Source organism: Bradyrhizobium barranii subsp. barranii, from assembly GCF_017565645.3.
Lineage (GTDB): Bacteria > Pseudomonadota > Alphaproteobacteria > Rhizobiales > Xanthobacteraceae > Bradyrhizobium > Bradyrhizobium barranii.
In genome coordinates, this window is record NZ_CP086136.1 from 6,039,621 (window position 1) to 6,260,704 (window position 221,084).

General features: G+C 63.8%; 223 protein-coding genes, 4 tRNA genes and 4 pseudogenes (1 of these 231 only partly in view). 66 read left to right on the forward strand and 165 right to left on the reverse strand.

Annotated elements, in window-relative coordinates:
• Positions 1-233: 233 nt before the first annotated feature.
• Complete coding sequence (locus J4G43_RS29180; protein ID WP_208087089.1) at positions 234-557, forward strand: KTSC domain-containing protein; 324 nt, start codon at positions 234-236, stop codon at positions 555-557.
• 24 nt (positions 558-581) lie between these two features.
• Here J4G43_RS29180 and fabZ read toward each other — a convergent pair whose 3' ends face one another.
• The 15 genes from fabZ to J4G43_RS29255 all read right to left on the reverse strand — a co-directional run bounded on the left by fabZ (position 582) and on the right by J4G43_RS29255 (position 21,208).
• A complete protein-coding gene (gene fabZ, locus J4G43_RS29185) occupies positions 582-1,043 on the reverse strand; it encodes a 3-hydroxyacyl-ACP dehydratase FabZ (protein WP_028151691.1) in 462 nt (153 codons plus the stop codon).
• Complete coding sequence (lpxD, locus tag J4G43_RS29190; protein WP_085404573.1) at positions 1,040-2,107, reverse strand: UDP-3-O-(3-hydroxymyristoyl)glucosamine N-acyltransferase; 1,068 nt, start codon at positions 2,105-2,107, stop codon at positions 1,040-1,042. Before lpxD ends, fabZ begins: the two co-directional genes overlap by 4 nt.
• Before the next feature lie 128 nt (positions 2,108-2,235).
• The gene (bamA, locus tag J4G43_RS29195; RefSeq protein ID WP_208087090.1) at positions 2,236-4,776 is read right to left on the reverse strand and encodes an outer membrane protein assembly factor BamA; all 2,541 of its coding nucleotides are present in this window, start codon (positions 4,774-4,776) and stop codon (positions 2,236-2,238) included.
• A gap of 174 nt (positions 4,777-4,950) precedes the next feature.
• A complete protein-coding gene (gene rseP, locus J4G43_RS29200) occupies positions 4,951-6,102 on the reverse strand; it encodes an RIP metalloprotease RseP (protein WP_208087091.1) in 1,152 nt (383 codons plus the stop codon).
• Positions 6,103-6,146: 44 nt separating this feature from the next.
• Positions 6,147-7,370: a 1-deoxy-D-xylulose-5-phosphate reductoisomerase gene (gene dxr, locus J4G43_RS29205; RefSeq protein WP_208087092.1), complete on the reverse strand. Its 1,224-nt coding sequence runs from the start codon at positions 7,368-7,370 to the stop codon at positions 6,147-6,149.
• A gap of 4 nt (positions 7,371-7,374) precedes the next feature.
• Positions 7,375-8,217, reverse strand: a complete 843-nt coding sequence (locus J4G43_RS29210; protein WP_135213815.1) for a phosphatidate cytidylyltransferase — start codon at positions 8,215-8,217, stop codon at positions 7,375-7,377.
• Positions 8,214-8,972: an isoprenyl transferase gene (locus J4G43_RS29215; RefSeq protein ID WP_014494938.1), complete on the reverse strand. Its 759-nt coding sequence runs from the start codon at positions 8,970-8,972 to the stop codon at positions 8,214-8,216. Before J4G43_RS29215 ends, J4G43_RS29210 begins: the two co-directional genes overlap by 4 nt.
• Before the next feature lie 94 nt (positions 8,973-9,066).
• Positions 9,067-9,630, reverse strand: coding sequence for a ribosome recycling factor (frr, locus tag J4G43_RS29220; protein WP_014494937.1), 564 nt, complete (start codon positions 9,628-9,630; stop codon positions 9,067-9,069).
• Between the two features lie 63 nt (positions 9,631-9,693).
• The gene (gene pyrH / locus J4G43_RS29225) at positions 9,694-10,410 is read right to left on the reverse strand and encodes a UMP kinase (RefSeq protein WP_028151698.1); all 717 of its coding nucleotides are present in this window, start codon (positions 10,408-10,410) and stop codon (positions 9,694-9,696) included.
• Between the two features lie 60 nt (positions 10,411-10,470).
• The gene (tsf, locus tag J4G43_RS29230) at positions 10,471-11,394 is read right to left on the reverse strand and encodes a translation elongation factor Ts (RefSeq protein WP_028169462.1); all 924 of its coding nucleotides are present in this window, start codon (positions 11,392-11,394) and stop codon (positions 10,471-10,473) included.
• 134 nt (positions 11,395-11,528) lie between these two features.
• Positions 11,529-12,524: a 30S ribosomal protein S2 gene (locus tag J4G43_RS29235; protein ID WP_208087093.1), complete on the reverse strand. Its 996-nt coding sequence runs from the start codon at positions 12,522-12,524 to the stop codon at positions 11,529-11,531.
• Positions 12,525-12,743: 219 nt separating this feature from the next.
• Positions 12,744-15,257, reverse strand: coding sequence for a caspase family protein (locus J4G43_RS29240; RefSeq protein WP_208087094.1), 2,514 nt, complete (start codon positions 15,255-15,257; stop codon positions 12,744-12,746).
• 174 nt (positions 15,258-15,431) lie between these two features.
• Entirely contained in the window at positions 15,432-16,187 is a 756-nt protein-coding gene (locus tag J4G43_RS29245; RefSeq protein WP_208087095.1) for a carbonic anhydrase, read from the reverse strand.
• Between the two features lie 325 nt (positions 16,188-16,512).
• Positions 16,513-20,016 (reverse strand): DNA polymerase III subunit alpha, encoded by a 3,504-nt coding sequence (gene dnaE, locus J4G43_RS29250; RefSeq protein ID WP_063983029.1) that lies wholly within the window; start codon positions 20,014-20,016, stop codon positions 16,513-16,515.
• 472 nt (positions 20,017-20,488) lie between these two features.
• Positions 20,489-21,208, reverse strand: coding sequence for an outer membrane protein (locus J4G43_RS29255; RefSeq protein ID WP_063983028.1), 720 nt, complete (start codon positions 21,206-21,208; stop codon positions 20,489-20,491).
• A 254-nt stretch (positions 21,209-21,462) separates the two neighbouring features.
• Here J4G43_RS29255 and J4G43_RS29260 point away from each other — a divergent pair, with 254 nt between their 5' ends.
• Positions 21,463-21,783: a DUF3551 domain-containing protein gene (locus tag J4G43_RS29260; RefSeq protein ID WP_208087096.1), complete on the forward strand. Its 321-nt coding sequence runs from the start codon at positions 21,463-21,465 to the stop codon at positions 21,781-21,783.
• A 1-nt stretch (position 21,784) separates the two neighbouring features.
• A complete protein-coding gene (locus J4G43_RS29265; protein ID WP_071913454.1) occupies positions 21,785-22,039 on the forward strand; it encodes a DUF3551 domain-containing protein in 255 nt (84 codons plus the stop codon).
• Between the two features lie 89 nt (positions 22,040-22,128).
• On the opposite strand, the gene J4G43_RS29270 is transcribed toward J4G43_RS29265, so the two are convergent.
• The 4 genes from J4G43_RS29270 to J4G43_RS29285 form a co-directional block, all read right to left on the reverse strand.
• Complete coding sequence (locus J4G43_RS29270; protein WP_208087097.1) at positions 22,129-22,782, reverse strand: hypothetical protein; 654 nt, start codon at positions 22,780-22,782, stop codon at positions 22,129-22,131.
• Positions 22,783-22,811: 29 nt separating this feature from the next.
• Positions 22,812-23,372 (reverse strand): papain-like cysteine protease family protein, encoded by a 561-nt coding sequence (locus tag J4G43_RS29275; protein ID WP_208087098.1) that lies wholly within the window; start codon positions 23,370-23,372, stop codon positions 22,812-22,814.
• A gap of 114 nt (positions 23,373-23,486) precedes the next feature.
• Complete coding sequence (locus J4G43_RS29280; protein WP_208087099.1) at positions 23,487-24,320, reverse strand: phosphatase PAP2 family protein; 834 nt, start codon at positions 24,318-24,320, stop codon at positions 23,487-23,489.
• 49 nt (positions 24,321-24,369) lie between these two features.
• Positions 24,370-26,247, reverse strand: a complete 1,878-nt coding sequence (locus J4G43_RS29285) for an adenylate/guanylate cyclase domain-containing protein (protein ID WP_084795119.1) — start codon at positions 26,245-26,247, stop codon at positions 24,370-24,372.
• 665 nt (positions 26,248-26,912) lie between these two features.
• Here J4G43_RS29285 and J4G43_RS29290 point away from each other — a divergent pair.
• The gene (locus tag J4G43_RS29290) at positions 26,913-28,220 is read left to right on the forward strand and encodes an MFS transporter (protein WP_208087100.1); all 1,308 of its coding nucleotides are present in this window, start codon (positions 26,913-26,915) and stop codon (positions 28,218-28,220) included.
• Between the two features lie 7 nt (positions 28,221-28,227).
• Here the strand turns inward: J4G43_RS29290 and J4G43_RS29295 are convergent, their stop codons facing one another.
• Together J4G43_RS29295 and J4G43_RS29300 are read right to left on the reverse strand one after the other, a co-directional pair.
• On the reverse strand, positions 28,228-28,866 hold the full coding sequence (locus J4G43_RS29295; RefSeq protein WP_166341989.1) for an HD domain-containing protein: 639 nt from the start codon (positions 28,864-28,866) through the stop codon (positions 28,228-28,230).
• 50 nt (positions 28,867-28,916) lie between these two features.
• Positions 28,917-29,378, reverse strand: coding sequence for a carboxymuconolactone decarboxylase family protein (locus tag J4G43_RS29300; RefSeq protein WP_208087101.1), 462 nt, complete (start codon positions 29,376-29,378; stop codon positions 28,917-28,919).
• Positions 29,379-29,487: 109 nt separating this feature from the next.
• Between J4G43_RS29300 and pdxR the strand changes: the two genes are divergently transcribed.
• Positions 29,488-30,897, forward strand: coding sequence for a MocR-like pyridoxine biosynthesis transcription factor PdxR (gene pdxR, locus J4G43_RS29305; RefSeq protein ID WP_208087102.1), 1,410 nt, complete (start codon positions 29,488-29,490; stop codon positions 30,895-30,897).
• Between the two features lie 138 nt (positions 30,898-31,035).
• Positions 31,036-32,469 (forward strand): hypothetical protein, encoded by a 1,434-nt coding sequence (locus J4G43_RS29310; RefSeq protein WP_225005181.1) that lies wholly within the window; start codon positions 31,036-31,038, stop codon positions 32,467-32,469.
• On the opposite strand, the gene J4G43_RS29315 is transcribed toward J4G43_RS29310, so the two are convergent.
• Positions 32,360-33,973 (reverse strand): winged helix-turn-helix domain-containing tetratricopeptide repeat protein, encoded by a 1,614-nt coding sequence (locus J4G43_RS29315; RefSeq protein ID WP_208087103.1) that lies wholly within the window; start codon positions 33,971-33,973, stop codon positions 32,360-32,362. The genes J4G43_RS29310 and J4G43_RS29315 overlap by 110 nt on opposite strands.
• A gap of 287 nt (positions 33,974-34,260) precedes the next feature.
• Here J4G43_RS29315 and J4G43_RS29320 point away from each other — a divergent pair, with 287 nt between their 5' ends.
• A complete protein-coding gene (locus tag J4G43_RS29320) occupies positions 34,261-35,262 on the forward strand; it encodes a Bug family tripartite tricarboxylate transporter substrate binding protein (RefSeq protein ID WP_225005183.1) in 1,002 nt (333 codons plus the stop codon).
• A gap of 330 nt (positions 35,263-35,592) precedes the next feature.
• Here the strand turns inward: J4G43_RS29320 and J4G43_RS29325 are convergent, their stop codons facing one another.
• From J4G43_RS29325 to J4G43_RS29340, 4 genes are all read right to left on the reverse strand, one after another.
• Positions 35,593-36,186 carry a DUF6647 family protein gene (locus J4G43_RS29325; RefSeq protein WP_208087104.1) on the reverse strand — a complete coding sequence of 198 codons (594 nt, stop codon included), beginning with the start codon at positions 36,184-36,186 and terminating at the stop codon, positions 35,593-35,595.
• 338 nt (positions 36,187-36,524) lie between these two features.
• Positions 36,525-37,040 (reverse strand): hypothetical protein, encoded by a 516-nt coding sequence (locus J4G43_RS29330; RefSeq protein ID WP_208087105.1) that lies wholly within the window; start codon positions 37,038-37,040, stop codon positions 36,525-36,527.
• Between the two features lie 61 nt (positions 37,041-37,101).
• Positions 37,102-37,761, reverse strand: a complete 660-nt coding sequence (locus tag J4G43_RS29335) for a YybH family protein (RefSeq protein ID WP_225005185.1) — start codon at positions 37,759-37,761, stop codon at positions 37,102-37,104.
• A complete protein-coding gene (locus tag J4G43_RS29340) occupies positions 37,758-38,303 on the reverse strand; it encodes a hypothetical protein (RefSeq protein ID WP_408581368.1) in 546 nt (181 codons plus the stop codon). The genes J4G43_RS29335 and J4G43_RS29340 overlap by 4 nt, the downstream gene beginning before the upstream one ends.
• A 1,102-nt stretch (positions 38,304-39,405) precedes the next feature.
• On the opposite strand from J4G43_RS29340, the gene J4G43_RS29345 reads away from it, so the two are divergent.
• Together J4G43_RS29345 and J4G43_RS29350 are read left to right on the forward strand one after the other, a co-directional pair.
• Complete coding sequence (locus J4G43_RS29345) at positions 39,406-40,839, forward strand: DUF1254 domain-containing protein (protein WP_208087106.1); 1,434 nt, start codon at positions 39,406-39,408, stop codon at positions 40,837-40,839.
• 206 nt (positions 40,840-41,045) lie between these two features.
• On the forward strand, positions 41,046-41,345 hold the full coding sequence (locus J4G43_RS29350) for a hypothetical protein (RefSeq protein WP_063983013.1): 300 nt from the start codon (positions 41,046-41,048) through the stop codon (positions 41,343-41,345).
• An 82-nt stretch (positions 41,346-41,427) separates the two neighbouring features.
• Here the strand turns inward: J4G43_RS29350 and J4G43_RS29355 are convergent, their stop codons facing one another.
• On the reverse strand, positions 41,428-42,207 hold the full coding sequence (locus tag J4G43_RS29355; RefSeq protein WP_208087107.1) for a helix-turn-helix transcriptional regulator: 780 nt from the start codon (positions 42,205-42,207) through the stop codon (positions 41,428-41,430).
• A 109-nt stretch (positions 42,208-42,316) separates the two neighbouring features.
• Here J4G43_RS29355 and J4G43_RS29360 point away from each other — a divergent pair, with 109 nt between their 5' ends.
• The gene (locus J4G43_RS29360; RefSeq protein WP_208087108.1) at positions 42,317-43,396 is read left to right on the forward strand and encodes a zinc-binding dehydrogenase; all 1,080 of its coding nucleotides are present in this window, start codon (positions 42,317-42,319) and stop codon (positions 43,394-43,396) included.
• 130 nt (positions 43,397-43,526) lie between these two features.
• Here the strand turns inward: J4G43_RS29360 and J4G43_RS29365 are convergent, their stop codons facing one another.
• The 11 genes from J4G43_RS29365 to J4G43_RS29415 form a co-directional block, all read right to left on the reverse strand.
• Positions 43,527-44,231: an ABC transporter ATP-binding protein gene (locus tag J4G43_RS29365; RefSeq protein ID WP_028153958.1), complete on the reverse strand. Its 705-nt coding sequence runs from the start codon at positions 44,229-44,231 to the stop codon at positions 43,527-43,529.
• A gap of 7 nt (positions 44,232-44,238) precedes the next feature.
• The gene (locus tag J4G43_RS29370; RefSeq protein WP_014494909.1) at positions 44,239-45,519 is read right to left on the reverse strand and encodes a lipoprotein-releasing ABC transporter permease subunit; all 1,281 of its coding nucleotides are present in this window, start codon (positions 45,517-45,519) and stop codon (positions 44,239-44,241) included.
• A gap of 73 nt (positions 45,520-45,592) precedes the next feature.
• Positions 45,593-46,912 carry a proline--tRNA ligase gene (gene proS / locus J4G43_RS29375; protein ID WP_208087109.1) on the reverse strand — a complete coding sequence of 440 codons (1,320 nt, stop codon included), beginning with the start codon at positions 46,910-46,912 and terminating at the stop codon, positions 45,593-45,595.
• A 151-nt stretch (positions 46,913-47,063) separates the two neighbouring features.
• Positions 47,064-48,626, reverse strand: a complete 1,563-nt coding sequence (locus tag J4G43_RS29380; RefSeq protein ID WP_208087110.1) for a copper resistance CopC/CopD family protein — start codon at positions 48,624-48,626, stop codon at positions 47,064-47,066.
• The gene (locus J4G43_RS29385) at positions 48,626-49,144 is read right to left on the reverse strand and encodes a YcnI family copper-binding membrane protein (RefSeq protein ID WP_208087111.1); all 519 of its coding nucleotides are present in this window, start codon (positions 49,142-49,144) and stop codon (positions 48,626-48,628) included. The genes J4G43_RS29380 and J4G43_RS29385 overlap by 1 nt, the downstream gene beginning before the upstream one ends.
• Positions 49,145-49,165: 21 nt before the next feature.
• Complete coding sequence (locus tag J4G43_RS29390; RefSeq protein ID WP_208087112.1) at positions 49,166-49,600, reverse strand: hypothetical protein; 435 nt, start codon at positions 49,598-49,600, stop codon at positions 49,166-49,168.
• Positions 49,600-50,121 carry a copper chaperone PCu(A)C gene (locus J4G43_RS29395; protein ID WP_063983006.1) on the reverse strand — a complete coding sequence of 174 codons (522 nt, stop codon included), beginning with the start codon at positions 50,119-50,121 and terminating at the stop codon, positions 49,600-49,602. The genes J4G43_RS29390 and J4G43_RS29395 overlap by 1 nt, the downstream gene beginning before the upstream one ends.
• Positions 50,122-50,149: 28 nt before the next feature.
• Complete coding sequence (locus J4G43_RS29400) at positions 50,150-50,647, reverse strand: TlpA family protein disulfide reductase (RefSeq protein WP_208087113.1); 498 nt, start codon at positions 50,645-50,647, stop codon at positions 50,150-50,152.
• Entirely contained in the window at positions 50,644-51,855 is a 1,212-nt protein-coding gene (locus tag J4G43_RS29405) for a sialidase family protein (RefSeq protein ID WP_208087114.1), read from the reverse strand. Before J4G43_RS29405 ends, J4G43_RS29400 begins: the two co-directional genes overlap by 4 nt.
• A 26-nt stretch (positions 51,856-51,881) precedes the next feature.
• A complete protein-coding gene (locus J4G43_RS29410) occupies positions 51,882-54,287 on the reverse strand; it encodes a TonB-dependent receptor family protein (protein ID WP_208087115.1) in 2,406 nt (801 codons plus the stop codon).
• An 84-nt stretch (positions 54,288-54,371) separates the two neighbouring features.
• Positions 54,372-54,758 carry a DUF2946 domain-containing protein gene (locus J4G43_RS29415; protein ID WP_225005187.1) on the reverse strand — a complete coding sequence of 129 codons (387 nt, stop codon included), beginning with the start codon at positions 54,756-54,758 and terminating at the stop codon, positions 54,372-54,374.
• Positions 54,759-55,244: 486 nt separating this feature from the next.
• Between J4G43_RS29415 and J4G43_RS29420 the strand changes: the two genes are divergently transcribed.
• The 4 genes from J4G43_RS29420 to J4G43_RS29435 all read left to right on the forward strand — a co-directional run bounded on the left by J4G43_RS29420 (position 55,245) and on the right by J4G43_RS29435 (position 59,361).
• Positions 55,245-55,649, forward strand: a complete 405-nt coding sequence (locus J4G43_RS29420) for a globin (RefSeq protein WP_208087116.1) — start codon at positions 55,245-55,247, stop codon at positions 55,647-55,649.
• A 139-nt stretch (positions 55,650-55,788) separates the two neighbouring features.
• On the forward strand, positions 55,789-56,811 hold the full coding sequence (locus J4G43_RS29425) for a sugar ABC transporter substrate-binding protein (protein ID WP_028155964.1): 1,023 nt from the start codon (positions 55,789-55,791) through the stop codon (positions 56,809-56,811).
• Positions 56,812-56,817: 6 nt separating this feature from the next.
• Positions 56,818-58,320: a sugar ABC transporter ATP-binding protein gene (locus tag J4G43_RS29430; RefSeq protein ID WP_208087117.1), complete on the forward strand. Its 1,503-nt coding sequence runs from the start codon at positions 56,818-56,820 to the stop codon at positions 58,318-58,320.
• Positions 58,321-58,332: 12 nt separating this feature from the next.
• Positions 58,333-59,361, forward strand: a complete 1,029-nt coding sequence (locus J4G43_RS29435) for an ABC transporter permease (RefSeq protein ID WP_208087118.1) — start codon at positions 58,333-58,335, stop codon at positions 59,359-59,361.
• A 249-nt stretch (positions 59,362-59,610) separates the two neighbouring features.
• On the opposite strand, the gene J4G43_RS29440 is transcribed toward J4G43_RS29435, so the two are convergent.
• The 4 genes from J4G43_RS29440 to J4G43_RS29455 form a co-directional block, all read right to left on the reverse strand.
• On the reverse strand, positions 59,611-60,654 hold the full coding sequence (locus tag J4G43_RS29440) for a medium chain dehydrogenase/reductase family protein (RefSeq protein WP_208087119.1): 1,044 nt from the start codon (positions 60,652-60,654) through the stop codon (positions 59,611-59,613).
• A 212-nt stretch (positions 60,655-60,866) separates the two neighbouring features.
• Positions 60,867-61,556 carry an L-2-amino-thiazoline-4-carboxylic acid hydrolase gene (locus tag J4G43_RS29445; protein WP_208087120.1) on the reverse strand — a complete coding sequence of 230 codons (690 nt, stop codon included), beginning with the start codon at positions 61,554-61,556 and terminating at the stop codon, positions 60,867-60,869.
• Between the two features lie 41 nt (positions 61,557-61,597).
• On the reverse strand, positions 61,598-61,984 hold the full coding sequence (locus J4G43_RS29450; RefSeq protein ID WP_063982996.1) for a RidA family protein: 387 nt from the start codon (positions 61,982-61,984) through the stop codon (positions 61,598-61,600).
• Between the two features lies 1 nt (position 61,985).
• The gene (locus J4G43_RS29455; protein ID WP_208087121.1) at positions 61,986-62,855 is read right to left on the reverse strand and encodes a VOC family protein; all 870 of its coding nucleotides are present in this window, start codon (positions 62,853-62,855) and stop codon (positions 61,986-61,988) included.
• 130 nt (positions 62,856-62,985) lie between these two features.
• Between J4G43_RS29455 and J4G43_RS29460 the strand changes: the two genes are divergently transcribed.
• Positions 62,986-63,612, forward strand: a complete 627-nt coding sequence (locus J4G43_RS29460) for a LysR family transcriptional regulator (protein WP_208087122.1) — start codon at positions 62,986-62,988, stop codon at positions 63,610-63,612.
• Between the two features lie 108 nt (positions 63,613-63,720).
• On the opposite strand, the gene J4G43_RS29465 is transcribed toward J4G43_RS29460, so the two are convergent.
• Positions 63,721-63,996, reverse strand: a complete 276-nt coding sequence (locus J4G43_RS29465) for a hypothetical protein (RefSeq protein WP_167767920.1) — start codon at positions 63,994-63,996, stop codon at positions 63,721-63,723.
• Between the two features lie 258 nt (positions 63,997-64,254).
• Here J4G43_RS29465 and J4G43_RS29470 point away from each other — a divergent pair, with 258 nt between their 5' ends.
• Complete coding sequence (locus tag J4G43_RS29470; RefSeq protein ID WP_135217340.1) at positions 64,255-64,761, forward strand: methyltransferase family protein; 507 nt, start codon at positions 64,255-64,257, stop codon at positions 64,759-64,761.
• A gap of 1,058 nt (positions 64,762-65,819) precedes the next feature.
• Here J4G43_RS29470 and J4G43_RS29475 read toward each other — a convergent pair.
• The 6 genes from J4G43_RS29475 to J4G43_RS29500 form a co-directional block, all read right to left on the reverse strand.
• Positions 65,820-66,038, reverse strand: a complete 219-nt coding sequence (locus J4G43_RS29475) for a hypothetical protein (protein WP_063982993.1) — start codon at positions 66,036-66,038, stop codon at positions 65,820-65,822.
• 201 nt (positions 66,039-66,239) lie between these two features.
• Positions 66,240-67,292, reverse strand: coding sequence for an ABC transporter ATP-binding protein (locus J4G43_RS29480; RefSeq protein WP_208087123.1), 1,053 nt, complete (start codon positions 67,290-67,292; stop codon positions 66,240-66,242).
• Positions 67,285-68,265, reverse strand: a complete 981-nt coding sequence (locus J4G43_RS29485; RefSeq protein WP_208087124.1) for an ABC transporter ATP-binding protein — start codon at positions 68,263-68,265, stop codon at positions 67,285-67,287. Before J4G43_RS29485 ends, J4G43_RS29480 begins: the two co-directional genes overlap by 8 nt.
• Positions 68,262-69,011 carry an ABC transporter permease gene (locus J4G43_RS29490; RefSeq protein WP_208087125.1) on the reverse strand — a complete coding sequence of 250 codons (750 nt, stop codon included), beginning with the start codon at positions 69,009-69,011 and terminating at the stop codon, positions 68,262-68,264. Before J4G43_RS29490 ends, J4G43_RS29485 begins: the two co-directional genes overlap by 4 nt.
• Positions 69,008-69,931: an ABC transporter permease gene (locus tag J4G43_RS29495; RefSeq protein WP_063982990.1), complete on the reverse strand. Its 924-nt coding sequence runs from the start codon at positions 69,929-69,931 to the stop codon at positions 69,008-69,010. The genes J4G43_RS29490 and J4G43_RS29495 overlap by 4 nt, the downstream gene beginning before the upstream one ends.
• 60 nt (positions 69,932-69,991) lie before the next feature.
• Complete coding sequence (locus tag J4G43_RS29500; RefSeq protein WP_208087126.1) at positions 69,992-71,581, reverse strand: ABC transporter substrate-binding protein; 1,590 nt, start codon at positions 71,579-71,581, stop codon at positions 69,992-69,994.
• Between the two features lie 256 nt (positions 71,582-71,837).
• On the opposite strand from J4G43_RS29500, the gene J4G43_RS29505 reads away from it, so the two are divergent.
• Positions 71,838-72,713, forward strand: coding sequence for a hypothetical protein (locus tag J4G43_RS29505; protein ID WP_208087127.1), 876 nt, complete (start codon positions 71,838-71,840; stop codon positions 72,711-72,713).
• Between the two features lie 13 nt (positions 72,714-72,726).
• Here the strand turns inward: J4G43_RS29505 and mtnK are convergent, their stop codons facing one another.
• From mtnK to J4G43_RS29635, 26 genes are all read right to left on the reverse strand, one after another.
• Complete coding sequence (mtnK, locus tag J4G43_RS29510) at positions 72,727-74,013, reverse strand: S-methyl-5-thioribose kinase (RefSeq protein ID WP_208087128.1); 1,287 nt, start codon at positions 74,011-74,013, stop codon at positions 72,727-72,729.
• 89 nt (positions 74,014-74,102) lie between these two features.
• Complete coding sequence (locus J4G43_RS29515; protein ID WP_135216790.1) at positions 74,103-74,450, reverse strand: hypothetical protein; 348 nt, start codon at positions 74,448-74,450, stop codon at positions 74,103-74,105.
• A 36-nt stretch (positions 74,451-74,486) separates the two neighbouring features.
• Positions 74,487-74,762 (reverse strand): DUF1467 family protein, encoded by a 276-nt coding sequence (locus tag J4G43_RS29520; RefSeq protein WP_038943027.1) that lies wholly within the window; start codon positions 74,760-74,762, stop codon positions 74,487-74,489.
• A gap of 11 nt (positions 74,763-74,773) precedes the next feature.
• Positions 74,774-75,178 (reverse strand): methylmalonyl-CoA epimerase, encoded by a 405-nt coding sequence (gene mce / locus J4G43_RS29525; protein ID WP_028149063.1) that lies wholly within the window; start codon positions 75,176-75,178, stop codon positions 74,774-74,776.
• Between the two features lie 41 nt (positions 75,179-75,219).
• Positions 75,220-76,890: a ribonuclease J gene (locus J4G43_RS29530; RefSeq protein ID WP_135216789.1), complete on the reverse strand. Its 1,671-nt coding sequence runs from the start codon at positions 76,888-76,890 to the stop codon at positions 75,220-75,222.
• Positions 76,890-77,696 (reverse strand): biotin--[acetyl-CoA-carboxylase] ligase, encoded by an 807-nt coding sequence (locus J4G43_RS29535; protein WP_208087129.1) that lies wholly within the window; start codon positions 77,694-77,696, stop codon positions 76,890-76,892. Before J4G43_RS29535 ends, J4G43_RS29530 begins: the two co-directional genes overlap by 1 nt.
• A gap of 1 nt (position 77,697) precedes the next feature.
• Positions 77,698-79,134, reverse strand: coding sequence for an NADH-quinone oxidoreductase subunit NuoN (gene nuoN / locus J4G43_RS29540; RefSeq protein WP_085400356.1), 1,437 nt, complete (start codon positions 79,132-79,134; stop codon positions 77,698-77,700).
• Between the two features lie 22 nt (positions 79,135-79,156).
• Complete coding sequence (locus tag J4G43_RS29545) at positions 79,157-80,665, reverse strand: NADH-quinone oxidoreductase subunit M (RefSeq protein WP_135216787.1); 1,509 nt, start codon at positions 80,663-80,665, stop codon at positions 79,157-79,159.
• Positions 80,666-82,744, reverse strand: coding sequence for an NADH-quinone oxidoreductase subunit L (gene nuoL / locus J4G43_RS29550; RefSeq protein WP_208087130.1), 2,079 nt, complete (start codon positions 82,742-82,744; stop codon positions 80,666-80,668). It abuts the gene before it with no gap.
• Between the two features lie 8 nt (positions 82,745-82,752).
• Entirely contained in the window at positions 82,753-83,061 is a 309-nt protein-coding gene (nuoK, locus tag J4G43_RS29555; RefSeq protein WP_008547737.1) for an NADH-quinone oxidoreductase subunit NuoK, read from the reverse strand.
• Positions 83,058-83,696 (reverse strand): NADH-quinone oxidoreductase subunit J, encoded by a 639-nt coding sequence (locus J4G43_RS29560; RefSeq protein ID WP_028149057.1) that lies wholly within the window; start codon positions 83,694-83,696, stop codon positions 83,058-83,060. The genes nuoK and J4G43_RS29560 overlap by 4 nt, the downstream gene beginning before the upstream one ends.
• 9 nt (positions 83,697-83,705) lie before the next feature.
• A complete protein-coding gene (gene nuoI, locus J4G43_RS29565; protein ID WP_014494864.1) occupies positions 83,706-84,200 on the reverse strand; it encodes an NADH-quinone oxidoreductase subunit NuoI in 495 nt (164 codons plus the stop codon).
• A gap of 8 nt (positions 84,201-84,208) precedes the next feature.
• Positions 84,209-85,276: an NADH-quinone oxidoreductase subunit NuoH gene (gene nuoH / locus J4G43_RS29570; protein ID WP_063982981.1), complete on the reverse strand. Its 1,068-nt coding sequence runs from the start codon at positions 85,274-85,276 to the stop codon at positions 84,209-84,211.
• 4 nt (positions 85,277-85,280) lie between these two features.
• Positions 85,281-87,356: an NADH-quinone oxidoreductase subunit NuoG gene (nuoG, locus tag J4G43_RS29575; protein ID WP_208087131.1), complete on the reverse strand. Its 2,076-nt coding sequence runs from the start codon at positions 87,354-87,356 to the stop codon at positions 85,281-85,283.
• A gap of 5 nt (positions 87,357-87,361) precedes the next feature.
• A complete protein-coding gene (gene nuoF / locus J4G43_RS29580; protein ID WP_014494861.1) occupies positions 87,362-88,687 on the reverse strand; it encodes an NADH-quinone oxidoreductase subunit NuoF in 1,326 nt (441 codons plus the stop codon).
• Positions 88,688-88,702: 15 nt separating this feature from the next.
• Positions 88,703-88,903 (reverse strand): hypothetical protein, encoded by a 201-nt coding sequence (locus J4G43_RS29585; RefSeq protein ID WP_028149053.1) that lies wholly within the window; start codon positions 88,901-88,903, stop codon positions 88,703-88,705.
• Positions 88,903-89,514, reverse strand: coding sequence for an NADH-quinone oxidoreductase subunit NuoE (gene nuoE, locus J4G43_RS29590; protein ID WP_028149052.1), 612 nt, complete (start codon positions 89,512-89,514; stop codon positions 88,903-88,905). Before nuoE ends, J4G43_RS29585 begins: the two co-directional genes overlap by 1 nt.
• A gap of 10 nt (positions 89,515-89,524) precedes the next feature.
• A complete protein-coding gene (locus tag J4G43_RS29595) occupies positions 89,525-90,487 on the reverse strand; it encodes an FkbM family methyltransferase (protein ID WP_208087132.1) in 963 nt (320 codons plus the stop codon).
• Positions 90,487-91,683, reverse strand: a complete 1,197-nt coding sequence (locus J4G43_RS29600; protein ID WP_135216783.1) for an NADH-quinone oxidoreductase subunit D — start codon at positions 91,681-91,683, stop codon at positions 90,487-90,489. The genes J4G43_RS29595 and J4G43_RS29600 overlap by 1 nt, the downstream gene beginning before the upstream one ends.
• 2 nt (positions 91,684-91,685) lie before the next feature.
• Positions 91,686-92,297 (reverse strand): NADH-quinone oxidoreductase subunit C, encoded by a 612-nt coding sequence (locus J4G43_RS29605; protein WP_166342015.1) that lies wholly within the window; start codon positions 92,295-92,297, stop codon positions 91,686-91,688.
• Between the two features lie 11 nt (positions 92,298-92,308).
• Positions 92,309-92,896, reverse strand: a complete 588-nt coding sequence (locus J4G43_RS29610) for a NuoB/complex I 20 kDa subunit family protein (RefSeq protein ID WP_038943028.1) — start codon at positions 92,894-92,896, stop codon at positions 92,309-92,311.
• On the reverse strand, positions 92,887-93,252 hold the full coding sequence (locus J4G43_RS29615) for an NADH-quinone oxidoreductase subunit A (RefSeq protein ID WP_007603535.1): 366 nt from the start codon (positions 93,250-93,252) through the stop codon (positions 92,887-92,889). Before J4G43_RS29615 ends, J4G43_RS29610 begins: the two co-directional genes overlap by 10 nt.
• 248 nt (positions 93,253-93,500) lie before the next feature.
• Positions 93,501-93,731: a hypothetical protein gene (locus J4G43_RS29620; RefSeq protein WP_208087133.1), complete on the reverse strand. Its 231-nt coding sequence runs from the start codon at positions 93,729-93,731 to the stop codon at positions 93,501-93,503.
• On the reverse strand, positions 93,731-94,867 hold the full coding sequence (locus tag J4G43_RS29625) for a PepSY-associated TM helix domain-containing protein (protein ID WP_208087134.1): 1,137 nt from the start codon (positions 94,865-94,867) through the stop codon (positions 93,731-93,733). The genes J4G43_RS29620 and J4G43_RS29625 overlap by 1 nt, the downstream gene beginning before the upstream one ends.
• Positions 94,868-94,889: 22 nt before the next feature.
• On the reverse strand, positions 94,890-97,142 hold the full coding sequence (locus tag J4G43_RS29630; RefSeq protein ID WP_208089450.1) for a TonB-dependent siderophore receptor: 2,253 nt from the start codon (positions 97,140-97,142) through the stop codon (positions 94,890-94,892).
• Between the two features lie 175 nt (positions 97,143-97,317).
• Positions 97,318-97,833, reverse strand: coding sequence for a MarR family winged helix-turn-helix transcriptional regulator (locus J4G43_RS29635; protein WP_071913358.1), 516 nt, complete (start codon positions 97,831-97,833; stop codon positions 97,318-97,320).
• A gap of 227 nt (positions 97,834-98,060) precedes the next feature.
• On the opposite strand from J4G43_RS29635, the gene J4G43_RS29640 reads away from it, so the two are divergent.
• From J4G43_RS29640 to pepT, 6 genes are all read left to right on the forward strand, one after another.
• Positions 98,061-99,206: an aromatic ring-hydroxylating dioxygenase subunit alpha gene (locus J4G43_RS29640; protein ID WP_208087135.1), complete on the forward strand. Its 1,146-nt coding sequence runs from the start codon at positions 98,061-98,063 to the stop codon at positions 99,204-99,206.
• A 120-nt stretch (positions 99,207-99,326) separates the two neighbouring features.
• Entirely contained in the window at positions 99,327-100,622 is a 1,296-nt protein-coding gene (locus J4G43_RS29645; protein WP_208087136.1) for a spinster family MFS transporter, read from the forward strand.
• Between the two features lie 142 nt (positions 100,623-100,764).
• Positions 100,765-100,968: a hypothetical protein gene (locus tag J4G43_RS29650; RefSeq protein WP_166097000.1), complete on the forward strand. Its 204-nt coding sequence runs from the start codon at positions 100,765-100,767 to the stop codon at positions 100,966-100,968.
• 159 nt (positions 100,969-101,127) lie between these two features.
• Positions 101,128-101,204: transfer RNA gene (locus tag J4G43_RS29655), tRNA-Asp, on the forward strand.
• Positions 101,205-101,389: 185 nt separating this feature from the next.
• Positions 101,390-101,719, forward strand: coding sequence for an HU family DNA-binding protein (locus tag J4G43_RS29660; RefSeq protein WP_028155929.1), 330 nt, complete (start codon positions 101,390-101,392; stop codon positions 101,717-101,719).
• 118 nt (positions 101,720-101,837) lie between these two features.
• Entirely contained in the window at positions 101,838-103,088 is a 1,251-nt protein-coding gene (gene pepT / locus J4G43_RS29665) for a peptidase T (RefSeq protein WP_208087137.1), read from the forward strand.
• Between the two features lie 175 nt (positions 103,089-103,263).
• Here the strand turns inward: pepT and J4G43_RS29670 are convergent.
• Positions 103,264-103,979, reverse strand: a pseudogene (locus J4G43_RS29670) (cation transporter).
• Between the two features lie 186 nt (positions 103,980-104,165).
• Between J4G43_RS29670 and J4G43_RS29675 the strand changes: the two are divergent.
• Genes J4G43_RS29675 through J4G43_RS29695 form a run of 5 tightly spaced genes read left to right on the forward strand, consistent with a single transcriptional unit; the run spans position 104,166 to position 111,020 of the window.
• A complete protein-coding gene (locus tag J4G43_RS29675; protein WP_208087138.1) occupies positions 104,166-104,528 on the forward strand; it encodes a hypothetical protein in 363 nt (120 codons plus the stop codon).
• Between the two features lie 55 nt (positions 104,529-104,583).
• Positions 104,584-105,858, forward strand: a complete 1,275-nt coding sequence (gene ihpA / locus J4G43_RS29680) for a divalent metal ion exporter subunit IhpA (RefSeq protein WP_208087139.1) — start codon at positions 104,584-104,586, stop codon at positions 105,856-105,858.
• Positions 105,855-106,832, forward strand: coding sequence for a divalent metal ion exporter adaptor subunit IhpB (gene ihpB / locus J4G43_RS29685; protein WP_208087140.1), 978 nt, complete (start codon positions 105,855-105,857; stop codon positions 106,830-106,832). The genes ihpA and ihpB overlap by 4 nt, the downstream gene beginning before the upstream one ends.
• A complete protein-coding gene (locus J4G43_RS29690) occupies positions 106,825-110,043 on the forward strand; it encodes an efflux RND transporter permease subunit (protein WP_208087141.1) in 3,219 nt (1,072 codons plus the stop codon). Before ihpB ends, J4G43_RS29690 begins: the two co-directional genes overlap by 8 nt.
• Before the next feature lie 2 nt (positions 110,044-110,045).
• Positions 110,046-111,020 carry a cation diffusion facilitator family transporter gene (locus J4G43_RS29695; protein WP_208087142.1) on the forward strand — a complete coding sequence of 325 codons (975 nt, stop codon included), beginning with the start codon at positions 110,046-110,048 and terminating at the stop codon, positions 111,018-111,020.
• A gap of 123 nt (positions 111,021-111,143) precedes the next feature.
• On the opposite strand, the gene J4G43_RS29700 is transcribed toward J4G43_RS29695, so the two are convergent.
• On the reverse strand, positions 111,144-112,004 hold the full coding sequence (locus tag J4G43_RS29700; RefSeq protein WP_208087143.1) for a class I SAM-dependent methyltransferase: 861 nt from the start codon (positions 112,002-112,004) through the stop codon (positions 111,144-111,146).
• A 179-nt stretch (positions 112,005-112,183) separates the two neighbouring features.
• Positions 112,184-112,375: a hypothetical protein gene (locus J4G43_RS29705; RefSeq protein ID WP_014494837.1), complete on the reverse strand. Its 192-nt coding sequence runs from the start codon at positions 112,373-112,375 to the stop codon at positions 112,184-112,186.
• 433 nt (positions 112,376-112,808) lie between these two features.
• Here J4G43_RS29705 and J4G43_RS29710 point away from each other — a divergent pair.
• Positions 112,809-112,885, forward strand: a tRNA-Val gene (locus J4G43_RS29710).
• A 93-nt stretch (positions 112,886-112,978) separates the two neighbouring features.
• Here J4G43_RS29710 and J4G43_RS29715 read toward each other — a convergent pair.
• The 6 genes from J4G43_RS29715 to J4G43_RS29740 all read right to left on the reverse strand — a co-directional run bounded on the left by J4G43_RS29715 (position 112,979) and on the right by J4G43_RS29740 (position 120,577).
• Entirely contained in the window at positions 112,979-113,383 is a 405-nt protein-coding gene (locus J4G43_RS29715) for a GFA family protein (RefSeq protein ID WP_208087144.1), read from the reverse strand.
• Positions 113,384-113,453: 70 nt separating this feature from the next.
• Positions 113,454-115,877: an endopeptidase La gene (gene lon, locus J4G43_RS29720; RefSeq protein WP_208087145.1), complete on the reverse strand. Its 2,424-nt coding sequence runs from the start codon at positions 115,875-115,877 to the stop codon at positions 113,454-113,456.
• A 324-nt stretch (positions 115,878-116,201) separates the two neighbouring features.
• Positions 116,202-117,461 carry an ATP-dependent Clp protease ATP-binding subunit ClpX gene (gene clpX / locus J4G43_RS29725; protein ID WP_208087146.1) on the reverse strand — a complete coding sequence of 420 codons (1,260 nt, stop codon included), beginning with the start codon at positions 117,459-117,461 and terminating at the stop codon, positions 116,202-116,204.
• A 461-nt stretch (positions 117,462-117,922) separates the two neighbouring features.
• Positions 117,923-118,555: an ATP-dependent Clp protease proteolytic subunit gene (locus J4G43_RS29730; protein ID WP_063982958.1), complete on the reverse strand. Its 633-nt coding sequence runs from the start codon at positions 118,553-118,555 to the stop codon at positions 117,923-117,925.
• A 401-nt stretch (positions 118,556-118,956) separates the two neighbouring features.
• Complete coding sequence (tig, locus tag J4G43_RS29735; RefSeq protein WP_208087147.1) at positions 118,957-120,318, reverse strand: trigger factor; 1,362 nt, start codon at positions 120,316-120,318, stop codon at positions 118,957-118,959.
• Positions 120,319-120,492: 174 nt separating this feature from the next.
• A tRNA-Leu gene (locus tag J4G43_RS29740) sits at positions 120,493-120,577 on the reverse strand.
• 154 nt (positions 120,578-120,731) lie between these two features.
• Between J4G43_RS29740 and J4G43_RS29745 the strand changes: the two genes are divergently transcribed.
• The gene (locus J4G43_RS29745) at positions 120,732-122,060 is read left to right on the forward strand and encodes a multicopper oxidase family protein (protein WP_208087148.1); all 1,329 of its coding nucleotides are present in this window, start codon (positions 120,732-120,734) and stop codon (positions 122,058-122,060) included.
• A gap of 5 nt (positions 122,061-122,065) precedes the next feature.
• Here the strand turns inward: J4G43_RS29745 and J4G43_RS29750 are convergent, their stop codons facing one another.
• Both J4G43_RS29750 and J4G43_RS29755 read right to left on the reverse strand, forming a co-directional pair.
• Positions 122,066-122,503, reverse strand: a complete 438-nt coding sequence (locus tag J4G43_RS29750) for a GNAT family N-acetyltransferase (protein WP_208087149.1) — start codon at positions 122,501-122,503, stop codon at positions 122,066-122,068.
• Positions 122,503-124,002, reverse strand: coding sequence for a bifunctional ADP-dependent NAD(P)H-hydrate dehydratase/NAD(P)H-hydrate epimerase (locus J4G43_RS29755; RefSeq protein ID WP_063982954.1), 1,500 nt, complete (start codon positions 124,000-124,002; stop codon positions 122,503-122,505). The genes J4G43_RS29750 and J4G43_RS29755 overlap by 1 nt, the downstream gene beginning before the upstream one ends.
• Positions 124,003-124,385: 383 nt before the next feature.
• On the opposite strand from J4G43_RS29755, the gene J4G43_RS29760 reads away from it, so the two are divergent.
• Both J4G43_RS29760 and glnA read left to right on the forward strand, forming a co-directional pair.
• A complete protein-coding gene (locus tag J4G43_RS29760; RefSeq protein ID WP_007603495.1) occupies positions 124,386-124,724 on the forward strand; it encodes a P-II family nitrogen regulator in 339 nt (112 codons plus the stop codon).
• A 152-nt stretch (positions 124,725-124,876) separates the two neighbouring features.
• On the forward strand, positions 124,877-126,286 hold the full coding sequence (glnA, locus tag J4G43_RS29765) for a type I glutamate--ammonia ligase (RefSeq protein WP_208087150.1): 1,410 nt from the start codon (positions 124,877-124,879) through the stop codon (positions 126,284-126,286).
• Positions 126,287-126,400: 114 nt separating this feature from the next.
• On the opposite strand, the gene J4G43_RS29770 is transcribed toward glnA, so the two are convergent.
• The 4 genes from J4G43_RS29770 to J4G43_RS29785 all read right to left on the reverse strand — a co-directional run bounded on the left by J4G43_RS29770 (position 126,401) and on the right by J4G43_RS29785 (position 130,208).
• Positions 126,401-127,537 carry an asparaginase gene (locus J4G43_RS29770; protein ID WP_208087151.1) on the reverse strand — a complete coding sequence of 379 codons (1,137 nt, stop codon included), beginning with the start codon at positions 127,535-127,537 and terminating at the stop codon, positions 126,401-126,403.
• A gap of 81 nt (positions 127,538-127,618) precedes the next feature.
• Entirely contained in the window at positions 127,619-128,380 is a 762-nt protein-coding gene (locus J4G43_RS29775) for a slipin family protein (protein ID WP_063982951.1), read from the reverse strand.
• On the reverse strand, positions 128,377-129,780 hold the full coding sequence (locus tag J4G43_RS29780; protein ID WP_208087152.1) for an NfeD family protein: 1,404 nt from the start codon (positions 129,778-129,780) through the stop codon (positions 128,377-128,379). Before J4G43_RS29780 ends, J4G43_RS29775 begins: the two co-directional genes overlap by 4 nt.
• A gap of 170 nt (positions 129,781-129,950) precedes the next feature.
• A complete protein-coding gene (locus tag J4G43_RS29785; RefSeq protein ID WP_014494824.1) occupies positions 129,951-130,208 on the reverse strand; it encodes a tautomerase family protein in 258 nt (85 codons plus the stop codon).
• Between the two features lie 151 nt (positions 130,209-130,359).
• Between J4G43_RS29785 and J4G43_RS29790 the strand changes: the two genes are divergently transcribed.
• Positions 130,360-131,337, forward strand: coding sequence for a GlxA family transcriptional regulator (locus J4G43_RS29790; RefSeq protein WP_208087153.1), 978 nt, complete (start codon positions 130,360-130,362; stop codon positions 131,335-131,337).
• 50 nt (positions 131,338-131,387) lie between these two features.
• On the opposite strand, the gene J4G43_RS29795 is transcribed toward J4G43_RS29790, so the two are convergent.
• Together J4G43_RS29795 and J4G43_RS29800 are read right to left on the reverse strand one after the other, a co-directional pair.
• On the reverse strand, positions 131,388-132,161 hold the full coding sequence (locus J4G43_RS29795) for a gamma-glutamyl-gamma-aminobutyrate hydrolase family protein (RefSeq protein ID WP_071913319.1): 774 nt from the start codon (positions 132,159-132,161) through the stop codon (positions 131,388-131,390).
• 90 nt (positions 132,162-132,251) lie between these two features.
• Entirely contained in the window at positions 132,252-132,968 is a 717-nt protein-coding gene (locus tag J4G43_RS29800) for a hypothetical protein (RefSeq protein ID WP_208087154.1), read from the reverse strand.
• A gap of 137 nt (positions 132,969-133,105) precedes the next feature.
• Here J4G43_RS29800 and J4G43_RS29805 point away from each other — a divergent pair, with 137 nt between their 5' ends.
• Positions 133,106-134,239, forward strand: a complete 1,134-nt coding sequence (locus J4G43_RS29805) for an AI-2E family transporter (RefSeq protein ID WP_208087155.1) — start codon at positions 133,106-133,108, stop codon at positions 134,237-134,239.
• A gap of 76 nt (positions 134,240-134,315) precedes the next feature.
• Here the strand turns inward: J4G43_RS29805 and J4G43_RS29810 are convergent, their stop codons facing one another.
• The 6 genes from J4G43_RS29810 to J4G43_RS29835 all read right to left on the reverse strand — a co-directional run bounded on the left by J4G43_RS29810 (position 134,316) and on the right by J4G43_RS29835 (position 138,002).
• The gene (locus tag J4G43_RS29810; RefSeq protein ID WP_028155908.1) at positions 134,316-134,612 is read right to left on the reverse strand and encodes an antibiotic biosynthesis monooxygenase family protein; all 297 of its coding nucleotides are present in this window, start codon (positions 134,610-134,612) and stop codon (positions 134,316-134,318) included.
• A gap of 99 nt (positions 134,613-134,711) precedes the next feature.
• The gene (locus tag J4G43_RS29815) at positions 134,712-134,948 is read right to left on the reverse strand and encodes a hypothetical protein (RefSeq protein ID WP_028149020.1); all 237 of its coding nucleotides are present in this window, start codon (positions 134,946-134,948) and stop codon (positions 134,712-134,714) included.
• A gap of 70 nt (positions 134,949-135,018) precedes the next feature.
• Positions 135,019-136,239, reverse strand: a complete 1,221-nt coding sequence (locus J4G43_RS29820; RefSeq protein ID WP_028149019.1) for a GGDEF domain-containing protein — start codon at positions 136,237-136,239, stop codon at positions 135,019-135,021.
• A gap of 230 nt (positions 136,240-136,469) precedes the next feature.
• On the reverse strand, positions 136,470-136,949 hold the full coding sequence (gene rpsI / locus J4G43_RS29825; RefSeq protein WP_007611021.1) for a 30S ribosomal protein S9: 480 nt from the start codon (positions 136,947-136,949) through the stop codon (positions 136,470-136,472).
• Position 136,950: 1 nt separating this feature from the next.
• On the reverse strand, positions 136,951-137,415 hold the full coding sequence (gene rplM, locus J4G43_RS29830) for a 50S ribosomal protein L13 (protein WP_008137961.1): 465 nt from the start codon (positions 137,413-137,415) through the stop codon (positions 136,951-136,953).
• A gap of 158 nt (positions 137,416-137,573) precedes the next feature.
• Entirely contained in the window at positions 137,574-138,002 is a 429-nt protein-coding gene (locus J4G43_RS29835) for a PaaI family thioesterase (RefSeq protein ID WP_039147848.1), read from the reverse strand.
• Positions 138,003-138,088: 86 nt separating this feature from the next.
• Between J4G43_RS29835 and J4G43_RS29840 the strand changes: the two genes are divergently transcribed.
• From J4G43_RS29840 to J4G43_RS29855, 4 genes are all read left to right on the forward strand, one after another.
• Entirely contained in the window at positions 138,089-138,913 is an 825-nt protein-coding gene (locus tag J4G43_RS29840; RefSeq protein ID WP_208087156.1) for an enoyl-CoA hydratase, read from the forward strand.
• 123 nt (positions 138,914-139,036) lie between these two features.
• Positions 139,037-139,621: a CoA-binding protein gene (locus J4G43_RS29845; protein ID WP_208087157.1), complete on the forward strand. Its 585-nt coding sequence runs from the start codon at positions 139,037-139,039 to the stop codon at positions 139,619-139,621.
• A 139-nt stretch (positions 139,622-139,760) separates the two neighbouring features.
• Positions 139,761-141,041: an O-acetylhomoserine aminocarboxypropyltransferase gene (locus J4G43_RS29850; RefSeq protein WP_028149015.1), complete on the forward strand. Its 1,281-nt coding sequence runs from the start codon at positions 139,761-139,763 to the stop codon at positions 141,039-141,041.
• Between the two features lie 201 nt (positions 141,042-141,242).
• Positions 141,243-141,587, forward strand: coding sequence for a hypothetical protein (locus J4G43_RS29855; RefSeq protein ID WP_063982941.1), 345 nt, complete (start codon positions 141,243-141,245; stop codon positions 141,585-141,587).
• 5 nt (positions 141,588-141,592) lie between these two features.
• Here J4G43_RS29855 and J4G43_RS29860 read toward each other — a convergent pair whose 3' ends face one another.
• On the reverse strand, positions 141,593-142,669 hold the full coding sequence (locus J4G43_RS29860; protein ID WP_208087158.1) for a COX15/CtaA family protein: 1,077 nt from the start codon (positions 142,667-142,669) through the stop codon (positions 141,593-141,595).
• Positions 142,670-142,779: 110 nt separating this feature from the next.
• On the opposite strand from J4G43_RS29860, the gene J4G43_RS29865 reads away from it, so the two are divergent.
• The gene (locus J4G43_RS29865; protein WP_208087159.1) at positions 142,780-143,001 is read left to right on the forward strand and encodes a DUF2842 domain-containing protein; all 222 of its coding nucleotides are present in this window, start codon (positions 142,780-142,782) and stop codon (positions 142,999-143,001) included.
• Here J4G43_RS29865 and J4G43_RS29870 read toward each other — a convergent pair.
• Positions 142,991-144,034 (reverse strand): polysaccharide deacetylase family protein, encoded by a 1,044-nt coding sequence (locus J4G43_RS29870; RefSeq protein WP_208087160.1) that lies wholly within the window; start codon positions 144,032-144,034, stop codon positions 142,991-142,993. The two genes, J4G43_RS29865 and J4G43_RS29870, sit on opposite strands and share 11 nt — an antisense overlap.
• A gap of 112 nt (positions 144,035-144,146) precedes the next feature.
• On the opposite strand from J4G43_RS29870, the gene J4G43_RS29875 reads away from it, so the two are divergent.
• Complete coding sequence (locus J4G43_RS29875) at positions 144,147-145,328, forward strand: GNAT family N-acetyltransferase (RefSeq protein WP_208087161.1); 1,182 nt, start codon at positions 144,147-144,149, stop codon at positions 145,326-145,328.
• 195 nt (positions 145,329-145,523) lie between these two features.
• Here J4G43_RS29875 and J4G43_RS29880 read toward each other — a convergent pair whose 3' ends face one another.
• Positions 145,524-147,794, reverse strand: coding sequence for a GumC family protein (locus tag J4G43_RS29880; RefSeq protein WP_208087162.1), 2,271 nt, complete (start codon positions 147,792-147,794; stop codon positions 145,524-145,526).
• 201 nt (positions 147,795-147,995) lie between these two features.
• Between J4G43_RS29880 and J4G43_RS29885 the strand changes: the two genes are divergently transcribed.
• The 3 genes from J4G43_RS29885 to J4G43_RS29895 all read left to right on the forward strand — a co-directional run bounded on the left by J4G43_RS29885 (position 147,996) and on the right by J4G43_RS29895 (position 152,227).
• Entirely contained in the window at positions 147,996-149,129 is a 1,134-nt protein-coding gene (locus J4G43_RS29885; protein WP_208087163.1) for a glycosyltransferase family 4 protein, read from the forward strand.
• 120 nt (positions 149,130-149,249) lie between these two features.
• Positions 149,250-150,800 carry an undecaprenyl-phosphate glucose phosphotransferase gene (locus J4G43_RS29890; RefSeq protein WP_166097028.1) on the forward strand — a complete coding sequence of 517 codons (1,551 nt, stop codon included), beginning with the start codon at positions 149,250-149,252 and terminating at the stop codon, positions 150,798-150,800.
• Positions 150,801-150,964: 164 nt separating this feature from the next.
• Positions 150,965-152,227 (forward strand): O-antigen ligase family protein, encoded by a 1,263-nt coding sequence (locus tag J4G43_RS29895; protein ID WP_208087164.1) that lies wholly within the window; start codon positions 150,965-150,967, stop codon positions 152,225-152,227.
• Positions 152,228-152,292: 65 nt separating this feature from the next.
• On the opposite strand, the gene J4G43_RS29900 is transcribed toward J4G43_RS29895, so the two are convergent.
• Positions 152,293-152,763, reverse strand: coding sequence for a MarR family transcriptional regulator (locus J4G43_RS29900; protein WP_063986329.1), 471 nt, complete (start codon positions 152,761-152,763; stop codon positions 152,293-152,295).
• 147 nt (positions 152,764-152,910) lie between these two features.
• Here J4G43_RS29900 and J4G43_RS55665 point away from each other — a divergent pair.
• Positions 152,911-154,106 (forward strand): annotated as a pseudogene (locus J4G43_RS55665) (FAD-dependent monooxygenase).
• Between the two features lie 140 nt (positions 154,107-154,246).
• On the opposite strand, the pseudogene J4G43_RS29915 reads toward J4G43_RS55665, so the two are convergent.
• The 4 genes and pseudogenes from J4G43_RS29915 to J4G43_RS29930 all read right to left on the reverse strand — a co-directional run bounded on the left by J4G43_RS29915 (position 154,247) and on the right by J4G43_RS29930 (position 158,226).
• Positions 154,247-155,422: pseudogene (locus tag J4G43_RS29915) on the reverse strand (saccharopine dehydrogenase family protein).
• Between the two features lie 5 nt (positions 155,423-155,427).
• A complete protein-coding gene (locus J4G43_RS29920; protein ID WP_208087165.1) occupies positions 155,428-156,606 on the reverse strand; it encodes a saccharopine dehydrogenase family protein in 1,179 nt (392 codons plus the stop codon).
• Positions 156,607-156,615: 9 nt separating this feature from the next.
• The gene (locus tag J4G43_RS29925) at positions 156,616-157,398 is read right to left on the reverse strand and encodes a DUF169 domain-containing protein (protein WP_166342045.1); all 783 of its coding nucleotides are present in this window, start codon (positions 157,396-157,398) and stop codon (positions 156,616-156,618) included.
• 60 nt (positions 157,399-157,458) lie between these two features.
• Positions 157,459-158,226 (reverse strand): YdcF family protein, encoded by a 768-nt coding sequence (locus J4G43_RS29930; RefSeq protein ID WP_085400754.1) that lies wholly within the window; start codon positions 158,224-158,226, stop codon positions 157,459-157,461.
• A 180-nt stretch (positions 158,227-158,406) separates the two neighbouring features.
• On the opposite strand from J4G43_RS29930, the gene J4G43_RS29935 reads away from it, so the two are divergent.
• The 3 genes from J4G43_RS29935 to J4G43_RS29945 all read left to right on the forward strand — a co-directional run bounded on the left by J4G43_RS29935 (position 158,407) and on the right by J4G43_RS29945 (position 160,322).
• A complete protein-coding gene (locus J4G43_RS29935; protein WP_208087166.1) occupies positions 158,407-159,348 on the forward strand; it encodes an acetamidase/formamidase family protein in 942 nt (313 codons plus the stop codon).
• Positions 159,349-159,548: 200 nt separating this feature from the next.
• Complete coding sequence (locus J4G43_RS29940) at positions 159,549-159,746, forward strand: hypothetical protein (RefSeq protein WP_007603456.1); 198 nt, start codon at positions 159,549-159,551, stop codon at positions 159,744-159,746.
• A gap of 72 nt (positions 159,747-159,818) precedes the next feature.
• Positions 159,819-160,322: a GcrA family cell cycle regulator gene (locus J4G43_RS29945; protein ID WP_208087167.1), complete on the forward strand. Its 504-nt coding sequence runs from the start codon at positions 159,819-159,821 to the stop codon at positions 160,320-160,322.
• A gap of 268 nt (positions 160,323-160,590) precedes the next feature.
• On the opposite strand, the gene J4G43_RS29950 is transcribed toward J4G43_RS29945, so the two are convergent.
• Positions 160,591-162,120, reverse strand: coding sequence for a porin (locus tag J4G43_RS29950; protein ID WP_208087168.1), 1,530 nt, complete (start codon positions 162,118-162,120; stop codon positions 160,591-160,593).
• Positions 162,121-162,527: 407 nt separating this feature from the next.
• Between J4G43_RS29950 and J4G43_RS29955 the strand changes: the two genes are divergently transcribed.
• Positions 162,528-163,034, forward strand: coding sequence for a MarR family winged helix-turn-helix transcriptional regulator (locus tag J4G43_RS29955; protein ID WP_028152624.1), 507 nt, complete (start codon positions 162,528-162,530; stop codon positions 163,032-163,034).
• 116 nt (positions 163,035-163,150) lie between these two features.
• Here the strand turns inward: J4G43_RS29955 and J4G43_RS29960 are convergent.
• The 3 genes and pseudogenes from J4G43_RS29960 to J4G43_RS29970 form a co-directional block, all read right to left on the reverse strand.
• Positions 163,151-164,268, reverse strand: a pseudogene (locus tag J4G43_RS29960) (alpha/beta hydrolase family protein).
• Positions 164,269-164,577: 309 nt separating this feature from the next.
• Positions 164,578-165,549 (reverse strand): SDR family NAD(P)-dependent oxidoreductase, encoded by a 972-nt coding sequence (locus J4G43_RS29965; protein WP_208087169.1) that lies wholly within the window; start codon positions 165,547-165,549, stop codon positions 164,578-164,580.
• Between the two features lie 145 nt (positions 165,550-165,694).
• Positions 165,695-166,603: a dihydrodipicolinate synthase family protein gene (locus J4G43_RS29970; protein WP_208070759.1), complete on the reverse strand. Its 909-nt coding sequence runs from the start codon at positions 166,601-166,603 to the stop codon at positions 165,695-165,697.
• 341 nt (positions 166,604-166,944) lie between these two features.
• Between J4G43_RS29970 and J4G43_RS29975 the strand changes: the two genes are divergently transcribed.
• Entirely contained in the window at positions 166,945-167,184 is a 240-nt protein-coding gene (locus J4G43_RS29975; RefSeq protein WP_028152628.1) for a hypothetical protein, read from the forward strand.
• A gap of 122 nt (positions 167,185-167,306) precedes the next feature.
• On the opposite strand, the gene J4G43_RS29980 is transcribed toward J4G43_RS29975, so the two are convergent.
• A complete protein-coding gene (locus tag J4G43_RS29980; RefSeq protein WP_208087170.1) occupies positions 167,307-168,281 on the reverse strand; it encodes an alpha/beta fold hydrolase in 975 nt (324 codons plus the stop codon).
• A 164-nt stretch (positions 168,282-168,445) separates the two neighbouring features.
• Here J4G43_RS29980 and J4G43_RS29985 point away from each other — a divergent pair, with 164 nt between their 5' ends.
• Positions 168,446-169,030, forward strand: coding sequence for a TetR/AcrR family transcriptional regulator (locus tag J4G43_RS29985; RefSeq protein WP_225005199.1), 585 nt, complete (start codon positions 168,446-168,448; stop codon positions 169,028-169,030).
• A gap of 94 nt (positions 169,031-169,124) precedes the next feature.
• A complete protein-coding gene (locus J4G43_RS29990; RefSeq protein ID WP_223154006.1) occupies positions 169,125-169,400 on the forward strand; it encodes a hypothetical protein in 276 nt (91 codons plus the stop codon).
• 643 nt (positions 169,401-170,043) lie between these two features.
• Here the strand turns inward: J4G43_RS29990 and J4G43_RS29995 are convergent.
• Positions 170,044-171,173, reverse strand: a protein-coding gene (locus J4G43_RS29995; RefSeq protein WP_129557670.1) for an IS3-like element ISRj2 family transposase whose coding sequence is annotated in 2 segments (ribosomal slippage) — positions 170,044-170,921 and positions 170,921-171,173 — 1,131 coding nt in all. Because the reading frame shifts where the segments join, the coding sequence is not laid out codon by codon here.
• 175 nt (positions 171,174-171,348) lie between these two features.
• On the opposite strand from J4G43_RS29995, the gene J4G43_RS55150 reads away from it, so the two are divergent.
• From J4G43_RS55150 to J4G43_RS30010, 3 genes are all read left to right on the forward strand, one after another.
• Positions 171,349-171,543: a hypothetical protein gene (locus J4G43_RS55150; protein ID WP_249814658.1), complete on the forward strand. Its 195-nt coding sequence runs from the start codon at positions 171,349-171,351 to the stop codon at positions 171,541-171,543.
• A gap of 70 nt (positions 171,544-171,613) precedes the next feature.
• Entirely contained in the window at positions 171,614-171,814 is a 201-nt protein-coding gene (locus tag J4G43_RS30005; RefSeq protein ID WP_208087172.1) for a hypothetical protein, read from the forward strand.
• 225 nt (positions 171,815-172,039) lie between these two features.
• Positions 172,040-172,264, forward strand: coding sequence for a hypothetical protein (locus J4G43_RS30010; protein ID WP_208087173.1), 225 nt, complete (start codon positions 172,040-172,042; stop codon positions 172,262-172,264).
• On the opposite strand, the gene J4G43_RS30015 is transcribed toward J4G43_RS30010, so the two are convergent.
• On the reverse strand, positions 172,234-172,560 hold the full coding sequence (locus J4G43_RS30015) for a hypothetical protein (protein WP_208087174.1): 327 nt from the start codon (positions 172,558-172,560) through the stop codon (positions 172,234-172,236). The two genes, J4G43_RS30010 and J4G43_RS30015, sit on opposite strands and share 31 nt — an antisense overlap.
• 4 nt (positions 172,561-172,564) lie before the next feature.
• Entirely contained in the window at positions 172,565-172,711 is a 147-nt protein-coding gene (locus tag J4G43_RS30020) for a hypothetical protein (protein WP_208087175.1), read from the reverse strand.
• A gap of 711 nt (positions 172,712-173,422) precedes the next feature.
• On the opposite strand from J4G43_RS30020, the gene J4G43_RS30025 reads away from it, so the two are divergent.
• The 3 genes from J4G43_RS30025 to J4G43_RS30035 are packed head-to-tail and all read left to right on the forward strand — an operon-like array spanning position 173,423 to position 174,188.
• Positions 173,423-173,749: a hypothetical protein gene (locus tag J4G43_RS30025; RefSeq protein ID WP_208087176.1), complete on the forward strand. Its 327-nt coding sequence runs from the start codon at positions 173,423-173,425 to the stop codon at positions 173,747-173,749.
• Positions 173,746-174,045 (forward strand): hypothetical protein, encoded by a 300-nt coding sequence (locus J4G43_RS30030; protein ID WP_208089451.1) that lies wholly within the window; start codon positions 173,746-173,748, stop codon positions 174,043-174,045. The genes J4G43_RS30025 and J4G43_RS30030 overlap by 4 nt, the downstream gene beginning before the upstream one ends.
• Positions 174,042-174,188, forward strand: coding sequence for a hypothetical protein (locus tag J4G43_RS30035; RefSeq protein WP_208087177.1), 147 nt, complete (start codon positions 174,042-174,044; stop codon positions 174,186-174,188). The genes J4G43_RS30030 and J4G43_RS30035 overlap by 4 nt, the downstream gene beginning before the upstream one ends.
• A gap of 243 nt (positions 174,189-174,431) precedes the next feature.
• Here J4G43_RS30035 and J4G43_RS30040 read toward each other — a convergent pair whose 3' ends face one another.
• From J4G43_RS30040 to J4G43_RS30080, 9 genes are all read right to left on the reverse strand, one after another.
• Positions 174,432-174,953 (reverse strand): hypothetical protein, encoded by a 522-nt coding sequence (locus J4G43_RS30040; RefSeq protein ID WP_208087178.1) that lies wholly within the window; start codon positions 174,951-174,953, stop codon positions 174,432-174,434.
• Positions 174,954-175,247: 294 nt separating this feature from the next.
• Entirely contained in the window at positions 175,248-175,541 is a 294-nt protein-coding gene (locus J4G43_RS30045) for a hypothetical protein (protein ID WP_208087179.1), read from the reverse strand.
• Between the two features lie 694 nt (positions 175,542-176,235).
• Entirely contained in the window at positions 176,236-176,517 is a 282-nt protein-coding gene (locus J4G43_RS30050) for a hypothetical protein (protein ID WP_208087180.1), read from the reverse strand.
• The gene (locus J4G43_RS30055) at positions 176,514-176,681 is read right to left on the reverse strand and encodes a hypothetical protein (protein ID WP_208087181.1); all 168 of its coding nucleotides are present in this window, start codon (positions 176,679-176,681) and stop codon (positions 176,514-176,516) included. Before J4G43_RS30055 ends, J4G43_RS30050 begins: the two co-directional genes overlap by 4 nt.
• Positions 176,682-176,694: 13 nt before the next feature.
• Positions 176,695-177,036, reverse strand: coding sequence for a hypothetical protein (locus J4G43_RS30060; RefSeq protein ID WP_208087182.1), 342 nt, complete (start codon positions 177,034-177,036; stop codon positions 176,695-176,697).
• Positions 177,020-177,442, reverse strand: a complete 423-nt coding sequence (locus J4G43_RS30065; RefSeq protein WP_208087183.1) for a hypothetical protein — start codon at positions 177,440-177,442, stop codon at positions 177,020-177,022. The genes J4G43_RS30060 and J4G43_RS30065 overlap by 17 nt, the downstream gene beginning before the upstream one ends.
• Positions 177,443-177,447: 5 nt before the next feature.
• Entirely contained in the window at positions 177,448-177,876 is a 429-nt protein-coding gene (locus tag J4G43_RS30070) for a hypothetical protein (RefSeq protein ID WP_208087184.1), read from the reverse strand.
• A 3-nt stretch (positions 177,877-177,879) separates the two neighbouring features.
• Positions 177,880-178,299: a hypothetical protein gene (locus J4G43_RS30075; RefSeq protein WP_208087185.1), complete on the reverse strand. Its 420-nt coding sequence runs from the start codon at positions 178,297-178,299 to the stop codon at positions 177,880-177,882.
• 40 nt (positions 178,300-178,339) lie between these two features.
• A complete protein-coding gene (locus tag J4G43_RS30080) occupies positions 178,340-179,080 on the reverse strand; it encodes a hypothetical protein (RefSeq protein ID WP_208087186.1) in 741 nt (246 codons plus the stop codon).
• A gap of 155 nt (positions 179,081-179,235) precedes the next feature.
• Between J4G43_RS30080 and J4G43_RS30085 the strand changes: the two genes are divergently transcribed.
• Both J4G43_RS30085 and J4G43_RS30090 read left to right on the forward strand, forming a co-directional pair.
• Complete coding sequence (locus J4G43_RS30085; protein WP_208087187.1) at positions 179,236-180,666, forward strand: MBOAT family O-acyltransferase; 1,431 nt, start codon at positions 179,236-179,238, stop codon at positions 180,664-180,666.
• Positions 180,667-180,829: 163 nt separating this feature from the next.
• The gene (locus J4G43_RS30090; RefSeq protein WP_228411333.1) at positions 180,830-181,615 is read left to right on the forward strand and encodes an SGNH/GDSL hydrolase family protein; all 786 of its coding nucleotides are present in this window, start codon (positions 180,830-180,832) and stop codon (positions 181,613-181,615) included.
• Here the strand turns inward: J4G43_RS30090 and J4G43_RS30095 are convergent.
• From J4G43_RS30095 to J4G43_RS30165, 16 genes are read right to left on the reverse strand one after another with little or no spacing between them, the layout of a single operon-like run.
• Positions 181,612-183,312: a hypothetical protein gene (locus tag J4G43_RS30095; RefSeq protein WP_208087189.1), complete on the reverse strand. Its 1,701-nt coding sequence runs from the start codon at positions 183,310-183,312 to the stop codon at positions 181,612-181,614. The two genes, J4G43_RS30090 and J4G43_RS30095, sit on opposite strands and share 4 nt — an antisense overlap.
• A gap of 12 nt (positions 183,313-183,324) precedes the next feature.
• A complete protein-coding gene (locus tag J4G43_RS30100; RefSeq protein ID WP_208087190.1) occupies positions 183,325-184,305 on the reverse strand; it encodes a hypothetical protein in 981 nt (326 codons plus the stop codon).
• Between the two features lie 10 nt (positions 184,306-184,315).
• On the reverse strand, positions 184,316-185,857 hold the full coding sequence (locus J4G43_RS30105) for a phage tail protein (RefSeq protein ID WP_208087191.1): 1,542 nt from the start codon (positions 185,855-185,857) through the stop codon (positions 184,316-184,318).
• Positions 185,850-186,278, reverse strand: a complete 429-nt coding sequence (locus tag J4G43_RS30110; protein ID WP_208087192.1) for a DUF6950 family protein — start codon at positions 186,276-186,278, stop codon at positions 185,850-185,852. Before J4G43_RS30110 ends, J4G43_RS30105 begins: the two co-directional genes overlap by 8 nt.
• Positions 186,275-186,883: a hypothetical protein gene (locus J4G43_RS30115; RefSeq protein ID WP_225005209.1), complete on the reverse strand. Its 609-nt coding sequence runs from the start codon at positions 186,881-186,883 to the stop codon at positions 186,275-186,277. Before J4G43_RS30115 ends, J4G43_RS30110 begins: the two co-directional genes overlap by 4 nt.
• A 7-nt stretch (positions 186,884-186,890) precedes the next feature.
• Positions 186,891-187,619, reverse strand: a complete 729-nt coding sequence (locus J4G43_RS30120; protein ID WP_208087193.1) for a hypothetical protein — start codon at positions 187,617-187,619, stop codon at positions 186,891-186,893.
• Positions 187,619-189,514: a hypothetical protein gene (locus J4G43_RS30125; RefSeq protein ID WP_208087194.1), complete on the reverse strand. Its 1,896-nt coding sequence runs from the start codon at positions 189,512-189,514 to the stop codon at positions 187,619-187,621. The genes J4G43_RS30120 and J4G43_RS30125 overlap by 1 nt, the downstream gene beginning before the upstream one ends.
• Positions 189,514-189,924 (reverse strand): HK97-gp10 family putative phage morphogenesis protein, encoded by a 411-nt coding sequence (locus tag J4G43_RS30130; protein WP_208087195.1) that lies wholly within the window; start codon positions 189,922-189,924, stop codon positions 189,514-189,516. The genes J4G43_RS30125 and J4G43_RS30130 overlap by 1 nt, the downstream gene beginning before the upstream one ends.
• Positions 189,924-190,052: a hypothetical protein gene (locus J4G43_RS55380; RefSeq protein WP_256461298.1), complete on the reverse strand. Its 129-nt coding sequence runs from the start codon at positions 190,050-190,052 to the stop codon at positions 189,924-189,926. The genes J4G43_RS30130 and J4G43_RS55380 overlap by 1 nt, the downstream gene beginning before the upstream one ends.
• A gap of 14 nt (positions 190,053-190,066) precedes the next feature.
• Positions 190,067-190,468, reverse strand: coding sequence for a gene transfer agent family protein (locus J4G43_RS30135; protein WP_208087196.1), 402 nt, complete (start codon positions 190,466-190,468; stop codon positions 190,067-190,069).
• Positions 190,465-190,902: a phage tail tube protein gene (locus tag J4G43_RS30140; RefSeq protein WP_208070264.1), complete on the reverse strand. Its 438-nt coding sequence runs from the start codon at positions 190,900-190,902 to the stop codon at positions 190,465-190,467. The genes J4G43_RS30135 and J4G43_RS30140 overlap by 4 nt, the downstream gene beginning before the upstream one ends.
• A 10-nt stretch (positions 190,903-190,912) precedes the next feature.
• Positions 190,913-191,317 carry a DUF3168 domain-containing protein gene (locus tag J4G43_RS30145; protein ID WP_208087197.1) on the reverse strand — a complete coding sequence of 135 codons (405 nt, stop codon included), beginning with the start codon at positions 191,315-191,317 and terminating at the stop codon, positions 190,913-190,915.
• On the reverse strand, positions 191,314-191,466 hold the full coding sequence (locus tag J4G43_RS30150; RefSeq protein ID WP_208087198.1) for a hypothetical protein: 153 nt from the start codon (positions 191,464-191,466) through the stop codon (positions 191,314-191,316). The genes J4G43_RS30145 and J4G43_RS30150 overlap by 4 nt, the downstream gene beginning before the upstream one ends.
• A gap of 11 nt (positions 191,467-191,477) precedes the next feature.
• Complete coding sequence (locus tag J4G43_RS30155; RefSeq protein WP_208087199.1) at positions 191,478-191,819, reverse strand: head-tail adaptor protein; 342 nt, start codon at positions 191,817-191,819, stop codon at positions 191,478-191,480.
• A 3-nt stretch (positions 191,820-191,822) separates the two neighbouring features.
• A complete protein-coding gene (locus tag J4G43_RS30160) occupies positions 191,823-192,233 on the reverse strand; it encodes a hypothetical protein (protein ID WP_208087200.1) in 411 nt (136 codons plus the stop codon).
• Between the two features lie 17 nt (positions 192,234-192,250).
• Complete coding sequence (locus tag J4G43_RS30165) at positions 192,251-192,904, reverse strand: head-tail connector protein (protein ID WP_208087201.1); 654 nt, start codon at positions 192,902-192,904, stop codon at positions 192,251-192,253.
• Positions 192,905-193,094: 190 nt separating this feature from the next.
• Here J4G43_RS30165 and J4G43_RS30170 point away from each other — a divergent pair, with 190 nt between their 5' ends.
• Complete coding sequence (locus J4G43_RS30170; RefSeq protein ID WP_208087202.1) at positions 193,095-193,325, forward strand: hypothetical protein; 231 nt, start codon at positions 193,095-193,097, stop codon at positions 193,323-193,325.
• A 677-nt stretch (positions 193,326-194,002) separates the two neighbouring features.
• The gene (gene nhaA / locus J4G43_RS30175; RefSeq protein ID WP_208087203.1) at positions 194,003-195,244 is read left to right on the forward strand and encodes a Na+/H+ antiporter NhaA; all 1,242 of its coding nucleotides are present in this window, start codon (positions 194,003-194,005) and stop codon (positions 195,242-195,244) included.
• Between the two features lie 252 nt (positions 195,245-195,496).
• Here the strand turns inward: nhaA and J4G43_RS30180 are convergent, their stop codons facing one another.
• The 20 genes from J4G43_RS30180 to J4G43_RS30275 all read right to left on the reverse strand — a co-directional run bounded on the left by J4G43_RS30180 (position 195,497) and on the right by J4G43_RS30275 (position 213,631).
• Positions 195,497-195,868 (reverse strand): hypothetical protein, encoded by a 372-nt coding sequence (locus tag J4G43_RS30180; protein ID WP_208087204.1) that lies wholly within the window; start codon positions 195,866-195,868, stop codon positions 195,497-195,499.
• An 87-nt stretch (positions 195,869-195,955) separates the two neighbouring features.
• Complete coding sequence (locus J4G43_RS30185; RefSeq protein ID WP_208087205.1) at positions 195,956-196,147, reverse strand: hypothetical protein; 192 nt, start codon at positions 196,145-196,147, stop codon at positions 195,956-195,958.
• Between the two features lie 99 nt (positions 196,148-196,246).
• Positions 196,247-197,593 carry a phage major capsid protein gene (locus tag J4G43_RS30190; protein WP_208087206.1) on the reverse strand — a complete coding sequence of 449 codons (1,347 nt, stop codon included), beginning with the start codon at positions 197,591-197,593 and terminating at the stop codon, positions 196,247-196,249.
• Positions 197,594-197,603: 10 nt separating this feature from the next.
• Complete coding sequence (locus J4G43_RS30195) at positions 197,604-198,326, reverse strand: HK97 family phage prohead protease (protein WP_208087207.1); 723 nt, start codon at positions 198,324-198,326, stop codon at positions 197,604-197,606.
• Positions 198,323-199,579, reverse strand: a complete 1,257-nt coding sequence (locus J4G43_RS30200; RefSeq protein WP_208087208.1) for a phage portal protein — start codon at positions 199,577-199,579, stop codon at positions 198,323-198,325. The genes J4G43_RS30195 and J4G43_RS30200 overlap by 4 nt, the downstream gene beginning before the upstream one ends.
• A gap of 4 nt (positions 199,580-199,583) precedes the next feature.
• On the reverse strand, positions 199,584-201,284 hold the full coding sequence (locus J4G43_RS30205) for a terminase large subunit domain-containing protein (protein ID WP_208087209.1): 1,701 nt from the start codon (positions 201,282-201,284) through the stop codon (positions 199,584-199,586).
• Positions 201,271-201,744, reverse strand: a complete 474-nt coding sequence (locus tag J4G43_RS30210; protein ID WP_208087210.1) for a helix-turn-helix domain-containing protein — start codon at positions 201,742-201,744, stop codon at positions 201,271-201,273. Before J4G43_RS30210 ends, J4G43_RS30205 begins: the two co-directional genes overlap by 14 nt.
• A 1,287-nt stretch (positions 201,745-203,031) precedes the next feature.
• Entirely contained in the window at positions 203,032-203,313 is a 282-nt protein-coding gene (locus J4G43_RS30215) for an HNH endonuclease (RefSeq protein ID WP_208087211.1), read from the reverse strand.
• A gap of 224 nt (positions 203,314-203,537) precedes the next feature.
• Positions 203,538-204,134, reverse strand: a complete 597-nt coding sequence (gene nusG, locus J4G43_RS30220) for a transcription termination/antitermination protein NusG (protein ID WP_208087212.1) — start codon at positions 204,132-204,134, stop codon at positions 203,538-203,540.
• A gap of 350 nt (positions 204,135-204,484) precedes the next feature.
• Complete coding sequence (locus J4G43_RS30225) at positions 204,485-207,280, reverse strand: phage/plasmid primase, P4 family (protein WP_208087213.1); 2,796 nt, start codon at positions 207,278-207,280, stop codon at positions 204,485-204,487.
• Positions 207,277-207,576, reverse strand: a complete 300-nt coding sequence (locus J4G43_RS30230) for a hypothetical protein (RefSeq protein ID WP_208087214.1) — start codon at positions 207,574-207,576, stop codon at positions 207,277-207,279. The genes J4G43_RS30225 and J4G43_RS30230 overlap by 4 nt, the downstream gene beginning before the upstream one ends.
• Before the next feature lie 132 nt (positions 207,577-207,708).
• Positions 207,709-207,885: a hypothetical protein gene (locus J4G43_RS30235; protein ID WP_225005211.1), complete on the reverse strand. Its 177-nt coding sequence runs from the start codon at positions 207,883-207,885 to the stop codon at positions 207,709-207,711.
• Between the two features lie 101 nt (positions 207,886-207,986).
• Entirely contained in the window at positions 207,987-209,918 is a 1,932-nt protein-coding gene (locus J4G43_RS30240) for a ParB/RepB/Spo0J family partition protein (RefSeq protein WP_208087215.1), read from the reverse strand.
• Between the two features lie 12 nt (positions 209,919-209,930).
• The gene (locus J4G43_RS30245; RefSeq protein WP_208087216.1) at positions 209,931-210,746 is read right to left on the reverse strand and encodes a hypothetical protein; all 816 of its coding nucleotides are present in this window, start codon (positions 210,744-210,746) and stop codon (positions 209,931-209,933) included.
• The gene (locus tag J4G43_RS30250; RefSeq protein ID WP_208087217.1) at positions 210,743-211,825 is read right to left on the reverse strand and encodes a hypothetical protein; all 1,083 of its coding nucleotides are present in this window, start codon (positions 211,823-211,825) and stop codon (positions 210,743-210,745) included. Before J4G43_RS30250 ends, J4G43_RS30245 begins: the two co-directional genes overlap by 4 nt.
• Entirely contained in the window at positions 211,822-212,157 is a 336-nt protein-coding gene (locus J4G43_RS30255; protein WP_208087218.1) for a hypothetical protein, read from the reverse strand. The genes J4G43_RS30250 and J4G43_RS30255 overlap by 4 nt, the downstream gene beginning before the upstream one ends.
• Positions 212,154-212,510 (reverse strand): hypothetical protein, encoded by a 357-nt coding sequence (locus tag J4G43_RS30260; protein WP_208087219.1) that lies wholly within the window; start codon positions 212,508-212,510, stop codon positions 212,154-212,156. Before J4G43_RS30260 ends, J4G43_RS30255 begins: the two co-directional genes overlap by 4 nt.
• Positions 212,503-212,817, reverse strand: a complete 315-nt coding sequence (locus J4G43_RS30265) for a hypothetical protein (protein WP_208087220.1) — start codon at positions 212,815-212,817, stop codon at positions 212,503-212,505. The genes J4G43_RS30260 and J4G43_RS30265 overlap by 8 nt, the downstream gene beginning before the upstream one ends.
• A gap of 125 nt (positions 212,818-212,942) precedes the next feature.
• Positions 212,943-213,356 carry a hypothetical protein gene (locus J4G43_RS30270; RefSeq protein WP_208087221.1) on the reverse strand — a complete coding sequence of 138 codons (414 nt, stop codon included), beginning with the start codon at positions 213,354-213,356 and terminating at the stop codon, positions 212,943-212,945.
• Positions 213,353-213,631: a hypothetical protein gene (locus J4G43_RS30275; protein ID WP_208087222.1), complete on the reverse strand. Its 279-nt coding sequence runs from the start codon at positions 213,629-213,631 to the stop codon at positions 213,353-213,355. The genes J4G43_RS30270 and J4G43_RS30275 overlap by 4 nt, the downstream gene beginning before the upstream one ends.
• Positions 213,632-213,676: 45 nt before the next feature.
• Here J4G43_RS30275 and J4G43_RS30280 point away from each other — a divergent pair, with 45 nt between their 5' ends.
• The 5 genes from J4G43_RS30280 to J4G43_RS30300 all read left to right on the forward strand — a co-directional run bounded on the left by J4G43_RS30280 (position 213,677) and on the right by J4G43_RS30300 (position 216,633).
• A complete protein-coding gene (locus J4G43_RS30280) occupies positions 213,677-214,285 on the forward strand; it encodes a S24 family peptidase (protein ID WP_208087223.1) in 609 nt (202 codons plus the stop codon).
• A 120-nt stretch (positions 214,286-214,405) separates the two neighbouring features.
• A complete protein-coding gene (locus tag J4G43_RS30285) occupies positions 214,406-214,903 on the forward strand; it encodes a phospholipase (RefSeq protein WP_208087224.1) in 498 nt (165 codons plus the stop codon).
• A complete protein-coding gene (locus J4G43_RS30290) occupies positions 214,900-215,292 on the forward strand; it encodes a BTB/POZ domain-containing protein (RefSeq protein WP_208087225.1) in 393 nt (130 codons plus the stop codon). Before J4G43_RS30285 ends, J4G43_RS30290 begins: the two co-directional genes overlap by 4 nt.
• On the forward strand, positions 215,289-215,540 hold the full coding sequence (locus J4G43_RS30295) for a hypothetical protein (protein ID WP_208087226.1): 252 nt from the start codon (positions 215,289-215,291) through the stop codon (positions 215,538-215,540). Before J4G43_RS30290 ends, J4G43_RS30295 begins: the two co-directional genes overlap by 4 nt.
• Positions 215,515-216,633 carry a site-specific integrase gene (locus tag J4G43_RS30300; RefSeq protein ID WP_208087227.1) on the forward strand — a complete coding sequence of 373 codons (1,119 nt, stop codon included), beginning with the start codon at positions 215,515-215,517 and terminating at the stop codon, positions 216,631-216,633. The genes J4G43_RS30295 and J4G43_RS30300 overlap by 26 nt, the downstream gene beginning before the upstream one ends.
• 13 nt (positions 216,634-216,646) lie before the next feature.
• Here J4G43_RS30300 and J4G43_RS30305 read toward each other — a convergent pair whose 3' ends face one another.
• From J4G43_RS30305 to plsX, 6 genes are all read right to left on the reverse strand, one after another.
• Positions 216,647-218,251, reverse strand: a complete 1,605-nt coding sequence (locus J4G43_RS30305) for a DUF262 domain-containing protein (RefSeq protein WP_208087228.1) — start codon at positions 218,249-218,251, stop codon at positions 216,647-216,649.
• Positions 218,252-218,458: 207 nt separating this feature from the next.
• A tRNA-Pro gene (locus tag J4G43_RS30310) sits at positions 218,459-218,536 on the reverse strand.
• A 110-nt stretch (positions 218,537-218,646) separates the two neighbouring features.
• Positions 218,647-219,231, reverse strand: a complete 585-nt coding sequence (locus J4G43_RS30315; protein WP_071913245.1) for a MerR family transcriptional regulator — start codon at positions 219,229-219,231, stop codon at positions 218,647-218,649.
• 24 nt (positions 219,232-219,255) lie between these two features.
• Positions 219,256-219,597, reverse strand: coding sequence for an integration host factor subunit alpha (locus tag J4G43_RS30320; RefSeq protein WP_028152484.1), 342 nt, complete (start codon positions 219,595-219,597; stop codon positions 219,256-219,258).
• A 134-nt stretch (positions 219,598-219,731) separates the two neighbouring features.
• The gene (locus tag J4G43_RS30325) at positions 219,732-220,712 is read right to left on the reverse strand and encodes a beta-ketoacyl-ACP synthase III (RefSeq protein WP_071913243.1); all 981 of its coding nucleotides are present in this window, start codon (positions 220,710-220,712) and stop codon (positions 219,732-219,734) included.
• Positions 220,709-221,084: the 3' end of a phosphate acyltransferase PlsX gene (gene plsX / locus J4G43_RS30330; RefSeq protein ID WP_063982863.1), read on the reverse strand. Its footprint extends 686 nt past the window's final position; 376 of the gene's 1,062 nt are visible here — the last part of the coding sequence; its start codon lies off the right edge, out of view; it ends in the stop codon at positions 220,709-220,711. The genes J4G43_RS30325 and plsX overlap by 4 nt, the downstream gene beginning before the upstream one ends.

A 221,084-nucleotide genomic window follows, 5' to 3' on the forward strand; every position in this document is an offset into this window, starting at 1 on the left:
AGTCGCTCGGTTTTCCGGTGGTTAGCGCGACTATGCCCGATCTGTCCAGTGACGTATCATCTCGGCCTGTTTCAGGCGCCGGATGAGCCGGCCGTCCTAAAGCACGATGAGATCGGGATGAATCGTCATCGCGCTTCAGGCTATTGTTTGAGCATGATCCTTTCGGAAAACCGCACACTTTTCCGGATCATGCTCTAGCCCTTCAACGCCTTCATGTGGAGCTTGAAGTCATCGTGGTCAGGGCCCTGGCAGTTTTGCTTGCACAGCTCGCGGCCGCCCCGATCGTCTCCGAGACGGTCGAGACCGGCGAACGCCATTTCGTCGATCTCGGGACGTTCGAGTGCCGCGACATCACCCGCAGCACGGTGCTTCAGCGGGTCTGCTACGACCGCACGCAGCAGGACCTCATCGTCGCGATCGACGGCCAGTATGACCGCTATTGCAGGGTTGCGGCCGAGACGGTCGACAGCCTGCTCGGCGCGCCGTCCATGGGCCAGTTCTTCAACCGGAATATCAGGCGCGAGACGGCCGGCAGCCGTTACGGTTGCGGCGCATAATCCATTTCCGCCGGCTTGAGCCGCTCAGTCCGTCAGCATGGCGCCGACGTCGGCTTCGGCAACGATCTGGCCGTTGACCTTGGCGTCGCCGTGAAACCACCACATCGCCTTGCGGCGGCCGATCGAACGCATGTGATATTCGATGGTGTCGCCGGGCAGCACCGGCTTCCGGAACTTGCACTTGTCGATGGTGAGGAAATACACCGCGCGCGGCTTCTCGGTGCCCTCGACCGAGGTGATGCCGATCACGCCCGCGGTCTGCGCCATCGCTTCGATCATCATCACCCCGGGATAGACCGGGCGCTCCGGGAAATGTCCCTGGAAGGCCGGCTCGTTGAAGGTGACGTTCTTGATGCCAATGCCGCTGTAATCGGCGCGGATATTGATCACACGGTCGATCAGCAGCATCGGGAAACGGTGCGGCAGCGTCCGGAGGATCGCGTTGATATCCACCAGCTCGAATTTGATCGGTGATTCCTCCGTCATTCCCGTCCCTCGTTCTTCGGATCGGCCCTGCTGTCGCGTACCAGGCGCTCCACCGCGATAATTTCCTTGAACCACTGCTTGGTCGGCTTGGCGAAAAAGCCGCCCCAGCGTCCGTTCGGCGGGATGTCGTCCTTGACGCCGCTCATCGCGGTGACCTGGGCCCCATCGCCGATCTTGAGGTGATTGTTGATGCCAACCTTTGCTCCCAGCGCCACGTTGTCGCCGATCGTCAGGCTGCCCGCGAGCCCGATCTGGGCCGCCAGCAGGCAGTTCCGACCGATAGTCACATTGTGGCCGATCTGGACCTGGTTGTCGATTTTGGTGCCCTCCCCGATCACGGTGTCGCGCAGGGAGCCGCGATCGATGGTCGTTCCGGCGCCGACTTCCACATTGTTCTGGATCAGCACGCGGCCGGTCTGGGGCACCTTGAGATGGCCCTCGGGGCCGAAGAAGATGAAGCCATAGCCGTCCTGGCCGATCGAGCAGCCGGGATGGATCAGCACGTTGTTGCCGATCAGCGCGCACTGGATGGCCGTGCGGGCGCCGACATTGCAGTCGCGGCCAATCTTGACGCCGGGACCGATGACCACGCCGGCCCCGATCACGGTGCCGCTGCCGATCTCGACGTCAGGGCCGATGACGGTCAGGGGATCGACGATGACGTCGTCCTCCAGCCGGGCCGAGGGATCGATGATGGCCGACGGGGCGATGCCGTCATTGCCGACCCAGGACTGCGGGCGCAGCGCATCGCCGTGCCATTCCCGGGCGAGCCCGACAAAGGCGCGGAACGGCTGCGCCACCCGCAACACGGCCACATGCGCGGGCACCTGGGCCTCGAAGCGCGGACTCACCAGGCAAGCCCCGGCCTTGGTCGCCTTGAGCTCGTCGGCATATTTGAGGTTATCGAAGAACGCCAGATGCATCGGGCCGGCTTCGTCGAGCGAAGCAAGACCGGTAATGACGTGACCGCCCCTGGCAGGGTCGACGAGTTGCGCCTTGGTCAGCGCGGCAATGTCAGCCAGCGCTGAGGCCGGCGGCTTTTTGAAGAAGGTCGGCTGCGCCATTCCACCCCATCGCGGTCCGGCTTCGGCATGAAGCGGTCAGGCCGCATCATGCCTTATCTCACGGATTGAGCACGATCTTTTTGGAAACCGGCCCCAACAAGGGGCCGGCTCATGCCCTGCTGATCGAACTAGAACGAGGTGCCGCCGCCGAACCTGAACTGCTGCACGCGATCGAACTGGCCCTTGGTGAGCGGCACGGCGTAGTCGAACCGCAGCGGACCGAACGGCGACTGCCAGATCAGGCCAATACCAACCGACGAACGGACGACATTGCCGTTGTCATACACCAGGCCGGTACAGGTTCCAGCCGAGGGCGGGTTGATGGTCGACGGCGTACAGTTCGAGTTCCTGGTCGTGGTCATTTCGTTCGTCAGCGACCACGTCGTCGGGCCCTGATAGTCGAAGAGGCCGCCGGCGTCGGCGTAGACCGCGCCCTTCAGACCCACTTCCTTCGGCAGGAACCAGAACGGCATCTGCAATTCGAACGAAGCGCCCCAATATTTGGTGCCGCCAAGCGCGTCTTGCGTGCCAAAGGGATTCAAATCGCGCGGACCGATGCCGTTCGGAGCAAAGCCGCGGACCAAGTTCGGGCCCATCTGGAACTGATCCAGCATGCGGATATCGTTGTTGCCGATCTTGTTCAGCATGCCGCCTTGAAGGTGAACGAGGCCGACGATGTCGGACACCAGCGGAGCGTAGTACTTCGCGTCGACGACGGACTTCAGGTAGGTGACGTCGCCGCCCACGCCGGCGAAATCCTGACGGAAGTCGACAAGCAGACCGTCGGTGGGGTTCTTGTTGTTGTCCAGCGTGTTGTAGGTCAGCGTGTAGCCGAGCGCCGAGGTCAGGGTCTTGCCGCCGGCAAGCTCCTTGCGGACCGGCAGCGAGGCTTCGCCGTCGGAGTAGCAGCCGAGACCGCCGGTCGAGGTCAGATCGATCGGCGGCGTTTGCGATGCGGCAAAGGCCGGGCTCGGGTTGAAGGCCGACGAACCGAGGACGTTGTTACAGTTCGCCAGGTAGGACGGCAGCGTGATTTCCTGCTGGTAGATCGAGTAGCGCAGCTGGAGCGACAGATCTTCACGCAGGCTGAAGCCGAGGCGCGGGCTGAAGCCCAGCGTCTTCGTACCGTAGGAGATGTAGCTGTTGGAGAGCTGCTGACGCTGATAGAGGTCGAGACCGAGCGCGACGCGGTAGTCGAGCAGATACGGCTCGACGAACGACAGCGAATAGCCGCGCGCATACTGGCCGTAGGTCACCGACGCCTTGGCGAACAGGCCGCGGCCGAGCAAATTGCGCTCGGAGATCGAGACTTCGGCGAGCGCGCCGTCGGTCGTGGAGTAGCCGCCCGAGACCGAGAAGTCGCCGGTCGATTTCTCTTCGAGATCGACGATCAGGACCACGCGGTCGCTGGAGGAGCCCGGCTCCGTCGTGATCTTCACGCTCTTGAAGTAGTCGAGGTTCTTCAGGCGGCGCTCGGCACGGTCGACCAGCGCGCGGTTGTAGGCATCGCCCTCGGCGATGTCGAACTCACGGCGGATCACGTAGTCGCGCGTGCGGGTGTTGCCGCGGACGTTGATGCGCTCGATATAGGTGCGCGGGCCCTCGTCGATGTTGAACACGACGGCGACGGTGTGCGCCTCGAAATTGCGGTCGCCGCCGGGACGGACCACGGCGAAGGCATAGCCGCGACGCGACGCCTCGATCTGCATTTCCTCGACCGACTTCTCGACCGATTCGACGTTGTAGAGCGCGCCGACATTGACGCGCGAATAGTTGCGCATCGTGGTCGGATCGAAGTTCGGAATGGAGGAGCGGAAGTCGACGGTGCCGACGCGGTACTGCGAGCCTTCCTCGATCTTGAAGGTGACGTTGAAGCCCTTCTTCTCCGGATCGTATTCGGTGAGCGCGGCGACCAGCTGGACGTCGGCGAAACCGTTCTTGAGATAGAAACGGCGAATCAGGTCACGGTCGGCCTCGACGCGATCGGGATCGTAGAGGTCGTTGCTGGCGAGGAAGCTCAGCAGGTTCGATTCGTGCGTCTTGATGACGTCGCGCAGGCGGTAGGACGAGAACGCGTTATTGCCGACGAACTCGATCGACTTGACGCCGGTCTTGGCGCCCTCCTCGACCGTGAAGATCAGGTCGACGCGGTTGTTCGGCTGCTCGATGATCTCGGGCGTGACGCGGACGTCATAGCGACCCGAGCGGCGGTAGATTTCGGCGATTCGCAGGGTGTCGGACTGCACCATGGCGCGGGAGAAGGTGCCGCGCGCCTTGGACTGGACTTCAGCGGTGAGCTGCTCGTCCTTGACCTTCTTATTACCTTCGAACGCGATGCGGCCGATCACCGGGTTTTCCACCACGGAGACGATGATCTGGCCACCGGAACCGCGATTGATTCGCACGTCCTGGAACAGGCCGGTCTCGATCAGGGCCTTCAGGCCGTCATCGATGGCGCCCTGATCCAGGCGGCCACCCGGGCCCGGCTTGAAATAGGAGCGGATCGTCTCCACCTCGACACGGCGATTTCCTTCGACGGAAATCGACTGGACGGTCTGAGCAAGCGCAGACGAAGACACAAAAGCAGCCCCAACCGGGGCAAGCACCGGCGCGCCGAACAAGATCAGGGATGCGAGCAAGCCCCCCCGGAGTCGCAGTCCAAACTTCATTGCGCAACGCGCCCTTATCAGTACCAGACCCAACCCCAACGCCGGTCCGGGAGATTCCCCAAGTTCGAAGCCGCTTGTAGCCAATTTCCCCGATGTCGCAAACGGCCGCTGACACCGTAATTTCAATTTCATTCCAAGACGTTGCTCATGAGCAACGCCACAAAAAAGCCCGTATCAGGAAGCTGCCATCCGCAAGATGTCGTTATAGGTGGCAAACACCATCAGCATCAGCACCAAACCGAGCCCGATTCGGAACCCCATCTCCTGAGTCCGCTCGGACAGGGGGCGGCCCCGGACCACCTCCGCCGCGTAGAACATCAGGTGACCGCCATCGAGCAGCGGGATCGGGAACAGGTTCAACAGCCCGATCGACACCGACAGCACCGCGCACAGATTGATCACGAACTGGAACCCGGCGCTGGCCGCCTGCCCCGACATCTTGGCGATGCCGAGCACGCCGCTGACCTCGTTGGGATTGCCTTGTCCGACAAACAGCGAGCCAAGGAACTTGAAGGTGCTGGTGATGATGAACCAGACCTGCTCGACCCCGATCTTGAGCGCTTCGCCGACGCCGACCGGCGTGGTCGAGGCCTCGCCGGTCTGGGACTTGTGCTCGACGCCGAGCACGCCGAGGCGGTGGCTGTTGCCGAACGGATCCTTGCGCTCGAGCAGCGCCGGCGTCGCGGTCAGGGAGACGATGGCGCCGTCCCGCTTGACCTGGAAGGCAAGCGCCGAACCCGCATTCATCGCAACGATTCGCTGCATGTCGGCAAAGCTCTCGATCGGCTTGCCGTCGATCTGCACGACGACGTCGCCGATCTTGAAGCCGGCCGTGGCCGCAGCGCCGTCGGCGACGACGCCGTCGACGCGGGCGATCGTGCTCGGCTTGCCGTAATAGAGCGCCATGGCGGCGAAGATCAGCGCGCCCAGAATGAAATTGGCGATCGGTCCGGCCGCCACGATGGCGGCGCGCGGGCCGACCTTCTTGTGATGGAAGCTGCCGGCGCGCTCCTCGGCCGTCATGGCCGCGAGCGCCTCGGCCGACGGGGTCGAAGCCTCGCTCTCGTCGCCGAAGAACTTGACGTAGCCGCCGAGCGGAATCGCCGAGATCTTCCAGCGAGTGCCATGGCGGTCGTTGAAGCCGACCAGCTCCGGTCCGAAACCGAGCGAGAAGGTCAGCACCCGAACGCCCGCCCAGCGCGCGACCAGGAAATGGCCGAGCTCATGGAAGAACACGACGATCGTCAGGACGAACAGGAAGGGAACCGCGTAGCCGAGGAGCCCATGGCTCAACGTATTGAAACTATGGACGAAAAAGTCGATCATCGAATTCCCTCATCCAGCGCCGCAAGGCCCTGGCCCCGTGCCATCTAGGATGCCTTTAAGGCAATTTGAGGCAATAGGGCGGCAGCTCTATTTCGCGCAACATGGTCAACAGAGATTGCATCGTCGGCGGACGTCAGGGGAGCCTGGTTCCCGCCGCGAATCCAGTCGTCCAGCGTCGCCTCGACCAGCCGCGCGATCGCGCCAAACCGGATCTTGCCGGCAATGAAAGCGGCGACCGCAACCTCGTTGGCGGCGTTGTAGACGGTGGTCGCCCCCTTCCCGGTCCGGAGCGAATCGAAGGCCAGCCGAAGCCCAGGGAAGCGCTCGAAGTCCGGCGCCTCGAAGGTCAGCTGGCCGATCTTGGCCAGATCGAGCTTGGCCGCCGGCCCCTTGATGCGATCGGGCCAGCCGAGGCAGTGCGCGATCGGCGTGCGCATGTCGGGAGAACCGAGCTGGGCCACCACCGAACGGTCGGAGAACTCGACCATGCCGTGGATGATCGACTGCGGATGCACGAGGACGTCGATCTCGTCGGGCGAGAGCGCGAACAGATAGGATGCCTCGATCACCTCGAGGCCCTTGTTCATCATCGAGGCGGAATCGATCGTGATCTTTTGGCCCATGCTCCAGTTCGGATGCTTCAGGGCCTGCTCGAGGGTCGCCTGCTCGATGTCGGCGGGCTTCCAGGTCCGGAACGGCCCACCCGAGGCGGTGATGATGACGCGGACGAGCTCGTCGCGGTTGCCTGAGCCGAGCGCCTGGAACAGCGCATTGTGCTCGGAATCGGCCGGCAGGATGCAGGCGCCCGCTTTCGCCGCGCGCTGCATGAAGAAATCGCCGGCGCAGACGAGACATTCCTTGTTGGCGAGCGCGACATGCGCGCCGCGATCGACCGCGGCCAGGGCCGGCTTCAGTCCGGCGGCGCCGCTCACGGCGGCCATCACCCAATCGGCCGGACGCGCGCCGGCTTCGATCAGCGCGCTTTCGCCCGCGCCGCATTCCGTGCTCGTTCCCGCGAGCGCAGTCTTGAGCTCGGCGAACTTGGACGTGTCGGCGATCGCGACGTAGCGCGCGGAAAACTCCTTGGCGAGCTTGGCCAGCGCTTCGACATTGCCGTTCGCCGTCAAGGCTTCGACGCGATAGCGCTCGGGAGAGGCGCGCAGCAGATCCATCGTGCTATCGCCGATCGAGCCGGTGGCGCCGAGAACCGTGACACTGCGGACGGTCGACGCCGCAGCCTTGTTGTTACGCAATGGGACCGCGCTCATATCCTCACCAAACCATAAGACCGCTTCCGGCGCTATGCACACCATGGCGGAGAAAGCCGATAATCCATGCCATCAGGATGGCGGCAACAAAACCGTCCAGACGGTCCAGTAGCCCGCCATGGCCGGGAATCAAGTGACTGGAATCCTTGACGCCGAAGCGCCGCTTCACCGCGGATTCGAACAGATCGCCCGCCTGCGATACCACCGACAGGATGGCGCTGACGAGCAGCAGTGGAACCGCCTTTCCGATCCCGCACGCCGCAAAGCCGGCCGCAACCAAAAGGCTCGCCGCAAAGCCGCCGAGCGCCCCGGACCAGGTCTTCTTCGGGCTCACGCGCGGCCATAGTTTCGGTCCGCCAATGCTGCGTCCGGCGAAATAGCCGCCGATATCGGTTGCCCACACCACGAGCAGCACGAACATCAGCGCGGCGAAGCCGTTGACGAGATCCTGCCGCACCAGGATCGAGGCCAGCAGCGCCGCCGATGCGTAGGCGAAGCCGGTGGCCGCCCAGATGAACTTGGCCCGCGCGATCAGCGTCACGATCGCGCCGCCGATGAGCCCGGTGATGATTGCGGTCTTGAGCGCGCCGAAGGCGACGCAGGCCCCCATCATGGCAATGACGATGGTCCCCGCCCCGGTCAGTGCGGCAGACCCCGCGCCCACCACCATCAGCCATTCCGCGAACAGCCCGATCGACACCAGGGTGACGAGAAGCGCCCACAGCCAGCCGCCGGCATAAGCGAGTGCAATAGCGAGCGGCGCCAGCACCAGCGCTGCGAGGACTCGCATCACGAGATTGCTCGGGGCAGGCTTCTCGCCCGCCGATGCGGCGTCGGGTTCGCTCACGAGGCGTTTTTCGCGACCAGACCGCCGAAACGGCGCTCGCGTCTGGCGAATTCGGCGATCGCGCCTTCCAGCGCCGCCTTGTCGAAATCGGGCCAGTGGATCGGCACGAAGACCAGCTCGCTGTAGGCGGCCTGCCACATCAGGAAATTCGACAGCCGCTGCTCGCCGCTGGTGCGGATGATGAGATCGGGATCGGGGATGTCGGGCGCATCGAGATGAGCCCCGATCGTCTCGGCGTCGATCGTTTCAGGGGCGCGCTTGCCGTCTGCGACTTCTCGCGCGAGCTTCTGCGCGGCTTTCGCGATTTCCTGCCGCGAACCGTAATTGAAGGCGACGACCAGCGTCAGGCGCGTGTTGTCGCGCGTCAGCTCCTCGGCCTCGTTGAGGAGTGCGCAGATGTCGCTATCGAGTCCATCGCGCTCGCCGATGATGCGGACCTTGACGCCGTCGCGATGCAGGCTCGCGAGATCGTTGCGGATGAAGCGACGCAGGAGACCAAACAGATCGCCGATCTCGCTCGCCGGGCGCGACCAGTTCTCCGAAGAGAAGGAGAAGATGGTGAGATAGCGGATGCCGAGCTCGTGCGAGGCACGCACCACCCGGCGCAACGCCTCGACGCCGCGGCGATGCCCTTCGGCCCGCGGCAGGCCGCGCGCGGCGGCCCAACGCCCGTTGCCATCCATGATGATGGCGACATGCGCAGGCGCGTCGGACCGGTCGGGTCCTTCGGTTGCTGGCGCGGCGGCGTTGGACATGAAGGCGGCCCCAAAAGCATGATCCGGACAAGTGCGACGCGGTTTTCCGAAAAGACCATGCGCGAACAATAACCTAAAGCGCGATGATCGCGCTTTAGACGGTGAGGATTTCTTTTTCCTTGGCAGCCAGCAACTGGTCGATCTCGGAGATGGTGCCGTCGGTCGCCTTCTGCACCTCGTCGGCGTGACGCTTCTGATCGTCTTCCGACATCTCGTGATTCTTCTCGAGCTTCTTGAGGACGTCGAGGCCATCGCGGCGGACGTGACGCGCGGCGACCTTGGCCGCTTCCGCGTATTTGTGCGCGACCTTGACGAGCTCCTTGCGACGCTCCTCGTTGAGCTCGGGGATGCGCAGGCGCAGCACCTGGCCTTCGGTCGCGGGCGACAGGCCGAGATTCGAATCGACGATCGCCTTCTCGACCGGCTTGACCATCGACTTGTCCCAGACCTGCACCGAGATCAGCCGCGGCTCCGGCACGCTGACGGTGGCAAGCTGGTTGAGCGGCATGTGGCTGCCGTAAGCCTCGACCTGCACCGGGTCGAGCATCGAGGCCGACGCGCGCCCCGTGCGCAGGCCGCCAAGCTCGTGCTTGAGGGCCTGGACGGCGCCCTGCATGCGACGCTTCACTTCGTTGAGGTCGAAATTACCCGTGGCCATCACGTTTCTCCTTCAAAATCCCGGCGACCCACTCCGCGCCCCTCAGGCGCGACCGGCGAGCCGTCAGCCGGCGACGACGGTTCCGTGGCCGCCGCCACGCAGCACAGCGCCGATCGAACCCGGCTCCGCGATCGAGAACACGATGATAGGCAGCAACGTCTCGCGGGCAAGCGCGAAGGCGGTCGCATCCATCACCTTGTAGCCGCCCTCGATCGCCTGCGAATGCGTCAGCCGGTCGAATCGCGTGGCGGTCGGATCCTTTTTCGGGTCGGCCGAGTAGACGCCGTCGACATTGGTTGCCTTCAGCACAGCCTCGGCTCCGATCTCGGCGGCCCGCAGCACCGCGGTCGTGTCGGTGGTGAAGAACGGATTGCCGGTTCCGCCCCCGAGCAGCACGATCCGGCCCTCCGCGAGGTATTTGTGCGCCGCGGTGCGGGTGAACAGCTCGGAAATCTCGGGCATGACGAAGGCCGACAGCGTACGTGCCGGCGTGCCCTTGCGCTCGATCGTCGCCTCCAGCGCGAGGCAGTTCATCATGGTGGCGAGCATGCCCATGGTGTCGCCGGTGGTGCGCGACACCCCTTGCGAGGACACTTCAACGCCGCGCACGATGTTGCCGCCGCCGATCACCACCGCAACCTCGGTGCCGAGCTGGCGGGCGGCGATCAGATCGTCCGCAACCCGGTCGAGGGTCGGCTGATCGATGCCAAAACCCTGCTGCCCCGCGAGATACTCGCCGGACAGCTTGATCACGACGCGACGATAGACCGGATCAGTCATGAGCACTTTCCCCGTCCGGGCGCCGCTTCCGGCGGCAAGCCGGAAGGAACGTACCGGCGCTTACTTCTTGCCGCTGGCCGCTGCGACCTCGGCCGCGAAGTCGCTTTCCTGCTTCTCGATTCCCTCACCGAGAGCATAGCGCACAAAGCCCGCGATCTTCACCGCGCCGCCGACCTTGCCTTCGGCTTCCTTCACCGCCTGCGCCACCGACTTGCCGGTGTCGTGGATAAAGGCCTGCTCGAGCAGGCAGACTTCCTTGTAATAGGTCTTGAGGCCGGACTCGACGATCTTCTCGATCACGTTCTCGGGCTTGCCCTGCTGGCGATATTTGTCGGCGAGCACGTCCTTCTCGCGCTTCACGACCGCCGGATCGAGGCCGGACGGCTCGAGCGCGAGCGGGTTCGTGGCCGCGACATGCATCGCGATCTGGCGACCGAGGGCCGCGAGCTCGTCGGCCTTGCCGGGCGATTCGAGCGCGACGATCACGCCCATCTTGCCGGCGCCTTCGACGACGGCGCCGTGGACGTAGCTCGACACGACGCCCTGCGTCACTTCGAGCGAAGCTGCGCGACGCAGCGTCATGTTCTCGCCGATGGTGGCGATCGCGTCGTTGATCGCGGCTTCGATCGTGACGTCACCGACCTTGGCGGCCTTGATCTTCTCGACATCGGCGCCGACGTCGAATGCGACCTGCGCGACCATCTTGACGAGGCCCTGGAACTGACCGTTGCGCGCGACGAAGTCGGTCTCGGAGTTGACCTCGACCACGACGCCCTTGGTGCCCTTGGTGAGCGCGCCGATCAGGCCTTCCGCGGCGACGCGACCGGACTTCTTGGCGGCCTTCGACAGGCCCTTCTTGCGCAGCCAGTCCTGCGCCGCTTCCATGTTGCCGTCGTTTTCGGTGAGCGCGGCCTTGCAGTCCATCATGCCTGCGCCGGTGGACTCGCGCAGATCCTTGACCATCGCAGCTGTGATCGTTGCCATCGTTGAAAATCCTTCTTGCCTGCCGGTTTGCCGCGGCGTGGCATCAAACAGCCCCGCCGCGGTCCATCTCAGGAATTCGCGTCAACTGAAATGGTGGCCGGACTTATATCCGGCCAACCCATCGCTCTTTTTGACTATTCCGCTTCCGCGGTCAGCGCCTTGGCCTTGGCCACCCAGGCATCCGCACGGCTCGGCAGACCGACTTCTTCGCCGATCTTGTGCGCGGTGTCGTGATCGAGCTCGGCGAGCTGCCAGAAGTGGAAGATGCCGAGGTCGTTGAACTTCTTCTCGATCGCGCCCGACACGCCCGGGAGCTTCTTGAGGTCGTCGGCGGTGCCGCGCGGACCGGCAAGGCCCTGGAAGCCGCTCGAGGAAGCGGCCGGCAGCTCTTCGGCGACCGGACGAGCCGAGGCGCCGATGTCGATGCCCGAATCGCCCTGGGCGCGCGAGATGCCGTCGATCGCCGCACGTGCGATCAGGTCGCAATACAGCGCGATCGCGCGGCCGGCGTCGTCATTGCCCGGGACCACATAGGTGATGCCCTTGGGATCCGAATTGGTGTCGACGATCGCGGCGACCGGGATGTTGAGCCGCTGGGCTTCCTGGATCGCGATGTCTTCCTTGTTGGTGTCGATCACGAAGATCAGGTCGGGCAGACCGCCCATGTCCTTGATGCCGCCGAGCGAGCGATCGAGCTTGTCGCGCTCGCGCTGAAGCGTCAGGCGCTCCTTCTTGGTGTAGGAGCTGGCGTCGCCGCCGGACAGCACGTCATCGAGATGACGCAGGCGCTTGATCGAGGCCGAGATCGTCTTCCAGTTGGTCAGCGTGCCGCCGAGCCAGCGCGAATTGACGAAATACTGCGCGCAGCGCTTGGCAGCGTCCGCGACGCCGTCCTGCGCCTGGCGCTTGGTGCCGACGAACAGGACGCGGCCGCCCTTGGCGACGGTGTCGCTGACCGCCTGCAAGGCGGTGTGCAGCAACGGTACGGTCTGCGCGAGGTCGACGATGTGGATGTTGTTGCGGGCGCCGAAAATGAACGGTGCCATTTTCGGATTCCAGCGGTGAGACTGGTGACCAAAGTGCACGCCAGCTTCGAGGAGCTGACGCATGGTGAAATCGGGTAGCGCCATAGTTTCAATTCTCCGGTTGGTTCCTCCGGAAACGTGTGAGCAAAACGGAGCGTTCTCGCCCCGGTTGCCACCGGACGGCCTTGTGAGCCATGTTTCCGTGTGAGATGGGGCGCTATATAGCGCCATTTCGGCCAGAAGCAAGGAAATAAGGGCCTTTCGGGGGTGGTTTTCGTCCCCCGAAGGCCCTCTTCCGTAAAGACCACGCTGGTCCGTAAAGACCTAGCACTTGGGCTGGTTCGGCGGGCACTTTTTCGCCGCCGGCGCCGCTGGGCGCGGCGGAGGTGCCGCTGGACGCGGCGGGGGCGCGACGGCCATCCGCGGCGGCGGCGGTGGTGCCGGCCGGGCGACCGGCGGTGGCGGCGCGGGCCGCGCCACGGGTGGAGGTGCAGGCCGGGCCATGGGCGGAGGCGCCGGCCGTGCAACGGCCACGGGCGGAGCCGCGCGGGCTGGCGGAGGCGATGCGACATACGGCGGCGGTGCCGGGCGAGCGGCGGGCGGTGGCGGCGTCGGCCTCGCCACGGCCTGCGGCCGCGATGCTGGAGCTGACGGCGACGGCCGGGCGGCCTGCGCTGGAGGGGTCGCGGGCAAGTTCTGCGGTTTGACCGGCTCGCGCGCGGCCGAGGGCGGCGGCGAGACCGGCTTGGCCGTGGCGCCCGAGGGCGTGCCGGGCGGTGTGCCCGCAGCAGTTGGCGGCGCGACAGCCGGCTCGCGGGTTGCAGACTTGCCGCCAGCGGACGCGCCGCCGGCCGGGGTCTGAGCAACCGGCGGCTTCGGCGGTTGGCCGGGCGCAGCCGGGTTCGCGGTGGGCGCAACGGTCGTCGGAGTGCCGGCCGTTGGCGCGCCAGGATGGGACGGCAGCGTTGTGCCGGGCGCAGCCGTGGTCGGCGCCCCCGGATGCGTCGGCGGGGGCGCACCGGGTGCATTTGCCGTCGGCGCCAAGGGCCTGCCGCCCTGCGGCGTCCCTGCCCCGGCTGGCGGCGCAGGCGGCCCGCCTTGGGCGCCGGGAACCGGCAGCGTGTTGGTCTGTGGCAGCCTGGTCGGCGGTGCGGCGGGGGGCGTGCCGGTCGGCGCGACATTGGCCGGCGTCCCCGGAGGTATCCCCGGCCTCGCCGTCGGCTGGACCGTCGCGCTCGGCGGCATCGGCGCCTTGCCCTGCTGGATCAGCGCGGCGCGCTGCGTAGCGGCCTGCGGCAACATTGGCGTTACCGGGTTGGCGCGGTCGGCAATCGCCGGCCTCAGATTGCCAGGCCCGGTCCCTCCTCCCGCTCCCACGGGCGGGGCGGGCGGCCGGTTGATCACGGTGTTGATGACCGTGGTGTTATGGATGTTGTTGAAGACGATGTTGTTTGGCGGCGGCGCGACATAGACCGGCGGCCTGACGAACACCGGGATCGGCACGAACATCGGCTGCGGCAGCACGAACAGGCCGACCACGGGCAGCGGTGGCTCGAGCACGATGAAATCCGGCGGCGGAGGCGGCAGATAATAAACCGGCGGCGGCGGTGGCGGCGCGAAGCCAAAATCAGGGTCGCTGAAGTACAGCACGGGACGGTCGACATAGACCACCTCCTCCGGCGGCGGGGGCGGCACGTCATAGTCGATCATCGCGAAGGTCGGCGGTGGCTCGGGCGGCGCGGTGAGAATCGCCAGACGCCGGCGCGCATCGGCCGCGTGCGGCCCGCGCGGATAGCGCCGCAGATAGGACCAATAGGCCTCCGGCGTATCGTTCCGGTAGGTCCGCCGCCAGGTGATCGCCTCGCGGCGCGCTGCGACGATCGCCATCACGCGCTTCGACATCGGATCACCGGGATAGGCCGCGAGAAATTCTTCATAGGCCGGCAACGTGTCGCGCTCGAGCGCGGCCGCATAGGCGTCCTGCACGCCGAGATCGCGGATCGGCTTGTTGCGGATCGCGGCAACCTGGTCGGGCGCGGCCTCCGGCGGCGGCGCATCGGGCCCGCGCTCGAAGAACGAGAAGGGCGCCGATATCTTCGCCTCGTTCCACGGCACCTGCGCGCCCTTGCTGGCCTCGTTGACGCGCAGACGGACGCGGTCGAACACCTCGGCGAGCGGCAGGCCGCCGGTACGGATCATCTCCGCCAGCGATTGCGCATAAATGCCGTACGGGCCGGGCTCTTCCGGCGCGACCGTGCCGGGCGCGGCGTTGAAGGCGATCAGCATGTTCGGATCCGGCTCGACCAGCGCCAGTCCGCTCGCGATCTGCTGGCCGCCCTCGATGAAGGGCTGCGCGCGCGCCGCGTCGAGCACGACGATGTTGGCCTTGAGCGGAACAGAAGCGAGCTGGCGGGCGTAGTCGCTGATGCGCAGGCCTTCGGTCGGAATGTCGGTGTCGCGGGTGATGTTGGAATCGACCGGGATGAAATAGTTCTCGCCCGCAAGCTGGACGCCATAGCCGGCAAGATAGATCATCGCGACGGTGCCGGGACCCGAGGCCTGCGCCTTCTGGATGAAATCGCGAAGACTCTTGCGCAGCGTGTCGCCGTCGAGATCGCGCGCGCCGACCACGTCGAAGCCCGCCGCTTGCAGCGTCTGCGCGATCAGGCCGGCATCGTTCGCGGTCGTCGCCAGCGGCGACTTGGCGTAGGCGCCGTTGCCGACCACGAGCGCGATGCGCTTTTCCTGCTGCTGCGCGCGCGCCGGACCGGGCGCGGCCGCAGCGAACGCCAGGATCGGCAAGAGAAAACAGATGAAGGCCTTGTAGGTCCCACGCATGGCTTGCTTGCCCGCTATCGTTGTTGAGCTGCCACCGTACATGAGACGCGCGGCCGGCTGAATGGCTCTTGAACGAAATGCGCGGATTGAGGCGGCGGCATGGCGCCCCGCCCCATCAAGTCCCTGCGTCAGGCCCGCGTAAGCCTCGCGACCGCGCTGTAGCGCGAACCTCGCTCAGCCCTGCGCGATCAGATCGACTGTTCCCGTGGTGAGCCGGTAGATGCCACCGACGACCTTCAGCTTGCCCTGCTCCACGGCCGCATTGAGGATCGGCGCGGCCGATCTCAGCTTCGCGACGTTGTCGATCACGTTCTGCCGGATCGCCTTGTTGAGCACGTCCCCGCCCTGCTGCATCGCAGCCTTTGCGGCGGGCGCGATCGCATCGACCAGCGAGGGAATGTGTCCCGGCGGCGACGTGTTGTCCTTGATTGCCTTCAGCGTCGCATCGACCGCGCCGCAGGCATCATGGCCAAGCACCAGGATCAGCGGTGCGTTGAGCACGGCCACCGCATATTCCATGCTGGCAATGGTTTCGGTGCCGGCAAAATTTCCGGCGACGCGGCAGACGAAGAGATCGCCGCGGCCGCTGTCGAAGGCATATTCCGGCGCGATGCGTGAATCGGCGCAGCTCAGAACCGCCGCGAACGGATTCTGTCCACCGGCCAGCGCCTCGCGCTCGTGCTTGAAATCGTGGCGCCGCGCCACACCGTCGACATAGCGCGCATTGCCCTCCATCAGCCGCTTCAGCGATGCGTCGGGCGACAACACGTTCTGCGGCTTGGGTGGCTGCTTGGCCTCCTTTGCCAAGGCGCCGCTCGCGAAAGCTCCGCCGGCGAAGGCCATGCCGAACGCGGCGGCGCCAAACAGCATCGCGGACCGCCGCGACGGCGCGATGTCTCGATGCAGAGATTCAGAGCACTTGTCGCACATGTGACGTTTCCCCAGGTACAGTGGACGAATGGAAGCGTCGCGATGATAGGTGCATCGATGTGAAGAAATCACCAATGATAAATGATGCAACTGATGATTGCTGCAACGCGAACCATGTTGCAAAGCCGAAGCGATCGCTCGCCTCACGCGCAACGACCGCACAGAGCTGCGCCCATCTGCATATATTCGAGATCGGCTGCTAAAGCATGATCCGGAAAAGGGCAGCAATTCTCACTCACCACAAACGCGGCACGCGTTTGTGGCGAGATCATACGCTAACGCCGATCCCAAGCGCGAAGACGATTCTTCCGGATATCATCGCGCTTTAGAGCTGCTGCACGTCCACCACGCCCGCGACCGCCTTGATCGCGCCGGCGATCTGCGGCGAGACCTTGAAGCGGCCGGGCAGCTTCATCTCGACCTCGGTCTCGAGGTCGAGCATCATCACCAGCGAGACCTCGCCGTCGCCGTTCGAGCGCGGCGCGATGCCGGGACTGCCGACTTTTGGCGCGGCGCCGTTCGAGGCCGCCATGTCGGGTCCGGCCAATCGCTTGGCGATCGACTCCAGCGGCTTGGTGTCGCGCACGAAGATGCGCAGGCCCTTCTGCGTCTTGGCGGCGGCGTCATCGAGCGGCTCGGCATGCAGCACGCGGGCACGAACGTCCTCGCCCTGCAATTCCGCGCCCAACTGGAGCAGCACGGCGGCGCCCGGCTCGAGCACATCGCGGTATTGCGCGAGGCCCTCGGAGAACAGCACCGCCTCGAAATGGCCCGTGGGATCAGACAGCCCCATGATGCCCATCTTGTTGCCGGTCTTGGTGCGCCGCTCCATGCGCGACACCACGGTGGCCGCGACCTTGCCGGCGGTGGCGCCGGTCTTCACCGCACGCGAGAACTCGGCCCAGCTCTGCACCCGCAGGCGCTTCAGGACCATCGCGTAATCGTCGAGCGGATGGCCCGACAGGAAGAATCCGATCGCGTCATATTCGCGGCGCAGCCGCTCGGCCGGCAGCCAGGGCTCGATCTGCGGCAGCATGATGGTCGGCGCATCCGCCGACATGCCGAACATGTCGTTCTGGCCGATGGTCTCGGCCTGATGCGCACGCTGGCAGGCGGCCAGGATCGAGTCCGCGCCGGCAAAAACCCGCGCCCTGTTCGGCTCCAGCGTGTCGAAGGCGCCGGCAGCGGCGAGGCTTTCGATGATGCGCTTGTTGATCGCGCGCGGATTGACCCGCGCGGCGAAGTCGGCGAGCGAGGTGAACAGCCCGCGCCTGGTCCGCTCCTCGATGATCTGCTCGATCGCCTGGATGCCGACGCCCTTGAGCGCGGCGAGCGCGTAGTAGATCGTCTTCTCGCCGACCTCGAAGGTCGGGCCTGAGCGATTGATGTTCGGCGGCTCGACCTTGATGCCGAGGCGCTGCGCCTCGGAACGGAATTCGGAGAGCTTGTCGGTGTTGTTGAGATCGAGCGTCATCGACGCCGCGATGAACTCCACCGGGTAATGCGCCTTCATATAGGCGGTGTGGTAGGACACCAGCGCGTAGGCCGCCGCGTGGCTCTTGTTGAAGCCGTAGTCGGCGAACTTTGCGAGCAGCTCGAAGATGGTCTCGGCCTGCCCCTTCGGCACGCCGTTCTTGACCGCGCCGGCGACGAAGATGTCGCGCTGCTTGTCCATCTCGGCGCGGATCTTCTTGCCCATGGCGCGGCGCAGCAGGTCGGCGTCGCCGAGCGAATAGCCCGACATGACCTGCGCGATCTGCATCACCTGTTCCTGGTAGATGATGACGCCGAAGGTCTCCTTCAGGATCGGCTCCAGCACCGGATGCAGATATTCCGGCTCCTCGTCGCCGTGCTTGCGCGAGCAATAGGTCGGGATGTTCGCCATCGGGCCCGGGCGATAGAGCGCGACCAGCGCGATGATGTCCTCGAAACGGTCGGGGCGCATGTCGACCAGCGCGCGCCGCATGCCCTGGCTTTCAACCTGGAACACGCCGACCACCTCGCCCCGCGCCAGCATCTGGTAGCTTTCGGCATCGTCGATCGGCAGCGTCGCGAGATCGATGTCGATGTTGCGCGGCTTCAAGAGCTTCACCGCGACGTCGAGCACGGTCAGCGTCTTCAGGCCGAGGAAGTCGAACTTTACCAGCCCGGCCGGCTCGACCCATTTCATGTTGAACTGGGTCACCGGCATGTCCGACTTGGGATCGCGGTACATCGGCACGAGTTCGCTCAAGGGGCGATCGCCGATCACGATGCCGGCCGCGTGCGTCGAGGCGTGGCGGGTCAGGCCTTCGAGGCGCTGCGCGATGTCGAAGGCGCGCGCCACCACCGGGTCTTCATCGCGGAACGCCTGAAGCTTCGGCTCGCTCTCGATCGCGGCGGCCAACGTCACCGGCGCGGCCGGATTCTGCGGCACCAGCTTGGTCAGCTTGTCGACCTGGCCATAGGGCATTTGCAGCACCCGGCCGACGTCGCGCAGCACGCCGCGCGCCTGCAGCGTACCGAAGGTGATGATTTGCGCGACCTGGTCGCGACCGTAGCGCTCCTGGACGTACCTGATCACCTCGCCGCGGCGGTCCTGGCAGAAATCGATGTCGAAGTCCGGCATCGAGACGCGTTCCGGATTGAGGAAGCGCTCGAACAGCAGGCCGAACTTGATCGGGTCGAGGTCGGTGATGGTCAGCGCCCAGGCGACCAGAGAGCCGGCGCCCGAACCGCGCCCCGGTCCGACCGGAATCCCCTGGCCCTTCGCCCATTTGATGAAGTCCGAGACGATCAGGAAGTAGCCCGCGTATTTCATCCGCATGATGACGTCGAGCTCGAACGCCAGGCGCTTGTCGTAGTCCTCTTCCGTAGTGCCCTGCGAAAGGCCGTGCACGCGCAGGCGGTTGGCGAGCCCCTCCTCCGCCTGGCGCTTCAGCTCGGCCGCCTCGACCGACGCGGCGTCGGAGCTTGCGGCGGCGCCGACCGTGAAGAACGGCAGGATCGGCTTGCGCGTCATCGGGCGGAACGAGCAGCGCTCGGCGATCTCCACCGTCGAGGCCAGCGCCTCCGGAATGTCGGCGAACAGCACCGCCATCTCGGCGCGGGTCTTGAAGCGGTGATCGGGCGTGAGCTGAAGGCGATCGGTCTCGGCGATCAGCCGCCCGCCGGCGATGCAGAGCAGCGCATCGTGCGCCTCGTAATCGTCGTTCGAAGCGAAATACGGCTCGTTGGTCGCAACCAGCGGCAGGCCTTTTGCGTAGGCAATGTCGATCAGCCCGCTTTCGACGCGGCGCTCCTTGTCGATGTTGTGGCGCTGCAATTCAACATAGAGGCGGTCGCCGAACAGGCCGGCGAGACGCTCGCAGCGCGTCGCCGCAATTTCGGCCTGCCCGCTGGCAAGCGCGAGCGAGATCGGCCCGTCAGGGCCGCCCGTGAGTGCGATCAAGCCTTCGGTCTCACCGTCGAGCCAATCGAACTTGATGAACGGCGCGTGGCTGTCAGGCGATTCGAGGAACGCGCGCGAGTTCAGCCGCATCAGGCTGCGATAGCCGCGCTCCTGGGCCGCCAGCAGCACCACACGCGACGGCAGCAGCGCATTGCGCGCGTTGGGATCCTGGTCGCCGAAATCGATCGCGAGCTCGCAGCCGACGATCGGCTGGATGCCGGAGCCCGCCATCTTGTCGGAGAACTCCAGCGCGCCGAACATGTTGTCGGTGTCGGTCAGCGCCAGTGCGGGCTGGTGGTCTTTCTTCGCAAGCTCGGCGAGCTTGGCGATCTTGATCGAGCCCTTGAGCAGCGAATAGGCCGAGTGAACGTGAAGGTGGACAAATCCGGCGCTCGGCATGGTCGCGTGACGGCCTCTTGCAGTGAGATGGAGCGGTCGCCGGCTCCAGGGGGATCATGAGGACATTTTCCGCCCACCCAGCCGACTCGCCTCACAATGGTGGGGCGTCACCGCTTCAGAGTCCACGCCGGAGCCACGAAACGGCCGCGTCGTCCCGCTTTTCCCCAAGGGCATGACCAAGGGGTCTGGCCAGCTGCGGCCTAGAGCTGCGGAATCACCTGCGCCCAGATTGCGATCATCCCGACGAACAGCGAGATCGAGGCGAGTGCGGCGGCTTCTTCCACGAAAATCCTGAACATGGCTTGCTCCATCACCAGAACGTATGAAGAACATTGTTCTCATTTCGTTCTTGAGAGTCAAGCCGTGTGAGCTCTCTCGAAAAGTGATGGTTAACTCGCTGAATTCACGCAACAAAAAAGCCCCGGCGCAAGGCCGGGGCTTTTCGACGATCGTTCGAAATGAGCGACCAGTCTCAGTAGCGACCGATCATCGGGCCGCCGAACTTGTAGTTCAGGCGGACGAGACCCATGTCGACGTCCTGGCGGATGCGCTCCGAGCCGGCGAAGCCAGCGAAGGTCACGTCCTTGTCGGACAGGAAGATGTGGTTGTACTCGACGCCAACCGACCAGTTCGGCGCGAAGCCGTACTCGAGGCCGGCACCGACCGTGCCACCCCAGCGGCTGTCGCTGGACGAGGAGAGCAGCGCGCCCGCCGTGCTGGAGATCTCGTACTTGTTGCTGACCACAGCCGCACCGCCCTTGACGTAGACCAGGACGTTGTTCCAGGCGTAGCCAACCTGACCGGTGATCAGACCGAACGCATCGATCTTGGTGCGGTTGCGGGTGGCGAACAGCGCGCTGGTGTTGTCGCCCGAGAAGTCAGCCCAGTTGCCCTGGCCTTCCACACCGAACACCCACTGGCCGGACTGCCAGCGATAGCCGATCTGACCACCGACCGTGCCGCCGGTCGCATCGTGCGAGCCTTCGCGGCCCACGCCAACGAAATCCCAGGTCGCGTGCGACGAACCGCCGCCGCCGTTGATGCCGATGTAGAAGCCGCTCCAGTCATAGACGGTCGCGATCATCGCGGGCGCCTTGGTGTAAGGCCGCGCAGCGAGGTCAGCAGCCAGCGCCGGCGCAGTCGCGCTCAGCGCGACAAGGCTCACAGCAGCAAGCAACAGATTCTTGTTCATTTGATTCCCGTTCCAGTTTCGTCGTTAGGCCCCCGGGCCGTAGGGCCGTCATATCAGCGCTCGACGGAATTGCTGTAACCCCGACGCAACAGTCGGGGCCAAAGGGCTGTGCTGCGTTAATGAATGTTTAGCAGCGCGCGCGGGAAACCCTTTGAAACAAGGGTTTTCATGAGTTCCAATGTCGACTACACGACGTATGTTGCATCTGTGCCTGGACACCTGATGCACGCACGATTGTGTGATTGGAGATTGAGATGCGCAGACAGATTGCCCTCCCCATTGTCGCCACATTTTCGCTCGCAATCGCCACATTCGCGCTCACGCTGAGTGCAAGCACGCCCGCACGCACATTCGGCACGCATCACGCGTTCTGCCTGACCGGCCAGGAATGGCCGGGGCTGAGCAATTGCACGTTCGACAGTTACGCACAGTGTCAGGCAAGCTCGTCGGGCCGCGCGCTGACCTGCATCGCGAATCCGTATTTCACTGGCCAGAGCGACGATCCCTACGCCTATCAGAATCGTCCGCGCGCCCAGACACCGGGCTATTCACCCGGCTACTACCCACCGCGCTGAGATGCGCCGCGCCCGCTTCGCGCTCGTCGCCACCGGCCTGCTCTTCTCGGGCGTGCCGGCGCACGCCCAGACCTACGATCCCAGCTATCCCGTCTGCATGCAGATCTACGGCCCGGTCGGCTATTTCGACTGCCGCTACACTTCGCTCGAACAGTGCAGATTTCTCGCCGTCGGCCGCTCCGCGAGCTGCGCCGTGAACCCCTACTTTCCGCAGAAGAGGTCAAAGGCTCCCCGGCGGCCGAAGCAGGCCGACTAGGCGTGCTCCCATGCCGGGACTTGCCAACTTTGACGCCCTTGCGAGCTTAACGCACTTGCGAGCTTTTCCATCGCGCCGACATTGCCCGCTCACCCTCTCGTCGCGTATTCGGAAGTTACTTTCCGAGCGAGGTCTTGCACGACAGCCAAGAACGCAGCCGACGCCATCGGCCGATACGGCTCCAAGGCCTGGTCCGAGGGCGGTAACGTCAGCAGCAGGTCCGCATCGCCATGACAATCTTGATAATCTTGTAGCCAGAGCGCCGTCACATGGACCGCCGGCACGGTGAGCAGGAAAGCCTCGAAGCGTCCTTCCCGAACTTCAGGAAGCTTCTCGGCACGACGGATCGCCTCCGACGTCGCCGCCACAAACGGCCCTTCGTTCAGGTCACCCAGTTCATACGTCGTCTCATACATCGTCGCTGCCGACTTCACGATTGTCGCAGCAGCGATCGGCTCCTGTTCCTCCCCTCCTCCCCCATCATCAGCGGCGGTGCGCCGCTTCGCTTCAATCACAAGAAATCTCCAATTGCCTAGCTTCGCAGCCGCTCTGAGTTTGTCTGCGCGACGGATCTTGCCAAAAGCCAGATAGGCAATGCGATGCGGCAGGGAAATGAAGACCGCGTCGCGGTTGGCAGTGGAAAGCCTTGATCGCGGGAATTTCGGGTTGCCCACCCGGCTGGCCACCGCTCGCTTCACAGCTACGACCGCAGCCGCCGGAGGATCGCTGGGATGAATTGCCATCTTTTCTCTCCTTTCACGGTGGCGAGGTTCTAGACCGGGGCCTTGGTGAAGTAAGTGTCCGTCCAGACACCTTTGGCGTCCTGATAGTTTGAGCAAAATCGATCAAACTGGATCTCCGGTGTTAGGCCGAAAAGGGGATCCTCAATGACCAGGCTGTCGGTATCCTCCAGATATCCGACGATCGCGACGAAGTGCGCCGGTCCCTCCTCATCTTCGTCTCCCGACCAGACCGTGCGAACACAAATGGGGCGCCCTGCACTGATCTCCTGCTGCACCTCCATTCGTGTCGCTCGTTGGTCGAGGGCCAACACGGCGAGACAGCGGACTCGGTTGAGCGGTGATCCGAGAGAATGCGTCACATCGAATTCCAGGCCCGGCGTGCCGCAAGGGAAATCACAGCAATCATGCCGGTTCAATTCAAGGTCGGCGATGCGGCACTGCGTGAAAGTACTGGTCTCGTCGTAATAGCGCGAGATGCTGTAAGCGACGGCTGCCCAGCACCAATTGATGTGACACTGATGTTGCATCGTGAAATCTGGCGCCAACTGAATCCGTGTCCTTTCGATGACGGAAATTTCTTCCACACCCATTGCAATACCTCGTGGTTGAGATCGATTGGTCCAACTTCAATTCCTTGTGGCCGTGCGGAGCGCATCCTTGCAAAATCCAAGGATGCGATCTCGGCTGCGGCATTAGGCACTGTTCTAATGCTCTTGTTTTGCCGCCTCGGTCACCGCATGGAAGGTGCTGCATTGCTGGAGGTACGGAAACACGGCTTCAGCAATGGCCTTCCCGGCAGCCGTGTCACTCGGGTAGTGGACGCCAGCGATCTCGCGATTCTTCCCGATCCGCGCGGCCAGCGCCCTCAGTGCACTCTTGGCACCGGGGATAATCTCTCCCAGCGCCAGTGCCATCAGATGACTCTCCAGCGAATGTCCGCTCGGATAGGAGGCGTGCCAGGGCGACGCGACCATTGGGAAAAGCGCCGGACACACCTGTTGCGGCCGCCCGCGATTGAACCTGAGCTTGTAGTAGACGGCGACCATCAGCCCAACATGATCGGCCATCTCCAGAATCTTGATCGTATTTGGATGCGCAGACGGCGAAAGCATGAGGACCTGCGCAAAATAGCCGACAAGCCTCACGTCCTGATCGACGATCTCATCTGCCAACCTCTTGCGACGATCCATCGACGCCCCAAGCAGTTCATCGATCTCGCCGAAAATCACATCGTGATCCGTTGGCGGGCCGGCGACAGTGATGGTTTGCCAATCGGTCTTGGCAAATTCGAGCAATGCGATCTGGGCAAAAAAGTCAGGGCGCCAGGCAGACAGCGGGAATGTCGCCCCGTAATTCAAGCTACCGGGCAGGACTCCGACGAAACTCTCGAAGATCGGGAAAGGACGCGGGGGAATTCCACCACCAACGTAACCGCCGCTGACTGCGCCGTTTCCGCCACCACCGCCGCCGCCGCCGCCGCCTCCGCCGCCGCCACCACCACCGCCACCACCACCGCCTCCTCCTGCAACACCAGGCATTGTGCTCTCCATCGAGGGGCTAATAATTTGAACCGGGCTCCTGGCCCCATCAATCCGGCAACCCAGCTGCTCCTAATCGCTCGACATACAAAGACCCCTGGGGCTCCTTGAACGGACAACGGCGCGCATAGTCCGATACCCTGAAGCCGGGCAGGATGTTCTTATGGTGCTGCGAAACCTGCCGCGCTTCCTCCAGGCGACCAACCGCGACGAGGCTTGCGGCGAGGACGCGCGCGGCGTTTCCAAAACGCGGGCTGAGGGTCAAAGACTTCTTCGACCAGCGAATGGCATCGTCAAACGTTCCGTTCAGATAATGATTTTGGCCGAGCAGGCAGAAATTGAAAAAGGCCTGTTGGCCAAGTGGTGAAAGCCGGATGGCGCGCTCCGCACGGGCGATTCCGGTTGAAGCATCGCCGATGAACCCGGGGGTCCCGCTCCCGAACACCCATGCCCACGAATTGCTGGGGGATATGGCAAGAGCCCGCTCACACAGGTCCAATCCGCTGTCGTAGTCACGAAAGAACATGCTCTTGCCGTGCCCCTGTATCGCGAGCGCGAGAGCATTTTGCGGGTCTCTTTCGATGGCACAATTGGACAGTCGGATCACGTCGGCCGAATCCGCATCGAAATCCGACGACCACCCCTCCGCGATCTTGAAATTGTGCCACTTCGCAGCGAACGCGTACGGCGCCGCGTATTCGGGGTCTTCCTCGCTGGCTTTCTCGAGCAGCCCTTTGGCGCGCGAGAAGCTCGCGAAATCGAATTTGTAGAGCAGCTCAAGCGCCCGCAGGAGATAGTCATACGCATTGAGGCTCTTCGGCGGCTTTCGCAGCGCCCGCTTGATCTCTGCGCGACGCACATAGGCGGCGATCTTCTCAACGACACCAATGGCGATCTCGTCCTGGACTTCGAAAACGTCCGCAAGGTCCGTGTCGTATTTCTCGGCCCACACCACGGAGCCAGTCGCAACATCGACCAACTCGACCGAAAACCGGAATCGCTTGCCCGATCGACGAACGTGACCGCTGACGTAATAGCGAACGCCAAGCTTCTCGCCGATTTCGACGGGATCGATCTCGCGCTGACGAAACGGCATCGTCGACCCGCGAGACACCACCAGGAGCTCCTGAATATTACTCAGGCTGACAATGATGTCTTCGACGAAGCCTTCGGCAAAATAGCTGTCGTCGACCTCCGAAGAGCTGTTCGCAAACGGAAGAACGGCGATCGAGGGCAGTTTGGTTCGTCTCGAGGATTTGGTGGAAGCGCCGATCACCGTGCGGCGGTCCACTCCCGGCGAGAGCAGGAGAAAGGCATGAACCGGCCGCGACAGGTTCTTGAGATGAAGCTCACCCAGGTCGTCAAACTTGAATTCGCTCAGATCGGCGACTACTCGCAAAAGGGCCGACGACACCACAACGCCGCCCGCGGGAGCGACAGATTGCAAGCGTGCTGCGATATTGACGCCATGGCCGTAGACATCGTTCAGATCAAAGATGACAGGCTCCCAATGGACGCCGATGCGAAAGGCTATGCGGCGCTCGGGAGGTTGCAAGGTTTCAAGCCCGGTGACTTCACGCTGCAACTCGGAGGCACAGCGAAGGGCATCGAGCGGGCTCTCGAACACCGCGACGAAGCCGTCGCCGGTGTTCTTCACAATCTCGCCTCGTCGACCGATCAAAGCAGGATCGATGACGCTCACGCGAAGAGCCCGATAGCGACTATGCGTCTCGACCTCAGCAGCTTCCATAAGTCTGGTATAGCTGACGACGTCCGCCACGAGGACGGCGCGGAAAGGTCTTTCGAATTCGAGGATCTTACCTACTTGGGAATTAAAGTCCTGTTCGGCAGCACCAACCAACCTCGCACCACTGTCGTTGGCGGTGTTCGGCGACGACGGGGGGTCGCTCGTAGGCTCCGACTTCATTGATCCCTCAGCGGCGAATAAAGCCTCTTGCCGAGCAGAGTCTCGTCCTTGAACCAGTCTGCAACACGCTAAACGCAATTCGGTTGAGGCGCTACCAAAATCACCCGAATGGCTCGGAGCGGCAGCGCCACAACAAGTGGCGGCGGAGAGTAAAAGGGCTTCTTCGGATTACCTCATCTTGGCGATCAGCGGCTCGCGCTGGAATAAGGCGCCCGATCAACGCACTCTACCTTTCGAATTCCTTTTGAATTCCTTATGAATTCCTTCTGAATTTCGACAGCATTCGCGAATTCCCACTTGCACCGGGCCCCGAAGTGGAAGCCCTCGCGCCGGGCGCGATGGCAAAAGGTCGCGCCGACCGCCTCAACCGCCAATACGCTTTGCTGCAGACTTGCAACTGTTTTGCCCTCAAGCGAGTCGACCCCGTCTGTAGAGTGGATAGCGAAAGTCGCGGGAAGGCCGAAGCGCACCGATGAAGCCACAGGCTGGTGCGCGACGAGTCCGGATGGCCCCACACTTAAATCGGGACGCTGATATGCGGCATGCCTTGCATCGCGCCTCCGATGTTGACGTGAGCTGGTGCGGGTTTAAGTACGGCAACAAATCTTGCAGGGGTGGCGACGTTCGCTGGGCTGGTTCCCGTTGACGCCACCAATGCAGGACACATGACGACCTCGCCTCACGCGACCTCGCCCCGCGCCTCAGCGCCGCCTCACCTCGCCATCGTCCTGTTCTCGCTCGCGATGGGTGGCTTTGCGATCGGAACCACCGAATTCGCATCGATGAGCTTGCTGCCGTTCTTCGCTGCCGACCTCGGGATCGACGAGCCGACCGCGGGGCACGCGATCAGTGCCTACGCGCTCGGCGTGGTGCTGGGCGCGCCGCTGATCGCCGTGCTTGGCGCGCGGTTCGCCCGGCGCACCCAGTTGCTGGCCCTGATGGCCGTGTTCGCGCTCGGCAACGCGCTCACCGCGCTCGCGCCGGGCTTCGGCTGGATGATCGCGGCTCGATTTCTGTCGGGATTGCCGCATGGCGCCTATTTCGGCATCGCCGCGCTGGTCGCGGCCTCGCTCGTTCCGCAACAACGCCGTTCGCAGGCGATCGGCCAGGTGATGCTCGGCCTGACCACTGCCACGATCATCGGCGTGCCCCTGGCCAATCTGATCGGCCAGGCGGTCGGCTGGCGCGCGAGTTTTGGCTTCGTGTCGGTGCTGGCGTTGATCACGGTCCTGCTGTGCGCGCTGTTCGCGCCGCGCGATGCGGCCGGCCGGTCCGATCCGCTGCGCGAGCTCGGTGCGCTCAGAAGCGGCCGCGTCTGGATCACGCTGGCGATCGGCGCCATCGGCTTTGGCGGCATGTTCGCCGTCTACACTTATCTGGCGACGACCCTGATCGAGGTCACCAAGGTCAGCACCGCGGTCATCCCGTTCTTCCTCGCCGTGTTCGGCATCGGCGCCACGCTCGGCAATCTGTTCGTGCCGCGCTTTGCCGACCGCGCCTTGATGCCGACGGCGGGCGTCATCCTGCTGTTTGCTGCAGTCGCGCTCCTGGTGTTTCCGCTCGCCGCGGGCAATCCCTGGCTGCTCGCGGCCGACGTCTTCGCGATCGGCGCCAGCGTCTCGCTCGGCGCCGTCCTGCAGACGCGGCTCATGGACGTCGCGGGAGACGCACAAGCGCTCGCTGCTGCGCTCAATCATTCGGCGTTCAACACCGCCAACGCGCTCGGCCCGTTCCTGGGCGGCCTTGCCATTCGCGAGGGGCTGGGCTGGACCTCCACCGGTCCCGTCGGAGCCGCGCTCGCGCTTCTTGGCTTCCTGATCTGGATCGTCGCCGCGCGCGAGGCCCGAGCCGCGCCGGTCGAGGACGCCTCGAGCGACGCTGCCTTGCTGAAGGACGCTCCCGCGCGGCCGGCGCCACCGCTGGCGCCGGATGACCGAAGCCGTTCGGATGCCGTCAGGGATCCGGTGGCTTAGCGGCAGCTCAGCTTTGCCAGGGCGTGTTGCGGATGCGCGTACACACGTTCGGCTTGTGGAAGCTGGGATCGTGATCCTGGATATAGTCGAAATTGACGGTCCCGAATGTCGTCTGCGGCTTCTTCAGCGCTGAGCAGGTCTGCACCTTCAGAAACTCGTTCTTGAAATCGCCGCGCGGGAACGCAGCGATCACCTGATCGCGCTGCTCCGGCGTGTACTCGTCATATCCAACGGCCCCGACGTCCACCACAACTCCTGCCCTCGTGAGGGCGATTTCCGGTCTCATATATTCCGGAATGCCGGGTGTGGTGTGCAGCGCAATCGCCTCCCAGACCAGATCGGCCTGCGGCTCGGCGATGCCGCGTGCCCGGAGAAAGTCCCGCGCGGCGTCGGCACCGTCGACCTCAAATCGCTTTGTTTCGGTGTGGTAGTGATCGACCAGGCCGAGGTCGTGAAACAGCGCCGCGACATAAAGCAACTCGGAATCGAATTTCAGCTTCTGACGCAGCCCCTTCATCGCGCCGAACACGTAGACGCGGACCGAATGGTTGAACAGCATCTCGTCTTCGTAGCTGCGCACCAACTCGGCGGCCTCGCGCGCCAGCTTGCTGTCGGGAATTTTCACGCCGGAAATCACGCTCGTCATTTTCTAGCTCCTGCCTTGCATTGACGTCGGCCGATGCCGTTCGTGGCCCGTCAGGCTGTCTTCTCGACGGCGGCCTGCGGCGTCTTACGGAAGCTGATCGCCATGCGATTATACGTGTTCATCAGACCGATCGCGATGGTGAGGTCGACGAGCTCGCGCTCCTCGAAGACCCCGCGCGCGGCTTCATAGGCCTGATCCGGCACGCCGGTATCCGCGACGCGGGTCACCGTTTCGGCCCATGCGAGGGCGGCGCGCTCGCGCGCGTCGAACAGATTGCCGGCTTCCTCCCACGCCTGCAGCAGAGCGAGCTTTTCGATCTTCACCCCGTTCTTGAGCAGATCGCGCATATGCATGTCGAGGCAGTAGGCGCAGTTGTTGATCTGGGATACGCGCAGATAGACGAGGTTGATCAGCGCCGCTGGAAGATTGCTCTGCATGATGTAGCCGTACACGCCGCCCAGCGCTTTCACACCCGCCGGCGCGATACGGTCGTAGTCGAGACGCCCTGTCATTTTCCTGCTCCTTGATGATCGATGCCCGGCCCTTGTCTCCGCCTTAAATGCCCCTGCCCTGGTCCATAGAAAAGGACCAAGAACGCATGAAAATCGTGTACCATGAGGCATGACCAAACCGCTGCGGCTGGAACTGGATCGCTCTGCGAAGACGCCGCTGGCCGAGCAGATCCATGGGGGCATCAGGGCCGCCATCGAGAACGGCGTGCTCGCACCCGGAGCGCGCCTGCCCTCCTGGCAGGACTTGGCAGCCCAGCTTGGCGTCGCGCGGGGCACCGTGCGCGCGGCATATGAAAAGCTGTCCTCTGCCCAACTGATCGTCGCGTCACGCGCGACCGGCACGCATGTCGCGGATCGGCCGTCCTTTCCCGTTCGCAAGGACAAAGCCCCGGCGCCCGGCTCGTTCATGGAGATGTACCAGGAGCTCACGGCGGGGCCGGCAATCTTCCAGATGGGCGTGCCCGCGCAAGAGACCTTTCCTGCCAAATTGCTGGCGCGCATGCGCGCGCAGGCGGTTCGCGCCGAAATGAGCGCGCCGGCGATCTATCCGGATCCGCGCGGCGAGCTCGACTTGCGACGCGAGATCGCAGCCTACCTCGCGCTGGCGCGCGGGATCGCGTGCACGCCGTCGCAGATCATCATCACCAGCGGTTTCAGCGGCGGCCTCGGATTGGCGCTCCGTGTCCTCGGCCTCGAGCCAAAGAAGAAGGTCTGGGTGGAGAATCCGGGCTTTCCCTTCACGCGGCACGGTCTCGCGCTTGCAAGACTGTCGATCGCGCCGATCCCGGTCGACGCTGACGGCATCGATGTCGAGTACGGCGTGAAACATGCTCCCGACGCAGCGCTCGTTGTCGTGACGCCCGGGCAGCAGGCGCCACTCGGATCCACGTTGTCGCTGGCAAGGCGTTCGCGCCTGCTCGACTGGGCCGCCCGACGCAAGGCGTGGGTGATCGAGGATGACTATCTCAGCGAGCTTCAGCTCAAGGGCCGGGCCACGCCGGCGCTCGCCTCGCTCGATCGCGCGGGCCGCGTCATCCACATCGGCTCTTTCAGCAAGACCGTGACCCCTGCCCTGCGGCTCGGCCTTGTCGTTGCGCCGGCCGCTCTGGCGTCGCGATTTGCCGAAGCCGCGGCGTGCCTCGCGCCGGCGCCCGGGCCCGCAGCGCAGCTCGCCACCGCCGATTTCATGCGCGATGGCCATTATCTGCGGCATCTCCGGCGCACGAAGCGGGTCTACGCCGCGCAAGGCGATGCATTGCTGAAACAGCTTCGGACGCGCACCGCCAATGTTGCGCTTGCCGGATTGGCAGCGGTCCTGCGGCTGCCGGATGGAGCGCCCGATCTCGCCATCGCCAGGGAAGCGGCATCGTTCGGGCTGGCGCCTACACCGCTGTCGCTCTGGTATGCGTCCACGGCTTCGGCGCGCCCCGGTCTGTTGCTGGGTATCGCCACATCGCCGCAAAAGCGGATCGAGGCGTCCTGCGACAGGCTCTTCGAAATCATCGATCGTCTGACGTGACGAACGCTGTATTTCGAGACAGCACGATGTGCTGCCCGGCGCAATAAACGCGCACATGCATGCCACCGAAAGTTGTAGGCGCGCCGATTATCATGTAACGTCGGCGCCTATCTTCACCGCGCGTGGCCCAGTCGTTACATGCTTGCCCGTATTTTGTTTCTCGTGGCCATGCTGCTTCCATGCGCACTGCACGCCGAGGAAACGCCTGCCGAAAATCCCGGATTTGCGCGCAGGCTGACGATCTATCTTGCCAAGGGGGCACCGGACGCGTGCGGGCCCGGCTGCGACCGCTGGATCGCCATCGAGGGCGAGATCGATGGAGACGCTGCGCCGCGCATTCGCCGCTTCCTGGCCGGCGTCAAGGACACCCAGCGTCCGATCTACCTTCATTCGCCCGGCGGGAACGTGGAGCAGTCCTACGTCATCGGCCGGCTGCTGCACAGTCGCAAGGCGGTCGCGCGGGTCGGCCGGACGATCGCGACGGCGTGCGCCGCCGGCACACAGGTGGACGCCGCCTGCCTGAGGACCAAGGCCGTCGGCGGCGAGGTCGAGGCGGAGCTCACGACCTACCATGCGATGTGCAACTCGGCCTGCGGTTACCTGTTTCTCGGCGCGACATCACGCGAGGTCGCTCCCGACGCCGCCCTGGCGGTCCATAACTCCAGGCTGGTCCTCGTCTTTCACGGGCATCCGGCGCCGCAGGCGGTCGCGGAATACAGGCAGCGCCGGATCGCGAACGCCGACCGCGACCGCGCTGCGTTCATCGCGGCGATGGGGATCAGCCGCGGGCTCGACGATCTCATCCGTACCGTGAAGTTCGAAAATCTGCACATGCTGACGCGAGCCGAGCTCTATCGTTTCGGAATCGACACGCGACCGTTTGCCGAAGGGATGTGGAGGCTGGAGAAGGCAACGCGGCCGTTCATCGGCAAGATCGCGGTGATGAAGAAGGAAAGCGGCTCTTCGTTCCGGACGATGGAGTGGCGCATGTTTTGCGAAACCAGGGATCGCGTGCCGCTGCTGTTCGCGGGCGAGATCGACGAGGCGAGCGTCGGCAAAAGTATGATCATGATGACGGCGGACGCCGACAAGGACCAGGAAGCCGGAGGGTTTCCAGTGCGAGCCGCGAAGTACGAGATGTGGAGCGGCAGCATCGACCCTGACATGGTCAAGGCGATCATGGCGTCCCGCTCCCTCCATGTCCGGCGGACCACGCCGATGCCGGACGAAAAGGTGGACGTCGCGACATTCGACATCGACCTGACGGGCCTGGCGTCGATGCGAACTCAGCTTGCGGCGGCGTGCTCGTCGGTCGACGCCAAGCCGAAAGGTCCCTCGGCCGGCAAGCCCTTGGCCAGCAACTCCGCTGCCGAACGTCACCGCGCCGCCCTCGGCCGTGCCGTCGCCGTAAGCGCAAGAGCGCCCGATCCTTGTTGGGCGCGCACCGGCAACCTCCTGCCGTTCATCCCTCCGGCACCCCGGCCATGCGCATGCCCTCATACACACGCTCGCGCCCGGCGAGATAAGCCGGATGGTCGCTCGTCACGCGGGCCCGGTAGCGGCGGAGAGTGAAGGTCGGATTGAGCACAAGGCCGGCCTGTGCGGCGGCCCGCGCCTCGTCCGGTGAGCCGAGCAGCGACAGCGCAGCGGCGAGATAATAATGCGGGAGGGGATGATTTCGGTTGGCCTCGATGCTCCGGCGCAGCCAGGCAACCGCTTCCACGTCGGCGCCGAGAAACAATTTGGCGAGACCGACAAACATGAACCACCGGTAGGCGTAGGAATCGCGAGGAGAGAGGCGAAGCGCCTCGCGGATATGGGCCTCGGTCTCGCTACTGCGACCGAGAAAAAACTTGGCGAGACCGATGAAGGCATGAGCGTCGGCCAAATTGTGATCCAGTGCCAACGCCCGCTCGCATTCAGCGATGGCCCGGGCCGGGTTGCCAAATGATTGGACCAGACCCAGGATGCTACGGGCCCGAGCATGGTTTGGCGCAAGGGACAGAGCCTTGGTTGAGGCTGCCTCGGCCGCCGCCAAGTGCGCTTTCCAGTCGTCGGTGACAAGATTGGCCCCAAGCGCCGCTTCAACCCGCGCCGAGCCGACCAGCGCCTCGATATTGTCGGGATCGAGTGCCAGGGCGCGGTCGAAAAAGGCCTGCGCTTGCGTCATGTATTGCGGGGTCGTCCCATTGTTCTCGTAAGCCCAGCCCTGGAAATACAGGTCCATTGCATCGGGATGGGTTGAACGTTCCGCTCGCCGCGCTTCAACCTGAATGAGCTGGGCATTTAGCGTGTTTGCGAGCCGCGATACGATCTCGTCCTGCATGTCGAACAGGTCGGCGACGGGTTTCTCGAACCTCTCGGCCCATAGGTGATTGCCGGTTTCGGCATCGATCAGCTGAACATTCACCCGAAGCCGATTGCCGCCTCGTTGCACGGAACCTTCGAGCACATAGCGGACGTTCAACTCGCGTCCGACTTGCTTTACATCGACGGCTTTGCCTTTGAAGGTGAAAGCGGTGTTACGCGCGATCACGAATGAGCCACTGATGCGCGAAAGGTCCGTGGTCAGGCTGTCGGTCACGCCATCAACGAAATAGTCCTGCTCGGGATCGCCTCCGAAGTTCGCGAACGGCAGTACGACGATGGAAAGGCGTGGCGCAGGAATCGACATCGCAACTGTTGCGGCATCGGACCGATCTGGATCAGCGGTACCCTGAAACTGTTCACCAGAATCGGCTGTGGCCGCCGCGTCTGCGGGCCTCTGCACTTCCTGCACCGTTCCAACGAAACGGAAGCCCTTGCGCTGCAGGGTTTTGATGAGACGCTGTTTTTCACCGGAATCGCCAATCACACTCCGAGCGACGTTCAGCCGCGTCGTCAGTGCCGCATCGGACACGACACGGCCGTTCCAGATGGTCTTGATGAGGTCGTCCTTGCTTACGACCCGTTCCCTGTTGCGGATCAGGTAGTCGAGCAGGTCGAACACCTGCGGCGCAACCGAGACCACGTGCGCCCCGCGGTAAAGCTCGCGAAGGTCGGTGTCGAATGCGTACTCGTCGAAGAGATACCGCAAGCTGGCAATTCCCTGGGTGGCTTTCCCCCGTCGGTCTCTCGCGCCGGTTGCAGCGCAAGAATAAGCCGGCGGTGAAGAGAATGTAAGCAGAATGTCAAGAGCGCCCGCCCATGGCCTGCTACCATCCTCGGGACGGCACAATTTGCTCAGGAAGCAATCCATGAGCACGACCAACGGCTTGCCGTACCGCGCAGCAGTGCCCCGAGCAGCGGCTCAGGATTCAACGTAGGGCCGTCCGCTTGAAGGACTGGCAGTAACGCCACAACGCGCGTCCTCGGAATACAAACATGATGGAGACCGTGATGGCATTGAAGATCACGCGCCGCGCCTTCATCGCAACCGGCGCAGCCACCATCGCTTTGTCGTATCATGATAGCGGGTGGACGCAGACCTGGCCCTCCCGGCCGATCAAGATTGTTTGCGCCTATCCCGCCGGCGGACTTGCGGACACCCTCGCGCGCGTCTACGGCGAATACCTCTCCCAGAAGCTCGGCCAGCCGGTGATAGTTGAGAATAAGGCGGGTGCCAGCGGTTCGATCGCTGCAGCAGCCGTGAAGCAATCGCCACCGGACGGTTACACGTTACTCCTCGCCATCACCGCAACTCTGGTGCAAAGCCGCGTGCTATTTAAGACTTTGCCATACGACGCCGACAGGGACTTCGCGCTCATTTCCAGCATGTCGGCAGGATATCTGCCATTGGTCGCCTATAAGGCGACCAATGCCACCAATTTAAAGGAGTTCGTCGAATACGCCCGCAGGAACGTGACCAACGTCGGGACCTTCGGCGCAGGCTCCTACCCTCATATCGTCGTTGCAGAGCTCAACAAGCAGTACGGGCTGCAGATGAAAGCCGTGCACTACCGCGGCGAAGCGCCGATGTGGCAGGACCTCGCGGCCGGCGTGCTCCAGGCGGCGATGGGGAGCTACGCCAATGCCGTCAACGCGCTGGAATCCGGAGTTGGGAGGGCAATCGCCGTGCAGACGAGGACGCGGAGCAGAAAGCTTCCCGACGTTCCCACATTTTTCGAGCAGGGTGCCGACTCCGAGCTCTTTGCTATGACCGGTTACGTCTTTCTCGCCGGTCCCATCGGCATGCCGCAGGACATCGTGGAGCGCCTTTCCGGCCTGATGGTGGAGGCAGGCAAGACCGACAAGATACAGAAGCTGCTCGACTCGTACGGCATCGATGAGTCCGCTCAAGGACATATCGCGTTCAGAAAGCTGTACGACAGCGAAACGCCTCCCTTGGTGGCTGCCGTGAAGGCATTGGGGCTGACGCCTGAATAGAGTGCGGATGCCGGCGCCCGTCCGCCTTGCAGATCGCCGTGGGGCCACGAGCGGATCTGTGCGCCATCGACTGAATGGATGAAACCGTCACCTCAGCAGAACTCAGGGAACAAGCAACCGCTGGCATTAGTCCCGTTGGCAGCGGTACAAACTGATTCTGCTGCCCCGGAGCCATCGCCAGGATCGCCAATGCAATTGCGAGGATCGCCAAGAGTCTGGCCATCAATCAAATCCGCTGAAGATCTTGCTGGTACGTACGAGATGATCTTGGCTCTGCGCTCCTTTTGGAAAGGCAATCGTTCGACAGCGACTGGGATCGACCGGTCACAATCAATACATGCATGCCGAAGTTATCAGCACCGTGAACATGTCGACGTCGAACTCGTTCTCCAGGCTAAGTCCGAACCGCTCCAGCCATTTATCCTGAGCCAGGTAGGCCAACTTCTCTCGCGCCTGTGGGCAGACAAATTTGAGCCCTCCAACATTCTGAAGGTGATGGACCATTTCGTGTACCAGGACCGATTGGTCGGTCGGCGAAGTGCCGCCCCAATCATCAGGAAGCAGGATCGTTCTCGTCTCGTTGTCGTAAAGTGCAACGACCTCGCGCTGAGCTAGTTGCCCATCGCTTTCCATGAAGCCTTGCGAAGAAGTACGGTCCCTTGCACGCAACCTCGCAAGCTCCATCTTCGACGCAAATTCAACGACGGGACGCTGCTTGATGGCAGGCAGGTCGAAATTCGATGAGAGCCAAGTCACAACGTCATCCAACAGGGCTTCCGCAAGTTGAGCTGCATCAGAATGCAACGAAACCGAACGCGACTCGGCGGACGCGCTGCGCTCCAAAGCATATTCGCAATCGGCTTTAGAGGATGTGGCTAACGTCAGGGAGGCTATCGCCGCGACCAAGAGGAATTGCTTGAACATGACCCTCTCCTCAGAGGCTGTCCGAAAAAGACACTCTTCAAAAAATCAGTCGGCAATTGAATGGCTGGAACATAGCATTCGCCTGGCCACGTCGTTGTGAACCCATTCACACCCAAAGAACTCACAACGCCGCCGGTCACCGAACATGCGGGCGAGCGGCGTGCCTCGTACTTCACCGGGACACCGGCCGCCCGTTCAGCAGACGACGGAACCACGTCGCTAGGGCGTGGTAGCGGACGTGAGCGCCGGGGCAAACCGTTTGGAAGACGTTGCTGCCTTGGCATCCCGAACTGCAGCAATCGAGGCCGTCCGCCGTTGCTGGAATTCAGCGGACGAGCCTAGTTCGTCTTGACGAACTTGTACGTCCCCTTCTTGTGGCCAATGACCTGACTGATGCCATCGAAGTTGCTCTTGAGAGGGTCGATGGTGACGACGAGCGCGGCCTGGAGACCCTCGAATTTGCCGGTCCCACCCGTTATGTTGCAATTGTTGGGGGATGCGGGCAACCAATCGCATTGCTCGATCAACTGGTCGCCGTCCTTGTCGACGTAAGTACAGAACCCGTGAAGCTCGGCGGTCTTCGCCGAAGGATCCGTCAGGCGGCTGAGCTGACAACGTCCACCCATGTTGTTGAGTACAGGATTTCCCGCCTCGTTTGAGGCTGCCATGGCCTGGTTCATGAGAACAAACTCTCTACCGCCGCCGATCGGCATCGGCTTGAGAGCAGGAATCGGCGTCGCGGTGAATATGACCGAGACGGGGCCCTCCGGCGGCATGCTCTGAGCCTGGACACTCGTCGTTGCCAGAACTGATGCGACTGAAAGCAATGCGAGGTTTGCGCGCAAAATGGCCATCGCTGACTCCCTTTGAGGTGGTGCAGAGAACGATTGCGGGCGGAGAAGGCTATGCCTTGAGTTACTTTGCGGCCTGCTGCGGCTGGGGCGGCGGCGGTTTGGGGACCGACGTGAGCATGCGAATCTTCCATTGCCCATCCTCACGAACATCGAGAGCGGTCCAAACAACGGTGAAGTCTATGGGAGCGCCTGTCTCGCTGTTGCCGGTAACGCGAGACTCGCCGGTGACCAGAGCCATGCTTTCTGACAATGACTGAACCTCGGTCATCTTGACCTCGAGGCGACTAACTCCCGCCTTGAAAGCGTTCTCATAGTACCTGGTATTGTCCACTACGCCGTCTTCAGTCACTCGCATATAGTTCTTGGTATAGAGCGAAGTAATCCCAGCGGGATCCTTGTTGCTGAAGTACCGCTCGTATGCTGAACCTATCTTTCCAATTTCCTCCTTGAGATTTTGATCTGACGCAGTCGCAGGAATTGCCGATAGTAACAGCGAGATACATACAGCTCCAAATCCGCGCATAATGTCACTCCCTACTGTTGACGCCGCTCCAGACGAGACTTGAGACCAGGCTTGCCTCCATCCCCCTTGAACTCCCGATGCCGCTGCATTTGAGCCCGCAGCCTCGTTGTTCTCCACGGACAGGAAGTCTCTCTTGATCTGACGCAAGGATTTTTCTCCGCTGTCAGCGCTGCTCGAAACTTGGTTGTTCGTCTTCATGGTGGCAGCAGAGCGGCCGCGATTCCGCCGCTAAGGTCAGGCGCCCGCACGAAGAGAAAACGGGAGGTCGCCGGTATTTCAGCGTCATCTCGGCCGTCCTGGCCGATCAGGATCAATCCGGCTCCGCCATTTGCCACGTTGAGAACCACGGGCTCTCCGCTCCACGTCTTGATCGGCTGCATTCCCACGATGAGGAATTCACCCATGGGCTGATCGAGATACTGAAGACGCAATTGCGGACCGACCTCCGCTGCCGCAAGTTCAAAGCCGAGTTGTCGGGCCCGTGCGTAAATGACGGCCAGAGGCACGCTATCGGTCTTGAAGCCGAGCTGGACCGCGGATACCGCCACAAGCTCCACGTCCATCTTGTTGGAACTGACCGTAAAGGCCGGTCGAGCGAGAACTTCCGCGGCCAGCCCGCCGATGTTGCAGCCGACCGCATCCAATGCATCGCGCAACGCAACGGAGTTGCCAAAAGTGCCGACCGCAATCGTCTTCCATGTCGGAACGTCGCGGACGGACGCGATGAGTTTTTGCGGCAAATCAACTGCACGAACCTTGCCGAGTTTCAGTTAATTCTGTAGCACGTCGCGCGCCGAGCATTGTCCCCACGCCCTGGGCGCGAACTGAAACAAGGAAGCGGCACAGAGCAACGCAACCATCAAGCAATGGCTGCCCCATCTCGCGTTCGGATGGTGATGTGGTGCGGCGCGATCCGCTTGGCTTGTCAGAATGCACATGTCGAATATCGACTTGTTGCAAAATTCAACTGAAAAGAACCCGCCTCCGAGTCAATGGGAAGAACGGAGGCCAATGAAAAACATCGCCCGACCGAACTCAAAAGGGGGGCCGGAGGCGGGGAGCTATTGGCTCAACTATTACAATTTCAAATGAACGGGCGGCGGTCCGTAAGCCCGATCGCCCGTCGCATCAAACCGAAAACGGAATGACGTGTTCAAACGTAGCACCACGAGTCCCTCGGTACAATCAGCAACTCCGCCCACCAGCGTGCATTGCGATCACTCGATCGCGCTTCGCCGCGAACACCACTCCGAGGCCGCAGACGTTTGTCATGGGTCACAAGCCGCGACTGTTCGCCGCAAGCTCATCGACGACAATCGCCCGATCGCGCCGTCGCGCGTCCGTCGGCCGCGCCCTCGCCCGCATCGCCACTCCGTACTTAACCGGGCAACGTGACGACCCCTGTGCCTATCACAATCGGCCGCGCGCAGACGCCGGAGCATTCATCGAGCTATTCTCGGCAGATGGGCTCACATCATCAGCGTCCGACCTCAAGACGATGAATCATCGGATGAAGGGCTGCTCCATTTCGAGCACACGAGGTTGCAATCCAATGACGATCCGGCGCTGAAGCTCGTCATCTAAACGCCGGTCTCGGACGTCGGTTCACGATCGCCTGGCGTCAGCTTTTGAGGGCCAAGCGGAGCGCAGCGATCCGTCAGAGCAACGCCGCTCGTGACCCGTCGGCGGACTCCCTTGATCTAGATCAACCAGAACGCGGCGCTTCGCCGCTTAGCTGGCTCATCCTCCTTTGCCTGAGTTGGAGGGAAATAGGAAAACACCCGCAGTGGCGGCACTACATCGCCCCACTCGGCCAATGCAGCGAATTTCAGGAGAACCCTTATGCAAAAGCATCTGTTGTCGCTTGCTGCGATCCTGTCGGGTTTGAGTCTCATCGTGTCGACATCGACCCCGAGCGCCGCTCAAGCGATTTCTGCGGAAGAGGCACAAGCGATCGCTGCGGAGGCCTATGTTTACTTCTATCCGCTCGTGACGATGGACCTGACGCGCAAGCAGCTCATCAATTCCGATCCCAAAACTGCGGCAATAGGCGGCCCTCCCAACACGTTCGACAATATCCAGGCCTACCCGACCGCAGACATGAAGGCGGTGGTGCGGCCCAATTTCGACACGCTGTATTCGAGCGCCTGGCTCGACCTGACCCGCGAACCCATGGTCGTTTCGGTTCCTGATACCGGTGGCCGCTACTACCTGCTGCCGATGCTCGACATGTGGACGGATGTGTTCGCGTCGCCGGGATGGCGTACGACAGGCACCAAGGCAGCGAATTTCCTGGTCGTGCCGCCGGGCTGGAACGGAAACGTGCCGGCGGGCTTCGCACGTATCGACGCGCCGACGCCTTATGTCTGGATCATCGGCCGCACCAAGACCGATGGTCCTGCCGACTATGCTCCGGTTCACGAGGTGCAGAAGGGGTACAAGATCACACCGCTATCTGGGTGGGGTAAGCCCCCGGTCGTCGTGACACAGACCATCGATCCCAACGTTGACCTCAAGACGCCGCCGAAGCTGCAAGTCGACACGATGGCAGGCGATAAGTTTTTTGCCTATGCGGCGGAGCTATCCAAGGTCCACCCGCCACACATCACAGATGAGCCGATCATCGCGCGCATGGCGCGGATAGGGCTCGAACCGGGCAAGAACTTCGATATGACCAAAGCCGATGCGACGGTACGGAAAGCTATCGAGGATGCGCCGGCTCAGGCGCAAAAACTGATGGCATGGAAAATCCCAACGCTGGCGCGCGTCGCAAATCACTGGTCCATGAACACGGACACGATGGGCGTTTACGGGAACTACTACTTGAAGCGCGCGATCGTCGCGCAGCTCGGACTCGGCGCGAATCTGCCGGAGGACGCGATCTACCCGAACAGTGTTGGCGATGAAAACGGCAAGCCGCTCGACGGCGCAAACAAATACATCGTCCGCTTTGCCAAGGACGCGGTCCCGCCGGTCGAGGCATTCTGGTCAATCACCCTGTATGACGATGAAGGCTTCCAGGTTGCCAATCCACTCAATCGCTTTGCGGTGAGCAGCTGGATGCCGTTCAAGCGCGACGCCGACGGATCGCTCACGCTCTACGTCCAGAATGACAATCCGGGCGGCGATCGCGAAGCCAACTGGCTGCCCGCGCCCAAAAGCCCGTTCAACCTCACCATGCGTCTTTATGCGCCAAAGTCGGAGGCATTGACCGGCGTGTGGAATCCACCCGCCATCAAGCGGGTCGATAGTGAAACCGTTGGCCGGCAGCAATGACAATGCCAAGGGAGCCCGGCCGGGCAAGGCACGCGCGGCGAATTTAAAGCGCCCAAGAAAGGGCAGAGATGATTCCGCTTGCGAAACCTGAACCAGGATGACGCCGCCGAAGACGAACCTTCATCGAGATCGAACGGGAGGTTCGCTCCTCAAACGTCGCTCGATACATGCCTCTTGGACAGTTTACACAGCTAAGGAGGTAGCCCATGCCGATCGTTCAATTTACTCGCTTCAAAACCGACAAGGTCGAGGAAACGGTCCAGATCATCCGGCAGGCGAAGAAAATCTTTGAAAAACACGGTGCCGAGTTTCTTCGGCTCTCCCGTTTCCACACCGGTCACTGGGCAGGAGAGTTGCTGGTTACGACGCGCTACTCCAATTGGGAAGTCTACGGCAAGGTGCAGGAGGCCGTGGCAAAGGACCCGGAGTTCGCGCAGCTGCAGGCTGATGGAATGAAGATTGCCGAACTGCAGGGCCGTAATATCGCCGTCAGCATCGATCTCTAGTCGGGGCGCCGCCCCGCAAACCACAATAAGCGCGGAGGCCGCCGGACATATGCCGGTGGCCTTCCCGATCTGGGACGGCGTTCTACGCCCCGACCGGCGTATAGATCACGAGCTTCAGCGCGGGATCGTCGTTGGCCTGAAAACTCGTGTGCTCGAAATGGAGCACGCCCAGAGTTGGATGAGACATCGTCTTGAGGCCCGAGGCGGTGCTGGGTATCTCGTGGGCTTCCCACCATTTGACGAATTCCGGGCTGCCCTGCCGCAGCCGTGTCAGCAACTCCGCAAAGGCGGGATCGCCGGCCCAGACGTCGTGGGTGGCGCGAAACATCGCGACCATGCGCTTGGCGACCTCCGCCCAGCCCGCGCCGTAAGCCTTGCGCGTCTGCTTGTTGGTCATCATCAGGAGCATCGTGTTGCGATCCTCCTCCGGCAACCGGCCGAACGCAAAGACCTGCTCGGCGGCCTCGTTCCAGGCCAGCACGTCCCAGCGCCGCCCGGTGATATAGGCCGGATGCGGCAGGCTCTCGATCAGCCGCAGGATCGGCGGCGGCACGATCTCGCGCGTGAAGGTGCGCCTGTCGCCGTCGCGCGCCAGGGCCTTCAGGTGCGCGTGCTCGGTCTTGCTGAGGCGAAGTGCGCGCGCCAACGCATCGACGGTGGTGATCGAGGGGCTGACGGTGCGGCCCTGCTCGAGGCGGATGTACCAGTCGACACCGATGCCGGCGAGCAGGGCGACCTCCTCGCGGCGCAGGCCCGCGGTGCGCCGGCGGCTGCCCGCCGGAAGCCCGACCGTCTTCGGCGTCAGCTTTTCGCGGCGGGACCGCAGGAAGTCGCCGAATTCGATGCGGCGCGGATCGGCCATGATGTTGCGCTCCGATGGAGGGCCTTCGTGATACTAGGATAATACCAGGCCTTCCTGGCCCTTCCAAGGCGGCGCATATGCCCTTTCACCAGACTTTGAGGTGAACATCATGAAAGCTGCCGTACTCAAATCCTTCGGATCGCCGCTGGTGATCGAGAATGTGCCGGAGCCGGTGCTCGGCACCGGCGAGGTCATCGTCGACGTCGTCGCCACGCGCGTCCTGTCCTACATGAACGAGGTTTTCAGCGGCGAACGAAACTACGCGCTCGACCTGCCGATCATCCCGGGTCCCGGCGGCATCGGCCGGGTGCGCGCGATCGGCCCGGACGCGACCAAGCTCGCCGTTGGCGACTGGTTGTTCTGCGACCCGACGGTGCGTTCGCGCGATGACATCGTGGCGCCCGATATCGCCCTGCAAGGGCTCACGGCCGCCGGCCCCGGCGGTATGCGCCTGCAACGGCATTTTCGCCACGGCTCCTATGCCGAGCGGATGCGCGTGCCGACCGAGAATGTGAAGCGGCTTGGCGCGATCACGTCCGCGGAAGCCTCGCAATGGTGCGCGCTGGGGACGGCGCTGGTGCCCTATGGCGGCTTTCTCGCCGCCAACCTTCAACCCGGCGAGACCGTGCTGGTGAGCGGCGCCACCGGCAATTTCGGCAGCGCCGCCGTCTCCGTCGCGCTCGCGATGGGCGCGGCCTGCGTGGTCGCGCCGGGTCGCAACGACAGGATTTTGGCCGACCTCGTCCGCCGCTTCGGCGATCGGGTGAAGCCGGTGAAACTCACCGGCAACGAGAGCGACGACTGCGAAAGCATGAAGCGCGCCGCACCGGGACCGATCGACTGCGTGTTCGACATCATGCCACCCTCGGTCAGCACGACCGTCGTACGCGCGGCGATCATGACGGTGCGCGCTTACGGCCGCGTCGTGCTGATGGGCGGCGTCGGCATGGCGGGCGGCGCGGGCCTCGATCTGCCCTACCCCTGGATCATGCGCAACTGCATCAGCATCCACGGCGTCTGGATGTATCCGCCGGATGCGGCGAGCCGCCTGATCGCCCTGGCGCGCGCGGGATTGTTACGGCTGGACGAGTACGAGGCGACGGCGTTCGACCTCGACCACGTCAACGAGGCGGTGGAACACGCCGCAGCCAATGCGGGACCGTTCAAATTGACGGTGATCAGGCCGTAACGGCCCCTCCGCTGCGGCGATGCGCCGTCGCAGCCGATAGGCCCGACATGCCAAATGGTTGGAAGGCGTCACCCCGATCGTAGCCGGCCAAGGCCGGCTACTGTGCATGGGGTTGTTTTCGCAGTTTTTATTATTCGAGCTCGACGACCTGGCCGTTCGACAGCGACACGCGCCGGTCCATGCGGCCGGCAAGCTCCATGTTGTGGGTCGCGATCAGCATGGAGACCTTGGTCGCCTTGACCAGCTGCATCAACGCCTGGAAGACGTGGTCGGCCGTGTGCGGATCGAGGTTGCCGGTCGGCTCGTCCGCGAACAGCACGCGCGGCGCGTTGGCGACCGCGCGCGCAATCGCGACGCGCTGCTGCTCGCCGCCCGACAGTTCCGCGGGCCGATGGGTGATGCGGTCGCCGAGGCCGAGATAGCCAAGGATCTCCTTGGCGCGCTTGACGCTCTCCGACTTCTTCAGGCCGCGGATCATCTGCGGCATCATCACGTTCTCGAGCGCCGAGAACTCCGGCAGCAGCCGGTGCGACTGGTAGACGAAGCCGATATCGGTGCGGCGGAGCTGGGTACGCTCGATGTCGGGGAGCTGCGAGGTCGGCGCGCCGTTGACGTAGACCTCGCCGGAATCGGGCGCTTCAAGCAGCCCCGCGATGTGCAGCAACGTCGATTTGCCCGAGCCCGACGGTGCGACCAGCGCGACCGATTGCCCGGCCCACAGCGCGAGCTTGGCGTTGTCGAGGATCGTCAGCGGCACCTCGCCCTGCAAGTACTGCCGCTTTATCTCGTGGAGATAAATGACCGGTACATCTTCCGCCCCCTGCTGGCTCTCCATCAGCCCCTCACTCGTACCGCAGCGCTTCGACGGGATCGAGGCGCGCGGCGCGCCACGACGGGTACAGCGTCGCAAGGAACGACAGCGTCAGCGCCATGATGACGACCGCCGTGGTCTCGCCGACGTCGATCTCGGCGGGCAGCTTCGACAGGAAGTAGAGCTCCGGCGAGAACAGCTCGGTGCTGGTCAGCCAGGACAGGAATTGCCTGATGGACTCGATGTTGAGGCAGATGACGAGGCCGACGAAGAAGCCGACCAAGGTGCCGACCACGCCGATCGAGGCGCCCGTGATCAGGAAGACGCGCATGATCGAGCCTTGCGAGGCGCCCATCGTGCGCAGGATCGCGATGTCGCTGCCCTTGTCCTTCACCAGCATGATCAGGCCGGAGACGATGTTGAGCGCGGCGACCAGCACGATCATGGTCAGGATCAGGAACATCACGTTGCGCTCGACCTGGAGCGCGTTGAAGAAGGTCGAGTTACGCTGCCGCCAGTCGACCAGGAACACCGGCCGGCCCGCAGCCTCCGTCACCGCCTTGCGGAAGGCGTCGATCTTGTCGGGGTTGGTGGTGAACACCTCGATCGAGGTGACGTCGTTGCTGCGGTTGAAATAGGCCTGAGCTTCAGCCAGTGGCATGAACACGAAGCCGAGATCGTATTCGGACATGCCGATCTCGAACACCGCCACGATCTTGTAGGGCTTGATGCGCGGCGTCGTGCCCATCGGGGTGACTGCGCCCTTCGGCGCCACCAACGTCACGCTGTCACCGGCATGCAACGACAGCTGGTCGGCGAGGCGGCGGCCGATCGCGACCCCCTGCCCGTCGTCAAAGCCCTCGAGCGAGCCTTGCTTGATGTTCTTGGCGATCGAGGTGAGGTTGTTGAGGTCATCGGAGCGGATGCCGCGCACCAGGACGCCCGAGGCGTTCCACGGCGAGGACGCCAACGCCTGGCCGTCGACCACGGGCGCTGCGAGCCGGATGCCCTGGACCTGGCTGAGGCGGTCGGCGACGTCCTTCCAATCGGTCAGCGGCGATTCCAGCGGCTGCACCAGGATGTGGCCGTTGAGGCCCAAAATCTTGTCGAGCAGCTCCTTGCGGAAGCCGTTCATGACCGCCATGACGATGATCAGCGTCGCCACGCCGAGCATGATGCCGAGGAAGGAGAACCCGGCGATGACCGAGATGAATCCCTCCTTGCGGCGCGCCCGCAGATAGCGCGCCGACAGCATCCACTCGAATGGCGCAAAAGGCGCGGTTTGCTTGGTCTCGGTCATGGTCTCATCCATCGCTCGATAATCCCATAATTCGGGGTCAATTGTGGCCGGATTGGCGGCCGCGATATCGCGCGATGAACAATATTCAGCCGACCAGCCGGGCGACCGCGTCCGCAGGCGACATCGTCTCGCGCGAGCCGTCACTGCGCTTCTTGATCTCGACCTTGCCCTCGGCGAGGCTCTTCGGCCCGATCATGATCTGCCAGGGGATGCCGATCAGGTCGGCGGCGGCGAATTTGGCGCCGGCGCGCTGGTCGGTGTCGTCGTAGAGCACGTCGACGCCCTTGGCGGTGAGCTCGGCGTAGAGCTTCTCGCAGGCCGCATCGACCGCGGCATCGCCCTGCTTGAGGTTGAGAATCGACACGCGGAAGGGGGCCACCGCCTCCGGCCATTTGATGCCGGCATCGTCATGGCAGGCCTCGATGATGGCGCCCAGCAGGCGCGAGACGCCGACGCCGTAGGAGCCGCCATGGATCGGCACATCGACACCGTCGGGGCCCGCAACCAGTGCCTTCATCGCGTCGGAATACTTCGTGCCGAAATAGAAGATCTGCCCGACCTCGATGCCGCGGGTGTTCACCCGCTTGTCCGCAGGCACTTCCTGCTCGAAGCGCGCGGCGTCGTGCACGTCTTCCGTCGCCGCATAGACCGAGGTCCATTGCTTGATGATCGGCGTCAGGTCGCTGTCATAGTCGACGTCCTCGCCCGGCACCGGCAGGTCCAGCACGTCGCGATTGATGAAAACGCCGGATTCACCGGTCTCTGCAAGTACGATGAACTCGTGGCTGAGATCGCCGCCGATCGGGCCGGTCTCGGCGCGCATCGGGATCGCCTTCAGCCCCATTCGCGCGAAGGTGCGCAGATAGGCGACGAACATCTTGTTGTAGGCGACGCGCGCTGCGGCCTCGTTGAGGTCGAAGGAGTAAGCGTCCTTCATCAGGAATTCGCGGCCGCGCATCACGCCGAAACGCGGACGCTGCTCGTCGCGGAATTTCCATTGGATATGATAGAGATTCAGCGGCAGGTTCTTGTAGGACTTGACGTAGGCGCGGAAGATCTCGGTGATCATTTCCTCGTTGGTCGGCCCGTACAGGAGCTCGCGCTTGTGGCGGTCGGCGATGCGCAGCATTTCCGGGCCGTAGGCGTCGTAACGGCCGCTCTCGCGCCAGAGGTCGGCGAGCTGGAGCGTCGGCATCAACAGTTCCAGCGCGCCGGAGCGGTCCTGCTCCTCGCGCACGATCTGCTCGATCTTCTTCAGCACGCGGAAGCCGAGCGGCAGCCAGGCATAGATGCCGGCCGCCTCCTGCCGGATCATGCCGGCGCGCAGCATCAGCCGATGCGAGACGATCTCCGCCTCTTTCGGATTTTCCTTCAGAATGGGCAGAAAGAATCGCGACAACCGCATGGCAATACTCTGGGAATCAGTGATCGCCTGCAGTGAAAGCGGATTGGGAGCGAAAACACAAGACCGGGAATGAGGAAAAGCCGCTAAGGCGGCGGAATTCCTGTCATTTTTCCGTTGCCTTCAGGTTCAGCATGAACCGTACCGGCGCGCTTTAAGGCAGCCCCAGATCGAGTTCGTCCTCCAGCGTGACCTTCTCGAAATCGGTCACCAGCGCGTCGATCCGCACATGCCACCGCCCCGCAAAGGGAAGCTCGACCTTGCGCACATGCCAGTAGCCGTCCGGCTCGAGCGAGGCGCCCCGTTCCATCGGCTCGATACCACGTTCAGGCAGGCTCAGGGTCAGCGTCACCTCCTTCGCGATCAGCGGCGTGGCCTCGCCGGTCATGAGCTGAAGCACGAAATCGTCGAGCCCGGCCTTGCCCGGCGAGACCAGCACCTGGAACATCGCCTTGTCGCTGTGGATGTGGATCGCTAGCGGCGTCTCGGGAATGATCGTCCGCGGCGGTGGGGTGAAGCGCCAGCCGGCGACGACGGCAAGGATGGCGAGTGCGATCGCGCCTTCCAGCAGGATCGAGCGCTTGAGCGCGGGCGTCCCATTCTCGTCGCGGGCCAGGGCCGGTGTCAGCCTGAACCGATTGAGCGCGGCGAGCGCCAGTAATCCCGTGACCAATGCAAGCTTGATCGAGAGGATGAGTCCGTAGCGGGTCTCGACCAGCGCGACCGGCTTTTCGAGCTGAACGATCGCGAGTGCGAGGCCGGTCAAGGCCAGCACGCCGACCGCCAGCGCAGCGATGCGGGAAAAGCGGTTCACGACGGGGAGCGTCGCAGTCGTCGGCTTCGACACCAGCGCGACCAGCGGCGCGAGAGCACCGATCCAGATGGTGACGCCGAGGCCGTGGAGAAAGATCGCCGGCCGGGTCAAAGCCTCCGGCGGGGCCGTTGCGGCGTGCCCGGTCATGGCAAGCGACAGGCCGACGCCGACCAGCGCGATGATCGCAAGAGCGCGCGCGTACCATGCGCTGCGCAGCGCCATCAACGCGAACAGCATCGCAGCAATCGCAACCAGCAGCGCGGGGCCGGCACTGGTCGCGAACGCGACTTTCCAGGGGGCGGCCGTCGCGAGAGCCGCTGGCGGCAGCCCGAGAAGATCCAGGCCTAACACCCCGAGAGAGACAGCGGCGCTCGGAATGCCGATGGCGAGCGCTACGCGTGGAACGGTCATGCCCGTCGTCGACCACGCAACCCAGCGCGCAAAGAACACGCCTCCGACACCGACGAACAGCCCGAGATACAGACCGACGCGCGCCAACCAGATCAGCACGTTCAACCCGCGATCCGCATTGGCGGGAGGTTGCGTCCCCGTCGGCATGCCGATCGAGAAGATCACCGATCCCGCGACGGGATGGCCGTCCTGCGAGATCACGCGATAGCTGACGACCGCAGTGCCCTGCGGCAGGTCTGGCGGCATCGAGACCGAGATCGTTTCGCCAGACGCGCTGACGTGCGCATCGTCCCTCGCCCTGCCGGCGCCGTCGATCAATTGGATTGCGCCCGGCGTTACCGCCTCGTTGAAGCGCAGCTCCACCGCCTTCGGCGCGCTCGCAAGCATGCTGCCGCTTGCCGGCTCGACTGCGACGAGCGCCGCATGTGCAGACGCGCCAGTCGTGAATCCGACAACGCAGAAGAGTGTTGCGAGCGCGGCGAGCAGACGCATCAGGGCTTTGGCAGGAGCTTCACGCCCGGTGCTGGCGATTTGCCCTCATGCGAATGCCCTTCCCCGTCCGCCGGGATCTCGATCCAGCGGCTGACGCCGGTCTCGCACTCCTGGACGACAGGGAAATACAGCGTCGTGTTCGGCTTCAGGCTGTTGGTCAGGAAGCTACTGATGACGAACTCGTCGTAATTGTGATCCGGCAGCTTGCCGCCGGACCAGGCCACCTCCCTGACGCCGGAGGCAAGCTTGTTGCCGTGATAGTCGTATTCATTGGCGTACTTGCCTTCGACGACATCGACGCTCCAGCCCGCCTTCGGCATCGGCTTCACCGCAATCACGCCTTCCGGAATCTGCACCCTGATCTTCACCGTGGGCGAACCCGCGCAGCCGTGCGGCACGGCGAAGACGGCCTTATAGTAGGAACCAACCGTCGCCTGCTTGGTCTCGAGCGTGATATGCGCCGATGCAGGCGACGCGGCCAGCGCGGCGATCAGGAACAGGCAGGATTTCTTCGACATGTTAGTGCCCCTTCGACATCGTCATTTAATCAGGATCGGCGATTCCACGCTGACATGATCGGCCTCGGAGATCGAAATTCCGAGGCCTAGCATCCAGCGTCCGGGCGTCAATTGCGCGACCTTCACGTGCCAGCTGTCCTCGCCGTCGCGCGAAGCCTCGACCGGCGCGAGCTTCCGCCCGGACTGCGTGTCCACGAGCGTCACCGACACGGCTCTCGCCGCGAGCGGCGTCTCGTCCGTGGTTTCGAGCTGGATGGCGATCTCGACCGGGCCGGCGCGCCCCGGCGAGACCGTGACGTTGGCCATCGCCTTCTCGGTGTGCAGGTGCGTGAAGAAGCTGTCGTCGTCCGTCGCCGCCGCAAGCGGTGTCGCGGCAACCGACAGCAACGCAGCCATTGCGAGCGCGAGGCCTGTGAGGGATCGACGCGAGGTCATCGGAGACTTGATCTGTTTCATCACATCTTCATTCCCGAATGATCCGGCATTTTCTTCATCATGTGCCCGCCGTCGCCGGGCGCCTGCGCACCGACGCCCTGGACGTCGAGGGAGACGGCGACCTTGCCGGCCTTCTCGAACTCCAGCGTCACCGGTACCTTGTCACCCTGCTTGAACGGCCCCTTCAGCTCCTGGAGCATCAGATGATTGCCGCCGGGCGCGAGCTTCACCGTCTTGCCGGCATCGATCACGAGCCCCTTGTCGAGCGGACGCATCTTCATCACACCGTTGTCCATCGCCATCTCATGGACCTCGGTCTTCCCCGCGATGTCGGCGGAAACGCTGACCAGCCTGTCCGCCGTTGTCCCCTTGTTCTCGATGGTGAGATAGCCGCCGGCGACCTTGGCGCCGCCCGGCGTCGCCCGGCTCCAGGCCTGCGAGATGACGAGATCGCCGGCCTTGACGTCCTCGGCCGCCGCTGGTGCTGCACAGAGCGCGAGAGCGAACGCTGCGAGCAGCACATCTTTCAACATGGTCTTCATATCGGTATTCCCGTTTGCAGATTGAATTTCAGTGTGTGGCGAGCTGTTGGCCCGACCATTTTTCGAGATCGGCCATCTGGGCCGAGCCTTCGATCGTCGTGATTGTCCCGTCCCGGGAGATGAGCATGGTCCGGGGAATGTCGCCCTGCCAGGCGGGGTCGATCTCGAACCTCAAACGCTCGACAAAACCGTCATTGAAGATGAAGTTCTCGGTCGACGACAGCCCCGCCTTGTCAAGCATCGACTGCGTTGCCGCCGGCAGATTCGGCACGAGATCGGCGCTGATCGTGACCACGTCGATCCCGGGATGGTCCTTCGCAAACTGCCCGAGCAACGGCAGCTCGACCTTGCAGGGCCCGCAGGTCACGCCCCAGAAATGCACGAGCGTCGGGCGGCCCGCATGACCCCTAAGGACGCCTTGCCAGGTGCCGCGCTCGAACGGTTTCAGGGCCGGCGCTGCTCCCAGCATAGCCGTTGACGCGATCAGGAGACCCAGACCCAGAATGCCTGCAAATCGACGTCTCATGGCTGGTCCTCGATTGCTGTGAGCCGATAGCCGTCCGCTTTCGTCATCCATGACAAATAGACCTGTTCGCCATTGGAAACGAGCAAGGGATGATCGGATGTGTCGGTCGTGCTCGATATCGTCTTCGGCGGCGACCAGCTCTCGCCATCGTCGCGGGAAATCATCATCTGGACCGAGGTCTTCTCGCCGTCGAACTCCTTCCAGACCATCACCGTTCCCACAGCACTTGCGAGCACGTAAGGACGCGTCGGATTGCGGCCCGGCTGCCCCAGCGCCATGGGCGCAGAGAAGGTGCGGCCTTCGTCGCGCGAGTGGGCGTAGAACAGTCCCTTGCGCGCCTTGCCGTTCGTGTACCAGGCGACGTGATAGGTCCCGTTCGGCGCAACGGTGAGGCTCGGTCCGTGATGCGGGCAGGCGTTGATCTGCCAGTCGTCATTGCTGACCCGATGGATTTCCCCCGGCGTCGAGACGTCGGCGAAGGTCATGACCGCGTGATCACGCACGCCGCCCTCGAAGATATTTCTGAAGATCACGGCCGGACGCCCGGGCGCCGCGAATGTCAGCCCCAACCGGCAGCATTCGCAGGTGTTGTCACGCGCAAGCTTCGCCTCCGCGTAGGTGCGGCCGCCATCGCGCGACGAGGCGAAGAACAGCCCCGCTCCCTCGTACTTCCGTCCCGCCTCCTTCGCGGGAACGCGATTGCGCTTGTCCAGCCATGCCGCAAAGACCGTTCCGTCCTGATCGAGCGCCAGCGCCTCAAAGCGCTGGCTCTCATTGTTGGCGGTGATGGGCCTCAGCTCCGCAAAGCTCTTTCCGCCATCGGCCGAGCGTGTGTAGAGCACTTGGCCGTTGAAAGCCTCATCCCTGAAGATCGAGAATGCGAGCGCGATGCCGCCCTTGCGGTCGACCACTATCTTGGGCCGGGCGTCCGGCCCCCAATCAAGGTTCAGCCGCTTCGTCGTGACCTGGGTGGGCGCCGAGAAGCTGCGACCCGCATCCGGTGAACTCGCAACCGAGACCTGCCCGCCCGCCATCCAGACCAGCCACAGCGTTCCGTCCGGTCCGAATGCGGGCGTCACCTTGGTTGCGCAGCGCAACGTCAGCTCCTCACACGCCGCTTCGGAGGCATGCTGACCGTGCATTTGCGCGAGCGCCGCACCTTGCAGGAATGCAAGAGCGATTATCCCAAGCAAGCCACTTCGGACCATGGCCCTATTCCCTTCGAGAGCCCGGATCATCTGAATGCCACCTTCATACCCGCAACGAACAGGCGCGGCGAGCCCGCGTAGATCGATCCCGTCGTGTTTGCGAGCACGCTCGCAGGATTTTGAAGGCCGGCCGCCGTCACCGTATTGGCGATGTTGTTTGCCGACGCGACGTAGGTACGGTCGAAAACATTCCTGACTTCGAGGAACAGGTTCACGGATCTGAACGTGTCGGACACCAGATCGGTCTTGTAGTGGACGTTCAAATTGACCAGCTCATAACCCGGCGCCTTCAACAGATTTGCATTGTCCATGTAGAAGGAGTCCTTCCACTGGACTTCCACGAAGCCACCGAGACCTGCCAGTGGCCCGGCAAACTCGTCGTAGCCGACCCGGGCTGTCAGCTCGTTGGGCGAGATGCCGGGGATCTTGTTGCCGGCCCGGTTGAAGCTGAAGACCGCACCATTGGTGATGTTCTCGACATACTCCGTGTAGACCTCGTCGAGGTAGGTGTAGGCCGCCATGAACCGCCAGCCCGGATAGAACTTCCAATCGGCCGCAAGCTCGATGCCGCGATGCTCCGAGCGCGGCGCGTTGAACGTGTAGCTCGCGTTAGGTGAATTGACAGGTGTTGCCTGCGATACAAGTTCGTCGCGGAAGAACTCGTAGAAGCCCGTCGCGCTGACTTTGAGCGTGTTGTTCGGTGTCCAGTCGAAACCGAGGTCGTAGCCCAGATTTTTCTGAGCCTGGAGCTGGGTATTGTTGCCCGACAGCCCACTCGGCAGGACAAACAGGTTCGAAACCTGCGGAGTGCCGTACCCCGTAGCAACCCGCCCCCTGAGCACCCACTCGTTGTTCACCGTATAGAGCAACGCTAGTTCAGGCGCAGTGTTCTGGAATTGCCTGTCCGCGGTCGTCAGCGTCGTCGTGGTAATGCCGGTGGGGCCAGCGTACGCATACGCAGTGTTGATCCCCTTGAGAACGGTAGTTTCCCAGCCGATGCCTGCGACAGCCGTCAAGGATGTCGTCAGCTTGAGCTCTTCCCGCGCGCGAACGCCGTAATTGGTCGTCTGGCTATAAAGATTGCTCGACAGACTGCCGAGCGTCGCGTTTCCTCCCGGCATGACGTTCCGCGTGTCGCTCGAGGCCGTCAGGGTGTTGTAGAAGGCACCGAAGAACGTGGTCGATTCCAGGCCGAGAATCTCGCCCCGCTTGGTGACGTCGCTCATGAAATTGTACGAGGGAAAATCTCCGATCGCGCTGGTCGTGCCGGTCGGCTGATTGATGTTCCTGTCGTCGAACACGAACTGGTTGCGCCAGGTCGTGGTGTTGTCGAAATCGTGCTCCCAGCGGCCGCCGACGATGGTGCGGCGGTCGTTGCGGCCAAGCCCGGCCTGCACGGCCGTCTCCTTGTCGGTTCCAGCGGTTGCATTGAAGCCGTTGTTGAACAGTGTGACCGTGCCGCATCCGGCAGCGGCCGAGACGCCGGTCGCACAGCCCTGCTGGAAAGGGTTTTGATAGTACTGGTTCAGCGACTGCCGGATCGGCAACCGCGCGCTGAGGTCGTTGTTGATGATCTTGACCGTGAAACGATCGTCCGGCGTCGCCTTGAGCGTTCCGAGGAAGTTGACGGTCTGCGTGTTGAACCAGCTATTGCCGATATAGCCGTCGCCTCGCGTGTCGCTTGCGAACAGCGAGCCCTCGAAGTTCCCGACCTTTTTGCCGGCCGCGAGATAATTGTTGAGATAGCCGTAGCTGCCGCCGTCGACGCCATATTCGACGCCGTCGATCGTGCCGCCGGGCCGTGTCCGGAAATTGAGCGCGCCGCCGGTCGCGTAGTTCCCGTAGAGCGCCGACGAAGGGCCGCGAATGACGTCGATCGCCGCATAGGCGCGCGGATCGATCAGGTCACTGCGGGACAGCCCGTCCGGTTGCGTGACCGGGAAGCCGTCGTCGAAGATCACGAGATTGCGGATGCCGAAGCCGTTGCGGGCGTTGGAGCCGCGGATCGAGATACCGATATCGCGGGGTCCGTTGCCCTGCTTCACCGATATGCCGGGGCTCTCGCGCAGCACGTCGGCCACGGTAACCGCCGGCCGGTTGTCGAACTGGCTGCGATAGATGGTCGTCTCGGTCTGGCCGGTTGGCGCCTGATTGAGACCGGCTCGCGCAGCGCTGGCCGTCACGGCCCGGTTTGGGGCCGACGCGCCGACGCTCGCACGCGGCGTAACGGGCCTCGCTGCGCGGCCGGCCGAAGCGGATCGCGGCCGCGAAGGCCGGGTGACTGGTTTGGCACGGCCAGTCTGCGGCGCCTCAACGGTAACCGCCGGCAGCTCCGTGTTCGTGCTTTGGGCAAAGACTCCGCTCAACGACGCAAGCAGCGCGGCCTGAACCGCGACGGCGCTCACGCCACGGCGGACATGACAACGTAACATGGGGCATTCCTGACGCCGGCTTTCTCTCCGGCCATTCGACAGCATCGATCGCCAGCGGACGGACCGCGGCAATCACGAGGGTCGTCAGGAAAATTGAGGTGGTGCGCGCGCCTGGGCGCTTGTGCCCTTATGGATCGCGACGGCGGATACATCCGCCGCATGCCACACCACGCGCGCGGCGTGGCGGAAGGGAATGGCGAGTGCAACGTGCGGCGGCGAATCGAGCGATGCGCCTGCCTGCGCCAGGCAGCACAGCGCGCACGCGGCGCCATGTGCGGTCGGCGCGCCGGTCTGGTCGTTCAGACCGCCCTGCTCGCTGGCGCTGTGGCAGATGACGCCGGCAGACAACGGATCGGCCACGGCCTGGCCGGCCGCCAGACAGGCGGCAATCGGCGCCAGCACCTGCATCGCCAAAGCGAGCAGGACCAGGGGTAGGAATTTTTGCAGCCGTGCGCGCATCCGCTGAGCCATTCGTTTGCCTACGAACTAAACACCTCGCCAAGACCTGAGTCGAGGTCAGTTCCGCCGGCTTCTTGGCGCAGCGCAAATTTCTCGAAAACTGTGCTCCTGCCGCCCCACGGGATGGGACGTCCGGCATTTGAGGCAGTCCGGCAACCCGCCTCGTCCACAGATTTCTTATATTTGTCATATGCTTACGGGGCAAACAGCCCGATCATTTCGTCAGCTGCTCTAATTTTGAACAATCGTTGCCGAAAATGATGACAAGTGAGAAAAGTTGATCTAGCATCCCTCTTGCTCAGGCTGGCCGCGAGGTCGAAGTCTGGTGGTCCAAGTCTCGGGAGGAGCCCCTGGCGCGCAAAACGCAGCGTCGCCCCGTCAATCAAGAGCAAATCTTAGAATCGGGGATAATAGGGTCGACACAATTTTCGAGCGGGGCTAGGGCCCCGCTCTTTTTTTGCCCGCAAGGCTTCTTTTGCCCGCATGGCTTCGATGCCGATGAGCGCTCCCTCTAATCCAATCGAAAACAGCTTCGAACTCGCAGCCTCGCGTTGCGCGGATCTCACGCCACTCGTCTACCAACGGCTGTTCGAACAGCATCCCGAAACGCAGACCATGTTCCGCTCGCAGGGCAGCGAGCTGGTGATGGGATCGATGCTTGCGCTGACGATCGAGGCGATCCTCGACTTCGCCGGTGAGCGTCGGGGCCATTTCAGGCTGATCGCCTGCGAGGTCGCCTCGCACGATGGCTACGGCACCCCGCGCGAGCTGTTCATCGCGTTCTTCGCCGTCATGAGGGATGCGCTGCACGACCTCCTCGGCGACGAATGGTCGCCGGAAATCGCACAGGCCTGGGACCAGCTGCTCGTCGAGATCGACGCCTTCGCCACTATTCCGGCCTGACGCTTTGCGCTGCACCAACACGAGCTGCGGCGATCTCGCGATCGATTGCAGATTGAGTGGCAGGAACTCTTGTGAGAGACTTTCGAACATCGGTCGCGCAATCAATGACGCGCCGACGAAAATTTTATGGGAGCGAGCGATGTCCGGGACGAAAGATTTCTCGACGACGAGGCGCGATCTTCTTCAGGCGGCGGCGACCGCCGGCGCCGCGACTGCCCTTCTCGGCAGCATGGGCATAAACCCCGCCCTTGCAGCCGAGGTCGGACGATCCGAGAAGCCGCTGAAGGCGGCCTTCTCCAATGCGGGCCTCCAGGCCACCTGGTGCGCCCAGGGCAAGCAGGCGGCGGAATTCTGGGGCAAGCTGTTCAATGTCGAGGTGACCTGGTTCGATGGCCAGCTCGATGCGGTGAAGCAGCGCGCGGCGATCGACAACATGGCCTCGCAAAAGTGGGACTTCGTCGCGATCCAGGCCTTCGGTATCGGCACCCTCACCCAGCCCGTGCAGAAGATGATCGATGCCGGCACGCCGGTGATCGACATGGACACGCTGATTGCCCCGCTCGACCAGATCAACGTCCACTCTTTCCTTGCCCCCGACAACGAGTTCATGGGCGCCTCGGTGACGCAGGCGCTGTGCAACGCCATGGGCGGCAAAGGCAAGATCATCATGACGCAAGGCGCGCTCGGCCATACGGGGGCGCAAGGCCGGGCGAAGGGCTTCAACACCGTCGTCAAGCAGTTCCCGAACATCGAGGTGCTCGACACCCAGCCTGCCGACTGGGACGTGTCGAAAACCGCGCGCCTCTGGGAAACCTATCTGACCAAATATCCGCAGATCGACGCGGCGTTCTTCCACAATGACGACATGGCGCTCGCCGCCGCCAACATCATGAAGGCGCGCAATCGCACCAACATCCTGATCGGCGGCGTCGACGCGATGCCACCGGCGATCCAGGCGGTGAGCGAGGGCCGTATGTTCGCGACCGTGCGCAATCCGTCCTGCCGCATCCATGGCGGCGCGATCATCGCGGGCGTTTCCGCCGTGGTCGGCGGCGAGAAGAGCGGACAGGGCATTCCCAAGAACGTCGTCACCGACGGCCCGGTCGTGACCAAGGCCAACGCCGCTGGGATGCAGTGGATGCAGGATCACTTCCTGATCTGAGCCTCCATGCCTGAGGTTCGTTCGCCCATCCTGGAACTGCAAGGCATCACGAAGAGCTTCGGCGGCGTCGAGGCGCTTCGTGGTGTCGACTTCGCGCTTTCACCCGGTGAGATCCACGGTCTCGTCGGCGAGAACGGCGCCGGCAAAAGCACGCTGATGAAGATCATCGCCGGCGTGCACAGCGAATTCTCCGGCCGCTTCCTGATCGACGGGAAGGAGACGCATTTCCGCTCGGCCCGCGATGCACACGCGGCCGGTATCGCCATGGTGCATCAGGAGCTCAGCGTCGCACCCGATCTCACGGTCGCCGAGAACGTATTCCTGGGCAACCAGCCGACCAACCGGTTCGGCCTCGTGCAGTGGCGGCGCATGGCGCGCGAGGCCGGCGAGCAGCTCGCCCGTTTCGGCATCGACGTCGATCCGATGTCCAGGCTCGGCGACCTCCCGATCGGGCTGCAGCAACTGATCGAGATCGCCCGCGTGTTGTTCTCCGGCGCGCGCATCGTCATCCTGGACGAGCCGACCTCCGCCCTCTCCCCGCCCGAAGTCGAGCGCCTGTTCGCGACGCTGCGGCGGCTGCGCGAGGAAGGCACTGCAATCGTCTTCATCTCGCATTTCATCGAGGACATCCTGCTTGTGTCTGACACGGTGACCGTGTTCCGCAACGGGCGGAAGGTCGCCGAGACGGCCGCGACTGCGACCAGCAAGGGCGCGCTGATCGAGGCCATGATCGGCCGCGGCGGCGAAGCGCTCGAGCACAGCTACACCGATGACCTCGTGCTGCCACGGCCGAGCGACAGCTCCGTGGTCCTGAAGGTCGACCAATTGTCGCTGGCCCGCAGCCTGAAGGACATCTCCTTCGAAGCGCGCGCCGGCGAGGTGCTCGGCATCTACGGGTTCATGGGCTGCGGCCAGCAGGAGCTGTCGCGCATCCTGTTCGGCAAGCTGAAGCCGGACGGCGGCACGCTCGCCGTCGAGGGCAAGCCAAAAACCTTCGCCAGCACGGCGGCGGCGCGGCGCGCCGGCGTGGCGCTGGTGCCGGAGAGCCGGCGCGCCATGCTGTTTCACCAGGAGCCGGTCTACAAGAACATCTCGATCAGCATCCTGGACCGCATCTCGTCGCTGCTGCTCAAGCCGGCACAGGAGCGCGACATCGCCAAGCGCCAGGTCGAGCAGCTGCAGATCAGGCCGCCTGTGGTCGGTCTCGACCTCGGCATGCTCTCCGGCGGCAACCAGCAGAAGGTCGCGCTGGCAAAATGGCTGACCTATCCGCCGAAGCTGCTGGTGCTGTGCGAGCCGACCCGGGGCATGGATGTCGGCGCCAAGAACGACGTCATCAACATCGTCCGCGATCTCCGCGCCAAGGGGCTCGCGGTCATCGTGCTGTCGACCGAGCCGGAAACGGTGCTGTCGCTGGCCGACCGCATCCTCGTGCTCAAGCGCGGGGCATTGGTGCGGGAATTCAGGAACGAGCCGGTCAGCAAGGACCGCCTGCTGGAAGCGGCGTGACGGAGAAGCACCATGGCGAGCAGTGAGACGGCTTTGGCGGCGGGTCGGCGGCCGCGCGGCGTTGCGCCCTTCCTGCGCTCGCAGATGCGCAACATCGCGCCGTTCCTCACCCTGATCTTCCTCTCCGCCTTCTTCGCCTTTGCCAGCCCCTCCTTCGCGACGCTGGACAATCTCGGCAACATCCTGACGCAGGTGTCGGTGACAGGCATCATCGCGGTCGGCCTCACCTTCGTGATCCTCTGCGCGGAGATCGACCTCTCGGTCGCCAGCATCGCCAACGTCACCGGCATCGCCGTCGCCTACTTCACGCTGCAGGAATCCTACGTCAACATCGCCAACATCCCCCTGCCCGGCGCGGTCGCGATCATCCTGTCGATCCTGCTCTGCGCGCTGCTCGGCCTCGTCAATGCGCTCGGCCTGACCGTGATCGGTATCCCCTCCTTCATCATGACGCTGGCGATGATGCAGATCGCGGCCGGCGTCTCGGCGCTGCTGGTACGCGGCCAGATCGCCTACAAAGTGCCCGGCCTGATCACCACGCTCGGCTCGGGCTCGATCGGCGGCATCCCCTGGATCGTCATCGTCGCGGCCATCATGCTGCTCGGCGGCCATCTGGTACTGACCTACACGCGCTTCGGCCGCTACGTCTACATGGTCGGCGGCAATCGCGAGGCGGCCGAATATTCCGGCCTCAACGTCAAGCTCATCCTCGGCGCCGTGATGGTGATCTCCGCGGTGTGCTCGGGGATCGGCGGCATGCTCGGCGTCGCCCATTTCGGCAGCGCGCAGCAGAACGAGTTCGACACCTATCTGCTCGACTCCATCGCCGCCGTCGTCGTCGGCGGCACCAGCCTGTTCGGCGGCCGCGGCGGCATCGGCAACACCATCGTCGGGCTCTTCGTTCTCGGCGTCCTGAATAACGGCCTCGACCACGTCAACATCGACAGCTTCCTGAAGATCCTGATCCGCGGCCTGATCCTGCTCGCGGCGCTGGTCATCAACGTCTACGCGCAGCGGCTCAGGGAAAAAGCGGCGGAGTAGGCAGCCCTCAAAACAAAAACGCGAAAACAACCCCATGCACAGTACAAATCATTGAAGAATTTGGCGCGAGGTGGCTTGAGCCCCCGCCGCAACGACGTTTGACACGTCGGGCAAAACAGGAGCACAACGTCATCATGGCGCCGTGCCTTTAAGGCCGATGGGCTCAGGACCGCGACCCAAACTCCGTCATTGCGAGCGCAGCGAAGCAATCCAGGAATCTATCCGCGGATACATGTCTGGAGCGCCGTTTCAGGCGGCGCGCTGGTTGTGTCGCGACGAGAGATCCGGGCACAGCACGAGCTTGCCCTCGAGGCCACCAGTCTCGAGGCGACGGTGAGCATCGGCGACCTCGTCGAAGGAGATCCGCTCGGCGATGCGCGGCCGGATGGCACCAGTTGCCAAAAGCCCGAACAGACGCTCCAAGTCCTCCTTGAACCAAATGGGATGTCGCGCCCGCATGGCATTTACTGAGTAGAACCGGGCCCGCTTGCCGCCGGGCAACAATCTCCACAGGTAAAGGCGCGCGATCTCCATCACGATAGGGAGCATGCGACGCTGTGCTTGCACGCTCGCCGAGAAACCGATGGCACAGAGCAGGCCGCCTGGCTTGAGCGCCGCGTATGAGCGGCGATAGCCGTCTTCGCCAACGCCGTCGACGATAACGTCGAACCCGCCCGGCAGGACCCGCGTGAAGTCATCATGCTTGTAGTCGATCGGCGTTGCCCCTAGCTCTCGGACGAGCGCCATGTGCTCGCCGCGCGCGGTGCCCCACAGCTCGATGCCGGCCAATCTCCCGAGCATGAGCAGCGCCTGGCCGACGGCGCCGGCGGCGCCGTGCACGAGCACGCGCTGGCCTCGCTGGACCCGGGCCGCGCGGTGCAGAAGCTGGTACGCGGTCGTCCAGCTCAAGATCAGTGTGGCCGCCTCCGCCGCGTCTACGCCCTCCGGCACGCGGGCCACGTCGTTCGCCCGAAGCGTGCGATAGTCGGCGTTTGACCCGACCACCGTCATGTCGGCCACGCGGTCGCCAATCCGAAAGTCGTGCACGCCTTCACCGAGCTGATCGATTGCCCCGACCACGTCGTAGCCCATTACGAACGGCGGCCGGAGGCCCATCGTTTGCGGGTATAGATGGCGCCTGATCAAGACCTCGGTGTAGTTGAGGCTCGACGCAAGTACACGGACCCGCAGCTCGCCCCGGCTGGCGGTCGGCAAGGGAGCGTCGACCACCTCCAGCCTCTCGGGATCACCGAAGAGGCTGACTTGAACAACTCGATTGCGCGGCTCCATCATCGGCGATCTCCCTGCAATGTCGTGATCCAGCGCAAGGACGGGCACACTGCCGCAAACTACTTTGCATCGCCACGTCGGCAAGCATTGAGGATATGGCCGGCCTGAAGTTCTACCTTGATCTGGCTCAAGGCACGCGATGCGCAATTTGATCGCCACCGAGGCATAGCGGACTTTCGCGAGCCGTGAGCGCGGCCGATTTATGGGTTCATGGCCTAATCCGGCGGTAGCCGCGAGAAGCGGAAATTGCAGTGGCTCGCGCCGCCCGCCAATGTTTGTGTGCGCTCCAGGCGGATGCCGCGCGCTGCGTAGGCGACGAAATCGAGGCCGCAGATGTTCGGCAGGATGTCTTTGTCCCCGTGGCGCGCTGCGAGCTTGCAGAAGCCGCAGGCCTTGTAGTTGATGCCGAATTCGAAGCTGTCTTGCGGACCCGGCTCGACGAAATCGTAAACGAAGTCTTCAGGAAACTCTTCCTGATGCGCTTTTGTAACGCTCCTTGCCGCCTGCTCGCGCAGCAAGGCCTGGTTCTCCGGCGACATGAATTGCCGCCCCGAGGCGAGACGCTCCGCCTCGGGCGCAGTCAGCAATTGCGCCTTGTAGGTGTCTCGCTCGATCTCGCCAATCACAGGCACCGGCACGCCGTGTCGTCGCAGCACCCGGCTGATGGCCATAAAACCCATGAGACGCATGAAGAAATCGCTCATGCGGCTTGCCGCGCCGCCGACATAGGGCATTTGGGTGAGGACAATCTCGAATTCGTCCATCACCTCCCGCCTGATCCCGTCGATGTCGGTGAGATGCGTGCGCTCGCGCAGCATCGCTTCGGCAAGGTCGAGTCGATCGCGCATGGCGACCTCCATTGCGCTCCGATGCGTCTGGTAGAAGGGATGGATGTTCTCAGCCATGGGACACCTGAGGGCTCATTGCAGGGTTGGCGAAGCTGGCTTCATTCCGCGGCAATCGCCTCGATCTCGAGTAGCCATTTGCTGTCAACGGTCTCGACGACCACGACCGTCAGCGCGGGCCGATGTTCGCCGAGCACCTTGCTGCGAATGGTGCGGTTGGTCACGACTTGAGTCCGGTCAGTCAGGAACGTGGTGACCTTGACCAGATGCTCGACGCCAAGCCCCGCGGCGGCGAGCACCTCGATCACGTTGCGCCAGGCCTGCTCGCATTGCGCCTCGAAACCTTCGGGCACGGTGCCGTCGGTTTTCTCGGGCACCTGGCCGCTGACGAACAACAGTCGGCGATGCTGCGTCAATTCAAGTCCCATGCTGTAACCGCCGGCGGGAGGATGGACCGTTGCGGGATTGTGGTTGACGATGTGAGCCATGTCAGTTTGCCTCCTGTTCGACGAATTCGAGCGCCAGACCATGCGCGGTGGCGGGTGGCACCAACAGCACGGCACCGGTCATCGCGAAGCCGACGCCGTTGTGTTTCAGTGTTCGCCCTGTCGCATCCAGATCAGCGACCGCCAGACGCGCCGCGCAAAAGCGCGGCGAAGCGCTGTTCGCGAGGCCCGGTAGCCGACGCGCCAGTTCGGACGGGCCGAGCAAGGTGATCTGATTGCCGCGCTCACCAATCGTCAGCCGCCCGGGCGCAAGCTCGGCCGCGCTTTCCGTGAGGCGCTCGAGGAAATCTCGATGCGCCACCGGCTCCGCCGCCGACATCACTACCTCGACCACGCGGAGGGCGCCGTTGGGATGACGCTGATACTGCGCCTTCCAGAACAGTTCCGGCGGGTGACGCTGCTGGCAGGTGAAGAACGCGATCCCGGGCATGGCGGGATCGGTGGCAAAGGCTAGCGAAAACGCGACGCGCGCCGTGCCTCCGCCCGGGAGCACCGCGTCGCGGCCGAAATCGAACGGCGCATAATCGCCGATGCGGTCGGCCCTGAAACGCGCGGCATCGGCGTGGGCGTCGGTGCTGTGCAAGACCAGCATCGACATCCCCTCGGCGGTCTCAAGAAAATCGCGGTTGTAGGCCGCGAAGCTGAAATGGCCCGGCGTGGCTGGCGGCACCAACGCATTGTCGGTGACGGCCAGCAACTCCAGAAAATTGTCGGCGAACTGCGCCAGGCGGTTGCTGGTTCCGAACGGATGCACACCGGTCGGCGTGAGGTTGAAGCCAAGCCGCTGCCAATCCAGCGCAGCCTGTTCCAGATCGCGGACGCAAATGACGAGATGATCTAAACGACGGGGCATTGGGGGTCTCCGGATTGCGGGCCGACCGTATCCGGCGACATCACTGCTTCGCAAAGCATTGTTGCTGCGGTTCAGCGCAAGAAAATCTATTGCAAGGCCAAGGCCCATCGGTGTCAAACTGCGAGCCGCGATGACCTACGCCCTTCCCCCGCTCAACGCGCTCCGCGCTTTTGAGGCCGCCGCCCGGCATCTCAGCTTCAAGTTGGCCGCGCACGAGCTGCACGTGACACCTGCCGCCGTGGGACAGCAGGTGAAGGCGCTGGAGGCACGCCTCGGCGTGCAGCTGTTCGAGCGGCTGCATAAGCAGCTCATTCTCACCGCGGCCGGTCAGGCCTATCTGCCCGGGGTCTCCGAAGGTTTTCGTCACATTGCGGAGGCGACCTCGCAATTGAAGCCGGCGGGCGCGGTGCTGCTGCAGTTGGGGGTCCATGGCAGCTTCGACCTGCGCCGGCTCGAATTGGCGGAGTTTCGCAGCGCCCATGCGGAGATCGGTTTGCGGGTGCTGCAGCCGGCCGGCCTGCACGAATTGGTCGAGGGCAAGGTCGACCTGCTGATCGCCCGCGGTCTCGGCCGCCATCCGGGCTATCGCTGCGACCGGGTCAATGAGGGATCAGGCCTCGGTGATTGGCTGATCGCGCCTGAAGGCACCGCGGATTGCCCCGAGATCGTCAGCTTCCGCGACTGGCTGCGCGCCCTGCCAGCCGAGAACCCGCTCGCAAACCGCCGCCCGCGTCTGGTCGGCATCAGCGGAAGCTAAGGCGACCGTGAGGCATGGCTTGAGCCCTCGCCGCCAGGACGTTTGAGACGTCGGGCAAAACACCGGCACAAGTCCATCATGGCGCTGGTCCCGTAGAGACCACCGAGCTCACGGCAGCGGTTCGACCTTCGCCGCCATATCGGGAACCCGCGTGATCTTATACATGGCGTTGCTGCATCTAAGAACCCAAACGTCGCGATCAGGTCGAGACGCCTTCGTGTTCTTCTTTGCGCCGAGTGGCTTTTCGCAAGTGAAGCCTTGCGTGCGTATCTGGGCCGCAAGCATTCCCTGAACGGTTTCGGCCGGAATCTGCTGCGCCCGCACTTGCGGAGCAAATAGAATAAAAACGAAGGCAAGTAGTAATGATCCAGATGCTCTGTGCATGATTTCAACCCTTGAAGCAGCCGCCCCGCAAGTTCGAACATCGCACTATAGCAGAAACACCGGTGTTGTCCGCGCCGGGCCTTCCGCGCCGTAGCGCGCTAGCTGCACTCATTGTCAGGACAACGAGCGCGGATTGGTGGCAATTTGCCCGAAAGCAGACCTATTGTGCTCAGTTCAAGCTTTGTCGTTCATGACCCAAGGCGGACCTGACGCGCTCCCGGTGCGGTGTGTTAAAATAGCAGGGAACGGATCGTGTCTATGCCAAGAACTGCTGCTGTCATCGGCACCGCCATCTTCTTCGTGTTCGCGCCCTGCGTGGTGGCTGGGGTGGTCCCGTGGTGGATTTCACGCTGGGAGTTCAGGTTGCCGTTTCTCGGCGTCGAGCTCACGCGCTTCGTCGGCGCCGCGCTAATTCTTGCCGGCTTAGCCGGGCTCGTGGATTCATTCGCGCGTTTCGCACTGCAGGGGCTCGGCACGCCGGCGCCGATCGCCCCGACCCAACATCTCGTCGTTACCGGCCTCTATCGCTATGTGCGCAATCCAATCTATGTGGCGGTCGCCGCCGTCATTTTCGGCCAGGCGCTCCTGTTCGGCGATTGGGGGCTGTTCGCCTACGGCGCAGTCGTCTGGCTCGCCTTCCACCTTTTTGTCGTGGGCTACGAAGAGCCGACGCTAAAAAGGTCATTCGGCGCGGAATACGAAGCGTTCTGCATCAATGTGCCGCGTTGGATCCCGCGCCTAACTGCGTGGCGAGGCGGTCGGTAGCTGCCGTAGCGCATGACCTCGGCGCTGATTTTTGATGAGCTTCTCGAAGGCTCCTCAACAAAGCTTGTCTGCAATTGGGCCCATCAGCGAAGTGACGGCACGCCTCATTGAGGTCCGATCAATAGGGCATAGCGGACTGAATTTGCTCAGGTTGAGTTTTTCGTAGTTTGACCCAGAGCGGTCATCAGCCGCCGTATTCGGGCGAAGTTGATATAGATCAACCTTGATGATGTGCATAGTCGATACCGCAAAATGTTGCTTGCAGTCTCTTCGGTAGGAATGAGCCGCAAAGGATAGTCAGTCGTTCAATCATTGACACATAAGGAGACGCGCAAATGAGGAAGCTTGCTTCGGTAGGACTGATCGCCGCGGCCATGTTCGCTAATCCGGCCATGGCCGCGTGGTACGACCAAAACGGCGCAGCCGTCCATCCGTCCCGCGTCGTTCACTGCATCCGGGCTCCAGACGTTGGCAGTTTTGCCGGAGGGCCGTTCAATAAGCCTCCCTGCGAACCGGCAAGCTGGCGTAGGTCGGCGTGGCGCGACAAAAGCGGTGCAGTCGTCCCTACCTCCAACGTCGTTCACTGTGTCCGGGCTCCAGACGTTGGCAATTATGCCGGAGGTCCGTTTAATAAGCCTCCCTGCGAACCGGCAACCTGGCGCTGAGGCGAGCGGCAAGATGCCGCCAACGTTCCCTGCGAAGCGAACGTTCAATGTCGGGACGGTTCGTTGACGCTGCGCGCTGGTGCCAAAATCACCGAGCGTAGACAAGTAGACAAAGAGAGCAACTGGCTGCCTGCGAGTGGCCAGTTCTCGCTTTACATCCGCGTCTACTGGGCGGGAGCAACATCCTCGATGGTCAATGGAGACCGCCGTTTGTCAAGCGAATACAATCGAGCAGTTAACTACGGCGTCCGCGACGCGGTTCCGGGATGCGAACGGACGATATATCGAACGTCGGTTGTTGGCCCTTAACGGACCTATGGACGCTGTCGTGGATTTGTCTGCTGCTGACCCAGCTGAGACATCGGCGCGGGGCTTCTGTCCCGCGTTTTGTGTTTAGGACCACGGCGGCTCTTCGCTCTTCCCGACCGCCTCGTGGTGGGTCGTGACACCCGCCGAACGCAAGCCGGTTAGCAATACGGTTCTCACAGAGGCCGGATCGAATCCAATATCTTTGGCGTTTGGTGGATGTGCTTCGCTGCCCTTCAACCGGAGCGCCAAGTGCAATTGCTCGCAAAGGTGCTGAACGACGAGATTGACCTGATCGTCAGTCATGATCTGCCTTTCCTGCTTGCTACCCAACCATGTAGCACACATGAAAATAGGGCGGTACGCGATTGGACCGCGCCAAGGATCAACCCCACGCGATGGCCCATGGGCGGATCCCAAAAATCGTCCGCCTGTCAGGACAGACCGGACGTGACTAGCGGGCCGCTGGAGCGACGCTTTTGACCGCGACGGACGCGCCTTCCATCCTTAGGGATGCCCGCCCTCGGTCGAAGCCAATTGCGTCTGCCCAGCAATCTCGTCAGCCCGCCAGCACCTCACCTCATGTCCATCGGCGCGCGTTTCCAGCACCGGACCGGGCTCGTGGCGACACACGGCCTCCGCGTACCGGCAACGCGGGCTGAAGGCGCATCCGTTCGGCGGATTGAGCGGGTTGGGAAGGTCGCCCCCTGTCGTCGCCAACGGTGCATGGTGCAGCGGATCGGGGATGGCCGCGATCAGGGCTTGCGTGTAGGGGTGCGCCGGGCGCTCAAAAATTTCGCGCCAGTGGCCGTTCTCGACGATGCGGCCGAGATACATGACGGCGACGCGGTCGCTCATGTGCTCGACGACGCCGAGGTCGTGGCTGATCATGATGTAGGAAAGACCGAGCGTGTCCTTCAATTCCAGCAGCAAATTGATGATCTGGGCGCGGATCGAGACGTCGAGCGCCGACACCGGCTCGTCGCAGATGACGATCCTGGGATTGAGGATCAGGGCGCGCGCAATCCCGATGCGCTGGCGCTGGCCGCCGGAGAATTCATGCGGATAGCGGTCGGCCTGTTCCGGCCGCAGGCCGACATGCCGCAGCATCGTCGCAACACGGTCCTCGATCTCACTTTTTGCGGTCACGCCATGCACACGCAGGGGATCTTCCAGCGTGCGGCGGACGGTCTGGCGGGGATTGAGCGAGGCGTAGGGATCCTGAAAAACGATCTGCACGGTGCGGGCCAGCGACTTTCGGTCGCCGGATTGCCTGTTGGTCACCACCTGCCCGTCCAGCACGATGCGGCCGCGCGTCGGCGTCAACAGACCCAGGATCGACAATGCGACGGTCGACTTGCCCGAGCCGGACTCGCCGACAAGGCCGAGGCATTCGCCTCGTCTCAGCCTGAGATCGACGCCGTCGACGGCACGGAGCACCCGCCGGCCGCGGCCGAGCCAGCCGCCCCCCATCGGAAAATGAACCGCGAGATCCTCGATGCTGAGAATGAGGTCGTCGTCCGGCCTCGCTTCCCCCTGCATGGCTTGCGGCTCATGCATGGTGGTAACACCGGACGAAACCGCCGGCCTCCAGCAAATCCGTCTGCGGCGCAACCGTGCGGCAGATCTCGGTGGCCTGCGTACAGCGCGGATTGAACCGGCAGCCATCCGGGAAATTCGTGATGGCTGGAACCACGCCCGCGATCTCCTTAAGCCTGGTGCGGCCAAGCGCGGCCCGACTGCCCAGCCGCGGCAGCGAGGCGACCAGGCCCTGCGTATAGGGATGCGAAGGCGCCCGGAAAATATCGGCAGAGCCGCGCTCCTCGACGATGCGGCCGGCATACATGACGGCGACACGGCGGCAGACATTGGCGACGAGGCCGAGATCGTGGCTGATCATCAGGATCGCCGTCCCCCTCTCGGCGCACAGATTGCGCATCAGCTCGATGATTTCCGCCTGCACCGTCACGTCGAGCGCGGTGGTCGGTTCGTCGGCGATCAGGAGGTCCGGACCGCATGCGAGGGCGATGGCGATCATGACGCGCTGACGCATGCCGCCGGACAGCTGGTGCGGGTAATCGTTGACGCGTCGCTCGGGTGCGGGGACGCGGACGCTCGCCAGCGCCTCGACCGCAAGCTGGTTGGCTTCCCGCCAGCTCTTGCCCTTGTGCAGCACGAACATCTCGGCGATCTGCCGGCCCACCGGCGAGACCGGGTTCAGCGCCGTCATCGGCTCCTGGAAGATCATGGCGATGCGATTGCCGCGCAGCTCCCGCTGCCTGGCCGCGGAAAGGTGCTGGATCTCCCGTCCCTCAAACCGGATGACGCCGCCGCCGATCGACAGCGGCTGCCGCAACAGGCCGATCAAGGCGAGCGCCGTGATGCTCTTGCCGCAGCCGGATTCGCCGACAAGGCCGAACGTCTCGCCGCGATCAATGCGAAATGAAATGCCCTCGGCCGCCGCAACGCGCCTCGATCCATCGTCGAGATCGATGCGCAGATCCTCGACTTCGATCAGCGGCGCGCCGGTCATGTCCGCCGGCTCCGCGATTGTGGATCGAGAATGTCGCGCAGGCCATCGCCGAGCAGGTTGAGGCCAAGCACCGTCAGGAAGATGGCAAGGCCAGGAAACACCGAGAGCCACGGCGCCGTCGTGATCTGGTCGCGGGCGTCCGACAACATGCTGCCCCAGCTCGGAAACGGCGGACGGACGCCGAGGCCGAGCATGTTCGGCAGCAGCTGCGTGATCATGATCCGCAGATCGCCGTAGCCGAGCACGGTTGCCGCCTGGACATAGCCCTGGCTCCGGAGCGACAGCGCCGACGCGCGGGCGATCCGGCACGTGAAGGACCAGTTGGTCAGGCCGAGCGCGATCAGCAGGCTGGTGAGGCCGGGGCCAAGCACCGCCATGATCGCGAGCGCGAAGATCAGCGAGGGGATCGCGAGCATCAGATTGGTCAGGCCGTTGACGAAATCGTCCCACCAGCCGCCCCAATAGCCCGCGCTCAAGCCCAGCGCGACGCCGATGACGCTGTTGATGAGCTGCGAGACGATGCCGACGGTCAGCGAGACGCGGGCGCCGTAGACGACGCGGGAATAGATGTCGCGGCCCTGGTCGTCGGTGCCGAACCACCAGGTCCAGCTCGGAGGCTCCTCCGCGTTCATGAGGTTGGCGTCCAGGACGGGATCGGTGTGCGCCAGCCAGGGCGCGAGCAGGCCGACCAGGATCGCGAGCGCGAACAGCGCGCCACCGATGATGAGATTGGCGCGGAGCTTCATGCGTATCTGATCCTGGGATCGATCACGCCGTAGAGCACGTCGATCAGCAGATTGATCGCGAGAAAGGCCAGCACCACCACGAGAATGGAGCCCTGGACGGCGGGAATGTCGCGCTGGAGCACGCTGTCGACGAGCAGCGAACCGATGCCCGGCCAGGAGAACAGTTTCTCGACCACGACCGCCTGCCCCATCAACCCGCCGAACTGAAGGCCGACAGTGGTGAGAATGATGACGAGCGCGTTGCGCATCACGTGCCACTTCACCACACGCGTCTCGCTCATGCCCTTCGAGCGCGCGGTGCGGACGAAATCAGCGGTCATGATCTCGAGGACCGCGGCGCGCGTCGTGCGGGCAAATAGCGCCATCGGCGAGACGCCGAGCGTCACGGCCGGCAGAAGCAGATATTTCAGCCCTCCATCGCCATAGCCGAAGCTCGGCAGCCAGCCGAGCTTCAACGCAAACAGATACATCAGCACCAATCCGAGCCAGAATTTGGCAATGGAAAGGCCCGACACCGCCAGCACCATGGCGAGCGTATCGACGATGCCCCCGGGTTTCAGCGCTGCGATGAAACCAAGGGGAACACCGATCAAAATCGCAAACGTCATGGCCGTGAAGATGAGCTGCAGCGTCGGCCAGGCCCGTTTGGCGATCATGGTCGTGACAGGCTCGCGGGTCCGGAACGAGGTGCCGAAGTCACCGGTCGCGAGCTTGGCGATGTAGGCGCCGAAACGCCAATAGAGGGGATCGTCGAGGCCGAGCTGCTTCTTCATGCGCAGCTCGACCTGGGGATCGCTGTCGTCGCTCATGGATGAGACGATGCTGCCGGGAACGACGCTGAACAGCACGAACACCAGCAGCACGACGGCGAGCACGGTCGGAATGGTTTGCAGCAGACGGCGGAGCAGGAACGAGAGCATCCAGGCTTTTCCTCTCTCCCCCCACCGCTCGTCGCGATGGAGGGAGCGCGAGAGCGCGTGTCACTTCGCGGGCGAGGTCTCGTCGACCCAGAGGTCTTCGACGTTCTGATGGGTCAGCTCCGTCGCATTGAGCTGAACGCCCTTGAGCCACGGCTGCACCGCCATGACCGCCTTGTTGTAGTTGAAGAACCAGACCGGCGCTTCCTCATAGAGCAGCGCATTGGCCTTCTGCAGCAGCTCGGTGCGCTTTGCGGGATCGTCGGTCTGCCCTGCCGCATCGATCAGCTTGTCGAAATCGGCATTCTTGTAGTTCATGTAGTTGCAGGCCGGCTGCGGCGTCGAGGAGTGGAAGCATTTGAGCGCGGCCTGGGGATCCGGGCCGGTCGCCTGGGAATAGATGAAGGCCTGATAGTCGCCGCTGCGCACCACCTCGGCCAGCACCGCGGTCTCGACCTGCTTGACCTTCGCCTTGATGCCGACCTTGTCCAGCATCGGGATCACGGCGGAGACGATCGGCAAGCCCCAGCTTTCATTCTGGCTGGTGGTCCATTCGAATTCGAAGCCCTGGGGATAGCCGGCCTCCGCGAGCAGCTGCTTGGCCTTGGCGGGATCGTAGGGGTAAGGCTTCATCGCCTTGTCGTAGGCTGGAGATGTCAACGGCAGCCAGCTGGTGGCGCGATAGGCTTTGCCCTTGACCAGCTTGTTGATGATCAGGTCGGTATCGATCGCGTAATTGATCGCCTGCCGGACGCGCTTGTCGGTGAACGGCTTGAACGAGGGATTCATGCCCATATAGCGCGTGAAGACCTCGGCGACCTCGACGATGGTGCCCTTGAGGTCGGCGTCGGACTGATAGGCGACGTATTGCGCAGGTCCCAGCACCGAGGTGTCGATCTCCTTGTTGCGGAAGGCGACATCGCGCGCTGCGGCCTCGGCCATGATCGACACGATGACCTTGTCGGCGTAGGGCTTGCCGGTCTTGTAGAACCGGTCCCACCGCTCCAGGACGATGCGCGATCCCGGCACGTGCTCGACGAATTTGAACGGCCCGAGACCAATCGGCTTCTGGATGAAGCTCTCCTTGGCGGCCTCGTCGGCGGGATAGATCGAGGTGAGCGCTGTGAAGAAGTAGAATCCTGGATCGACTTTCTCGGTCAGCTTCATCTCGAGGGTGAAGTCGTCGATCTTCTTCAGGCCGGAGATCTCCTTGGCCTGACCCTTCTCGACCGCGGCCGCGCCCTCGATCACCCGGACAAAGCGCGCGCCGGGATAGGCCTTGGTGCCGTCCATGATGCGGTTGTAGGACCAGATGACGTCGTCGGCCGTCATCTTGCGGCCGTTGTGGAAATAGGCGTCGTCGCGCAGCTTGAAGGTGTGAACGAGACCGCCGCCCGAGACCACGTCCTCCTTGGCGAGCTCCAGAACCGGCTTGCCCTCCGCGGAATTCCAGATGTAGAGCGACCGGTGCAGCGCCTTGGCGTAGATCTCGTCCTGGGCGCGCTGTGTGGTGTGAATGTCGAGGCTCGTGAAACTCGAACCGTAGGGCGCCGTCATGCGGATGGTTCCGCCCTTGCGCGGCGCCTGGGCCTCCGCCGAGGTGGCGAGCGCCAGCCCCAAACCAGCGACGATCGCGATCATCCTGAACATCATGTGTCCCCCAACAACGCAGGCATTCCGATCAGGGATTTGATCATTCGTAGCCCGTCGAACGCAAGCTTCGTTTTGATGGCGACGGGTTCCGGAACGCAGCGCTCGCGAGACCCTCGGAGGCCGGATTGCGTCCCAAGCGGTGCAAGCCGCCGATTGACGCGGTGCGTCATCGAACGACCGGGACCAGTGAACATTTTTCGCGATCAACGCGACCAAGCTCAGGATCGTTATCTGAGCCCCAGGGATCGCGGAAAAAATGAATCGCCGAACGCTAGGTATCTTGCTCGCGGGCGGACTGCTCGCCGCCACGGCCGTGCTGGCAAGCCCGGTCGCGGCCAGCCTCGGCCGGTACAGCGAGGCGGACAGCATCCGGTTCAGCTGGAGTCGCACCACCGGCGTGAACGACTATCTTGACGAGACGTGGTGGGCGGTCCGGGGCCATGACACTCCGGATAATTTCGTCGAACGACTGCTCGGCATCCCCGTCAGAGCGGTCGCACGGGGCGCAGGTGCGGGTTTCGAAGCCAGGGTTTCCCAGGGCACCGGTCTGCCACTGCCCGAAAGCTGGAGCATCGCTACGGCGAAGAATTCGCCGTTCATCGCGTCAGTCTACGCCGAGACCCCGCGCGATCTCACGGCTGTGCTCGGCTTCTATCGCGCCGAGCTCGGCAAGCGTGGCTGGATCGAGACGGTGGTCGAACCGGACCGGGCCGTGATCACCTTCACGACGGCCCGTGGACCGGTCCTGGTCCGGCTTTCCCGTCAGGACGACAGGACAATCGCCGAACTTTCGCTGCGCAAGCCGGGTATCGCGAATGCCGGCCTCCTGCCGAGGCCGAGGCAGGCAAAGCTGATGCTCGGCAACAAGTCGGACGAGGCGGCGGTCATCACCGTCGCCGACCAGACCGTCAAGCTGGCGGCGCACGCCGGCGAGAAACTGGCGCACTCCGACTCCGCCGCAGCCGAAATACCGGACAGCCAAAAGATCGATCTGCCGCCCGGCAAGTACAAGGTCACCCTTAAGGTCGAGGGCGGCACGGTCCAGATCCGGGAGTTCGAGGTCGCGGCCAACGAGACCTGGGGTCTGCTGGCCGGCACGGACGGCGTCCTGCTGCCGATGCGCCTTTATTGAAGCGCATCGGCCTCTAGCCGTTCGCAAACTCCGGCTGCCAATCGCGCAGTTTTCGCGCGGCGCCTGTGATGTCAGCAATCGTCCGAAATGCTCCCGTCTCCACCATCATCGCCCGCGCGAGCCGCACGGCGCGGGCCTCGCTGATCGCGCGCTTCTTCGGGTCCTCGATCAGCTCGAAGTCGATGTTGTGGGCCAGGCCGAAGATACGGCGGAGGGTTTTGGCGGCGGCGAAGCCGACGGTGTCGGCGAACAGCCGCTGCATGTAAGCCTGCCGCTCGGCTTCCAGGCATGCGGCGCCCTTCTCGCCGGCGAAGAGCGAGGCCGGATAGGCGTCGCCGGCGCCGCCAGCGCGCCAGAGATCGAGGAACTTGCGGGCGAACTCGTTCCAGACCTTATCGACCGTCTCCAGCACCCAGCTTTCGAACGCCTGCCGTTCACCCGGCGTACGCTCGTGGCCGGCGGAGGCAAAATAGGCCATCAGGAGGTTCGCGAGCACGGCGCCGACGTCGAATCCCATCGGGCCGTAGAACGCGAATTCGGGATCGATCACCCGCGTCTGGCTCTCCGTCACCATGATCGATCCGGTGTGGAGATCGCCGTGGAGCAGCGCCTCGGGGCTTGCCATGAACTTCAGCTTCAGCCGGGAGATCGCGACATGCAGCTCCATGTCATCGCGCAGCTCTGCGGCCAGGCCGTCGAGATAAGGCGCGGTCCACCGGTTCTGCTCGGCAATCCGGTAGGGATCGGTGAAGATCAGATCCTCGGTGATCTTGCACAGCGCGTGGTTGCCGGCAAAGGCGGCGATGCCCTGCTTCTTCTCGGCCGCCGACAGCGCGAGGTCGGAGGTGAAGAACAGGGTGCGCGCCATGAAGGTGGTGATGTCGTCCACGAAACCGGGATATTGCGTTGCGGCGACCATCCCCTTGCGCATGATGATGTGGGGCTCGAGCAGCTCCATTACCGTCAGCGCCAGCGTCTCGTTGTGGTGCAGCAGGGCCGGCACGAGTCCGGGCGCGAGCTGGGCCTGCTTCGACAAGGCGAGATATTCGTAATGGGCCCGCGACAGCGGCAGCGGCCAGCTCTCGCCGACGAGGCGGACATAGGGCAGCGCCTGCTTCACGGCGACGCCGCCGCGCGCGCCCTTGACGATGAAGACGAGATTGAGATTGCCGTCGCCGACCTCGGTGATGCCCCAGGCGGCCGGCTCGCCGCCGATGAGTGCCTTCAGGTCGGGAATGCCCGCGAGATGGTCCCGCAAGGCCGCCTCATGCAGAATCCGGTAGTCCCCCGCGTCGGTCATGACGATCCCACCCCATGATATTTGAGCACGATCTTATCGGAAAACCGCTTCGCATTTTTCCGGATCATGCTCTTGGCATGGCCGGATCGTTACTCCCGCTCCAGGAAGCTCGAGCCGATCTCGGCCTTTCTTTTGATGGGATCGTAATCACAATAGACGCTGTCCGCCACCAGCGTGTAGCTGGCGCTGACGGTGTATTTGTCCAGCTTGACCGAGTTCAGGCCGATCACCGAGGTGCTCTTGCCCCCGTTCCATCGAAACGGCGTCGAGCTCTTGGCCTGCTCGCAGGCCATCACGGCTTCGTTGAAGACAGAGCCCTCGACGAACGCCTTCAGCGTTCGGACCTGCACGGCCATCTTCCACTCGAAATAGCCGATGGCGCCAAGGCCGGCGACGATCAGCACCAGAAGCGCGATGACGATCCGCTGAAAAGTCATTCGTTTCCCCCAAAGCAATATTGTCGGCAAAAACGTCTAGAACGGCATTCCCATCAATTTGGACAAGCGCTCGATCGAAAGATAGCCGGCATGATAGGCGGCGATGCCGATCCCGTAGATGATCGCCGAGATGATCGTGGTCCAGATCAGCTTGCCTCTCATCCGCGTCAGAACCGGTGCGCCGGGGTCGGTGCCGGGCGCGCCGACGCCGTCCTCGTGCTGGCTGCGCACGCCGAACGGCAGCGTCAGGAACAGCGCGATCCACCAGATGACGAAGTAGATCGCAAGCGCGGTCGATATCTGGATGGCCATGATCCGGCGCCCTACGCCTGCTCGATTTCGACCAGCGCCCCGGAAAAGTCCTTCGGGTGCAGGAACAGCACCGGCTTGCCGTGGGCGCCGATCTTCGGCACGCCGTCGCCGAGCACCCGCGCGCCCTCCTTCACCAGCGTATCGCGCGAGGCGATGATGTCGACGACCTCGTAGCAGATATGGTGGATGCCGCCGTCGGCATTGCGCTCGAGGAACTTTGCGATCGGCGAGGCCTCGCCGAGCGGCTCGATGAACTCGATCTTGGTATTGGGCAGCGTCGCGAACACGGTGGTGACGCCATGCTCGGGCAGCGCGACCGCCTCCGAGATCTGCGCCCCGAACGCCGCGCCATAGATCTTCGCGGACTTGACGGCGTCCTTGGTCGCGATCGCGACGTGGTTGAGGCGACCCAGCATGTTTCTTCTCCCTCAGCGCATGATCCGAAGACCATGCTCAACTACACCGTCAGGACGTGTACCAGACAGGGGGGCTTTTTGCCCCAATGTTCGTTGATGACGGCCCGGACAGCGCGTCGCACCGACTCAGCCAGGGCATCCGCATCGCGGCGGCGGGCCTTCGGCAGGCCCTCGATGGTGGAGACCACGGCATCGAAGACGAGGTCGTCGAAGGGCTCGCCGTCCCGGTTCTTCTCGGGAATGCCGACGAGATCGACCTCGGGATCGTCGGCAAGCTCGCCCTGCTCCGTCATCGCGACCGCGACGAAGGCGCAGCCGGAGAAAGCCATGCGGCGGCGCTCGACCACGGCGCGGGACTTGGAGTCCTCCAAGATCGTGCCGTCCTTGTAGATCCGGCCGGAGGGCACCTCGCCGATGATGCCGGGATCACCCGGGCCGAGCTTGATCAGGTCGCCGTTGCGAACGACCAGGACGCGCGGCACGCCGGCGGCGCGCGCGAGCTTGGCATGCTCGTTCAGGTGCAGCGCCTCGCCATGGACGGGGATCAGGAGCTGCGGCTTGGTCCAGGCGATCATGTCGCGCAATTCGTCGCGGCGGGGATGGCCGGAGACGTGGACCAGATGGTCGCGGTCGGTAAGGACCTCGACGCCCTGCAGCACCAGATTGTTGATGATCGAGCCGACGGCCTTCTCGTTGCCCGGGATGGTGCGCGAGGAGAAGATCACGCTGTCGCCGCGGTTGAGCGTGATCTCGGGATGGTCGTCATTGGCGATGCGCGCCAGCGCCGCGCGCGGCTCGCCCTGGCTGCCGGTGCACAGCGCCAGCACCTTGTCCTGCGGAAGATGGCCGTAGACCTCGGGCGAGCGGAAATTCTGCACGCCGTCGAGATAACCGGTCTCGCGCGCGACCTGCACCACGCGCTCCATGGCGCGGCCGACCACGACGACCTCGCGATCGGCAGCCCTGGCCGCGGCGGCGACGGCCTTGATGCGCGCGACGTTGGAGGCGAAGGTCGTCACCGCGACGCGGCCCTTGGCGGCCTTGACCAGATCGATGATGGTTCGCGCGACCTCGGCTTCCGAGGGCGAGCGGCCGTCACGCACGGCGTTGGTGGAATCGCCGATCAGGGCGAGCACGCCCTCCTCGCCGAGTTCGCGCAGCCGCTTCTCGTCGGTCGGGCTCCCGAGCGTCGGGGTCGGGTCGATCTTCCAGTCGCCGGTGTGCAGCACCGTGCCGACGTCAGTGTGGATCGCCAGCGCGTGCGCTTCCGGGATCGAATGCGCGACGGGAATGAACTCGACGTTGAACGGGCCGATATCGACGCGGCCGCCCGACGGCACCACCGTCACGGGGATTTTCGGCGCGTTGCGCTCGGCGGCGCATTTGGCCTCGAACAGCGCCGCGCTGAACTGCGTGGCATAGATCGGGCATTTCAGCTTCGGCCAGAGGTCGATGATGGCGCCAAAATGGTCCTCATGGGCGTGGGTGAGCACTAGGCCCATCAGATTCTTGCGTTCTTTCTCCAGGAAGCTGATGTCGGGCATGATCAGGTCGATGCCCGGCAGATGCTCCTCGTCGCCGAAGGAGACGCCGAGATCGACCGCCAGCCAGGCGCGCTGCTGGCGGTTGCCGAGGCCGTAGATCGACAAATTCATGCCGATCTCGCCGACGCCGCCGAGCGGCGCAAATACCAGTTCGTCAGGCTTCGCCATCACGCAGCTCCCACGGAGGCGGCCGAGCCGAAGAACACCTCGCCGGCCGCCACCGGGAGGCGTCGGCCGTCAACGGTGCGGACGATCAGGCAGCCGGTGTCGTCGATGGTGTCGAAAATGCCTTCCAGCGTCATCGTTCCCGTGTTGATCGCGACCCGTTCGCCGAGGCCGCAGGCGCGCTCCAACCACAGCTTGCGGATCTCCGCAAAGCCGCGGCCATTGTCCCAGATGCCGAGGAACTCGACCCAGGCGTCGGACAGCGCCGAGAACAGCTCTTCCGCGCTGATCTGGACGCCGAGTGCGGCCAGCGACACGGCCGGCGTCGGCGTCCCCTCCGGCGCCGCCACGACGTTGGTGCCGATGCCGACGACGACGGCGAGACGATCGCCGACGGCCTCGGCTTCGAGGCCAATGCCGACCAGCTTCTTGCCGCCCGCGAGGACGTCATTCGGCCATTTCAGGGCGTATCTGGGCCGCTCAGGACCAAGCCGGAGCGCGGCCTCGAGGCTGACCTTCTCCAGGGCAGCCTCTTCCGCAAGCCCCGCCGCAAACCCGATGGTGGCGGCAACCGCAGGCGCAATATCCAGCACCTCGAGGACGCTCGCGGCGAGATTGCCCTTTGGCGCGATCCAGGCGCGCTGGCGCCGGCCACGACCGGCGGTCTGGTCGGAGGTGACGAACCACATCGGGCCGCGTTCGCCGGCCCGCGCGTGCTCGATGGCGTCGGTGTTGGTCGAGCCGGTCCGTTCGAAAGCTGCGAGCTTGTAGCCCGCCGAGAGTGCGCGAGGACCGAGCGCGAACCCCATCCTAAAACAGCGACTTTGCCGCGGCGGAGGCGACGCTCACCACCGGGCCCGCGAACAGCGCGAAGAGGATGTTGAACAGGCCAAAGACAGCCAGCACAGTCTTCACCTCGACGCGCACCGGATCGACCTGACCGGCCGGCTCGTCGAAGTACATCGTCTTGACGATGGTCAGGTAGTAGTAGGCGCCCACGACGCTGGTCAACACGCCGATGACGGCGAGCGTGAACAGGTTCGCCTTGATGGCGGCGACGAAGACGTACCATTTGGCGAAGAAGCCGGCGAGCGGCGGGATTCCGGCGAGCGAAAACAGCAGCATCGCGAACATGAAGGCGAGCAGCGGATTGGTCCGCGACAGACCGGCGAAATCGCTGATCTTCTCGACGGCCTGGCCGTTGCGCTTCATCGCCAGAATGACCGAGAACGAGCCGAGCGTCATCGCCACATAGATCACGATGTACATCAAGACGCCCTGCGCGCCCTCGACGGTGCCGGAGGCGAGGCCGACCAGGGCAAAGCCCATGTGGCCGATCGAGGAATAAGCCATCAGGCGCTTGATGTTGGACTGGCCGATCGCGGCGAAAGAGCCGAGCGCCATCGAGGCGATCGCCACGAACACCAGGATCTGCTGCCACTGCGAGACGATGCCGGGGAACGCGGTCAGCGTAACGCGCGTGAAAACGGCGAGCGCGGCCACCTTCGGCGCCGAGGCGAAGAAGGCGGTGACCGGCGTCGGCGCGCCCTCGTAGACGTCAGGCGTCCACATGTGGAACGGCACGGCCGAGACCTTGAAGCAGAGGCCGGCGAGCAGGAAGACCAGGCCGAACACCAGGCCGATATTCGAGACCGTCGCGGCCGCCGCGATGCCGGTGAAGCTGACCGTGCCGGTGAAGCCGTAGACCAGCGAAGAACCGTAGAGCAGCATGCCCGAGGACAGCGCGCCGAGCACGAAGTACTTCAGGCCGGCTTCGGTCGACTTGGCGTTGTCGCGGTTCGAGGCCGCCACGACATAAAGCGCGAGCGACATCAGCTCGAGGCCGAGATAGAGCGAGATCAAGTCGCCGGCCGAGATCAGCACCATCATGCCGAGCGTCGAGAGCAGCACCAGGATCGCGTATTCGAAGATCCGGCGCGACGGGTCCGACAGGAACTCGGTCGACAGCACCAGCGTCACCGCCGAGCCGATCAGGGCCAGGATCTTCATGAAGCGGGCAAAATCGTCGACGATGAAGCTGCCGCCGAAGGTGACGTGCTTGCCCGCAGGCTGTGCGTAGACGAGCACGCCGACCACGACCAGCAGCAGGACCGAAAGCGTCGTGACGGTCCTGGTGGTCTCCTGACCGCGATAGGCCCCCAGCATCAAGAGTGCCATGGCGCCGACCGCGAGCACAATCTCGGGCAGCACCGGCGCCAGTTGATAACCTGCAGTCTCAAAGCTCATGGCGATATCCTGACCTGCCCGATCACTGGAGCAGTGCGGCGGCCTTCACGGCCGTCACAGCGGTGTTGTAATTGTTGACGAGTTGCTGGACCGAGACGGCCGACATATCGAGCACCGGCTTCGGATAGACGCCGAACAGGATCGTCAGCGCGATCAGCGGGAACAGCGTCACGCACTCGCGGAAAGTGAGATCCTTCATGCTCGCCAGCGACGGCTTGACCAGCGCCCCGAACACGACCTTGCGGTACAGCCACAGCGCGTAGCAGGCCGACAGGATCACGCCGAAGGTCGCGAAGAACGCGGTCGGGATCGAGACCTTGAAGGTGCCGAGCAGCGTCATGAACTCGCCGACGAAGCCGGAGGTGCCGGGCAGACCGACATTGGCCATGGTGAAGATCATGAAGGTCAGCGCGTAGAGCGGCATCCGGTTGACGAGGCCGCCATAGGCCGCGATCTCGCGGGTGTGCATGCGGTCGTAGACGATGCCGACGCAGAGGAACAGCGCGCCGGAGACGATGCCGTGCGAGATCATCTGGAACACGCCGCCGGCGACGCCCTGCATGGTGCCGGCGAAGATGCCCATGGTGACGAAGCCCATATGCGCCACTGACGAGTACGCGATCAGCTTCTTCATGTCCTCCTGCATCAGCGCCACCAGCGAGGTGTAGATGATGGCGATGGCCGAGAGCGTGAAGATCAGCGGCGCGAAGTCGTGCGAGGCCAGGGGGAACATCGGCAGCGAGAAGCGCAGGAAGCCGTAGCCGCCCATCTTCAGCAGGATCGCAGCCAGCACCACCGAGCCCGCGGTCGGCGCCTCGACGTGGGCGTCGGGGAGCCAGGTGTGCACCGGCCACATCGGCATCTTCACCGCGAACGAGGCGAAGAAGGCGAGCCACGCCCAGGTCTGCAGGGAGCGCGGCACGGCGGTGTGCATCAGGGTCGGGATGTCGGTGGTGCCGCCATTCCAGTACAGCGCCATGATGGCGAGCAGCATCAGCACCGAGCCGAGCAGCGTGTAGAGGAAGAACTTGAACGACGCGTAGACCCGGCGCGGACCGCCCCAGACGCCGATGATCAGGAACATCGGGATCAGGCCGCCCTCGAAGAACAGGTAGAACAGCACGAGATCGAGCGCCGAGAAGGTGCCGATCATCAGCGTTTCCAGGATCAGGAACGCCATCATGTATTCGCGGACGCGGTTGGTGATCGCCTTCCAGCTCGCGATGATGCAGAACGGCATGATGGCGGTGGTCAGGATCACCAGCGGCAGCGAGATGCCGTCGACGCCCATGTGGTAGGTGATGCCGGTGGCGAGCCAGTTCGCCTTCTCGACGAACTGGAAGTCGGCGCTCGACGGATCGAAGCGCATCACCAGGATCACCGAAACCGCGAAGGTGATCAGCGTGGTCCACAGCGCGATCCAGCGCGCATTGCGCCGGGCCGCCTCGTCATCGCCTCGGCTGAGATAGACGATCAGCGCGCCAACCAGCGGCAGGAACGTCGTGACCGAAAGGATTGGCCAGGTTGTCATTTACTGGCCTCCAAAGCCGAACATGAACCAGGTGATCAGGCCGGCGGCGCCGATCAGCATGGCGAACGCGTAGTGATAGAGATAGCCGGTCTGGATCTTCACCACGTTGCGGGTGACGTCCAGCACGCGGGCCGAGATACCGTCGGGACCGAGACCGTCGATGATGAAGCCATCGCCCTTCTTCCAGAGCTGGTAGCCGATCCACTTCGCCGGACGGACGAAGATGACCTCGTAGAGCTCGTCGAAGTACCATTTGTTGAGCAGGAACTGGTACAGCATCGGCTGCGTGTTCGCGAGCTCGACCGGCAGATACGGCCGGCGGATGTAGAACAGATACGACACCAGGAAGCCCAGCACCATCATCACCGTCGGCAGGATGGCGATGGTCTCGGGGATGTGGTGCATCTCCTCGATGATGTGCGGGTTCATCTTCACGGACTCGCGGAAGAACTCCTCGACGCCGTGACCGGCGAACAGCTCCTTGAACGGGAAGCCCGCGACGATCGAGCCGACCGCGAGAACGCCGATCGGGATCAGTATCCAGAGCGGGGCCTCATGCGCGGCCTCGTAGTGATGCTCGTCATGGGGCTCGCCGTGGAAGGTCTTGAAGATCAGGCGCCAGGAGTAGAACGAGGTCAGGCCGGCGGCGACGACCGTCATCAGGAAGCCGTACATCGCGAACGGATTATGCGAGGCGTAGGCGGACTCGATGATGGCGTCCTTGGAGAAATAGCCCGCCGTGAGCGGGAAGCCCGTGAGCGCCAGCGTGCCGATCACCATCACCGCATAGGTGTAGGGGATCTTGCGCCAGAGGCCGCCCATGTTGCGGATGTCCTGCTCGTGGTGCATCGCGTAGATCACCGAGCCGGAACCCAAGAACAGCAGCGCCTTGAAGAAGGCGTGCGTGAACAGGTGGAACATGCCGACCGAATAGGCCCCTGCTCCCATCGCCACGAACATGTAGCCGAGCTGCGAACAGGTCGAGTACGCGACGATGCGCTTGATGTCGTTCTGGACGAGGCCGATGGTCGCGGCGAAGAACGCCGTGGTGGCGCCGAAGAACATCACGACGGCCTGCGCGTTCGGGGCGAGTTCGAACAGCGGCGACAGGCGCGCCACCATGAACACGCCGGCGGTGACCATGGTCGCGGCGTGGATCAGCGCGGAGACCGGGGTCGGGCCTTCCATCGCGTCCGGCAACCAGGTGTGCAGCAGGAACTGCGCCGACTTGCCCATCGCGCCCATGAACAGCAGGAGGCAGGTCAGGGTCAGCGCGTCGGCGTGCCAGCCGAGGAAGTCGATGGTCTTGCCGGTCAGGCTCGGAGCTGCATGGAAGATGGTCTCGAAATCGGTCGAGCTCGTCAGCATGAAGATCGCGAAAATGCCGAGCGCGAAGCCGAAATCACCGACGCGGTTGACCACGAAGGCCTTGATCGCCGCCGCGTTCGCCGACGGCTTCTGGTACCAGAAGCCGATCAGGAGATAGCTGGCGAGACCCACGCCTTCCCAGCCGAAGAACAGCTGCACGAGGTTGTCGGCCGTCACCAGCATCAGCATGGCGAAGGTGAACAGCGAGAGATAGCCGAAGAAGCGCGGCCGGTACGGATCCTCGTCCATGTAGCCGATGGAATAGAGGTGCACGAGCGAGGACACGGTCGTCACCACCACCAGCATCACGGCGGTGAGCGTGTCGACCCGCAGCGTCCAGTAGACCTGGAGGTCGCCCGACATGATCCAGGGCAACAGCGGAATGCGCATGTCGTGGTGCATGAAGCCGACATCGACCAGCGTCATCCAGGACAGCGCCGCCGAGACGAACAGCAGCGCGGTCGTGATCAGCTCGGCGCCCCGCGAGCCCGCGGCCGGCGGCTCGTCCGGGCCATGGCCGTGGTCATCGTGAGCGTGATCGTCGTGACCATGGTCGTCATGGGCCGCCGACGCATGCGCGTCGCCGTGGCCATGATCGCCGTGATGCTCGACCGCGTCGCCCGAGGGGTTGCGGGCATGCGCGCCGAACAGCGCGATCAGGCCAGCAAGGATGGCGCCCAGCAGAGGCAGAAAGACAATCGCCTGAACCATGACTGAGCTCAGCCCTTCATCAGATTGACGTCCTCAACCGCGATCGAGCCGCGGTTGCGGAAATAGACCACCAGGATGGCGAGACCGATCGCGGCTTCCGCAGCCGCAACAGTCAGCACCAGCAATGCGAAGACCTGGCCGACGATGTCGCCGAGGAAGGTCGAGAATGCCACGAGGTTGATGTTGACCGAGAGCAGGATCAGCTCGATCGACATCAGGATGACGATGATGTTCTTGCGGTTCAGGAAGATGCCGAGGATCCCGAGCGTGAACAGGATCGCGCCGACCGCCAGATAATGTCCGAGCCCGATCGTCATTTCACCCACTCCGCCGCGTCGCTGTCCTGGAGCCCCTGCCCCGACGCCACCTTGCGCATCGCCATCGCCATCTCGGGCGTGCGTGCATTCTGAACGTTGATGTCCTGCCGCTTCACGTTCGCCTTGTGGCGCAGCGTCAGCACGATGGCGCCGATCATGGCGACCAGCAGCACCATGCCCGCGAGCTGGAAGTAGTGGATGTACTTCGTATAGAGCACGAGCCCGAGCGCCTCGGTGTTGCTGACATTGGTCGGGATCGCCGCCGTGATCGTCTTGGAGACGCCGGGGTTGATGACCCAGAAGCCGACGGTGAGCAGCAGTTCGAACAGGAAGATGCCGCCGATCACGAGGCCCACCGGCAGGTACTCGATGAAGCCCTCGCGCAGCTCGAGGAAGTCGACGTCGAGCATCATGATCACGAATAGGAACAGCACCGCGACGGCGCCGACATAGACGACGATCAGGATCATCGCGAGGAATTCGGCGCCCATCAGCACGAACAGGCCGGAGGCGTTGACGAAGGCCAGGATCAGGTACAGCACGGAGTGCACGGGATTGCGCGAGACAATCACCATCACCGCCGAGGCGACGCAAACGCCGGCGAAGAGATAGAAGAACAGCGCGGGAAGGATCATGCTCTCATCTCACCGGTACGGCGCGTCGAGCTCGATCGCTTTCGCGATCTCGCGTTCCCAGCGGTCGCCATTGGCGAGCAGCTTGGCCTTGTCATAGAACAGTTCCTCGCGGGTCTCGGTCGCGAATTCGAAGTTCGGACCTTCGACGATGGCGTCGACCGGACAGGCCTCCTGGCAGAGGCCGCAATAGATGCACTTCACCATGTCGATGTCGTAGCGCACGGTGCGGCGGGTGCCGTCGTTGCGGCGCGGGCCGGCCTCGATGGTGATGGCCTGCGCCGGGCAAATGGCTTCGCACAGCTTGCAGGCGATGCAGCGCTCTTCGCCGTTCGGATAGCGGCGCAGCGCATGCTCGCCGCGGAAGCGCGGCGAGATCGGGCCCTTCTCGAAGGGATAGTTCAGCGTCGGCTTCGGCTGGAAGAAATAGCGCATGGCGAGGAAGAACGCCGAGACGAATTCCGACAGCAGCAGCGAGCGTGCGGTGGCGTTGACATTGATACCCATGACGGCCCTCACTTCGGCGCGATGCCGGCGAAATGCAGCACGCCAGCCACCACGACCACCATCGCCAGCGACAGCGGCAGGAAAACCTTCCAGCCGAGGCGCATCAATTGGTCGTAGCGGTAGCGCGGCACGATCGCCTTTGCCATCGCGAACAGGAAGAACATGAAGAACACTTTGAGCGAGAACCAGATGATCCCCGGCACCCAGTTGAAGGGCGGCAGATCCACCGGCGGCAGCCAGCCTCCGAGGAACAGGATCGTCGCCAGCGCGCACATCGTGACGATCGCGACATATTCGCCGAGCATGAACAGCAGATACGGCGTCGAGCCGTACTCGACCATGAAGCCGGCGACGAGCTCTGATTCAGCTTCGACGAGGTCGAACGGCGGACGGTTGGTTTCCGCCAACGCCGAGACGTAGAAGATCACGAACATCGGGAACAGCGGCCACACATACCAGTTCAGGATGGTGAGCTGCGGCAACCCGATCAGGCTGGCAAGGCCACGGGCATGCTGGGCCTCGACCACGGCCGACAGGTTCAGCGTGCCGGCGCAGAGCAGCACCGTGATGATGACGAAGCCGATCGAGACCTCGTAGGACACCATCTGCGCCGCCGAGCGCAGCGCGGCCAGGAACGGGTATTTCGAGTTCGACGACCAGCCGGCCATGATGATGCCGTAGATCGACAGCGACGAGATCGCGAAGATGAAGAGCACGCCGACATTGATGTCGGAGATCACCCAGCCGAGATTGGTCGGGATCACCGCCCAGGCCGCAAGCGCGAGCACGCATGAGACCAAGGGAGCAAGGAGAAACACGCCCTTGTTGGCGCCGGACGGGATGATCGGCTCCTTCAGCACGAACTTCAGCAGGTCGGCGAAGGACTGCAGCAGGCCCCAGGGGCCGACCACGTTCGGGCCACGGCGGATCTGCACCGCCGCCCAGATCTTGCGGTCGGCGAGCAGGATGTAGGCGATCGCGACCAGCAGGACGACGAGCACCAGGACGCTCTCCGCGACCATGATGATCAGCGGCCAGAGGAAACCGGTCCAGAATGCGCTTTCGAAGAATTCCATCGGCTCACTCCGCTGCGGTCAGCATCTGCCCGGAGGCAAGCCGCGAGCATTCCGCCATCACGGCGGACGCACGCGCGATTGGGTTGGTCAAATAGAAGTCCTCGATCGCCGGCTTGAACGGCGCCTTCTCCGGCGAGCCGCCCTTCCCCGCCAGCTTCTTGATCTGCTCGGCGGAGCCGGCCTCGATCTGGTCGAGACGGATCAGGTGCGGCACGGCCTTGAAGATCGCCTGGCGCAGCGCCGACAGCGAGTCATAGCCGAGCTTCTTGCCGAGCGCTTCCGACAGCGCGCGCACGATCGCCCAGTCCTCGCGGGCTTCGCCCGGCGGGAACGCGGCACGACCGGTCATCTGCACGCGACCTTCGGTGTTGACGTAGATCGCGTTCTTTTCGGTGTAGGCGGCGGCCGGCAGGATGACGTCGGCGCGATGCGCGCCGCGGTCGCCATGGGTGCCGATATAGACGACGAAGGTGCCGTCCGACGGCTTGATCTCGTCGGCGCCGAGCAGGAACAGCAGGTCCAGCGTGCCGAAGGTCGTCATCTGCGCCGCGTTCAGGCCACCTGCCGTGGCGGAGAAGCCGATATCGAGCGCACCGACGCGCGAGGCGGTCTCGTGCAGCACGCCGAGGCCGTTCCAGCCGTCCTTCACCGCACCGACATCGAGCGCGAGCTTGGCGGCGGCGGCGAGAATAGCGGCGCCGTCGTGACGCGAGGCCGCGCCTGCGCCGACCAGGATGATCGGGTTCTTGGCGTTCTTCAGCACGTCCATGAAGGAGTGCTTGCCGGCCGCGAGCTCGCCGAGCGTCTCGGTGCCTGCACCCAGATGATCATAGTCATAGGTCAGGTCGACCTTGGCGCCGATCACGCCGACCTTGAAGCCGCCGGCGCGCCAGCGCTTGCGGATGCGGGCGTTGAACACCGCCGCTTCCTTTCGCGGATTGGCGCCGATGATGAGCAATGCGTCGGCCTGCTCGACGCCGACCAGCGTCGGATTGAAGATGTAGGAGCCGCGGCCGAGCGCGGGATCGAAGGCGTCGCCGCCCTGCACGGCCAGATTGCCCGAGCCGTACTTGGCCAGCAGGTCCTTCAGCGCGAACATCTCTTCGACGCCGGCAAGGTCGCCGGCGATCGCGCCGATGCGCTTGCCGTCGGTGCGCGCCGCTTTCGCGGCGATCGCGGCAAAGGCTTCGGGCCAGCTCGCCGCCCGCAGCTTGCCGGCTTCGCGGATATAGGGCCGGTCGAGACGCTGGGTGCGCAGGCCGTCGACGACGTGACGGGTCTTGTCGGAGATCCACTCCTCGTTCACGGCCTCGTTGATGCGCGGCAGCACGCGCATCACCTCACGACCGCGGGTGTCGACGCGGATCGCCGAGCCGAGGCCGTCCATCACGTCGATCGACTGGGTCTTGCCGAGCTCCCACGGGCGCGCCGCAAAAGCATAGGGCTTCGAGGTCAGCGCACCGACCGGGCAGATGTCGACGAGATTGCCCTGCAATTCGGACGTCAGCGCGTGCTCGAGATAGGTCGTGATCTCCATGTCCTCGCCGCGGCCGGTGGCGCCCATCTCGGGCGCGCCGGCGACTTCCGCCGAGAAGCGGACGCAGCGCGTGCACTGGATGCAGCGGTTCATCGAGGTCTTGACCAGCGCGCCGAGGTACTTGTCCTCGACGGCGCGCTTGTTCTCGGCGAAGCGGCTGGTGTCGACACCATAGCCCATCGCCTGGTCCTGAAGGTCGCACTCGCCGCCCTGGTCGCAGATCGGGCAGTCCAGCGGATGGTTGATGAGAAGGAATTCCATCACGCCTTCGCGCGCCTTCTTCACCATCGGCGAACGCGTGGAGATTTCCGGCGGCTCGCCCTTGGGGCCCGGACGGCAATCGCGCACGCCCCAGGCGCAGCTTGCGACCGGCTTCGGGCCGCCCTTCACTTCGACGAGGCACATCCGGCAATTGCCGGCGATCGACAGCCGCTCGTGATAGCAGAAGCGCGGAATCTCGGCGCCCGCGGCTTCGCACGCCTGGAGCAGCGTGTACTCGGCGGGGACATCGATCTCTTTTCCGTCGATGATGAGCTTGGTCATGTCTCTTACTCCGCCGCGACCATGTTCACGGGATCGCGGACGCCGATATCGTCGATGTCAGCCTTGTGCGAATACTGGTCGATGCGCGCTTCGATCTCGTGACGGAAATGCGCGATCAGGCCCTGGATCGGCCAGGCGGCTGCGTCGCCGAGCGCGCAGATGGTGTGGCCTTCGACCTGCTTGGTGACTTCGAGCAGCATGTCGATTTCGCGCTTGTGGGCGCGACCGTCGGCCATGCGGGTCAAGACGCGCCACATCCAGCCGGTGCCTTCGCGGCATGGCGTGCACTGGCCACAGCTCTCATGCTTGTAGAAATAGGAGATGCGGGCGATGGAGCGGATCAGGTCGGTCGACTTGTCCATCACGATCACGGCCGCGGTGCCGAGGCCCGAGCGCAGCTTGCTCAAGCTGTCGAAATCCATTGGCGTGTCGATGATCTGCTCGGCCGGCACCATGCGCACCGAGGAGCCGCCGGGGATCACGGCCTTGAGATTGTCCCAGCCGCCGCGGATGCCGCCGCAATGCTTCTCGATCAGCTCACGGAACGGAATGCCCATGGCCTCTTCGACGTTGCAGGGCCGCTCGACATGGCCGGAGATGCAGAACAGCTTGGTGCCGACATTGTTCGGACGGCCGATGCCGGCGAACCAGGCCGCGCCGCGGCGCAGGATGTCGGGCGCAACCGCGATCGACTCGACGTTGTTGACGGTGGTCGGGCAGCCGAACAGGCCGACATTGGCCGGGAACGGCGGCTTCAGGCGCGGCTGGCCCTTCTTGCCTTCGAGGCTTTCGAGCAGCGCGGTCTCCTCGCCGCAGATATAGGCGCCGGCGCCGTGCGCGACGTAGATGTCGAACGGCCAGCCGTTGACATTGTCCTTGCCGACGAGCTTCGCCTCATAGGCCTGGTCGATCGCGGCCTGGAGATGCTCGCGCTCGCGGATGAACTCGCCGCGGACATAGATGTAGCAGGCATGCGCGTTCATCGCGCAGCTCGCGATCAGGCAGCCCTCGATCAGGAGATGCGGATCGTGCCGCATGATCTCGCGATCCTTGCAGGTGCCGGGCTCGGATTCGTCGGCGTTGACGACGAGATAGCTCGGCCGGCCGTCGGTCGATTCCTTCGGCATGAACGACCATTTCAGGCCGGTCGGGAAGCCGGCACCACCGCGCCCGCGCAGGCCCGACGCCTTCATCTCGTTGATGATCCAGTCACGGCCCTTGTCGATGATATTCTTCGTACCATCCCAGGCGCCGCGGCGCCGCGCGCCCTCGAGCCCCCAGTCGTGGAGGCCGTAGAGGTTCTTGAAGATGCGGTCCTTGTCCTCGAGCATTTCAGTGCTTTCCGATCAACGATTGGACTGCTTGTAGGCAAGTCCGGCGGCGCAGACGGCGAAGGTCAGCGCCCAGAGTAGGCTGCTCTCCTGCGTCGCGTTCATCACGAAGCGCTGCAGCAGGAACATGAAGGCGGCCGCGACCGCGGCGTGCATGGCGACGAAGCCCCACTTGTTCACGGCCTCGTTCCCTCCAATTGCGGGGAGATCACGCATCAGGTGATCTCCTTCAGCGTGGTCGGCCCACCCGTCGGCGCCGAGAACTGGCGGCCGTTCTGCGGCCCGGGCTTCGGCGGATTGCCCGAGGCGAAGCCGTCGAGCACCTTGCCAAAGGTTTCCTTGGTCAAATCCTCATAGGTGTCCTTGCCGATCAGCACCATCGGCGCATTCACGCAGGCACCGAGACATTCCACCTCTTCCCAGCTGAAATTGCCGTCCTTGGACAGATGGAACGGCTCGTGGTGGATGCGGTGCTCGCAGACGTGGATGAGATCCTCGGCGCCGCGCAGGCGGCACGGCGTGGTGCCGCAGACCTGGACGTGCGCCTTCTTGCCGACGGGAGCGAGCTGGAACATCGTGTAGAAGGTCGCGACTTCGAGCACGCGGATATAGGGCATGTCGAGCAGATCGGCGACGGCGCGGATCGCGGCTTCCGAGACCCAGCCGTCGTGCTGTTCCTGGACGCGCCAGAGGATGGCGATCACCGCGGAGGCCTGGCGTCCGGCCGGATATTTCGCGATCTGCTGCTTGGCGAATGCGAGGTTCTCCTCCGTGAACGCAAAGCTCGCGGGCTGGACTTCCTTCGGTGCTAATCGGCGAACGGACATCTCTTATCTCTCACTGCATACGGCGCGCGGTTTTCGCATTCAGGGCATCGATCCTGTCCTGCCAGAATGCGCTTGCGGTGCCGAAAACGTTGTAGCCGACGTGGGTCGAGACCTTGATGCGGTCGAGGATCGACAGCTCGGTCACGGTCTCCATCCGGTTGCTGCGCGGATCGAACACGATCAGCTTCAGCGGCGTCTGTTCGAGGATAAAGCGCGACACCGCGTGGCTGCGATCGCTGCCGTGCTCCTCGCACATGATGACGCTGTCGGTCTCAAGCAGCCGGGCGCCGCCCTTGATCGCCTCGATCTCGACGCCCTCGACGTCGAGCTTGATCAGGTACTTGCCGTGGGCCGCCACCTTGCCGTCGTCGATGAGATTGTCGAGCGCGAGGACAGGCACGTCCTCGCCGCCCGCCGACGGTCCGCCGGCGATGCTGAAGGCCTCATGCTTGGTGCCTGATAGCCGCGCGGTGCCGCGCGCCGCACCGATGGCGCATTTCAGCGTCTCGAAGCGGTTGCCGTTGACACGGGCGTTGTTGGCAAGCTTCGTATAGTTCTGCCCCGACGGCTCGATCGCGATCGCCTTGTGCGATCCGAACGGCTTGCTCGACACCAGCACCGACCAGTAGCCGTAATTGGCGCCGCAATCGAGCAGCGTGTAGTCGACGTCGATGGAGTCGGCGAACAGGACCTCCAGCTCGTCCTCGTAATTGTAGGAGCGGTTGAGCAGCTTGCTCCAGTAGCCGTCGCCGTAGGGGAATTCGAACACGGCGTCGGGATTGAGCCTGATCGCGATGTTGCGCTCGGGCAGCGTTTTCCGCAGCAGGTTCGCGCAGGCGATGTAGCCCATATGCGAGAAGTGCGAGGAGATCTTCGATCCCGTCACCAGCGCCAAGGCAGCCGTCCGCTCCCACAGGTTGGCCCCTTCAAGGGCCCCCGAGGCACGGTCAAACTGGATTGGCGCCTGCGCCATCACCGATCGACCTCTCCGAACACGATGTCGAGCGAGCCGAGGATCGCCGAGACGTCGGCGAGCAGATGGCCGCGGCAGATGTGGTCCATCGCCTGCAGATGCGCAAAGCCCGGCGCGCGGATCTTGCACTTGTAGGGCTTGTTGGTGCCGTCGGAGATAAGATAGACGCCGAACTCGCCCTTCGGCGCCTCGACCGCGGTGTAGACCTCGCCGGCCGGCACGTGGACGCCTTCGGTGTAGAGCTTGAAGTGATGGATCAGCGCTTCCATCGAGCGCTTCATCTCGCCGCGGCGCGGCGGCGCGACCTTGTTGTCTTCGACGACGACAGGCCCCTTCCCGTCGGCTGCGTTCAGCTTCTGGATGCACTGCTTCATGATGCGCACGGACTGGCGCATCTCTTCCATGCGGATCAGGTAGCGATCGTAGCAGTCGCCGTTCTTGCCGATCGGGATGTCGAAATCCATCTCGGCGTAGCACTCATAGGGCTGCGACTTGCGCAGGTCCCAAGCCGCGCCCGAGCCGCGCACCATGACGCCCGAAAAACCCCACTCCCAGGCTTCCTTCAGCGGCACCACGCCGATATCGACGTTGCGCTGCTTGAAGATGCGGTTGGCGGTGAGAAGACGGTCAAGATCGTCCACGACCTTCAGGAATGGATCGCACCAGGCCTCGATGTCGTCGACCAGCTTCTGCGGCAGATCCTGATGCACGCCGCCGACGCGGAAGAAGGCTGCGTGCATACGGCTGCCGGAGGCGCGCTCGTAGAACACCATCAGCTTTTCGCGCTCTTCAAAGCCCCACAGCGGCGGGGTCAGCGCGCCGACGTCCATCGCCTGCGTGGTGACGTTGAGCAGATGCGACAGGATGCGGCCGATCTCGCAATAGAGCACGCGGATCAGCTGGCCGCGGCGCGGCACCTCGATGCCGAGCAGCTTCTCAGCCGCCATGCAGAAGGCGTGCTCCTGGTTCATCGGCGCGACGTAGTCGAGCCGGTCGAAATACGGGATCGCCTGCAGATAGGTCTTCTGCTCGATCAGCTTCTCGGTGCCGCGGTGAAGCAGGCCGATATGGGGATCGACACGGGCGACGATTTCGCCGTCAAGCTCCAGGACCAGACGCAGCACGCCGTGCGCAGCCGGATGCTGGGGCCCGAAGTTGATGGTGAAATTGCGAAGCTGTTCGGGTTGCTCGTTCATGATCAGACCTTCGGTCCCGCCTTCTCGTCACCGGGAAGCGGATAGTCCGCCCCTTCCCACGGCGAGAGGAAATCGAACTTGCGGAATTCCTGGTTGAGCCGGACGGGCTCGTACACCACCCGCTTCTCCTGGTCGTCGTAGCGAACCTCGACGAAACCGGTGGTCGGGAAATCCTTGCGCAGCGGATGCCCCTCGAAACCGTAATCGGTCAGCAGGCGGCGCATGTCAGGGTGACCGACGAAGAACACGCCATAGAGGTCGTAGGCCTCGCGCTCGAACCAGTCGGCGCCGGGGAACACGTCGATCAGCGACGGCACCTGCGTGGTCTCGTCGGCCTGGGCCTTGAGGCGGATCCGCGCGTTCAGGGTCGGAGACAGGAAGTGATAGATCACGTCGAAGCGTTTTTCGCGCGACGGATAGTCTGCGGCCGTGATGTCGGTGAAGTTGATGAACCGGCATTTCGGATCGTCGCGGAGGTACTTGACCACCTCGACGATCTTGCTGACCTCGACATCCACCGTGAGCTGGTTGAAGGCCACCGAATGACCGATGGCGGCGCCCGGAAGCGCGCTAACGATCGTCTGCCCCAGGGCGTCGAGCTTGGCGTCGTCCATGACGTAAAACCTTAGCGTTCGATGGTGCCGGTGCGGCGGATCTTCTTCTGCAGCAGCAGCACGCCGTAGAGCAGCGCTTCCGCCGTGGGCGGGCAGCCCGGCACGTAGATGTCGATCGGCACGATCCGGTCGCAGCCGCGCACGACCGAGTAGGAATAGTGGTAGTAGCCGCCGCCGTTGGCGCAGGAGCCCATCGAGATGACGTAGCGCGGCTCGGGCATCTGGTCGTAGACCTTGCGCAGTGCAGGCGCCATCTTGTTGGTCAGCGTGCCGGCGACGATCATCACGTCGGACTGGCGCGGCGAGGCACGCGGCGCGAAGCCGAAGCGCTCGACGTCGTAGCGCGGCATCGAGACCTGCATCATCTCGACCGCGCAGCAGGCGAGACCGAAGGTCATCCACATCAGCGAGCCGGTACGGGCCCAGGTGATGAGGTCGTCGGTCGCGGCCACGAAGAAGCCCTTGTCGGACAGCTCGGAGTTGACCTCGAGGAAAAACGGATCGTTGGCGCCAACTGGCCTGCCGGTCGACGGATCAAGGATGCCTTTGGGGGCCGGCGCGACGACCGGACCCGAGGCCGTTGCAGGGTTCAATCCCATTCCAGTGCTCCTTTCTTCCATTCATAGGCGAACCCGACCGTGAGCACGCCGAGGAACACCACCATGGACCAGAAGCCGGTCGCGCCAAGCTTGCCGAACGCCACCGCCCAGGGAAACAGGAACGCCACCTCGAGGTCGAAGATGATGAAGAGGATGGCGACCAGATAGAAGCGGACGTCGAACTTCATGCGAGCGTCGTCGAAGGCGTTGAAACCGCACTCATACGCCGACAGCTTTTCCGGGTCCGGCTGCTGGAACGCCACGATGAAGGGCGCGATCAGCAGCACGAGGCCGATGAGGCCCGCTACCCCTATAAAGACGACGAGTGGAAGATAGTTCTGCAGAATGCCGCTCATTGACGAGCCCTTTTTCCCGCAGCCTCGGGACAGCCACGGATTCGTCCAGTTTGGAATTGTTCTGAGCCTTAGCGCAGTGCACCAATGGGCGCAAGACACGCTCCTTTTAGGCCCTTTGCCGCCCCCAGAACGATAGAAATCCCGGAATCGCCCCGCGGCTGGTATGGAGCAGATCGCCAATCCCAGCAAGGGCGGCCACAGTTTTGCAGGGCAGCCGTTCGAGGATTGCGGCACACGGGCTGAGGCAGCTATTTGCCGCGTGTCGTCCGCGATAATTGCCCAGTTTTCCGGGTGCGGCAGCGCACCCAGACCCAGGCAATGACCAGCACCGGGGCCCCCACCGTCACCCAGGCGACATACTGGCCGACCGTTCCCCAGAGTAGCGCAGCCAGCAGGCCGGTGATGGTCGCAGCCGCGAGCAGGATGGGTGCAGCAAAGACACGTATCCACAGGCCCGAGCGGTCAGAGGAGCCATGCATCACGACGGGACCGGGGTTCGTCTGGCGAATGCGTCGGTCCGGGCGGGCGCGCGCTTGCGCCGCCGTGCCAGCCAGAGATAGAGGCCACTGCCGATCACAACGATCGTGAGAATGTCGAGCACGGCCCAGATCACCTTGAGCGGCAACCCGCCATAATCGCCGAAATGCAGCGGCTGCGAGATCAGGAGCGCCTGGAGATAGACCGGCAGCGCCCGGCTGTCGGCGACCTCCCCTGTTTCGCCATCGAGCAGGACCGGCTTGAGGAGCCGCGCCGTCAGCGCCGTGTCGCCGCGCATGAAGGCGGCGAAGTGGTGCGACGACGTGAACGGCGTTCCCGGAAACGCGATGAAGGCAACCTCCATCCCGGGCGCCGTCTGCCTCGCGCGCGCCACGACGTCGTCGAGCGAAGCCAGATGCGACGGCGGCGGCTTGCCGGCATAGGGCGCGACCATGCTGGCGAGTTCCGTGGCCTTCCACTGGTTGAGCATCAGTTCGGCCCAGGTGTTGACGACGCCGGTGAGGCCAACCACCAGCGCCCAGGCCACCGTCACGACGCCGATCAGATTGTGCCAGTCGAGCCAGCGCACGCGGCGCGAGGCGTGGCCGCGAATGGTGGCAAAGCGCAGTCGGCGGGTGAACGGCCAGTACAGTACCACGCCGGAGATGATGGCGATTGCGAACAGCAGGCCCATCCCGCCGAGGAACAGTTTTCCCGGCTGACCGGCAAACATGTCGGTATGCAGCTTGAGCATGATCAGCATCGGCCCGATGCCGACCGGTCCGAGCAGCTTGGTCGACACCGCATCGAACGCGCGCACGGTCGTGTTGTCAGGCAGCCCGTCGACGGCGCTGTTGGTGAACGCGGTCACGATCCCGGGCTCGTCCTTGTCCCAGGCGATATATTGCAGCACCCGGCCGGGATCGGCGGCGAGCGCGGCGTCGGCGACGGCTTGCGTCGTCGCACGCGCCGCGCCCGCATGAGCTTCGGGCTGGGGGGCATAGCCCAGGAGCTCATCGATCTCGTGATGGAAGATCAGCGGCAGGCCGGTCAGGCAGAGCAGCAGCAGGAAGACGGTCGAGATCAGGCTGGTCCAGGTGTGGACCACGGACCAGAGCCTGACCGTGCGCGCCTTCACGAGGCCCTCCCCTCGCCGGTGCCTACCACTTGTAGGAGACGCTGGCGGTGACGCGCCGGCGGTCGCCGTAGAAGCATGACGAGGCCGCCGCGCAGCTTGCGACATAGATCTTGTCGGTCAGGTTGATCACGTTGATTGCCGTGCGCCAGTTCTGCCACTCGTAGTGGACCGCGAGGTCGCCGAGCACGACCGCGGGAACCTCGAGGGTGTTGGCGGCGTCCGCCCAGGAGGCGCCGACATAGCGCACGCCGCCGCCGAAGCCGAATCCCGCAAGCGGTCCGTCCTTGAATGTGTAGTCGGCCCAGCCCGAGACCAGGAGCTCAGGCGTGTTGGTCGGCGTCTTGCCGACCAGCGCCGGGTTCAGGTCCCTGCTGGTGAAGAGATGATAGGCCGTGAAGGCGCCGATGAACTTTAACTCCTTCGTCGCATTTGCGACCGCTTCGAGCTCGATGCCGCGCGAGGTCACCTCGCCGGTTTGGTTCTGCAGCGTGGTGATGATCGGATCGGTAGTGGGTACATTCTGGCGCTTCAGGTTGAACACCGAGGCAGTGAAGTAGCCATCAAATCCCTTGGGGGCGACCTTGACGCCGATTTCGGCCTGCTGGCCGGTCTCCGGCTGGAACAGCTGATTTTGCGCGTTGAGCCCGATAATCGGGTTGAAACTCGTCGCGTAGGAGATGTAGGGCGCGATGCCGTTGTCGAAATTGTAGATCAAGCCTGCGCGACCGCTGAACTGGCTGTCATTGTTGCTGGCGAGCGTCGCCCCAGTGTCACGGGCGGCCTGCGTCGTCTCGACCCAGTCGTTGCGGCCGCTCAGCACCAGCGTGAAGTTACCGAGCTTCATCTGGTCCTGGAGGTAGGTGCCGGCCTGCTTCTGCGTGATCAGGAAGTTACGGAACGGCGGGCCTGTGAGCGGGATGTTAATGCCGTAGACCGGATTGAGCACATTGATCGGAGGAACGGTGCCGAAGTTGAAGGCCTGATAGTCGTCGATCTGATAGCCCTTCAGATCGACACCGAACAGCATCGTGTGCCGGACAGGTCCGGTGTTGAAGCGATATTCCAGCTGGTTGTCGAGATCGGCCTGGTTGGCGGTATCCTTCGCATACCAATTGTAGCGACCGAGAGAGGCCGCATTGATATTGTCCCAGCCGTTGCCGATGTAACCGCGATAGGTCAGGTCGATATGCGCAAATCGCGCATTCTGCCGGAACGTTAGATCGTCGGTGACATTGCGCTCGAACTGATAGCCGAGCATCTCCTGCTCGCGCGTGAACTTGTCGACGCTGGGATCGCCGGCGAAGAAGCTGGTCGGGATCTTGCCGAACGGCGCGTTGGTCACCGTGCCCTGGTAAGGCAGGAAGTTGATGCCGCGGGTGTCGGTCTTCGATGCCGACGCCAGAACCGTGAAAGTCGTATCGGCATCCGGCTTCCAGGTGAAGGACGGCGCAATGAAGTAGTTGTTGTCCGGCGTGAAGTTGACCTGCGTGTCGCCGTTCCTGATCTCGCCGACGACGCGGTAGAACAGCTTGCCGTCCTGGGGCTGCGTTGCAACGGGCCCGCCGACATCGAAGCCGACATAGGCGTTGCCGAAATTGTTGACGCCGGTCTCGATGTAGCGGATCGGCTCGGTCGGCGGCATCTTGCTGATGACGTTGACGATGCCGCTCGGGCTCGATCCACCATAGAGCACCGCCGACGGGCCGCGTAACACCTCGACTCGCTCCATATTGGACGGCGGAAGCCGCCAGCTCGCATAGGCCGTGTAGAACAGCTGCGTGCCGTCGAGAAACAGTCCGATGTCGTCGGACTTGAAGCCGCGGATCAGCCACCAATCGTTGCGCGTGTCCGCACCGAAGGTGCCAGCCCGCACGCCGGCGGTGTAGCGCAGAACCTCGTCGAGCTTGGTCGCCTTCTGGTCGCGGATCTGATCCGCGCCGATCACCGACACCGATTGCGGCGTCTCCATGATCGGCGTGTTGGTCTTAGTGCCCGACGAGCTGCGGTTGGCGACGTAGCCGTTCACCGGACCGCGCGGCGTCTCGACGAAGCCGACATTGCGCTGCTGAAGCGGTCTGCGGCTGGCGGCGGTCTCTACCGACGGCCGCGCCACGCGGCGGGCGGCCGCAGCAGGTGCGCGGCGTCGTGCTTCCGGCGCGTTGACGGTGACCGACGGCAGGTTTTGCGCACCGCCTTGCGCCGAGGACTGCGCAAGCGATGCCTGCGGTACCACTGCGAAAGCAGACGCGGTCGCCAAGACGACCGACCGCAGCATACGAAGACTGTTCAACGCGCACCCCAAAATGTCTGTTTGCTTGCGTCATGCCGTCGTTCCCCCAACGGCAGGCGCTTGCAGTGACGCTTAGGTGAGCGCGCGCGAATTCCCTAATTGAAAACCTCTTAGAAGGGTTCTTAGAAATGATCCAACATTCCCGGAGATTTCCGAGAGATCAGCGTGAAACTTTCTCGGCTTCGAGCATCTTCTCGGCTGTCGCCGTGAGACGGTCGATCTGCGCCAGCAGCGTCTCGAACTCGTCCTTGCTCAACTGTTCGAGCAATTGCCGATTGCGCTCCTGCGCGCCTTCGACGATCGCATCGTGCGCGGCGAGCCCTGCCGCGGTCAGCGCGACCAGCACCTCGCGGCTGTCCTTCGGGTTCGCCGACTTCGCGATCAGCTTGCGCGAGACGAGCTCCGCGAGCGCGCGGCTGATCTGGCCCTTGTCCTGGCCGACGGCTTCGGCGAGCCGCGCCACGCTCATCGGCGGACGGCGACCGAGCGAGGCGACGAGACCGAACTCGACCGAGGACAATCCGGCGAGGCGCTTGTAGCGCAGGATGGCACCGCGCTTGAGCAAATTGGCGAGCACCATCAGCCGTGACGACAGCATCACGGTGATCGGCGCCGGCGAGTGGTTTTCGTCCGCATCGGGCGACGCGTGCCCGTCCCTGCTCGATGTCTGGCTCATGATCCACCTCTGCCAAGAAAGCCGGGGCGTGCCAAGCGCTGGTAGCGCAACCTCCCCAACCTGATTCCAAATGCGATTAAGAGGCATTCTGGAATATCGTTGACATTGTCATCGAATTATTTTTCACTGGGTCACCGCATCAAAACGACCCGGCCACCCAAGGCCAGCGGCGGGAGGAACAGCATGACGATGCCCAGCGGGATCGCGATCTCGGCACCGGCTATGCGATGAAGCCGGCGCATACGCGCATCGAGCTCACCTCAGTCGTGCGCGGCACACCGATGGGAGAATTGCTGCGCCGCTACTGGCATCCGGTCGGGCTCGTCAGCGACGCCACCGACACGCCGAAAAAGGTCCGCGCGCTCGGCGAGGATCTGGTGCTGTTCCGCGACAAGCACGGCCGCGCCGGCCTGTTGCACGCGCGCTGCTGCCATCGCGGCACCACGCTCTACTATGGCAAGGTCGAAGAGGACGGCATCCGCTGCTGCTATCACGGCTGGAAGTTCGACACCGAAGGCCATTGCCTCGAACAGCCCTGCGAGCCCGACGGCGGCCAGTTCAAGGACAAGGTGCGCCAGCCCTGGTACCCGGTCGAGGAGCGCTATGGGCTGATCTTCGCCTATATGGGCCCGGCCGAGAAACGCCCGGTGTTGCCGGCTTACGAATGCCTGGAAAACATGGACGAAGGCGAGTTCGTCGAGGCCGACGATTCCTCGATCGGCGGCGGCGGCCCCGCGATCATCCCCTGCAACTGGCTGCAGCATTTCGAGAACGTGGTCGATCCTTATCACGTGCCGGTGCTGCACGGCTCGTTCTCGGGGCCGCAATTCACCAACATGATGGCCTCGATGCCGGAGGTGAAGTTCGACAAGACGCCGCGCGGCATCGCCGTGCGCTCGATCCGCAAGCAGGACGACGGCAAGGTGTTTTACCGCGTCACCGAAGCCGCCCTCCCCACCTTGCGCGTCGTTCCCAATCCGCGCGTGGCGCAATTCGCCCGCGTCGAGTCGATCGGCTGGACGTTGCCGATCGACGACACCTCGTTCCGCATCTACGTCGCCGGCCGCGTCAAGGCTTCCGGCGACATCGGCCGGATGCGCTCGAAGTTCAACGGAAAATTCTGGTGGGACATGACCGAGCAAGAGCACCAGCAATTCCCAGGCGATTACGAGGCCCAGGTCGGCCAAGGCCCCGTGACCGTTCACTCCGAGGAGCATTTCGGCCAGAGCGACCGCGGCATCCTGATGATCCGGCGCATGCTGAGCGAGCAACTGGAGGCGATGGAGGCAGACCGCGATCCGATCGGCGTGTCGTTCGACGCAAGTGCTGCGCCGGTCGAATTCGAAGCGGGGAATTACATCCGCGAAGGCTGAGTTTTTGTTTGGCGCGTTTTCTTCACGCGAACCGGTATCCACTTCGCTCGAAAACGCTCTCGACCAGCCTCACGAAGGGCTGGACCGGCAACGATAACAAAGACAAATTGGGGGGATGCGATGGTCGATGTGACGTCACAGATGTCGGTGCAGACGACTGCGGCGGCAAAGCCCCCGGCGCGGCGCTATTACGTGCTGGGCCTGCTCACCATCATCTATGCGCTGAACTTCCTCGACCGCACGATCTTCAACGTCCTGATCGAGCCGATCAAGAAGGAGTTTCAGCTCAGCGACACCATGATGGGCCTGCTCGCGGGCTTCGGCTTCGCACTGTTCTATTCCCTGCTCGGCATCCCCATCGCGCGCGTCGCCGACCGGCTCAACCGACGCAACATCGTCGCGGTGGCCCTTGCGTTCTGGAGTGCGATGACGGCGCTGTGCGGGGCGGCCTCGAGCGTGACCTCGCTGGCGCTGGCGCGCATCGGCGTCGGCATCGGCGAATCCGCGGGCTCGCCCGCCTCGCAATCGATCGTCGCCGATCTCTTCACCAAGAACGAGCGGCCGCGCGCGCTCGGCATCTACGCCATCGGCACCTATCTCGGCGTCTTCCTCGGCTACTTCATCGGCGGCTACGTCAATCAGCACTTTGGCTGGCGGATGGCGTTCTATGTCGCCGGCCTGCCCGGCATCCTGCTCGCATTGATTCTGTGGCTGACGATCTCCGAGCCGAAGCGCGGCGCGATGCAGGAGAGTTTCGTGCCGGAGCCGCTCGGGCCGACACTGCGCTTCCTGGCCTCGCAGCAAAGCTTCATCATCGTGCTGATCGGCTTCTGCCTCACCACTTACACGAACTACGCAACGGCGGCCTGGATCCCGCCGTTCCTGGCCCGCGTGCACCATCTGTCGAGCGCCGAGATCGGCACCTATGCCGGCACCTTCAAGGGGCTCGCCGGCATGGCCGGCACCCTGCTCGGCGGCTTCGTGGTGGCGCAAATCAGCCGCCGCGACGACCGCTGGAAACTGTGGGCGCCGGCGATCACCTCAGGGCTGGCCGGCCCGGTGTTCGCGCTGTGCATGCTGACGCAGGATTTCGCGATGATGGTCGCGATGCTGGCGCTGACCTCGTTCCTGGTCGGCTTCCATCTCGGACCGATCTTCGCGATCGCACAGACGGTGGCCAAGCCGGGCATGCGGGCGCTCGCCTCCGCCCTGATCGCGCTCACCGCCACCTGCTTCGGCCTGGGCGTCGGCCCGCTTGCCGTCGGCATGGTCAACGACGCCCTCAAGGGCACTTACGGCGCGGACGCCGTGCGCTATTCCCTGCTCTCGGCGGCGGTCACGACCACACTGGGCGCCCTGCTGTTCGTCTGGGCGGCCCGCACGATCCGGGGCGATATCGGCCGGGCGGCGGCCTGAGACCTGTTCCGGCCGCCAGCCCGGCGAAACCAAGCGGGCGCATTAATGAAACCATTTTGCGGAACCCGCGAAACCATCCGGAAACAGATGGTCCTTAAGACATGAGCCCATAGACGGCGGCTAAGCCCGTCGGGAGGCTCATATGAACCACTCTATTCACTCGGCTGATCGTGGCACCCACCTGAAGATCGTGGTGGTGGCGCTGGTTGCCGGTATTCTGGTCGCCGGCTTCGGCATCGCAGCCCGCACCAACGTCGATTACAGCCAGACCGCCCAATCGGCTCACGTGATCAAGGCCGGCAAGCCGGTGGCCGTGACCAGCGCAGGCACGTCGGAGATTCGCTGACACGCCCTGTTTCGGGCTGACAGAGGCCGCCGCCTGGCGGCCTTTTTCGTTTTCCAGAGCAATGCTTAGCCGATGCGTCCTGACAAAGCGCAACGTCCTTGACTTCACCAAGCCCCGCCTTTAAGTCCCCCCTCGTTCCGCGCGCTTTCAGCGAACCACGCGGGAGTAGCTCAGTTGGTTAGAGCGCCGGCCTGTCACGCCGGAGGTCGCGGGTTCGAGCCCCGTCTCTCGCGCCATTTTGGCAATCCCTTCATAGTCTTAGCCCGAACTTCCCGATGCCTTTCGCGGCATTGCCGGCGTCTGCCGGGAACTCGTGGCATAGTCAGCCCGCGGCCGAATCGTCTACGCCTTCCAGAACTTGGAGGGATCCCCACGCTTGACCGGCTTTTCCGGGGCTTCCCTGTCATTGAGGAGGCCAGACATGGCTAAGAAGGATTCGGCCAAGAAGGATTCGGCGAAGAAGGCAGCCGCTCCCGCCACCATCACGCTCAAGCACCTCGCCGCCGACATCGCGGAGAGCCAGGACCTCTCGAAGAAGCACGCCGAGGCCGTCCTGACCGACATGGTCGATCTGATCGCCAAGCACCTCAAGAAGGGCGACCGCGTCCGCATCGTCGGGCTCGGCATCCTCCAGGTCCGCAAGCGCGCCGCCCGCACCGGCCGCAACCCCACCACCGGCGAGGCGATCCACATCAAGGCCAGCAAGAAGGTCGCCTTCCGCCCGGTCAAGGAGCTCAAGGAAGCGATCTGAGGTGACGTTTCGTTAAGCCTGATCCGCTTCGTTCCGGCCGCATCACGGCCCGCTTTTCTGATATACCGCCTGCTTCCCCCAAGCCTTGCTTCCCCAAGACCCGGCGGTTTGACCAGAAATGTCCTCCCTCTCCTTTTCGCACACCGTGACCGAACGCTTCCTGCGCTACGTCACCATCGACACCCAGTCCGATCCGGAATCCCCGACCTCGCCCTCGACCGAGAAGCAGAAAGATCTCGGCCGCGTGCTCGCCGCCGAGCTGAAGGCCATGGGCGTCGCCGACGCGCATCTCGACGACTTCGGCTACGTCTACGGAACGATCCCGGCCAATACGACCAAGAAGGTGCCGGTGATCTGCTTCTGCTCGCACATGGACACCTCGCCCGACGTGACCGGCAAGGACGTCAAGCCGCAGCTGGTGAAGGACTATCGCGGCGGCGATATCACCCTGCCGGGCGATACCAGCCAGGTGATCCGCTTCACTGAACATCCCGCGCTGAAGAACCAGATCGGCAACGACATCATCACCACCGACGGCACCACGCTCTTGGGCGCCGACAACAAGGCCGGCGTCGCCGAGATCATGGATGCCGCGCACTTCTTCATCAACACCCCCCATGTGAAGCACGGCACCATCAAGATCCTGTTCACGCCGGACGAGGAGATCGGCCGCGGCGTCGACAATGTCGACCTGAAGAAGCTCGGCGCCGATTTCGGCTACACCATGGACGGCGAGAGCGCCGGCAGCGTCGAGGACGAGACCTTCTCGGCCGACGGCGCCACCATCACCATCAACGGCGTCAGCGCCCATCCAGGCTACGCCAAGGGCAAGATGGAGCACGCGATCAAGATCGCAGCCGCCATCGTCGAGCGGCTGCCAAAGGAAGGCTGCTCGCCCGAGACGACGTCAGGCAAGCAGGGCTTTCTGCATCCGATTGGCATCGACGGTGCGCTGGAGCAGGCGACGCTGTCCTTCATCGTGCGCGACTTCACCGAGGAAGGTCTGAAGGAGAAGGAAGTCCTGCTCGAGGGCATCGTCAAGGATGTGATGAAGGACTATCCGCGCTCGACCTACAAGTTCGAGGTCAGGGAGCAGTACCGCAACATGAAGCAGGTGATCGACCGTCACCCGCAGATCCTCGAATACGCCATTGAGGCGATCCGCCGTGCCGGCCTGCGCCCGATGCGCACCGCGATCCGCGGCGGCACCGACGGCTCGCGCCTGTCCTTCATGGGCCTGCCCTGCCCCAACATCTTTGCCGGCGAGCACGCGTTTCATTCGCGGCTCGAATGGGTCAGCCGGCAGGATATGGAAAAGGCGGTACAGACGATCGTGCATCTCGCGATGATTTGGGAGGAGAAGGCGTAGGAACGCCGCACCTCCCGGCAGCAGGGCAAAATAATTCCGAGCCCTGCGGAACGATCCAGAGCGGGGCGCGTTAGCGCCTCAAGTCCCAAGGATGAGAATGTGAGCACATAAGGCCTCAGCCGGTCAGCCCCGGGCTGGGGCCTTTCCGCGTTTGGATCGGACGCAAAGGCCCCCCTCAGGCAGTCACGGCAGCTTGCCCGCCGCGATACTCTGCCCATGCTTGCCGCAGGATTTGCAGGACGAGGTCAGGAAGATTCCGGCCATCACGCCGGCGACAGCCAGATCGGGCCATGCCGTCGCGGTTCCGAATACGCCGATGGCAGCGACCATCACGATGACGTTGCCGATCGCGTCATTGCGCGAGCAGAGCCAAACCGAGCGCACATTGGCGTCACCGTCCTTGTAGCGCGCGAGCAGGAGAACCGAGGTGAGGTTCGCCGCCAGCGCGGCCAGGCTCATCGCCCCCATCAGCTCCGCACGTGGGAGCCCCAGGACCAGGGTCTGATAGAGCGTTGACCCGAACACCCAGGCGGCCATGGCACTGAGCGACAACCCCTTGAACAACGCGGCGGTGGCACGCGTCTTGATGCTCGCGCCGATCACCGAAAGGCTCAGGCCGTAGGTGACCGTGTCGGCGAGGAAGTCGAGAGCGTCGGCCTTGAGAGCCTGGGAGCCGGCCAAATGGCCCGCCGCCATTTCACTCACGAACATCGCCGCGTTGATGGCGATGACGGTCCACAGCACGCGCTTGTATCGCGGATCGAGCCCGTCGAAGACCGGAACGCCCGCCGAGCAGCAGTCGGCGCAGCCTGACGCGGCGACTTCCTCCACACGGGGCTTGGCGGCTTCCCCACAGCACGCATCGTGCGAGCGGCAAGACTCTTCGGGCATTCCGAGCTCCCTCTCGTCGCTTCTATCTTACCATGGGACCGCAACGATGGCGATGAACGGACGTCGCTGCTTGCAATCGCATGGATACATGCGGGTGCGACGTTCAGTTCCGCACACGTAACATTATTGCGGGTCGACACTGTTCCGGTCGCCTGCTACGAACCCGGACGTAACCAGAGTGACTTCGTGACTGCGATCCGCCGCCCGATCAGATTGTTTCGCCTGCGCAACTGGCGCGGGCTGTTGGCTGCGTGTCTCGCAATCAGCTATCTGCTGTCGGGCGTGTTGCATACGTGCCAATGCCTGGACGTGACCAATCCGTTCGGCCAGCTGGAAATCGCTGCGTCGCCGGGACCCGATTCCGGAGATACGGATAGCAAGACGCTGGCAGCCCATCACTGTCATGGCTGTTTCTCGGTGGTCTTCGCACAACTGCTGCTGCCTGACGCAATGTCGGAGCTGGTGGCCGCGTCAGATCCGCCTCGCCTGACAGTGCTTGCAGGCGTCGTGCCTGACACCGACTCTCCGCCCCCCAAACATCTGACCTGAACTGATCAGCCGGGCGCCCGTGCGCCTACGATGCTATTGTTCACAGGTCACCTTCATGTCTTGCAGACGGACTGCCGCGCGCCTGGCGTGCGCGATGGCGATTTTCGTCAGCCCCTGGCTGACGCAGCACGCGCACGCCCAGACGCTTACGATGCGAAGCGCGCTGTCGCGCGCGCTGGCCGCGAGCCCGCGGCTGACCGCGGCGGAGCGCGACGTCGGCATCGCCACCGGTCAGCGCATCCAGGCCGGCGCGCTGCTCAATCCGGAACTGTCCTATGAGCAGGACAATTCGTTCGGGTCGGGCATCTATCGCGGCACGAGATCGGCCGAGACCACGCTCCAGATCAGCCAGGCCTTCGAGCTGTTCGGCAAGCGTGATGCGCGGATCGCCGCAGGCGCCGCCGGCATCGAGGTGGCCGCGATCCAGCGCAAGGCCGCCAGGCTGGAGGTGCTGTCGGAGACTGCGATCGCCTTCCTCAGCGTGCTCGGCGCGCAGCAGCGCATCCAGATCCTCGACGAGCAGATCGCGGCGATCGACCGGCTGACGCCGCTGCTGCGCCGCCGCGTCGAGGCCGGCGCCTCCTCGCCGGCCGAGACCGGCCGCGCCGAGGTCGCGTCCGCCCTGGTGAAGGCCGACCGCGAACGCTTCAAGGCAACGCTGGCGAGCGCCAGGCGCGAGCTTGCGGTGCTGATGGGGGATCCCGCGGCAAAGTTCGGCGAGGTCTCCGGCCGGCTCGATACCACGGGAAAGACGCCGACGTTCCAGTCGGTCGTGGCCGCCATCGATGCCAATCCGCAGCTGGTGCGCTGGACGGCGGTGTATGCCCAGCGCAATGCCGAGCTGTTGATGGCGCGCTTAAGGCCCTATCCCGACGTACGGATCGCGGCGGGATGGCGCCATTTCAACGAGACCAATGACGACGCGGTGCGCCTCACCGTCTCGGTGCCGATTCCCGTGTTCGACCAGAACCAGGGCAACATCCTCTCGGCGCAGGAAAGCCTCGCCAAAACCAGGGCCGAGCGCGAGGCCAACCGCAACACGCTGATCGTTGTCGCCGGCCGCGCCTACGACTCGCTCCAGGGCTCGCTGCGCGAGCTCGCGGTGCTGCGCGAGACCGCGATTCCGAAGGCCACGGAAGCCTCGGAAGCGATCGCGCAGGGCTACGGCCAGGGCCGCTTCTCCCTGCTCGAAGTGCTCGACGCCCAGGCGAGCGTCACCCAGGCGCGGCTGCGCGAGCAGGAGGCGCTGCAGAACTTCCATGCCGGCGTCGCGACCATCGAAGGCCTCGTCGGCAATCCCTTTGCGCTGGCCCGGGAGAGCGCGCGATGAAGACATCCTCCACCATTCTCGTCGCCATCGTGGCCGCAGCACTCGGCGCCTACGGCTATTCCCTCCTCGCCCCTGCCGGGGTCACGCACACCGAGCATGCCGCGGAGAAGAAGCCGGAGAAGCCGAACGACCATGTCGAGCAGGACGAGCACGGCGCCGACCGCATCCGCATCTCCGACGTCAAGCTGGCGGCCGCCGGTGTCACGCTGGCGGAGGCCGGGAGTGCGACGCTGACCGATACGCTGTCCTTCAACGGCATCTTGCGCGCCAACCAGGAAGCCGTCGTGCAGGTGACGCCGCGCTTTCCGGGGGTCGCCAAATCGATCCAGAAGCGCATCGGCGACAGGGTCGGCAAGGACGATCTGCTCGCCGCGATCGAGAGCAACCAGAGCCTCACCGTCTACGAGCTGAAGGCGCCGATCGCCGGCACCATCATCGAGCGGCAGATCTCGCTCGGCGAATACGCCTCCGAGCAGAAGCCGGCCTTCGTGGTGGCCGACCTCTCGACGATCTGGGTCGACCTGTCGATCTACCGGCAGGACCTCCGGCGCGTCCGCCTCAACGACGAGGTGCTGATCGATCCCGACGACGGCCGCGGCGAGATCAAGGGCACGATCTCCTACATGGCGCCGATCGGCAGCAGCGAGACCCAGACCGCGCTCGCCCGCGTGGTGCTGCCAAATCCGGACGGACGCCTGCGTCCCGGTCTGTTCGTCACGGCGCGGCTGATCCTCGCCGCGCGCAACGTCGCGGTCGCCGTGCGCCGAAGTGCGATCCAGACGCTGGAGAACAGGACCATTGTGTTCGTCCGCGAGGACGGCGACAAGATCGAGGCGCGTCCCGTGGAGCTCGGGGATTCCGATCCGCGCCATGTCGAGATCAAGGCGGGTCTTTCGGCCGGCGAGCATTACGTCGCGGAGAATAGTTTTGTCGTGAAGGCGGAGATGGGCAAGGGCGAGGCGGAACATGATTGAGCGCCTCATCGCCGTCTCGCTTCAACAGCGCTGGCTGGTCCTGGTGCTCGCGCTCGGCGCCGTCGCTTTCGGAGCGTGGAATTTCCAGCGCCTGCCGATCGATGCTGTCCCTGACATCACCAACGTCCAGGTCCAGATCAACACCCGCGCGCCCGGCTACTCGCCGCTCGAAACCGAGCAGCGCATCACCTTCCCCGTCGAGACCGCGATGGGCGGCCTGCCGAAGCTCGATTACACCCGCTCGCTGTCGCGCTACGGCCTGAGCCAGGTGACGGTCGTGTTCAAGGACGGCACCGACATCTATTTTGCCCGCCAGCTCGTGGGCGAGCGCATCCAGCAGGTGAAGGATCAGCTTCCGGCGGGCGTCGAGGTCGCGATGGGCCCGGTCTCGACCGGCCTGGGCGAAATCTTCATGTACACCGTCGAGGCAAAGGCGGGCGCGAAGACGCAAGGCGGTCACGACTATTCGCTGACCGATCTGCGCACCGTGCAGGACTGGATCATCCGGCCGCAGCTTCGCAACGTGCCCGGGGTGATCGAGGTCAACACCATCGGCGGGTTCGAGCGGCAGTTCCACGTGCTGCCGGACCCCGGCAAGCTGATGGCCTACCGGCTCGGCTTTCGCGACGTCATGACGGCGCTCGCCGCCAACAACGCCAATGTCGGCGCCGGCTATATCGAACGCAACGGCGAGCAGTATCTCGTGCGCTCCCCGGGCCAGGTCGGCAACATCAGCGAGATCCAGGACATCGTGATCGGCTCGCGGGGCGGCAATCCCGTCAGGATCAGGGATGTCGCCACCGTCAAGGAAGGCCGAGACCTCCGCACGGGAGCGGCGACGCGCGACGGCGAGGAAACCGTGCTCGGCACCGCCATGCTGCTGATCGGCGAGAACAGCCGCAGCGTGGCGCGCCGCGTCGCAGCCCGTCTCGACGAGATCGCCAAATCGCTGCCCGACGGCGTCGTGACCCGGACCGTCTACGACCGCACCCATCTGGTCGAAGCCACCATCCGCACGGTCGAAAACAACCTCCTGGAAGGTGCGGCCCTGGTCGTGGCCGTGCTGTTCCTGATCCTCGGAAACATCCGCGCCGCGCTCGTGGTGGCCTGCGTCATTCCGCTCTCCATGGCCATGACGATCACCGGCATGGTCGAAACAAAAGTCAGCGCGAACCTGATGAGCCTGGGGGCGATCGATTTCGGCATCATCGTCGACGGCGCCGTAATCATCGTCGAGAACTGCCTGCGCATGCTCGCTGAGGCGCAGCGCCAGAAGGGCGGGCTGCTCTCCACCCCCGAACGGCTGCGCGCGATCCTGCGCGGGTCGCGCGAGGTCATCAAGCCGAGCTTGTTCGGAACGCTGATCATTGCCGTTGTCTACCTGCCCGTGCTGACGCTGACCGGCGTCGAGGGCAAGATGTTCACGCCGATGGCGCTGACCGTGCTGATGGCACTCGGCGCCGCGGTGCTGTTCTCCATCACCTTCGTGCCGGCGGCGGTTGCCATCTTCGTCACCGGCAAGGTGTCCGAACACGAAAACCTGTTCATGCGGGTGGCGAAGCGCATTTATCTCCCCCTGCTCCGCCTCGCGATCGACAATCGGGTCGCGGTCACCGTCATGGCCGCCGTCATCGTGGTCGCAAGCGGCATTGCCGCCGCGCGCATGGGCGGCGAGTTCATCCCGAGCCTGGACGAAGGCGACGTCGCGCTGGCCTCGATCCGGATTCCCGGCACCAGCCTCACGCAGTCGCTGGATCTGCAAAAGGCGCTGGAAAAGCGCATCAAGGAGATTCCCGAGGTGAAGGAATTCTTCACCCGCATCGGCACCGCCGAAATCGCGACCGACCCGATGTCGCCGGCGCAGACAGACGGCTACATCATGCTGAAGCCGCGCGCGGAATGGCCCGACCCGGGCAAGCCGAAATCGGAAGTGATCGAGGCCATCGACCACGCCGCCGACGACATTCCCGGCAGCGCCTATGAAATCTCCCAGCCGATCCAGTTCCGTGTCAACGAGCTGATCTCCGGCGTGCGCAGCGACGTCGGCATCAAGGTCTTCGGCGACGACCTCGACATCCTCCAGGGCGCCGCAAGGCGGGTCGAGGCCGCAATCCGCGGCATCCGCGGCGCCAGCGACGTCAAGATCGAGCAGGTCTCGGGCCTGCCGATCCTCACCGTCCGGCTCGACCGCCAGGCGCTCGCCCGCTACGGGCTCAGCATCGGTGAGGTGCAGGGGATCGTCGAGATCGCGGTCGGTGGTAAATCGGCAGGCAAGCTGTTCGAGGGCGACCGCCGTTTCGATATCGTCGTGCGCCTGCCGGAACATCTGCGCGGCAATCTCGACGCGATCCGGGCCATCCCGATCCCGCTGCCGCCGAGCGAGGAAGCAGCAGGCGGCACCGCCGTTCGAACAGCCCTGACCGCCTCTCCCCTCGCCCAGATGCGCTATGTCCCGCTGTCGTCGGTCGCAACCGTCGATGCGACGCCCGGCCCGAACCAGATCAGCCGCGAGAACGGCAAACGGCGCATCGTCGTCACCGCCAATGTCCGCGCGCGCGACCTCGGCTCCTTCGTGAGCGAGGCGGAAGCCGCCGTCGCCGAGAAGGTCAAGCTGCCGCCGGGCTATTGGATCGGCTGGGGCGGCCAGTTCGAGCAGCTGGTGTCGGCGACCAAGCGGCTGACGATCGTGGTGCCGGTGGCGCTGCTGCTGGTGTTCCTGCTGCTGTTCATGGGCATGGGATCGGCGGCGGATGCGGCTTTGGTGTTCTCCGGCGTGCCGCTGGCGTTGACGGGCGGCGTCGCCGCGCTGCTGCTGCGCGACATCCCGCTGTCGATCAGCGCCGGTGTCGGCTTCATCGCATTGTCGGGCGTGGCCGTTCTCAACGGCCTCGTCATCATCGCCTTCATCGAACGCCTGCGCAGCGAGGGGCACCCCGTTGCCGACGCGGTGCGCGAGGGTGCGCTGACGCGGCTGCGCCCGGTGCTGATGACCGCCCTGGTCGCCTCCCTCGGCTTCGTGCCGATGGCGCTCGCCACCGGCGCCGGCGCCGAGGTGCAGCGTCCGCTGGCGACCGTGGTGATCGGCGGCATCATCTCCTCGACCGTGCTGACGCTGCTGGTGCTGCCGGCGCTCTATGCGCTGTTCCGGCGTGACGGGGCTGCCGAAACGCCTACAATGGCGCCTGATTTGGCGGCGTCCGGGGAGCGCTAGATTTGGGCAGCCACGACCATCACGGGCATCACCACCATGATCATGCCGGCCACGGGCATGACCACGGGCATAACCACGGTTCTGGCCACGCGCACGTCCATGCGCCCGCCAATTTCGGCACGGCGTTCGCGATCGGCATTTCGCTCAACACCGCGCTGGTCGTGGCCGAGGCGATCTACGGCTATATCGGCAACTCCACCGCCCTGCTCGCCGATGCCGGCCATAACCTCAGCGACGTGCTCGGCCTGGTCGTGGCCTGGTGCGCATCGATCGCGGCACGGCGTGCGCCGAGCGGCCGCTTCACCTATGGCTTTCGCGCCTCCACCATCCTTGCGGCGCTGGCGAACGCGGTGTTCCTGCTAGTCGCGACAGGCGCGATCGGCTGGGAGGCGATCTTGCGGCTGCGCGAGCCGGAGCCGGTTGCGGGCGTGACCGTGATGGTGGTCGCCGGCATCGGCATCCTCATCAACGGTTTTACCGCCATGCTGTTCGCGCGCGGACGCAAGGACGACATCAACATCGAGGGCGCCTATCTGCACATGGCGGCCGACGCCGCGGTCTCGCTCGGCGTCGTGATCTCGGCGGCGCTGATCATCTGGACCGGCTGGCTCTGGCTCGATCCCGTCACCAGCCTCGTCATCTGCGCCACCATCCTCTGGAGCACCACCAGCCTGCTGCGCGGCTCCATCGACATGTCGATGGCGGCGGCGCCCAAGGGCACCGACATCGCCGCGATCAAGGTCTTTCTGCTGGAGCGGCCCGGCGTCTCGGGAATCCACGATCTCCACGTCTGGCCGATCTCGACCACCGAGACGGCACTGACCTGCCATCTTGTCATGCCCACCGGGGCCGGCGATGCATTCCTGATGGAGACGGCGCAGATGCTGAGGGCGTCGTTCCGCATCGGCCACACCACGCTTCAGATCGAGACGCATCCGGACAACGGCTGCGCGCTCGCGCCGGATGATGTGGTGTAGGACTCACAGGCCCATCCACGCCGTCACTGCGAGGAGCGAAGCGACGAAGCAATCCAGACTGTCTCCGCGGAGGCAGTCTGGATTGCTTCGCTACGCTCGCAATGACGGTGGATAGAGCGTCGCCTACGCCGCCTTCGCCGTGACGATCCAGATCGCGCCCTGCAACGCTACGCTTTGTCCCTTCATGAACGGCGCGAGCATCTCGCGGATCGAGGCTTTTGCAGCGGCATATGTCTCCGGCGGATGGCCCTGCAGCGCGCGGCTGGCGGGGCCGATCTGGAGCGAGCCCTCGACCGCGGCATCAAGCCCACCGCCGATTGCGACATCCATCGCCAGATTATGCGGCTCCATCGCCACGTCCACGAAGCCTGCACCTTTCAGGATGCGCGTCACGCGCTCTTCAGAAGCAAAGGCGAACGGGCCCGGCTCTTCCGGCCCGACCGGCGGCATCTTCGGAACATGTTTGTAGACCGCCATCAGCGGCGCCATCATCCACGGATTTTCCTTCGGCTCGCGCCAGCAGGCGAAGGCGAGCCGTCCGGTCGGCTTCAGCGCGCGGCGGAGGTTGGTGAAGGACGCAATGGGATCGGCGAAGAACATGACGCCGAAGCGCGACGCCAACAGGTCAAAGCTCGCCGGCTCGAACGGATGCACCGTCGCATCCGCCAGCACGAAATCGAGCGGCAGGCCTTTTGGCGCAAACGCGCGCGCCTGCAACAGCATCGGATCGGAGACGTCGAGGCCGAGCGCGAAGCCATCGGGCGCGACAGCCTTCGCGAACGCGAACGTCGTCGCACCGGAGCCGCAGCCGACATCGAGCACGCGCTCGCCCGGCTTCGGCCTGGCGCGATCGATCAGCATGTCGGCGATGGGTCCGAGCAAGCTTTCCTGGGCAGCGTGCCGATCGGCCCAGCGCTGCCCGCTCGGACCGTTCCAATAGGCGATCTGGTCGGCATTCTCTGCGTGTCCGCTTGGCTGTTCCATGGATCCCCTCCGGCAGCTTGGTCGAAAGACCCCGATGCCGAAAAGCAAGGACGCCGTCAACTGAGGCGGCCTGTTCGGTCCACCTGTCAGCGAGACGTTCTTGCGTTCACGCCGCACGGCACGGCGTCAGAGGTTGACGGACGCTGAGGTCTTCAACTGCCGACCTGCGCTACGCCGGATCATTCGGCCGCGAGCGAAACTCCGGTTCGCTTGGCGAGGACGCGGCGAAAGTCGGCTGCCAGCTCGTCGTAATAGTTGGCAAGCTCCTCGTAGAAGGCCCGACCGGCCTCATCAGGAGCTTCTTGAGCCGCTTTCATGCAGTGGGCGGCTTTCGACTCGTACCTTTCCAGCTTGATGCGAAGATCACTCATCACGGCGATACTCCACGCTGCCACAGGGAGCCGTAACGTTGGTTCGGATGGCGATCAAAAAGATGACCGAAAAAGGGCAATTTTGGACCCTTGGAGGGCGGCTCGTGGGCGTCCGATGCCGGGCGCAACGAGGCAGGACAGCCGCCAGCGGCCAAATCGGCGCGCCGTCAGCCGGAACTACCAAGTTGGAATGATCGAGCCGCGGCGGCTCATGCGTCGCGCTTCGCGCAAACACGCCCGGCAACAATGTCGGTAGATGAGGTCCAGCAGAGCACACATTGGCCACCCCTCCATCGTGAATTGCGGTGGACATTGGCCGACTCGCGGGCGGACGCCTGTGACAATCATCACAAAGGCGGTCTTGCTCGAGCCCTGTTTGCGATGCGTTCGGGCCTTGCTCGAACACCCGCGGGAGGGCTAAAGAGGCGCCTTGGGGCGGTTAGCTCAGCTGGTTAGAGCATCTCGTTTACACCGAGAGGGTCCGCGGTTCGAATCCGTGACCGCCCACCAGCCTGCGCTCGCGCAGCGACGCAGGCTGCCACGCCGAATCCCAACGGGCGAAGGCGGGCTTTTTTGCGGCGAGCTTCGGCTTGGCAAGCCAGCCTAATCCCCCGGCCTCCCCGGCAGCAGCGGCACCGCGTCGATCCACACCGCCGCCGACTGGCACCAGATCTGCCTGACGGGCCGCAATTTATCGCGCTGGCGGATTGAGCCCCAGCGGATGCCCCAATCGTCGGCCTGATCACCCTCGCCGCTGGTGAACAGCGGGGAACCGCAGTCGGCGCAGAAGTGCTGGAAGCGCATCCGGCCGTTGTCGCCGCGCTTGCCGTAGACCTTTGGCGTGCCAGCGGTCAGCCTCACGTCGGCGTTGCTACAGATCGCGGTCACCCGGAACGGCGATCCCGTCAGGGTCTGGCAATCCCGGCAATGGCAGACCGACACCGCCTCGGGGTCGATCTCGGCCTCAAAGGTGATCTGCCCGCAATGGCACTGCCCGTCGACCTGCATCGCCCTGATCCCCTGCCCCCAAAACAAAAACGGCGCCCGAAGGCGCCGTTTTATCATCTTTCGCTGAACCCTAGTGCGCGGTCAGTCCGCCGGCGGCCTCGTCCCCGTCCGGCTTCACCGTCACCTTGGTGTCCTCTTCCCAGACGATCGGCACGGGCTTCTTCACCAACGCCTTGGCGACGACGTCGTCCAGACGCGACACCGGGATGATCTCCATGCCGCCCTTGATCGCATCGGAAATCTCCGTGAGATCCTTGGCGTTGTCCTCGGGGATCAGCACCGTCTTGATGCCGCCGCGGGCAGCGGCCAGCAGCTTCTCCTTCAGGCCGCCGATCGGCAGCACACGGCCGCGCAGCGTGATCTCGCCGGTCATCGCGACATCGTGGCGGACCGGAATGCCGGTCATGACCGAGATGATCGCGGTGGCCATCGCCACGCCCGCCGACGGACCGTCCTTCGGCGTCGCGCCTTCCGGCACGTGCACGTGGATGTCGCGCCGGTCGAACAGCGGCGGCTCGATGCCGTAGACGATCGCACGCGAGCGCACATAGGACGCCGCCGCCGAGATCGATTCCTTCATCACGTCGCGCAGATTGCCCGTGACCGTCATCTTGCCCTTGCCGGGCATCATGACGCCTTCGATCGTCAACAGCTCGCCGCCGACATCGGTCCAGGCCAGGCCCGTGACGATACCGACCTGCGGCTCGCTCTCGATCTCGCCGAAGCGGTACTTCGGCACGCCGAGCAACTCTTCCAGAGTCTTCTCGGTGACCTTGACCGACTTCTTCTTGGAGATCATCAGCTCCTTCACCGCCTTGCGGGCGAGTGTGGAGAGCTCACGCTCCAGATTACGCACGCCCGCTTCGCGGGTGTAGCGGCGGATCAACAGCAGCAGCGCGTCGTCGTCGATCGAGAACTCCTTGGAGTCCAGGCCGTGCTTGGACACCGCGTTCGGGATCAGATGCTTGCGCGCGATCTCGACCTTCTCGTTCTCGGTGTAGCCCGCGATCCGGATGATCTCCATGCGGTCCATCAGCGGTCCCGGAATATTGAGCGTATTCGCGGTCGTGATGAACATCACGTTGGACAGATCGTAGTCGACCTCGAGGTAGTGGTCGTTGAAGGTCCCGTTCTGCTCGGGATCCAAAACCTCGAGCAGCGCCGAAGACGGATCGCCGCGGAAATCGGCGCCCATCTTGTCGATCTCGTCCAGCAGGAACAGCGGATTGGACGACTTCGCCTTCCGCATCGACTGGATGATCTTGCCGGGCATCGAACCGATATAGGTGCGGCGGTGACCGCGGATCTCGGCCTCGTCGCGCACGCCGCCGAGCGAGACGCGCACGAACTCACGTCCGGTCGCCTTCGCGATCGACTTGCCGAGCGAGGTCTTGCCGACGCCGGGCGGTCCGACGAGGCACAGGATCGGGCCCGTCAGCTTGTTGGCGCGCGACTGCACCGCGAGATACTCGACGATACGGTCCTTGACCTTCTCCAGCCCGTAGTGATCGGCATCCAGAACCGCCTGCGCCGATTCCAGATCCTTCTTCACCTTGGACTTCTTGTTCCACGGGATCGACAGCAGCCAATCCAGATAGTTGCGCACGACGGTCGCTTCCGCGGACATCGGCGACATCTGGCGCAGCTTCTTCAATTCATGCTGCGCCTTCTCGCGCGCTTCCTTGGAGAGCTTGGTCTTGGAGATCTTCTCTTCGAGATCGGCGAGTTCGTCGCGACCGTCGTCGTCGCCGAGCTCCTTCTGGATCGCCTTCATCTGCTCGTTGAGATAATACTCGCGCTGGGTCTTCTCCATCTGGCGCTTGACGCGCGAGCGGATGCGCTTCTCGACCTGCAGCACCGAGATCTCGCTCTCCATCAGGCCCAGCACCTTCTCGAGGCGCGTGGTGACCGACAGCGTCTCCAGGATTTGCTGGCGATCCGCGATCTTGACGGCGAGATGCGAGGCAACGGTGTCGGCGAGTTTGGCGAAATCGGTGATCGCCTGCACGACGCCGACGACCTCGGCCGAGATCTTCTTGTTGAGCTTCACATAGCTCTCGAAATCGGACACGACCGAGCGCGACAGTGCCTCCGCCTCGACCGATTTCGCATCGGTGTCGGCGAGCGCAATCGCGGTCGCTTCGTAGTACTCGCTGCGATCGGTGTATTTCTGCACGCGCGCACGCTCGAGCCCTTCGACCAGCACCTTCACGGTGCCGTCGGGAAGCTTCAAGAGCTGAAGCACGCTGGCAAGCGTACCGGTCTCGTAAATGGCATCGGGCGTCGGATCATCGTCGGACGCGTTCTTCTGCGTCGCGAGCATGATCAGAGCGTCGTTCTTCATCACCTCTTCGAGCGCGCGGATCGACTTCTCGCGACCGACGAAGAGCGGAACGATCATGTGCGGGAAGACGACGATGTCGCGCAGCGGCAGCACGGGATAGGCGTGCGTTTCGCCATGGACAATGGTTGGCCGGGGTTTTGGATTAGTCATGGCCTTTTCCTTTTGCTTTGCCCCCTTGCACGCAGCCCGCCATGCTCATGCGCAACCGCCACAAGGTGCCGAGGTGATCCACAAAACCGGCCTACCATTCTAAGGTTGGACCGGGCTTGCCGGATCGGAACTGAGGCGAATCTTGAAGAGAATTCTCGCTCGCCGTCGACATTAGGTGGCTATCGACCGGGGGGGTGTCAAGTCATTGAAAGACGCGCGCCATCAGGCGCTTACGCACGCGTATAAGCGACGCAACATCGGCTGCGGAGAACCATTCCGCAGCCGCTACTATCAAAGACGATTGGAGCGTTCCAGCGCCGTAAATCAGGCGCTGGCGTTCTCGACGGCGTCGGCGTAGATGTAGAGCGGACGGGCCGTACCTTCCACGACTTCGCGCGAAATCACGACTTCTTCCACACCTTCCAGGCCAGGCAGGTCGAACATGGTCTCGAGCAGGATCGCCTCGAGGATCGAACGCAGACCACGCGCGCCGGTCTTGCGCTCGATCGCCTTGCGGGCGACCGCGCCAAGCGCCTCGTCGGCGAAGGTCAGCTCGATGTTCTCCATTTCGAACAGCCGCTGGTACTGTTTCACCAGCGCGTTCTTCGGCTCGGTGAGGATCTTCTTCAGCGAAGTCTCGTCCAGATCCTCGAGCGTCGCCACGACCGGCAGACGGCCGACGAATTCGGGGATGAGACCGTACTTCAGGAGGTCCTCAGGCTCGACGTGGCGGAAGATCTCGCCGGTACGGCGATCCTCCGGCGCGAGCACCTGGGCGGCGAAGCCGATCGAGGTCGACCGCCCGCGCGCCGAGATGATCTTCTCGAGGCCGGCGAACGCACCGCCGCAGATGAACAGGATGTTGGTGGTATCCACCTGCAGGAACTCCTGCTGCGGATGCTTGCGGCCGCCCTGCGGCGGGACCGAAGCCACCGTGCCTTCCATGATCTTCAGCAGCGCCTGCTGCACGCCCTCACCCGACACGTCGCGCGTGATCGAGGGATTGTCGGACTTGCGGCTGATCTTGTCGATTTCGTCGATGTAGACGATGCCGCGCTGGGCGCGCTCGACATTGTAGTCGGCGGCCTGGAGCAGCTTCAGGATGATGTTCTCGACGTCCTCGCCGACATAGCCGGCTTCGGTCAGCGTCGTTGCGTCGGCCATCGTGAACGGCACGTCCAGGATGCGGGCGAGCGTCTGCGCGAGCAGCGTCTTGCCCGAACCGGTCGGACCGATCAGCAGGATGTTCGACTTCGCGAGCTCGACATCGTTGTGCTTGGTCTGGTGGTTGAGGCGCTTGTAGTGATTGTGCACCGCGACCGACAGGACCTTCTTCGCATGGCTCTGGCCGATGACGTAATCGTCCAGGACCTTGCAGATTTCCTTCGGCGTCGGAATGCCGTCGCGCGACTTCACGAGCGAGGATTTGTTCTCCTCGCGGATGATGTCCATGCAGAGCTCAACGCACTCGTCGCAGATGAAGACCGTGGGACCCGCGATCAGTTTGCGGACTTCGTGCTGGCTCTTGCCGCAGAACGAGCAATACAGTGTGTTCTTGGAGTCGCTCGTGCCGACCTTACTCATTCATGTCTCCGTCCGCGGTTCGATCCCGCTCCGCTCGATCGCTCCATTCCGGCACGCATGCCGTATGAAGTTCAAATAGAGCAAATTCCGTACCAAAAAAGACCCTACGCGTTACATCCCGTGCGAATCACGGTCACTCGATTCTCCGCGATCATAGCCGATCAATCGTAGCCAACCATGCTGTCACCCGACTATCAAGAATTCGCTAATCGAGGGGGCGCTGGCTACCCGTGACAATACCGTGATTTCACGTCTTGGCACGGACGAAGTGATCGAAATCGCCCCGGAGTTGCTGGATTGCCACGAAAAACAAGCACGAAAGCGGAACTTTCTGCCTGTCGCGGGGCGCAAGACTGTTTTTTGCGCCGCCGCGTAGTGCGCCGTTAACGTGAACGTCGCCCTGACGATCCCGAGAAATCCCCATAGGTATTCCAGGGATCGATGTTGCAGCCCCGTTCGCGTTACTGCGGTTTCGCCGCCGGCTCTTCGGCGCGCTTGTCGATGACCCTGTCGACCAGGCCGAACTCCTTGGCGTCGTTCGCGGTGAGGAACTTGTCGCGTTCCAGCGCGTCCTCGATCGTCTTGTAGGTCTGACCGGTGTGCTTCACGTAGATCTCGTTGAGCCGCTTCTTCAGGTTCAGGATTTCCTGCGCGTGCAGCATGATGTCGGTGGCCTGGCCCTGGAAGCCGCCGGAGGGCTGATGCACCATGATGCGCGCGTTCGGCAGCGAGAAGCGCATGTCCTTCTCGCCGGCGCAGAGCAGCAGCGAGCCCATCGAGGCGGCCTGGCCCGTGCACAGCGTCGAGACCGGCGGGCGGATGAACTGCATGGTGTCGTAGATCGCGAGGCCCGACGTCACCACGCCGCCCGGCGAGTTGATGTACATCGAGATTTCCTTCTTCGGATTTTCCGCTTCAAGGAACAGGAGCTGTGCGACCACCAGCGTCGACATGCCGTCCTCGACCGGCCCGGTCAGGAAGATGATGCGCTCTTTCAACAGGCGCGAGAAGATGTCGTAGGCGCGCTCGCCACGGTTGGTCTGCTCGACCACCATGGGCACGAGGTTCATGTAGGTTTCAACCGGATCGCGCATGAGTCACCTAGGGTTTTAGGAGGCGGACATTGCCAGTCTTGGCTGCCAGTTTAGCTGGATTTGCCGGAAGGCCGATGGACGCCAGTGATGCAGGAAGTGGGTAGAGGTAGAACGCTTGGTATAAGACTTGGGTACAGGGCGTACCGACAGATATAGCCCAATTCGCGCCAGACAAGTGCGGAGCGAATTAAGGCTTAATCCACGGGGCACTTGAAGCTGATTCTCGCAAACAGGCCCAGCCAGCCAGTTGGCTAGCCGGGCCCCTTTGATGATCATCCTTAATGGAAGGCTTTCCTAGAGCCCCGTTCCGATGGAATCGGAACGGGGCTCTAGATTCTAAGTTTGACGCGTTTTCTTTACGCGAACCGGTATCCACTTCGCTCGAAAACGCTCTAGAGCCTTCAGGCTGCGGTCTTTTCCGCGTCCTCGTCCTTGTACAGGTCCTCGCGCGAGACCTTCTTCTCGGTCACGTTGGCGAGCTCGAGGATGAAGTCGACGACCTTGTCCTCGTAGATCGGTGCACGAAGCTGGGCCAGCGCCTGGGCGTTGCTGCGGTAATAGTCCCAGACTTCCTTCTCGCGGCCCGGCATCGAGCGAGCGCGCTCGATCACGGCGCGGCCGACCTCGTCGTCGGTCACGGTGATCTTGTTCTTCTCGCCGATCTCGGACAGCACGAGGCCGAGCCGAACGCGGCGGTCCGCGATCTTGCGGTACTCGTCCTTGGCCTTGTCTTCGGTGGTATCCTCGTCCGCGAAGGTCTTGCCGGCCGAATCCATCTCGGCCTTGACCGAGTTCCACATCAGATTGAACTCCTCGTCGACGAGCGACGGCGGCGCTTCGAAGCGATGCGCCTCGTCGAGGCGGTCGAGCAGCGCACGCTTGACGCGCTGGCGCGTCGCGCCGGCGAACTCGGCAGCCAGACGCTCGCGCGCGGCTTCCTTCAGCTTGTCCAGCGATTCGAGGCCAAGCGTCTTGGCGAACTCGTCGTCGATCGCGACGTCCTGCGGCGCCTCGATCGAGGTCGCGGTGGTCTCGAACTCGGCCGGCTGGCCGGCGAGCTTGTCGTTCATGTAGTTCTTGGGGAACGACACTTTCAGCGTGCGCGTCTCGCCCGCCCCGATGCCGGTGAGCTGCTCCTCGAAACCGGGGATGAAGGTATTGGAACCGATCGCGACCTGGATGCCCTCGCCGGTGCCGCCCTCGAAGACTTCGCCGTTGATGGTGCCCTTGAAGTTGATGGTGACGCGGTCGCCCGACTCGGCCTTGGCGCCCTCGGCCTTGGCCGCATAGCCGCGGTTGCTGTCGGCGATGCGCTTGATGGCTTCGTCGACATCGGCGTCGGACACATCGGCGACGGGCTTCTCGACCTGGAAGCTCTTGAAATCGGCGAGTGCAATCGCGGGCACCACTTCGATCGCGACCGTGTAGGTCAGATCGGTCTTGCCGTTGAGCAGCTCCTCGACCTCGGCCTGCTCGGTCGGCATGGTGATCTTCGGCTCGGTCGCAAGGCGGAAACCGCGGTCGGAGAACAGCTGCGTGTTGGTGTCGCGGATGGTCTGGTCGATGGTCTCGGCCATCACCGAGCGGCCATAGACCTTCTTCAGGTGAGCGACCGGCACCTTGCCGGGGCGGAAGCCGTTGATGCGGACCTTGTCCTTGAGATCGACGAGTTTGGCACCAGCCTTGGCGTCGAGATCAGACGCGGGAACGCTGATCTTGAACTCGTGCTTCAAACCTTCCGAGAGGGTTTCTGTGACCTGCATGGCGTCCAATCTTCTTCTCGCTCGGCCCCGGCACGCATGCGTCGGGACGCTGTCATTAATCGAACCGGCGCGAGGCAAGACGCCTCAACGCCGGTGGTTCATCGGACCACTTCCGCCGGAAACACTCCGTGAGGAAGCAGCCCTTCGGTAATCCGTGCAAACGCTGAAAGCGCTTGGTGCGGGCGGAGGGACTCGAACCCCCACAACTTTCGTCACTGGAACCTAAATCCAGCGCGTCTACCAGTTCCGCCACGCCCGCGTGAATTTGCATCAAGACCGGCCGCGATGCCGCGGGCGGCCGGGCTTATAGCATGTGCCTGACTGTTCGCAGCAAAAAAATGGCCCGATAGAGACAGGCTTTAAGTAGGCGCGACGGCTGGACTTATCCAGCGCTTCATGGTCCGCATCGAGCCATGAAAACGCGGATCTCTGACCCGACCCGGCGTGAGGTTTTGGCCGGACTTGGAGCTGGACTTGCAGCCGGACTTGGAGCCCCCGCAGCCGGGTTGATCGCCGGCGGCGCGGCCCCCGCTGTCACCGCCCAGCTCGCCCTGCAGGCAAGGCCGGCAACCCTGGCGCTCAGGCCGGGTCAGCCGGCGACACCGATCTGGGAGCTGGCCGCCGTAAGCCATATCGGGAACGTTCGTCTCAAGCGAGGCGACCGCTGCGAAGTGGTCTTCCGGAACGACCTGCCTGTCCCGCTTGCGCCAGTCTGGCACGGCCTGAATGGCCCGGCCGCGGCCGACCCGTTGCGAGGGCGTACGCCGACTGCGCCGGATACGACTGAAACCTCAATTGTTTCAATACCAAATGCAGGAACTCTGGCAGCCGACTTCCGTCTCTTCGAAGACGGTCTGAAGCTGCCCGCGCGACCGCTTCCGATCATCGCCGGCGAGACAAATCGCGTCGTCGTCGACCGCGACGAGGTCCTGTTGATCGAGGAATGGCGGCTGCGGCCGGATGGGACCGCGCTTCCGCCCGGCCGCGCCCCCGGGGACGCGACACCGCTCTTTACCCTCAATGGACGGACTTCATTCGAACTCTCAGCCACGGCCGGCGAGCGGCTGCGGCTGCGCTTTATCAACGGCTCGCAACGTTCTGTTCTGGCGATCAAATTGGAAGGCCACGAGGTCCAGGTGATGGCCCTGGACGGACAGCCGGCCGAGCCATTCCCGGCGCGCAACGGCGCCCTGGTGCTCGCCCCCGGCGCACGCGCCGACGCCTTCGTGGATGCAGCCACATCGGCCCCATTCCTGTTGCATGACGGCAAGGAGGCGCGCCAGGTCGGGAGCCTCACGATATCGGGCAAGCCCGAGCGGCGCGCGCCGCTGTTGCTGCCACAGCCGCTCCCCCTGAACGACCTCCCCGAGAAGCTCGACCTCAAAGGCGCCCTGCGGTTCGATGTCGCGCTCGGCGCGCCCGAGGCCGGCTGGGCACGGCCTGCAAGCTTCTCCGTCTCCTCCAATCCGGCCTTCCGCGCCAGGACCGGCCGCACCGTCGTGCTGGCCCTCAAGAACCCCGGACCGGTCACGACCGTGTTTCACCTGCACGGCCATCCTTTCCGCCTGCTCGACAAGCTCGACGACGGCTGGAAGCCCTACTGGCTCGACACGCTCGCAATCGAGCCCGGCCAGACCCAGCGCATCGCGTTCGCGGCGACCTCACCCGGACCCTGGTTGATCGAATCCGTCGTGACCGACTGGGCCGCGCCACGGCTGGTGCGCTGGTACGCGGTGGAGTGAGCGACTTACCGGCGCGTCCAGAGGTAGCGAGCGTCGGGCTCCCGCTCCTCGTTCCGCGCCCCGTCGGTCTGTTCAACCAGTGCGAACCCGCGCGCCTCATAGAAGCGCCGCGCCGGCGCGTTGCGCTGGAAGGTCCAGAGCTCCAGCTGGTCGCTGGCCCGCTTGGCGGCATCGAGGAGTTCTGTGCCGACGCCGCGCCCCTGGGCGGCGGGAAGCACATAGAGCTGCTCGACCCAACCTTCGCGGAAGGCGATGATCCCGCTCAGGACGCCACCATCGAACCGTCCCCACACACAGCACGTCGTGAAAACGCGCTCGCGGTAGAACCAGCTGTCCTCGTCAGGTGCGTGCAGCCCAACGAGCCACGGCATCGCCTGGTCAAACGCAATCCGATGGACCTGCGCGGCCTCGCCCATATCGGTGAGTGCGAGCTGCCTGAGCACTAATACTCCACCCCGAGCGCATTATAGATCCGCCGGTGCACGGCCGGCAGCGTCTCGGTCAGGTCCTCCGCGATCAGGCCGGGCCCCGCCTCGCTTCCCGCCTCGCCATGCATCCAGACGCCGATGCTCGCGGCCTCGAAGGCCGGCACGCCTTGCGCCAGAAGTCCTGCGATGATGCCGGCGAGCACGTCGCCGGCGCCGGCGGTCGCGAGCCAGGGCGGCGCGTTGGCGGCGATGGTGGCGCGCCCGTCGGGCGCGGCGATGGTGGTATCCGGCCCCTTCAGCAGCACGACCGCACCACAGCGCTCGGCGGCGGCGCGGACGCGCTCCAGCTTCGAGCGGCCCGGATGTTTGTTGCTGAGGTCGGAGAACAGGCGCGGAAATTCACCCTCGTGCGGCGTCAGCACGACCGCACTGTCCTCAGAGGACTTGATCGATTCAAACAGCCGCTCGGGGTTTGCGGCAAAGCTCGTCAGCGCATCCGCGTCCAGCACCAGATGCCGCTGCGCGTGAAGCGCCGTGTGGACCAGATCGCAGGTGCGATCGCCGACGCCCGCGCCGGGTCCGATCAGGCAGGTGTTGTAGCGTTTGTCGCCGAGCAACGCGCCGAATTCGACCGCTGTGTCGCAGGCGCGAACCATCACCGCGGTGAGCGCGCTGGCATTGATCGCGAGCGCATCGCGCGGGGTCGCCAGCGTCACGAGGCCCGCTCCGGCCCGCAAAGCCCCACGGGCGGCGAGCCGCGCCGCGCCAGTCGCGGCGGCATCGCCCGAGACCGCCAGCACGTGGCCCCGTGCGTATTTATGGCCGTCGATGCGCGGCACCGGAAAGGCGGTGCCCCAGAAATCCGGATCGTTCTCGAAGGTCCGCGGCGCGATCTCGTCCAGCACCTGTGCGTCGATGCCGATGTCGGCGACGCGCACGTGGCCGCAATGCATCCGGCCGGGCAGCAGCAAATGCGCCGGCTTCTTGCGGAAGAAGGTGACGGTCTCGGTGGCGTTCACCGCCGCACCCATCACAGCTGCGCTGGTGCCGTTGATGCCGCTCGGCAGGTCGACCGCGAGCACCGGGGCGCCGTTGGCGTTGATCGCTTCGATCATCGCATGCGCCTCGCCGTCGACCGGGCGACTGAGGCCCGCGCCGAACAGCGCATCGATGATCAGCGCGGGCTTGCCGATCGCCTGCGGATTGAACGGCAGCACCGGGTGCTTCCAGCCGCGCGCCGCGGAGGCCGCGTCACCCTGGAGCTGGTCGCGCTCGCACATCAGGATCACCGAGACGTCGCGCCCTTGCGCGGCGAGCTCCGCGGCTGCGACAAAACCGTCGCCGCCATTGTTGCCGGGACCGGCCACGATCAGGATCGGCCCCTCCTCCACCAGCGCATTGGCGGCCTCCGCGACCGCCTGCCCCGCGCTGAGCATCAGCTTGAAGCCGGGCGTGCCTGCCGCAATACTGAGCTGGTCGGCACGCTGCATTTCAGCGTTGGTCAGAACTTCCATGCCACTTCCCTGGTCTAAACGCCTTTTCAACAGGCACGTTCCGTACCGACCCACCCCGCAGAACAATGATTTGCACAGATATTGAACTGATTGCCTATTTCGTAGCCTGCGGTATTTTGAGCCAGTCGGCTCCACCTATCAGAGATGCGCGTTAAAAGGCTGATAACGCTCCAATAATCAGGGCATTTGCAACTTGGCATAGACCCTGCTTTCGAGGAAGCCGCTTCGGTTCGTCGTGCTCACTGGCAATCTATCAGGGTGTGGCCGGCCGTTGTTGCCGGGCTGGTCAGGCATCCCGGCATAGCGAAGACAAGATCGTGCGTTAAGAAAAGCGCATCCTGACGAAGACGTTGCTATTTGATCGAAAGGCCGGGAGGCGCGCAGTGAAGAAAATCGAAGCCATCATCAAGCCATTCAAGCTCGACGAGGTGAAGGAAGCGCTTCAGGAAGTCGGCCTGCAAGGCATCACCGTGACCGAGGCCAAGGGCTTTGGCCGGCAGAAGGGCCACGCCGAGCTTTACCGCGGCGCAGAATACATCGTCGATTTCCTCCCCAAGGTGAAGATCGAGATCGTGATCGGCGACGATCTGGTCGAGCGCGCCATCGACGCGATCCGCCGCGCCGCGCAGACCGGGCGCATCGGCGACGGCAAGATTTTCGTCTCCAATATCGAAGAGGCGATCCGCATCCGGACCGGCGAATCCGGGCTGGACGCTATCTGAGCCGGGTGCTATCCCGCATTTTGCGACACTCCGACAAGAAAAAGGCTGCTTCGGCGGCCTGATTTTGTTTGTGCGCTCGCGCGCGAACTCGCCAAAAGCGAGAACAATCTTGCTCACCTGGAAACCGACCCGCAGAGCCAAAAGGGGTATGCATGAAGACCGCCAAAGACGTCCTGAAATCGATCAAGGACAACGACGTCAAATACGTCGACCTGCGCTTCACCGATCCGCGCGGCAAGTGGCAGCACGTGACGTTCGACATCAGCATGATCGATGAGGACATTTTCGCCGAAGGGACGATGTTCGACGGCTCCTCGATCGCCGGCTGGAAGGCGATCAACGAGTCCGACATGTGCCTGATGCCGGATCCGGTGACCGCGACGATCGACCCGTTCTTCGCCGAGACCACCATGGTCATCACCTGCGACGTGCTCGAGCCGACCACCGGCGAGCCCTACAACCGCGACCCCCGCGGCATCGCCAAGAAGGCCGAGGCCATGGTGAAGTCGATGGGCGTGGGCGACAGCGTGTTCGTCGGCCCCGAAGCCGAGTTCTTCGTGTTCGACGACGTGCGCTTCTCCGCCAACCCCTACAACACCGGCTTCCGTCTCGACTCCTCGGAGCTGCCGACCAACTCCGACACCGAATATGAAGGCGGCAATCTCGGCCACCGGGTCCGCACCAAGGGCGGCTACTTCCCGGTGCCGCCGCAGGACTCCGTGCAGGACATGCGCTCCGAAATGCTCGGCGCCATGGCCAAGATGGGCGTCAAGGTCGAGAAGCATCACCACGAAGTCGCGTCCGCCCAGCACGAGCTCGGCATGAAGTTCGACACGCTGACGCTGATGGCCGACCACATGCAGATCTACAAGTACTGCATCCACCAGGTCGCGCACATCTACGGCAAGACCGCCACCTTCATGCCGAAGCCGGTCTATGGCGACAACGGCTCGGGCATGCACGTGCACCAGTCGATCTGGAAGGACGGCAAGCCGGTGTTCGCCGGCAACAAGTACGCCGACCTGTCGGAGACCTGCCTTCACTACATCGGCGGCATCATCAAGCACGCCAAGGCGATCAACGCCTTCACCAACCCGTCGACCAACTCCTACAAGCGTCTGGTCCCGGGCTATGAGGCTCCCGTGCTGCTCGCCTACTCCGCGCGCAACCGCTCGGCCTCCTGCCGCATCCCCTACACCGCTTCGCCGAAGGCCAAGCGTGTCGAGGTGCGCTTCCCCGATCCGCTCGCCAATCCCTATCTCGGCTTCGCCGCGATGCTGATGGCCGGCCTCGACGGCATCAAGAACAAGATCGATCCGGGTCCGGCGATGGACAAGGACCTCTACGACCTGCCGAAGGAAGAGCTGAAGCAGATCCCGACGGTGTGCGGCTCGCTCCGCGAGGCGCTCGAAAACCTCGACAAGGACCGCGGCTTCCTCAAGAACGGCGGCGTGTTCGACGACGACTTCATCGACGCCTATATCGAGCTGAAGATGACCGAAGTCGCCCGCTTCGAAATGACCCCGCACCCGGTCGAGTTCGACATGTACTATTCGGGCTAAGCGGCCCAAACTCTCTGCGACAAGCAAAAGGCGCTCCGCGAGGAGCGCCTTTTCGTTTTGGGGAGTCGCAGGGTGGATTACGCTAACCCACCCTGCAGGACACGACGCGCCCAATCACCACGTTGCAGTGAAGGCGCGCTGGAGCTCGGCCGGAGCCGTAACCCCGCCCGCGATCAGCAATTGAGTGAGAACACGGGCCTTCTGCGGATTGAGGTCCTCGGACACGACGAACCCGTTCTTGTCGTCGTCAACCTCGACATTCCGGGTGACGAAGCCGGATCGGACCCGCGTCGAGCGGACGACGATGATGCCCTTCTTCGCCGCCGCTTCGAGCGCATCGAGGGCCTGCTTCGACGTGTTGCCGTCGCCGACGCCGGCCAGCACGATGCCCTTGGCGCCGTGGGAAATGGCGTCCTCGATCGGAACGGCGTCCATGTTGGCATGCGAGTAGACGATCTCGACGCGCGGCAATTGCTCGCCTGCCGGGAGCGGATAGGTCGTGCGCGTGAAGCCGGCGGCCTGGGTCATGAAACGGATGCCGCCGGCGCTGTCGACATAGCCGATCGGGCCGTCATTGGGGGAGCTGAACGTCTCGATGCTCGTGGTATTGGTCTTGGTGATCGAGCGGGCGCTTTGGATCTTGTCGTTCAGCACGGCCATCACGCCACGGCCGCGAGAGCGCGGATCGGCCGCCACCTGCACCGCTTCGTACAGATTGCCGGGGCCGTCCGCACTCACCGCCGTGGCCGGACGCATCGAACCGACGATCACCACCGGCTTGTCGCCGCGCACGACATTGTCGAGAAAGAACGCGGTCTCCTCCAGCGTATCCGTGCCGTGGGTGATGAGGATTCCATCGGCTTCATTCTTGTCGAAGGCGTCCTGGATGCGGCGGGCCAGGGCAAACCAGACCTTGTCGTTCATGTCCTGGGATCCGATCGACGAAATCTGCTCGGCGTTCAGCTTCGCGAGCTTGTCCAGGCCCGGCACCGACCGCATCAACTGCTCCCCGGTAATCTGGCCGGATTTGTACGCGCCGGTCGCGCGCGCGTCGCCCTGGCCTGCGATGGTGCCTCCCGTCGCAAGCACGAGAATGCGCGGCGGGCTGGCCGCCGTCGCGTCCTTGCCCGGCTCTGCGGCCTGCGCCGCATCGATCCCCCACGACCAAAGTGCGAGGGCGACCAGCGGGACGGTGAGCATCAATGTCCGATTTCGGCGGCGGCTTGCTGGTCTGGCGGCATGCTTCATCATCGAATTTTCCTCCCGTTTAAGTTGGGAGCAATATTCGACACCTCCATTTGGGCCGAAGATGGGTCATCCTGCCGCTTATGGCTACGGGTTGTCGCGCCGCGGCACAAAATGGTCGAGCAGGCCCGTCGGCAGCGGAAAGACGATGGTCGACGACCGTTCGCCCGCGATGTCGTGCAGGGCCGCGAAATAACGTAGTTGCATCGCCTGAGGCTCCTGCGCGAGAATCCGGCCGGCCTCGACGAGCTTTTCGGCAGCCTGCTGCTCGCCCATCGCATTGATCACCTTGGCCCGCCGCAACCGCTCCGCCTCGGCCTGTTTGGCAATCGCGCGCACCATGGTTTCATTGAGATCGACGTCCTTGATCTCGATGCCGGTGACCTTGATGCCCCAGACGTCGGTCTGCTTGTCGAGGATCTCCTGGATGTCCGCGTTCAACCTGTCGCGCTCGGCCAGCATCTCGTCGAGCTCGTGCTTGCCGAGCACCGAGCGCAAGGTGGTCTGGGCGAGCTGGCTGGTGGCGGCCATGTAGTCGCCGACCTTGATGATGGCCCGTTCGGGGTCGACGATGCGGAAGTACAGAACGGCGTTGACCTTGACGGAGACGTTGTCCCGCGAAATCACGTCCTGCGGCGGCACGACCTGCACCATCACCCGCAGATCCACCTTCACCAGTTGCTGCACGATCGGAATGAGGATGATGAGGCCCGGGCCCTTCACGCCGGTAAAGCGGCCGAGCGTAAAGATGACGCCACGCTCGTATTCGCGCAGGATTCGAATAGCCTGGGACAGGAACATGATGACAAGCAACGCGAGCGCCGCATAGGTCAGATATTCCAGCATCATGATGTACCTCCCTCGCCTGTTGGTGCGCGCCGAATCAGCAGCGTCAGGTCGACGATGTTGGCGACTTCGACCGTCTCTCCGGGCTTGAACGTTTCGGCGCCGCGCGCCTGCCAGCGCTCACCATGGGCGAAGACATGACCTTCGTTCCCATTCCAGTCGAGAACCTCGGCGGGCAAGCCTCGCATGGCCTGCGCGCCGACCAGTGCAGGAGCCCTGCCGACGCGCCGAAGCGAACCGAGCACGACGAGCGCAAAGCCGGCGAACACTGCTGCGGTGATGCCTATCACCCACCACGACAGGTGGTAGCCCGGCGCCTCGCCCCTGAAAAGCATCAGCGCTCCCAGCACGAACGCGATGATCCCTCCGAGCCCGATTACCACGGTCGGGTTGAAGGCTTCGATGGTGAGAAGCACGAGTCCAACCAACATCAGGGCGAGGCCGGCATAATTGATCGGCAGCAGATTGAGCGCATAGAGGCCGATCAGCAGGCAGATCGCGCCGACGACTCCGGGGGCGACGGCTCCAGGAGACATGAACTCGAAGATCAAGCCGTAGATGCCGACCATCAGGAGAATGAACGCCACGTTTGGATCGGTGATCACCGCCAGGAAGCGGGATATCGGTCCGGGATCGATGGCTTCAACGACGGCATCCTTCGTCACCAGGCGTTGCGTCTTGCCGCCTGCGACCTCGACCACGCGACCATCGATCTGCCTCAGCAATTCAGCCTGATCGCGCGCGACGAGATCGATGGCGTGAGCCTCTAGCGCGGCGTTCGCAGAGAGCGTGGCAGCCTCACGGACCGCCTTCTCCGCCCAGTCCACATTGCGGTTGCGCAGCTCCGCAAGGCTGCGGATGAAGGCAACCGCATCATTGGTCGCCTTGGCCGTCATCGCATCCTTGGGCTGATCCTTGGACTCGCTCTGCTGGTCACCGTCCTTTTTGTCCTTGCCGCCCTTGTCCGCGGGTCCGCTCGGAAGACCCGGCAGCGGCCCGCCGATCTGCACCGGCGTCGCGGCGCCAATATTGGTGCCCGGCGCCATCGCCGCGATGTGGGTCGCATAAAGGATATAGGTCCCCGCGCTCGCCGCGTGGGCGCCGGAGGGCGCGACGTAACCGACCACAGGGATCGGCGAGGCCAGCACATCCGCGATGATCTCGCGCATGCTGGAATTGAGACCGCCGGGCGTGTTCAGTCTCAGAAGCACGACCTCGGCGCGCCGTTCGCTTGCCTTGGCCAAAGCCTCCTTGACGTAGCTGGCCGACGCAGGGCCGATGGCTCCGTCGATCGAAACAACCAAAGCAAGGCGGCCCTTCTCCTCCGCTGAGCTGGGAAGGAGGCAGCAGATCAAAGCCACGACGCCAATCGCCGCAACGAGGGCCGCCTTCATGGTCTGCACGGCAGGGCTCCCTTGCAGAACATATGGTGCGCGTCTTGCGAACCTCAATGCGGCCGCGTGCAGGCCATGGTCGTGATTGTGCGATGCAATGGAAATCGCCCGCAGATCGATTGAGCACAGGGCGGTGGCGAACCATGCCTTTGGCTGGTCCGCCCGCGCACGCTGTGCTGCTACGGGCGCGGGACCCGCACGCCATCCGCGCCGATCGTGCCGAACATCCCGGCGATGATCTCAGGCGTCGGCTGCATGCCACCCAGCGACCAGTGCGCCGGCTCCTGCTCCTCGATCCTGACCCAGACGTTGCGGCGGAAGTCCGGATTGCCCTGCCCTTCGACCTCGACCAGGAGATCGGTGACGCGTTCGAGCAAGGTCTTCTTTTGCCCGGCATCCAGGATGCCGCGGACGGTGGAAATGGTGACGTAAGGCATGTCTCTCTCCAATGATGTCGTGTGACGACGGCACGAGACTGGACCTGACGGCGCCGGCAAGGCAGTGGCGGATAAGACAGAGATCGGGCAATTTCCGCCACGCAGCCCCGCGCCGATCGGCTAGGATCGCCGCGCCTGTCCTGGAGGTCTCATGAAGCTCGCAATTCTGGCGCTGGAAGGCTGTATGCATTCGGCGATCGCCGGGGTCGCCGACATCCTGTCGCTCGCCAATCACGTGATGCAGCAGAGCGGTGCGAAAACCCGCTTCGCCTGGGAGGTGCTTTCGCTCGACGGCAAGCCGGTGCGCGCCGGCGGCGGCCAGATGGTCGCCGTCGATGGCGCGGTCGGCAAACGCGGTCGCTTCGACGCGATCCTCGTCCCCGGCAACCTTGTCGATCACGTCACGGCGGAGCGCCTGCAACCGCTATATGCCCGCGCCGGCGCCTGGCTTCGGCAGCAGCATGCGAGCGGCCGGCTGATCGGCGCGTTCTGCAGCGGCGTGTTCCTGCTTGCAGGCAGCGGCCTGCTCGACCACCGCCGCGCCACCATCACCTGGTGGCTGCAAGGCGAGCTGCGGCAGCGCCATCCCACCATCGACCTCGCTGCCGACGCCGTCATCACCGTCGCGGACCGCATCGTCTGCGCGGCCGGACCGATGTCGTGGGTCGACCTCCCGCTCAGGCTGATCGAGATGGTCGACGGCAAGGAGATTGCAAAGCTCTGCGCGGACTACGTCGTCATCGACACCGCGCAACGCACCCAATCGATCTTCATGCCCGTCGGCTATTTGCTGTCGCAGGACCCGCTGCTGACCCGGGCCGACCTGCTGGTTCGCCGCACCGGCAAGAGCCCGATGACGGTCAAGCGCCTCGCCGATGCGCTCGGCCTCAGCGAGCGCACGCTGAACCGGAAGTTCCAGGAGCTCACGCGCGAGCCGCCGCAAGCCTTCATCATGCGGCGCCGCGTCGAGCATGCGCGCACGCTGCTGGAGACGACGGCGCAGCCGATCAAGACCATCGCACGCACGGCCGGGTATGAAGACGAGAGCAGCTTTCGCAAGGCGTTCCGCAAGCTGACCTTGATGTCGCCGCAGGCCTATCGCGCGCGACGGATGGAGCGGACGGCGTAAGCTGCGAAACCAAGGCGCTGTTCAGTCGATGGCTGCGAGCGAGCCTCTTGTTACGCCGCCGCACGCTGGCGTACGACCATCGCCTCGCCGAACGCCTCGAACAGCTTGCGGTTGATCGGATTGCGCTGCGGGTCGTATTCGGCGTGCCATTGTACGCCGAGCGCGAAGGTCGGGGCTTCCGCGATGCGGATCGCCTCGATGGTGCCGTCCTCGGCGACGCCCTCGATCAGCACGCGCTTGCCGGGATCGAGAATGCCCTGGCCATGCAGCGAATTGACCCTGATCTTCTCGCAGCCGAGCAGTTTTGCGAACGCGCCGCCCGGCGTGAGGTCGACGTCATGACGGTCGGCGAACACCACGGTCGGATCGGGATGAATCTCGCCGTTCTCGAGCCTGGGCATGCGATGGTTCATGCGGCCGGGGATCTCGCGGATCTCGGGATGCAGCGAGCCGCCGAAGGCGACGTTCATCTCCTGCAGGCCCCGGCAGATGCCGAACAGCGGAATGCCGCGGGACACGCAAGCGACCGAGAGCGCCAGCGCCACCTCGTCGCGGTGGATGTCGTAGGGCTCGTGCCGCTCGCACGGATCGACATTGAAACGGGTCGGATGGACGTTGGCGCGGGCGCCGGTGAGCACGATCCCGTCGACCACATCGAGCAGCGCGCCGATATCGGTGATGTCGGGCGCTCCCGCAAACATCATCGGCAGGCCGCCGGAAACCTCGGCCACAGCGCGCAAATTGCGCTCGCCGACCATCTGGACCTGAAATCGATTTTCGACGCGATGGGCGTTCCCGATCACGCCGACGACCGGCTTTCTCATCTCCCGTTCCGACCTCCCGCGTAAGAAGATTCTCCAAACATGCCCTCGGGATGGAACAAATTCAACAGAAGGGATCGCGGGACGGCAATGCTATTTTCGCGCAAATGCCTCCCGGGCCTCGGTTGTCCCCACGACGGGCAGGCCGGCGGCCTTCAGCGCGGTTGCCGCCGGATCGTCCGGCGTGGCCAGCCAGGGCAATTTCGCCTCGATTCCGCGCGTCACGGGCTCCCCGAGCACCCCGCCGAAATCGATCGGCCAAAACCCGTTGGGCACCACCTCGGCGGTGAGGGCACGGACGGCGTAGCCGTCGCCTAGGACCGCATCCGCATGGTCGCCGGCGACAAGGCGCGCGGTTTTGGGGTCTTTGGGATCGCCAAAGCTCACGAGCACGGGGATCAGCTCCCCCTGCACCGGGACAATGCCGGCCTGCCGGCTGATATCATTGAACGAGACGCGGTTGCCGCGCGCGGCGCCATAGGCACGGAGCGCGACATAGTTGATGTCGTCGAGGTCGAGCTTGCCGCCCTGCTGATGCGCCAGCAATGCCACCAGGTTCTTGCCTTTGCCGCCGTCTTGGCCGAGATCGACGAACACGGCCTCCCCGCGCATCGTGGTGCGGCCGCCGCGGTTATAGTTGCGGTCAGGCACCACGGCGAGAACACCGGACCCCGTCTTGATCCCGTCAGGCGTCGTCACCTCGACCGTGAGGCGGTATTTGTGGCCGGGCCGGTTGATCCGGATCTGGTCGCCGATCACGATCACGGCCAGAAGCCCCAGCAGACCGGCCCACTTGCTGATGAAACTCAAGCGCCCCCCACCTGTTTTCTCCTCATCGCTCTGCACCGTTCGCGCGACAGCGTCAAACCAGCGCGTTGACGCGGTCTTGATCGGAAGCGCGTTTGTCGAAAGAGTGCCCCGCTCGCAGCCGCCGAAAAGGACATGATGTGACCATCCTCGCAGACCAACGCCCCACGACCCGCACCGATCTGGCTTGGGCAATTTCGGTCGGCGGCATCGGCGTCGTGCTGTTCACGGCGATGCTGGTCTTCACCTGGTATTTTGCGACCACGCTGCTGCTGATCTTCACCGGCATGCTGCTCGGCGTCGGCCTCAACGCGCTGACCAACGCGCTCGGCCGCCGCGTGCACCTGCCGCATCCGGTCCGGCTCGCGATCGTCTGCGTCGTGCTTGCGGTGCTGCTCGCGGGTGTCGCCTATCTCGGCGGCGCCACCATCGCCGAGCAGGCCTCGCTGCTGAGCAAGACCATCAAGTCGCAGATCGGCAACGTGAAGACCTTCCTGGACAGCCACGGGATCGACACCAGCTTCTTCGATCTCGGCAACGCTGCGTCTGACACTTCGGCCAATCCACCATCGGACTCGACACCCTCGCCAGCAGCCCCCCCGCGCGGTTCCTTGCCCGGCGCCGGCGCGCTGGCCTCCAGCGGTGGCGCGATCGTGAGCCAGACCTTCAAGCTCCTGCTCGGCACCATCCACGGTGTGGGAAACATCTTCATCGTGCTGTTCCTGGGGCTGTCCTTCGCCGCCCAGCCCGGCGTCTATCACGACGGCCTGTTGTTCCTGGCGCCGGCGAGGCATCGCACCCGCGTCACCCTGATCATCGACCGCATCAGCGAGACGCTGGAACGCTGGCTGATCGCGCAGATCGTCGTGATGATTGCGGTTGGCATCGTGACCTGGATCGGGCTTGCCATCATCGGCATCCCCGGCTCGTTCATCCTGGGGATTCAGGCGGGCCTGCTCGCCTTCATTCCGACCGTCGGCGCCATCATTGCCGGCGTTGTCGTGGTGCTCGCGAGCCTCGCCTCGGGCTGGATTCCGGCGCTGTCGGCCTTCCTCCTCTTCATGGGCGTGCACGCGATGGAGAGCTATGTGCTGACGCCGATCCTGCAGCGGCAGGCGCTCGACATCCCGCCCGCCACGCTGTTCGCGTTCCAGATCCTGCTCGGCGTCGTGTTCGGCATCTGGGGCCTGGCGCTGGCGCTGCCACTGGTCGCCATCGCCAAGGTCATGATCGACCATTTCAAGACGTATGAGGCGCCGCCCCTGGCAGCATGATCCGGAAAAGTGCGCAGCGGTTTTCCGAAAAGATCATGCTCAGGCGACGAGCCGGCGTAAGGCGTCGTGAAGTCGCTCAGGTCGTCAGCACGGTCTCGGTGTGCTCGACCTCCGGGGGCGAAGCAAAGTACTGACCGACGAGGCCGCGCCATTCGGTGAAATTCTCCGAGCCGCGGAAATCGACCGTGTGGTTCTCCAGCGTCGCCCACTTCACCATCAGCCGGTAGCGCTGCGGCTTCTCGATCGACTTGTGCAGTTCGAAGCCGTGAAAGCCCTTGGAACCGCCGAAGGCGGCCTTGGCCTTGGCGACGGCCGCCTCAAAGTCCTTCTCGCTGCCCGGCTTGACGTCGATTTGCGCGATCTCGGTGATCATCGGTTTCCACCCTGTTTGTTTGATGGGTGTGTCTACCGTAGACCGCAACGAAGAAAAAGGCACCGAATCGGCGCCCTGACCGGTCAAAAATGCGTGCTCTCAGGCCAGCAGCAGAGCGGTGCCTGCCACGATGAGCGCGCAACCGATGAACAGCGCGAGCGGCCAGTAGCTACGGCTTTGCGTGTAGCGCCCCTGGGCGCGGCGCTCGGTGATCAGCGCGCGCTCGTATTCATCCGCGGTGGAGAACACGCAGGCGAAGCCGCCGCGAGCCGAGGCCGCAGCGGCTTCGAGCGACATCAGGGCGGCCTGCGGGTTCTGTCGACGGATCGATTCCATGACCGCAATGGTAGGGATCGAATGGTAAACAGCGGATTACCGAAGGCGCCTCTTGAGGCGCCTCTTGGCTTCAGGCCGTGGCCGGACGCGCCTGCGGCGCACCGACCCGCGCCGCGCTCTGGCGACGCCAGTTCTCCAGCGACAGCGGCAGCTCCTCCGCCGCCTCGACGCGGTTACGACCGCCGCGCTTGGCCTGGTAGAGCGCGGTGTCGGCCGAGGCCAGCAGCACCTCGAGCTCGGTGCCGGCCGGACCGCCGGCGACGCCGATGCTGACGGTGGTGTCGACCGGGCCCTCATCGACCACGACGCCGGAGGTCTCGAACGCCTCGCGCACGCGCTCGGCAACCAGCACGCCCTCCTCCAGCGAACACGGCAGCAACGCCGCGAACTCCTCGCCGCCGATGCGGCCCGACATGTCGGTCATGCGCAGGTTGCTGACGACGACGGTCGAGAACAGTTTCAGCATCTCGTCGCCGGCGGGATGGCCGAAGCGGTCGTTGATCGACTTGAAATGGTCGATGTCGAAGATCATCACGGTCACGGGGCGCCCGGCCTTGGCCTCGCGCTCGATCACGCGCCCGCAGGCTTCCGAGAAGCCGCGGCGGTTGAGCATGCCGGTCAGGGGATCGGTGGACGCGGCGGTCCGGTGCGCCGTCACCGTGCGTTCCGACACCAGCATGAAGATCACGAACACAGTGCCGACGGCATAGAGGATGAGCTCGACCGCAAACACGGTGACCCAGATGCTGCCGGAGAAGCCGGCATCGTTCGGACGCAGGAAGCTGCCGAGCACGATCGGCAGCATCAGCACGCAGCCGTGCATCACCGGCACCACGAAGGCCGGCCAGCGCCGTTGCAGGCTCTTGCGCCGCTCGACCCAGAGCTCGCTCGCGGTCAGTGCCGCATAGACCGAGACGATGCCGGCGCCGACGATCATGCGCAGCATGGACGCGGCGGGATCAAGCAGCGTCACGGCGGCGGCCCAGGCCAGCGCGCCGACAAGGAGACCCGGCCAATTAGGCTTGCGGCCGTGGAAGACGCGCGCCGCATTCCACACCATGCCGCAGGCGACGAAGCCGACCGCGTTCAGCGCAAGGTAAAGATGCGGGCCGAGCTTGTCGCCGGCCGCGGTCCATAGCGCGACGGACGCTGCGCCGAGCAGATACGCGGTGCCCCACCATTTCAGCGCGGGGCTGTTCTCCTGCTTGCCGAAAAACACCATCATGGCGCCGAGCAGTGCGGCAACCATGGTGGCGACCAAATAGAGCGTGATGCTATCGAGCGACATCATGTCGGCCCCCTTCTAGACATAGCAAGTTACGCGATCGGCCCAGCCGACTTGCGCGCCCTTCCAGATGCGACGCTATGTCCCGCGAGTTCCATTCAGGTTTTCATGCGGGGCCAAGTTTTCGGGAAACACGTCATCAATTTGCATACAAACGAACAACAAAAAGGGCGCTGAAATCAGCGCCCTTTTGCATCTCATTGAAGCCGCTTTCGCGGCGAATGTGACCGAAGCGATTAACGCTTCGAGAACTGGAAGGACCGGCGGGCCTTGGCCTTGCCGTACTTCTTGCGCTCGACCACGCGGGAGTCGCGGGTGAGGAAGCCGCCCTTCTTGAGCACGGTACGCAGCTCCGGCTCGAAATAGGTGAGCGCCTTGGAGATGCCGTGACGGACGGCACCGGCCTGGCCGGACAGACCACCGCCGGCAACCGTGCAGATCACGTCGTACTGGCCGGAACGCGCGGCCACCGAGAACGGCTGCTCGATCATCATGCGCAGCACGGGACGGGCGAAATAGACCTCGACCTCGCGCGAATTGACCGTGACCTTGCCGGCGCCCGGCTTGATCCAGACACGGGCGACCGCGTCCTTGCGCTTGCCGGTGGCGTAGGCGCGGTTGAACTTGTCGACCTTCTTCTCGTGCTTGGGCGCGTCGGGCGCGGCCGCCGTCTTGAGCTGCGAGAGCTGGTCGAGCGACTGGATGGATTCGGCCATGTTATGCGGCCCTCGTGTTCTTGCGGTTCAACTTGGCGATGTCGATCTTCTCGGGCGTCTGGGCCTCGTGCGGATGATCGGCGCCGCCGTAAACGCGTAGGTTGCCCATCTGGACGCGACCGAGCGGACCACGCGGGATCATGCGCTCGACGGCCTTCTCGAGCACGCGCTCGGGATGCTTGCCCTCGAGGATCTGGCGCGCGGTGCGCTCCTTGACGTGGCCGACGTAACCGGTGTGCTTGTAGTAGGTCTTCTGCTCGCGCTTGCGACCGGTGAGGACCGCATGCTGCGCGTTGATGATGATGACGTTGTCGCCGCAATCAACGTGCGGAGTGTAGGTCGGGAGGTGCTTGCCGCGCAGGCGCATGGCGACGATGGTGGCGAGACGGCCGACGACCAGACCCTTGGCGTCGATCAGTACCCACTTCTTCGTCACCTCAGCCGGCTTTGCCGAAAAGGTTTTCATATCGGAGTTTCCGTGGACGGGAGATATCGGCGCGAACACCGCGCCGGACTGGGCGGTTTTCTAGAGAAGAGACGCGCAACGGTCAATGCCCCAGAGCGGGAATTACAATAGCAAAATCAATATCTTAAAATTGTGGTGCTATATTACCTGCGAAAAGCTCAAACATTTGGAATGGAATAGGTCGAGGTGACATGAGCGATCGGATCGGGCGACGTGCCGGACAGCAGCTTCACCTCGCCGACCGCCAGGCGTTTGCCGAGCTTGAGCAGCCGCGCCTCCGCCAGCACATCCTGGCCGGGCTGGCCCTTGCGCAGGAAGTTGATGTTGAGATTGGTGGTGACAGCGAGCCCGATCGGCCCGATCGCGGACAGCAGCACCACGTACATCGCGAAATCGGCCAGTGCCATCAGCGTCGGGCCGGACACGGTTCCACCCGGCCGCAGCATCCTTTCGCTGTAGCGCTGGCGCAAAAGGCAGGTCTGGCCGTCGGCGCTCTCGATCGTGATGTCATCGCCGCTGAAGGCCTGGGGAAACTCGTCACGGAGAAACTGCTCGACCTCCGCCACGCTCATTTTCGCTAACGCCATGCTTCGCCTCACCCTCGCTTCGCATCCCCTGTTACATTAAGTTATCTGCGCCATCCAATTGCAAGAATCCAACCGGAAACGCTTCGATGTCCGCCCAGGCCGCCCGCGCCCCCTCACCGCAACCGTCGAGCCTGCTGCGCGAGACCATAGGGCCCATCGCGGTCCTGACGCTGAACCGCCCGGCCGCCCGCAACAGTCTGTCGCAGGCGATGATCGCAAGCCTGCATGCCGAGCTCAATGAGATCCGCGACGACAAGGCGGTCCGCGGCGTCGTGATCGCAGCCAACGGCCCCGCCTTCTCCGCCGGCCACGACATGAAGGAGCTGACGGCGCGCCGCACTGACCCGGATCGCGGCCGCGCCTTCTTTGCCGAGATGATGACCGCCTGCAGCGCGATGATGCAGGCGGTTGTGCATTTGCCGAAGCCCGTGGTCGCGGCCGTCCAGGGCATTGCGACCGCGGCCGGCTGCCAGCTCGTGGCAAGCTGCGATCTCGCGATCGCCTCGGAAGCGGCGAGCTTCGCCACGCCGGGCGTCGATATCGGCCTGTTCTGCTCCACGCCGATGGTGGCGTTGTCGCGGAACGTGCCGCGCAAGCAGGCGATGGAAATGCTGCTGACCGGCGAGCCGATCCCGGCCACGCGCGCCCGCGAGATCGGGCTCATCAACCGCGTGGTCGCGGCCGGCACCGAGCGCGAGGCCGCAATTGCCCTCGCCGAACAGGTCGCGCTGAAGTCGGCCTACACCGTCAAGCTCGGCAAGGAGGCGTTCTATCGCCAGGCCGAGATGAGCCTTGCGGACGCCTATCGCTATGCGGCAGAGGTGATGACCGAGAACATGATGGCGCGCGACGCCGAGGAAGGCATCGGCGCCTTCATCGAGAAGCGCCCGCCGACATGGCGGGATGAATAGTCAACTCCTCATCCTGAGGAGCCGCGGAACGCGGCGTCTCGAAGGATGGAGGCCCGACTGTGGCCTCATGGTTCGAGACGCGCGGGCCGCGCTCCTCACCATGAGGGTCAGAGAAAGACAAAGATGAACCACGACGCCTATCCCGACAATTACATCCGCGGCATCCTCAACAGCGTGAAGTCGATCGCGATGGTCGGCGCCTCGCCCGTCAATGTGAGGCCGAGCTATTTTGCGTTCAAATATCTGGCGCAGCGTGGCTATGACATGATCCCGGTCAATCCCGGCCATGTCGGCAAGGATCTGCTCGGAAAGCCGTTTGTCGCCTCGCTCTCCGACATCGCCCGCCCCGTCGACATGATCGACATCTTTCGCAACTCCAGCCACATCATGCCGGTGGTCGAAGAAGCGCTCACGCTCGATCCGCTGCCGAAGGTGATCTGGATGCAGCTCGGCGCGCGCGATGACGCGGCCGCGGCGAAGGCCGAGGCGGCCGGGATCAAGGTCGTGATGAACCGCTGCCCCAAGATCGAATACGGCCGCTTGTCGTCCGAGATTTCCTGGATGGGCGTCAATTCGCGCACCCTGAGCTCCAAACGGCCGCCGGCGCCGACGCAAGGCATGCGGCTATCCCTCAATCGGATGAGTGTCGGCGGCGGCGACACCGCGGCATCGGATCGCGCCGCCAAAAACAAGAGCGAACAAAGCTGACGCAATCGCGAAGGATTCATTTCGCTCACGCGACAGCGCGTAGCACGATCGTTTCCGATGTGAAGCGGCGCCTTGACGGCGGGCGCGTCGCCGATCAGCATGCCGCGCGATTTCAGATCACAAGAACAGGACGCCCTCAATGAGCGATCGCCTTCCGGGATTTTCAACCCTCGCCGTGCATGCCGGTGCACAACCCGATCCCACCACCGGTGCGCGCGCGACCCCGATTTATCAAACCACCTCTTTCGTCTTCAACGACGCCGACCACGCCGCCTCGCTGTTCGGCCTGCAGGCATTCGGCAACATCTACACCCGCATCGGCAATCCCACCAACGCGGTGCTGGAAGAGCGTGTTGCCGCACTAGAAGGCGGCACCGCCGCGCTTGCGGTCGCCTCGGGCCACGCCGCACAGGTCGTGGTGCTGCAGCAATTGCTCCAGCCCGGCGACGAATTCATCGCCGCGCGCAAGCTCTATGGCGGCTCGATCAACCAGTTCTCGCATGCGTTCAAGAGCTTCGGCTGGAACGTGGTGTGGGCCGATTCCGATGACATCGCAAGCTTCGAGCGCGCGGTGACGCCGCGCACGAAGGCCATCTTCATCGAGTCCATTGCCAATCCCGGCGGCAGCATCACCGACATCGAGGCGATCTCGACGGTGGCGCGCAAGGCGGGCGTGCCGCTGATCGTCGACAACACGCTGGCCTCGCCCTACCTGATCCGCCCGATCGATCATGGCGCCGACATCGTCGTGCACTCGCTGACGAAATTCCTGGGCGGCCACGGCAATTCGCTCGGCGGCATCATCGTCGATGCCGGCACGTTCGACTGGTCCACCGGCGGCAAATATCCGATGCTGTCGGAGCCACGGCCCGAATATCACGGCATCCGCCTGCAGGAGACCTTTGGCAATTTCGCTTTCGCGATCGCCTGCCGCGTGCTGGGCCTGCGCGACCTCGGACCGGCGCTGTCGCCGTTCAACGCCTTCATGATCCTGACCGGCATCGAGACGCTGCCGCTGCGCATGCAGAAGCACTGCGACAACGCCAAGGCCGTCGCCGAATTCCTCGCCGGCCATCCGGCGGTGGCCTCGGTGAGCTATGCGGGCTTGGCAAGCGACAAGTACAATCAGCTCGCGCGGAAATACGCGCCGAAGGGCGCAGGCGCCGTGTTCACCTTCAGCCTGAAGGGCGGCTATGACGCCGGCGTCAGCCTGGTGTCGAAGCTGCAGCTGTTCTCGCACCTGGCCAATGTCGGCGACACCCGCTCGCTGGTCATCCACCCGGCCTCGACGACGCACAGCCAGCTCGACGACGCCGCCAAGGTGAAGTCCGGCGCCGGCCCCGACGTGGTGCGGCTCTCGATCGGCATCGAGGACAAGGAAGATCTGATCGCCGATCTGGAGCAGGCGCTGGGGGCGTAATTGCCATCGTCATTCCGGGATGGTCCGAAGGACCAGACCCAGAATCTCGAGATTCTCAGGTGCGCATTGCGCACCTGAGTTCGGTCCTGCCGGACCGCCCCGGAATGACGGCGGCCGTTTTGGCCGCAGTCAGTTAACAGTCATTAACCATATCTGCCGCATACATCGTCCTTGGATCGCCCCTTTGATTCGGAGCCGACGATGCTGCGCTGGATGGTACCTGCCCTTGCCGCCATGCTGACGGTCTCAGCTGCCGTTGCCGCCGATCTGCCGGCCACAGCGAGACGGCGCGCTGCCGTGCCGCCGCAGGACCCGCCACAGGTCTATGTCGAGACCGATCCGGATGCGCTGATCTCGCCGGCCTATGGCATCGGCAGCTACATCCGCAACCTGCCGGGCACGCCGCTCCTGCCCGGCTCCAGCACCTTGCCGGGCTATTATGGCCGGCCCTGGAGCTACGATTATCAGGGCCCGTACTACGGCGGACCACAGGTCGGCTATTTCTGGCGCCTGCCCTACGCGTGCGGCGTCTACGGCTATTGCTGACCTGATCAGCCGGCCTGACCGACCGGAACCGCGCGCGGCTGCGCCTGCGCAGATTGTCGCGAGGCCAGCCGCTCCATCTGCATCACTGCAAGCGTGAGCACGACGATCGCAACCGCCTGATGCGAAAGCGCGAGGTCGATCGGCACCTGGTTGAGCAGCGTGAGGATCCCGAGCACAGCCTGCAGGCTGACCGCGGCGAACAGCCAGAGCGCCCCGCCGGCCGCCGTGCGCGAGCGCACCGCATCGAGCGCATGCAGCGCCGCCAGCACGAACAGCGCATAGGCCGTCATGCGGTGCTCGAACTGCACCGTCAGCACGTTGTCGAACATGTTGCGCCACCACGGCGTCTCGAACCAGAGCCGGTCGCCTGCGGGAATGAACGCGCCGTCGATCTGCGGCCAGGTGTTGTAGGCACGCCCGGCGCGCAGACCCGCGACCAGCGCGCCGAAATAGATCTGGACGAAGGTCACGATGAGCAGCAGCACGCTCGTGAATTTCAGCCGCGCGGGCGCAATGATCTGCGGACGCCCGGCGAGCCGCCGCACCGTCCAGACGATGCCGGCGAAGATCAGGAGCGCGAGCACCAGATGCGTCGCCAGTCGATATTGCGAGACCTCGACACGTTCCGTCAGGCCCGAGGCCACCATCCACCAGCCGACGGCGCCCTGGAGTCCGCCAAGCGCGAACAGCAGCCACAACCGCCGCCTCAACTCACCCGACAGGCCGCCGCGCCACAGGAAGAACAGGAACGGCAGCAGATAGGCCACGCCGATGAAACGGCCGAGCAGCCGGTGGCTCCATTCCCACCAGAAAATCTCCTTGAACTCGGACAGGCTCATGCCCGCATTGAGCTCGCGATATTGCGGAATTTTCTTGTAGGCCTCGAAGGCCTCGGTCCACTGCGCCTCCGACAACGGCGGCACGCTGCCCGTGACCGGCTTCCATTCGACGATCGAGAGGCCGGATTCCGTCAGCCGCGTCGCGCCGCCGACCAGCACCATCAGCGCGATGAGGGCGGCCACGGAAATCAACCACCAGCGCACGGCGCGATGCGGGTTGGTCGGAGCGAAAATCGTCGTCATTTCAGGGGCAAAACCAAGCCTTGTTGCAAAGAGACTTGAACCGGACTGCGTGCCCCTTATAGTCCCCCGCTCCCGCAGCGCAAGTTACGCGAAGGCCGCAGCATTCCGCCATGACGATCCGCACCCGCAAGTTCCTCGGCGCCATCCTGCTCCTGGTGCTGGCCACCGTCTGGGCCCTGCTCGGCATGGCGCTGGCGCAGATGCCGTGGATCGCCGAGTCCGGCTGGCGGCAGGCGATCTACTACGTGGTGGTCGGCATGGGCTGGGTGCTGCCGGCGATGCCGATCGTGAGCTGGATGCAGCGGCCGGATCGGGTCAAATCTAATTCGTAACGCTGGCGGTCGGTTTCACCGGCGCGAAGGCAACTCCGGACACCAGCACACGCAGCATGCGCAGTGATTGTATCCGGCCGTCCCAGGAAATCCGCGGCAGTGCGCGCAGATTGGTGCGCCCCTCCGCGTCCACGATGCCGGGGATGGTCGAGACGGCGCTGGCAAAGCCGGCCTCCTCCGCCATGACGACATGGCTGCGCCGGAAAGACGAGCGATCGCCGAACGGAAAGGCCAGATGCCTGATCTCGCGGTCGAAGGCCGCTTCCGCCACCGCCTTGCCCATCGTCATCTCGCGCAACGCGGCTGCGTCCTTCATGTTGGCGAGAACGGGATAGTTCACCGTCGCGCTGCCGACCGTGACCAGCGGATCCGCCGCAAGCTTTGCCAGATCCTCCCAATCCATCGACGCTTCGCGCGAGAGCGCGGCGAGGTCGATCCGGTAGCGCGTGCAGAGATCGGCGATCGCAGCCGACAAATCCGCCGGCGGCAACGAGCGCAGCCAGCTCTCGACGAACGAAAACAGCGCCTGCTTCTCGGCGTTGCCTGTGACGGTGAAGCGCTGCTCCTTCTCGCCCATCATCAGGTTGATGCGGCTCTCGCGCGCGATCATCCGCTCGAGCCCGAGCCACCAGGCCTCTCCGACTCCATCGGGAAACGCGGTGGGCACATAGATCGTGAACGGCACGGCGTGGCGCGCCAGCACCGGATAGGCGAAGCTGATGAGGTCCTTCTTGGCGCCGTCGAAGGTCAGCGCCACGAAGCGCCGCTTCTCCGGCAGCGTCACCGCGCGGCGGCAGACATCGTCCATGCCGAGGAAGTCATATCCCCACTGCTTCAGCGCACCAATGGCGCGATCGAGAAATTGCGGACTGATCTCGCTTTCACGCAGCGGCTGAAACGCGCCGCGCCGCCGCGGCCGAACGTGCTGAAAGCGCAGGATCGCGCCGGCGCCGCGGCTGCGCAGCGCAGCCTGACCGGTGAACCAGACCAGCTCAAGCCGCAACCGCTCCAGCCATCTGTCGTCGGATGCCAATGTCCCACCTTCGCGTTCGCCTGATTGTCATTACCCTTTGTTGACATTTCTTTGCAAAGGTCGGCCACAGGCCGAAATACGCAAATTTTTCGTTTCTCGACAGGTTTCGTGAATGACCATGGCTGCGGCGATGCAAAGCCGGACGGCAGAATCGCCAGCGCGGTCCAAAGCGAGCCGTATCGCGCATGTCGATATCGTCACCGATCTGGCCGAGGCCGAGACGGTCTGGCGCGCGTTCGAGGAGAGCGGCCACCTCTTCACGCCCTACCAGCGCTTCGACCTGCTCAGCCCATGGCAGCGGCTGGTCGGCAGCCACGAAGGCGCCAGCCCCTTCATCGTCATTGCCCGCGACACCGAGCGCCAGCCGCTCCTGCTGCTGCCGCTCTCGCTGCGGCAAGGCCACGGCGTGCGCACGGCCTGCTTCATGGGCGGCAAGCACACCACCTTCAACATGGGCCTGTGGAACGCCGCGTTCGCCGCCGAGGTCGCCAGCGCCGATCTCGACGCGCTGCTTGCGCCGCTGCGCGAGCATGCCGACGTGCTCGCGCTGACGCAGCAGCCGCTGCGCTGGCACGACCAGCACAACCCGTTCGCGCAGCTGCCGCGGCAGAGTGCGATCAACGGCTGCCCTCTCCTGGCGATGGAGCCGGGCGGGCCGCCCACATCGCGGATCAGCAACTCCTTTCGCCGCCGCCTCAAGAGCAAGGAAAAGAAGCTCCAGGCGCTTGCCGGCTATCGTTATCACCTCGCCACCACGGATGCGGACGTCACCCGCCTGCTCGACTGGTTCTTCCGGGTCAAGCCGGCGCGGATGGCCGAACAGAAACTGCCCAACGTCTTTGCCGAGCCCGGCGTCGAAGCGTTCATCCGCAGCGCAAGCCTGTCGCCGCGCGGCGAAGGCCGCGTCATCGACATCCATGCGCTCGAATGCGACGACGAGGTGATCGCGATCTTCGCCGGCGTCGCCGACGGCCAGCGCTTCTCGATGATGTTCAACACCTACACGATGTCCGAGCACGCCCGCTACAGCCCCGGGCTGATCCTGATGCGCTACATCATCGACCGCTACGCCGAACGCGGCTACCGCTCGCTCGATCTCGGCATCGGCTCGGACGATTACAAACGCATGTTCTGCAAGGACGACGACGACATTTTCGACAGCTTCGTGCCCCTGACCGCGCGCGGAAAACTCGCGGCGATGGCGATGTCCTCGCTGAGCCACGGCAAACGGCTGGTGAAGCAGAACCAGATGTTGTTCGATCTGGCGCGGCGGCTGCGGCAGACGTTCGGGTAGGCGTCACAGCCTCTGGTCTCGTAGGGTGGGCAAAGCGAAGCGTGCCCACCACGTCTCCCGCAGTCGTTGAAAGGTGGTGGGCACGGCGCAAATGCGCCTTTGCCCACCCTACGATTCCGAGCTCGTGGAGAAAGGCCCCTCACCCGGCTTCGCTTTCACGAAGCCACCCTCTCCCGCAGGGGCAGAGGGCGAGAATTACGCCGCCACGCCGCGCGGTGCTTCGGCCGCGTCCGACGGCTGCACCGGCCGGCTCAGCATCGTCACCTCGCTGAATCCGACGGCCCGCAGCTGCTCGCACATCAGCGTACGGGCATCCGGCGCCATCGAGGCATCGGGCACCACGACGGCGCGGGCATGCGCCGTCAAGAGTTCGGCCGGGAGGTCCGAGGCGCTGCCGGCGTCCACCAGCACGTGGTCGTAGGCGCGGAGCAGTGCATCGATCGCGAGCGTCACCCGCGGCGATTGTAGCAGGCTGCGGTCGAAGCCGGGGCGGCCGGCCATGACCAGGTGCAGCCGCGAGAGCTTGTCGCGGGTGATGATTTGCGCGAACGACGCCTCGCCCTGCATCAGCTCGGCGAGGCCGGGAGCCGAAGCGTCGACGGACACCGCGGCGATGGTCGGCGAGGATGCGGCGAGATCGACGACAACGACGCGCGCATCGCGCGCCAGGTGCCGGGCCAGCGTCAGCGTCGACAGCGTGATGGCTTCGCCGGCCGCGGTGCCGAGCACCGTGACCTTCTTCGCCGCCGGTCCCGCAGCGCGCAGGCTGTCGGCCAGATGCTCGATCTCGGCGAATTCAGTGACGTCGGCATCGGCCGTCATCTCGGGCTGAAGCGGCGTAAGGTCTTCCACAACCGGATCGAGCATCGGCTCGGCCACCGGCTGGACTACCGGCTCTTGGCGCATCGGCGCCTGCGTTTGCGCCGGCGTGAACACGGCCACCGCGCGTGGCGCGGTCTGGCGCAGCAGCTCGCCGGTGACGACGACGCCGGACGAGAGCAGCAGCGTCGCGATCGTCGCAATCAGCACGATCGGCAGCTTCTTCGGATAGGCCGGCGTATTCGAGACGATGGCGCGCGAGATGATGCGGCCCTCCGCCGGCGCCGTATCGATGCTCTCGCGGGTGCTGGCTTCGCGATACTTCCCAAGATACGTCTCGAGCAGGTCGCGCTGGGCCTTGGCTTCGCGCTCCAGCGCGCGGAGCTGGACGTCCTGACCGTTGGTCGAGGTCGCCTGCTTCTTGAGCTGATCGAGGCTCGCCGTCAGGCCGTCGACCCGGCCACTGGCGATCCGCGCATCGCTTTCGAACGAGCGCGAGATCTTGGCCGCTTCGTCGCGAATCTGGTTGTCGAGGTCGCCAAGCTGCGCCTTCAGCTCCTTGATCCGCGGGTGATTGCCGAGCAGCGTCGATGACCGTTCGGCAAGCTGCGCCCGCAACGTCACCCGCTGCTCCGACAGCCGCCGCATCAGCTCGGAGTTCACCACCTCGGACGCTTCGATCGGCTTGCCGCTCTGGAGCATCTCTTTGATCAGCCGCGCCCTGGATTCAGCATCCGCCTTCATCGAGCGCGCATTGTTGAGCTGGGTATTGACCTCGCCCATCTGCTGGTTCGAGAGCGTGGTGTTGTTGGTGCCGACGAACAGCGACGACTTGGAACGGAAGTCCTCGACCTTGGCTTCGGCGTCGGAGACTTTCTTGCGCAGATTTTCGATTTCGCCCGACAGCCACTGGCTGGCGCTACGAGCCTGGTCCTGGCGCGCATTCTGCTGGAGCACGAGATAGCCGTCGGCGATCGAATTGGCGACGCGCACGGCAAGGTCGGGATCGGCGGACTGGAATTCGACCACGATCACGCGCGACTTGTCGACGGCGTAGGCCTGGAGCCGCTCGTAATAGGCATCCAGCACCCGCTCTTCCGGCGTCATCGAAAACGGATCGCGACCGATGCCGATCAGCGCCGCGAGCGACTTCAGCGGCGAAATGCCTTGCAGCACCGGATCGAATTCGGGGCGTTCCGCGAGCTTGTTCTTTTTGATGATCTCGCGCGCGAGATCGCGCGACAGTACGAGCTGCACCTGGCTGGTCACCGCCTCGGGATCGAGCGACTGCCGCTCTTCGGTGCTGCGGTCGCTGCTCGGCCGCAAGAACACGTTCTCGCGGCCGTCGATCAGGATGCGGGATTCCGACTTGTAACGCGGAGTGACGAGATTGACGGCGGCGATCGACGCGACGAGCGCGAGCACCGTCGGCACGATGATCCAGCCGCGCTTGCGGGCGAGCACCGCGCCGAGCGCATGGAGATCGATGTCGCCGGATTCGGCTTGTGCCTGCTTCGCAGCAACGGGCGCAGGCTCTGCTTCAATCTTTCGCGCGGCTTCGGTCGATTTGGCTTCGGCTTTGGGCTTCGAAATAGCCCGCTCGACCACCGCCTTGTCCTTGCCGGCACGCCAGAACGCTAAACGCATCGAACACTCCCGCAGGGCAACGCTGCAACTCTACCTCAACCGAGGCGATTACACTCCATTAAGGTTGCTGCTGGGTTAATCGCGCCCTGCCGCGACCGGCGCGCACGGCGCCGACACCGTTTGTTAACCACGAGGGCTCTTAATCCATCTCGATATTTCGAGAATTGTTCGAGCATTCGCCGTCGAGCGCTGGTTCTGATCATGCCCCCCTCTCCCGACCGGCCGCTCCGCATCCTGCACGCCGTGCGCGCTCCCGTGGGCGGCATCTTCCGCCACATCCTCGATCTCGCCAACGGCCAGGTCGATCGCGGTCATCACGTCGGGATTCTCGCCGACAGCCTCACCGGCGGTGAGCGCGCGGACAAGGCGCTGGCCGAGCTCGCGCCGCGGCTGAAGCTCGGCGTGCACCGGCTGGCGATCCGCCGCGAACCGTCGCCTGACGATTTTCTGGTGTGGCTGCGGATGCGGCGACTGATCGCCGCGCTCAAACCCGACGTCACGCATGGCCACGGAGCCAAGGCCGGCGCCTTCGTCCGCATGCGGCGGCGATCCAACGACACCATCCGCATCTACACCCCGCATGGCGGCTCGCTGCACTATCCCCTCAACACCTTCAAGGGCGAGTTTTACGCGCGGCTGGAACGCACGCTGATGGACGCGACGGACTTGTTTCTGTTCGAGAGCGCGTTTGCGCGCGACACCTATCAGCGCATCGTCGGCACACCCAAGGGCGTGGTGCATTGCGTCTTCAATGGCGTGACGCCGGAAGAATTCGAGCCTGTTAGCATCGCCGACGATGCCACCGATCTCGCCTATGTCGGCGAGTTCAGGCACATCAAGGGTGCGGATTTGCTCGTCGATGCGGTGGCGCGCCTGCACGAGGGCGGCAAGAAGGTCACGCTCACGCTCGGCGGCGACGGCGAGGAGACGGCGGCGCTGAAGGCGCAGGTCGAGAAGCTCGGTCTCTCCAGCGCCATCCGCTTCATCGGTCACGTCAAGGCGCGCTACGGCTTCTCCAAGGGGCGACTGCTGGTCGTGCCCTCCCGCGGCGATTCCATGCCCTATGTCGTGATCGAGGCCGGTGCGGCCGGCATTCCCATGATCGCGGCCCGCGTCGGCGGCATCCCCGAGATTTTTGGGCATGACAGCCCGGCGCTGTTTGCGCCGAGCAACGCCGAGGCCATGGCCGAAGCGATCGCGGCCGCACTCGACGATCCGCAAGGAACCGCGCAGCGTGCGGTCGCCTTGCGCGAGCGCATCTCCGCGCATTTCTCCCAGCAGGCGATGGTTGACGGCGTGCTCGCGGGTTATCGCGACGCATTTGCCAATCATTAACCATCCTTAAGACCGCTTTAGAGAATCTTCCGATTTGTCCGATAATCGACGTGCCAGGGGATGCTCGCCCGGGGCGCAACGCTGCGACCCGCGGGTTTTTTGGAATGGACGTGGACGCCCGTGGAACCGCTCAACGCACGCTCGATGCTCGACGCCGCCACAAGCGCCGCGGCGAAGCCGGCTGACCAACCCTTTGTGGAGCGCCGTCGCCGGCTCTCGCCCGCCGCGCTCGACGTCGTCAACCAGAAGGTCGCCCGCGCCTATTCGCCGATCGTGATCACCGGCTTCGTCCGCTTGGCCGATTTCGCCCTGCTGAGCCTCGTCGGCATCGCGCTCTATGTCGGCTATGTCATGCCGCTCGCCGGTTCCTTCAGCTGGGTTTATCCCGCGCAGATCATCGCCGTCGCGGTCGCCGCCGTGGTCTGCTTCCAGGCCGCCGACATCTATCAGGTGCAGCTGTTTCGCGGTCAGCTCCGGCAGATGACGCGGATGATCTCCTCCTGGTCGTTCGTCTTCCTGCTGTTCATCGGCGTATCCTTCTTCGCCAAGTTCGGCAGCGAAATGTCGCGGCTGTGGCTTGCCGCCTTCTACTTCCTCGGGCTCGCCGCGCTCATCTCCCAACGTCTGGTGCTGCGCTCGCTGGTGCGCGCCTGGGCACGCCAGGGCCGGCTCGACCGCCGCACCATCGTTGTCGGCTCCGACAGCAACGGCGAGCAACTGGTCGAGGCGCTGAATGCCCAGGAGGATTCCGACATCCACGTGCTCGGCGTGTTCGACGACCGCAACGACAGTCGCGCGCTCGACACCTGCGCCGGCGCGCGCAAGCTCGGCAAGGTCGACGACATCGTCGAATTCGCCCGCCGCACCCGGGTCGATCTCGTGCTGTTCGCGCTGCCGATCTCGGCGGAGACGCGCATCCTGGAGATGTTGAAGAAGCTCTGGGTGCTGCCTGTCGACATCCGGCTCTCCGCGCACACCAACAAGCTGCGTTTCCGTCCCCGCTCCTATTCCTACCTCGGCGAGGTGCCGACGCTCGACGTGTTCGAGGCGCCGATCACCGACTGGGACCTGGTGATGAAGTGGCTGTTCGACCGCATCGTCGGTGGCCTCGCGCTGCTCGCAGCCCTGCCGGTGATGGGACTGGTGGCGCTGGCGGTGAAGCTCGACAGCCCCGGCCCAGCGCTGTTCCGTCAGAAGCGCTTCGGCTTCAACAACGAGCGTATCGACGTCTACAAATTCCGCTCGATGTACCACCATCAGGCCGACCCGACCGCCTCCAAGGTCGTGACCAAGAACGATCCACGCGTCACCCGCGTCGGCCGCTTCATCCGCAAGACCAGCCTCGACGAGCTGCCGCAGCTCTTCAACGTGGTGTTCTCGGGCAATTTGTCCCTGGTCGGCCCGCGTCCGCATGCGGTGCAGGGCAAGCTCCAGAGCCGCCTGTTCGACGAAGCCGTCGACGGCTATTTCGCTCGTCACCGCGTCAAGCCCGGCATCACCGGCTGGGCCCAGATCAACGGCTGGCGCGGCGAGATCGACAATGAAGAGAAGATCCAGAAGCGCGTCGAATTCGACCTCTACTACATCGAGAACTGGTCGGTGCTGTTCGACCTCGTCATTCTCCTGAAGACGCCGGTCTCGCTGCTGACCAAGAACGAGAACGCGTATTGAGTTTTGTCGTACCCGAGCCTCACTGTCATCGCCCGGCTTGACCGGGCGATCCAGTAATCGCCGGCAGTAGAAACTGCCACGAACGGCTCGGAGTATTGGATGCCCCGCTTTCGCGGGGCATGACGTCGGAAGTTGTGTGCGTGTACGAGTAGCGTGAGCATGTGATGGCGTATGCGGCGACAGCCGGTGAAGTGAAATTAGCCGCACCCGCTGCGCCCGGCGTGCTGGCCATCCAGCGCGCGCTGGTGTGGCTGACCGGCGCCTCCGGCGCCATCGTCTTCATCGAGCCGAGCCCCTACGAGATCGTGACGCTGCTGGCCGCCGTCACCTTCTTCGCGACCGGCCTGCGCCTGCGGCTCGTGCTGATGCCGCTGATCCTGATGCTGGTCCTGCTCAATGTCGGCTACACGATCAGCGCGGTCCCGCTGTACGAACAGTCCGAGGTGGCGAGCTGGATTGCGACCTCCTGGTACATGGCGGTCACCGTCGTGTTCTTCGCGATGGTCACCTCGGAAGACACCGCGGCCCGGCTCGACATGCTCCGCCGCGGCCTCGTGGTCGGCGCGATGGTCGCCTCGCTGTCGGCGGTCGCCGGCTACTTCCATCTGGTTCCCGGCGGAGACGATCTCCTCACACTCTACGGGCGCGCGCGCGGCACGTTCAAGGACCCGAACGTGCTCGGTGCCTTCCTGATCCTGCCGGCGCTGTTCGCGCTCCAGAGCGTGGTCTCCGACAAGTTTGCCAAGGCGTTCCGCAACGTCATCGCCTTCGGCATCATGTCGCTGGCGATCCTGCTCGCGTTCTCCCGCGCCGCCTGGGGCGGACTGGTGCTGACCTCCGCCTTCATGCTGGCGCTGATGGTGCTGACCAGCCGCACCAACGCGCAGCGCTCGCGCATCGTCGTCATGGCGATCGTCGCCGCGGTGCTGGGCCTCGCGCTGATCGCGGTGCTGCTGTCATTCGATTCCACCGCCGAGATGTTCAAGCAGCGCGCGAGCTTCGACCAGAGCTATGACGAAGGCCGCTTCGGCCGGTTCGGCCGGCACATCCTCGGCGCGGAGATGGCGCTCGACCTGCCGTTCGGCATCGGCCCCCTGCAATTCCACCGCTACTTCCCCGAGGACACCCACAACTCCTACCTCAACGCCTTCATGTCCGGCGGCTGGCTCTCCGGCGTGTGCTATCCCGCGCTGGTCTTCACCACCGTGATCATGGGTATCAGGCACATCTTCGTCCGTGTGCCCTGGCAGCGCGCTTATCTGGCGATCTTCTCCGCCTTCGTCGGCACCGTCGGCGAGAGCTTCGTGATCGACACCGACCACTGGCGGCACTTCTGGATGATGCTGGGCGCGATGTGGGGCATGATCGCGGCTGCGCAGGCTTACAAGATCAAGGACAATACCGTTCCGATGGAATCGGAACGGTAATGTCTGGCTTTCTGTTTTGACGCGTTTTCTTGACGCGAACCGGTGCCACTTCGCTCGAAAACGCTCTAGCGACGAAGCTTCTTCAGCTTGAGATCGGGCCGCTTTTCCGGCGGCGTATCGAGCAGGCCCTTCAGCGCCTCGGTTGCAGCGAGCACACCCTTGTAGCCCTCGGTCGCGAAGCGCAGCAGCAGGCGCAGCTCCTCGTCGGAATAGGCGCCAAACACCTTCTCCATCGCCTGCTGCATCGGCACGTAGAGCTGGCCGATCTTCATCGCCGTCTCGGGCACGACGGAAATGAAGACCTTGCGGCGGTCTTGCTCGTCCCGCTCGCGGCGCACCAGCCCGGCCTTCTCGAGTCGGTCCACCACGCCGGTGATGGCGCCCGTCGTCAGCCCCGTGACCTCGGCAAGCCGGCCCGCGGTGACGCGTCCTTCAAGATAGAGGATGTCCATACATTCGAGGTCGGAATTGGCAATTCCGGCAACGTTCGCAACCGTTTGGCCATAGAGCACGCCCTGCGCGGACGACCGCCGCATCGCCTCCTCGAGCTCCTGCAACAGCGCCGCGCGCGCCTTCGTCCTTGACAAGGCCAACCTCATATCTTAGTCGATATATATCTTAGCTACTAAGAGATTTAGCAACCGTAATTTCTCCTAGCACCACGGAAACGTCGGGAGCAAGCCATGTCCAACCGTCCCCGCAAGGCCCTGATCATCGGCGCCGGTATCGCCGGGCCCGTCACCGCGATCCTGCTGCGCCGCGCCGGCATCGAATCCGCGATCTACGAAGCCTGGCCCTATTCGAAGGGCATCGGCGGCGGCCTCCAGATCGCACCGAACGGCATGCATGTGCTGGACGAGATCGGGCTCGCGAACGAGCTGATCGGCCGCGGCTCGATCGCCGAATCCTTCGACTTCTATTCGCAGAGCGGCGAACGACTCGGCTCGATCAACCGCGACATGGCGCGGCGCTTCGGCCAGCCGGCCGTCAATGTCTGCCGCGCCACGCTGAACGAAATCCTGGTCGACAAGGCCTGGTGCGCCTGTGTCTCGCTCTATTTTGAGAAGCGCCTGATCAAGATCGAGGACCGCGGCGACCAGCCGATCATCGCTTACTTCTCCGACGGCACCACGGCCGAAGGCGACTTCCTGATCGGCGCCGACGGCTGCACTCGGTCGTGCGCCGCCAGGTCGTGCCGGACGGTCCGCAACCGTTCGACACCGGGCTGATCGGGTTCGGCGGCTTCGTGCCGCACGCCGTCCTCGATGGCAGGCCGATCGGCCGGCACGTCGAGACCACGTTCGGCAAGAGCGGGTTCTTCGGCTATGGCTATTGCAGCCCGGATCCGAACGACGGCGTGATGTGGTGGAGCACGCAGCCCGCGCACGGCATGGACGCGGCGATGTTCCGCGCGCTCGACCACGCGACGCTGAAACAGCATCTGCGCGGCTTCCATCACGGCTGGCACGATCCGATCCCCGATATCATCGACGCGGCCGAGAACATCGTGGTCACCGACACGCTCGACGTCGCAACCTTGCCGACCTGGTCGCGCAAGCGCTCGCTGCTGATCGGCGATGCCGCGCATGCGACCAGCCCCCACGCGGGCCAGGGCGCTTCGCTCGCGCTCGAGGATGCGATGCGGCTCGCGCGGCTGATGCAGGAGGGCCAGGAGCTCGGCGCCACCTTCCAGGCCTTCGAGGCCGAACGGCGGCCGCGCACCGAGAAGATCGTCGCGATGGCGCGCCGCAACGGCAACAGCAAGCGCGAATTCAGCGCCACCGGCGCTTGGGTCCGCAATCAGATGATGAAATGGCTGTTGCCGCTGGGCTCGAAGAGCATGGAGTTCATGTACGCGTATGATGCGCGGGCGGCGTAGCGGCAATCTCACTGTCATCGCCCGCGAAGGCGGGCGATCCAGTACGCCGCGGCCTCTCGATTCAACAACACTGTCTCTGGAATGCTGGATCGCCCGGTCAAGCCGGGCGACGACACCGTCATTTAGGCACACAAAAGCGCCTATCTCTCCACCTCAAACCTCAGCCCGGCGTGATCGACCAGCCGCTTGATCAGCTTGTGCTGCATCGCTGCGCCCGGCGTCCAGAGACCGGCTGGGACATCAGGCGTGTCGCGCAACAGGCAGATCGCGCATTCGGAAACCATCTTCGCCGTTGAGGCATAGCCGGGATCGAGATCGCCCTTCACCGCCGCGCGAACCTGACGGCCGTCGGGCGCGATCGCGACATAGAGCACGTCGTAATGACCGTTATCGCGCTCTTCCTTCGACGGCCCCTCGCCGGGCTTGAGCGCTTTGGGGCCGGTCTTTTCGCTATTGGCGGCCATGACGAGCTTCGCGTTGGCCTGCCCTTCGTCCCCCGTCCCCGTCAGCACCATCTCGTCGTAGACGAAATCCCGGCCATACGGGAATCCCATCAGCATGTTGGAGCGATGGACGTTGCGCGTGTTCAGCGTCGCCATAGCAAACGGGGCGGACCAGGATTGCAGGTCTTCCTCGAAAACGGGCTTGTTGCCGCGCGGCTGTTTCGGCCCCTCGAAGCCGGGCGTGAATGCGAAGGGGTCCTTGAGGATCGACACCAGGCTGAGATCCTGCGCGACTGCTTCGAAGGTGACCCTCGCGCTCGCCGAGGTGCCGCCGGAGAACTTCTAGCTGAGGTTGCGGACGCGCCCCTTGACGCGCGGCGCCGGCGCTCCGAACACGCGACGGGCTTCCTCCTGCACGAAGAACGCACCGAGCTCGAACGGGATGGAATCGAAGCCGCAGGAGAACATGATGCGCGCGCCGCTCGCCTTCGCCGCCGCGTCATGCCTGTCGATCATCTGCTTCAGCCAGATCGGCTCGCCGCAGAGATCCATGTAGTCGGTGCCCGACGCGACGCAGGCCGCAAGCAGAACGGAGCCGTAGAGCTGGTAGGGACCGACCGTTGTCACCACCAGCTTCGCCTGATCGACCATCGCCCGCAACGACGCAGGATCGGCCGCGTCCGCCACGATTAGCGGCGTGTCAGCGGGTGCGCCGATCGCATCGCGAACGGAGGCGAGCTTGTCCCTGCTGCGCCCGGCCATCGCCCATGTCGGCGCGCCGTCACCGGCGTAGCTTGCAGCGAGATATTCGGCGACGAGCTGGCCGGTGTATCCCGTTGCGCCGTAGACGACGATGTCGAACTTCGCGGACACGGACCTTACGCTTCCACCTCGAACGTCAGCCCAGCATTATCCCGCAGCCGCTTGATCAGCTTGTGCTGCATCGCCGCGCCCGGCGTCCAGAATCCGGCCGGGACGTCTGTCACATCGCGCAACAGGCACATCGCGCATTCGGAGATCATCTTCGAGGTCGAGCCGTAGCCGGGATCGCGGTCGCCAGTGACGCCGGCGCGAACCATGCGGCCGTCGGGCGCGATCGCGACATAGAGCAGGTCGAAGCGGCCGTTCTCCCGCTCTTCCTTCGACGGCCCCTCGCCCGGCTTCGGCGCGTTCGGACCGGTCTTCTCGGCGTTGGCGGCCACCACGCGCTGCGCGTTGGCTTCGCCCTTCTCGCCGGGACCCGTCAGAACCATCTCGTCGTAGACGAAGTCCTGACCGTAGGGAAAGCCCATCAGCATGTTGGAGCGATGGACGTTGCGCGTGTTGATCAGTGCCATCATGAACGGCGCGGCCCAGGACTGCAGGTCCTCCTCGAGCAGCGACCTGTTGCCCTTCGGCTGCTTCGGGCCGGTGAAGCCCGGCGTCAACGCGAACGGATCGTTCAGGATCGCGATCAGGCTGATGTCCTTGGCGACCGCATCGAAGGTCGCCTTCGCGCTCGCCGCGGTGCCGCCCGACAGCGTGCCGCGCATGTCGCGCACGCGGCCTTTCACACGCGAGGCCGGAGCGCCGAACACGCGTTTGGCCTCTTCCTGCACGACAAACGCGCCGAGCTCGAACGGCACGGAATCGAAGCCGCAGGAAAACACGATACGCGCACCGCTCTCTTTCGCTGCCGCCTCGTATTTGTCGATCATCTGCCGCATCCAGATCGGTTCGCCGCAGAGATCGAAATAATCGGTGCCGGTGGCGACGCAGGCCGCGAGCAACTCCTCGCCATAGAGCTGATACGGGCCGACGGTGGTGATCACCGACATCGTCTGCTCCGCCATCGCCTTCAGCGAGGCCGCGTCCGACGCATCCGCGACAATCAGCGGCGTATTCCCGGGCGCGCCGATCGCGTCGCGTACCGACTTGAGCTTGCCGAGGCTACGGCCTGCCATCGCCCATTTGAGCGCGTGGTCGCCCTTGTAATGCTGAGTCAGATATTCGGCGACGAGCTGGCCGGTGAAGCCGGTCGCACCGTAGACGACGATGTCGAATTTCGCTGAGCTCATGGTCGACCTTTACTTCTTCGCGTAACTCACGCCCATGCCGGCGCGGACGTCGCTTTGAATCCCATAGGGCGGAATCGGATAGCGCAGGCCGTTCTTGGCCAGCGCCTTCATGCCCTCGATCGCCTTGGCAAGATGCGAGGGCTTCAGGGCCATCAGCATCTCCTCGTCCGGCACGCCGCCATAGCGCCGTTCGGCATAGCATGGCAAGGACAGGCTGGGCTCGCCGGTTTTCAGCGCCCGCCCCCAGGAATCCGCACAGGCGGTCTCACCAACGACGCCCCATTCGAACTTCTTGTAGCCGGTATATTGCAGCCCGTTGATCAGGATGATCATCTGCCCCGGCGTTGCATAGACCAGGCAGATGTCGGGCGGATCGAGCCGCCCGCTCGCGAGCGGACTGACCGCAAGCGCCTGATACTGCCCGAACGGAACCACGTCCAGCGCCTCCTGGCGCTTGCGCGCGTCCTCAGCGGTGCCGTGCCAGACCCCGACATAGTTTTCGCCGGCGAGCCATTTTTCGTCCTGCGGCGCAAGCCCGATCACGGCGCGACACTGCGCGCCGACAAGATCGTCGGCGGTGATACCGACCGTCCAGCCCAGACGTGCAGCCATGCTGACGATCTGGTCCGTGGTGTGGACCGCGTTCGGCCGCCGGATTTTCGGGATCGCCTCCATGTCGGCGGCGCTCGCGAACAGCTTCATGCCGATCACCGTCGTCTTCAGCCGCAGCAGGCTGTTGAGGTCGGCGACGAGGCCGGCAAGATCGATCCTGTCTGCGCTCTGCTGCTGCATGGCGTCCTCCCGACCGACGATCGCGCGCCGGTACTCTGTTCTTGTTCTGAGGCTCCCGTTTTAGTCCTTGCCCGGTCCCGGAAGCAACTCGCCGGTCCGCCCCATGATGCGATACGCCAAAAGGCCGATCCATTCGCGCACGGCGACGTCGGTCTTGCCGAGACCATCGGCCCCATTGCGGGTGAAGGCGAAGAGCCCGTCGCGCCCGCCCATCCGCCAATCCACCGGATAGGCTTCGACGTCAAACCCGGCCTTGCGGAAAATCCCCATCGCGCGCGGCATGTGGAAAGCCGACGTGACCAGTAGCCAGCGTTCGCCCGGCTTCGGCGTCACCAGCTGCTTTGTGAAGATCGCATTCTCCCAGGTGTTGCGGGAGTCGCGCTCGAGGATCAGGCGCTCCTTCGGTATGCCTAGGCTTTCCAGGATCGGCGCGGTGTAGTCGGCCTCCCTCGCCTCCGTCGCGACCAGGTTCGCCGAGCCGCCGGTGAAGACGATACGCGCGTTCGGATAGCGCCGCGCGAGGTCGGCCGGCGCCAGCATGCGATCGGCCGCGTGCGCAACCACGGGCGTGCGATGCGCCGCCGACAGATCGGTGTCGATCGAGCCGCCGAGCACGATAATGCCGTCGGGGGCGCCCCGCGACGGGTCCCACGCCGGGAAACGCGACTCCAGCGGATAGAGCAGAAGATTGCCGATCGGCGAGAACGCGATCAGCGCCAGCAGCACCAGCGTAGTCACGGCAAGCTTGCGGCCGACCGCAGCAAACCGCGTCGCCATCAGCAGCAGCGACAGGATTCCGAGCTCGATCAGGAGATTGATCGGCAACAGAGCAGTGCCGAGGGTCTTGGAAAGAACGAAATACAGGGGAGCCTCGCTGGAATGATCGTGCCGGGCTTGACCGGCCCGTCCATCTTCAGAAATCTTCTTGAAAGAGGATCGATCGCCCGGTCAAGCCCGGGCATAACAGGTTCTCATGACGAGTTCTGTGAAACCGATTGGACGCGGCTAATGACCCATCACCACCTGCATTCAAGCCCCGAGACCTGCCATTGGGGCTTCTTCGAAGCCGCGCTCAAACCCGTCCTCACCGTCAAAAGCGGCGATGAGGTGACGGTCGACACCATCAGCGGCGGGCCCGACATGCTGCCCGACCGCACCAAATTTCACATTCCGCCGGAGATGTTCGAGGTTCACGCCAAGAACGAGCGCATGCTGCCCGGCCACATCCTCACCGGCCCGATCGCGGTCGAGGGCGCCGAGCCCGGCGACGTGCTCGCGGTCGAGATCCTCGACGTCCAGCTCCGGCAGGACTGGGCCTGGAACATGATCAAGCCGCTGTCCGGCACCCTGCCCGACGATTTCCACGAAACGCGCATCCTGAATATCCCGCTCGACCGGTCGCGGATGGTCGGCCGCATGCCCTGGGGCCTCGATCTGGCGCTCAAGCCGTTCTTCGGCGTGATGGGCGTCTCGCCGCCGCCGGCCTGGGGCCGCATCTCGTCGCTCGTGCCGCGCGCGATGGGCGGCAATCTCGACAACAAGGAGCTCGGGGCCGGTGCGACGCTCTTTTTGCCGGTGTTCGTCCCGGGCGCGATGTTCTCCTGCGGCGACGGCCATGGCGTGCAGGGCGACGGCGAGGTCTGCGTCACCGCGATCGAGACCGCGCTCCAGGGCCGCTTCCGCCTGACGCTGCGCAAGGACCTCAGGTTCGACTATCCCCGCGCCGAAACGGCGACGCATTACATGACCATGGCCATGGACCCCGACCTCGACCAGTGCGTGGTGCGCGCGCTGCGCGACATGATCGTGCTGCTCGGCGAGACGCGAAACCTGTCGCGTGAGGACGCCTACACGCTGTGTAGCCTGGCCGCCGACCTGCGGGTGACGCAGACCGTCAACGGCTGCAAAGGCATCCATTGCATGATCGAAAAGGCGATCGTGCACGGCTAGCTCCACCCGCCTGCCCGGCCCCGTCTCCACTCCGCCGCCGCTCGGCATCCCGCGCGGCGCGCGGAGCTGCGCCTGATTTTCCGAGCGATTCCAATGAGCTGAAACACCGGTCTTGCCCGGATTTGACTTCCACCCCTGAACCTAAATAGAGTCTTAATCGTTACTTTTATGTACCCGAGTAAGAGGCTAGCGTTCGGGCCATGGCCACCGAAAAAGCCGAGACTGACCGCATTCCCGTAACCTTGGCGCTCTCGACCATCACCTATCTGGAAAAACTGGTGAGACAGGGCACCCACGGCACCAGCGTTCCCGGCGTCGCACGCACTCTGATCGAGGAAGGCATCCGTCTCGCCATCAAGGACGGCCTTTTGTCGATTCGCGACAACGGCAGAACGTGAGGGCGCGCCGGACGTGAGGCGGACGGATCTCGAGAGGCGGATGGCCGACATCTGCAACCTGGGACCGTTACAATGCCTGTTCTCTCACCAACTTCTTCACCGACTGCTTCTTCACCGACTTGGACCAACGAACGAATTGAGCTTCTGAAGCAGCACTTCGAGGCCGGCCTCACCTGCAGCGAGATCGCTGCCGACATCGGCGTCAGCCGCAACGCGGTGATCGGCAAGCTGTCCCGGCTCAATCTCACGCGCGGCAGGACGACCGACGAGCGCAAGCTCGAGCGGAGCCTCGCGCCGCGGCGCGGGACGAGAGCCGTACCGCGGCTGCAATATGAGATGCTCGCCACGATCTACGGCGACACCGACACACCTGTGGTCGCGGGTCCGATCGACGATGCCAACCGCTGCTCGCTGCTGGAGCTCGCCGAGAATCGCTGCCGCTGGCCGATCTCGACGCCGGGCGCAGACGACTTCTGCTTCTGCGGCAATACCGCGCCCGACGGCCAGTCCTACTGCGTCGGCCACAGCCGCCTCGCCTACCGGCCGAACTCGCGCGCCCGTGTGATGCGCGGCTGAAGGAAAATCCCAAAACGAAAAACCTCCGGCGGGGCATCACCGGAGGTTTCTGGAGGCTTAGCATGAAGCTAAGAGCCGTGACTTTCGTAATCGGCTGAAAACAAGATAGCTGATCAACTCAGGTAAGTAAATAAGTTTGAGGGCGATCGAGTCGCATAGCTCGTCTTCGTCGTTTGCAACGTGTTGCCGGATTTTCCGAAGGCCGCTTTCATGAAAAAGCCCCGGCGGTTTCCCGCCGGGGCTCTATCAGATCGGAACGGTCTTCAGCTTACCAGTTGCGCTGGGCGCGCAGCAGCAGGCTGTAGGTGTCCTGGTCCTTCAGCTCGTAGGTTGCCGCAGGCTTGGCAACCGACGCCAGCGCCGGGGTGGTGATCACGCCCGAGTACTTCTGGTCGAGGTGGCTGTAGACGAAGTCAGCCGAGAAGGTCAGGTTCTTGACCGGCGTCCAGCGGGTGATGACGCCGATCTGGCCGATGTTGAAGTCCGGGTTACAGGTGCCGGTCAGGGTCGCGAACGCGGCGCTGCCGCAGATCATGTTCTTGGCCGTGCCGCTGTAGTTGACCGCAGCCCATGCGCCGTAGAGCGCCGTGTTCCAGTACGGGCTCCAGTTGTGGGTGTAGGCACCACGGAAGCCGTAGGTCTTGGTCAGCTCGAGCTGGCCGTTGGGACCGAACACCGCGTCAGACACGCCGGCAAAGCCGATGCTCTGATACGCGCTGCCCGAACCGCCGAACATCGAGTAGCTGGTCGCAGCCAGCTCCTGGAAGTTGTAGCGGCTCGCACCGTCGGTATAGACGCCCGAGATGTTGATCACGTCGCCGGCGCCGGTCGGGATGTTCTTGATCTGCAGAGCGAGCTGCACGGCCCAGCCCCACTTGTCTTCCGGATGACCGGTGACTTCCGTGGCGCCGTAGTAGGCGACGTGGTTGTCGTGCGCAGCCACCGACGCCTGGAACAGGCCCCAGGCCTGGTCGACACGGACCATGGCGACCAGGTCGGGAGACCGGGTGCCGCCGAGGTCGTTCGAACCGTAAGCGCCGCCGAGAACGCTGGAGGTGGTCATGCCCGCGGTGTTCCAGATGTTGGTCTGGAAGGCCTGGGTCTGATCCTGCGCCGAGAACGCAGCCGTCACGCCCTGGCCGAAATCAGCGGTGTAGGTGAACTGGGAAACACCGTTGGTGGTGCCGCTGCCGCCGACCAGCTGGTCGAAGTTGTTGCCGGGATAGTTGATCCAGGGCGCGTCGAACTGCGACACCGCCTTACCCATCGTAAAGCCCGCGAACTGGATGAAGGCGTAGTAGACGCCGAGCGTACCGCCCGAGATATTGCCCGCGTTTGCGTTGTTCGGCGCAGACACCCCGGTGCTTCCGAGTTGCGAGTAAACGGTCGCACCCGGCGCCGTGCCGCTTCCCGTAGTGAAATCGGTCGTCCAGGTGAACACGGCGTCAAAATAAGTACGAACCACGCCGTATTCGGTCGCGGTACGGGTATCGATGTTGAGGTCTTCGCGAGCGCGCGTCGAGTAGTAGTTGGTCAGGCGGTTATTCGCGGCGGAAACACCGTTGTAGGAACCGCTGTAGTTGCCGCCGGCATTGAGCGCGACTTCAGCACGCAGATAGCCGCCGAGCTTGATGCAGGTATCGCTGCCCGGGATGTAGTAGAAACCCGCGCCGTAGAGCGTGCAGATCTTCACGTACTCGACCGCCTTGGCCTTGACCGGAAGATCGGCCGCCTGGGCTCCACCGACGGCGATCAGAACCGCCGAAGTGCCGAGCAAAAGGCTCTTCACCACTTTCATATAAAACCTCCAAGTTGCTCATTTTACGGAGACCGGACCGTGAGGCCCCCCAGATCCCCGTCTTTTCAAATCCGCTCGGCCGCTTCGCGCTTTTGGACACACCCGCATCGACGCGAGGGACGTGAGCGAACCACCTGCAACGGGACGATTGAGTACCCCCCACCGTCACGGGCCAATATGCCTGCGCCGTTCCGCTAATCAAAATAGTTTATTTAGTCAGCTTTGTTGTTTCACTAAACCTGTGCCCCGAGTGCAACACCGCGAGTGAGGGAATATGCTGAGCTGATCATCTTTGTAGTTTTAGTGACAAAATTACCCTGCTCTGCACTTGCGTCAAGGCAGACTTGCGTGGACTATGGCCGTGCAAGACACCGGCCGGAAAAGAATCAGATCACGGGAGTGACGCTGTGTCAGCGACCAGGAAGGAAGGGGCGCGCCTCCGCTCCATCGGCAATCTCGATATCATCAGGCGTTTCACCTGGGAAATTTCGTCGATCAACATGTATCTGGAGGAGTTGCGTCAGTTCTGGGCGAGAACGCTGGGCATCAGCGGTCCGCAATGGCTGATCCTGATGGCGATCTCCGACCTCGACAAGGACGACGGCGTGCCCGTCAACGTGGTCTCCAAGCTGCTCCACGTCGATCCGTCCTTCGTCACCACCCAGTCCAAGCTGCTGGAGAAGAAGGGCCTGCTGCGGCGGCGGCCCTCGCCGACCGACGCCCGCGTGGTGCGGCTGTCGCTGGTCGAGAAGACGCAGAAGCACATCGCAAGCCTCAACGAGCAGTACAAAACGATCCGCGAATTCGTCTTCCAGGAATTCGACGAGAACGAACTGACCGAATTCACCGGCAAGCTGGCGACGCTGAAGACCCGGCTCGAAAAGGCCTGCGTCAGGATATCCCTCGACTACTAAAACATGATCCGGAAAAGTGCGAAGCGGTTTTCCGAAAAGATCATGCCCAAGCAACAACCTAAATCGCGATGACGATTCATCCCAATCTCATCGCGCTTTAAGACAGCAGGCGGCGTTCAGATCCGCCGCCCCGTGGCGCCCAGTTGCGATTCCAGCCAGTCGAAGATGTATTCGTTGGCAAGGCTGGGATTGTCCGCATGGGCCTGCGCCGCGCCGGTCTCCTGCGCGGTGAACACCTTCAGCACGATGTCGGAGCTGCCGAGTCGCGACTTCTGCACGATCTGGCGCGCCCGGTCGGCCTTGAGCCAGCCGTCCTCGCCGAGCGTGATCAGCACCGGACAGTCGACGCTCGAGGCCATCAACGGCGCCGACGGCACCGGGACGATGCTGAGGTCGCTCATCGCAAAGCGGTGGCGAAGAAGGATCGTTCGTGCAGGTCCCACAGACCGCCGTCGCAGACGGCCGCGGCGAGCCTCGGCTCCTGCAACACCGCGCGCGCGACGAAGGAAGAGCCCCACCCGTCGGCCACGATGGCGACGCGATCGAAATCGACGTCGCCGCGTGTCTCCAGATAATCCATGACGCTGGCAATCGAGCTCTCGAGGTCGCGGCGCTGCAGGAGCGTGTCGGTATAGTCGTCACGCTGGTCGCCGAGCAGGTCCAGCGCGAGCATCGACAGTCCGCGTTCGCGCGCATGCGGCGCGAGCTTGAACAGGAATTCTTCCTTGCGGTGTCCGGGCTCGCCGATGCAGATCACGGTCGGAGCCCGCTTGCCGGCCGGGGACGCAGGCAGGAAATAGCCTTGCAAAACGTGTCCGTCATCGGCCCAGGGAATCGTGACGACCTCGCCAGCCGGACCGCGCGCGGTGAGGAAGCGGCGCGCGCATTCCTGCATGGCGAGCACCGCGACCCAGCGGCGCTCGTCGGCCTGGTCCAGCGGCATCGCGGCCGCGCCGTAGTAGTTCATCGCCCGCAGCCAGTTGCGCTGCGCGGTCGCCATGTGGCCTTCCGCGAACGCCGCCTCGGCACGCTGCCGGTTGGCTTGCGCCAGCCGCTTCCATTCGCGGTGCCAGGACTGCTCGCCGCCCTGCTTGAGCTGCCGCGCGATCATCAGGCATTCTGCGATGGTGGCGCCACCCTCCTGCGCCGCGGTGAGGAGCCGCGTGAATTCAGCGGAAATATCCTCTCTCTCCGGGCAGAGGATCCAGTCATCGGAGAGGCATGCGGGTATCATCGGAGCTACGCTTTATGATGGCGTTACCCCTGATCGACTAAACTATTTTGGTTCACCAACCAAGCTGCCGTGCGCCGAATGAGACCCGTTTCACATCACCATCGCTTGAACATTGCTTGAACGACGGAGCATGTCGCATGCGTGACATTCCAAATCGTCATAAGGCGTCGGAAAGTGGCAAGAGGTGGCACGTAAAGTTACCTGCGTAACATGTAAATTACCTGTGTAATAATACGTCCGCACCTCTTGCCATGATGGTCGTCATACCTACATGCGCGGACGTTCGTTGACAGTCTCAGCCAAACCGAATCAACCGAGCCGCCAGCCAACTTCCTGCGTAAAGCTTTCATAGAAGGCGCGGTCGTAGGCCTGCTCCGGCGTTGCGCGCACGCGTTCGTCAAGGCGCTTTGCGTCTTCGCCCACAAGAATGCGCCACCGCTCCGCCTTGACCCCGTCGAGGATGATCTTCGCGGCCTGCGCAGCCGTCGTCGGCGCGTCCTCGAGGAAGCTGCGGGCGCGTTCGGCGAACGCAGCCTGGATGTCCTCGTCCGACATCTTGTCAGCATCCGGCACGCCAGCCGCGACCATGCGCTTGCGGGTCAGCGCGACCTCGTCGGCATTGAGCCGCTCCGACCCGTCGGCGCTCTGCACCTTGCGCGAATTGGAGACGATCGAGGTGCCGATATGGCCGGGCATCACCACCGAGCATTTGACATGCGGCGCGTGCAGGCGAAGGTCGTTGATCAGCGCTTCGGTAAATCCTTTCACCGCGAACTTGGCCGAACTGTAGGCGGTGTGCGCCTGTCCCATGCCGATCGAGGCCCAGAAGCCGTTGACGCTCGCGGTGTTGACGATGTGGGCCTCGTCCGCCGCCACCAGCATCGGCAGGAAGGTGCGCACGCCGAGATAGACGCCGCCCCAGCAGATGTTGAAGGTGCGCTCCCACTGCTCGCGCGTGTTGGTGAACAGGCTGCCGCCGCCACCGATGCCGGCATTGTTGAACAGGAGATGGATCCGATCGGTCTTCTGCTGCTTGGCGAGCTCATCGCGAAACCGCTTGAGATGATCCTCGATCGAGACGTCGGCGACATGGGTCGTGACCCGCAGGCCCTGCGGCAGCTTCTCGACCTCGCAGAGCCGCTTGGTCTCGGCCATCGCGGCCTCCGAGACGTCGCACATCGCGACATTGCAGCCCTCGGCGACGAGCTGCCGTGCGAGCTCGCGTCCCATCCCCGTGCCGCCGCCGGTGATGACGGCGATCTTTCCTGCAAAATCCTTCATCGGACTTCGGTCCCTCCCCTTGTCGGTATGTTTCTTCACAGCTGGCGCCGCGCATCGCGGCGCGCGCAAAATGTAGCAGCGCCGCATCCGCAGGTAAAAGCGGATCGGCGCTGCCATCTTCACATCAGTTATTTCGGCCCGCGGACTATTCGGCCGCTTCGACACGCACCCCGTTCAACGCGCCGAGTGCCTCCAGCGCCTTGCGGGTGGCGGCCTGCTGCGCCGGCGAGGCCTCCGGCATCGGTGCGCGCGGATAGGTCCTGGGCAAGCCCTGGAGCGTCTGGGCGTAACGCGTGCAGGCCGGCAGATTGTCGGCGATAACGGCGTTCCACAGCGTCAACAGCTTCTTGTGCAGGTCGAGCGCGCGCGGATGGTCGCCCGCCTTCACCGCATCCCACAGCGCGACGGAGGCATGCGGCGCCGCGGTCAGGATCGCGGCGATCGAGCCATGGGCGCCGAGCGTGTAGGACGGATACATGAGGGCATCGACCGCGCTGTAGATCAGCTTGTCCGGCGCCATCATCATGAGATCCGCGAACAGCTTGAGATCGCCCGCGCTCTGCTTGACGCCGACCACCAGCGGCACCTCGGTCATGATCCGCACCAGCAGCGCGGGCGACAGATAGGACCACGGCACCACGTTGTAGATGATGATGGGCATGCCGGTCTCATCAGCCATGGCGCGGAAGTGCGCGACCATCGCCTCGTCGTCGGGCTTGAACAGATAATGCACCGGCGTGACCTGGAGCGCTGCGACATTCATGTCGCGCACGAGCTTGCCGCGACGGATCGCATCGCGCGTGGAGTCCACGATGATGCCGGCGATCACGGGAATGCGTCCCTTCACCGCCTCGACCGTCGCGGCCATCAGGTCGCGATATTCCTCGTGATCGAGCGTGTGGCCCTCGCCGGTCGAGCCGCCGGCCGCGACGCCATGCGCGCCGGCGCCGATCATCCAGTCGACCTGGGCCGCCACGAGCCCAAGGTCGATCTCGCCGTCCTTCCGGAACGGCGTCGTCATCGGCGGGATCACGCCGGTCGGTCGTGCCTTCATGGTCTGCCCTCGCGTTTCCTTTGGTCCTGTGGCGGCCCCGCTCTTTTGACGAGTATCCGCCCGCTTCCGAGCCTATCGGCTGCGCGGGCCTTGTGAAGGGGCGGTTCGCGCGGCGCTGCCCCCACAATCGCTCATTCCTGCGTCCTTCCTCGCCCTTTTCCTTGGGGATTCCCCGTATTTGCCCGGCTTCGGTTTAGGGGCAATTTTTTTACAATCCGAATCATCAAATGAGGTTGGACGCTGGGTCGAGTCGGCCAGATCAGCGTGTTGTTTGTGTCACAGGCTCTGGCACTCCGCTTGCATCCTCTTCGTGGTCTGAAACTACCGATGAGGTGACAGGAATGTTCGTGACCGTGGTTGCCGTGCTCTGCCGGCTGAGCGCAGCCAGCTCAGGCAGTTGCATCGAGGAAATCGTGACCGACAGCAACATGACGCCCGAGATGTCGATGATGCAGTGCGCGATCGGCGCACAGGCCCCGCTTGCCAAATGGATGGGCGAGCATCCGATCTATCACGCCAATTGGCGCCTCGAGCGCTACAAATGCGTGCCGGGTCACTACGAGATCAAGGGCCACGCCTAAGGCCCCGCAAGACTACGGATGAGGAAACGCCCCGGAGGCCGCGTGGTCTCTCCGCGCGGGCACCGCTAGCGCTAGACCCTAATGCGGCGGCGCGCCCCTGTGACGACGATCACGCCTTCCCTTTAAGCCACTGCACGCAGAATGATCGCACGCGCCTGTCGCCCTTCCGGCGTCGGCATCAGCGCGAAATTGTGCGGCTGGTCACGGAGCAGATGCAGCTCGACCGGCACGCCCGCCGCCCTCGCGCGCTCCGCGAGATCGACGCTATCGGGATAGAGCAGATCGCGCGTGCCCGAAAAGATTGTCATCGGCGCGAGCGAACGGAAGGCGCCGTTGAGCGGGCTGACGAAGGGATGGCCGACATCGAGCTCGCCGGCATAGAGCCGCCCCGCCTCAATGATCCCCGGAATGTCCTGGATCGGATCGCGGCCTGCGATCTCGACCTGCTCCGGACGGCTGACCGATGCATCGGCCGCGGGCGAGATCAGCATCAGCCGGCCCGGCTGCCGATGCCCGCAGTCGCGCAGCCACTGGCAGGCAGCGAGCGCCAGTCCCGCGCCGGCGGAATTGCCGACCACCGTGACCTTTGCGGGCCCGACATCCTCCAGCAGCATCCGCAACAGTTCGGCCGTCGCCGGCACGAGATCCTTGGCGGTGGCATGCGGCGCAAGCGGATAGATCGGCACGACGCAGACGACGCGCGCCTTGCGCGTCATCTGGCCGACGAAGCGCCAATGCGCCGGCACGATCTCGTTGATGAAGCCACCGCCGTGCAAGAACATGACGTGGTTGCAGCCCTCATGGCCCGATGATGGCGCCGTGTAATAGACCGGCCATCCGCCCATCTTGGTCAACGTCACCTCGACGCCGCGGCCCAAACCCGTCGGCTCGTAGGAGGCCGGCTGCAATGCGAGTTTCTGCACATGCGCCTGCACGGCCTCGGCCGAGGCAAGGTGCTTCTTGAACGGAAGCTGCCGCAACAGCGCGTTGAAGCAACGACTCTGCAGGCTCGGCGCGGGATCGCCGGATGGCCGCATCCCCAACAGCCGGCCGCCCGGACAGAACTGGAAGGCCGATGCGATCTTTGCAACGCTCATGTCAGGTCTCCTCCAGACCGGGCTCTCTGTATGGGCGACGAAAAGGCTTGTGTCGACCGCCGCCACATGCGGATATAATGCGAGCATTCGCTCGCTTTTCATACTCGCATTCGGATCGCAGGCCCATGGCGCGCAAACCGCCGACAAAACCCCGGAAAAATGCCTTGCAAGCGCGATCGCGCGCCACCGTCGACGCGCTGGTCGAGGCAACCGCTCGCATTCTGGTCCGCGAAGGCTTTGAGAAAGCCAGCACCAACCGGATCGCCGAAATCGCCGGCGTCAGCGTCGGCTCGCTCTATCAGTATTTTCCCAGCAAGGAGGCGCTCGTCGCCGCCGTGATCGACCGTCACAACGAGGAGATCATGGGCATCGTCCGTGCCGCCCTCACCGAGGTCGCCGACCTGCCGATCGACAAAGCCGTGCGCCGCCTCGTCACCGTCGCGATCGAAGCCCACCGCATCGATCCCAAACTACATCGGGTGCTTGCCGAGCAGATCCCGCGCACCGGCCAGCTCAAGGACGTCGAAGCCTTCGACCGCGAGGTCCACACCCTGGTGCGCGCCTATCTCGAAAGCCGCCGCAACGAGATGCGCAAGATCGACCCGGGACTGGCGACCTTCATCTGCGTCAGTGCGATCGAGGCGGTCGCGCACAACACGGTGCTGAACCAGGCCGAGATGCTCTCGGAGAAGATGGTGAGGACGCTGGTGGATGAGACGACACGGATGGTGGTGGGGTATTTGAGGTAGTTTGCGAAAACGTCGCCTCATGCCCGCTCTACGCGGGAGAGCGGGCATCCTGCTAAGCAGTTGATTTATCTGCGGGCTGCATTGAGCCGAGCCCATGGCCATGAGTTTTCCATTTTTGATGGCGATCAATTCAGCTTTCCTATTGAGGACAAAACATATGCCCAAGAAAAATTGCCTGATAGTCCATGCCGCCGGAAGACAGCTCGACCTACTGCGCGGAGAGGCTTCCCGCATTGCGAAGGCGAACAAGGTCGACTGGTGGATCGATCGTGCCGACGTCGGCACACTTTTTTGCTTTGAAGACGCAAATGCTACAGATGCCTTCGCTCGCACCTGCGACAACTTCGGAGTCCGATGCCAAGACGGCTAGCTCAAAAACCCCGCCGACTTTGTGAGCCGGCGGGAGTTGAGTGAATACCTACGAAAACCGGCCCATCGCCAAACGCGCGTCGGACGGTGGGGCCGTTCCGGGTGGATGGCGAGACCTTGAGGAGGTCCAGATTCGCCACAGACCGATTTTTCAATCTCTCCCTTGGAGAGTCGTTCCTCAGACGCCGCGATGCCAATATTTTTGTGATCTGGCGCAAAAGGAAGGCCCCAGCCAATGGGGAAGACTGGGGCCTTCACAGGCCTTGCGATGGATCACACGCAAGACCGATCGCTGGATAGCTGCAGGAGCGCTCGTTCCTCCTGCGGAACCAATCTCGACCCAAGTTGGCTGCAACTCCAGATGAGTCGCGAGAGCCAGCATTCCAGCAGCCAAATCGGGGCTAGAGTGTGTCCGAAGTTGAACTAGACGCGGGCGAAACCAACGTGCTGAAGCCGCGATCCAACTCGAGTGTTTCGCAAATCATCGATTCTTCGTAGAGAGCTGGCCCCGGTTGTTTGGACAGCGCCCCGCTGGATTTAAGTGGATTCCTGCCGGGTTATGCTGAACGCGGGGCTTTACGGTTTTGTCGTTGCGTCGGGAGGGCGTAGCCCGACCAGAGCGACGACAAAACCGTCGGCGACGGTCATGCGGCCATCACCATAGCTTGCGTGCCGAAGTAAGCCTCGTCGGGCGTGCGCCCGTCAAGGCTCGAGTGAGGGCGTCCCTGATTGTAGAAGGCCAGATACTTGGCAATTGACGCTCGCGCCTCGGACACGCTGTCGTAGGCGCGGAGATATACTTCTTCGTATTTGACCGTGCGCCAGAGCCGCTCGACAAACACGTTGTCGCGCCAGGCGCCCTTGCCGTCCATGCTGATGGCGATCTTCGCGTCCAGCAGCACATCGGTGAACTCGAGGCTGGTGAACTGGCTGCCCTGATCCGTGTTGAAAATCTCGGGCCTGCCGTGCTTCGCCAACGCCTCCTGGACCGCTTCGACGCAGAAGGCCGCCTCCATTGTGATCGAGACGCGATGGGCCAGGACCCGTCGGCTGAACACATCGACGACCGCCGCGAGATAGACGAAGCCACGCCGCATCGGAATGTAGGTGATGTCCATTGCCCACGCATGGTCGGGCCGCTCGATCTTCAATCCGCGCAACAGGTACGGGTAGATCTTGTGACCCGGAGCCGGCTTGCTCGTGTTCGGGCGACGATAGACCGCCTCGATCCCCATGCGCTTCATCAGCGTCGCGATGTGGCGGCGACCGGCGTATACGCCCTCCCGCCGCAGCAACGATCGCAGCATACGCGCTCCCGCGAAGGGATAATCGAGATGCAGCTCATCGAGCCGACGCATCAAGGCAAGGTCCTCGGCCGAAACTGGCCGAGGTTCATAGTAGACCGTGCTGCGAGCCAGCTTCAGGACCTTCGCCTGGCGCACGATAGAAAGATCATGATCGCGGTCGATCATCGCTTTGCGCTCAGCAGGCCCGCCTTGGTGAGCGCGCCGGACAAAAAATCGTTTTCCAACGCCAGCTCGCCGATCTTGGCATGTAACGCCTTCAAATCGACCGGCGTCTCGGCCGATGTCTTGTCATGCCCAAACACGCCGGCGGCGCCTTCCAGGAGCTGGTTTTTCCAGATCGTGATCTGGTTCGGATGAACATCAAACAGTTGCGCCAGCTCCGCCAGTGTCTTGTCGCCTTTGACCGCAGCCAAAGCAACCTTCGCCTTGAATGCCGGAGAATGCGTCCGGCGGCTCTTCTTCGTCATCTTCGCTCCTGATTCGCAGCAAGAATCCTCGCCGCTGTCAGGCAGAAAATCCACTCAAGCTACTGTCCGAATTTGCGGGGCCAGCTCTACTCTCGCTGGCTCGCCGCCGAGCTGGTGGAGCGGCCCCGACCAGCTCAAAGACGTCGAAGCCTTCAACCGCGAGGTCCACACCCTGGTGCGCGCCTATCTCGAAAGCCGCCGCAACGAGATGCGCAAGATCGACCCGGGACTGGCGACCTTCATCTGCGTCAGTGCGATCGAGGCGGTCGCGCACAACACGGTGCTGAACCAGGCCGAGATGCTCTCGGAGAAGATGGCGAGGACGCTGGTGGATGAGACGACACGGATGGTGGTGGGGTATTTGCGATGACCCGATGGGCAGGATAGGTCAGCGATGGCGCCAACCGCACGTGAAGCCACGCGAATGCCGCGCGGTCGGCATGGGACAAGTTCGCAAGGCGATGAAGGCCCCGGCCGCCAGCGACGATGCAGCTGCGACCATCGAGGATGGCGTCAACCGCTACGGCGTCCATCAGGGCAAGCGAAAGGGCACAGTCGGCTCTGACGCCGAGACCATCTTCCGGAACGCCGACAAGCAGATCAAGGGGCTTCGCGCTCGAACAGGCCGCCCGTCAAGATAAGACCCAGGACGCCAAGAGCCGGTCCGAGATCATCGCTGACCTGCGCAAGCAAATGCGGGAGGTGCAGGAGGCGGCCCGCAAAGCGTACCGCGACCTGAAGAACCGAGAGCCGACGTTCTGAATCACATCTGATCAGCCACGCGGCTGAATGTGGTCCGTACAAATACCGACAGACAGCGCCGCCCTACTCTCATTAGTTGCATTCTTTTGATTGAAGAGTTTGGAATGCTGCATGGGATAATCGTCTACGCCATCGTCATTATTGTCGTCGCCGGGGTCGCGTGGGTGGTGGCGCAGCGGCTGGACGCCTTCATCGCCGGCTGGCCTCTCCGAATTCAGGCCCGCTACGTCAAGGCCGGTCAACCGCCCGGCTACCACAGCCGCCTGAAGGCGATCCGAGCGCTGTACGCCGCGTGGACTCACGAGGAGGCGACCGTCTGGCAGATGTAGGTTAGGCCCTCCAACCTTCGCCAGCGAATCAGGCGGTAGGCTTTCGCCAGCCTCACCCTTGCGAGCGGATCGACGCCTTGGTTCAAGGCGCGCATGACGCCGATGCGCGCCAGCATTGTTGGGCCTTCCTTGCTCTCCGCGGCCATGATCAGGGCCTCAACGGCGGCCTGCCAGTGAGGCTTGGACTGTTCGGCCTTGGGAAGACGCTGGATGAACGTTGCGGCCTCTTCGAAGGTCGTGATGGGCTTCCGGCCGGGCAGAGAAATGGGCTGCTCGAACTCGCGGGACCAAGGCATCTCGTCATCTTGCCTGTGTCGGATCACCGATACCTCGGTGCGTCGCCCAGATATGCCGCTCGATGCCGGCGTTGGTGATGACCTCGCCGCAGAAGCAGTGCGACTGACCGCTGGAGCGCTGCGTCGGCAACGGCAGCCGCTCGGGGAGCATCCGGTCCTTCCAAGCGTGGAAGTCCCGCGACTGGCGCCAAATCTCGAAGTGCGCCTCCGAGCGCGTGGGGAGCAGCTTGTTCCCGGCCGCCTCGAAGTCGGCCCTCGCCTCGTTGAGCGTTTCGGCGGTGCCGCTGCTGGCCTGCCCGGGGTCGCAACCGGGCTGAAACCCGCAGCTCCAGCCCCACTATTGCTTACGGTTTCGGCTAAATATTGGTCGGAGCGAGAGGATTTGAACCTCCGACCCCTAGTCTCCCAGGCGCAGGCAGGCCATTGATTTATCACCACTAATTTGGAAACCGTCCGATTCTACCCCCACTGACCAGACAAGCTTTTTGGTTCCAACTGTAAACCGTTTGTTCACGGCACGTTCCCGTGCCATGAAGATTCACGCGGTAGCGGCTTGATTAGTGTCCTAATTCCCCTCTGCGGGTGTCAAACGAAAGGCCCCAGTCCGGGGCTGGCGGGACTGGAGCCTCTGAAAGCCTGAGCACACAGTGAGCGGCGCATTCGGCTGGCAACCCATACTCTGCTCATTACACGCAAATAGATAGGGGCCGCACAACGGCGGCCCCTGCCGGTTGCAATTTCGTTCGGGATGAAATGCCAGCCCCGGCAAGCCCAAAATTAAAATCCCAAACCACAAAAAATCAAGTGTCCTAATCCGACAGTGCCGGTGTCCTAATTAGGACAGCACCCCACATGAAGACCCATGCCCGACGATCTCTCCATGCGCCGGACCGTCATCGGCGGCGAAACTGCGCCCGACGACTATATTGTGACCTGGGATCGCCTCTCGATCGGCCGGATCTTCAAGACGACGGCCGTCGGCGGCAATGATGCCTGGTCATGGTCTTGTGCCCTGCCCAACGTACCGCAGCCGAGCACGCACCGCGGGCGTGCCGGCAGCCTCGATGCGGCCAAGGCGGCTTTCCGGGCCGCCTGGACGGACTTGGAATCGCAGCTCAGCTACGACCAGATCAAGGAGGCGCGTGCGATCGGTGGCGACCGCAGCCGGCCGTGGCACAAGCGCGGATGAGGCCAACAGGATGGAGCCGCAGTTTCGATGAACCGATCGCGCTGCCGGACGGCCGCAAGCTGGTGACACTGCTCGATGCCGGCGACTACATCGCAGTGCTACCGAAGAAAGAGCACGCCGCGCCGGAATGGCAAGCCGCCATACAGGCGCTGATCCTGGTGGCGGAAGGTGGCGGCCCGACGATGTTTGCCCGCATCGGGGTCATGCGGGCATTGAACCGCCATCACGTCCCGGAGTTTAACCCGAAGGGAAAAGAACCGCATTGGGGCCGGCGCAAGCTGAAGAGGGATCAATGACCGTCTTCGTGTACGTCAATACGGCCAAGCAGGTTGGCGACATCGAGCACATCAAGATTTTCGCAACGGTGAACGCCGCGGAACGATGGTTCGAGGAGAACGACCCGGAGGGCGTCGCCTTCGAATACGATGTGATCGAGTGATGTGGAGCGGATAATCAGCGCCACATCGTTGGTGGGTTCAGGGCCTCGCGACCCCCGCTTTCAACGCGTCGGTTGAGAGCTGTCCATGTGACGCGGCATCGAGCAGCTTCGAAGCAACTTACGCTCTGGCGCCGACGCAGTTGCGAAGGCGCTATTGGCTCATTCGGTACTCCGCCCTATCGTCTCCAGCTTCTCGATATCGTGCTGTTCAACACGCGTTAGAGAGCGCAAGAGCATCAGCCGTTAACCGGCTTCACCGAGGTCGGCCCCGGAGTCGATCGCCTCTTTAAACTCCTTGATTGGCCACACGGCCAAGCCCACGCCGGGTACCGCCGCAAGGCTATCAAGAAGGACATCTGCTGCTTTCAGCGTACCGCTGAAGAAACGAAAAAAGCGAGCAAACCACCGCGGTTTCTTTCGCTGCTCCTGCCCATCCTTCGCGGTGCCATGATCCAATAGATTTTCACGCGCATGGCGAAAGACGTTCAGTTTGAAAATCAATTGTGGTCCGGTTAGACCCCGGTCCCTGAGTTCGCCTTCTAGGGTCTCTATTGCAATCGGATCGGTCGGGCTCAGCGCGCCGATCGCGACAGTGAACTTGCCCTTAACGTCGTTCCAAGCGACGCGCATACTCTCATGGTGCCGGCCCGGAATTGTAGGACGAGGGTTTTCGACCACGTCCTGGAGCACCTTCTCTACCTGACGTAAAAACTCTACAAGAAGTCTACGAGCCTCTTCGTCTGAGATTGAATCAGCGTCAGCCATTTTCTGCCTCCACGCCCGCACTTAACAAGATTGGAGAACCGCTCAGGTTGCACCGGAAACCTGACTAGCGCAAGGGACGCGCTTCCCGATGGTCCTGAGACCTGGCAAGCCCTTCCTACTGAAGGAGATAGTTACCGGTTTAGCGCTTGCCGGAGCCTCCAGCGCCCGATTGGCACAGGCGTTGATCTTCTCGATGCGAGGAACTCAGAGCGAGCAAAGTGAGTCCGCTCCACCCCACCAAGCGGACCTCAATGAAAGGTGTCGTCACTTCGCTGATGGGCCAGAAGCGGCCGCTTAATATCGAGGACCGCCGTTGATAACGTCTCGGCTCTCTGACGTGATCGATAGCCATCGGCGAAGCTCAGGCGTTGGTCGCCGAATGCCCTGCTTTGCGCGACGGCCAATCGATCTGGCATGTCGGAAGAACCCGTACGCGGTGAGCAGCATCACAACCATTGCGGTCGCGAAGTAATCAGCCCCAAAGAAGACGATACAAGCGATCCACGCGACGAAGAACACGGCCTGCCATAGCAAGGCGAACCCAAGATAAGTTGTGCCGGTCGGGATGCCTTTGCTCATGCTGATCACTTATGCATCCTTGCAATCCGCGCCACCCCCCAAGTTGATCCTTCCGGTTTGCCGACAAGCCCATGGTAAACGTTGCGTTGCGCTCATCGAACCACGGAACTTCTGCTTCGGGTCACAAGCCGCCGTCACGCTCAAGTTGGCAGACTTCCGCTTTGCGTTGGTAATCCGACCTTGATGAGTACACACCCTAGGACACCCGCGATGGCAGATTAGGACACCTCATTTTGAGACCGGCCCACTGCCGACCTCTAAGGTGCAGCCGCGATGGTATTGCTGCTGACATTTCGCGTAGTCGTCGTACAGAAAGTACGCTCCGACTGCGATTGCGATGACCATGCAAGCAAGGGCTAGCCTCATCGAGGATTTGCGTCCCTCGCGGCCGGCCGACTTGGTGGGGGCTCATTCAGATCGCGAGCCCAAGGGGCAGCCGAATTGGCCGCCGGCTTGGACGTGGCCTGATCAGTGCTCAGACAAGCCGAAGTCAGCGATCCGAGAAGGACCACACACGCTGCTGATATCGTCGCCTGAAAACTCAAGCTCGACGCCCAATCAAAAATCGCGCCGACCTTGTGAGCCGGCTGGAACTCGGACTGCAGATTGCGCCGGGCGACCGGCCGCGGACCCAATATAGCATGAAGACCCACCAGCGGGAACCCGAGCTGCGAAGCACCACGGAGCGACCCGCCACACCTCCTCAACCCCTGTCCCGACAAAAACGATGCGCCAGCGCGATCGATAGTCGGCCGTGGCCGCGGCTTCGCGCAAGCTTCTCGGCCGCAGCCTCGTTGCCGCCGACCTCGGCCAGCAGGGCGCGTGCGGCGGCACAGAACATCGGCAGATCCGCGCACCGGAAGCCCGCGCCCATGGCGACGTAACGCGCGCCACCGAAACAGGCGTAGGGATCGGGATCGGCGGCATGCGCCGGCGCGGCCGACAAAGCGACCCCGGCGGCGGCCACCAGCGCGAGGCGCTTCAACCGAGCACCAGAAACAGCAACGCCGCAGCGAATGGGAACGCGCACCACATGCCCAGCGCCGTCGACGGCTTGCCGCTGATGCAGCTCGACGTCTCGATGCCGGCACGCCGGCCGATCGCAAGCCCGCTCGCCGCGATGGCGAGCAGCATCAGTCCTTTCAGCATTTTGTGGAGTCCCCTATTGCCGGCTGTTCCAGCGGCCGTCGGCGAGCCGATTGATGCTCTTCAGGACCTCGCGCAGCAGCTCGACAGAGTCCTCGTTGTGCCTCACCATCTCGAAGCTGTTTTTCTCGAGATGGCCGAGCTGCTTGTAGGCCTCCCACTGCCAGCGCTTCTCCTCGTCGGTGTGCTCAATGCGCACCGCGCGAGCGCTCTCGCCGTCGCCGCTGTGCTTCTGATCCTGCAATCCCTTGCGGATCGCCCAGAAGCCGAGGCCCGCGACGGCAAGCCCGATGAAGATGCCGAGGGCCAAAGGAGACGGACCCAGCGCGACCAGGAGCGCCTTAACGATTTCTTCCATTCGCCACCACCCGGTAAGCCACGTCGAGCTCGCCCAAAACAAACATCGACCAGAAGGGCACACCGGGCGACATGAACCCCTGACTGAAGGACATCTGGATCAGCGCCAGGTCGAACTGCACCCACATCACCGCGCAGGCCGCGGCCGTGACGGCGCGGATCATGGGCCCGACTCGGCGTCCCCTCACCTGGTGACCGTTGAGCAGCAGTCCGACCAGCCGCGCCCAGCCGATCGCGAACAGGCACGACGCCGTGAACCACGGCGTCATCACCAGCGTGGCCCATTGGAAGGCCGACGCCCGCAGGATCTGCGGCGCGATGAACATCGCCACCGCCAGCCAGAGCATGGCGATAGTGATGAGCCACTCGAAGCGGCGGCCTTCCAGGTAGTAGTTGAGCAGGCGCATGGCCCTCACCGCTTCAGGATGCGGGCAATCTTCTCGGCCGACCGACCGCCGAACCAGAGCGCCATCAGCCACCCGGCCCAGATCGACAGGTCGCCGGCGAGTGGGTCCGTGGTGCCGAGGCCAAGCACCTTGTCCCAGACCACGCATTTCGCGATGAAGATCGCAAACGACCAGCACGCGATCGCGCGCGGCGCCGCAGTCCACCACCGGCCCTCGTCAGCGATGTTCTGCTGGACCGCGAGCTCGCGCTCGCGGATCTCGACATTGAGCTCGCGCGCGGCAAGATCGGCGGCGAGCTTCTCCGACGTGTTGCCGGCGGCGAGCTTGGCCTTGTAGCCGTTGACGATGCCGTCGACGAGCGGGCCAGTCAGAGCCGTCTTGACAGCATCGCCGATCCACCCGCCAGGACCGGCGATCCAGGAGAGGATGCCCATCGGTCAGGCCTTCGCCGCCGGCTCGATCGCAACCACCATCGGCGCACCCTGCTCGTCCTTCTGCACGATCACCTGCGGCGGATTGTCGGTGATCTTGCGCAACCACTCGAAGATGACGTTCACCGACACCAGCAGCACCGGCAACGCCCAGCCGGGCAGCTTTGCCGTCAGAGGCGTCCAATCCTGCCCGGCCAGAGACGGCAGCACCTGGTCATAGAGACCGACCAGGATTGCAGCGACGCTGAAAAGCCGAGCGATCATCTTGGTTCGGAAGCCGACGAGCTTGGCCTGCAGCTGCTGCCACAGCGTCGCCTCGGCCTTGAACACCGGCGCAAGCACCGGCTGGGTCTTGAGGATCGGGCGAATGATGAGGAAATAGACCAGCATGAAACCGATGAACGCAATGAGGACAAGCCAAAGCATGACGACGTCTCCTTGTGGTGATGACGAGGGGGAAGATGAATCAGGCGGCCTTCTTGAAGGCCTTGAGAAGCTGCGCGATCCACGCACCGATCGAGCCCGCCGCTGGACGGGTGATCGAAGGCGTGGCCGGCGCCGCGTCGGGATGCGGCGGGATGACGGGCTGTCCAGACTTCGCGACGGTCTTGGACGCAGAGTTATCGTTCGCGACCGGCGCGCCGAACTTGATCGAAGCATCGAGCTGCATCATCGCCAGGATCAGGCCGACACAACCGAGCTGCTTGTCGACTGCATTGGGGTCATAGACGCCGTCGCGAACGTACTTGCCGCTCACATACTGATCGGTGCCCGACCACAGATAGGGCGATGGCCGGCCGCGGCTGGCGTATCCAAGGCCGTTGTACTGCTCGAGCAAGGTCAACGTGCCGCCGACCGACCAATCCTTGTTCCGCGCGGCATAGGGCGCACAGTTGACCAGGGCGTCGACGGCGCAGTCTTCCCAGGACGCAAACGGACCGCGGCCGGCCGGGACGTGCACGCTCTTGCGATCCCAGGGGTCGCCCTGCGCCAACGAGCCGCGCCAGGACTGCGAGCACTCCCGCTGATGGATCACCGCGATGACGTACCAGGGCACGCCGGTGCGCGCCGCCACAGCCTCGTAGCGGCTCTTGGCCACCGCGCCGACCAGCCGCTCGGCAACAGGCTTGAATTCCGGCGCCCGCGTCAGCTTCGCATGCGCAAAGCGGTTCGCGTTCGCCGCACGGAGTGCGGAGAGATCCACCATTTTAAGTCTCCCTGATTGAAAACGAGATGAACTGACGCCCTCAAAGTGACGTCGGGAACCGTGTCGGCCGATCGGCAAAAAACCGAGGTGGAACACTCACCTCACAGCTTGTCGCGCCTGCCGCACGCAAGTAGGTTTGCCCCCGACGGGGACGCATGCTCTTTTCGACGACAATCTTTCTCTTCGGCTTTTTGCCCAGAGCGCTGGCAGCCACCCTGCTCGCGAGTTTCGGGCCCTATTGGCTGTTTCTGCTGACCTTGACTGGCGCGTCCGCGTATTTTTATGCGGCTCACGTCCCGGCTTATCTCGGGCTCCTGGGCGCTTCAGCGGCCGTGAACTACATCGTTGCAACGCTCGTCGAGAAAGGACGCCGACGCTGGCTGTATCTCGCCGGCATCGCCCTCAACCTCGCGCCGCTCGGCTATTTCAAATATTGGGACTTCGCCGCCCGAAACATCGATCGTGTTCTCGGCTTGCCATTCACACCGAGCAACATCGTCCTGCCCCTCGCCATCTCTTTCATCACCTTCGAACAGATCGCGTTCCTGTCCGACGTGCATGCGGGGCGCGTTGAGCGCGGTTCTCCCCTGCGCTACGCCGCCTTCATCAGCTTCTTTCCCAAGCTCATCGCCGGGCCGATCATCCGCTACACCGAGATGCTGCCCCAGTTTCGCGCCGAGAAGCGGCCGAGCCTGGACTTGATCATCACGGGCCTCTGCATCTTCTCGATCGGGTTGTTCAAGAAGGTCGCTTTCGCCGACCAGCTCGCGCCATCGGCTGACCGCATCTTCGGCCTTGCGAGCGGACAGCTTGTGTCGGGAACGGACGCGGCGCTGGCGATCGGCGCCTACGCAGCGCAGATCTACTTTGACTTCTCCGGCTATTCCGACATGGCGATTGGACTTGCGTGCATGCTCGGACTAACGCTGCCGATCAATTTCTTCTCGCCATACAAGGCGACGTCCATCATCGAGTTCTGGCGCCGCTGGCATATCACGCTGTCCCGCTTCCTGCGCGACTACCTGTATATTCCCCTTGGTGGCAATCGCGGCGGGACATCGCGCACTTACGTCAACCTCTTCCTGGTGATGACTTTAGGCGGCCTGTGGCATGGCGCCGGCTTCGCCTTCATCATATGGGGCGCGCTCCACGGCGTTGCCCTGATCGTCAATCATGCCTGGAATTCGATCCGTCCCGCCGCGCTGGCGGGCTCTCGCATCATGTCTCTTGTGGGATGGACAGCAACCACAGTCATCGTCCTGTTCGGCTGGATCTTCTTCAGGGCTGTCGATCTTGCGACGTCACGCAACATGATCGAGTCGCTGTTCACGCCCTGGACGATGAGCACCCTCGAACCGAGAGCCATCCACCTCCTCGGTTTCTGCTGGCTGCTGATCCTCGCCTGCCCCAACACCGCGCAACTGTTTCGCTTCAGCTTCCTGCTGAAAGGCAGCGAGAGCGACTACCTGCGGCAGATCCCTGCGGCAAAGCTCTGGCTCGTCGCGCTCAGCGGCACCCTGCTGTTCTTCTCGCTCGTCATCATGGTATCCGGCACGCCAAATGCTTTCATTTATTTCCAGTTCTAGTCTGGTCAGGCTTGCGGTTCTGATCCTGACACTCCCCGCTTGCGTGCTGGGTATCGAGGCCTACTGCCACCTCTCAACGCGATATGCGGCAACAACCTTCTACTTCCTGAAGAACGCAGCGTTTGCGGACCCCACTAACGCCGTGTTTGGCGACTCCCACGTCATGGCCACCTCACGCATCCCGGGGTTCTCCTTCTACGGCTGGGCCGGCGAGCAGCCCGAAGAGCTCAACACGCTCGTGCACTACTTCTACGACGCGACGAAACCCGGCAAGATCATCCTGCAGGCCGACCCGCAATGGTTTGGCCAATATCATGTGAACCGAGAGAAATTCGTCACGGCCCGGAACCTTATCAGCCGGCGATTTCCCAGCGTTCTTTCGTCAGCCTATTACTGGGAGACGCTGCGTCCCAATCTCGTCGCTTCCGGGTACGATGTCGCCAACCAGATCATTTCCGCGGCCTCGGCGCAGGAAGCATCCGCCTTGCGAACAAGAGCGGCGATCGCGGAGAAGAAATGGGTCGAGATGTTTGCCAAGCCGGATTTCAACTGGACGTGGCTCACTCCGGAAGAGCGCGCGGACCTGACCGAAGTTCGCGCCCTTGAGCAGAACCCCCGCCCGGATTTTGCCAGCAGCGCCGCGGCCGCCGAGTTCGAGGACGCGATATCGCGGCTCGTCTCGAGAGGCGCGACCGTTTGCCTGTTCCGGACGCCTGTCACCCAGGAGTACCTGAAGATGACGCGGACGATGCCGGATAGCCGCTTCGCCGAGTTCGATGCTTATATCGCCGAAATCGCGCATCGCTACAACCTTCGACATGTCGATTTCAGTACGCTGCCTCGGAGCTTTGGCGACAACGCCTTCGCCAACTCCGACCACTTGATCGACCGCGAGTCGAGCACAGTCTGGCCGCTCGCGGCGAACGCTTGCTTTGGGAGCAGCAGTTAAACCAGTACCCGAGTATTCGTACCGCTGAGCGTCTTGGTCCCCCAAACATCGAGGAATGTCACCTTGTCGGAATTGGCAGCGACGACAACGTTGTTGTCGATCTGTGCCATGATGGTCGCACGATGCAGATTGTTGATATTGACGCTGCCGGAAATCAAACCGCAGTGCATGTGGACGTCGTCGCTGTAGGCGGCGGTGGTCCCGTCGATGATCATCACGTTGCCAGACGAGACGGTCCCGCCTGTCGTGGCAACGAAGAAGTTCGTAAAAAAGAGATGTTGAACACCAACAAAATAGACCGGAGTGGCCGCACTTCCGAAGAAGTGACAGTTGTTCGCGAACACACTGCGATAGCTTGGTCCAGCCGCATTGATGTTTGCCGTGCCATCGATATACCAGTCGTTGTTATAACCGTCGCCACCGGACACATAGATATTTTCGAGACGCAGAACCCCAATGTTGGCAGCGTTGCCGGGCAGGATGGCCGAGATCGCAGCACCTCCGGACACGCCTGATTTCGCTGCAAATTGCAGATTTGTGAGCATGGCTCCCCACGCTCCCAGCGAGATCACACCCTTGTGCGCATTGGCCTCGACGTATCGCTTGTAAATGATGGTTGGCTGCCCGACGCCTTGCTCGCCATCGATGCGGATGATGAACGTTGGCGACGTGATCGCTGAATCGAGCGCCCATTGGCCGGACGGGATCAGCATGTTGCTGTGTTTCAGATTGCAATAGGCCATGCAGAGGTTGATGGCCGCAGCAGCATCCGGATCCGTGTCAAGGTTAGAGACGACGGGTACAGCGCCGAATTGCTTGACGCTGACCCACGGCCCGGTCAATTCCCAGTAGGCGCCGTCCGCAGACTGAATGTAACCGGAATGACCCGGCAGGCTCCCGACGCGCTTGTAAATCGCGCCGGTTGCGATACTTCCGCCGCCGTCACCGATCGCCGAATAGCCCGCCGTAGTGATATGCGTCACCGTGCCGCCGATCGTCGCCGCAATCGCAGCCGTTCGCGTGGCAAAGTTCAGGGTGGCGTTGGCAGCCGCAGTCGCGGTGGACGCGCTCGATGCGGCGGATACGGCCGCCGCCTGCGCATCGGCCAGGATGGCGTTGCCGTCGATCGCGGCGGCAACCAGCAACTGGTAATGGTCGGTTACCCAGCACATCAGCGCGGCGTTGCCCATGATCAGCGAGCCGGACGCCAGGTTAGCGTTCAGCGCATTCTTGATCGCTACGGCAGATCCGCCGTTGATTGCGATCGTGGTTGCGGCCGTATTGTTCGCCGTCGGCGTCAGCAAATAGAGATGTTGAGCAGGATTGACCGGCGAGATCGGTGCCGTGGCCACAATGGCGTTTCCGGTGCCGCCCGTCACGGTCAGCGGAATGATGGAAATCTGCAAATCGCCGATGCGAGACCACGAGCCCGAGCCGGAGGTGCCGGACTTCACATAGATGCCGTTGTTGGCAGCTGTGCTGTCGGCGTAGACCATCGCCAGGGTGTTGGCAGAGTAGAGCAAGCTGACGTCGAGCGCGGCCTTTGTCGCAAAGCCGAGACCGAGTTGCGCCAGCATTGACTCCAGCGTCGAGCCCCATTGTCTGACGTCGCGCTTAGCGGGCTGATGAGGGCCGCTCGCCGGCACTTCGTCGGTTTCATAGTCGCGCCAGATTTCGGATGCTTTGAGAACTGTCATGACGATCCCTGCTTACGGAGCTGCATAGAAGCCCGACATCACAATGAATGCTCCGGTCGCGCCCGGATATGTGTTGTCGTAGTTGTAAATGTTCATGTTCGACGTGTTGATCACGCCCTGCAGCATCTTGCCGCTTACGCCGACCTCTCGACCGAAGGCGCCCGCGTTGCTGCCATTCGAATTGACGGGGTTTGCAACGGTCACGTTGGTAGCCGCACTGCCGTTCGTCGTGATCGTAATGGTCACGGTGAAAAAGACGGACTTGCCGATCTGCTTATAGACGCCGGTTGCACTCGCGCTTGTGAATGAACCACTGCCCGCAGTAACAGCAGGGCTGTAGGACGTCCAAGCACCTATCAGAGCGGAAATCGGCAATCCGCTGTCCTGCAAGACCTTGCCGCTCGTACCATTAAAGCTCGGGACATTGCCGGACGTGGATGAGGCCGGCCCAGTCACCGCGCCGTCGATGTTGGCCTGAATGATGCTCCATTGCGCGCCAACCGTCGCCTGGTTGCCCGAGGCCGTGCCGTCCGTCAGACAAATGAACATGTCGCCGACCTCAACGACCACGCCCGACGCGCCGCCGATCTTTCCAGCAACCGACACGCGGTAGGTATGGCCGCGATCGGCCGCAGGATAGTTGGGGTTGCCGGAACAGTCGGTAACGCCCTTGAACACCATCGCGTCCTGCGCTGCGATCCGCGCGTCGGCATAGGCTTTCACCGCCTTCTGGGTGGCGATGCGCGTGTCGCTGTTCGCGGTAAGCGCAACATCGGTGTCGATCACGTTCGCCGCAAACATTGCGGTGGTGAGATTCGAGATCGCGTTGCTCGCAGCGTCGATCGTCTTATTGGTCAGCGTCTTTGCCGCCCCCGCGAAATAGGTCGCGATCGAGGAGATCAGGATGCCGAAATCACCCGTCGCCGTCTGCGCGGCAACCTTTTCCGTGCCATCGACGGCCTTGTCGGGATCGTCCCAAATGTGACCCGCCATGCAATCCCCCCTAGTTTTGCCGCACGAGAACGGAGTCGTCGTGCCGGCGATAGAATGTGCCGTCCTGGCGGATCAGCGCCGGTGTCGCCGCGCCGAGCGCGGCCAGCGCGTCCCGATCGACCAGTTTCCAATTGAACGTGACCTGCCCGGCCAAAAGATCGACCTTGGCCCTGTCCTGGATTTCGACGACGCAATCCTCGAGGCCGGCGACGTCGGGAAACCGCACGGGGATCCAGCGCCGGCCGAGATAGCGCAGCCCGTAAAGATCGGTCACGAACGTTCCGCCGCTGGCATTGAGGCGCAACATGGCCCGTTCGGCGAGCAAATTCGCCTGCCAGGCATCCTGAACCCAGGAGAGGTCGAGCGGCTTGGCCCGCACCTCGCCGATCCGCGAGATCAGATCCTCATCGCGTACCGAATCGATCTGGTCGGCGACATAGCCTGCCGCCGGGTTGGTGAAGGTAACATCGAGCTGGTTGACCAGCTCCTCATAAGCGATGCCGCGGTTGATGCTCCATCCGAGAATGTGCTTTGCGGTCAGCGGCGCATCGATCGGCTCACGATAGACGCCGACCGTCAATGACAGCGTGCCGTCGCCGGCCTCGCACAGCCAGCCGTCGCAGCTCGCCAGGATCTTGTTGATCACTGATTCCGGCGAGTTGTCGAAACGATAGAAGCCGGCCGAATAATATCGACCGTCGCAAAGATCCGCCTCATCCATCCATTGCGCGAGCGTCGCCGGCGGCAGGATATCGTCGATCTCGAATCCCATGCCGCCGTCAGGCTCGGTCAGGTAATCGATCAATTGCAGAACCGGATTTGGCGAGGCGCGCCAGGTCGACCGGTTGTCCCGCGACTGCGCGGGATCGCGCGGATCCCAAATCGGCGCGCATTTCGCCAGCACCGACGGCAGCGGCAACCCTTGCGGATAACGCTTGGTAAAAACGGATGGATCAACCTGGCTCTGGCAATACATTGCCAGGCAGGAAATTCCCTTGCCTGCAAAATCAGACGTCCAAACGCCGCTCGTGTTTGAGGCGTTTATAACCCCGTTGACGTTCTGCGTGTCGTATCCATAGAAGGCCTGCACAGTTACGCAATTCAGAAACGCATCGGCGCCGACCGACTGCACCACGCAAACCGCGTCATGTGTAAGAGCCGGGATTGTACTGACCGGCTGATCGTGCAGATAGAGCTGCAGAACTGACTCAATGGGACCGCTATGAAATGCAAGCATGTCCTGCGAGTCGCCGCCGGCGCCCAAAAACAGCAGATAGTAGCCGCTGAGCCGGTTGGTCCAATATCCCCGCTGCCGCGACGGTACGGACTGCTTGAGCGGCTGCGCGCCGTTCTCAGGCTTTGGAACGTCCGGATTGCTGAGCGCATATTGCAGACCGATCGACGCGCCGATGATAGCGGCGCTGCCGACGATCGACGCGGCGCTGAAAGTCGCGCCGGCGATCTCGAGCGTCACCGCGGCCGTGCCGATTCCGGTCACAGATGTCGTCGCGCCGATCGTCGAGAGGATCAACAGACCAACGGTCTCAGGCATCAGGCAAACCCCAGGCGCAAACGACCGGCAGCCGAGCCAGCACCAGGCCGGCATCCGGCGTGACCACGGCACGGAGCAGACCCGAAACACAGATCGCGCCGGTCGCGCCGAGCGCGGTCGCGCCATCGCCCATCAGCACAGGCACCCTGACCAGGCAAACGTCGCCGGCGCGCGCATCCTTGACACGACCCACGAGGCCGATCGCGCGAAAGCGCCGGCTGCACGATCTGACAATGCCGCCCTCTTCCTGCATTTGGGCCTCGTACTCGCCGCGGCTGGCATAGCAGCCGCGGCGATCGGCCATCGGATCGGCGAACCCGCGGCCGACCAGCCAATCCGCCATGAAGGTGCAGCAATCGAGCCCGCCATAGGCGAAAGCTCGGTCAGAGACCCGCGCAAGATAGTCAGAAAGACGGATCACGAGAACACAGGCCAGGTCTTGTTGAAGCCGTGCGCGTAGTTGGTCACGAGATCGCAGGCCCGATCGCCAGGAAAGCGCCGCTTCTGATCCTGCTCCGTAAAATAAGACAGGCTCGGCCGGCGCCGGCGCGTGAAGCGCGTTCCCGCCGATAGCGAAACCAGGCGGACGATCGGATCGCCCGGCCGCGCCGGCTGTTGCTGCCCCGAGAGAATGTCGGCGACGTAACTCGCCATCCAGTGCAGGCTGCCGAGCAAGCCCCAATCCTGCCCCATCAGACCGATCCCGACATCGGCGCGTGCACCCTGGATCGCCTCGGCGTCATCGCCCTGCGAGATCTGGAGCACTTCGCCGCTGACGCCCGACATCACGAACTCGACGCGCTCGGCCGCGCCGTTGATCAGCTGATTGATCGCCGGCACGTTCTGCAGCTCGCCGAGCCCCCGATAGACCGCACCATCCACATCATAAGCGTTGATGCCTGGCGCGATGTCGCCGAATCCGAGCCAAAGACGCACGACCGGATCGGTCTCGAGCCGAAAGAACACGCCGAGGCGCACGACGCCGGAATCGAGCGCCTCGAGCTCGCTATCGTTGAAGGTCAGCATGCGCGGATCAGCTCACTGGCGCTTCGATGAAATCGACACTGGCGGAATTGAACGTCCAGGGCTGGACCGAGAGATTCATCGACTCCGGCTTGGCGAGCCGCATCGTGCAACATGGCCGGTCGAATTCCAGCTGCTCGCCGTCCCCGACCGCCTCGCGCAGCGGCGGCCCGAAGGTGATGGTCGCATGCGCATGATCATCGTCGGCATAGACGACGGTCGCGATTTCATAGAGCCGCCAGCCGACAGTCGGATGGCGAACCGAAAAGCTCTCGCCGCCGACGAGCTCGGCCGCCAGGCGAATGTCGATCGCCATGCTGGTCGCGCGCAGATCCGCACCGCCGTCGCAAACAATATCGATCATGGCCTGATAGTGGCTGGTGCCGTCGCTGAAGCTCGAACCGTCGCTGTGCGGCACGGTCACGGCGCGCGCGATGCCGGGCGGATAGGGAATGAACAACGCGTCATTGCGGGGCACCACGATATTGTTGACGCCGCCATCACAGACCTGCCGCACCGCGCGCCAGAGCAACGTCGACAGGCGCTGCCGCTCCCGACCCTTGCCGGGACCCGAAAGGCTGACATCCGACATGACGCAGGACCAGAACCCGCCTCCATCGGTCCGGACGTAGGTCGACGTCGAGTCCATCGTCACCCCCGGCGTTGCCGCGACGCCAAGCGGGTTCCAGCTGAGGGTTTTCTCGCGCAGCAACGCGCGAGGAAAATAGATCTGCGGCATCAGCCAACCCCCGTCGACTGCATGCGCTGCGTCGAGACGAGCACCTTCGAGATCTCGCCGAGCTTCCGCTGCGTCGCGATCTGGGCGCGCTGCAGGTTCTCGATCGTGGCGGGGCTGATCTCGCCGGCGATCTGGTTGACGATGCTCAAAGTAGTGCCGCCCGCGACGCCGCGGCGCGCGATGTTGTTCGGAATGACCCGGGCGCCGCGCGGCAGATTGACAAGCTCCTTGCCACGCTCACCGACCCAGGCGAGGCCGCCTGGTGCGGAGTCGGTCCCCTCGGCAAATCCCGGGATGATGCCCTTGAGGAAGCCAGCGAAGGGCGATAGCCCGCCGCTCGACGGTGCATTGAAGATTGAGCCGACTGCGGCATTCAGGCCGGCCTTACCCAGCGTCTTCAGAAGGTTCTTAAGGGCCTCGTCCGCATTCTTCGATTCAAAAACGATGTCACCGAGCGCGGTCGAAATGCTCGATCCCAATGTGGAGCTGGCACTGTTGAGCTTGTTGACGGTCTCGCGAGCCTGATCCATCGCGGCCGTGGCCGTGCCGATGTTCTGCGACGCGGTCAGGAATGCTTCCCCATGCTCCTTGGTCAGTGTGATGCCGGCCGCCTGCAGAGCCTGCGTCGCGCTCATGCTGGCGCGGAACTTCTCGTAGGCGTCGATTTGCGCCTGCGTGACCTCGCCATCGTCCTTGCGGATGGCGTTGAGCAGCTCGAATTCGGCGCGCAGCTGCGCCTGGACGGCATTGTTTTCGGCCACAGCGAGCGTATCGGCCTTCAGCACTGCGGTGTGGCGCGTGATCTGCTCTTCGGTGCGATCGAAAGCGTCCTTGCCATTGCCCTCCTCTTTGGTCGACAATGGCACATTGCTGAGCCCGCGGCTCGTATCGCGTGTCGATGTGCCTCCCTGTCCCTTGCCGGCGGGATTGAAGGCGCGCTGATCAGCCCGCGCACTCGCCGAGGTGTTCAGCCCAGCGCTTTCGTCGATCTGCCCTCCGGCGGGACGCGCGTCGATGAAGTTCTGGAGCGTGCCGGCGGCCGCCCGGACCTTGTCGGCATCCTGCGCGAACCTGTCGAGCGGCCCGCCCTTGAACAGCTCGAGGAACCTGGCCGCAAGCTGCAGCAGCGAAACGATGTCCTGCAGATCGGTCTTGATGAAGCTGAACAGGTTCTGGCCGAGGTAACTCTTGACGTTGTCCGTCGCCTTCTTCCATGCGTCGTCGAACGCCTTCGCCTCGTCCGCCAGCTTCTGCAGATCCGGCGCCGTGTCCGCAGCCGCCCGCGCCAGCTGCGTCGTGCGCTCGGCGCCGAGCTCGAGGAAGCGAACCATGCTCTGGGTCTGGCCGGCGGCCTTAGCTAGGTCGATCTTCTGGATCTCGGTGCGGGCGTTCTGCACCAGGTTCGACACGATCTCGAAGGTCTGCTGCAGGTTCAGCGCCTGGACGTTGACGCCCTGCAGCGCCTGCGGGTTGGCGTCGAAGAGGTTGCTGAGCGAGTTCTTCTCGCCACGCTGCAGCTGATCGAGCAGCACCGCGAGATTGCGCAGGCTGGCTGTCACGTCGTCGACCGGCGCGCCGAACTTGCCGGCGGCCTGCTGCACGCCGAAAATCTCGTTCATCGAGACGCCGACCAGCTTGGCCGTCGCGTCGAGCTCGGTGAAGCGCTTCGTCAGGTCCTGGACCAGATCGATCGCCTTCTCGAAGCCCTTGGTGACGAGATTCGAGGCGAAGTTGCCGAGGAAGGATGACGCGGCCGGGTTCAACCGGGAGAAGCGGTCCTCGATCCCCGACGCCGTGCGGTCGGCGATATCGCTGGCCTGCTTCATGTCCCGCTCGAAGCGCGACAGCTGCGCCGAGAGCGCGACGACCAGCGCTGCGGTGTCGTTGCCAGCCACTATTCGGCACTCCGGCTCTTGATCGACTTCGTGATCTTGCGCTTCATGGCCGAGATCATCTTCTTCTTGGTGAGGCGATAGGTCGGGAAGAAGAACGGCTTGGCCGCCATCTTCGCCGTTCCGAACTCGTCGGCGCGGGCGTAGTCGAACGGTTTGCTCGAGACGGCCGGCCGCGTGGTCAGGCGTCCGCCGGCGACGACACGCACGACCGTGTCCTTTGTCCGGTCGGGCACCTTGCGAACGGAGTGTTCGAGGTTGCCCTCGTCATGCGGCGCTGCCAGCACCATCAGCCGAACAAGGTTGTCGGCCTGGGCGTTCAGCTCCTTGACGGCCTCCGCGTGCACCTCGGCCTTCAATTCCTCGGTGAGCTTGCGGAAGCGCTGGACGCTCTGATTAATTCGCCTTGCCATCAGCTGTTCAGCCACTCCCAGAGCTCGTCCGCTTCGCCGGCGGTCAAAGCACCGCTCTCCTCGCTGGCGCCAGCCACCAGCGCGAAGAACTGCCACATCGACATCGCGTCGATCTGCTGCGGCGTCATCTGCAGTTTCGCGCCTAGTCCGTAGAGCGCTCCGAACCGGATCTTTCCGTTGGGGAGATCGTCGATTCTCGATCCGGAGCTGGCGATTTTTTTTCGATCTGCTCCTCGGGAGCACCCGTGCAGCCAGCCGCCATGATGGCGTAGGCCGTCAGCCGGTTCTCCGCCGGCGGCCGGTCCTCGACATACAGCCGAACCAGCTTGGTGGCCTCGACCGGCGTCTTGCCGCCCCCGACCAGGCCCCAGCGGATGACGCCCGAGATGTCCTCGAGGCGGCAGGTGCCGTTGCGCAGTCGATCGAGGATGACGAACGGTCCGGCATCGCAGGCTTCCTGCAGCTTGGCGAGCTCGCCCCAGCCGAGGCGAAACTCGTAGGTGCCGTCCCCCCAGTCGAGCGTAACGGAGGCGTTGCGGCTCAAGAGACCACCCTGGTCAGTTCGCCGTCACTCTGCATGTCGACGTTCGCCGTGGCGCGCCCGCCCTGTTGTGCGCTGGCGGTGAAGACCGCAACATGCATGAGCCCGGTCCAGGTGATAGTCTTGGCCGGGAACTCGACCTCGACCTTGACCGGAATGCTGTCGACGCTCTCCCAGGCTTCAAGCCACGTCTCGACCGACTCCGCCGCGAGAACGCCCTCGCCCGCGATCGCCGCCGAAAGGCTGGTGGCATCGCGGCCGACCCAGGCGACCGCGTCGGGATCGTCGCAGTCCGGCAGGTTCACTTCGGACAGGTTCTTGGTCAGCGTCAGCGACTTCGAGGTGAAGCCGCACGGGGCGGTGTAGACGATCGGCGATCCACCGTCGCCGAGAAACACCCTGAACTTGCCAAATCGCGCCGTGGTCGGTTTCGCCATCGTCGGTCTCCTATGGTTGCTCGATGAACGCCGCGAACTCGATCGCGGCATGACTAGTGAGCCCGTCCGGCTCGGGTAGAATCCTGGTCTGCCGATGCTCGAGGAGCACCAGCGCATTGTCCTTGAGCTCGAGCTCCTGCTCGGTCAGTGCCAGTCGCACCTGCTCGGCCACGCGCTTGACCTCCGGCAGGCCGACCTTCTGCGACCAGGCGTCGATCTGAATGGTGATATCGAAGCCGGTGATGCCATCGGCGTCGCCGCTGATCGCCTGCTCCGGGCCCCAGCTGACGTAGGGATACGCCGCGTCCGCCCGAACACGATCGAAGACGCGTCCATCAATCAGATCCGTGAGCCCGGGATAGGCCTTCAGACGCGCCACGACGACGCCCTGCAGCTCCAGCGACGGACTGGTCACGCGCCTTGCTCCGGCTTCTTCACCACCTCACCGGCGCCGGCAGCGACGATGGCGCGGACCGCGGCCTCCGGCACCCGCTCATAGCGCTTGCCGGCGGCATAAACGACGATGACGGCCCGTCGCGGCCTATAGTCGAATGTGCGGGTCATCAGGATCGTCTTCACGTGGCAACGCCCGCCTGGCACAGCAGCTCGAGGAACGCGCCGGCATCGGTGGGGTCGGCGATCGAACGGATGTTGTAAGTCTCTCCGGTGCGGGTATCCCGCGCCTGCCAGTCCGTCTTGATGCGGGCGGTCTGCTCGCTGCGCCGGACCGTGATGGTCAGCGGCTGCTGCCCGGACAGGCGCGCCGCCGTCACGGTCTCGCCGCCGAAACGCGCCTCGACACCGGCCCAGACCACGAACTGCTCGACAAATTCGGACTGGGTGTTTCCATAGCCATCGTCGACGTCTTCACGCCGATCGAAGGCAATGCGGTGGCGAAGCGCGCCGGCCTGGGACATGGCTTAAAGCGTGACGCCCGGCGCCTGGATGTCGATCGACAGCACGGTCGCCGACTTGGCGAGGCCGAGCAGGCAGACGTTCTCGCCGGCGCCGAGATCCGCCTCTGGCTGGATGCCGCCAGGCGTCTCGCTGAGATAGTAGCGCGCGCCAGGCGTGAGCGTCGCACCCATTGTGATGTCACCAGCGGTCTGCACCACGATCGGCTGATCCAGCGCGCAGCCATTGAGCGCGATGCCGCCAGCCTTCTTGGCTTCGGCGGTTGCGGAGTTGCTGTCTGCGAGCATCCACTTCTTGGTGGTCGACGACAGATAGACGGTCTTGCCGGCGGCGATGACTTCGCCGCCGACACCGGATTTCTTGACGGCGTTCGAGCCCGCCACGACGCTGGCGGCAGTGATAGTAAGGTCGGCCATGGATGGTCTCCTGTTGGTTAGCCGTAGATGCGCGAGGTCGAAATCATCTGCATGATGTGAGCCGGCAGCTCGACCACCTGCTGGCGCGAGTCCGAGACGAAGCTCTCCCGGTTCTGGTACAGCGCGCCGATGTAGAGTTTCAGCCAGGCCTTCACCGGCGCCGGCAGGCGGTCGACCACGGCCGGATCGGCGTCGGGGTTCGCTACGGGATAGCCGCATGTGAATCGGATCTTGACCGACCCGGCATCGTTCCGCGTCGCGGGCCAGCTCTGGCCGAAGGGCGGCGCGATCGCCTGGCGCTTGATGGAGCCCTGCCCAAGCACGCGATAGCCGCTGACGGACGCCAGCGTCTGCGTTGCGCCGGCGGAATCGAGATAGGTCACGCTGTCGATCGAGATCAGCGGCGGGTATGGCAGCACGATCGCGCCGAGCGGATAATCGTCCGAGCAACAATCGGCCTGCCAGAAGCCCGCCAGCTGCAGCTCCCAGGTCTGCGGCCGCAGCGCCCGGCCGAGCCAGCCGCCACCGGCGGGATCGACTTGGTCAACGGCCGCCTGGGTCATGCCGTCGATCAGATCATTGTCGTCGTCGAAATCGACGCGGAGGTGCCGCTTGACCTCGTCGCGGGTCAAGACGTCTGTGTCCGGCGCCGTGATCAGGATGGCAGTCATGGACTTTTACGACCCTCTGGAGCGGCTTCAGCGACTCGATGGTGTTGGGCTGCCGACCTTGCTGATGCCGGCCGGAGTGCTAGGCTGCCCTCAATTTGGGCTCACCCATATTTTGCTTTCAGTGTAAGCGGTGATCGCGGCGCGGCGTTCCTCTGCGGCGTAATTCGACCTGCCCCCGCGGAGAACTGTTGTGCCGGTCAAGCTTCCTGAGACGGACCTCAAATCAGCTCAAAGCATCGGAAACATCGAACTCAAAGACGAACGCGGCGAGCACGTCGGACAGTACTTCTTTGGCAAGGGCCACGGCCGAACCGTCTTCTTGTTCGGCAGATACAAAGGCACCTTCAAGACCCACGCCGAATGTCAGGCCTTCGTCAACGGCGTCCTGGCTGTGATCGAGGACCGGCGGCCTCACCCTTGAGGGGAGTGTGAACGGGTTGCCGCCGCAAGGTCCATTGCTGCGATAATCGCATCTTCACTCTCTAGGGTGTACTCATTAACTCGCAGATGTCCGATCTTGGGGACTAAGCGGAAATATTCGGATCGATCAGAGCATTACCGGTTTTGACCCATAGCCGACCTGTGTCGTTGAGAAACGTTGGACATCGATCGCATCTATGTAACCTACGAAGAAACGACCTCTCTGACTGTCTAGCCGTGTCATGCTGGAGTATCGACCTTTGAAAATCGCTTTGGCCGCTGTGGGGGCTCTACTGCTCAGTCTTCTCGGTCTGATGATTTGGATCGGAGTCACGTACCTCTACCGGCCGACAGATCTTTTGGTCTGCCAGGGCGAAAACGAGGATGCTTGCTCTTATCATACAGATTTCGTGAGCTGCGCCGGCAGCCTAGAGACGGTGGCAAAGAAGGCATGTAGCCGCTACGAAATCATGTCGGCTCCCGAATTTGAATCCAAGGGCGGCAAATGCGATTATCGAACCACGCGCGTGATTTGTAAGCGGTGAGTCGGCTTGTTGGGGGCATTCTTGCAAGGTTGAATTGTTGCCCTCACGATGTATAAGGGCGCATGGGTGCTCGCTGCATTGAGCAGCGACAGGTTAAGCGATGGTCGGGCCGCCACGCGGAGCGTGTATGCCCATGAACGATCAGTTGCCCGCCCAGGATTTGCCAACCAACGGCCTGCCGAAACCGCTTTTCGACAGGGCCCTCGCAACACTCCAGCATTTCCTGCATATCGAGGCCGTCAGCGGTATCGTGCTGCTCGTGGCTGCGGCAGCGGCTTTGCTATGGGCCAACTCACCCTTTGCCCATTCCTATCACGCCGTATGGAACCTATCGATTCCGCTTCGCCTCGACAGGTTTGCCTTCGAGAGACCGCTGCATTTCTGGATCAACGACGCGTTGATGACGGTATTCTTTCTCGTCGTCGGCATGGAAATCCGCCGTGAAATCCATGAGGGCGCGCTGAGCAAATTCGATCAGGCTATTCTGCCCGTGCTGGCGGCCTTAGGCGGGGTCGTTGTTCCTGCGCTGATCTATCTTTGCTTCAATGCCGCTCCGGCGCGTGACCATGGCTGGGCGATACCTACCGCAACGGATATCGCGTTCGCCGTCGGCGTGCTGGCGCTGCTCGGAAAATCCATTCCAGGCAACGTGCGGGTCTTTCTGCTGGCGCTTGCTATCATTGACGACATCATCGCGGTTCTCATCATCGCGCTATTCTACACCAGCGGACTTGATCCCAGCGGCTTCGCCGTTGCCGCGCTCGGCGTTCTCATGGCGCTTGGCTTCCAGCGGATCGGGCTTAGCTCCGCATTCGCCTACATCGTGCCGGCCTTGATCGTCTGGGCGGGATTCCTCATGGCCGAGATTCATCCCACACTTGCAGGCGTCGTGCTTGGCCTGATCACACCGGTACGCTCGCCCAGCCCGGAGATCGAGCCGCCGGTCATCCGTGTGGAGACAGCGCTGCATCCCTGGGTCGCTTATGCCATCATGCCGCTCTTCGCGCTGGCGAATGCGGGTGTCAGCTTCAAGGGCATGGACCTAAGCGGTGGCGGCCAGCTCGTGACGCTCGGTGTTGCCCTCGCCCTGTGTGCGGGGAAGCCGGTCGGCGTAGTCGGTGCTACGTGGCTCGCGGTGTACACGGGCTGGTGCCGTCTGACACCGGGCGTATCATGGGGCGGCATCTGCCTCATAGGGCTCCTGGCTGGTGTCGGCTTCACCATGTCGATCTTCATCGCCATGCTCGCCTTCACCGACGACAAGCTGCTGGATGCCGCGAAGCTCGGCGTGCTCCTTGGCTCGCTAATCTCAGTTACCCTCGGCCTTGGATGGGGGGCTGAATACGCTCATCGGCAACGAAAAGGCGAGCGATGAAGAGGTCCGCTTGTGGCCCTTCTGCGACTTCGGGCAAGGTCCGCTCTTCCGCCGCTGTTGGGGGTTGAGCGGACATCAGTCGGCCAACCGTTTAATGAGTACACGTCCTAGTTTGCTCAGCGCGGCTCTTTAATTGTCTGAAGATGAATCGACACGTGAAAGCGCGCGGATCTGCCGCCGTAGCCGCAATCGAGACGCTCGGTGGAGCATTTTTTTAGATGATGCGCGGGCCTTAAGACCCGCGCGCTTCGATCAGGCGACCAAGATGTGAAACGCGCCGAGCTTGGTGGCGCCGCCCTGGGCCAACGAGATCTTGACGCGATCGCTGGCCATGCCGATGCGGGCAAAGACGCCGGTGCCGCCGGCGGCGTAGAGCGCGGCCACACCGGCCTGAGAATGGGTCGCGGCGCGCGGATAGACGACTGCCGAGGCGTTGACGTCCGCCTGGGTCCAGATGTTCTCGCCGGTCGCTTCCGCGGTGATGGTGAAGTCGACGCCATTGGCGTAGCCGTTCGAACCATCCTTGACGTATTGAATGCTGTGGATCTCACCGGCGATGCGAGGGCTGTAGGCAGTGGCGTTGCCGCTGCCGTCCGTGGTGACGCTGACCTTGTATCGACGCATGGATGCTCGTCCTTCTCGGTTGTGGCGCGTTGGTAGCGCCGGGGTCGTCGGCGGGCGGAGTGCCCGCTTCCTTGGAAACTGTCGCGTCTACTTGTTGCCCTCGGGCTTCTCGGCCTTGTTGCGCGGTTTGCGCTCAGCCTTCATCCGCTCGACCTTGTCGGGATGCTTCGTCAGCAGCTCCTCGCCGAGCGCATCGCTGACTTCGATCTCGGCGCCAGGCACCAGCGTGTCCCGCGACACCGAGCTGATGTGCAGTTGTTCCGTCATTCGCAGCTTCATGGCCCTCGCTCCTGGTTTGCTCTGCCCCTACCCTAGACACGGAAAAGCCCGGGCCGTTGCCAGCCCGGGCTCTCCCCTCATCTCGCCGCCCACCCTTGATCAGGAAGCGAGTGCCGTCGAGAACGTGCCCTTGATGAAGGACTCCGGCCGATATACCGCCAGCGCCAGGCGTTCCTCGGCGCGGATGGTGACCAGGTTCTTGCGGAAGTTGTCGCTGTCCTCCGTCGAGATCTCGACGTTGGCGTCCTCGCGGTCGAAGATCTGCGCACCGAGATTGAAGGCGCCGGTGAGGAAGCGATCGACCGTCATGGCCTGCGTTTCGACCACCGGCAGGCGCCACAGCCGCGGCTCGATACCGCCCTGCGGATTTGCCATCAGGTAGTCGCCGACGTCGGTCTTGGTCAGCTCGATGTCGGCCCAGTCGGACGGATGCATCACGATGCCGTTCGCCGGGTACTCCGCCAGGAAGGCCTGCAGGATCGCCAGGCGGATGACGTCGATCTTGGTCAGGTTGCCGGCCGCGGACGGCACGATCGGCGCCGAATAGGCGGTCGCCTGGGTGTAGATGCCGTTGAGGTCGGTGCCGGTGCCGGGACCATTCAGCAGCTGGCCCTCCTCGACATACTGCAGGCCATAGCGCAGGCGACCGTCGATGTAGGACTGCAGCTGCGGCACGTCGTCCAGGATCTGCCTGGTGGCCAGCACCCAGTGCGCGATGGTTGACACTCCCGAGTTGACGATATCGAACTGGATATCGGACTGCGGCTTGGTGGCGCCGGTCGTCTCCGAGACCGTTGCGGCGTTGTTGGTGAAGCCGGTCTCCTTGACGTACTGGATCGCATTCTTGTCGGTGCGGCCGGGCGTCAAGAGATCGCGGATGGTCATGCGGCGCTGCGGCGGCGCCACAATGCCGGGCACGCGGGTCGGCACAATCAGGTCGCCGGCGGAGCCGTCTGCGACAGTCGTCGCCGCCGAGATGATCGCCTTGACGGCAACCGAGACACGGCCCTTGCGGCCGCCCGCGAGGAAGGCCTTCACCGCATCGTCGCTGACCACGGTCTCACCAAGCGATTTCGCCTTCTCCGGCCCGCCGCCCTGGCGCAGCTGGGTCATCTTCTGCTCGAGCTCGGTCATGCGCTGGCTCATCTCGTTGTGCTTGACCAGCGCTTCGTCGGCCGCCTTCTTGGTCTCGGTCGTGGTGGTGCCGAGGTTCTTCAGCTCGGTCTGCGTGGTCTCGGCCGACTTTTTGACGTCGTCGGCGGCGGTCTTGAGCTGGGTCGCGAGCTCGCCGATCTGCTTTTCGAGGGCCGCGATGCCGCCAGCGTCAGCGACCAGGCCCGCGAAGCCGTGGGCATGCGACATAGCGGAGTAGTCGAACACGGTGACCGCGACGATCGCGATCGCCACGATGCAGGCAAACGCCAGCAACGGCGTAAAACGCTTCATGTGATGTTCCTCAGGTTTTGGTGGTGATGGAGCGCAGCGACGCGAGCGCGTCGGATAGCGCGGACTTGATCGCCTCGCCGCTGCTTTCGGACTCGCTCCGAACAGCCTTCGCATAGCCGACAGAGGCGATCTGTACGGCCATGGCTTTCGGAATGCCTGCCTCGCGCAGGACATCCTCGAATTCCTTGATGGACGGCGGCTCGCCATCGCGCAGGCGCTGCGCGAATTCCGAGAGACGGCCGTCACTCTTGACGCTATCGACACGGGCCCGGCGGTTCGCCGGAAATGACACGATCGAGGCCTCGAGTAGGTCGAGCTTAAGCAGCTTGCGCGGCTCGCCGGCGTTCGACGGCTCGACGTCGACCTCGCGATAACCGATCGACATCCCCTGGACGGCGCCGGCCTTCAGCATGATCAGCGCCTCGTCGGCGCGGCGCACGCCCTGCAGCAGCTGGCCCTTGGCAAAAAGGCCCTTGCCGTCGTCGGACATCTCGTTCCAGACGCCAATCGGCTCGTCCGGATTGTGCTGCCACAGCATCAAGGGATAGGTGCCCTCGCGGGTGTGCTTGGCCAGGCTGTCGGCGAAGGCGCCCGGCATCACCGCCTCGTTGTAGCTGTCGCGCACGCCGAACACGGACGCATAGCCTTCGATCGCGCCGGTCTCGCCGGCGGCTTTGACCTTGAAGGCGAAGTCCTTGGTGCGCATCGAGGCGTCGGCGTTCTTGGTCTTCATGGCACGGGTTCTCCGGGAGCCGGCTGCACCGCCTTGGGTGGTACCTTGCCGAGCATGTTGAGCGGCACCAGGTTGGACTGCACGGTCAGGACGTTGCCGCCATCCATTGGCGGGCGGTTGTCGAGGGCGCGGCCTTCGTTGCGTGTGAGGTAGCCGTTCTGCCCCAGCGAGGAGAGCAGCGCGGCGCGGCCGGCGCTGTCGGCGCGCAGCAGCCCCTCCACGTTGAACTCCGCGAATATCCTCCCACGCTCCTTCGGCAGCACCAGGCGCTTCTTGATGGCCTGTTCGATGCGCGTCAGATACGGCCGCAGGCCGAGCGTGAGCCAGCCCAGCATGATCTGCTCGATGCCGCTGCCCCACATGGTCTGCCCGTCGGCGGAGTGGCCAATCAGCACCGGCGGCACGCGGAGCCAGCGGCAGATCTCCTCGATCGAGAAGCGCCAGGTCAGCAGCATCTCGGCATCCTTCGGCGGCAGGCTGACGGACTTGACGTCGAAGCCCTGCTCAAGGAGGCCGGCATTGGTGGCCTCCCCGCCGACATAGGGATCAATGAAGGCCTTGCGGAAGTCGTTGCGCTGGGTCTGATCCATCTTCACGCCTGGCGGCGAGGTGAAGAAGATCGAGCTCTTCATGCCGTTGCGGAAGGTCGCGCCGGCGGACGCGGCGATCGCCTCGGCGATCGACAGGCTCTGGTGCGCGAATGCGACCACCGAGAGACCGCCGCCGTTGCCGTCGTCGCCAAAACCGCGGATGTGGAAGACATCATCCTCTGTCAGGCCGATGTATCGCTTGCCGCGATGGGTGAAGCTGTAACGCAGAACACCCTTGTCGTCGCGCTTGCGGTCCATGTCCCCCGGCGCCGCCGACAGCGGCGTCAGCGAGATAATCGAACCATCCTCCCGCTTGTCCTTCAACGAATAGGCGTTGCCGAAGACGCACAGCGAGATCACCTGCCCTTCCCAGAACTCGGCCGCGGTCTGGTCCGCGTTAGGACTGTCATGCAGCACGCCATAGAGCAGATGGCCGTCCGCCGGCGCCTTGCTGCCGTCCCGCTGCTTCTCATACATGCCGAGCGGCAGCGTGCTGATGGTCTCGCTGTTGAGGCGGACGCAGGACCAGAACGCCGACAGCTGCATCGCGCCGTTCGGCCCGACGTCCCGGCCGGCCCAGGTGTCGCCCTTACCGCGCCGCGAATTCTCGGGATCCTGCACTTTCAGCGCAGGCTTTTGCCACCACGATGTTAGCCAGCTCATGGCGTCAGGCCATCACGGCGTTTTTGAGAAAGTCGCTGACGTCGAGCGTTCCTTGCGGATTCCAGCTCATCAAAATTGTGGCTTCGAACAGCGCGATCAGCGGATCGATCTTGGCGCGACCGGAGATCTGCTTGGTGATCATCAGATGATTGCCCCGGGGCTCGACCTTGGCATTGCCCATCACCCACGCCATCAGCAGCTGGTCAGCGTGCCAGAAGGTGCCGTCGTCGAGCTTCAGCTCGAGCCCGTACATCGCCGGCGCCAGGGCCGGGCCTTGCAGCAGCCGGCGGATCTGCGCGGGCTCGATGCCACCCTCTGCCAACGCCTCGAACACGGCCGCGGCGTTGTTCGGGTCGACGCCAACGGCGTCCTTCTGGGGCAGCAGACCGGAGGCCCGAACCTGCTTCACCAGCGCGACAAAGCGCGCGTGGCGCTTGGCTCCATCGCCGATCGTCAGCGATTTCTCGGCCTCGAAGTCCTTCAGCACGGGCGCGATCTCCTTGCGGCGCTCCAGCACCTTCGGATCGGCAAATGCATGGCACCAGGACAGCCATTCGCGCGTGACGCGATCGCGGCCGATGACAGCGAGCGCAAGCAGATCGTCGAGTCCGCCGCCGTCGGCGCCGAGCGTTACGACGTCGCAGCGCGCAAGCAGCGATTCCAGGGTCAAGGTCGGGTCGACCGCGGCCTCCCAGAAGTCCGCGCCGCGCCAGCCATCGGCGCCGAGGCCAACGCCGATCTCGATGTTGAGGTGCTGCGAGGCCCAGATCTGCTCGGCCTCCTCGTTCACCTTGCCGTTGTTCTGGTAGTCCTCGGCTAGGCGCTGCGGGTCGATCGAGCGGCCGAGATTGGGCAGCAGCGGGGCCCAGTTGTCGACGTCGCGCCAGTACTCCTGGTCGCGCTGAAGTGCCTGCGGATATTCGTACAGCACCGGCAGCAGGATTGGATTCGGCCCGCCGACGCCGTCGCGGATCGCGCGGGCCTTCTTCAGCTCGGTGCGCCAGATGCCCGCCGGCGGCTCGTCGGACTGCGTCGTGATCATCAGCACCTGGCCGCCCTGCATGGTGATGCCGCCGCCGCGGATCTGTTGCATCACGGCCGCCGCCTTGGCTTTCTTGCCGAGCTCGTGCAGCTCGTCGATGATGGTCAGGATCGGGATCTCGCCGGTGACGATCGTGGTGTCGAACGTCTTGACGTCGAGCTTGGTGCCGGTCTTGCGGCGGGTGATGCACTTCAGGTGATCCTGCACCTTGAAGATCGCGTCGAGCCGCTTGTCGAGGCGGATCATGCCCTGCGCCTGCTCAAAGCAACGCTCCGAGATGTTCTGGCTCGGCGCGACCAGCAGCATCTGCCGGTTAGGCGCCTCCTCCATGAACAGCGCAGTGAGTCCGAGCGCGGCGACATAGGTCGTTTTCGAGTTCTTCTTCGGCACCATGCAGAGCAGCTCCCACACCAGGCGGCGCCTGGACGCGGGATCCTCGCTGGCCAGGAAGGCGACAAGGATGTCCTTGAACCACTCGCCGCAGGCTTCCGACATCGGCGGATTGCCGGTGACGTCGGGAAGCCGAAGCCGGTTGAAGAACGCCAGGGCTTTCGCGGCCTTGGCGTCGTTCAACGGCACCTCGGCCATCGGGATCTGGCCCGCCTGGATGCGCTGCCACCAATCCGGGCAGGCGAAGCGCGGCAGGATCTCAGTGGACAGCATTCGCTTCCTGTTCCAGCTCGGCCATCAGGTCGGCGTCGGCATCGAGCGCGCGCTGCTCGTCGACCAGCTTCTTCCCGATGCGTTCGGCCGCGGGCTTGTCGGCGGGATGCGCCGCCATGTCGGTCTCAACCTGCATGCGGTCGTTGCGCTCGACATAGGCGAGCCACAGGCGCATCGCGCCGGCGTTGCCGTCCTGGACGCCGCGCCAGAGCTGCAGCGCATAGGCCGTCTCCATGCGGTCGCGCATCGCGTCGCGAACTTTGAGCTCGGCTCTAAAATACCGCTTCACGGTCGCCGGCGAGACGCCGATCGCGTTCGCCATGATCCCGATCGACTTGCCCAGCGCAAGCAACAGCTTGATCTTGTTGCGATCTTCTTCGCTCGGCTCATAAGGCGGCCGCCCGCGCTGACCTTGGCGCAGGCGAACCGGATTGCCGAAGAGGTCGAAAACATCGCTCACAAGAAAAAAATCCCCGAATGAGTTGGGCGCCGGTCCGCGGACCCGGACTTTCTGGACTTTTGCCCCGCCCCCTCCCGTAGTTTGCGCGGAAGGCTATCTGCGGTTTCTAGGGCGTGTACTCATAAATGTCGGCTTCCCTTCATGCACGCGAGCTACTGCACGCGCTGCACCGGGACGATGAGCGAAGATGATGACCTATCGACCCACTACGCTCTAGCCAAGCTACTTAGCTGCCCCCGTCGTAACTCCTGGCGCCGGCGTAACTCCGCGCCGCACTTGGCGCGCCTCACGGCGACCCTCGCGGCGCACTTGGCGCGCGTCACGGCGATCCTCGCGGCGCTCGTGGCGCCCCTCACGTCGATCTTGACGCCTTTCCATGCCAGCAGTCTGCGCCTCCGCGTCAGGGACCATCAGCACGGTCGGGAACGCGGCAATTGCAGTCGCCAAGCCGAAAGAAGAAAGAAGCTTCCGTCGAGAGATCATGACTGCCTCCCTCACTGGACTGCCCCAAGATTAGAAGTTTACTCGCTCTGCCCGTCCTCGTCTTGATCTATGTCGTTGGACGGATGCGCTCACATCCACCATCCTTCGACGGTCGCGCCGTCGCGCGCGCTTCAGCTCGACCTCGACCACGTCATCATGTCGGGACATCCATCGACACACATGCTTGCACTGCGCCACCGCGCCGAAGCCTCCTTTCGCAAGACAGGTCAGTGCTACTGAATAATCATTCGGCCGCCTACTCGCTCCGTCCACACTGATGTAGATCAACCCGAGGCGACTGAGTTGGTTTATACTTGCCGTGCGGGAGAGCTTGAGGAGGATCTCATGATCTCTCGGCGAAAGGCTCTTTCTTCTCTCGGATTGGCGACCGCGTTTGGCCTGATAGCGCTCCCTGCGATGATGGGGTCCTTGCCCGCTTTTGGCGGTGCTTTCTCGCATCGGCGGTATTTGGGGCCGCCATGCCAATAACGACGCGATATCAACATGGAGACCGATCATGAAAAAGCTCAGTGTGTTTGCGATTATCGTTGGAGGCGCGTTATTGGCGGCGGCGCCCTTCTCGTTTCAGTGGTCGCCTGAAAAGAACGTGGTGCTATCCCTTGACCGTGCTGATGCCCGAGTAGGACGGCCGCTAACAGCGACGAGCGTTGCAGGCGTCGGTCGAAGGACTGCGCGACGGGCATATCGCCGCGGATACTAACGGCGGCTGGGCTGGCGGTCGCTGCGGACGTCACCCGCGCACCCTGCCTATAGGCCGCCTGCTGGGCGTGGAGTTGTAGTTTCTCAATGCCACACACCACGCTGATGCAAGGTGGCTTGCTCTTCACGCTGCTTGATCGTGTCGTGGCACGCTTTGCAGAGCGTCTGCAGATTGGCGTCATCCCAGAACAGGCGCTCGTCGCCGCGATGCGGCTTGATGTGATCACACACCAGTAGTGCTGTGTTGCCTTCGAGGTGGCCGCACTCTGTGCGCTGGCAGGTGAACAGGTCACGCTGGAAGACTGAGAGCCTGAGAGCCTGCCACCGGGCCGTCTTGTACCAGCGCTTCCATGGTGGTGCAGGCATCTACCCTCAGGCGAAAGATCGGGCCGCATGGAACATGAAACCATGCGGCCCGAAGTCAGGGAGGAAACGCCCAAGGAGGGCAACGGCAACGAACCGCGCTACCGCACACCCTAGTCACGACAAAGCCCGACCTGATCAGGCCGGGCTTTCGCTTTGGATACAGTGAGGGATTGATGAAGCGGGCTTTTCGCTTCGCATCTCGGAGCTCCCTCCCCTAAAGGCGGCTACGACAAGATGTAGTCGCGCAATGCCTGAGTCCGTCCCTCAGAGTCAAGCGTCTCGATCGCATCCTCGAACGCGGACCACGGTCTTACACAGACGATTTCGTCTTCGACCATGATCGTGATGGGCTTCTTGCGCCGGCGATATCGCTGTTTCTTCTTACCGGCCGGTGCCACCCGTTGCACCGGAAAGGATTGCAGTGCAATCGGCCGCTCGGTGTTCTCGCGCCGACGAACGCGGTCAATCTCGTCATCCGTCAACTCGCCGAGGATGCCGACGACGCCAGGCGTAGCGACGATCTGTTGCCAATTCTGATCAGTGGCCCACAGGAAGACGAAGACGTAGCCGACAAACATCGGCACACGTCGCTCGATCTTACGCCCGCGCGAGACGATGGTTTCATCGCATTCCGGCACGTAGATGCCGAACCTGCGCTTGATCAGCTCAGCCTCGACATCGCGTGAGCTGATCTCGACGGCATACCACCGGGGTTCCACATCCGGCGATAGCTGCGCCGTTCGCGGATCGAACCGCACATATGGCCTAGCAAGCTCCGCTATCACCTCCGGCGAGAATGCCGCCGGCAACTTCGTCGTCATGTCCCAACATCCCGATCTCCACCCGGTTTGCTGGCGTCACCCGCCTGTTACGGCGGTTCGAGAAATGGTCGTGACTGACGACCATTTCTCCGGGAGGATCGATGGGAGCTTGCCTAAGGCTCTCTTTCGATCCTCCCGTTCCGAAAAAGCATTGCAGGACAAGGCTTTCTCTAATCACTTGGGAGGTTGGGAGGATTGGGAGCTTGTTTCTATATCTGATATGTGTGCCTGCGCGCGCACGCATGTAACGTATGGAAACAAGCTCCCGAAATTCCCTCAACCTCCCGAACGCTGAAAACTCAACGGCTTACCGCAGTTTGATTCTTCCCAACTATGGGAGGTTGGGAGGATCAGATCTCGACGTCTCCAGCATCTACAGCCTCCTTCTCCCCGTCCGCGCGCATGCGCAGCGGGTTGCCTTCGTGGTCGACGAAGTCGTTCACGCTCTTGGTGAGCTTGATGTCGAGAAACCACATCACGTTGGATTGCTTGCTCTTGTAACCGCGCTCCTGCAGCGCCAGCGACAGGCCGCGGTTCTTCCAGGCGTTCTCGCCGGAGGCCTTGCACCAGGCCTCATAGACCTGATGCAGCACGCTCGATTGCACGCGATCGCCGATACTGTCGACGACGCAGGCGGCCAGGAACCGACCGAGTGGGTCGGAGGCCGATCGATACTCCGCCGTGGCCTCGACCACCTCAGCAGGCTCCTGCAGGCCCTTGTCGAGCCAGACGCGCAAACCATCGAGCAGCCAGTTGAGAATGCCGGACGCTTCGGCGCGCAACTTGTCGCCGAGATGGATGTCGCGCTCTTCCTTTGGAATGGTGACGCCGAACGGCACCAGGCGCACGCGGCGCCATATGCCTTCGTCGGTGCCAGAGATCGTCGGCCGGTAGTTGCCCGACATCGTCAGCTTGAACTGCGGATAGAACTTGAAGAAGTCGCGGTTGAGATGCCGCGCCTGGATCGGCTCGCCGCCGGTCACGAGCTTGACCAATGCCTCCGCCAGCTTTGCGCCCTTCTCCGGCTCCGACGTCCGCAGCATGCGAACGCCGGGCAGGATAGCGAGATCCGGGGTCGCCTGGCCCGCGCCGCGCGACTTGCCGTGGTCGAGGAACGTCTCGATCGGGACCGTCTCACCGTAGTCGCCGGCGACGTAGGACACGGCATCCATCAGCACGGATTTGCCGTTCGAGCCCTTGCCGTAAAGGAAGGCCAGCAGCTGCTCGGTGACACCGGTGAGCGACACGCCCAGCCATTGCTGCAGGAAGGCCCGCATCTCGGCCTGTGGCTGTACGCGGGCAAGGAAGCTATCGAACACGCTGCGCTCGGCGGCGGGATCAAAGTCGACCGGCGCGAGCTTGGTGATCATGTCGGCCGGATCATGCGGCCGGAAGTCGACATAGTCGGCGTCCTCACGTTTGGCGATCACCAGCGTTCCGTTGCGGACGTTGATCTTCATCTTGTCGGCATCGAGCTTGTCGATCGACACGGCGAAGTAAGGCGCCCCCCGCTTGGACAGCGCGCCCAGCTTGTTGACTGCCTCGGAGCTGCGGCCCCATGACGCGACCTTCTCGGAATAGAACGTCTTGTTGCCGTCGCGGTCGACCTTGAAGACGAAGTCGCGCGCGCCTCGCGGCGCGTCCTTGTCGTCTTTGCAGCCGCTAGCCTTCAGCTCCTTGGCCTCCTCCTGGATCATCCGCACGGTGTCGTGCTCGGCGATCTTGACGAGCTCCTCGGCGCCTTCCCGGCTCCAGCGGCGGCCGTCCCAGCTCAGCCACCCGATCGCAGGGCACCAGAGCAGCCGATCCTTATAGCGCTCGCGGAAGCGCTCGGCGTTGCCGAGGTCCGTCAGCGGGAAGAACGCCAGGCGCATGTTGCGCGCCTCAGACGTTTCCGCCGGTGGGTTCGGCGGCTCGCCCCCCGTACCCCAGCCGCCGGCCGATACGCGCGCTGCTCCCGTTTGGGAGCTTGGCTTGCCATTCGTCCCCGGTGGGGGTGCAGGGGCAAAAGAAGAATCGGGAGGATTGGAATCGTCGGACGGCCGCGCGGCGCCGGCGGAAGGCGAGCGGCGGGAAGAGGCCATGCGGTCGGCCGCGTCGGCATCCTCCCTGCGGCCGTCATCTCGAGTCACACTCCCACTCTGCCCGCGGCCGCGCGGCCGGCTCTGCCGATCCGCCGCCTGGCGGCGGATCTCGTCGAAGTCGCGCGGTTGGGTCCGGCCCTTGCGAAACCCACTCTCGATCGTGGCCTTAACCGCGCGCAGACCATCGTCGCGGATCAGCCCGCAGTCCGCGGCCGCGTTCTCGAGCGAAGCGCGGACGAAGCTCTCATTGAGCCCGCCGGCGGCGACGAACTGCGCCAGCTTCAAGCTGGCGATGTTGAGCGCGTCGTTGCGGCCGCCCTGTCCGGCGTTGCGCACGCCCTGCAGCTCGGCATCGAGGGCGGAGAGGCAATATCTACGGACAGCATCATCACCGGCGGCGATCGCGCCGTCGCCCTTGCCGGCCGGTGGCTTCACGCCGGCGGCCGCACGCGCGCCGATGCCGGGTCCTTGCGCAGGTTTCTCCTCGAAGGCACCGCGCCGCAGCACCAGATTGACCAGCGCCGCCGGCGCCGGTGCGATCGCCGTCTCGGCATCGCCGCCCCAGGCGTAGGCAACGCCGTCGTCGCGCAGCGACGGCGGCAGCACCACATAGCCATTGTCGCCGCGGATGTCGGTCTTGGATTGCGGGCCCAGCAGATTGCTGCGGTTGAGGATCTCGTCGACGTCGTCGGGCTTCTGAAACCACAGATGCACGCCGCCGCGTGGCGTCCTGGTGAACAGCGTCGCCGGCAGCAGGCCGCCGATCGCGCCCTCGAGCGCAAGCTGCAGCCCGGCCGCCTCGAAGATCTCGCCCGTCTTCTTGTCCTCGCCGGCGTCGAAGTCGACCACGAACACGCCGATCGCACCGGGCGAGAAGCCGATCATCGCCCGCGGCCAGCGCTTCCACCAGGCGCGGATCGTATCGGCCTCGATGGTGGCCAGCTTGTAGCCGCCTTCGCCCTCGACGTCGCTCTTCACCAGCGGCTGCTTGGTCTTGGGATGACACGGGAAGACGGGCCAGCCGCGGACGGCATAGGCGAGCGCGTGGTCGAGTATGCTCATTCGGCCGCGGCCTCGTCTTTTGGCTCGGCCTCAATGTCATCCGCCGCGCCCGCTGGCGCGATCCGCTCACGTGCAGCGCCGGCCTTGATCCGATCGAGCATGACCTGGTCGCTGGTAATGACCTCGATCAGGCGCACCATGCCGGCGTAATCGTCACGCCGGCGCAGCTGGCCTGGATCAGCTTTCTTCAGCAGGCCTTCCGCAACGAGCGCGTCCTGGGTGATCTGGATCCGCTCCATCTCTGCGTAGGCCGTCCGAAGCATGCGATCGAGGTTGGTCTTGCCGGGTGGCTTCATTCAGATGTCCCGCCGTTCGATCGAGCGCGCTTGCGCGCGCGTTGCGCCTTTCGCACCGCGGCCTTCCGCCGGCGCCGGCGTTCCGCGCCGGACTTGTGCTTGCTCATGCTGTCCCCTGCGCCGTGTTCGGGTTCAAGACACCGCTCCCGCCGGCACCAGGCCGGCAGCATTGAGCCAATCGTTGATCTTGATCAGGGCGAGCCGACGGGCGTCGACGACGTCGCGCGCCGGTCGCCATGTGGTCGAGGCCGAGGCCTCCGGCAGGGTCAGGCGAAAGCAGGCCTGATGCCGGGCGCCGTCGTGGCGCATGATCTCGCCGACCTGGACGCGGCCGAGCAGAATTACCTCGCGCCCAATCGTCTAAGGCCGAAACTCCACCACGCCCTCATGCGCCTCGCCTGCCATGGCCGTTACTTCTTCTTCTTCGCGGTCTTTTTGGCGGACTTCTTCGCCGTTTTCTTCACGGCCGATTTGACAGGTTTCTTCGCCGGCGCCGGCGGCGTCGCCTTGCCCTTCGCTTTGACCGGCGGGCCGTCATAGCCCTTGTGGCGCAACTGCGGCGGCAGCCAGCCCGTGGTCGGCACGTTCTCAATCGCGAAGGCGACGATGTCGGTTTTCTGCTTCTTGCCCTGCTGCCGCGACATATCGGCGCCCATGGCCTCCTCAATCGCCTTGAGGCACAGCGCCTTGCTGACGCCGCCGAAATAGTCCTTGGCATCGAAGGCGCCGCGCATCGCCGGATTGAACAGCTTGGCATCGATCGCGCCGCAGATGGCGAGCGCACCATCGTGCCGATCGTCCTGGTCAAGGGCACAGTTCTGGAAATCGAGCGCATCGGCCGCGATCTGCGCGAGAAGCGATATCCGCTCGGCCGGTTTCATGGCCATCGCGAGCGGCAGCGCCTTCTTCATCTCCTCGGCGCCCAGAATGCTGCGATCATTGCCACGTCGGCCGAGCCCGTTGGCGCTGACCTTGATGCCGTCGCCCTCATAGCAACCAAAACCGGCGAGCAGCACCGACAACGCCAGATGCTCGTCCTGAATCAGAGCGGTCGCGGCTGCCTTGGTCAGTTGCACCGACAGCCGATGAAGCAGCGCGTTGGAAATCTCCGGCTCGTCCGCTGCGTTGCCCTTTGCCGCCGGCGCGGCCGCCTGGACACGCTTCGCCGCCTCCGGATCGCCTTTCGACAGTTTCGCATTCTCCGGCTTCTTGATGCCGTAGAGCACGGTCAGCTTTCCCTCCTCGACGTCGACGATGCAGCCCAGCGTCTTGCGCTTCTTGGCATCGAACGCGCGCATCCGGACCGCGGAGTCTATCGTCTCAACCTCGATCCGCAGCCGGTCAAGCTCGTCATGCATCGAGTCATTCCACTCGTCGCTCTCTTCGAGCTCGGTGGCCGTTGCCTCCGCCCTTGTGCGCCGCTCCAGCTCGTCACCCTCATAGGGCAGCTTGCGTATCTCGGGTTTCGGCCACCATCGCGCGCCCTGCGGCAGGTCGGTGACGATCTCGGCCCATGCCCAGCCGTCGGCGCGCAGTTCCTCGCATTTCGCGGTGAGCACGTCGCGCGCCATCTGCTTCAGCAATGCCTCGTCGCTGACGATATGCGAGCTGCCGAACAGATCTTCGGTCAACACGCCGCCACGGGCCCGGTAGGCGTCGGCACCGATGAACTCGACCAGCTGCGCGACGTCGCGATCGAGCGCATCGGCGCCGAGCTCGCGCTTGACGCTCCAGTGCTGCACGCGGCCGCCACCCTTCGACAGCTTCTCGAACACCTTGTCCTGCGTCTTGTGGTCCAGCGCCAGCGTAAAGGCTTGTGCCGCTTCGGCAACAAGATCGCCGGCGCGCCAGGCCTGACGAATTTTCGGACTGAGCCGGCCGAGCGCGAGCGCCTGGAGGACCTGCTTCGCGCTCAACCCGTACTGCTGCGCAATCTCCTCCTCGCTCTTGCCCCTCTCCTCGAGCAGGGCAAAGGCCTCATACTGGTCGACCGGATGCAGCTGCTCAGCGGTGATCGCCGTCGTCAGCGAGTATTCGAAGGCCTTGGTCTCGTCGACCTGGTGCAGCGTACAGCCGATCGGCAGCTCCGCACCTTCGCCGTCGATCATGTGCAGCGCCTTCAGGCGCCGGTTTCCGTTCGCGATCGCATAGAAGCCGCCGCCGGCCTCCTTCACGATCAGGTTCTCGATCAGCCCTGTTGGATTGTCTTCGGTGCGATTGGCGAAGATGTTGGCGGCCAAGGCGGCGATGCCATCCTCACGCCCTACCACGCGGGCGTTGATGCCGGCGCCATCCTCGTGGCCGAACTTCAGGCGGTTGAGCGGAATCTGCAGGTCAGACATCAGGGCCTCCTGTCACCATTTGAAAAGGATCGCATCGAAGCGATCGCCGAGGTTGGGAACGAAGTAGTCGCGAAAGGCCTCCGGGCTGTCGAAGCCGTCGGCAAAGGTTTCGGCGCAGAACGCATTGGGCGCATCACCAGGCGACCAGAACAGCATCGCGTCGCCGGCACGCCAGCCGCGCGGACCGTCGATCCTGCAGACCGGGTAGCGACTGCCATCCGGATTGATGATCTCGCTGTGAAGGATGTTGAGCGCGTAGACCCGTATGCCCCCGTCCTGGGCGCGGACCTCGCCGATCAGCTCGCGCGCAGGCGTGCGGGACTTCCACCACAGATGGAGGTCATAAGGGATCGAGTCGCCGATCGGGTCCCACTCCAGCAGCTTGCGGCCGCGCTCGCCGAGCTTGCGTATCGTCTGCCGCTTGACACGGGCGCCGGCGATGTCCTCGCCGCGGCGCTGGCGCAGGCCGGCGCGGATGTAGGGCAGCATGGGCGGCTCGGAGAAGCTGATCAGCATCGCTCGCTCCGGTTCCTGTTCACCGAACAAGTCCGACTCTTGTGCCTTTTCGCGGCCGCCGGCATAGGCCATCGCGATCAGCGCGCGCGCGACCAGGTGCCAGACGTGGATCCGGAGCCGCGGATAGCTGACCACCGTTCCTGACCGCTGACACTCGCCGCGATCGAGCTGCTCGCGCGATCGGCCCCGCAGGGATTCGATGGAATAGCTGGCGATCTCCGGCGTCCCGCCGGCGTTGCGAATACGCATCCGCGCGATCTCGGTAACCTTGTGGGTGATGGCAGAATGCAATTCGACGCGGACAACGATCACGCTACCCTCCTCATCACCGGATGCTGTGTGAACCGTGCCGCATCGTCCGACTTGGTCAGCTCGTCGACGACGATCGGCGGGATCCAGAACGGCGCCTGTGGCTTGTGGCCCTTGATCCAGACCAGCCAGATGTAGGCCGTGGCCGTGCCGCCTTCGGGATCCCAGCGGCCCTTGCACAGCGCAATGCGCTCGCTGAAGAAGGCGATCAGCGTCGGCGGCGTCATGTCGGGATCGAAGATGCGCTCATAGCGGCCCTCGCCTTCCAGCCATTGCAGCCGGACGAACATGGCGACGCCGACGCGCGCGAGCGCGAGCATTCGGGTGAGGAAGGCTTCGGCCTTCTCGTCGAACGGCGGGTTGGTGATGAACCAGTCGGCGGTCTGGCTGGTGTGCTCGTCGAGGAAGTCGGCGACGTCGCCATAGCCGTAATCGAAGACATCGCTGGCGAACACCTGCGCAAAATATTCGGTCAGCACCTCGGCGATATGCCCCTCGCCGCAGGCGGGCTCGCGCGCCGTCGCATTGCTGACCGAGACCTTCAGGTGCTTGAAGACGATCTCGACCAGCGCCCGCGTCGCGCAGGGCGCCGTCGGGAAATAATCCAGGCTGTCGTCCGGCTCGACCCGGCCGGACATGATGGAACGCGCGCCGTGGATCACGCCCTTGTCGTCGATCGGGTCGACCAGGATGGCGCGGCCGCCCTTGATCTTGTCGCGCACCGCCTGGCACAGCGCGTCGAACGCGACCAGATCCAGCCCGGCCGCCTTCTGTGCCTTCGATGACAGATCCTTGGTGACCCCGATCTCGTCGAGCGTCGCGCGCTGCGTGTCGTCCTTCTTGCGCCGGCCGCCGCCAGAGGCAACCAGGCCGGCCAACTGCAGCGCGTCGAGGATCTCGCCGAGGCGCCGCTCGGAGCGCATCTGGAACACGGTCGCGTCCGCCAGCAGCTCGCGATCGCGGATCTGTCGCGCATGCAGCCGGACATGCTCCAGCTGCTCGCGGATCTCCAGCACCTCGGAGACCTGGCTGGCCTCGGCGAGCATGGTGCGAACGCGATCGTAGGCGGCGAGCAGGGTCATCGCCGGTACGCCTCGCCAGCCGCTTCCTTCTCGCTCTTCAGCTGCTGCCAAGCCTCGCCCCGCAGCAGCGGCAGCAGAGCGCCGATCGCCCCGAGCCAGCGCGACGTCGGGTCCATGTCGCTGGCGAAGAACGCATCGAGGCAGGCGACGATCGCGACCCCGGAATGCGTGCAGCGGACGCCCTCCGCCGGCCGCTTGTCGGCATCGCGGATCTCCTGTGCCAAGAGCGGATAGCGCGTGTCGGCCGCGAGGCCATGATGCCGCGCGGGCCTGGTGATCACCTCCTCGGTGAAGCCGATCAGATCGGTCAGCGTCTGCGACAGCGGCCTCATGCTGTCGCTCCATGCTCGCGCGCGAACCGGGTGCGCTCCTGCTGGACGAGCTCGACCAGCGAGGCGATGACATGCATCCAGCGATCGATCCGCGCGGGCTCGAACACGCCGGGCGGCGCCTCGGCCGCAGCGCGCGCCGTCGACGCCATCGCCACATTGAGCAGCCGCACCGGAATGAGCAGGCCATTGGCCAGTGGATCGCTCATCATCAGGTCGAGCTGCAGCTGCTCGGCGTGCATGCCGAGCAGCGTCGGCCCGTCCTGCCCTTGCAGGAACGCCGTGGCGTGCTTGACGGCGCACACCGCCAACATGTTCGCCACCTGGCGCGAGGAGAACGGCAGCGCCTCAGACATCGCGGCGGTCCTCCCTGATCATCGAGAAGTAGCGGACGGCGGGAAACCCCGGGTGGACCTGGTCCCCACCGTCCGCCGCCGTGCCGGAGGGCAGCCGCACGGATCTGAAGAAGAGCGGCCGGCGCAGACCGAGCGGATCGGCCCAGCGCCGCGCTTCGGCGCGCGCCGTCATCGCCTCGAGCTCGGCGCGCGAATAAGGGAGCTTGGCCGACGGGTGTCGCCGCCGCCGGCCAAGCGTCATCGCGGACGCCAAACTGAGCGCGATGAAAACGAGTGCGATCGAGATCAGGATCTTTGCTGTGATCATTTCAGACACGTCTCCTCGTTCGCAGGACAGGGTCCGGCGGCGGGTTGGCTCGAAACGCGGGTGGCTACGGAAGGCGCGCGGGGCTTAGATTGGCGGCCCCTCGCGGATGTCGGTTGTGCGCAGGATCATCCGGTGATCTCCGCCTGAAGGGCCTTCGCGTAAAGCTGGGTGGCTTCGTCGAGGTTGCGCTTCATCGCCTTCAGCGAGGCGCGGCGGCGAACCTCTTCGATGTAGTCGACGTTCCGACCCTCGCCGATGGCGAGCAGCACCTGGCGCCCGATGTCGTGCTCCTTGAGGCACAGCAGCTTGGCCAGGATCTCCGCATTTTCTGCCCGCGCTCCACAGAGCAGCTTTTCGCAGGCGTTGAGCGGCTCATCGAGCAAATAAGCCAGCGTTTTCGCGGCGGTACCGGCCGGCAGCAAGTCCTTCACTTTTTGCATGACCGGAGAAATCTGATTCCGGGATTGGAAGGCCACCTTCCGGTTTCGGAAGGTAGACAATTTGCCTACCGGCGTGGCTTTGCGCATGCTGCGGCTCATGATGCAGCTTTCTCCTCGATCCCCTTGGCAGCGAGGTCCGCGATCAGATCGGCGGTAACGCCAACAATGCCGCGCGCCTGGGCGCCCTTCACGATGTTGGAGACGTACTCATGCACGATGCGATCACGACGACGCATGGCCTTGGCCGCGCCATAGGTTGCGCCAGCATCGGCGGCGAAGTCCGACAGTGTCGGCCAGGCGTCGATGATGGACCGGTGCGAATCAAAAACGTCGCTCATAAACAATCGGTACTTTTTGTACCGGTGATTCGTCAAGCGATCGGTCCAACTTGTACCGGTAAAATCGGTACAAAATGGACCATGAAGGATGTCTACGATCGACTCGTCTGGCTCAGAAGCCGCCACGACCGCCTGAAAAAGTCCAAGCGGGTGGCTGCCGACGCCTATGGCATCGGTTACGAGGTCTATAAGAAGATTGAGACGCGAGAGAACGCCCGCAACCTTACCAGTGACCAGACACTCACGATCGCCCGGTTTCACAAAGTCTCGCCCGGCTGGCTGATGTTCGGCGAGGGCAAGCCGGCGGGTCTAAGCGGCGTCAGGCTGATCGGCGAGATCGGCGCGGGCCAGGAGATCCACCCCTTTGCCGACGACGGCGCGTATGAGCCGGTCGCAGCAGACATAGGCAATCCCGACGCCGTCGCATTTCAGGTCAAAGGCGACAGCATGCTGCCGCTCGCGCGAAACAACGACCTGATCTTCGTCGGACCGGAGCAGAAAGACATCACCCAACTGATCGGCCGAGAATGTGCGGTCATGCTCGAGGACGGCCGCCGCTTTTTCAAGGTCATCGAGAACGGCTCGAAGCGGGGCCGACACGACCTGATCTCGTACAACGCCGAGCCGATCCGAGACGTTACCATCCACTCCGCCGGGCTTTTCCTCGGCCTCAAGCGCAACGGGCATTAATCGAGCGATTCGGGACATTTAGGACCGATCAGAAAGCCCACCCCTACTATCGGTACATTTTGTACTTGACCGAATAGGTACAATAAGTACCTTGTTTTCCCGCATCACCCGGGAGAACCCATGCCGCGCCAGCAAGACGACGACATCTCCAAGACCGACTTCGCCTGGCAGCTCCGGCTGCACAGCCTTGCCTATCTCCCCAACATCGATCGCTTCATCGACCTGCGCCATCCCAAGGCCGGCCGACACATCCTGCCCGTGCTGAACGAGGCCGGCCGGATGCTGCGCGACACCTCGATCCAGTCGTGCCTCGCCGCCCGCGCCGCCTACGAGGCCGAACTGGCCGAGATTGCTAAGGCGGAGCAGCAGAAGGCCGCGCTGGCCGAGCAGCTCGCCCCGGCCGCGATCGCGCCCTGCCGCGCCGATCTCGAAGGCCCCCAGGCCGTCTCCCAGCTCGCCGACGACTTCATTGTGCAGACCACTCGCAATGACGGCGTGGTGTGGGCAGACCTTGTCCGGCTGGGCTGGACCGGCCCGCAGCTGAAGCGGCACTCCGACGCCGCCCGCATCGTCGCGCAGCGGCGGCAGGAGAAGCAGACGGCCGAGGTGATGGCATGACCGTGCTTCGCCCCGAGGGCTTCGCAGGGCGCGGCCCTGCCAATCGCAAGGACCTGATCGCGCGCATGGCTGCGGATCTCTGCCGCGCCGGCATTCCCACCGACGAGACCGACGCGATCCGCGCGCTCTGCCGGCTCGACTATCGCTTCGGCGACGTGACGGCACTCGCCGAGGACGCCCTTTTCGCGGCCCGCGAGAGCGCGGTCGCGGCGTCCATGGCGACCGAAACTCCGCAGTCCCCGTCTCCGGCCAAGGCCTCGCAAGCCCCACTGCCGGAAACAGTCCTGGCCGCCCCGGGATCAAAGGACAGCGGCTTCTTATCCACCAGCCTCTCGCTGCTGACGCTCGAGGCGCCGCTGGCGTGGCGCAATCCGGAGACGGGTGCGTGAGCGAGAAACGCTGCCTGACGAAGGACGAGGCAGCCGCCTATTGCGGCTGCAACACGCTGGCAGCGTTCGACAGCTGGCTCCAGAAAGGCCTTATCCCCAAGGCGATCCCGGGCACCAACCGGTGGGACCGGAAAGCCATCGACGCGGCACTGGACCGCGCCTCCGGGCTTGTGACAGACTCCGCCGCCGAGCTGACCCCGTACCAGCGCTGGAAGGCCGAGAATGCGCGGAAGACCCAAGCAGCCTGACAAGCCGCTGAAGCTGAAAGGCATCCATCGCGTCAAGAAGCGGCAGAAGGATGGATCGATCAAGGTCCACCTGTACCACCGCGCGACCGGTCTTCCGCTCGACGAGAACAATCTCGCCGAGAGCTACGCCGCGGCCGCGAAGACAATGCGGACGAAGGGCGAAGCGACCATGGTGCAGCTGATCCGGCATTTTGATCAATCCGCCTATTTCGACGGCCTCAGCGAGGAGCACCGCAAGCAGTATGTCTGGAAGCTGAAGCGCATCGAGGCGCGCTGGGGCAGCTGTCCCGCGGCGACGTTCAATGATGCCGACGATGCGCTCGAGTTTCGCAAGGATGCGCTGGCCTGGCACAACGAGCTCGGCAAGGTCTCGCCGCGCTCGGCCGACAACCTGGTCGCAGCGCTGGCGCGTGTGCTGTCCTATGCGAAGGAAAAGGCGGTCATCAAGTTCAACCCGCTCGACACGTTTGCACGGCTCTACAGGAGCCACCGGTCGGAGCTAACCTGGCCAGATGAATTGCAGCAGCAATTCATCAGCACCGCGCGGCCGGCCATGGCAACGGCGATGATCCTGGTCCGCAACACGGCGATGCGCGCCAGCGACGTCCGCAAGTTTCCCTGGACACGCTATGACGGGCAGAGGGTGCAGATCCGCTCGACCAAATCCGGCAAGCTGCTCTGGATCCCGGCGACGCGCGAGCTGAAGGCTCACCTGGACGCGCTCAAAGAAACGAAGGCCGGCGCGCTGGTGATGCTCACCCCGACCGGCAAGGCCTACACCAAGCGTTACTTCAACGCGCACTGGCGCGAGGACTGCGATAGGGTCGACGCGATCAACGCCGAGGCGATCGCCGCAGATCCCGACTTCGTCAAAACGGCCGCGCTGAATTTTCACGACAACCGCGGCACAGCTGCGACGCTGCTCGCCGAGGCCGGTGGGACGGCACCGGAGATCGCGGAGGCGCTGACCTGGACCGTCGACAAGGCGCAGAAGGTGATCGATCTTTATCTCGCGCGGCGCGGCGTTCTGGCCGCGAATGCTATCGCGAAGCTCGAAGAATATCGGGATCGAAAAGCCGCGCCGCCCGACTAGAAAGATAAAGCGATCACGCGCCTTTCTTCGTTTTGGGCGCTGTCCCGCCGCCGAGTAGCTGCGCGGCGTAGAAGGTGAGAAGAACCGAGCGCTCCTCGACGAAAGTTTCGAAATTGTCCTGCCACGTTGAAGGCGGGAGGAAGTTTGCCTCTTCAATATCCTCAATGTCTTCGCCCATCCGCTTGCGGTAGTCGCTGGGAGCGCTGCCGGAGATGCTGTTGTTGTCGGACCGCGAGAGGAAGCACATGTTCGCCAAGCAAGAGTCGTCGATCTCCGAATTCTTAGCGGTCTTTAGGAAGCTTCGGGGGTGGATATGGTGAAATTCGTTGCGATTGTATTCTTTCAGCGCCTTGCGAAGATCGATCTTGTTTCCGCTCAGGAATGAGCGCGGACCCTTCTGCGCGAGGAGCAGGATGAAAGTTCGGGAGACAACGGAATTCAAACGGAAGGTGTTGTTGAGGAAGAACGTGTTGCTGAGACCGGCTTCGGGATGAGTTAGTTTTGTTATCGAGCCGTCGGCGAGCTTGGCGAACTCGATGACATCCTCACGCAGGCTCTTGATGGGCTGGCTGTTGTATTTCCTGTGAATGCAGGTGTGCCAGAACCACCGGAGAATCTCCTTGCGCTGGTTGTTCGTGACCCTCTTCTGCTTGTTCGGCTCACCAGCAAAGAACACGCTGAGGGGAACAAGAAGATTGACATAGGGAAGGTTATCGAGGCTCTCGACGTGCAGGTTCTTGCGTAAAAAGTCGATGGCACCCTTAATGCCTGTAACGACGTGGTCGAACGTCTCGCGAACCTTCGTTCCATTTAGCGAAATCAGCGAGTCCGGCGAAGGGTCGCGCAGCATAACCGCGCTACAGCACCTTAGCAGGAGGTCCTTGTCGCCGCCCACGTCCTTGAAGCCGAACGGGGTCAGGTCGGCTGCCAGTTCTTCGAAACGCTGGTTGAGGTCGAAGTCACCACTCCACGTCCAAGCGCTCAGGAGCTGGACAGTATCAAGCTCAACGCCCCTTTGGTTGACGCGTTCGAACACGATGGCGACCGCAGTCTTGTCCTCGGTCGTAATGGTTTGGACCGGGATAAGGGCTTCCTTGAAGCGCGCCTGGATCTTGTCGAGGCGCGCAATCGTAGTGTCGTCGTAGTCGGTGGTTTCCTTCCGGTAGAGAACTGGGTCGAACAGGCAGCCGATCGGGAAGTGCTGATGCTTAATGACGTCTTCGTCTTCTAGCGCGGTGAACGATGACTCCTGCGCGTTCTCGCTGCCCTTCATGTCGTAGTAGATTTTCGCCCAGAGCGGTTTGTCTTCCAGCGCGATCTCCGTCTGGAAAACACCAAAGATGGACGTGATGCGCTGCTGGCCGTCGAGGATATAGTCCGTCGGATACTCGGGGTCATTCTGGGGGAGATGGAACGGCCCGAGGTCACGTTCGTGGGTCAACTCTTGCTTCGTGCGCCAGAGCAAAATTGAGCCGAACGGATAGCCTTTGTAGATGCTGTCCATTAGGTAGGCGACGCGTTCTGGATCCCAGACGAAGCCGCGCTGGAAGTTCGGAACGCGCATGCGCCCGGCCAGCAGTTCTTGAATGATCTTACGAATATTCAGCGGCTCGGCCACGAATCCCCCCATTGTTTACCGCAAGTTGCAGGACCGAGAGGAGAATTCAAGCGCTTGCAAGGTCGTGCCGGAGATCATCCCGCGCAAACCGCGTAGATCAGCAAGGGCCGCCGGAACGTCCGACGAACAAAATTGTAAACCGAATGTAAACGGGCGGTCCGCTGTAAACCGACCGCCCCAAAACGACTTTGATTTGATTGGTGAAAATGGTCGGAGCGAGAGGATTTGAACCTCCGACCCCTAGTCTCCCAGACTAGTGCGCTAACCGGGCTGCGCCACGCTCCGAACGTCGTTCCATTAGCTAGGATCGTCGCTTTGCGCAAGGCGAGGTCGCAGCATTTTGGCGTCCGTGCCCACAGCCCCGGAACTGCCGGCCAAGCTCGCGAAAAGCGCCCCTAGCCGTCCTTCAGCGCCTGATCCAGCATTTCCCGACACGCGACAAGGTCAGCGAGCACCCGTCCGAGCCGCTCCCGGTCGATGGCGCTGGGCCCGGCAGGTGCGGCGGGAGTGCCGCCCTTGCGGAAGGTGGTGAGGATGTCCTCGTCGTCGACCTCCGTGAAGCGGAAGTCGATGCCTTCCTCCTCGTCGCCCTGGTAGTCGTCTTCGTCGGCATCCGTGACGCCCTTGATGGGCGCCTCGTCGTCGTCGTCGGGCTCCATCAGGCTGGCGCCGATGGCATCCTCAATGGCCCCGAACGAGACCGCGGCCGCGCCGTCGGCGAGGCCCTGCACCGACTTGACGCCGTGCTCCTTGAGGATCCGCTGCACCCCGCGGATGGTGTAGCCCTCTCCGTAGAGCAGGCGGCGGATGCCCTTGAGCAGATCGACGTCGTCGGGGCGGTAGTAGCGGCGGCCGCCGCTGCGCTTCATCGGCTTGATCTGGGAGAATCGGGTCTCCCAGAACCGCAGCACGTGCTGCGGAATGTCGAGTTCCTGAGCTACTTCGCTGATGGTTCGGAACGCATCCGGCGCCTTGTCCAAATGCCTAATCCTTCGCGCAGGCGGTTACGCCTCGGGTTGAGCCTTGCTGGCGTCGCCATTGCCGCGATGCTGGGTGTTGATCCGCTGCTTCAGGATCGCCGACGGCTTGAACACCATGACGCGGCGCGGCGAGATCGGCACCTCGGTGCCGGTCTTCGGATTGCGACCGATACGCTGACCCTTCTTGCGGACCATGAAGGAGCCGAAAGAGGACAATTTCACCGTCTCGCCCTTCTCCAGGCAGTCGGTGATCTCCTTCAGGACGAGTTCCACGAAGGCAGACGATTCCGTGCGCGACAGGCCCACCTTCTGGTAGACGGCCTCGCAGAGATCAACACGCGTTACGGTTTTGCTTTGGTCGGTCATCGCCCTGCCCCACATCACGGCGAACAATTGTTGTCTGAAATTATGAGGTTACGATACGCCGGTCAACAGCGCTCATCAATGCAGGCGCATCGATAATGGCAGCTAATTCCGGCAAAATTTTATCGAATGTGGCGCTACCAGCGCACCAGCGCGGAGCCCCAGGTGAACCCGCCGCCCATCGCCTCCAGCAAAACCAGGTCGCCGCGCTTGATGCGGCCGTCCTTGCGCGCCACCGACAGCGCCAGCGGGATCGAGGCCGCCGAGGTGTTGCCGTGGCGGTCCACCGTCAGCACCACCTTCTCCGGCGCGATGTGGAGCTTGTGGGCGGAGGCGTCGATGATTCGCTTGTTGGCCTGGTGCGGCACGAACCAGTCAATGCTGTCGGCATTGAGCCCGGTGGTCTGGAAGGCGTCGACGATCACGTCGGTAATCATGCCGACCGCGTGCTTGAAGACCTCGCGGCCCTCCATGCGCAGATGGCCGACGGTCTGGGTCGAGGACGGACCGCCGTCGACGAACAGCTTTGCCTTGTGGCGGCCGTCGGAGCGCAAGTGAGTGGTCACGACGCCGCGGTCGGTCGCGGCATTGCCCGGCTGCTCCTGTGCCTCCAGCACCACCGCGCCGGCACCGTCACCGAACAGCACGCAGGTGCCGCGATCGTTCCAGTCGAGGATGCGCGAGAAGGTCTCGGCGCCGATCACCAGCGCGCGCTTGAAGGCGCCGGTGCGCAGGAAATTGTCGGCGGTGGCGAGCGCGAACACGAAGCCCGAGCACACCGCCTGGAGATCGAACGCCGCGCCATGGTTGATGCCGAGCGCGTGCTGCACCGCGACCGCGGTTGCGGGGAAGGTGTTGTCAGGCGTCGAGGTCGCCAGCACGATCAGCTCGATCGACTGCGCGTCCACGCCGGCGTCGCTGAGCGCAGCCTGCGCCGCCTTGATCGCCAGATGCGAGGTGAACTCGCCCTCGGCCGCGATATGCCGCTCGCGAATGCCAGTGCGCTGCACGATCCATTCGTCGGACGTATCGATGCGCGCCGCCAGCTGGGCGTTGGTCACCACCTGCTCCGGCAAATAAGAGCCGCAGCCCAGCACGACCGAACGAATTTGAGTCACGAAACAGCCTCCTGCGCGGTCTGCACGGAACTAAGTGCACCACCCTCGCGGTTGAGCATCTGATTGATCTTGTTCAGGAGATCGTAGTGAGCCATCTCATAGCCAACATCGATCGCATAGGCAAAGCCTTCGGAGCTGATTCCACCATGGCTCTTGACCACGATCCCGTTCAATCCAAGGAACACGCCGCCGTTGGACTTGTTCGGGTCCATCTTGTCCCGCAGGGCCTTGAAGGCGCTGCGCGCCAAGAGGTAGCCGAGCTTGGACAGCCAGCTCCGCTGCATCTCGTTGCGGAGTAATTCCGCCATCTGCCGTGCGGTTCCCTCGGCGGCCTTGAGCGCGATATTGCCGCTGAAGCCTTCGGTGACGATG

What these genes read in the sequence shown, in the direction of transcription:
- J4G43_RS29610 (WP_038943028.1), bottom strand. Translation starts at nt 92,896, where the DNA reads ATGGGATTGAACCCTGCAACGGCCTCGGGTCCGGTCGTCGCGCCGGCC.
- J4G43_RS29950 (WP_208087168.1), bottom strand. Translation starts at nt 162,120, where the DNA reads ATGAAAGTGGTGAAGAGCCTTTTGCTCGGCACTTCGGCGGTTCTGATC.
- J4G43_RS29500 (WP_208087126.1), bottom strand. Translation starts at nt 71,581, where the DNA reads ATGATGTTCAGGATGATCGCGATCGTCGCTGGTTTGGGGCTGGCGCTC.
- J4G43_RS29480 (WP_208087123.1), bottom strand. Translation starts at nt 67,292, where the DNA reads ATGCATGAGCCGCAAGCCATGCAGGGGGAAGCGAGGCCGGACGACGAC.
- J4G43_RS29650 (WP_166097000.1), top strand. Translation starts at nt 100,765, where the DNA reads ATGAACCACTCTATTCACTCGGCTGATCGTGGCACCCACCTGAAGATC.
- bamA (WP_208087090.1), bottom strand. Translation starts at nt 4,776, where the DNA reads ATGAAGTTTGGACTGCGACTCCGGGGGGGCTTGCTCGCATCCCTGATC.
- J4G43_RS30080 (WP_208087186.1), bottom strand. Translation starts at nt 179,080, where the DNA reads ATGGTGGATCTCTCCGCACTCCGTGCGGCGAACGCGAACCGCTTTGCG.
- J4G43_RS29585 (WP_028149053.1), bottom strand. Translation starts at nt 88,903, where the DNA reads ATGCGTGATCTCCCCGCAATTGGAGGGAACGAGGCCGTGAACAAGTGG.
- J4G43_RS29975 (WP_028152628.1), top strand. Translation starts at nt 166,945, where the DNA reads ATGTTCGTGACCGTGGTTGCCGTGCTCTGCCGGCTGAGCGCAGCCAGC.
- J4G43_RS30065 (WP_208087183.1), bottom strand. Translation starts at nt 177,442, where the DNA reads ATGCGCCTGCTCAACTACTACCTGGAAGGCCGCCGCTTCGAGTGGCTC.
- J4G43_RS30030 (WP_208089451.1), top strand. Translation starts at nt 173,746, where the DNA reads ATGAGGCCAACAGGATGGAGCCGCAGTTTCGATGAACCGATCGCGCTG.
- J4G43_RS29335 (WP_225005185.1), bottom strand. Translation starts at nt 37,761, where the DNA reads ATGAAGACGAACAACCAAGTTTCGAGCAGCGCTGACAGCGGAGAAAAA.
- J4G43_RS55380 (WP_256461298.1), bottom strand. Translation starts at nt 190,052, where the DNA reads ATGACGCCGCAGCAGATCGACGCGATGTCGATGTGGCAGTTCTTCGCG.
- J4G43_RS30015 (WP_208087174.1), bottom strand. Translation starts at nt 172,560, where the DNA reads ATGCCTTGGTCCCGCGAGTTCGAGCAGCCCATTTCTCTGCCCGGCCGG.
- tsf (WP_028169462.1), bottom strand. Translation starts at nt 11,394, where the DNA reads ATGGCAACGATCACAGCTGCGATGGTCAAGGATCTGCGCGAGTCCACC.
- J4G43_RS29235 (WP_208087093.1), bottom strand. Translation starts at nt 12,524, where the DNA reads ATGGCGCTACCCGATTTCACCATGCGTCAGCTCCTCGAAGCTGGCGTG.
- J4G43_RS29835 (WP_039147848.1), bottom strand. Translation starts at nt 138,002, where the DNA reads ATGGCGTTAGCGAAAATGAGCGTGGCGGAGGTCGAGCAGTTTCTCCGT.
- J4G43_RS30320 (WP_028152484.1), bottom strand. Translation starts at nt 219,597, where the DNA reads ATGACCGACCAAAGCAAAACCGTAACGCGTGTTGATCTCTGCGAGGCC.
- J4G43_RS29450 (WP_063982996.1), bottom strand. Translation starts at nt 61,984, where the DNA reads ATGGCTCACATCGTCAACCACAATCCCGCAACGGTCCATCCTCCCGCC.
- J4G43_RS30225 (WP_208087213.1), bottom strand. Translation starts at nt 207,280, where the DNA reads ATGAGCATACTCGACCACGCGCTCGCCTATGCCGTCCGCGGCTGGCCC.
- J4G43_RS29400 (WP_208087113.1), bottom strand. Translation starts at nt 50,647, where the DNA reads ATGAGACGTCGATTTGCAGGCATTCTGGGTCTGGGTCTCCTGATCGCG.
- J4G43_RS30055 (WP_208087181.1), bottom strand. Translation starts at nt 176,681, where the DNA reads ATGCTGAAAGGACTGATGCTGCTCGCCATCGCGGCGAGCGGGCTTGCG.
- J4G43_RS30070 (WP_208087184.1), bottom strand. Translation starts at nt 177,876, where the DNA reads ATGGGCATCCTCTCCTGGATCGCCGGTCCTGGCGGGTGGATCGGCGAT.
- J4G43_RS29795 (WP_071913319.1), bottom strand. Translation starts at nt 132,161, where the DNA reads ATGAGAAAGCCGGTCGTCGGCGTGATCGGGAACGCCCATCGCGTCGAA.
- J4G43_RS29820 (WP_028149019.1), bottom strand. Translation starts at nt 136,239, where the DNA reads ATGATGTCGCTCGATAGCATCACGCTCTATTTGGTCGCCACCATGGTT.
- J4G43_RS29245 (WP_208087095.1), bottom strand. Translation starts at nt 16,187, where the DNA reads ATGTGCGACAAGTGCTCTGAATCTCTGCATCGAGACATCGCGCCGTCG.
- J4G43_RS29505 (WP_208087127.1), top strand. Translation starts at nt 71,838, where the DNA reads ATGAATCGCCGAACGCTAGGTATCTTGCTCGCGGGCGGACTGCTCGCC.
- mce (WP_028149063.1), bottom strand. Translation starts at nt 75,178, where the DNA reads ATGCTGGGTCGCCTCAACCACGTCGCGATCGCGACCAAGGACGCCGTC.
- J4G43_RS29355 (WP_208087107.1), bottom strand. Translation starts at nt 42,207, where the DNA reads ATGGCCGATCCGCGCCGCATCGAATTCGGCGACTTCCTGCGGTCCCGC.
- J4G43_RS29365 (WP_028153958.1), bottom strand. Translation starts at nt 44,231, where the DNA reads ATGGAGAGCCAGCAGGGGGCGGAAGATGTACCGGTCATTTATCTCCAC.
- J4G43_RS29255 (WP_063983028.1), bottom strand. Translation starts at nt 21,208, where the DNA reads ATGAACAAGAATCTGTTGCTTGCTGCTGTGAGCCTTGTCGCGCTGAGC.
- J4G43_RS29880 (WP_208087162.1), bottom strand. Translation starts at nt 147,794, where the DNA reads ATGCGTTTAGCGTTCTGGCGTGCCGGCAAGGACAAGGCGGTGGTCGAG.
- J4G43_RS29345 (WP_208087106.1), top strand. Translation starts at nt 39,406, where the DNA reads ATGCAAAAGCATCTGTTGTCGCTTGCTGCGATCCTGTCGGGTTTGAGT.
- J4G43_RS29970 (WP_208070759.1), bottom strand. Translation starts at nt 166,603, where the DNA reads ATGAAGGCACGACCGACCGGCGTGATCCCGCCGATGACGACGCCGTTC.
- J4G43_RS29475 (WP_063982993.1), bottom strand. Translation starts at nt 66,038, where the DNA reads ATGACTGACGATCAGGTCAATCTCGTCGTTCAGCACCTTTGCGAGCAA.
- J4G43_RS29860 (WP_208087158.1), bottom strand. Translation starts at nt 142,669, where the DNA reads ATGACGACGATTTTCGCTCCGACCAACCCGCATCGCGCCGTGCGCTGG.
- rpsI (WP_007611021.1), bottom strand. Translation starts at nt 136,949, where the DNA reads ATGGCCGAATCCATCCAGTCGCTCGACCAGCTCTCGCAGCTCAAGACG.
- J4G43_RS29715 (WP_208087144.1), bottom strand. Translation starts at nt 113,383, where the DNA reads ATGCAGGTCGACGGGCAGTGCCATTGCGGGCAGATCACCTTTGAGGCC.
- nuoG (WP_208087131.1), bottom strand. Translation starts at nt 87,356, where the DNA reads ATGACCAAGCTCATCATCGACGGAAAAGAGATCGATGTCCCCGCCGAG.
- dxr (WP_208087092.1), bottom strand. Translation starts at nt 7,370, where the DNA reads ATGAGCGCGGTCCCATTGCGTAACAACAAGGCTGCGGCGTCGACCGTC.
- clpX (WP_208087146.1), bottom strand. Translation starts at nt 117,461, where the DNA reads ATGAGTAAGGTCGGCACGAGCGACTCCAAGAACACACTGTATTGCTCG.
- J4G43_RS29265 (WP_071913454.1), top strand. Translation starts at nt 21,785, where the DNA reads ATGCGCCGCGCCCGCTTCGCGCTCGTCGCCACCGGCCTGCTCTTCTCG.
- J4G43_RS29770 (WP_208087151.1), bottom strand. Translation starts at nt 127,537, where the DNA reads ATGATGAAGCATGCCGCCAGACCAGCAAGCCGCCGCCGAAATCGGACA.
- J4G43_RS29790 (WP_208087153.1), top strand. Translation starts at nt 130,360, where the DNA reads ATGAAGCTCGCAATTCTGGCGCTGGAAGGCTGTATGCATTCGGCGATC.
- J4G43_RS30115 (WP_225005209.1), bottom strand. Translation starts at nt 186,883, where the DNA reads ATGCTGACCTTCAACGATAGCGAGCTCGAGGCGCTCGATTCCGGCGTC.
- J4G43_RS29285 (WP_084795119.1), bottom strand. Translation starts at nt 26,247, where the DNA reads ATGAAGTCGGAGCCTACGAGCGACCCCCCGTCGTCGCCGAACACCGCC.
- J4G43_RS30290 (WP_208087225.1), top strand. Translation starts at nt 214,900, where the DNA reads ATGACCGTGCTTCGCCCCGAGGGCTTCGCAGGGCGCGGCCCTGCCAAT.
- J4G43_RS29370 (WP_014494909.1), bottom strand. Translation starts at nt 45,519, where the DNA reads ATGGATGAGACCATGACCGAGACCAAGCAAACCGCGCCTTTTGCGCCA.
- J4G43_RS29730 (WP_063982958.1), bottom strand. Translation starts at nt 118,555, where the DNA reads ATGCGCGATCCGGTTGAAACCTACATGAACCTCGTGCCCATGGTGGTC.
- nhaA (WP_208087203.1), top strand. Translation starts at nt 194,003, where the DNA reads ATGAACGATCAGTTGCCCGCCCAGGATTTGCCAACCAACGGCCTGCCG.
- J4G43_RS30180 (WP_208087204.1), bottom strand. Translation starts at nt 195,868, where the DNA reads ATGCGTCGATACAAGGTCAGCGTCACCACGGACGGCAGCGGCAACGCC.
- J4G43_RS29980 (WP_208087170.1), bottom strand. Translation starts at nt 168,281, where the DNA reads ATGAGCGTTGCAAAGATCGCATCGGCCTTCCAGTTCTGTCCGGGCGGC.
- J4G43_RS29395 (WP_063983006.1), bottom strand. Translation starts at nt 50,121, where the DNA reads ATGAAGACCATGTTGAAAGATGTGCTGCTCGCAGCGTTCGCTCTCGCG.
- J4G43_RS29280 (WP_208087099.1), bottom strand. Translation starts at nt 24,320, where the DNA reads ATGCCTGGTGTTGCAGGAGGAGGCGGTGGTGGTGGCGGTGGTGGTGGC.
- J4G43_RS29885 (WP_208087163.1), top strand. Translation starts at nt 147,996, where the DNA reads ATGCCCCCCTCTCCCGACCGGCCGCTCCGCATCCTGCACGCCGTGCGC.
- J4G43_RS30250 (WP_208087217.1), bottom strand. Translation starts at nt 211,825, where the DNA reads ATGACCCTGCTCGCCGCCTACGATCGCGTTCGCACCATGCTCGCCGAG.
- J4G43_RS29275 (WP_208087098.1), bottom strand. Translation starts at nt 23,372, where the DNA reads ATGGGTGTGGAAGAAATTTCCGTCATCGAAAGGACACGGATTCAGTTG.
- J4G43_RS29840 (WP_208087156.1), top strand. Translation starts at nt 138,089, where the DNA reads ATGTCCGCCCAGGCCGCCCGCGCCCCCTCACCGCAACCGTCGAGCCTG.
- frr (WP_014494937.1), bottom strand. Translation starts at nt 9,630, where the DNA reads ATGGCCACGGGTAATTTCGACCTCAACGAAGTGAAGCGTCGCATGCAG.
- rseP (WP_208087091.1), bottom strand. Translation starts at nt 6,102, where the DNA reads ATGATCGACTTTTTCGTCCATAGTTTCAATACGTTGAGCCATGGGCTC.
- J4G43_RS30255 (WP_208087218.1), bottom strand. Translation starts at nt 212,157, where the DNA reads ATGAGGCCGCTGTCGCAGACGCTGACCGATCTGATCGGCTTCACCGAG.
- J4G43_RS29845 (WP_208087157.1), top strand. Translation starts at nt 139,037, where the DNA reads ATGAACCACGACGCCTATCCCGACAATTACATCCGCGGCATCCTCAAC.
- J4G43_RS30020 (WP_208087175.1), bottom strand. Translation starts at nt 172,711, where the DNA reads ATGCTCCCCGAGCGGCTGCCGTTGCCGACGCAGCGCTCCAGCGGTCAG.
- ihpB (WP_208087140.1), top strand. Translation starts at nt 105,855, where the DNA reads ATGAAGACATCCTCCACCATTCTCGTCGCCATCGTGGCCGCAGCACTC.
- J4G43_RS30010 (WP_208087173.1), top strand. Translation starts at nt 172,040, where the DNA reads ATGCTGCATGGGATAATCGTCTACGCCATCGTCATTATTGTCGTCGCC.
- J4G43_RS30165 (WP_208087201.1), bottom strand. Translation starts at nt 192,904, where the DNA reads ATGACTGCCATCCTGATCACGGCGCCGGACACAGACGTCTTGACCCGC.
- J4G43_RS30265 (WP_208087220.1), bottom strand. Translation starts at nt 212,817, where the DNA reads ATGATCACAGCAAAGATCCTGATCTCGATCGCACTCGTTTTCATCGCG.
- J4G43_RS29425 (WP_028155964.1), top strand. Translation starts at nt 55,789, where the DNA reads ATGTCCGGGACGAAAGATTTCTCGACGACGAGGCGCGATCTTCTTCAG.
- J4G43_RS29705 (WP_014494837.1), bottom strand. Translation starts at nt 112,375, where the DNA reads ATGAGTGATCTTCGCATCAAGCTGGAAAGGTACGAGTCGAAAGCCGCC.
- J4G43_RS30095 (WP_208087189.1), bottom strand. Translation starts at nt 183,312, where the DNA reads ATGACAGTTCTCAAAGCATCCGAAATCTGGCGCGACTATGAAACCGAC.
- J4G43_RS30155 (WP_208087199.1), bottom strand. Translation starts at nt 191,819, where the DNA reads ATGTCCCAGGCCGGCGCGCTTCGCCACCGCATTGCCTTCGATCGGCGT.
- J4G43_RS30300 (WP_208087227.1), top strand. Translation starts at nt 215,515, where the DNA reads ATGCGCGGAAGACCCAAGCAGCCTGACAAGCCGCTGAAGCTGAAAGGC.
- J4G43_RS29645 (WP_208087136.1), top strand. Translation starts at nt 99,327, where the DNA reads ATGGTCGATGTGACGTCACAGATGTCGGTGCAGACGACTGCGGCGGCA.
- J4G43_RS29490 (WP_208087125.1), bottom strand. Translation starts at nt 69,011, where the DNA reads ATGAAGCTCCGCGCCAATCTCATCATCGGTGGCGCGCTGTTCGCGCTC.
- J4G43_RS30090 (WP_228411333.1), top strand. Translation starts at nt 180,830, where the DNA reads ATGGCCACCTCACGCATCCCGGGGTTCTCCTTCTACGGCTGGGCCGGC.
- J4G43_RS29290 (WP_208087100.1), top strand. Translation starts at nt 26,913, where the DNA reads ATGACGACCTCGCCTCACGCGACCTCGCCCCGCGCCTCAGCGCCGCCT.
- J4G43_RS29445 (WP_208087120.1), bottom strand. Translation starts at nt 61,556, where the DNA reads ATGGCTGAGAACATCCATCCCTTCTACCAGACGCATCGGAGCGCAATG.
- J4G43_RS29620 (WP_208087133.1), bottom strand. Translation starts at nt 93,731, where the DNA reads ATGCATGGCTCCTCTGACCGCTCGGGCCTGTGGATACGTGTCTTTGCT.
- J4G43_RS30190 (WP_208087206.1), bottom strand. Translation starts at nt 197,593, where the DNA reads ATGAAGCGTTTTACGCCGTTGCTGGCGTTTGCCTGCATCGTGGCGATC.
- J4G43_RS29850 (WP_028149015.1), top strand. Translation starts at nt 139,761, where the DNA reads ATGAGCGATCGCCTTCCGGGATTTTCAACCCTCGCCGTGCATGCCGGT.
- J4G43_RS29990 (WP_223154006.1), top strand. Translation starts at nt 169,125, where the DNA reads ATGGCCATGAGTTTTCCATTTTTGATGGCGATCAATTCAGCTTTCCTA.
- J4G43_RS29300 (WP_208087101.1), bottom strand. Translation starts at nt 29,378, where the DNA reads ATGACAGGGCGTCTCGACTACGACCGTATCGCGCCGGCGGGTGTGAAA.
- J4G43_RS30280 (WP_208087223.1), top strand. Translation starts at nt 213,677, where the DNA reads ATGAAGGATGTCTACGATCGACTCGTCTGGCTCAGAAGCCGCCACGAC.
- mtnK (WP_208087128.1), bottom strand. Translation starts at nt 74,013, where the DNA reads ATGACCGACGCGGGGGACTACCGGATTCTGCATGAGGCGGCCTTGCGG.
- J4G43_RS30200 (WP_208087208.1), bottom strand. Translation starts at nt 199,579, where the DNA reads ATGAGCTGGCTAACATCGTGGTGGCAAAAGCCTGCGCTGAAAGTGCAG.
- J4G43_RS29755 (WP_063982954.1), bottom strand. Translation starts at nt 124,002, where the DNA reads ATGGAAGTTCTGACCAACGCTGAAATGCAGCGTGCCGACCAGCTCAGT.
- J4G43_RS29330 (WP_208087105.1), bottom strand. Translation starts at nt 37,040, where the DNA reads ATGGCCATTTTGCGCGCAAACCTCGCATTGCTTTCAGTCGCATCAGTT.
- J4G43_RS29455 (WP_208087121.1), bottom strand. Translation starts at nt 62,855, where the DNA reads ATGCCCCGTCGTTTAGATCATCTCGTCATTTGCGTCCGCGATCTGGAA.
- J4G43_RS29630 (WP_208089450.1), bottom strand. Translation starts at nt 97,142, where the DNA reads ATGCTGCGGTCGGTCGTCTTGGCGACCGCGTCTGCTTTCGCAGTGGTA.
- J4G43_RS29940 (WP_007603456.1), top strand. Translation starts at nt 159,549, where the DNA reads ATGGCCACCGAAAAAGCCGAGACTGACCGCATTCCCGTAACCTTGGCG.
- J4G43_RS29855 (WP_063982941.1), top strand. Translation starts at nt 141,243, where the DNA reads ATGCTGCGCTGGATGGTACCTGCCCTTGCCGCCATGCTGACGGTCTCA.
- pdxR (WP_208087102.1), top strand. Translation starts at nt 29,488, where the DNA reads ATGACCAAACCGCTGCGGCTGGAACTGGATCGCTCTGCGAAGACGCCG.
- J4G43_RS29605 (WP_166342015.1), bottom strand. Translation starts at nt 92,297, where the DNA reads ATGGACGACGCCAAGCTCGACGCCCTGGGGCAGACGATCGTTAGCGCG.
- J4G43_RS29415 (WP_225005187.1), bottom strand. Translation starts at nt 54,758, where the DNA reads ATGGCTCAGCGGATGCGCGCACGGCTGCAAAAATTCCTACCCCTGGTC.
- J4G43_RS29875 (WP_208087161.1), top strand. Translation starts at nt 144,147, where the DNA reads ATGACCATGGCTGCGGCGATGCAAAGCCGGACGGCAGAATCGCCAGCG.
- J4G43_RS29775 (WP_063982951.1), bottom strand. Translation starts at nt 128,380, where the DNA reads ATGATGCTGGAATATCTGACCTATGCGGCGCTCGCGTTGCTTGTCATC.
- J4G43_RS29900 (WP_063986329.1), bottom strand. Translation starts at nt 152,763, where the DNA reads ATGCGGCGGTCGTCCGCGCAGGGCGTGCTCTATGGCCAAACGGTTGCG.
- J4G43_RS29215 (WP_014494938.1), bottom strand. Translation starts at nt 8,972, where the DNA reads ATGTCCAACGCCGCCGCGCCAGCAACCGAAGGACCCGACCGGTCCGAC.
- J4G43_RS30120 (WP_208087193.1), bottom strand. Translation starts at nt 187,619, where the DNA reads ATGCCGCAGATCTATTTTCCTCGCGCGTTGCTGCGCGAGAAAACCCTC.
- J4G43_RS29430 (WP_208087117.1), top strand. Translation starts at nt 56,818, where the DNA reads ATGCCTGAGGTTCGTTCGCCCATCCTGGAACTGCAAGGCATCACGAAG.
- J4G43_RS29295 (WP_166341989.1), bottom strand. Translation starts at nt 28,866, where the DNA reads ATGACGAGCGTGATTTCCGGCGTGAAAATTCCCGACAGCAAGCTGGCG.
- proS (WP_208087109.1), bottom strand. Translation starts at nt 46,912, where the DNA reads ATGCGGTTGTCGCGATTCTTTCTGCCCATTCTGAAGGAAAATCCGAAA.
- J4G43_RS29530 (WP_135216789.1), bottom strand. Translation starts at nt 76,890, where the DNA reads ATGGCGAAGCCTGACGAACTGGTATTTGCGCCGCTCGGCGGCGTCGGC.
- J4G43_RS29405 (WP_208087114.1), bottom strand. Translation starts at nt 51,855, where the DNA reads ATGGTCCGAAGTGGCTTGCTTGGGATAATCGCTCTTGCATTCCTGCAA.
- nuoF (WP_014494861.1), bottom strand. Translation starts at nt 88,687, where the DNA reads ATGCTCGAGGACAAGGACCGCATCTTCAAGAACCTCTACGGCCTCCAC.
- rplM (WP_008137961.1), bottom strand. Translation starts at nt 137,415, where the DNA reads ATGAAAACCTTTTCGGCAAAGCCGGCTGAGGTGACGAAGAAGTGGGTA.
- tig (WP_208087147.1), bottom strand. Translation starts at nt 120,318, where the DNA reads ATGCAGGTCACAGAAACCCTCTCGGAAGGTTTGAAGCACGAGTTCAAG.
- J4G43_RS29595 (WP_208087132.1), bottom strand. Translation starts at nt 90,487, where the DNA reads ATGGCGCAGGCGCCAATCCAGTTTGACCGTGCCTCGGGGGCCCTTGAA.
- J4G43_RS29945 (WP_208087167.1), top strand. Translation starts at nt 159,819, where the DNA reads ATGCCTGTTCTCTCACCAACTTCTTCACCGACTGCTTCTTCACCGACT.
- J4G43_RS29865 (WP_208087159.1), top strand. Translation starts at nt 142,780, where the DNA reads ATGACGATCCGCACCCGCAAGTTCCTCGGCGCCATCCTGCTCCTGGTG.
- J4G43_RS30240 (WP_208087215.1), bottom strand. Translation starts at nt 209,918, where the DNA reads ATGTCTGACCTGCAGATTCCGCTCAACCGCCTGAAGTTCGGCCACGAG.
- J4G43_RS30040 (WP_208087178.1), bottom strand. Translation starts at nt 174,953, where the DNA reads ATGGCTGACGCTGATTCAATCTCAGACGAAGAGGCTCGTAGACTTCTT.
- J4G43_RS29815 (WP_028149020.1), bottom strand. Translation starts at nt 134,948, where the DNA reads ATGGAATCGATCCGTCGACAGAACCCGCAGGCCGCCCTGATGTCGCTC.
- J4G43_RS30130 (WP_208087195.1), bottom strand. Translation starts at nt 189,924, where the DNA reads ATGGCAAGGCGAATTAATCAGAGCGTCCAGCGCTTCCGCAAGCTCACC.
- nuoK (WP_008547737.1), bottom strand. Translation starts at nt 83,061, where the DNA reads ATGACGATCGGGCTCGGACATTATCTGGCGGTCGGCGCGATCCTGTTC.
- J4G43_RS30195 (WP_208087207.1), bottom strand. Translation starts at nt 198,326, where the DNA reads ATGAAGACCAAGAACGCCGACGCCTCGATGCGCACCAAGGACTTCGCC.
- J4G43_RS29660 (WP_028155929.1), top strand. Translation starts at nt 101,390, where the DNA reads ATGGCTAAGAAGGATTCGGCCAAGAAGGATTCGGCGAAGAAGGCAGCC.
- lpxD (WP_085404573.1), bottom strand. Translation starts at nt 2,107, where the DNA reads ATGGCGCAGCCGACCTTCTTCAAAAAGCCGCCGGCCTCAGCGCTGGCT.
- nuoE (WP_028149052.1), bottom strand. Translation starts at nt 89,514, where the DNA reads ATGTCCGTTCGCCGATTAGCACCGAAGGAAGTCCAGCCCGCGAGCTTT.
- J4G43_RS30075 (WP_208087185.1), bottom strand. Translation starts at nt 178,299, where the DNA reads ATGCTTTGGCTTGTCCTCATTGCGTTCATCGGTTTCATGCTGGTCTAT.
- J4G43_RS29485 (WP_208087124.1), bottom strand. Translation starts at nt 68,265, where the DNA reads ATGACCGGCGCGCCGCTGATCGAAGTCGAGGATCTGCGCATCGATCTC.
- J4G43_RS29385 (WP_208087111.1), bottom strand. Translation starts at nt 49,144, where the DNA reads ATGTCGAAGAAATCCTGCCTGTTCCTGATCGCCGCGCTGGCCGCGTCG.
- ihpA (WP_208087139.1), top strand. Translation starts at nt 104,584, where the DNA reads ATGTCTTGCAGACGGACTGCCGCGCGCCTGGCGTGCGCGATGGCGATT.
- J4G43_RS30005 (WP_208087172.1), top strand. Translation starts at nt 171,614, where the DNA reads ATGGGACAAGTTCGCAAGGCGATGAAGGCCCCGGCCGCCAGCGACGAT.
- pyrH (WP_028151698.1), bottom strand. Translation starts at nt 10,410, where the DNA reads ATGACTGATCCGGTCTATCGTCGCGTCGTGATCAAGCTGTCCGGCGAG.
- J4G43_RS29640 (WP_208087135.1), top strand. Translation starts at nt 98,061, where the DNA reads ATGAAGCCGGCGCATACGCGCATCGAGCTCACCTCAGTCGTGCGCGGC.
- J4G43_RS29240 (WP_208087094.1), bottom strand. Translation starts at nt 15,257, where the DNA reads ATGCGTGGGACCTACAAGGCCTTCATCTGTTTTCTCTTGCCGATCCTG.
- J4G43_RS29965 (WP_208087169.1), bottom strand. Translation starts at nt 165,549, where the DNA reads ATGAAGGATTTTGCAGGAAAGATCGCCGTCATCACCGGCGGCGGCACG.
- J4G43_RS29615 (WP_007603535.1), bottom strand. Translation starts at nt 93,252, where the DNA reads ATGAGCGGCATTCTGCAGAACTATCTTCCACTCGTCGTCTTTATAGGG.
- J4G43_RS29310 (WP_225005181.1), top strand. Translation starts at nt 31,036, where the DNA reads ATGCTTGCCCGTATTTTGTTTCTCGTGGCCATGCTGCTTCCATGCGCA.
- J4G43_RS29270 (WP_208087097.1), bottom strand. Translation starts at nt 22,782, where the DNA reads ATGGCAATTCATCCCAGCGATCCTCCGGCGGCTGCGGTCGTAGCTGTG.
- J4G43_RS30230 (WP_208087214.1), bottom strand. Translation starts at nt 207,576, where the DNA reads ATGAAGCCACCCGGCAAGACCAACCTCGATCGCATGCTTCGGACGGCC.
- J4G43_RS30270 (WP_208087221.1), bottom strand. Translation starts at nt 213,356, where the DNA reads ATGAGCCGCAGCATGCGCAAAGCCACGCCGGTAGGCAAATTGTCTACC.
- J4G43_RS29360 (WP_208087108.1), top strand. Translation starts at nt 42,317, where the DNA reads ATGAAAGCTGCCGTACTCAAATCCTTCGGATCGCCGCTGGTGATCGAG.
- J4G43_RS29785 (WP_014494824.1), bottom strand. Translation starts at nt 130,208, where the DNA reads ATGCCTTACGTCACCATTTCCACCGTCCGCGGCATCCTGGATGCCGGG.
- J4G43_RS29495 (WP_063982990.1), bottom strand. Translation starts at nt 69,931, where the DNA reads ATGCTCTCGTTCCTGCTCCGCCGTCTGCTGCAAACCATTCCGACCGTG.
- nusG (WP_208087212.1), bottom strand. Translation starts at nt 204,134, where the DNA reads ATGACGACGAAGTTGCCGGCGGCATTCTCGCCGGAGGTGATAGCGGAG.
- J4G43_RS29925 (WP_166342045.1), bottom strand. Translation starts at nt 157,398, where the DNA reads ATGCAGCAGCAGAGCGCAGACAGGATCGATCTTGCCGGCCTCGTCGCC.
- J4G43_RS29635 (WP_071913358.1), bottom strand. Translation starts at nt 97,833, where the DNA reads ATGAGCCAGACATCGAGCAGGGACGGGCACGCGTCGCCCGATGCGGAC.
- nuoL (WP_208087130.1), bottom strand. Translation starts at nt 82,744, where the DNA reads ATGGTTCAGGCGATTGTCTTTCTGCCTCTGCTGGGCGCCATCCTTGCT.
- J4G43_RS29350 (WP_063983013.1), top strand. Translation starts at nt 41,046, where the DNA reads ATGCCGATCGTTCAATTTACTCGCTTCAAAACCGACAAGGTCGAGGAA.
- J4G43_RS29690 (WP_208087141.1), top strand. Translation starts at nt 106,825, where the DNA reads ATGATTGAGCGCCTCATCGCCGTCTCGCTTCAACAGCGCTGGCTGGTC.
- J4G43_RS29420 (WP_208087116.1), top strand. Translation starts at nt 55,245, where the DNA reads ATGAGCGCTCCCTCTAATCCAATCGAAAACAGCTTCGAACTCGCAGCC.
- nuoN (WP_085400356.1), bottom strand. Translation starts at nt 79,134, where the DNA reads ATGAGCTTTGAGACTGCAGGTTATCAACTGGCGCCGGTGCTGCCCGAG.
- J4G43_RS29545 (WP_135216787.1), bottom strand. Translation starts at nt 80,665, where the DNA reads ATGACAACCTGGCCAATCCTTTCGGTCACGACGTTCCTGCCGCTGGTT.
- J4G43_RS30285 (WP_208087224.1), top strand. Translation starts at nt 214,406, where the DNA reads ATGCCGCGCCAGCAAGACGACGACATCTCCAAGACCGACTTCGCCTGG.
- J4G43_RS29935 (WP_208087166.1), top strand. Translation starts at nt 158,407, where the DNA reads ATGACCCATCACCACCTGCATTCAAGCCCCGAGACCTGCCATTGGGGC.
- J4G43_RS30215 (WP_208087211.1), bottom strand. Translation starts at nt 203,313, where the DNA reads ATGCCTGCACCACCATGGAAGCGCTGGTACAAGACGGCCCGGTGGCAG.
- J4G43_RS29260 (WP_208087096.1), top strand. Translation starts at nt 21,463, where the DNA reads ATGCGCAGACAGATTGCCCTCCCCATTGTCGCCACATTTTCGCTCGCA.
- J4G43_RS30160 (WP_208087200.1), bottom strand. Translation starts at nt 192,233, where the DNA reads ATGGCCGACCTTACTATCACTGCCGCCAGCGTCGTGGCGGGCTCGAAC.
- J4G43_RS30085 (WP_208087187.1), top strand. Translation starts at nt 179,236, where the DNA reads ATGCTCTTTTCGACGACAATCTTTCTCTTCGGCTTTTTGCCCAGAGCG.
- J4G43_RS29535 (WP_208087129.1), bottom strand. Translation starts at nt 77,696, where the DNA reads ATGGGGTTCGCGCTCGGTCCTCGCGCACTCTCGGCGGGCTACAAGCTC.
- J4G43_RS29390 (WP_208087112.1), bottom strand. Translation starts at nt 49,600, where the DNA reads ATGAAACAGATCAAGTCTCCGATGACCTCGCGTCGATCCCTCACAGGC.
- J4G43_RS29465 (WP_167767920.1), bottom strand. Translation starts at nt 63,996, where the DNA reads ATGCACAGAGCATCTGGATCATTACTACTTGCCTTCGTTTTTATTCTA.
- J4G43_RS29410 (WP_208087115.1), bottom strand. Translation starts at nt 54,287, where the DNA reads ATGTTACGTTGTCATGTCCGCCGTGGCGTGAGCGCCGTCGCGGTTCAG.
- J4G43_RS30105 (WP_208087191.1), bottom strand. Translation starts at nt 185,857, where the DNA reads ATGCCTGAGACCGTTGGTCTGTTGATCCTCTCGACGATCGGCGCGACG.
- J4G43_RS29810 (WP_028155908.1), bottom strand. Translation starts at nt 134,612, where the DNA reads ATGATCACCGAGATCGCGCAAATCGACGTCAAGCCGGGCAGCGAGAAG.
- pepT (WP_208087137.1), top strand. Translation starts at nt 101,838, where the DNA reads ATGTCCTCCCTCTCCTTTTCGCACACCGTGACCGAACGCTTCCTGCGC.
- nuoI (WP_014494864.1), bottom strand. Translation starts at nt 84,200, where the DNA reads ATGGGTATCAATGTCAACGCCACCGCACGCTCGCTGCTGCTGTCGGAA.
- lon (WP_208087145.1), bottom strand. Translation starts at nt 115,877, where the DNA reads ATGACTAATCCAAAACCCCGGCCAACCATTGTCCATGGCGAAACGCAC.
- nuoH (WP_063982981.1), bottom strand. Translation starts at nt 85,276, where the DNA reads ATGGAATTCTTCGAAAGCGCATTCTGGACCGGTTTCCTCTGGCCGCTG.
- fabZ (WP_028151691.1), bottom strand. Translation starts at nt 1,043, where the DNA reads ATGACGGAGGAATCACCGATCAAATTCGAGCTGGTGGATATCAACGCG.
- J4G43_RS29920 (WP_208087165.1), bottom strand. Translation starts at nt 156,606, where the DNA reads ATGAGCTCAGCGAAATTCGACATCGTCGTCTACGGTGCGACCGGCTTC.
- J4G43_RS30060 (WP_208087182.1), bottom strand. Translation starts at nt 177,036, where the DNA reads ATGGAAGAAATCGTTAAGGCGCTCCTGGTCGCGCTGGGTCCGTCTCCT.
- J4G43_RS29460 (WP_208087122.1), top strand. Translation starts at nt 62,986, where the DNA reads ATGACCTACGCCCTTCCCCCGCTCAACGCGCTCCGCGCTTTTGAGGCC.
- J4G43_RS30035 (WP_208087177.1), top strand. Translation starts at nt 174,042, where the DNA reads ATGACCGTCTTCGTGTACGTCAATACGGCCAAGCAGGTTGGCGACATC.
- glnA (WP_208087150.1), top strand. Translation starts at nt 124,877, where the DNA reads ATGAAGACCGCCAAAGACGTCCTGAAATCGATCAAGGACAACGACGTC.
- J4G43_RS30150 (WP_208087198.1), bottom strand. Translation starts at nt 191,466, where the DNA reads ATGACCCGCACATTCGACTATAGGCCGCGACGGGCCGTCATCGTCGTT.
- J4G43_RS29520 (WP_038943027.1), bottom strand. Translation starts at nt 74,762, where the DNA reads ATGGCCATCCAGATATCGACCGCGCTTGCGATCTACTTCGTCATCTGG.
- J4G43_RS30140 (WP_208070264.1), bottom strand. Translation starts at nt 190,902, where the DNA reads ATGGCGAAACCGACCACGGCGCGATTTGGCAAGTTCAGGGTGTTTCTC.
- J4G43_RS30185 (WP_208087205.1), bottom strand. Translation starts at nt 196,147, where the DNA reads ATGAAGCTGCGAATGACGGAACAACTGCACATCAGCTCGGTGTCGCGG.
- J4G43_RS29470 (WP_135217340.1), top strand. Translation starts at nt 64,255, where the DNA reads ATGCCAAGAACTGCTGCTGTCATCGGCACCGCCATCTTCTTCGTGTTC.
- dnaE (WP_063983029.1), bottom strand. Translation starts at nt 20,016, where the DNA reads ATGCCGAGCGCCGGATTTGTCCACCTTCACGTTCACTCGGCCTATTCG.
- J4G43_RS30235 (WP_225005211.1), bottom strand. Translation starts at nt 207,885, where the DNA reads ATGCGCCACGACGGCGCCCGGCATCAGGCCTGCTTTCGCCTGACCCTG.
- J4G43_RS30205 (WP_208087209.1), bottom strand. Translation starts at nt 201,284, where the DNA reads ATGCTGTCCACTGAGATCCTGCCGCGCTTCGCCTGCCCGGATTGGTGG.
- J4G43_RS29380 (WP_208087110.1), bottom strand. Translation starts at nt 48,626, where the DNA reads ATGCGTCTGCTCGCCGCGCTCGCAACACTCTTCTGCGTTGTCGGATTC.
- J4G43_RS29700 (WP_208087143.1), bottom strand. Translation starts at nt 112,004, where the DNA reads ATGGAACAGCCAAGCGGACACGCAGAGAATGCCGACCAGATCGCCTAT.
- J4G43_RS29435 (WP_208087118.1), top strand. Translation starts at nt 58,333, where the DNA reads ATGGCGAGCAGTGAGACGGCTTTGGCGGCGGGTCGGCGGCCGCGCGGC.
- J4G43_RS30260 (WP_208087219.1), bottom strand. Translation starts at nt 212,510, where the DNA reads ATGTCTGAGGCGCTGCCGTTCTCCTCGCGCCAGGTGGCGAACATGTTG.
- J4G43_RS29440 (WP_208087119.1), bottom strand. Translation starts at nt 60,654, where the DNA reads ATGATGGAGCCGCGCAATCGAGTTGTTCAAGTCAGCCTCTTCGGTGAT.
- J4G43_RS29560 (WP_028149057.1), bottom strand. Translation starts at nt 83,696, where the DNA reads ATGATCCTTCCCGCGCTGTTCTTCTATCTCTTCGCCGGCGTTTGCGTC.
- J4G43_RS29515 (WP_135216790.1), bottom strand. Translation starts at nt 74,450, where the DNA reads ATGACTTTTCAGCGGATCGTCATCGCGCTTCTGGTGCTGATCGTCGCC.
- J4G43_RS30025 (WP_208087176.1), top strand. Translation starts at nt 173,423, where the DNA reads ATGCCCGACGATCTCTCCATGCGCCGGACCGTCATCGGCGGCGAAACT.
- J4G43_RS29745 (WP_208087148.1), top strand. Translation starts at nt 120,732, where the DNA reads ATGAAAACGCGGATCTCTGACCCGACCCGGCGTGAGGTTTTGGCCGGA.
- J4G43_RS30100 (WP_208087190.1), bottom strand. Translation starts at nt 184,305, where the DNA reads ATGGCGGGTCACATTTGGGACGATCCCGACAAGGCCGTCGATGGCACG.
- J4G43_RS29600 (WP_135216783.1), bottom strand. Translation starts at nt 91,683, where the DNA reads ATGAACGAGCAACCCGAACAGCTTCGCAATTTCACCATCAACTTCGGG.
- J4G43_RS29325 (WP_208087104.1), bottom strand. Translation starts at nt 36,186, where the DNA reads ATGTTCAAGCAATTCCTCTTGGTCGCGGCGATAGCCTCCCTGACGTTA.
- J4G43_RS29895 (WP_208087164.1), top strand. Translation starts at nt 150,965, where the DNA reads ATGGCGTATGCGGCGACAGCCGGTGAAGTGAAATTAGCCGCACCCGCT.
- J4G43_RS29320 (WP_225005183.1), top strand. Translation starts at nt 34,261, where the DNA reads ATGATGGAGACCGTGATGGCATTGAAGATCACGCGCCGCGCCTTCATC.